Origin of the sequence: Actinobacillus succinogenes 130Z (genome assembly GCF_000017245.1) — a bacterium.
Taxonomy (GTDB): Bacteria; Pseudomonadota; Gammaproteobacteria; order Enterobacterales; family Pasteurellaceae; genus Exercitatus; species Exercitatus succinogenes.
In genome coordinates this window covers 1,441,790-1,672,475 of the sequence record NC_009655.1, presented here as the reverse complement: position 1 = coordinate 1,672,475, position 230,686 = coordinate 1,441,790, and the positions used below count along the sequence as shown (strand labels likewise).

The following is a 230,686-nucleotide window of genomic DNA, read 5'->3' as shown; positions in this document are numbered from 1 at the left end:
ATGTCTTTTGAAGAATTTCTGCCTATTGCCGCTAAACAGTCTTGCGAAATGGTATTGGGTATGTTGGCCGAATTGGAATAATGCAACATGATTTAATGTATGCTTATCCGTTTCGAATCGAAAAAGAAAAATCACCGCATTTGCATGTTGCAAAAGTGCGGTGATTTTTTACTGAGTTTTTGTCAGGGTGTTTCTGTTAAGCCAATGAAGCAACCATTACGGCTTTAATGGTATGCATACGATTTTCCGCCTGTTCGAAGGCAATATTCATCGGGCTTTCGAACACCTCTTCGGTGACCTCAATACCGTTTGCCAGCGCCGGATATTTTGCCGCAATTTCCTGTCCTACTTTGGTTTCGCAGTTGTGAAACGCCGGTAAACAGTGCATAAACTTCACGCCGGGATTGCCTGTACGTTTCATTAAGTCCAGCGTTACCTGATACGGCATCAGCAAATCAATACGTTCGCCCCAGGCTTCAAGCGGTTCGCCCATAGACACCCAAATATCGGTGTGTACGAAATCCACATTGCGCACCGCCGTATCAATATCCTCCGTCACTGTAATGCGTGCGCCGGTTTCTTCGGCAAATTCCCGGCACATGACAACCAGTTTTTCTTCCGGCAGCAATGCTTTCGGCGCGCAAATCCGCACATCCATGCCCAATTTAGCACCGATTAACAGCAACGAGTTCCCCATATTATTGCGGGCGTCGCCGATATAAACATAGCTGATTTCGTTCAGCGGTTTGGTACTGTGTTCCAGCATAGTGAGTACGTCCGCCAGCATTTGGGTCGGATGGAATTCGTCGGTTAACCCGTTAAATACCGGCACGCCGGAATATTTTGCCAAATCCTTCACAATTTGCTGACTGAAACCGCGATATTCGATAGCGTCGTATAAACGCCCCAGTACGCGCGCCGTGTCTTTAATACTTTCTTTATGTCCGATTTGAGAGGAAACGGGATCAAGATATGTCACATTCGCGCCTTGATCATAAGCCGCCACTTCAAAGGAACAACGCGTGCGGGTGGAGGTTTTTTCAAAGATTAAGGCAATATTTTTTCCTTTCAAACGCGGTTGTTCCGTGCCGGTATATTTGGCGTGTTTTAACTCCCGCGCCAAGTCGAGTAAAAACTGAATTTCGCGGGGGGTATGGTGAACTAAACTTAATAAATGACGGTTTTTCAGATTAAATGGCATGCTGCTTGCTCCTTGTAATGAGTATGAGCGTTATCTTATCGTTTTTATCATACCTGTTAAAGCAAAAAGTGCGGTCGCAATTTTAAAGGTTTTTATTCATCAGCAAAACTTACCGGATTCCGACCGCACTTTTAGTTATGAATGGCAAGCTAAGTTTTGTACGGTGCGGGCGATGTCGTTGGATCTTGTAATGGCGGAAATTACGGCGACGCCGTTCGCTCCTAAACGACGTATTTCCGCCGTATTATCTTCGTGAATACCGCCGATGGCGACACAGGGTTTGTCTATGCCGAGTTCATGTATTTGTCGGATAAATTCCATGCCCACCGCAGGGGCGTGGTCCGCTTTGGACTGGGTGGCGAAAATCGGCCCGATACCGAAATAGTCGATACCCAGCCGTTCTTTATTAGCTTGCGCCTGTTCTAGCGTGTTGATGGACAACCCGATAATGGGACGATAGTCGGCACGGGATAAAATGCGTTCGACCGCCGTATCTTTTTGCCCTACATGAATGCCGTCCGCCCGAATGGCTAATGCCAGTCCGATGTCGTCATTGATGATAAAGGGCACGTTAAATTGTCGGCATAACTGTTGGCATTGCAGAGCCAGCCGGTGTTTTAACTGCGGATTCTGTGCCAGCGAACGTTCGCCTTTTTCACGAAATTGAAAACAGGTGATACCGGCTTCTAACGCCTGCTGTAAAATATTCAACAGATTTTCCACCGGCGAACCGGGTAAGTGACGGCAATCTTGCGAACCGGCGATAAAATAAACGGAAAGCATGGATTTAATTTTATTCATGAGAATATGCCCAATGATTGGTCGGCCCGTGGCCGTGCCCGATATTTAACGGATGACGAATAGCGGCGGTAATGTAGCTCTTCGCGGTGCGAACGGCTTGTTCTACGCTGCAACCTTTTGCCAGCTCCGCAGCGATACAGGCGGAAAACGTGCAGCCGGTACCGTGGGTGTGACGGGTATCGAAACGCGGAGATTCCAATGTGAAATTGCCTTGCGGCGTAAAAATCCAGTCCGTACAGACCGCGCTTTTCGAATCTTGGCTGTGTCCGCCTTTAATCACTACGTTTTTCACCCCGGATTCGAGTAAAATCTGCGCAGCGTCGAAAACGGATTGATGGTTTTGAATTTTAATGCCGGTCAGCGCTTCCGTTTCGGGAATATTGGGCGTGACGATATACGCTTTAGGGAGGATTAATTTTTTCAGCGCGGCAACGGCGTTTTGTTGCAGAAGCGGAGTGCCGCCTTTGGCGATCATCACGGGATCCAATACGATATTCGGCAACGGATATTGTTCCAATCCTTCTGCGACGCAGGCGATAATCTCCGCATTACCTAACATACCGATTTTCGCCGAACCAAGAGTGAAATCCTCCGCAACCGCTTTTAATTGCGCTTGAATGGTCGTCGCCGGAATCGGATGAATATCGAAGACGCCTAAAGTATTTTGCGCCGTGACGGCGGTAACCACGGAAGTACCGAATACGCCGCGCATTTGGAAGGTTTTAATATCCGCCTGAATACCGGCTCCGCCGCCACTGTCCGAACCGGCGATGGTGAGAACCTGTGGTGTTGTCATATTATGCTCCTTATTCGTGTTGGGCGAGAACTCGTGCCTTATCGGCGAGTCGGGTTTCATGAATTGCCCCTAACTGATTGATAAAATTCATCGCAAAACTACCGTATTCGTTGCTCAGCCCTTGAGCGGCAAGTTCGCCGGCAACTGCGTAAACCGTGCAGGCTTCCGTGCAGGCGGAAAAATAATCCTGCGGCGGGCTGACGCCTAAAAATGCGGCGATCACGGCACCTAGTAAACATCCTGACCCTGTCACTTTAGGTAACATCCTTGTACCGTTACAGATTTGGTAGGTTTTTAATCCGTCACTAATAAAATCGGTTTCACCGCTTAATGCGACGACACAACGATATTTTTGCGCAACGCTTTGGGCGAGCCGGCTTAAATTTTCGGAATCGGCGCCGGTACCGGCGTCCACGCCTTTACCTTGCCAGTCCGTTCCCGCTAAAAAGCCGATTTCCGCCGCATTACCGCGAATGACCGCAAAGTTGATTTCAGCCAGAAATTGTTCGACGATTTTTCGGCGAAAGAGCGTTGCGCCCGCACCTACGGGATCTAATACCACCGGCACGCCCGTACGATTGGCGGCTTTGCCTGCGATTAACATGGCTTCCACATCGCTTTGATTCAGCGTACCGATATTAATTAATAAAGCTTGGGCGAAATTTTGGATTTCCGTCACTTCTTGCGGCATAGCGGACATAAAGGGTGAGGCGCCTAAAGCCAATAAGCCGTTGGCAGAAAAGTTAGTGACAACGATATTGGTAATGCAGTGCTCCAGCGGCGCTTGCTGCCGCACGAGGGATAAATAACGGAATTGCATAAGGTTCCTTTTGTCTTCAGCATAAAGTTAAACAGCAACAGGACGAAAGGAAAAGAAAATCGGTTGACTTTGACATGCGGGCAGAACGATTCCGCCGCAAATTATGCTCAAGAGGCTGCAATTAGTTTCCTACGCCAGTATTAGCTGTATCAGGTTCACGGGTGTTATCTCAGCCGCTTACGCGGCACCCCGACTAATGGGTCTGTAGTTTAGTCCGATTATTTTGAAAAAACAAAACAGTTTATGAAAATTGTGAGCGGGATCACAAAAAACAGCGGAAATTCTGACCGCACTTTGAGTTATGATGCTTTTTGTTCTCCGATTAATGCCTCAATTTCCCGTTTTAAGCTATAAGGCATATGACGGGGACCGCGCACGGCGGAAACGCCGAATTCCGCCATTTTCACGCGGGGAATAAGATTTTTATCGTATTCTTTTAAACAACGGATTTTCATCACTCGTTTGATTTGCAGCCGATCATGCCGGAATTGATAAGGAATGTTGACTTCCAGCACTAAACATTTGTAACGGATTGCCGCCGTCGGCGCGGTGACGTACATATAGACAATATCGTCCACAGCAATATTATTGCTTTGTTTCCAAATAATTTCGCCGCCTTCGCGCAGCTCTTTTTCTACGTCATAATATTTCGGGTTGGCCGGCACAATCCATTCCGTATAACGGGCGATACCGAGTTTTTTCTTCACTTGGCGGGTGGCGGTTAAATCGAAACTGCCGTTAAGCAAAAAGAAAATCGTGTCTTTATCCACCGAACCGTCAAGCCGAATAGTCATCCAGTGGGATTTATTCATATGATAGGCGGGCAGAACCCCCTGTTGGGCAAGAAAAGTGCTGAGGATTTCCGGCGAACATTTAATATTCATTATATCGATGGCTCCCGTTCCGCTCAGTCCGAGTTTCGATTTCGGCACATTCATCACAATGGCATACCATTTGCGGTTATCCGTATGACGCAAAACGGCGTAATCGGGATAGGTTTTCCATAAATATTCCGGTTCGGAGCCGTACTGCGTCAGCACATAGTCGAAGACTTGCCGTTTGAGATTTTTCTGTGCCATGATTGCCTCCGTAATCAAATTGCCACAAAGATATTGTACGCCTAAAAACAAAAAAGTGCGGTCAATTTTTACCGCACTTTTGACAAAAATCATCAGCGTGTTAAAAACAGCGCCGTCGCACCGCGTACGCCGCCGGAGTCGCCGTATTTGGCTTTTTTAATAACAGGGACTTTGGCACTACGCATCAAATGGCAAGGAAGCGCTTTCGGTAACGCGTCGTAAAGATAATCGAAATTGGACAGACCGCCGCCCAGCACGATTAAATGGGGATCTAACGCGGTGATGATATTGCCGATGGAAATCGCCGCCAGTTCCACAAAAAGTTTCACAAATTCGACCGCACTTTTATCATCAGCGTAAAATTTTTCGATAATCTGTTTGGCGGGCAGCGATTCGCCCTGTAAATCTCGATACAGCATTTCGAAGCCGCGACCGGACAAATAAGTGTCTAAGCAGGCAGAATTACCGCAACCGCATTTATATATCGGCGCTTTATCCCAACCGAGCAATTTTAAAGCGTGATAATTCAACTGAATATGGCCCAGTTCTCCCGCCATGCCGATATTACCCGAATGGACTTTGCCGTTGAACACCAGGCCGCCGCCGAAACCGGTGCCGAGAATTAATCCTAGCACGAATGGATATTGGTGATTTTCTTCATCCCAGGCTTCGGAAAGTGCGAAACAGTTGGCATCGTTTTCCGCCCGCACCTCACGTTCTAAGCGTTCGGACAAATCCTTCAAAATCGGTTTATTGTCGGCAACACGTATGTTGGTAATTTCGGCAATACCCGTTTCCCGGTTGACAAAACCGGGCAAGCCTAAGCCTACCGAGCCTTTACAACCGAATTTAGCGTCGGCTTTTTGCACCAGACTGACAATAACGGATAACCACTCGTCATAATTATTTTGCGGGGTGGGTACGCGTTCGCTGTACTGTTTTTCTAATTTTTCATTGAAAACGGCAAGTTCTATCTTAGTGCCGCCGATGTCGAATCCGTATAACATACCTTTCTCCTATGCAAAAATTTTGAAAATTTTAACCGCACTTTTCGCTTTATTCTTTGACGAAGATCGCTTTTTTACGTAAATACCAAAAAACACTGCAATTAATCATCCAGGCGATTAAGGAACTGACTAATAAATCGATGGGATGGTGCATGCCGAGGCGTAAACGGCTGACAAGCATTAATAACGCCCACAGGAAGGTCGTCGCTACTAAGATTTTGGAGCTGGTTTTGCAACGTCCGTAGATTTCGGTAAAACCGACCGCTAATAACAGCCAGGTGACGGCGAAAATCGTGTGACCGGAAGGAAAAGAGTAGCCGGTTTCATGTTCGCGGTGACGGCTTAACCAAGCCGGCGTTTCGGATTTATCGGCATAGAACTGATTTACCAGTAATTTCCGCTGTTGACGCGGGTGATCATAGAAATATTCGGTAGAAACGCCGGATTTTTCTGCAAGTTCGATAACAAAAGGGCGAGGTTCGGCAAAAACGGTTTTGGACACGCTTTTAATGCCTTGGGTGACGCAAGTGGCGAGAGCCATGACAATGACCGCCAGCGTCCATTTTTTACGGTTCGGGAAAATCGGAGCGAAAAGCAGGGCAAACACACCGCAAGTAATGAGGGCATAAGGCGAACTGCCGGTTTCCGTCAGCCAATAAAGAAACTGATCAAATTGGGTGAGATGCGCATCTCCCGCCCATTTCCAGGAAAAAATCCAGACAAAAATTGGCACAAGACACAGTAAAAACGTATATAATGACAGGCGTTTTAACATAAATACGGCTTCCTAATGATGGTATTTTAATCAAGTTTGCATTCTATCATTAGTGCGGCAAAATCAGAATAAGGAATTTATCTATGGCAAAAATTCAGCGTGTGACTGAAGCCACTTTACCGACCGAATTCGGTATTTTTAAAATTGTGGGATTTGAGTTTCCCGACACCAAAAAAGAGCATGTTGCGTTAGTGATGGGCGATGTGGAAGACGGACAGCCGGTATTGGCCCGCATTCATTCCGAATGTTTAACCGGCGACGCGTTGCACAGTTTGAAATGCGATTGCGGTTTCCAGCTTGCCAGAGCATTGCGTCAAATCAGCGAGGAAGGGCGCGGCGTGTTGATTTATCACCGTGAAGAAGGCCGCGGCATCGGCTTGATTAACAAAATTCGTGCTTATGCTTTGCAGGATCAAGGTATGGACACTATCGAAGCGAATCTGGCTCTCGGTTTTAAAGCGGACGAACGTAATTTTTCCGTATGCGCCGATATTTTTGAACAATTGGGGGTGAAAGCTGTTCGGTTGTTAACCAATAATCCGGCGAAAATCGAAACCATGAAATCCGCGGGAATTAACGTGGTGGAACGGGTGCCGTTAAACGTAGGCGAAAACCGTTATAACGTCGGTTATCTCGATACCAAAGCCAAGAAAATGGGACATTACATCGTCCATAACAATAAAAAACATTTTCTGGAGTGCCCGCATTGTCAATCGGAAATCCCCGCTGATGAGTAGGGAATTGATCTCGGTCAATTCTATCTGATGGGGTTAGTGTTATGCTAACCCCGTTTTTGTTTTTACAATTTTATAACAACGTTTGTAACGTGGGAGAGTATTATGTGTACAACCTGTGGTTGTGGTCACCCCGATCAAGTCCGTATCGGCGCATTGCCCCATTCGCACCACCATTCACACGAACAAAGTGCGGTCAAATTACCGAACTTTTCACAATCACATTTTCATTCGACAGAACAAGACGAACATCAGAAACGGTTGCTTAAAGTCGAGCAGGACGTGTTGGGGAAAAATAACCGACTGGCGGAGATAAACCGTCAGTTTTTTGAAAAGAATCGTATTTTAACCTTAAATCTGGTTTCCAGCCCGGGTTCCGGCAAAACGACGCTATTAACCGCCACCTTAAACGCATTAAAAAATGACCGTACTTGTTACGTTATTGAAGGGGATCAGCAAACGGAAAACGACGCCGACCGCATCCGCGAAACCGGTGTGCCGGCAATTCAGGTGAATACGGGCAAAGGCTGCCATTTGGACGCTCAAATGATTGCCGAGGCGCTGATGAAATTGAAGCCGCAGGCGGATTCCGTGCTGTTTATCGAAAACGTCGGTAACTTGGTTTGTCCGTCCGAATTCGATTTGGGCGAAAAAGCCAAAGTGGTGATTTTGTCGGTGACGGAAGGCGAAGACAAACCGCTGAAATATCCGCATATGTTTGCCGCCTCCGGTTTGATGATTTTAAGCAAAATCGATCTGCTGCCGTATCTGAAATTCGATGTCGCCAAATGCATCGAAAATGCTAAACGCATTAATCCGAATATCGAGGTAATTCAACTTTCATCTACAACAGGTGAAGGTATGCAGGATTGGTTAGACTGGCTGGGCAGAAATTAATCATGCGATTTGTTGACGAATTCCGCGATCCGAAACTGGCGAAAAGCCTGGTGCGCCGGCTGCAAAAACTGATGGAAAAACTACCGCACTTTACGGCGGAAAACCCTTTGTATTTAATGGAAGTGTGCGGAGGGCATACCCATACCATCTTCAAATTCGGCTTGGATCGTTTGTTGCCGCCGTCCATTGAATTTATTCACGGTCCCGGTTGCCCGGTGTGCGTATTGCCGATGGGGCGCATTGATGTGTGTATCGAAATCGCGGAAAAACCGCATGTGATTTTCTGCACCTTCGGTGACGCTATGCGGGTGAAAGGCCGTAAAGGTTCCTTGCTGGAAGCCAAAGCGCGCGGAGCGGATGTTCGCATTGTTTATTCGCCGTTGGACGCTTTAACTCTGGCGCGCAATAATCCGGATAAACAAGTGGTGTTTTTCTCTTTGGGCTTTGAAACCACCATGCCGAGTGCGGCGGTAACGTTGCAACAGGCAAAAAAACAGAATGTGTCGAATTTCTTTGTGGTTTGCCAGAATATCACCATTGTTCCCACTTTGCGCAGCCTGCTGTTGCAGGAACAAATCAAAATAGACGGTTTTATCGCACCGGGGCATGTCAGCATGGTAATCGGCTCGCAGCCTTATCAAGCGTTGTGCGATCAATTCCATAAACCTTTTGTCATCACCGGATTTGAACCGCTGGATATTCTGCAGGCTATCGTGATGCTGGTGCAGCAATTTGCGGACGGGCGTTGCGAAATCGAAAATCAATATAAACGAATCGTGCATGAGAACGGCAATGGCTTGGCACAACGCGCCATGGCGGAAGTTTTCCGATTGAAAGCCCGCAGCGAATGGCGCGGCTTGGGCGAAATTGAAGAATCCGGCGTGGAACTGACACCGGCATATCAGCAATTTGATGCGGAAATCTATTTTAACAGCCGAGCGCAAAAAGTGGCGGACGATCCGAATTCCCGTTGCGGCGACGTGCTGACCGGCAAATGCAAACCCGCCGACTGCCCGTTATTCGGTACGAGTTGCAACCCCGATAACGCGTACGGCGCATTAATGGTGTCATCCGAAGGCGCTTGCGCCGCATATTATCAATACCGACGGGAATAAGCGAAATCCCCGATATGATGAGGCATGCTTTTCCGTATGCCTCAATGATTCCAATCTAGTCAAGCACAAAGAGATCTTTATGACTGATTTTATCACGATGGCGCACGGCAACGGCGGTGCGGCAATGCAAAAGCTGATTCGGGAATATTTTTTCGAAGCTTTTAACAATCCCATTCTTGTTCAAGGTGAAGACCAAGCCCGCATTCCGTTAAACGAGCTGACAAAGTGCGGTCAAAAATTAGCCTTTTCTACCGACAGTTTCGTGATCGATCCGATTTTTTTTCCCGGCGGCAATATCGGTAAATTAGCGGTTTGCGGTACGGCAAATGATGTGGCGGTGAGCGGAGCGGTGCCGAAATATTTATCCTGCGGATTTATTCTGGAAGAAGGGTTGCCTTTAAGCGAATTAAAAACCGTGATTCAAGCCATGGCGGAAACCTGCCGAAAAGCCGGCATTCAAGTGGTGACGGGCGACACCAAAGTGGTGCAGAAAGGGGCGGTGGATAAAATTTTTATTAACACCAGCGGTATCGGCGTGATTCCCGATCGGCTCGATTGGGGTGCGCATCGCATTGAACCAGGCGATCAAATTATCGTCAGCGGCACAATTGGCGATCACGGCGCAACGATTTTGAATTTGCGGGAAAATCTCGGTATTCAGTCGGAATTGCAAAGCGATTGCGCCGTATTGACGCCGTTAATCGACTTGCTTCGTCCCATAGACGGCGTGAAAGCCGTACGCGACGCCACCCGCGGCGGCGTGAATGCCGTTTTGCATGAATATGTGCAGGCTTGCGGGGTGGGCATGCTGATTGAAGAAGCGGCGTTACCGGTTCGCAGCGAAGTACGCGGCATTTGTGAAATTCTCGGGCTGGAAGCGTTGAATTTCGCCAATGAAGGCAAATTGGTGATTGTTGCCAAACCTGAAAAAACAGCGGAAATTCTGACCGCACTTCACAGCCATGAACTGGGCAAAAATGCCGCTGTTATCGGCACGGTGACGGAAGATAAAAAAGTGCGTTTGGCGGGTATTTTCGGACAAACCCGTTTACTGGATTTACCCGCTAACGAACCGCTACCGAGAATTTGTTAACATTCAGCTTAGCTCCACAATTACAAAAAATCTGCGCTCTGTCGTTGGTCAGTATGCCAATGCCGGAACGCAGATTGTCAAGTAAATGCAAAAAGTGCGGTTGGTTTTTTATCGTTTTTGCGATTATTTTGCCGGTGGGTCAGCCAGTTTTGCCACCGGATTAAGGAACACCAAAGGTTCGTCACCGATATTTTTTAAGGCGTGAGATTGTCCCGGACGGGCAATAGTGATATCGCCGGCTTCGACTTGCGTTTGTTTACCGTTTCCGTCGGTAAACAATCCTTTGCCGGAGATAATAATGTAAACATCTTCGTTGTCATTGTGTTTGTGTAACCCGATAGATGCGCCCTTCGGCAAGGTCAGCCAACCTATTTCTTTGAATGCGTCCTGAGCGTCCGTTTGGTGGCGGGTGAAAGCGAAATTGCCCAGCAGTTCGCCTTCGCCGCCGGCGGTTTTTTCACGGTTCCATTGCACCAAATCCGCTTTTTTATATACCTGAATACTGCGATCCACTTTTGCCTCCTTTGTATTGTCCGCCGAGGCGGAATATGTAAAACCGGCGGCAATGATTGCCGTTAAACATAAAGATATGTTCTTTTTCATCTAAGCCTCCTGTCGGCATTATTGCGAATCTGAATATTATTTAGTGTTGCGTTGAAGAGGAAAGTGCGGTCGGATTTTAGGGTGTTTTTTTCAAATTTTCGACATGTAATAAAAAAGAGTCGGTGAAATACCAACTCTTTTCCTGAATCGCTAACGCTCCGTTTTAAACAAACCGGAAGACCCTTCTGAGTAGTCCCGCGGTTGATGATCTTTATCAACAGAGGCGGTGGATTTATCGGAGTTCATAAAACTTTGCAGGAATAAACCTTTGTTTTTGGCGTTCGGCATTAATTCGTCGGAAGATTTCGCCAAATGACGGTAAATTTTCTGATAATCCTGCGCCAGCACTTTAAATAAATCGGCACTTTCCGCAAAGTGTTTCTCCAATAATTCTTCCTGTTTATGCAGAGCGGATTGCGCTTGCTGTAATTCTTTTTCGGTTTGCGCCTGTTTTTTCACAGAACCTTTGGTAAGGCGCAAAATGAAATAGGTGATGACAATTCCTACGCCAAGTCCGATGCCCGCCGCTTGCCACATTTCAGTTGTCCAGGTTTGCATAAATCACTCCTTTTTCTTTTTGTTTTATCATAGCGGGAAAATCGGCATTTGTCTTGTCTGACTTGTGCGTTATTTGCGGTAGATCACATTTCTGCAAAACGAAAAATAAAACGACCGCACTTTCACGGGCGTTTTCCGGAAAAGTGCGGTCGTTTTTTGACGAGTTTTTATTGCGCGTTTTTAATCAATGGGCGGGACGTATGTGCCGTCGGCGATGGTATCTTTAATGCGATTCGCTTCGGTTAATACTAAATCCAGCAATGTTTTTACGTTTTCTAGCGTTGCGATAGGGCTTAATGTCGTCATTTTGAGCGATTGTTTGTCGCCCACTTTGGTGACGCCGATATTGGCTTCACCGCGGGCAAACAGTTCGTCCGCTACGTTTTGATTCAATGCGTCCACAAATTCCGCCGGATAACCTTGCGGATTAACGCGGAACAGTACGGCGGCAAATTGAGTCGGCACCAGCATTTCCAAACCTTCGGCGGCATTGATGTATTGTTCCACCTGCTTAGTGAGTTTTACGCCGTGGTCGATCATGGACGCATATAAATCTTCGCCTAGGGCTTCCACCGTAAACCACAATTTCAAGGCGTCGAAACGGCGGGTGGTTTGCAGGGATTTAGACACCAGATTCGGCACGCCGTGTTGTTCGTCGTATTCGGAATTAAGGTAATCCGCTTTATAGTCGATAAAACGGTAATTTTCCGGATCTTTCAATAAAAACGCACCGCAGGAAATAGTTTGGAAAAAGTGCTTGTGAAAATCCAGCGTGACGGAATCCGTTAATTCGATGCCGTCTAGCAAATGACGGTATTCTTTCGATAACAGCAACGCACCGCCCCAAGCGGCATCTACATGCAACCAGGCTTGGTATTCGTCAGCCAGTTTGCGGATTGCTTTTAAATCGTCAATTGCGCCGGCATCGGTTGTGCCTGCGGTGGCGACGATGCAAGCAACGATTTTGCCTTCCGCTTTCAGTTGATTAAGCGTTTTTTCAAGCTCGACAATATCCATTTGCGCATTGGAATTGGTCGGAACGGTGACCACGGACTGAAACCCCATGCCCATCATCGCCATATTTTTTTGTACGGAAAAGTGCGCGTTTTCAGAACAGACGACTTTGACTTTTTTTAATGCGTCCGCCGGCAGGCCGTCACGCTGAATCGACCATTCCGTGCCGTCTTGGTTTTTCCAATGATTCGCCACTGCCCAGTCACGTGCCAGTAACACGCCCATCAGATTGGATTGCGTACCGCCCGAGGTGAATACGCCGGATGTTCCTTTGCCGTAACCGACTTTTTGGCGAAGCCAGTCGACTAAATGCTCTTCCATAATAGAGCCTGCCGGGCTTTGATCCCAGGAGTCCATGGATTGATTGGTGGCGTTGATCAACACTTCCGCGATTTGGCTGGTTACCATCGTCGGGCAGTGCAAATGCGCAAGGGAGTGAGGATGATGAACTTTCAAACTCGGATTCAGAAAGATTTCTACCAAATGGTCCAGTGATTTTTGCACGCCGGCACCGTTTTTACTCGGGTGAAAACCACCGATGGTTTCGCGTAATTCTTTAATAGAACCGCCGGTGTACATTTTTTCGTTTTTCAGCCAGTTAGAAACCGCGTTCACCGCGTCGTTCATTGCCGATTCATAATCGGCGATAGATTGCGGATCGTTACAAAAAAGCGCCTGTCTGTGTTTTGAAATATCTGCCATATTTTATTCCGTAGGGTGGGCTTGCTAGCCCACCATTTTTATATAGATTATTGGTGGGCAAGCATGCCCACCCTACAAGATTTATCTAGATTGTTGGCGGGCAGGTATGCCCATCCTACAAGCGGTTAAATTCCCCCAAAACTTTGCAGAATTCGACCGCACTTTTTATTAACCGCGTACCGCTTTTAACGCCTCCGCGACGGATTGTTTGAAACGTTTAATGAATTCTTCGCATTCGGATTGCGAGATATTCACCGCGCAAAGGATGCGCACGACGTTGCCGCTGCGTCCGCCGCGTTCTAACAATAATTTATTGTCGAAACAGGCTTTTTGAATCACGACGGCTAATTCGGCATCCTGCGGATAAGCGCCGGTGCTGTCGGCCGGTCGGCGTTCGTCCACAATGTCGATACCCATCATTAAACCGCGTCCGCGCACGTTACCGATGCAAGGGTAAGTTTTGCTTAATTCGCGTAGGGCGCGAGTTAAGTATTCGCCGCGTTCCTGTGCATTTTGCGCCAGATTTTCTTTACGCATGATTTTCAGGGAAGCATAACCCGTCGCCATGGCTAATTGGTTGCCGCGGAAGGTGCCGGTGTGACCGGCGGGCTGCCAGGCATCGAATTCTTTACGGATAGCCAAAACCGCTAACGGTAAGCTACCGCCGATAGCTTTGGACATTACCACGATATCCGGCTCGATACCGGCGTGTTCGAAGGCGAACATTTTGCCGCTGCGGCAGAAACCGGCCTGCACTTCGTCTACAATCATTAAAATACCGTGTTTTTTCGTGACTTCACGGACTTTTTGTAAGAACGAAATCGGTGCCGGCACTACGCCGCCTTCACCCTGAATAGCTTCTAAGATCACGGCTGCCGGTTTAACTACGCCGCTTTCGACGTCTTCAATGAAATTTTCAAAATAGCGTTCGACCGCTTTGGCACCCGCTTCGCCGCCGATACCGAACGGGCAACGGTATTCGTGGGGATAGGGCATAAATTGCACGCCCGGCATCAGATTTTGTACTGCGTTTTTCGCACCTAAATTACCGGTTAAGGATAATGCGCCGTGGGTCATGCCGTGGAAGCCGCCGGAAAAGGCGATGATATTGCCGCGACCGGTATAGGTTTTGGCTAACTTAATCGCCGCTTCGTTGGCGTCGGCGCCGGACGGACCGGTAAATTGTAAAAGATATTGATCTTTCGGGAAGAACGACAATAATTCTTCAGTGAAAGCGTCTTTTATCGGTGTGGTTAAATCCAGCGTATGCAGCGGTAAACCGCTGTCTAACACGTCTTTAATGGATTGCATTAATACCGGGTGATTATGCCCTAATGCCAATGTGCCTGCGCCGGCTAAAAAGTCGAGATATTCGTTTCCTTCAACATCCGTTACCCAGCAACCGTGCGCTTTGGCATAGGCAAAAGGTAGTTTGCGCGGATAACTGCGAACGTTGGATTCCATTGCATCTTGGCGATCTAAAAAATGTTGGTTGGAAGCAAGAACGGCTTGAATAGGCGTGGTAATTGTCATTTTCGAAATAAACCTTCTACGTGAGGTGAAAAAAATAAGTCGGGTGCCTTGCGGGAAGCCTGAGCTTTCCTATCCTGGAAGATAGGATGCCATGGGGCATTTGACTCGCTACTTATTAAAAAAAGCGTTTCAGCTTTTTTATCTTTCCCCAACAGGAATTAAGGACGTTGGATGAGATAGTCTCCAAAGTGCGGTCGAAATTTACCGCGTTTTGAAGTGGGCATATCATAACGATTTTTAAAGGAAAAGGAAGTGTTTTTTTGATCTTTATCGGCAGATAATCGGTGTGATTGGTAGCATAAGAATCAAATTAACCCTGTGTGATGTTATTTCGATCATTGTTTGTAATTTTGAAAAAACGTGAATTTTATGGAAAAACTACTTGCCAGCTTTTCCAATCCCTTATAAAATGCGCGGCGTACGCTTCGATGGTGGAATTGGTAGACACGCTGTCTTCAGGTGGCAGTGTCCTTAGGATGTGCGAGTTCGAGTCTCGCTCGAAGCACCAAATTCAAAACGTAAATAAGTCGCTCAATGGGCGGCTTTTTTTGTCGGATGCCGATTGAGAATATCGGGAGATTCATTTTTTCTCCGTCGATGTTTTTTGTTATTGCAACCGTTAAAAACTCAGTAAATTCCGACCGCACTTTTCCAATTTGTTCATTTTATGGCTAGCATTGGCGGGAAGTTTTATGTATAATCACGCGACCCTGTGAATGGTGCGGTTTTCCCACCGCCCATTATTTTGTCGAGATCACACTCGAAGGGGTGTTGATTAAGATCAATGGTTGTACTCGTGAGAGTACTGGGTATTAGTATTTAATATTGGTAATTAAATTAATGAAAACTTTTGTAGCAAAACCGGAAACAGTTAAACGTGACTGGTATGTAGTAGATGCGACAGGTAAAACGTTAGGTCGTTTGGCAACCGAATTAGCGCGTCGTCTTCGTGGTAAACATAAAGCAGAGTACACTCCGCACGTAGATACCGGTGATTACATCATCGTTATCAATGCGGATAAAGTTGCAGTGACGGGTCGTAAAGAAACCGATAAAGTTTACTACTGGCACACAGGCTATGTAGGTGGTATCAAACAAGCGACTTTTAAAGAAATGATTGCTCGCCGTCCGGAAGCAGTGATTGAGATTGCAGTTAAAGGTATGTTGCCGAAAGGTCCTTTAGGCCGTGCAATGTTCCGTAAACTGAAAGTATACGCAGGTGCACAACATGAACACACTGCGCAACAACCACAAGTTTTAGATATCTAATCACGGAGCAGAAAAATGACAGCAGCAAATCAAAACTACGGCACAGGTCGCCGCAAAAGCTCTTCAGCTCGTGTATTTATCAAACCGGGCAATGGTAAAATCACCATTAACCAACGTTCTTTAGAAGTGTACTTCGGTCGTGAAACTTCACGTATGATCGTTCGTCAGCCTTTAGAGTTGGTTGAATTAACTGATAAATTAGACCTTTACATCACAGTTAAAGGCGGTGGTATTTCAGGTCAGGCAGGTGCGATCCGTCACGGTATCACACGTGCATTAATGGAATATGACGAGTCTTTACGTCCGGCATTACGCGCAGCAGGTTTCGTCACCCGCGATGCTCGTCGTGTCGAACGTAAAAAAGTGGGTTTACACAAAGCCCGTCGTCGTCCGCAATACTCAAAACGTTAATTTTTTTATTGCGTTTATATTTCAAGAAATTGCAGTCGGAAGGCTGCAATTTTTTTGCTTTTTAAGTGGCGATAAACCTAAAAAAAGCTTAGAGAATTTGGAAATCGATTAGCAGTTTATGCTAAAATAGCAAGATATTTTTTAACTTAATTTCAGAACGGCCGAAAAGAGGCTGTTAACTTATTTGTATATCGTCAGCGGAGGAATAGATGACCAGTGCGGCAAATAAACGTTCAGTAATGACACTTTTTTCTAATAAATCGGATATTTATTGCCATCAGGTACGTATAGTTTTAGCAGAAAAAGGTGTTGCTTACGAAACGGAAAATGTCGATCCCCAAGCTGTATCTGAAGAATTAATGGAATTAAATCCTTACGGTTCGTTGCCAACATTAGTTGATCGCGATCTGGTACTTTATAATTCGCGCATTATTATGGAATATTTAGACGAACGTTTTCCTCATCCGCCGTTAATGCCGGTTTATCCGGTTGACCGCGGTAAAAAACGTTTGCTGATGATGCGTATTGAGCAGGATTGGTATCCTACGCTCGAAAAAGCGGAAAAAGGTACGGGAGCGGAACGTACGGAAGCGTTAAAACACCTAAAAGAGGAGTTTTTAGCCATTGCTCCGATTTTTAACCAATATTCATATTTTATGAACGACGAATTCGGTTTGGTTGACTGTTATATCGCGCCGTTGCTTTGGAAATTAAAAGAGTTAGGGGTGGAATTTACCGGCGCAGGCAGTAAAGCGTTGAAAGGTTATATGGAACGTATTTTTACCCGCGATTCTTTCATGCAGTCTATCGGTAGTGTGGCGCCGAAAAATTTAATGGATGATAAATAATGGAATTTAATTCTTCACCTAAGCGTCCTTATCTGTTGCGCGCTTATTACGATTGGGTGCTGGACAACGGCTTTACCCCTTATCTTGTGGTTGACGCCACTTATTACGGTGTAGATGTACCGCAGGAATATGTTAAAGACGGGCAGATCGTACTGAATCTTTCGGAAGGTGCGGTGGGTAATCTGGCATTAGGTAATGACGCGATTGAATTTAGTGCGCGTTTTCAAGGCATTTCCCGTAATTTATATATTCCGATGGGCGCGGCAATGGCCATTTACGCTCGTGAAAACGGTGACGGTGTAATGTTTGAACCCGAACCGGTTTATGATGAATTGGATAAAACGCAAATTCTACCGCAAAGAAGTGCGGCGGAAAAACAGAAAGAAAAATCTGCACCGAAAAAAACGTCATCGGGTAAGAAATCCGCCTCACATTTGCGTATCATCAAATAGTTTGATGCGATAAATTCAAATGAAAAAAGAGGGAGGAGGTTTCCTCCTTTTTTATGCGAACAATTGTTTCCAAAGCTGTTGAATAAATGACCGCACTTCCGTGAATTCGGCTGCGGGTACAACGCTTGGTTCGCCAAGCAAATTTAAATGATGAATTCGGTTGCGTAAAACGGTATAACAGTCTTTCAGATTCTCCGCCATATCCAGCGACATAATATTGTTACTTGCCATCACGTCAAAAATTCGTACGTTATCCGACCAATAAGCCAGATCGATATTTTGCGGCGCGTTAGCGAGAACAAGATATTGCGCGATGAATTCAATATCGGTAATACCGCCCGGATCGGTTTTAATATTGAAAAGGGTTTTATTCGTGTTTGCTAAATGTAAATACATTTTTTCACGCATTTCCCGCACATCGGTTTTGAGTTTATCCAAATCACGATTTGCGGACAACACGCCTTGCCGGATACGATCAAATTCACGGCGCATATTCGTTTCGCCGTAAACCGCACGGGCGCGAACCAGAGCTTGAGTTTCCCATGTCCAGGCATCATTATGCTGATAATGTTCGAATGCTTTCAATGAACTGCATAATATTCCGGCTTCACCGGAAGGGCGCAGACGCATATCCACTTCATAGAGAATTCCGGCACTGGTGTTCATGCTGAAAATGCTGACGATTTTTTGTGTCAGACGAAGATAGAACTGATTAATATCAATTTGTTTTCTGCCGCCGATCGTATAACCTTCGCTGGCATCGTACAGACAAACCAAATCCAAATCGGATTTATATCCTAATTCGATACCGCCGAGTTTGCCGTATCCGATCACCAAAAAACCTTTTTCACCTTCATTTAAATGTTCCGGAACGCCGAAGCGTGCCGTAATTTGTTGCCAAGCCAGATTGACTACTGCCGCAATAATGGCTTCCGCCAAATAAGTGAGGTGATCGCTGACTTTCATTACCGGTAATACGCCTAAAATATCCGCGGCGGCGACACGCAATAACGTGGTTTGTTTGAATTGACGCAGGGCGTTGATGTATTGTTCTTCGTCGTCTTCAGGCAGGCGTAATAAATATTGCTGTAATTCAGCCGGGTAATTTTCGAACGACGGCAGATTCAGCAAGGCTTTGCGATCTAACAACTCATCCAGTAAAATCGGATGACGCGCCATTTGTTCGGCAATCATTTGAGATTGTGAACAAAGTTCAATCAGTTGTTCTAAAGCTTGCGGATTTTCCTGTAATAATTCCAAATAAGTGGTACGGGTAACGATTTTCTCGACAATATTCAGAATTCGCGGCAGTAAAATAAGATAGGACGGATGCGCAAAAATTCGCGTCAGCAAATAGGGTAACCATTGAGTTAATACTTCTCGCCCGCGCGTGCCGATAGGGCGGTGCGCCAGGCTGTCTTTAAACCGAATCAATTTTTCACACACTTCGTTCATATCGCTTTCGGCAAGGTGATTTTCCGCCAGGATCGACATGATTTCATCGTTATCGATTTCCAGAAAATCCACCCAGCTGCTATTTTCTTCGCCGGATTCCGTTTCGTTCTCATCACCGATTAATTGGTCGAAAACCGACCGCACTTTTTGCTGCTGTTGCTGCAAAACGATGTAAAAACTTTGCCAGTCGTGAATGGGGTATCGCATAACGGCGGCTGATCGATTTTCGTCCCATTGGGTAAATTCCGCTGTGGCCGCAATCAGACGTTGGCGATTCAACTCTTCCGTCGGTAATAGTTGAGTTTGTTTATCATCGATTGCCTGCAAGACATTTTCCACCCGACGCAAGAACAAATAGGCTTGAGTTAAGTCTTGACGTTGTTGGAATGATAGCAGTTGCAGCTTTTCAATTTCGGGCAGCAGATTCAATAAGGCATGCTGTTGTAAGGTCACTTCTCTTCCGCCGCGAATCAGCTGGAAAACCTGTACGATAAACTCGATTTCGCGAATACCGCCGGCGCCTAATTTGATATTATCCACCAACCCGCGACGGCGAACTTCCCGCTCGATTTTACCTTTCATTTCCCGTAAAGATTGAATCACGCTGAAATCGATATAGCGACGATAAATAAACGGGCGAAGCATTTGGCGCAAAGCATGAACATTCGGATCTTTTTCATCCGCCCCCAGAATTCGGCCTTTGATCATCGCGTAACGTTCCCAATCCCGCCCTTGTTCCTGATAATAGGTTTCCATAGCGGCAAAACTCAGTGCCAGTGCGCCGCTGTCGCCGAAAGGACGAAGGCGCATATCCGTGCGGTAAACGAAACCGTCGGCAGTAAATTGATCTAACGCGTTAATTAAACGTTGTCCGAGACGGGTGAAAAACCGTTGGTTATCTACCGAACGGCGCGCGCCTTGGGTTTCCCCGTTTTCCGGATACGTGAAGATGAGATCGATATCGGAAGAAAAATTTAATTCGCAACCGCCTAGCTTGCCCATGCCTAAAATATAAAGCTGTTGCGGCTGACCGTTTTGATCCGTCGGTGTGCCCATTTCCTTGCAAGCTCGAATATAAAGCCAATCCCGTGCACCGATAATCAGGCTTTCCGCTAACTGAGACAAACGAATAAAAATTTCTTCTACGCTACCGAGATTCAGGGTTTGACACATACTGAGCTTCGTCATTTCACGATTGCGGAACCGACGTAAAAGCCGGTAAAGCTGTTCTTCCGTTTCCGCCTGCGCAAGCCGGATTGATAACCGTTCGGAATATTGTGTACAATCCGCCAAAGTCGGGATGGTCTGCCAGCATTCGGCTAAAAAGTGCGGTTGATTTTGCCATACTTTTGTCACGAAATCCGACATGGCGATACTTTGCAGGATAAGAGGGGTGTTGGCATGACGCGCGGCAAAATTTGCGGGAAAGCGTTCGGGAAATTGCGCTGTTAAAGTTGCGGCGAGTTGATTGAGCTGCGGTTCAAAAGCGGAAAGTGAAAGCATAGGCATTCCTTAAAAGCCAAAAGGATTGTTCGGGATTGTAGCGGATCGGAAAAGTGCGGTCAAAAAATCCCATGTTTTTTTATAAGTTGCAGATAATAAAAAAGCCTCAACCAGGATTGAGGCTCTGAAAAAGGTTACCCGATAACTTTCGGTAGATAACCCATATCGATTAAGAACGGTACGTTCATAATGAGCAAGCCGAGAATCAGCGCGAAGAACAGGGTGAGGTTGCCGCCTTTTACACGATAAGGCAAATCGGGATAGCGTTTACGCGCCAGCCAAGCCATCCCCACCGGCAATACTAAGCCGTAGAAAGTGAACATTTGACCGGCCAACGCCAACACGGCAAGGAAATCACGGTAGAATAAGGCAAAAAACAGGGTCGGCAGAAAAGTGAACATACCTAAGGCGACGCGTCCCGCCCGGATATTGATGCGTTTGAGTAAATCGTCTAAGCAGTCGAACAGCGCCAGTGCCACACCTAAAAATGACGTCGTTAAGGCGAATAATGAGAATAAACGCACGGACCAGCCGATCATTTCGCTACCGGTAATTTGGGTGACGGCAGTGACTAAACCGCCTAACGTCGGATCGTCATTTAAAATCTGCACAAACTCCGATTGACTCAGCACGCCGTGGGTCGCCATTTGCCATAAAATGTAGATGGACAGAGGTAACGCGGTGCCGCCTAAAATGGCAATGCGCAAGCGTTTAATGTCGCCTTCAAGGTAACTGTTGATACTTGGAATGACAACATGGAAACCGAACGAGGTGAAAAAATAAGGACTGGCGGAAATCAACAACGCTTTATCCAACGGCAGAGCCATCAGATTTTCCATAGTGACTTTAGGCAGCATAAAGAACAGTAATACCACTAACGCCGCTAATTTGGCAATGAACAGCATACGGGTTGCCAAATCCACTTTACCGGTGCCGGCAACGATAAAAATACCGAAGAAGACAGTGAAAATAACGGAAATTTCTTTGCCGTATGCCCGCAAAGAAGGCAGTACGGTTGAAATCAAATCGCTGCTCATTAAAACGTAAACCGTTAGAATGGCAAACATAAATACCACGAGCGCGATAGTCGCCAATGAGCGTCCGACCATGCCGAAATATTGTTCCGCCAGCGTAGCGATACCGGCGTCGCGACGTTCCGCTTTTTGATACACTTCTACAAAGAGCAACGCGCTGTAAGAAAGCAACGCCCAAAGAATCAATAAAAGCAATAACGTAAAACTGAAGCCCATGCCCGCCGATGTCAGCGGCATGGATACCATACCTGCGCCGATGGTGGTGCCGGCAACGATTAAGGCGCTGCCGAAAGTTTTATTACGCATAAAACGGTTCCTTATAGAATGTTAAAGTGCGGTTATTTTAACCGGAATTTTTTAAGTTGTAACCCCAAATTTACAGGCTTGGCAATAATCTTTGCCGGCAAACACAGCACAGCGAAGATAACTGCTGATAGCGCTATTTTTTTATGATAGAATCCAGCCCTAATTATCCCATTTGAGAACAAAGGACAGAATATGAAAATTTTAGAAGGTAAACTTGCCGCACCGGAAGCTAAAATTGCCGTAGTGGTTGCGCGTTTTAATCATTTCATCAACGATAGTTTAGTCGATGGTGCCGTTGATGCCTTAAAACGCGTGGGCGAAGTGAAGGACGAAAACATCACCTTGGTAAAAGTGCCGGGCGCATACGAATTACCGCTAGCGGTGCGTCGCTTGGCGGATACCCAAAAATTTGACGCAATCGTCGCGTTGGGTACGGTAATCCGCGGCGGCACGGCGCATTTTGAATACGTAGCGGGTGAAGCGAGCAGCGGATTGGGCAATGTTTCGTTGAACGCCGACATTCCGGTCGCATTCGGCGTGCTGACTACGGAAAACATCGAACAAGCCATTGAACGTGCCGGCACTAAAGCGGGCAACAAAGGCGCGGAAGCGGCAATGGTCGCGCTGGAAATGGTGAATCTGTTAAATCAAATCAAAGCGGCGTAAACATGGCAGAACAAAAGAAAAAAGTCTCACCTCGTCGTCGTGCGCGCGAATGTGCCGTTCAGGCATTATATTCTTGGGCGGTGTCCAACAATGACGCGACGGAAATCGAATTAAGTTTCATCACCGAACAGGATATGAAAGGGGTGGACACACCTTATTTTCGTAAATTATTCCGTAATACGGTCACTTACTTGGAATCGGTAGACGTCACAATCGCGCCGTTTTTAGACCGCACATCAGAGGAATTAACGCCTATCGAAAAAGCGGTGCTGCGCCTGGCGACTTACGAACTGAAATACGAACCGGACGTGCCTTATAAAGTTGCTATCAACGAAGCGATCGAACTGGCAAAAACCTTCGGCGCGGAAGACAGCCATAAATACATCAACGGTGTATTAGATAAAATCGCACCGGCTCTCGGACGCAAATAATTGATCTCTGTAGGTGGACTTGTAAGTCCACCGTTTTATTTTAAGCGTGAAGGATTTGTTTTAAACATAAACGGAAAAATCCGTGTTATTTAGTCAAAATTTTATGCACCTATCGAGCATAACCATTGAAAACCCGGTTGCTGGCGATTAGAATCGGGTTTTCGTCTTTTATGGGATTCGAGAAAATATGCCCTCAGAATTTAACCTTATTCATCAGTTTTTTGAGCAACCGCAAGCCGTGCAGCGGGCGGATGTGGTGTTGGCGATTGGTGACGATTGCGCGATGTTGACTGTTCCGCCGGAGAAAACGCTGGTGGTGACGACGGATACCATGGTGGAAAATTCGCATTTTTATCCGAATATTGCACCTTACGATTTGGGTTATAAAGCGGTGGCGACGAATTTGAGCGATTTAGCGGCGATGGGCGCGGAACCGGCTTGGATTTCCTTGGCGTTAACTTTACCGCAGGCGGATGAAGATTGGTTGGCGGAGTTTTCGCGAGGAATGTTCGAGCTGTTAAATGCACATCAAGTGCAGTTAATCGGCGGCGATACCACTGGCGGTGCCGTGACGAGCGTCACCATTACGGCGCACGGATTTGTGGAAAAATCCGCCGCACTTTGTCGCCATCAGGCGCAGGAAGGGGACGAGATTTATGTATCGGGTACATTGGGCGACGGGCTTGCCGGTTTTCATTTGCTTTCCGATTTGTTTCACGGACAAAAAAGTGCGGTCGATTTTGACGAAGATTTTTTAATTCGACGTAATCTTCATCCGACGCCGCGCATTCAATTAGGGCAAGCTTTGGCTCATCATCAAATTTCCCGTTGTGCGTTGGATTTATCGGACGGTTTAGCGGGGGATCTCGGACATATACTAGAACGAAGCCGTCTAAATGCAATAGTGGATTTGGAGGCGTTGCCTTGTTCCGATGCGCTGGTTCGTTGTTACGGGCGGGAACAGGCGGAGCGGTTAGCATTACAGGGAGGTGAGGATTATGAACTATGTTTCACTGTGCCGTCGGATAAAAAAGCGTTGCTGGCGCAATATTCTCATGAATTGGGGGTGTCTGTCACTTGCATCGGTCGCATGGTCGCCGCCAACGAAGAAAGACCTATTCAGTTCCGTCGGCAAGGCAAAAATGCGGAATTGCAAATTTCCAGCTTCGAACATTTTTCCTAAGCTATAACGTTGAATCGAAAATTTACGCGGATAGGCGTTTGAAAGGCTATCCGCTTTGTAGTAGTATGAAACGTAATGTTTTTCATTAAGGTTTGTTTATGAAAGATAAACAAACCCTAATATTTCTTATGACTGAATCTAATAATCCTTTATCACGTGTTCGTTTAACTAATCCCGTTCATTTTCTTGCATTGGGCTTTGGTTCCGGTTTAATTCATCCCGCCCCCGGCACTTGGGGCAGTGCGCTGGGAACGGTTATAGGCGTAATTTTATTGCAATTTTTAACGCCGATTTCTTTCTTAATTTTGACCGCACTTTCTTTTGTCGCCGGTTGTTATCTCTGCCAAAAAACGGCGGATGACATGGGCGTACACGATCCCGGTTCTATCGTGTGGGACGAATTTGTGGGCGTGTGGCTCTGTTTATCGGCAGTGCCTGTGTTGAATTGGTATTGGGGGGCGGCGGCTTTTGCGGTTTTCCGTTTTTTTGATATTTTAAAGCCTTATCCCATCAAAATTTTTGATCAAAAACTGGAAAACGGATTCGGTATTATGATCGATGATGTACTGGCGGCGGTTTATGCAGTAATCGTGTTACGATTGGCAGTCTGGTTGGTAATGTAATTTATGTGGGCAGTATTATTAGTGAATTTAGTGGGACTTGCCAGTCCCGGTCCGGATTTTTTTTATGTAAGTCGTAAAGCCGCAAGCGATACGACGCCTAATGCCATTGCCGGCGCGGCAGGAATCGGTATCGGTATTTGGTTTTGGGCGACCATCGCGATTTTCGGATTATCGGTATTGAATAATATTACGCCGTTATCCAGTTATATTATTATGTGCTTGGGCGGGACTTATTTGGCGTATTCCGGCATCAAAATGGTGCAAATCACAAAAAATACCCAGCTTCATATCAATGGCCACCATCATGAAAAAGCCACAAATTGGGTAAAAGAAATCGGCAAAGGGTTATTGATTAATTTGAGTAACGGTAAAGTGGTGGTGTTTTTTACCAGTGTGCTATCGGGTTTTGCCGCTAAGATTACGTCACCTTTGGAAAGTTATGCCGTGATTTTTTTGCTCGGAATTGAAACCTTTCTGTATTTTTGCCTGATTGCTTTTTTCTTTTCGCGTAAGTTAGTACGTGAATTTTATACAAAATATACCCGATATATCGATAATTTTGCCGGCTTGATTTTTTTGTTGTTCGGCGGCGATTTAATTTATCAGGGGATTGTTAATATTTTCAGTCATCTTTAATAAAAAGGAAACGCAACATGACATTAAGAATTGGTGTAGTTGGAGCGGGCGGTCGTATGGGACGCCAGCTTATTCAGGCGATACATGCCGCCGAAGGCGTAGAATTGAGTGCGGCATTTGAACGCAAAGGCTCTTCGTTAATCGGTTCCGATGCCGGTGAATTAGCGGGAATCGGTCATATCGGTGTGACGGTGGAAGAAAGTCTTACTGATCGTGCCGATAATTTTGACGTATTGATCGATTTTACCCGTCCGGAAGGTTCCCTTGAACATTTAGCCTGTTGTGCGGCAAAAGGCAAAAATGTGATTTTAGGCACTACCGGGTTTGATGACGCAGGTAAAGCGGCAATTAAAGCGGCGGCGGAGAAAATCGGGATCGTATTTGCCTCTAACTATAGCGTAGGCGTGAATTTGGTGTTCAAGCTGTTAGAAAAAGCGGCAAAAGTCATGGGCGATTATTGCGATATCGAAATTATCGAAGCCCATCATCGTCACAAAGTAGACGCACCTTCCGGAACGGCGTTATCTATGGGCGAACATATTGCCAAAACCCTGGGACGTGACTTGAAAACCCACGGCGTATTTTGCCGTGAAGGTATTACCGGCGAACGTAAACGTGATGAAATCGGTTTTTCCACCATTCGTGCGGCCGATGTCGTGGGTGAGCATACCGTTTGGTTCGCTGACATCGGCGAACGAGTGGAAATTGCGCATAAAGCGTCCAGTCGTATGACTTTTGCCAACGGTGCCGTGCGAGCGGCAAAATGGATTGCCGATAAAAAACAAGGTTTGTTTGATATGACGGATGTATTGGATTTAAATAACCTCTAACCGATTAAATAAAACGTTAAATTTTATTCAAACTCATACTGAGTTATGCTAAATTTATTTCGCTATTAAGGAAAATAGTCTAAGAACGACAAAAGGGAATGCCGCGTGTATTCCCTTTTTTATTTTTAACGAGCAAACACAGAGAATTCATATGGAAAGTTCAACTCCTATCCCAAAAGTTGAGGTGAAACTCAATTTTAAATGGCAGGGATTATTAATTGCCATTATTGTCGGCCTTGTCATTTGGGCGATTCCGACGCCTGAAGGATTAAGTACGAAAGCTTGGGGAATGCTGGCGTTATTCGTTGCAACTATTGTTGCTATTATCGCTAAAGCCATGCCGATGGGAGCGGCTACTTTGGTCGCATTAGTGATCAGCGGATTAACCGGATTAACGCCGCTTTCGGCCAAACAGGGTGATGTGGGTATGTTATCCGGTTTTTCTAACGGTACTATTTGGCTAATCGGTATTGCGATGTTTTTATCCCGTGCGGTGATTAAAACCGGGTTGGGTAAACGTATCGCTTTATATTTCGTCGCCCGTTTCGGTAAAAAAATGATGGGCGTGGCTTACGGTATAGCGCTTGCGGATGTGGTTATCGGTCCCGGTATTCCATCTGCATCTGCCCGTGGCGGAGGCATTATGTATCCGATTATGCAGTCCATCGCCGATGCTTATGATTCCAAACCCGGGTCGACGGCAAGACGGGCGGGGGCGTTTTTAGCTATTGCGGTTTCCCAGATCGATACCATTGTCTGTACCATGTTTTTAACCGCTATGGCGGGTAACCCGCTAATTGCGGAACTGGCTCAATCACAGGGCGTCACTATTTCATGGATGACATGGTTTTTAGGAGCTATCGTTCCGGGCATTGTCAGTTTAATCGTGCTGCCTTATTTTGTGTATCTTATCTATCCGCCTGAACTGAAAGATACACCGAAAATGGCGGAAATGGCGCGTAACGAACTGAAAAATATGGGACCGATGCGTAAAGCGGAATGGATTCTGGCTTTAGATTTTATTTTATTGTTATTCCTGTGGACGGTGGGGGATTTGGCTTTCCACATTTCCGCAACGGTTTCTGCATTTATCGGCTTGGTGATTTTGCTGTTAACCAATATTATGAGTTGGAAAAATATTGTATCGGAAACTACGGCATGGGACACTATGTTTTGGTTTGCGGTGTTGGTGATGATGGCGAATGCGTTAAATAAATACGGCGCTATCGCATGGATTTCAACCCATATCTCGTCATTTGTCGGGACATTGGATTGGCCGATTGCTTTTTCCGTTTTAGTGCTGGTGTACTTTTATACTCGTTACTTTTTCGCTTCTGCCATGGCACATATTTCCGCCATGTACTTAGCGTTCGTAGCCGCGGCTATTGCCGTAGGCACACCGCCGATGATTGCCGCAATCGGGTTGGGCTACACATCGACTTTATCCATGAGTTTGACGCAGTATGCGGGCGGTCCGGGGCCGGCATTATTCGGATCCGGTTATAATACGGCCGGTCAGTGGTGGGGTGTGAGTTTTGTGGTTTCGTTACTATCCTTAGCTATTTGGTTTGGTGTCGGCGGTACTTGGATGAAAGTATTGAGCTGGTGGTAAAAGGCTATAATTCCAATTCCACATCGGATTCTAACTGACAACAACAGAGTAGAATTTCACCAGGATTCATAAAGGCAAGGGGCGTTTCTTTATAGGACACCTTGCCTTTTTTGATCTTTGTTCGACAGGCGCCGCAATAACCTGAACGACATTGATATTCATGGCGCACATTATTTGCTTCCAGCGTCGCGAGCAAGGACGTACGATTGGAATGTGTAATAACCGAATCGGTTAGTGTTAAATGAACTCGATAGATTTTCATAATAGTTAAAAAGATCAAAGTGCGGTCGGAAAATCAAAAAATTTTCGACCGCACTTTTGTCAAATGGGATTACAGATCAAAATCGCCGAAATCGTCGGCATCCACTTTTGAGTCGATTTGCCCGACAAGATAAGAACTGACTTCCACTTCCTGCGGTGCGACTTGAACATTGTCAGACACCAACCAAGCGTTAATCCAAGGAATCGGGTTGGAACGCGCTTCGAACGGCAATGGCAAACCTACCGCCTGCATGCGGATATTAGTGATGTATTCTACATATTGAACCAAAATATCTTTATTTAAGCCGATCATGGAACCGTCTTTAAATAAATAATCTGCCCAGGCTTTTTCCTGTTCCGCTGCCGCCACAAATAAATCGTAGGCTTCCTGTTTGCATTCTTCCGCAATTTCGGCCATTTCCGGATCGTCCTGACCGGCGGCCATAATGTTCAGAATGTGTTGTGTACCGGTTAAGTGCAAGGCTTCGTCGCGTGCGATAAATTTAATAATTTTGGCGTTGCCTTCCATTAATTGGCGCTCGGCAAAGGCGAAAGAACAGGCGAACGACACATAGAAACGGATGGCCTCCAAGGCGTTAACGCTCATTAAACACAGGTATAAACGTTTTTTCAGATTGCGTAAAGTAACCGCGCATTCTTTGCCGTCAACCTGATAAGTGCCTTCACCGTATAAGCTGTAAAGTTGGCTGTCGCGAATTAAATCATCATAGTAAGCGGAAATATCTTTTGCCCGTTTGATGATTTCTTCATTAGTGACGATGTCATCAAACACAATGCTCGGATCATTCACAATATTGCGAATAATGTGAGTGTAGGAGCGGCTGTGAATCGTTTCGCTGAATGTCCAGGTTTCAATCCAGGTTTCCAATTCCGGAATTGAAACTAAAGGTAATAACGCCACATTCGGACTACGTCCTTGGATGGAATCCAATAAGGTTTGATATTTTAAGTTACTGATAAAAATGTGTTTTTCGTGATCAGGCAGTGCAGCGTAGTCGATGCGGTCTTGCGATACGTCCACTTCTTCCGGACGCCAAAAGAAGGAGAGTTGTTTTTCAATCAGTTTTTCAAAGGTTTCGTATTTTTGTTGGTCATAGCGTGCGACGTTGACGTTTTGCCCGAAAAACATGGGTTCGAGAAGTTGATCGTTTTTATTTTGGGAGAAAGTGGTATATGCCATGAGTTGTTGCCTTAAATTAGAAAAAATTTGTCCGAGTATTTTACTTGAGTTTTAATAAAATAGAAAGGCGAATGGATTCCATTCGCCTTAACGGATTAGAGATGAATAAATAAAAAACGATCAAAAATTCGACCGCACTTTTATGCCGTCAGACGTGCGTCGCCGCTTTCATTTCACGTGTAAATCGAGCTAATTCCTGCAAACAAGCAGGGTGGTTATCCAGATTTTTTTCAATAATTTTCACCGTGGCGGAACCGGATATCGCCCCGGACGTACCTAATGTTAAGGCTTGTTTAACCTGTTCCGGTCTGGCGATGCCGAATCCTTGCAAAATCGGCGCGGCATTATGGGCTTTTAACCGTTCGACTAACGTATCTAAATTTGCGGCATGAGATTGGTTTTCCGCACTGGTGACGCCTGCACGGGAAACCAAATAAGTATAACCTTCTGTGTGGCTTGCCACGCCGGCAACGGTTTTTTCATCGGCATTCGGCGGACAGATAAAGACCGGTTGAATTCCGTGTTTTTTCGCAGCAGTTACATAATCTTTACAGGCAAGCAACGGAATATCCGCCACCAATACGGCATCTACGCCCGCTTCCGCACATCGTTGGTAGAATTTATCGAGGGTTTGCGCATAAATTAAGTTGGCGCAAAGCAGCAAACTGATCGGAATTTCCGGATATTTTGACCGCACTTTTGCCAGTAATCGAAAGCTTTTCTCAGTACTGCAACCGGCATTTAATGCACGATTGTTGGCGGCTTGAATAACCGGACCGTCTAGCAATGGATCGGAGAACGGAAAACCCAGTTCCAGTGCATCGGCACCGTTATCCGCTAAGGTACAAATGATGTCGAAAGAACGGTCGAAATCGGGGTCGCAAAGGGTAACGAACGGAACGAAAGCACCTTCGTTTTTAGCTTGTAATTGAGCAAATAAGGTATCGAAACGGGACATTACAGTTCTCCTTTTGCGCGTAAAATTTTATCGACGGTAAAAATATCTTTATCGCCGCGACCGGATAAATTCACCACCAACAGTTGTTCTTTCTCGGGATTTGATTTTATCATTTTCAGTGCTTGCGCCAAGGCATGGGAACTTTCCAATGCCGGAATAATGCCTTCGTGTTTGGCTAATTCCTTGAATGCGGCAAGGGCTTCGTCATCGGTAATGCTTGGGTATTCGGCCCGCCCGATGGAATTCAGATAGGCATGTTGAGGCCCGACGGAAGGGAAGTCAAGCCCTGCGGAAATACTGTAAGATTCTTCAATTTGTCCGTCCTCGGTCTGCATAATCGGGGATTTCATACCGAAATAAATACCGGTTTTACCATGTTTCAGCGGCGCACCGTGTTCGCCGGTTTCAATACCTTTTCCTGCCGGTTCTACGCCGATTAACCGTACATTAGTTTCATCAATGAAATCGGTAAACATGCCGATGGCATTCGAACCGCCGCCTACTGCGGCAATTACAGCATCAGGCAGGCATCCTTCTTTTTCAAGAATCTGACGTTTAGTTTCTTCTCCGATCATTTTTTGGAATTCGCGTACAATGGTAGGAAAAGGATGCGGACCTGCCGCCGTTCCCAGTAAATAATGGGTGTTTTCGTAATTGGCGGACCAATCTCGCATAGCTTCACAGCAGGCATCTTTTAACGAACAGGAACCTTTTTCTACGGGAACCACTTCGGTTCCCATTAAACGCATACGAAACACATTCGGTGATTGACGTTCCACATCTTTTGAACCCATGTATACGCGACAAGGCATATCCAACATGGCGCAGGCGAGCGCTGTAGCAACACCGTGCTGACCTGCACCGGTTTCCGCAATAATGCGTGTTTTTCCCATGCGTTTGGCAAGTAAAATTTGCCCAAGTACCTGATTTGTTTTATGAGCGCCGCCGTGCAGTAAGTCTTCTCGTTTGAGATACAGTTTAGTTTTCGTGCCTTTAGTGAGGTTACGACAGAGTGTCAACGCTGTGGGGCGACCAGCATAATTTTTAAGTAAATCTTGAAATTCTTGTTGAAAATCCGGATCGTTTCGGGCTTCCACGAATGCTTTTTCTAATTGTTGTAATACAGGAACTAAAATTTCCGGCACATACATGCCCCCGAATTCACCAAAATAAGGATTTAAAATAGTGTCCGACATAACTCTTCCTTTGTGTAAAAGATTATGCCGATCATACTAGTTAACTAGTACAAAAAAGTAAAGGAGTTTTTGATAAATTTGCATAAAATAAATTTGATTTTTCAGGGTTCTGTTTTACATATTTGAATGTCGCTTTTCAATATGCCTGTCCCTTTTATCGTAAATATGCCCCGATATTGTGATGTGGATCACAAAAATGAAATTTTGTTTCATTAAAAGTAATTTTAATTAAAAATAAATGAAACTGAATTTTAATATTTAATTGTTTTTTTAATTAAATCAATGGGTTAATTTTTGTTTTAAAAATTTAATTAATTGATGTTTTTTTTAAAAATGTGATTTCGATCACATTTTAAAACCATATTTCAATTTTATAACATATTGATATTTAAGGACTTTTGTGTTTTCGTGAAATTTGACATATTTAAAGTTTCTTTTTAAATTCAGTGCACGTTCATGGGATATCAATTTGTTTAAACAACCTAAGGTGGGCTAAGTATGAAAAAAACACTCCTTACAGTAGTAACGGTAGCGGCATGTTATTCAAATGTTGTAGGTGCTGCCACGATATATAACAGTGACGGTGCAAAACTTAATTTAGACGGCAGGGCATCATTTGAATTAATTAATCGAACAAACAAAAGAACGGATCTTATCGACCGAGGATCACGGGTGAGAATTCATGGTTATCAAGATATTGGCGGTGGCTTTAAAGCATTAGCGAATCTTGAAATTCGATTTACCAAAGACGGTGATATCGGTAATCAAATATATACCAAACGTTTATATGGCGGTTTTCAACATCAATATGGTACGTTGACATTTGGTAAACAGGCTTTATTAGGGGACAGCATCGGTTATTCTAACTTTACTTATGAATTAGGTAAAATCACTATGATGCCTAAAGACGGAGATAAAGCGGTTCGTCTATTAACCAGTGATTTTTATGGTTTCCGTTTCGGTGCCGACTATATATTCGGTACGGCAACGAAATATGATGACGACGGTCGTGAATTAGCCGATAAAAACCAAGGTTATGAGGCAGCTATTTTTTACAATAATAAATTCTCCGGTATCAATGTTAAAGGCGCTTTGGGTTACGCACAGCAAAAAAGCGGAACTTTAGCCAAAGATGAATATGATAAAAAATCTATCAGTACTTCATTGCAATTGGCTTATGAGAAAGTTGCTGTGGGATTTGACTGGACCAGAGGTAAATCGCCCGAAGGTAAAAAAGACTTTAAATTCCGTGTCGGTAACAGTAAATTTGAAAAACTTAATTTATTTGAAGTCGGGACTAAATATTCCGTTACCGATAAAAATAACGTATATGCCGAATATCTATGGGGAGTAGGTGAAATTGCGGGCAAGGAGGATAGTAAATACAGAGGTTGGTTTTTGGGGGCGGATCACCAATTTAATAAACGTGTTATTACGTATTTAGAAGGTGGTTCTTTCAAAACCAAACAATCCGGTAATACGATTGAAAAAGAAAAACGTATTGCTCTGGGACTACGTGTGTACTTCTGATTTTAGCGCAGATATTAATAAAACCGCATAAAAAAATGATCTGACGCCGAAAAGTTAGACTATTATTTGAAGGGCTGTTTCCTATATTCAATAGGGTTCAGTCCTTTTAATTTTAACCATATCCGTTCTTCATTAAAATAACGGATATAGTCGTGAATGTATGGTTATATTATTGTCATAAAAAATCTGCACCTTAATCAGTTGGTGGTTTAGTCCAACTTTTGGGGGCAGATTAAAATTGCGGTTTTTTTATATCTGAATCAATCATTATTCTACCGGTAGAATAGCCGGATAATCATGATAACCTAGTTGTTCCGAAATGTTTTTACCGGCCGTTTGTAACAAATTTACTAAGTAGGGTAATTTTTCTTCTTCAAAACGGATAGTCGGAATCGAAATAGAAAGACCGGCGATAATTCGTCCAAAACGATTATAAATTGGCGCCCCGATACAACGTAAACCGGGTTCTTGTTCTTCATTATCTTCGGCGTAGTGCTGCTGACGGACTGTTTCTATCTCCCGAATAAGCTGGGTGATATTTTCTAGTGTTTTATCCGTATGTTTGACAAACGTAACATCGGCTAATAAGGATTTTATTTCTTTATCGCTGAATCCGGAAAGTAATACTTTACCTATTGCCGTACTATAAGTTGGGTTTCTGCGTCCAATGCGGGAATACATTCTTAGGTTATAACTGGAGTCAATTTTATGTAGATAGATAATTTCAGAACCGTCTAATGTTCCTAAATGTAGCGTTTCATTAGTTTGTTTGGAGATATAGGACATTTCCTGATTGGCTAAAGCAATGATATCGACATATTCTAACGCTTTGGCACCAACTTCAAAGAGTTTTAACGTTAGGCTATATTTTTCTGTTTCCCCTTCTTGTGTAACGAATCCTAGTATTTTCATGGTTTGTAAAAAACGGTAAGTAGTACTTTTGGACATCATAAGACGCTGGGCAAGTTCCGTAATGCCTATTTCTTTTTGTTCTGCGAGGGCTTCGATGATACCAAAAACTTTTAGTACGGAAGAGACCGCTTCGGGCTGGTTTCCTTTTTCCATAATAATTTTCCCTATTGTTTGTATGCTAATGTTCAATAATCAGTCCTCTACATCATACCACAAATAATAATGTTTAAAAAATGTATCTATATTATATCTGATTAAAATTGAAATTGTATTTCAGAAATATTGCAAAATATTTTTATTGTATTATAATGCAGTCAAACAAAGGCAAAAGTTATGTTGTTTATAACTTTAATATTCATATTCTATATAGGAGAATTTATATGAATTTATTTGATTTAACAGGAAAGGTTGCGCTTGTAACCGGTTGTAATACCGGTTTAGGACAAGGCATGGCTTTGGGCTTGGCTCAGTCCGGTTGTGATATCGTCGGAATTAACCTTGTTGAACCTTTGGAAACCAAGGAAAAAATCGAAGCTACGGGGCGTAAGTTTGTTAATATCGAAGCGAATTTGATGAAACAAGAAGGGCTTGCCGACATCGTAGAAAAAGCAGTAGGTGTTTTTGGTAAAATTGATATTTTAGTAAATAATGCCGGTATTATCCGTCGTGAAGATGCTATTGATTTTTCCGAACAAAACTGGGACGACGTAATTAATATTAATTTAAAAACGGTATTCTTTCTTTCTCAACTTGTAGCTAAACAATTTATTGCCCAAGGTCATGGCGGTAAAATCATTAACGTGGCATCAATGCTTTCTTTCCAAGGCGGTATTCGTGTGCCTTCGTATACGGCATCAAAAAGTGCGATTATGGGAATAACTCGGGCAATGGCAAACGAGTGGGCAAAATACAATATTAATGTAAATGCCGTCGCACCGGGCTATATGGCAACGGATAATACAGCGGCATTGCGTGCGGATGAAACCCGCAGCAAAGAAATTTTAGATCGTATTCCGGCAGGCCGTTGGGGTACGCCGAGTGATTTAGTGGGACCTTGCGTATTTCTGGCTTCCGCAGCCGGTGATTATGTAAACGGTTATACCGTCGCGGTTGACGGCGGTTGGTTAGCGCGTTAATCGAATTAAAAGAATTTATTATTTAAATAAGGAAATCAGTATGAAAATTGCATTAATGATGGAAAACAGCCAAGCGGCAAAAAATGCCGTAGTGTTAAAAGAGCTGAAAGATGTTGTGGATTCTAAAGGTTATTCGGTATTTAATGTCGGAATGGCTAATGAAAACGACCATCACTTAACTTATATTCATTTAGGTATTATGGCAAGTATTTTGCTTAACTCTAAAGCCGTGGACTTTGTGGTAACCGGCTGCGGCACAGGACAGGGGGCAATGATGTCGCTTAATTTACATCCCGGTGTTGTATGCGGATATTGCCTTGATCCGGCGGATGCGTTTTTATTCTGTCAGATTAATAACGGTAATGCGCTTGCTTTGGCCTTTGCCAAAGGTTTTGGCTGGGGCGCCGAATTAAACGTTCGCTACATGTTTGAAAAAGCTTTTACCGGCATTCGCGGTGAAGGTTATCCGGTTGACCGCAAAGAACCGCAGGTACGTAATGCGGGTATTTTGAATGAAGTGAAAAAAGCGGTAGCGAAAGATAATTACTTGGACACTTTACGTGCAATTGACCCTGAATTGGTGAAAACTGCAGTCAGCGGCGAACGTTTCCAACAATGTTTCTTCGAAAATTGTCAGGATAAAGAAATCGAAGCCTTTGTTCGTGAAGTATTAGCAAGATAGCAACCATATTAAACCTACTTAGTTGTTCTAAGTAGGTTTAATCCAATTGAGGCTTGATAATGAAAAAAATAGCGATTTTGGGCGAATGTATGATTGAGCTGAACGGTAAACCTTTTGGTCAAATGCGTCAAACTTACGGAGGTGATACCCTAAATACGGCAACCTATTTAGCCCGCGTTACTCGAAAGGATCAAGTTGACATTTCTTATGTATCGGTGCTAGGCAAGGATAATCTGAGTTTAGCTATGTTGGCGCATTGGCAGGACGACGGCATTAACACAGATTGTGTTTTGTTAGACCAAAAACGCCAGCCGGGATTATATTTAATTCAGTTGGATGATAAGGGCGAACGGACGTTCCTTTATTGGCGGAGTCAATCGGCAGCCCGTTATTTATTGCAGCATGAAGGTTATGCTGAAGTACTGACGAAATTAGCAACGGTGGATATGATTTATCTAAGCGGAATTTCGCTTGCAATTTTGCCGGAAAATGACCGCACTTTGTTGATTAAACAACTCAAGAATCTGAAAAAGACGGGAGTAAAAATTGCGTTTGACAGCAATTATCGTCCGGCATTATGGGATAATCTTCAGCAAACACAAGCTTGTTATCAAGCCCTATTATCTTTAGTGGATTTAGCCTTGGTGACTTTTGATGACGAGCAATCCTTGTGGCAGGATGAAAACGTCCAACAGACAATTTCTCGTTTAGCTGGATTGGGTATTGATACTATTGTAGTGAAATCAGGTGAAGATGGTGCCGTTTTTTATCATAATGGTGAAACACAACAAGTTGTTACTGAAATTGTACGACAAGTTGTGGATACAACATCGGCAGGCGATGCTTTTAATGCTGGCTTTTTAAACGGTTATTTGCAGCAAAAATCTTTGTTTGAGAGCTGCCAACGAGGAAATAAACTTGCCGGTATAGTGATTCAGCATAAAGGCGCTATCATTGACAAAGAGGCAACTAAACATTTAATTCGGGAATTTAATTAAGGAATCATTATGGCTTATACGACAACCCAAATTATCGAAAAACTGAGAACGTTAAAAATTATTCCTGTTATTGCTCTAGATGATGCGGAAGATATTTTACCCTTAGCCGCTACTTTAGCTAAAAACGGATTGCCTGTCGTGGAAATTACTTTTCGGTCTGTCGCAGCTGAAGATGCTATTCGGTTATTGCGTAAAAATAACCCTGATATTTTAATTGCTGCCGGCACGGTACTTACGCCGGATCAAGTAGTTAGAGCCAAAAACGCCGGTGCGGATTGTATTGTAACTCCAGGATTTAACCCTAATATTGTACATTTATGCCAGGAATTGAATATTCCGATTATACCGGGTGTAAATAATCCGATGGCAATCGAAGGAGCCTTGGAACTGGGTATTACAACAGTAAAATTCTTCCCAGCTGAAGCCTCTGGCGGGGTAAATATGATTAAGGCGTTATTAGGTCCTTATCAGCAATTACAAATTATGCCTACCGGCGGAATTAATATAAACAATATTCAAGATTATCTGACCATACCGAATGTTGTTGCCTGTGGAGGTTCGTGGTTTGTAGAGAAATCATTAATTGCGAACAAACGATGGGATGAAATTGGTCATTTAGTTCGTGATGTACTGTCGTTGGTTAAATAGGGGAACAGAAAATGTTTGTTTATAATTGCGAAATACCATTAGAAGATCTTGGCGGCGGTGTGCAACGTAAAATTCTTGCATACAGTGAAAATATTATGTCTGTTGAAGTTCACTTTGAGCAGGGTGCAATAGGTGCATTGCATAGTCATCCGCATGAGCAATTAACATACGTATTATCCGGTAGTTTTGAATTTACTATCGGCGATGAAACAAAAATTGTTAATGCAGGAGACGTACTTTATAAGCAACCGAATGTAGTACACGGATGTGTGTGTTTGGAAAAAGGTGTGCTGCTTGATACTTTTACACCTATGAGAAAAGATTTTATTAAATAAATTTTCATTTGCATATATTTTTTGAGCACTACTTTTATGGTTGATTATGTACATAAAAGTCTTTGGGACAATCATTTTAATGATTTGTCCCATTTTTATGATTTTTAAAAGGTAGCCAACGATATCTTCCTTGTTGTTATATCCACATGTAAAACTTCTCGTCTACATTATTAAAATAATGTTTCAAAATAAGATCTCGATCACGTTTTTATAAATAAAATTGTGTTATATTATTCAATATTCATTAAACAAGAAAAGTAATCCTCTAGATTTAAGGAGAACATTATGACAAATAAAAATTTGGCAACACTTTTTTATTTAACATTATTTTCAGCATCAAGCATGGCGGCAACGATTAACCCAAATGAGCTTATTTGGAAAAGCGTAGCATTCGGACAGTCAACGGATCTTAATTTTGGTTCGACTATTTTGCCGGAAAAAGTCGGTATAAATAAAACGACGGTTAATGGCCACCCCGTTCAGGAAGGAGCGTTAGCATCTAAATTTACTATTGAAAGTCGAGGTGGTAAATTGGCAAACTCCCATGAAGGCGTCACTTACTATTATACGGAATTACCAATTAATACCAATTTTATTATTTCAGCCGACGTACATTTGGAACAATTAGGACCGGAAACAGGAGCAAAACCAAATAGACAGGAAGGTGCCGGTATTATGGTACGTGATATTGTAGGTAAACCTCGTGCCGAACCCCAATCTATAGGATACGAAGAATTTCCGGCTGCTTCAAATATGGTAATGAATTTATTACGCAGTAATACTAGGGCGCATAACGGTAAAATTAATATTAATGCCTCTTATCGAGAAGGTATCAAGGATCCTTGGGGAACGGCAGGTAATAGATTGGTAAGAGAAGACTATTCGGAAGGTATTGATTTTGAAAATAAAGTTATTCATTTAACGCTTGAGAAAAATGAACAGGGTTTTGTGATGAGTTACAAGCAGAATGGTAAGGAGTATAAGAAAACATTAGATAAAGTGAATCCGGGGATCCTGGCGAATCAGAATGCGGATACGCAATATTTAGGGTTCTTTGCTTCCCGTAATGCAAAAATAACCGTGGAAAATGTTGATTTAAAACTTACCGATGGAAAAAAAGTAGAGGCGGCGAAATTTACTTCAAACCCTATGCCTTTAGTGGTGAATATCGAATCTTCTACTAAGACAATTGACGATGATTATGTCTTTCAGGCGAGAGCAAATTATGACGGAGCTTTTATTTTACGGCAAGGAAATAAAACATTATTTAAATCACCGGTTATAAAAGCAGGCGAATATGTTCAACATAAAATAAAGCTCAATCAACATAAAACGGATTTAAATGTACGGTTTGTACCGGAAAATAAATTAAAAGAAAACGGATTTGAGCAAAGTTTCAGTATCGAAAAATATCAGTTAAAAAATCCAAAACTATTATATGTTGCAACAAACGGTAGTATCGAGGGTGACGGCTCAATAGAAAAACCATTGAATTTAACTACCGCACTTGAATTATTACCTCCGGGTGGAACGATTCAACTGCAACCGGGTGAATACGCTTCCGTGACGCTTGATACGACTATGAGCGGATTAAAAGGTTTACCTAAAACCTTAAAAGGCGTCGAAGGAAAAGTTAAATTTGTCGGTGAAGTTCTGCATCAAGCAAGTTTCTGGAATGTAGAAAATATTGAAGTGGCGGGTGCAAGTCTAATTGTTCAAGGGAGTCATAATAATTTTAGTCATATTATTACTCACGATGCGCCGGATACAGGTTTTCAAATTACTTCACCTGAAAAAATCGGTAGACCATTATGGGCAAGTTATAATGTAGTCACGGACAGTATCAGTTTTAACAATATGGATGAGTCACAAATTAACGCTGACGGTTTTGCGGCTAAAATGCGAATCGGCGACGGTAATACCTTTATTCGTTGTATTTCTCACCATAACATAGATGATGGCTGGGATTTATTTAATAAAGTGGAAGACGGTCCGAATGGCGTAGTCACAATTGAAGATTCGATTTCTTTTATGAATGGACAGACATTGAAATTAACGAGTAAAAGTGCATCTATAGGTAATGGGTTTAAATTGGGCGGTGAAGGTCTACCTGTTAACCATGTTATTAAAAACAGCATTTCTTTCCGTAATAACATGGATGGCTTTACCGATAATTTTAATCCGGGTACTTTCACTGTCGAGAACAATGTATCAATCGATAATAAACGATTTAATTATCTGTTCAGAAAGAGCCCGTATGAAAACGGACCTAAGCAAGGTATTTTCAATAATAATCGCTCATTCAGATTTCATCAGGAAAGTAAATATATTGATGTAGTTAATGGTAGCATATTGAATAATAATGAATTTTTAACAACATCAGCAATGACTGAAGCAAAATCGGAAGTATTAAAAAAATTGCAAAAATTAACTGATGTAAAATTTTCTGAGGATAATTCGGGATTGGAGGAAGTGAAGAAAATTCAGGCACTGTTACGCTCACTTTAGTTAAAATTATGAGAAACAGCACATTTATGAATGTGCTGTTTTTTTGTTGATTTTTAATTAATAAAAAGCAGTTTTATTTTATAAAATATTTTATCATTAAAAATAAAATTTTGTTTCAAAAATAGATCTAGATCACATTAATTATTTTTTCACTATGTTAAATTACCCCCATAGTTAAAACAGATTGGAGAAAAATTATGAATATTGATTATCTTGTTATGGCTGGTTATTTTGCATTAATCATTACAATCAGCTTATTGTTTAAAAAAATGGCAAGTAATAGTACAAGCGATTATTTCCGAGGCGGCGGTAAAATGCTTTGGTGGATGGTCGGAGGAACAGCTTTTATGACGCAATTTTCCGCATGGACATTTACCGGTGCGGCAGGTAAAGCGTTCAATGACGGCTTATCCGTAATCGCCGTATTCGTCGGTAATATGGTTGCTTATGCCTGCGCCTATTGGTATTTCGCAAGACGGTTTAGACAAATGCGTGTAGATACGCCGACAGAAGCGGTTGGTCGTCGTTTTGGAAAAAGCAATGAACAATTTTTTACTTGGGTAATTATTCCGCTTAGTGTCATTAATGCCGGTGTGTGGTTAAACGGGTTGTCCGTGTTTGCTTCAGCGGTATTTGATGCGGATATTACTATGACGATTTATGTAACTGGTATTTCAGTATTATTGATTTCGTTATTAAGCGGTGCATGGGGTGTCGTCGCATCGGATTTCGTGCAAATGCTCGTCGTTGCGGTTATTTCTGTTGCTTGCGCTATTGTCGGTTTAGTAGTTATTGGCGGTCCGAGTGAAATCATTAATCGTTTTCCGGGTGGTTTTGTGACCGGTCCGGATATGAATTATCCGCTTATTTTAATTTGTACCTTCCTTTTCTTTATCGTTAAACAACTGCAAAGTATCAATAATATGCAAGACTCTTATCGTTTTTTAAATGCGAAAGATTCTAAAAATGCAAGTAAAGCAGCAATCTTTGCGTTGTTATTAATGCTTATCGGTACAATTATTTGGTTTATTCCACCTTGGGTAACGGCAATTATTTATCCTGAAGCCCCGTCTCTTTATCCGCAATTAGGTAAAAAAGCATCGGATGCGGTCTATCTTGTCTTTGCTAAAAATGTCATGCCGGCCGGTACCATCGGCTTACTGATGGCGGGTTTATTTGCCGCGACAATGTCTTCTATGGACTCTGCTTTAAACCGTAACTCAGGTGTATTTGTTCGCAGTTTCTATGCTCCGATAGTGCGCAAAGGGAAAGCGGACGACAAAGAATTATTACGTACCGGTCAAATCGTATGTGTAATTAACGGTATCTTAGTTATCTTAATGGCACAATTCTTTAATTCCTTAAAACACTTAAGTTTGTTTGATTTAATGATGCAGGTTGCGACCTTATTACAATCACCTATTTTAGTACCGCTATTCTTGGGTATTATTATCCGTAAGACACCAAAATGGGCACCTTGGGCAACGGTATTATTCGGCATGTTTGTGTCATGGTCTGTGGTAAAAATCTTTACGCCGGAATATGTAGCAGGTTGGTTTGGTGTTGATGATCTCACTAAACGCGAAATTTCCGAATTAAAAGTAATTATTACTATTGCGGCACATCTAATTTTCACTGCGGGATTCTTCTGCTTAACCGCATTATTTTATAATGAAGCGAAGGATGATAATAAACAAAGAAGAATGGCATTTTTTAAAGATGTAGATACCGAATGTATCGCTGAAGAAGGTCAAGATGAGATAGACCGTTTGCAACGTAAAAAACTAAGCATTTTAGTTATGTTAATGGCGGCAGGCCTTCTGCTGATGATTATTATTCCTAATCCGCTGTGGGGCAGAGCGTTATTTGCCTGCTGTTCATTGGCCATTTTTGCGGTGGGCTACGGTCTTAAGCGAAGTGCGGAAATATAAAGAATTAATTTAACTTATTGCAATAAATGGGACGTTCCCGTTTATTGCTTTATCTTGATAAACGGAGACTTGTAATTATGGCTAAAGGAAAAAAGATTCAATTGACTTTTGAATCGTTTGTCGATTCAGATACCAATGTAAAAGTTACGCGATTGACACCTAAAGAGGTGATCTGTCATCGTAACTATTTTTATCAAAAATGTTTCACCCAAGACGGTAACAAATTACTGTTTGCTGGGGATTTTGACGGTAATCGCAATTACTATTTACTCGATCTCCAGACTCAGGAAGCTACTCAATTGACCGAGGGAAAAGGGGATAATACATTCGGCGGTTTTATTTCTCATGACGATAAATCTTTTTTCTATGTAAAAAATGAATCAAGTTTGCGTAAAGTTAATTTAGAAACTTTGGAAGAAAAAGTGATTTATACTGTTGACGAGAATTGGAAAGGTTATGGCACATGGGTAGCGAATTCTGATTGTACGAAATTAGTAGGTATTGAAATATTAAAATCCTGCTGGCAGCCATTAACGGATTGGGATAAGTTTAAAGCCTTCTATCATACAAATCCGACCTGTCGGTTGATTAAAGTTGATATTTTAACCGGTGAGTTAGAGGTCGTTCTTCAAGATAATGCTTGGTTAGGGCACCCTACTTATCGTCCGTTTGACGATAGTATCATCGGTTTTTGTCATGAAGGACCGCATGATTTAGTAGATGCCAGAATGTGGTTTGTTAATGAAGACGGTACGAATGTCCGTAAAGCCAAAGAACATCAGACAGGTGAATCTTGTACGCATGAATTTTGGGTACCTGACGGTTCAAAAATGATTTATGTTTCTTATTTTAAAGACCAGACTGAACGTGTGATTTATAGTATCGATCCGAACACTTTGGAAAATACAAGATTAATTACGATGCCGCCTTGTTCTCATCTTATGAGTAATTTTAATGGGAATTTATTGGTCGGTGACGGTTGTGATTCGCCTGTGGATGTAGCGGATAGCGATAGTTATAATATTGAAAATGATCCTTTTTTATATTTATTCGATATTGGAAAACAACGTATTACTAAGTTGGCGAAACATAGTTCATCCTGGAAAGTACTTGACGGTGATCGTCAAATCACTCATCCGCATCCTTCATTTACCCCAGATGATTCAGCGGTTTTATTTGGCAGTGATTTTGAAGGAAAACCGGCGATTTATCTTGCGGATATTAGCGCTTTAGAAGCGTAATGGAATCATAAATTTTTGTGTACTGTCTGGTGTAGTCGCATGTGTGGTGTTAAGTTTGCGGCTTTACCTTATCCCTGATAGTTAAATTGGCCGATAAACATAAATGCTCTTAACTTATTACGGTTAAGAGCATTTTTATTATGGTAAATTAAAGTAATTTTCAATTTTTGTATTTTTTATAAAATTCAAGAAATTCTAACCGCACTTTAAAACGATTAAATTTTACAAGCTCCGCCGGCACAGCCGTCATCCATATCTTCCTGCGCGTCTTCCGCACCGTCACGGGTGTTTTGATAGTATAGCGTTTTCAACCCGTATTTATAGGCGGTGAGCAGATCTTTCAGCAAGACTTTCATCGGTACTTTTCCGTCTTCGAATCTCTGCGGATCATAGTTGGTATTAGCGGAAATAGCTTGATCAACAAATTTCTGCATGATCCCGACTAAATGTAAATAGCCATCCATAGTCGGCATATCCCACAACAGTTCGTAGTTCTCGCCTAGGTTTTCGTAATCCGGAACCACCTGTTTCAAAATACCGTCTTTTGAGGCTTTCACACTGATATGCCCGCGAGGCGGTTCGATACCGTTGGTAGCGTTGGAAATTTGAGAGGAGGTTTCCGAGGGCATTAATGCCGTTACGGTAGAATTGCGTAAGCCGTATTTCTGAATGTCTGCACGCAAGGTTTCCCAGTCGTAATGCAGAGGCTCATCGGTTAAGCCGTCTACATCTTTTTTGTAGGTGTCGATCGGCAAAATGCCTTGTGCATAACGGGTTTCGTGGAACAATTCACATTTACCTTGTTCTTTAGCTAAATTCATAGAGGCTTTCAGCAAGTAATATTGAATAGCCTCGAATGTACGGTGGGTTAATGCATTGGCGCTGCCGTTGGAATAACGCATGTTGTTTTTCGCCAAATAATACGCATAGTTAATAACCCCGATACCTAATGAACGGCGACCTAAAGAACTGCGGCGGGCGGCGGCAACAGGATAGTCCTGATAATCTAATAAAGCGTCTAAAGCTCGAACGGCTAAATCCGCAAGATTATCCAATTCGTCTAGATTTTCCAGTTTACCCAAGTTAAAGGCGGAAAGCGTACATAACGCGATTTCCCCATCTTCGTCATTGATGTTTTGTAACGGTTTAGTCGGCAATGCGATTTCCAGACATAAGTTGGATTGACGTACCGGTGCCACTGACGGGTCAAACGGCGAATGCGTGTTAGTGTGATCCACGTTATGGATATAGATGCGACCGGTTGAAGCGCGTTCCTGCATTAATAGCGAGAATAATTCAATGGCTTTTACGCTGCGTTTGCGGATTGCCGGATCCTGTTCGTATTGTACATAAAGCTGTTCGAATTTATCTTGATCGGCAAAGAACGCGTCATAAAGTCCCGGCACGTCGGAGGGGCTGAACAGAGTGATGTCACCACCTTTAATCAGGCGTTGATACATCAATTTGTTGATTTGAACACCGTAGTCCATATGGCGTACGCGGTTGTCTTCTACGCCACGATTGTTTTTCAGTACCAATAAACTTTCTACTTCTAAGTGCCAAATCGGGTAATAGACTGTTGCCGCACCACCTCGCACCCCGCCTTGAGAACAGGATTTTACAGCGGTTTGGAAATATTTATAGAATGGAATACAGCCGGTGTGGAATGCTTCGCCACCTCGAATCGGACTGCCCAGGGCACGGATTTGTCCTGCATTAACCCCGATTCCCGCCCGTTGCGAAACGTATTTTACGATGGCAGAAGCCGTAGCATTAATGGAGTCCAAACTATCACCGCATTCAATTAATACACATGAGCTGAATTGGCGTGTCGGTGTTCGTACGCCCGCCATAATTGGGGTGGGCAATGAAATTTTAAATGAGGATGTCGCATCATAAAAACGACGTACATAATCTAAACGGGTGGCTTTCGGATATTGCGAAAACAGGCTGGCTGCCACCAGAATGTATAAAAATTGTGCGGATTCGTAAATTTCGCCGGTGACACGGTTTTGGACCAGATATTTTCCTTCCAGTTGTTTGGTTGCCGCATATGAGAAATTCATATCGCGCCAGTGATCCAGAAAATCATTCATTTGCTCCCATTCTTCGCGGCCGTAATCGGTGAGTAACGCTTGATCATATTTACCCATTTCTACCAGTTTTTTTACATGTTCGTATAAATGTGGCGGCTCAAACTGACCGAATGCTTTTTTACGCAAATGAAAAACAGACAGACGTGCTGCTAAATATTGATAATCAGGCGCATCTTTGCTGATTAAATCCGCCGCAGATTTAATGATGGTTTCATGAATATCGGCAGTGCGAATACCTTCGTAAAATTGAATGTGCGAACGCAATTCCACCTGGGAAACCGATACATTATGCAAACCTTCCGCTGCCCAAGTAATAACGCGGTGCAACTTATCCAAATCTAAAGGTTCTTGTTTGCCGTTACGCTTGGTAACCATCAATGTTTTATTCATAAAAATTCACCTGCTAAACACAATATATAGATTAATTTCAAAATTGCGCTACAAGATAGTGGGTTAACCGATAAATTTCAAGTAGTAAATTTATTCTTGAAATATTGACAGAAAATAACTTATTCTCATTAAAGGGAAAATTTAAATTCAGTATATTTTTCTTCATTATTTATTTTATGAAGCATTAAAAGTGCGGTCAAAAAATGACATATTTTTTATTAAAACCAGATTTTTTGCGATCAAGATCAAAGTTTTAATACTCGATTCAGCAATTTAAAGAACGGAATGATATACTCAAACAGGTTTTGGTCTAATATTTAAGGATTGAATATGAAGTTAGATGAATTGGCAAAATTAGCGGGCGTTTCCCGCACAACCGCAAGTTATGTGGTGAACGGGAAAGCGAAACAATACCGGGTAAGTGAAAAAACCATTGAACGGGTACAGGCTTTAATCAAAGAATATGATTTCAAACCGAATCCGATGGCGGCAGGTTTGCGCGCCGGCCGGACGAACACTATCGGTTTAATTATTCCTGACTTTGAAAATATCAGCTACGCTAAAATTGCTAATTGTCTCGAAACGCGTTATCGCGAACAAGGTTATCAACTGCTCATGACTTGTTCGAATGATAATCCGGAAAACGAAATGCAATGTGCCAAACAACTTTTCAACCGACAAGTTGACGCGTTGATTGTATCCACCAGTTTGCCTTCGGATTCTGATTTTTATCAAAAAACCGCTGTACCGGTGATTGGGTTTGATCGTCAGATTCATGCCAAAAATGTTGACAATATTCACGCCGACGATGTGCAGGATGCCAAGCAACTGGCGTTGGATTTTTTGAACCGGCAAAGCTACCGGCGAATCCTGTTTTTGGGGGCATTGCCTGAATTGTCGATGAGCCAGGATCGTGAACAGGGGTTCCGTGAGGCTTTAACGGAAAAAAATATTGACGTGAATTCGGTCGATTTTATCTATGCAAATGCCTTTAATAAAGCGGAATCCGCTATAGCGTTTAATGAATTTTTAGCCCGAAATTCGTTGCCGGATGCTATTTTCACCACATCTCTTACCTTATTGCAAGGCGTTCTGGCTTCATTTGTTGATTTACATCGTGTTATTCCCGAAAAATTAGTGATTGCTACTTTTGGCGAAAGTGAAATTTTAGGGCTATTACGGAATCCGGTAATTGCCAGTGTGCAGAATTATCATGCCATCGTAGATTCGTTGTTCTTGCTGACGTTAAAAAAATTACAGGAGAATAAACGAGCGATACCTTCGACAGATTCTTTACAGCGAACTTTGCATTATTATCATTGGTAGATATGTCCGCAATGGGTAAATATTCCGATAATATTGATGAAAGGAATTTTTGATATGAACGGCGCACCGTTAGACAGCTACGCCGTTGGTTTTATCTGGGTACTAATTGAAATTTTCTAGCCCATATTGATATAACGCATTTTTCTTGTATCCGTAAAGTTCCGCCACAATAGCCGCCGCTTTTTTTAGGGGAAGTTCTCGGCTGATTAATTGCAACGCTTTTACTGCTTGCCCGTCAAATTCATCGTTTTCCTGTTTTGCTTTCCCTTCAATAATCAGTACCATTTCGCCTTTTGTACGATTGGGATCTTCGCTGAGCCATTGTCGCAATGCACTTACCGTATCACCGGAAATCGTTTCCCAGGTTTTGGTAATTTCCCGAGCAAGAACTATATAGCGGTTTTCGCCTAGTACGGCTTCTATATCCTCTAAAGCATCTAAAATTCGGTGCGTACTTTCATAAAAAATTAAGGTTCGGGGCTCCTCTGCCAAACTTTGTAATTTATCTTGCCGTGCTTTCGTTTTAGCCGGTAAGAAACCTTCAAAACAGAAACGATCGGATGCGATACCTGAAGCACATAATGCCGTAATAGCGGCGCAGGCACCGGGTAACGGCACGACACGAATACCCGCCTGACGACATTGACGCACTACATGAAACCCCGGATCGCTGATTAAAGGTGTGCCGGCATCAGAAATTAAGGCGATATCGGTTCCTTTCAGCAGTTTTTCCACTAATAGCGTCGCTTTTTGCTGTTCATTGTGATCATGCAGAGCAAAAAGCGGTTTTTTTATACCGTAACGGTTTAATAATAAGCCGCTATGGCGCGTATCTTCCGCAGCGATTAAGTCCACTTGACTCAAAATATCCAGCGCGCGTTGGGTTATATCCTGTAAATTACCGATAGGGGTGGCGACGATATATAAAATCCCTGATGAATTATGCATTTTCTCTCTTCTTTTATTTGATTTTAATTGGTGAGCGAAGTAAGATTCGAATAAATTTTATGACTAACGGAGCTATTATGTCTATTTTATTACAAGGTGCAAAATTTAAGAAACGTTTAATGCCGCTTTTATTTCCGATGATGCTGGCGGGGTGTACAAATTTCTTCGGTAGCAGTTTTACCAATGTTTTAAAAAATGACGCTAATGCCAGTTCTGATTTTTATATGAATAAAATCGAACAAACTCAGGAAGTTGAAGATAAACAGACTTATACACTGTTAGCCGCTCGTGTGATGGTGACTGAGAATAAAGTACCGCAAGCCGAAGCGCTGTTGGCACGATTGAAAGATCTCACTCCCGAACAATTACTCGATAAATCGATTATTGAAGCCCATATTTCCGCTATTCAGCGTAAAAATAGCCGTGCCGAAACTCAGTTAAAAACGATTGACTTAGCCAAACTCAGTCAATCCCAGAAATCACGTTATTATGAAGTTGTAGCGCGTATAGCCGAAAATAAACGTGAAATTATTGAAGCGGTGAAAGCCCGTATTCAGAAAGATTATAATTTAACCGATGTCCAAAGAAAACAGGAAAATATCGACCGCACTTGGGCGTTATTGCGTTCAGCCAACAAGGGTACGATTAATAATACTTCTGCCGACGGTAATGTGGCATTGGCAGGTTGGTTGGCCTTAACAAAAGCATATAATGATAATATGAATCAACCGACGCAATTAAATAAGGCGTTAGAAAGTTGGAAAAATTCTTATCCGAATCACAGTGCCGCTTATATGTTGCCGACCGAGCTCAGAGGCATGTCTAATTTCCAACAAACCCGATTAAATAAAGTTACTTTATTATTACCGCTAAGCGGTGATGCCAGTTTGATCGGCGGTACGGTTAAAGCCGGTTTCGATGATTCGCGCGGCGCCGATACCAGCATGCAGGTGGAAACTATCGATACGATTGCAACGCCGGTGCCGGATGCACTAACCCAGGCCAAACAGGGGGGAGCATCCGCTATTGTCGGTCCCTTACTTAAACCGAATGTGGATGCCGTAATTAATAATGCGAATATTGTGCAGGGCATAGATGTGTTAGCATTAAATTCCACTCACAACAGTCGTGCAATTAACCAGATGTGTTATTATGGTCTGTCACCGGAAGATGAAGCGGAATCCGCTGCGGACAAAATGTGGAATGATAATATTCGCGAACCGTTAGTGTTTGTGCCGCAATCCGATTTGGGACAACGTACAGCTTCTGCTTTTAATGTGCGCTGGCAACAACTTGCTGCAACGGACGCCAATATTGTGTTTTTCAGATCAACCGATGATGTTTCCGTTGCTTTACAAAGCGGCGCGGCGCAAGCGGCAAAAGCCGTCTATGTGGTAGCTACAGACAGTGAATTGGTGGATATTAAATCGACAATTGATAACGCCAATAAAAGTTTGCATATTTATGCCAGTTCACGTAGCAACACATCAAACAGCACACCGGAATATCGGTTACAAATGAATGGCGTGAAATTCAGCGATATTCCGTTTTTTAAAGAATCGGATTCAAGCCAATATCAAAAAATTTCACAGGCGACCAATGGCGATTACAGCCTAATTCGTTTGTATGCAATGGGGGCTGATGCTTGGTTGTTAATAAATAAATTCAATGAATTACGTCAGGTTCCGGGTTATTCCGTCAGCGGTTTAACCGGCACATTAAGTGCAGGTCCGAACTGTAATATCGAACGTAGCATGACGTGGTTCCAATACCAAGATGGCAACGTTGTTCCGTTGAATTAATCAGATGTTTAAAACGACTCGAGAGAAAGGGGCGAGCTTTGAGCAACAAGCTCGCCTTTTTTTAGAACAACAAGGTTTACGCTTTATTGCCGCCAATCAACATTTTAAATGTGGTGAACTGGATTTGATTATGGCTGACGGTGATACCTATGTTTTTGTAGAAGTCCGCCAACGTAAAACGATCTTATTCGGTTCCGCAGTGGAAAGCGTGGATTGGCGTAAACAGCAGAAATGGCTGGATGCAGCCAATATGTGGCTGGCACAACGCAATCTGAGTCTGGAGGATGCCGATTGTCGTTTCGATTTAATTGCTTTCGGTCGGACTGCCTCCGATATTGAATGGCTTCCCAATTTTTTAGATTAACCCTGTCTGATTATGTTAGAAAAAATTAAATCTTTATACGCCGATAGTATTCAAACACAAATTTCCGCTTCTGACGCTTTACCGGATTCTATACGGAAAGCCGTCAATCTGCTGGTATCTTCTTTATTGCGGGGTAATAAAATTATTGTGTGCGGGCATGGACGATCTTATGCTAATGCGCAAATTCTGGTCGCTAATTTACTTAACCGCTATGAGATGGAACGTCCGAGTTTCCCTTCGGTATTATTGAGTTTGGATAGTGCGGTCGGTTCCGCCATTGTTTTGGATAAACAGCTGACAACCCTTTATCAACGTCAATTTAATGCTATCGCTCAACGAGGTGATGTGTTGGTTGTTTTGTCGCCTAACGGCAATGAGGAGGTCATTTTAGATGTGATAGATTGCGCTTCCGCCAAAGATGTGGCGATTATCGCTTTGACCGGTGTGAATAATGATTATTTTCAGGGGCTATTGAGCGAAAACGATGTTGAAATTCAAGTACCTGCGCAAAAAGAAAGCCGGATTCAGGAAAGTCAGCTGTTCATTATTAATGCCTTATGCGAATTAATCGACTATTCATTATTTAATCAAAATTGACCGCACTTGAAACTTTAGTTATTCGCCCCTATTTAGAGAATAATTATTTTAAAATTTACAGATTACTTTATGGGAAGAAAACGTTCGGCGAGTTCGAGCCGTTGGTTAAACGAACATTTTAAAGATCCTTTTGTCCAAAAAGCGCATAAGCAAAAACTGCGTTCGCGGGCTTATTTCAAATTAGATGAGATTCAACAAACAGATCGGTTGTTTAAACCGGGAATGACGGTTGTTGATCTTGGTGCGGCACCGGGCGGTTGGTCGCAGTATGCTGTTACTCAAATCGGCTCGAAAGGCAGAATTATTGCCTGCGATATTTTGGAAATGGATCCTATTGTGGGCGTAGATTTTTTACAAGGTGATTTCCGTGATGAAAATGTACTTGCCGCTTTACTTGAACGTGTGGGAGAATCCAAAGTCGATGTGGTGATGTCGGATATGGCACCTAATTTCAGCGGTATGCCTTCGGTCGATATTCCGCGTGCAATGTATCTGGTAGAATTGGCTTTGGATATGTGTAAACAGGTTCTTACCGCTAACGGCAGTTTTGTGGTAAAAGTTTTTCAGGGCGAAGGATTTGACGAGTATTTACGTGAAATCCGCTCTCTATTTAAAGTGGTAAAAGTACGGAAACCGGAAGCGTCCCGCGGACGTTCCCGTGAAGTCTATATTGTGGCAATCGGCTATAAATATTAATTATTACATTGATTATTTTATTCCTTGTCTAAATTCGTGTAAGCTATTAACAAATTTTTAACTAACTATATGGGGTAAAACCTTGAACGATATGGTCAAAAACCTTGTCCTTTGGGTTGTTGTTGCCGTGATTATGATGACAGCATACCAAGGATTCAACTCGGATTCGAGTAGTCGGATTGATTACACAACATTCATGACGGATGTGGAAAACCAACAGATTTCCCAAACCAAATTTAATGAAGTCGGTGAAATTTTCGTTACCAAAAAAGACGGTTCCAAATATACCACCGTATTACCGACACCATTGGAAGATCGTCAATTACTCAACGACTTATTGAAACAAAAAGTAAAAGTGGATGGGGCGTTACCTGAGCAGCGAGGTTTTTTGGCTCAACTGTTCATTTCTTGGTTCCCGATGTTGTTTCTTGTGGGCGTTTGGTTCTTTTTTATGCGTCAGATGCAGGGCGGTGGCGGTAAAGCCATGAGCTTCGGTAAAAGCCGTGCCAAAATGCTGACTAAAGATCAAATTAAAGTCACCTTCGCTGATGTTGCGGGTTGTGATGAGGCAAAAGAAGAAGTGGGGGAAATCGTTGAATTTTTACGGGATCCGGGTAAATTCCAAAAACTGGGCGGAAAAATTCCAAAAGGTATTTTAATGGTTGGCCCCCCGGGTACGGGTAAAACGCTGATCGCCAAAGCTATTGCTGGTGAAGCGAAAGTACCGTTTTTCACAATTTCCGGTTCCGATTTCGTGGAAATGTTCGTGGGGGTAGGGGCTTCGCGTGTACGCGATATGTTCGAACAAGCTAAGAAAAATGCGCCATGCTTGATTTTTATTGATGAAATTGATGCCGTCGGTCGCCAACGTGGTGCCGGTTTAGGCGGTGGCCACGATGAACGTGAACAAACCCTAAACCAAATGTTGGTGGAAATGGACGGTTTTGAAGGTAAAGAGGGCGTTATCGTGATTGCGGCGACCAACCGTCCGGATGTTTTGGACCCGGCGTTGACACGTCCGGGACGTTTCGACCGCCAGGTTACCGTCGGTTTACCGGATGTTCGCGGACGGGAACAAATTTTAAAAGTACATATGCGTAAAGTACCGATCGGTAGTGATGTAGACGCTATGACATTAGCTCGCGGTACACCGGGGTATTCCGGTGCGGATTTAGCGAATCTGGTAAATGAAGCGGCATTATTCGCAGCACGGACAAATAAACGTGTTGTTACGATGCTTGAGTTTGAAAAAGCGAAAGACAAAATCAATATGGGACCTGAACGTCGTTCTATGATTATGACGGACAAGCAAAAAGAAAGTACGGCATATCATGAAGCGGGACATGCGATAGTCGGTTATCTCGTGCCGGAGCATGATCCGGTACATAAAGTGACGATTATTCCGCGCGGACGGGCGTTAGGCGTAACCTTCTTTTTACCGGAAGGCGATCAAATCAGCATCAGTCAAAAACAATTGGAGAGTAAACTCTCAACACTGTATGCCGGTCGTCTGGCGGAAGAATTGATTTACGGCGAAGAGAATATTTCTACCGGCGCTTCAAACGATATTAAAGTGGCAACCAATATTGCCCGTAATATGGTGACACAATGGGGCTTTTCCGATAAACTCGGTCCGATTCTTTATGCCGAGGATGAAGGTGAAGTGTTCCTCGGTCGTTCTATGGCTAAAGCCAAACACATGTCCGATGAAACCGCCCATGTTATAGACGAAGAAGTTCGTGCCGTAGTGACACGTAACTATGAACGTGCGCGACAATTGTTAATTGATAATATGGATATTCTTCACGCAATGAAAGATGCGTTGGTGAAATACGAAACTATTGAAGAAGAACAAATTAAACAATTAATGAATCGCGAATCTGTTATGCCGCCGGCAGGATGGGACGAATCTTCTCATGGTCGTCAGACGACCGATGAGGACGAAACGAAAGAGGAAGACGTTCAAAGTGCGGTCGAAAAAAATGATGAATTTGAAACTAAAACTAAAAATTCCGCCAATCAGTCTGATGATAAAACGGAATAAATGGGAAACCACGAGATAAAACAAGAAAGGGAGTGAAAGCTCCCTTTTTTTTCGTTATAATCTCGCCGATTTTTTACAATACTGAAAAGAATTTAGGATTATTTATGACATTAACAACCAAACAAAAACAATATTTAAAAGGATTAGCGCATCACTTAAGCCCTGTCGTTATGCTCGGTGGAAACGGTTTAACCGAGGGGGTGCTGGCGGAAATAGATAATGCGTTAAATCACCACGAATTGATCAAAGTGAAAATAGCGGGTGCGGATCGTGATACAAAACAGTTAATTATCGATGCTATTGTGCGTGAAACAAATGCAGCGACTGTGCAAACTATCGGGCATATTCTGGTACTTTATCGCCCGAGTAATGAACCTAAAATTGTTTTACCTCGCAAATAATCTGTTTATAACTAAAATAAAAACGGCGAGTGTTTTCACCCGCCGTTTTTTCTTAAATATAGTTTACTTCAATAATATCAAATTCTACCGTACCGCCCGGCGTTACGATATTAACCGTATCATCCACTTCTTTGCCGATCAAACCACGGGCAATGGGTGAATTTACCGAAATTAAGCCGGCTTTGATATCGGCTTCATCGTCACCGACAATTTGATATGTCGCTTCATCGTCCGTGTCTACATTTACTAACACCACCGTCGAACCGAAAATCACTTTACCGTTATTAGGAATTTTTGTAACATCAATAATTTGGCCGTTTGACAGTTTACTTTCGATTTCCTGAATACGCCCTTCACAAAAACCTTGTTGTTCACGGGCTGCGTGATATTCGGCATTTTCTTTTAAATCGCCGTGCTCACGGGCTTCGGCAATAGCTTTAATGATCTCAGGACGACGAGTATTCTTCAAAAAGTCCAATTCTTCACGTAATTGTTCCGCTCCGCGGACAGTCATGGGAATTTGTTTCATTGCGCTCTCTTTCCTTTTTAAGGTAAAACAAAACCACGACATTGTATGGCAATGCCGTAGTAGATCAAAATAATAAGATGAAATTGAGAAAAATATTTACTCAACTTAATTCAGGGTCTATTATTGTTCGCCTGAAAAAAAATAGCAACAGAATCCCTCTTGAATATGTTCGGTTTTACAAAAAAAATTCTTATTTCAACCTTCTTTTTTGTTGGTACGGCGTCTGCCCAAGTGGATGTGCAGGCGTTAAGTAAAGAGCTGCCGCAAGGTGCCAGTTTGGGATTTGTGGCGAAAAATCTACACAGTGGTGAAATTATTGCGGATTATAATGCATCCACTTTTATGTTGCCGGCGAGTACCCAAAAAACTTTTACCGCTTTAGCTGCAAAATTGGTTTTAGGTGATCAATTTCGATTTGCGACCAGTTTACTCAGTAACAGTCAGGTTCGAAACGGCGTGTTGGCCGGGGATTTAATTGTCAAATTTACCGGAGATCCGAATTTAACGACCGGACAACTTTATAATTTATTAGCACAGTTAAAAAAACAAAATATCAATAAAATTGACGGCGATCTCATTTTAGATACCTCGGTATTTGCCAGTCATGATCGGGGCGTAGGTTGGATCTGGAATGATTTGGTGATGTGTTTTAATTCGCCCCCTGCCGCCGCAAATCTGGATAATAACTGTTTCTATGTGAATTTGGACGCAAATCAGTCCGTAGGTGAAAATGTTAAATTTAACGTGCCGTCGCAATATCCGATTCAGGTATTCGGACAGGTTAAAGTGGTCAGTGCCAATGAAGCGGCTTATTGTCAGCTGGACGCGGTCGTACATGATAACAACCGTTACCAGATTAAGGGCTGTATTGCGCGTCAAAATAAACCTTTCGGACTGAGTTTTGCCGTGCAAGACCCGGACGCTTATGCCGCCTCGATTGTACAACGTCAGCTGAAACAACTTGGTATCCAATTCTCCGGACAGGTGAAAATGCCTCATCAACCGCAAACCGGTACGCTTTTGGCGCAACATCTGTCTAAACCTTTACCGGATTTACTGAAAACAATGATGAAAAAGTCCGATAACCAAATTGCCGATGCGTTATTTCGGACTACGGCATATCAAACGTTTAAACGTCCGGCCTCGTTCCAATTAGGCGCTATGGCGTTAAAACGCGTATTATCCGGCCAGGCAGGGCTTAAATTCGGTCATTCTATTGTGGCGGACGGTTCCGGTTTATCCCGTCATAATTTGATTGACCCGAACACCATGCTACAGGCTTTGGAATATATGGCAAAAAATGAAGATAAATTACATTTGCTGGAAACTTTTCCTATTGCCGGCGTAGATGGAACAATCAGCGGACGCGGCGGTTTAATTCAAGCGCCGTTAGTCAAAAACGTGCTGGCGAAAACCGGTTCGTTGAAAGGCGTATATAATTTGGCAGGATTTATGACCAATGCACGAGGTGAGAAAATTGCTTTCGTGCAGTTTATTAACGGTTATTCTACCGGTGAACTGGAAAATAAAACCAAACGTGCACCGCTCGTCAATTTTGAAAATAAACTTTATAATGCGCTTTATGCCGAATAATCTATAGCGTCGAAATAGACGGGTAACAGAAAAAAGTGCGGTCGATTTAACCGCACTTTTTCGTTGTTTGTTTATCTGTCCCGTCGGTCAAAAATATCCCGTCGCCGGCGTTCTTCACGGTCAGGACGACGTTCGCCTTTATGTAATTGATCGTTTGCCCGACGTCTTGCTTCCGCCGCACGGCGTTCCGGACTACGTTCCAGTCTGCGGTGATCTCTACGTTCATCTTTATGCCATCTCGGTTCGCTGTCGCGCCGATCGTAATGCCTGTCATAACGAGCGATATGATCGCGATAACCGTCGTCATAATAACCGTCGCCCACAATACAGGCGGTTAACGATAATGTCGACACCGAAAGTGCGGTTAAAAAAAGTAATTTTTTCATTATTCACCCCCTAAAATAAAAAATAACGCAGGCGGAAAACGTCCGTCCTACGTTGTTGTTAGACTAAAAAGAGATAAAAAAATTCTTAATTTACGGCACAGTCTATTAAGGTATAGACTTTATCATGAAATTTTTGTTATGTTTTATACGGGAATCGCTGTGAATAATACTAATAAAATCGGTGGTGCAATATTGGTCACGAAACCAAAACTGATCGCCAGCGGTACCACTTCTAACCCGCCCGAACGCTGAATAACGGGCAGTGTGCAATCTAATGCGGTAGCGCCTGCCAATCCTACAGCAGTGGAACGATAATGAGACATAAAAAAGGGAATGATAAAAAGGCTGAAAATTTCTCGGCTGAGATCGTTAAAAAAAGCGATACTGCCGAAAATCGGCCCCCAAGCGTCATTGATAACTACGCTTGATAATGAATACCAGCCTAACCCCGAAGAAACGGCGAGCCCTTGTGTTAACGGTAATTGCAGCCAAAATGCCGCAATAATACCACCGCATAAAGAAGTAACGATCATAATGATTCCCGTGTACATTCCTCGTTTATTGAACAGGACATTTCTTAATGAAATGCCGTTATTACGTAACTGGATACCGACGAAGAAAATGAGTAGCACAAGTACATAAGTGCTTGTGCCTAAAGGTAAGGCGATAATATGTTGACCGAAAAATCCCGTTATAAACCCGATGACGACCATAGTACACAATTTACCGCTGTCCATAAGCAATTTCCAGCGTGGCGGTAAATCTTCGGTTAAATGCTTTAACGGCGCAGGACGGTATTTGTCATAAGCAACTAAACCGATCATGTTGCAAAACAAAATACTGAATGAAAAGACAAACGCCGACCAACCTATAGCAGGCAGTTTTTGTATGACATCATCCAATTGACCGAGGGATATTCCCATTACAAACAGAATAATATAGAGTAGAATCATGACAATACGATTTATCGCTTGTAAGAACAGCCTGTTGTCGGATTTTATTAAATAACCTAAAATCATCGGCACAAGCACAATCAATAAGCCTTCAAACATGACGGAATTCTCTGTGGGTTGCGTTCGGAAAGAAGTAGTATAACAGGAAAATTATGTATTTACGTCAATGTGATCTTGTCGGTTTTCGCGGTATTAACCGACTTTCCATTCATCTTCGTCCGCATATGGTTCTTATCGGAGAAAATGCTTGGGGCAAATCCAGTCTATTGGCCGCTTTAAGTTTAATCCTGAACAATAAAAACCGGCTTTACCGCTTCACTCAGGAAGATTTTCATCATGAAGAAAGCACGCCTGCCATTATGCTTTTATTCACCTTCAGTGAACGCGATATTAAAGAGGATATGGATGATAAAAATCAGTCTTTTCAAGCGGTTTTCGTGCCTCATGACGACGGATACGATCGCATTTATTTAAGAGTAGAAGGCGAAATGCGGCAAAACGACGTTATTACCACGTATTCTTTTTTAGATGAACTGGGCGAACCTATTTGCCTCGAGAATACTGAAGAGGTTGCGTTATCGCTGATTTGCCGGCATCCTATTTACCGTTTCCGCGATGCACGTTTGAATTCCGAACAAGATCTGTTGAATCCGCAAAACATGCGGGCAAAATATAAATCGGAAGATCGTCAGTTTCAAGCGGTGGGATTGGTGTTGCAACATTATTTTATGTCTTCACGCCGTAATGATGTGTTAGCGCAAAAAATGTTGTTGGAACCGACCGCACTTTGGGACGAATTAAAGCTGCTGTGCCAACGTCTAAAACAGGATGAAACCCGGGAATTACGTACCCGTTTAGTGGAATTTTTACAAACCCTGTTTATTAGCGACGCCCCGGTAAGAACCAGTAAATACCATCGTCCGGTCTTATTGTTTGAAGATCCTGAAGCACGTTTGCATCCGCGTATGATTGCCATTTTATGGGAGCTCATGCAATATTTGCCGATTCAACGAATCACTACCACCAACTCGGTAGAATTGGTATCGCAAGCGGAATTAAAAGATATTTGCCGTTTGGTCCGTTATACGGATCGCACTTTGTCTTATCAATTGTTCCGCCGTGAATTGGGAAAAGAGGATTTACGCCGTTTAACCTTCCATATTCATCATAACCGCAGTCTGGCATTATTTTCGCGAACCTGGATTTTAGTGGAAGGGGAAACGGAAGTCTGGATTTTGGCGGAATTAGCTAAATTATTGGATATTAATTTAAGCATGGAAGGTATCCGTATTGTAGAATTTGCCCAGTCGGGATTACGTCCGTTAATCAAATACGCCAAAGCTATGGGCATCGAATGGTATGTATTGACGGACGGCGACGAGGCCGGACGCAAATACAGCGAAACCGCTCATAATTTGCTGGAAGAGCATGAAATGTCCTCGCAACGTATTACCACGTTACCCAAACTGGACATTGAACATTTCTTCTATACCGAAGGATTCGAAAACGTGTTTATCCGTTTAGCCCGTTGGGAACGGCAAGGTCGTTATCTGCCGATGCGGAAAATTATTCAACGCGCCATTCAACGCACGTCCAAACCGGATCTTGCCATTGCTTTATCGGCGGAAATGGAACGACGGGGAACTCAATCTATTCCGTTATTATTTAAGCGGTTATTCTCCAAAGTGCTGAATTTAACCCGAACGCAATAATTAATTGTTTATTTATACAGTTTATTGTGTTAAAGTGCGGTCAAAAATTATGAAGTTTTTTAGCCGCACTTTTTATGAAGTTATCATTTCAACGCAAAATTATCCATATTGATATGGATTGCTTTTATGCCGCCGTAGAAATGCGGGAAGCTCCGTCTTTAGTCGGCAAACCTGTTGCCGTCGGTGGACACAGTCGTCAAAGGGGCGTATTGACAACCTGTAACTATGAAGTCCGAAAATTCGGTTGTCGCAGTGCCATGCCGACGGCTCAAGCGGTGAAGCTGTGTCCGGATCTGATTGTTTTGCCTGTTCGTATGACGCTGTATAAACAAGTGTCGCAACAAATTCACCAAATTTTTCATCGTTATACTGATATTATCGAACCGCTTTCGCTGGATGAAGCGTATCTGGATGTAACGGATAGCGGAAAATGTTGCGGTTCCGCCACTTGGATTGCACAGGAAATCCGTCAAGCGATTTTTGATGAATTACACCTCACAGCCTCTGCCGGCATCGCGCCATTGAAATTCCTGGCGAAAATAGCGTCCGATCAAAATAAACCTAACGGACAGTTTGTCATTAATCCGGAAAATGTGACGGAATTTGTCCGTACTTTACCGTTGCGTAAAATTCCGGGCGTAGGAAAAGTGACATCGGAACATTTGCTGGAAATGGGATTGTACACCTGTGAAGATGTTCAGCATGCCGGCTTGTCGGTCTTACTAAACCGTTTCGGGAAAATAGGGAAACGGATTTGGGATTTCAGTCACGGTATTGACGAACGAGAAGTTCAACCTCATCGAGAACGAAAATCCGTGGGGGTGGAACGCACCCTGTCACAAAATATTTTCACTTTAGAACAAGGGATGGCGGTTCTAGAAGAACTTTGTTCCGAGCTAAAACGGCGAATATTACGAGCCAAGCCGGATATTTCTTTATCGCGTTATCGAAAAATGGGTGTGAAACTGAAATTTGACGATTTTCAAGTGACGACATTAGAGAAAAGTGCGGTGGAATTTCAGCAAGAAACTTTTGCGACGTTATTAAGCCAAATATGGCAACGGGCCGAGGGACGAAGCGTTCGATTGGTCGGATTACACGTCACAATTCCCGAGGAAGAAAAGAGCGAACAAATGAGTTTGTGGTAGAATGCCGGAAAATCGGTAGTCATTACGGAGTAACATTATGGAACAGAATACGCATACGTTGGACGATATTATTGCGATTTTTAACGATTGTTTTGAAAAGGAATTTAATACCAAATTGCTGAAAGGCGGCGATGAACCCATTTATATTCCGGCAGGACACAAAACCGAGGGGTATGATGTGCTGCCGTACAATGCCATTTATTTTGCCCGCGGTTTTTACAGCAGTGCGTTACATGAAATTTCCCATTGGCTGATTGCCGGTGAGGAACGCCGTAAATTGGAGGATTTCGGATATTGGTATGAGCCGGACGGGCGTTCGGCGGAACGGCAACGGGAGTTCGAAAAAGTAGAAGTTAAACCGCAGGCTATCGAATGGATACTGGCTACCGCCGCCAATTTCCGTTATTTCGCCAGTGCGGATAATTTAAACGGTAATCCCGGCGATAACATGCCTTTCAAACAAGCGGTTTATGCGCAAGTCAACACCTATGCGGAAAATGGTTTGCCGGCGCGGGCGGAGACGTTACGCCATGCATTAAGCCAATTTTACAGTACGGAAGATTGCATTAATTTAGCGAAGTTTGACATATCCCGCATTTAACCTTTGCTATAAATTTAACGGGAAAATCAGAATTGAGGGGTTTATGAAAAAAACAACATTAGTGATGTCGGCAGTTATCGCTTCGGCAATCCTCTGGACGGGAGGGGCCTGGTACACTGGCAAAACCGCCGAAGCGGAATTTCAATCACAGGTGCAGCACACGAATATAGAGATAGCCCGTATGCTGTCGGCAAACGATGGGCAAATTCAACTGAAAATTGATAATGTACGTTTCCAACGCGGTTGGTTTAGTTCCGAAGTCAGTTATGATACGGTAGTCAAGTTGCCGGATAATCAAATGTCGGTACCTTTTAGCGGTATGCTTTACCACGGACCGCTACCATTGAACCAAATCAAACGGTTTAACTTTATGCCGTCGATTTTTTCAGCGGAAATGGAGGTCGTCCGTAATGATCTCACCGAAGATTGGTTTATTACCAAAGAATCGCCGTTTAAAAACGCATTAACGCTCAGTTACGGACAGCGTTTAAGCGGGAAAATCCAAGCCAATCTGCATGAAGCCAAGCTAGGTGCAGGCGAATATCTTACCTTAGATTTGTCCGGTGGTTATGAAATGAATAAAAACGGTAGTAATGCTAAGGCAAGGATAGATATTAAAGAGTTTAGCAAGAAAGGAATTAACCCCAATGTTTTGCCGGAAGAAGTAACCGAACGTCTTATTCAATTGAAAAATGCAAAATTATCGGTGGAAATCGGGGAACGTTTTGCAGAATGGCCTAACGTGTTTGATTTGTCTTATCAATTCGACACGGATGAAATACATATATCGGGACACACGCAGCGGGATAAGGGGGTACCGATTACCGTTAAAAATGCAAAAATCGATTTTTCGGCCGAAGTAAAAGATTCCGTAGTGGATTACCATATCGACAGTTATGCGGATTCCCTGCATTATAATGATATTAATCTGGGAACATTAAGTAATCACTGGGAATTCAATCATCTTGATGTAGCATCGATGAATACACTGATTAATGAAATGCAAGTTCGTCCGGATAAAACTTTGTCGCCGGCGGCGGAAATTGCGTTGTCTACTATCATAAAACATCAACCGCAACTAAAGATTGAACCGTTATTGCTGGCACGCGAACAGGGAAATTTAGAAATGACGGCAAATATAGCTTTAGCGGAAATTAATTCGGCACGTTTTTCACAAAGCAATTTGCTGAATATTTTTAATACGTTGAATTGGACAATTGATGTTAACAAAGCGGCGTTGAAAGATTTATTGTCCGCTATTGGACAGAAAAAAGATCATTTATCGAAAAAGGAAGCGGATAAACAAGCCGATGTATTATTGAGTGATTTTATTATGCAGGCAAAAAGTAATGGTGTTTTGACGGAAGATGAAACCGGATTAAAATTTTCCTTAAATCTGGAAAAAGACGGATTATATTTTAACGGCACGAAATTATCGGAAAAAGAAGTGCAAATGATTTTATTTGCCTTAATGATGAATTTGGAATAATAATCAAGTATTCGATCCGAATATTTAGATGTATAAAGTGCGGTGAAAAATAAACGGATTTTTGTTCGTATTTTTGTTTTAAAAATTGAGCCGGACCGTTAGAAACGGGTATTTAAAACCTATGCAGGAATAAAGATAAAATATGTGATCCGGTGCACAAAATGAACATATCTTTTCACTTGCATGATTTATGTAAATACTATAAGATTCATTCGTTTTTGCTTGTAATAAGCAAACTTTTTAATACTTCTGCTTGGCAGACAAACATAACAAAACTTATTTAGAGGAATATGGCTATTAAACCTGTAAAACGTGTTCAGACAAACCGCGCTCATCGTCTTAATGACGAAATTCGTGGCGTGAAGGAAGTTCGCTTAACCGATGAAAACGGCGAACAAGTTGGTATCGTGTCAATTCAAGATGCTTTGAGTCGCGCGGAAGAAGCTGAGTTAGACTTAGTTGAAATCAGTCCGAATGCTGAGCCGCCGGTGTGCCGTATTATGAACTATGGTAAGTTTATTTACGAAAAAGAAAAAGCCGCAAAAGAGCAGAAGAAGAAACAAAAAGTTGTGCAAGTGAAGGAAATCAAATTCCGTCCGGGGACGGATGAAGGCGATTACCAAGTGAAACTTCGTAACATCCTACGCTTTTTAGAAGACGGTGATAAGGTTAAAATCACTGTACGTTTCCGTGGTCGTGAAATGGCACATCAAGATATCGGTTTAGACGTGTTGGAACGTGTCAAACAGGATACGGCCGAGGTTGCTATGGTGGAATCCGCACCGGGTAAACTAGAAGGTCGCCAGGCCGTTATGGTCATTGCTCCGAAGAAAAAATAAGATTTCCTTGCATAAAACGGACGAATCCTATAAAATTCGTCCGTTTTTCATATCGGAAAACAAAAGTGATCCACAGGTAAATTTCGCAGCCTGATTCGCTTTTTCACGGCAGTAATGCCATTTGAGAGATAAGCAGTGCTTTACAAAAGCAAAAGTGCGGTTGAAAATAATCGTGTTTTTCGCCTGACTATCAAGTGTTAACAAAACAATGCGGAGTTTTTAAACAATGCCTAAAATTAAAACAGTACGTGGTGCTGCTAAGCGTTTCAAAAAAACAGCTTCCGGCGGTTTCAAACGTAAACAATCTCACTTACGTCATATTTTGACTAAGAAAACCACTAAACGTAAACGTCATCTACGTCATAAATCCATGGTTGCGAAAGCAGATAACGTTTTAGTCGTAGCTTGCTTACCATATGCATAAACCTTCGGGGTTTATCGAAGTTTAAGCAAACGTACGTCAAGTGAATTTTAGTTATTAATAGATAGTAGGAGATTAAATAATGGCTCGTGTAAAACGTGGTGTTATTGCAAGAGCACGTCATAAGAAAGTTCTTAAGGCTGCTAAAGGTTATTATGGTGCGCGTTCACGCGTTTATCGTGTTGCATTCCAAGCGGTGATCAAAGCCGGTCAATATGCTTACCGTGACCGTCGTCAACGTAAACGTCAATTCCGTCAATTATGGATTGCCCGTATTAACGCTGCGGCACGTCAAAACAGTTTATCTTACAGCAAATTCATCAACGGTTTGAAAAAGGCGTCTGTTGAAATCGATCGTAAGATTCTTGCTGACATCGCTGTATTCGATAAAGTTGCTTTTACAGCTTTAGTTGAAAAAGCAAAATCTGTTCTTTAATTATTAAAGAATAGAAAATTAGGACGCTGTAGTGCGTCCTTTTTTTGTTTTTTGCACATAAAAATCATATTTTTTGTGATCTACTTTGCATTTTTGACCTTTACTGATTGCCAAAACAAACGAAATCTCCGATGATTGAAACGATGATAGAGAAACAAGGCGAAAGCCTTACAATGTTGTAATTAGACCAAGAGAGGTGCTGTATGGAAGTTGGGGTTGTTAAATGGTTTAATAATGCGAAAGGTTTTGGCTTTATTAATGCGGAAGGTAGCGATGAGGATATTTTCGCTCATTTTTCCGTGATAGAAATGGATGGATATCGTTCGTTAAAAGCGGGACAAAAAGTGAATTTTGAAGTTATTCATGGTGATAAAGGCTCGCATGCGACCAAAATTATTCCGATTATTGAATAATTAATCGGAATATTAAAAGTGCGGTGAATTTTCGGTATGTTTTTATAGAAGATGTAGTGGCAAATTAATGGCTCCTTGCCGCAAGCATGGCTTGTAACATACGAAAATTTACTGCAATTAATGAAAAGTGAGTTAAAGTATATATACATTAACTCACTTTTTTTACTAAAAAGCGCAATCCGAAAAGTATCTCAGCGAAAATAAAATACGTTTTCATCACGTAACTTTTAAGTCAGAAAATAATTGAATCCGGTTCAGATTAGATACAATAATGCCTTTTTATTTTTTTAATAAATCTTTTAAACCTGCTTTCATCGCGGACATCTGAGATTCGTAGAGCGCTTTGCTTTCACGTTCGTCAATCATGTAGGAAATAGTTTCCGACAGCGTCATGTTCATTTTGCGGGAGTATTTTGATAAGCGAGACCATACGCCATATTCCAAATCAATAGATTTCTTCTTGGTCGATTGCTTTTCCGCGTTAAAAAAACGTTTACGGCGGGCGCGAATAGCCTGATCCAGTTTAATCACCAGATTTTCAGCCATGTTGTCGGCAATCCAGTTTTCAATTTGCTCGGGGTAATTTTGCGCCTTCAGCAGTTCTGCCACTTTGGCATCCGCCAGACTACGTTCGTCGTAACGGGTGATAGCTTCACCGTCTCGATTTTTCTTGATAAGATAACGCCATTTCCATTGCGCTTCTTGATTTTTCAGCTTTTGATACTTCATTTTCGCCCCTTTATGTGACGTGGTAACTGCAATAAATATACTCGTTTTCAGGAAAATATGCCAGTCATTTTTAGACGTAGGGATGAATGTGTGAGATAATACGCAATCCTTAAAATTCAGTATAAGAGAACCTCCGTGAATCGATTTGAACAAGCTTTGGACTGGCAATATCTGGCGCCGACTTTAATGATTGATAAACCATTTCATGACAACGTCACTTTTTTTGATTTACAGCCCCGTGTCAGTTCGGCACTGTCGCAATTCTTACAAAATTCCAACCGCACTTTACTGGTGCTGAAAGCTGATGATCAGGCGCAATATATGCCTTGGTTGGAACAATTTATTCGTACAAGAAAATCTGGCGCGAATGAAAAGATTCACGGTGTAAATTATGTAATAGAGCAGGCGGACAGTTTTTCTTTTGCTCGCGTACATGTTGAGCCGGCACAATCGGCGGAGGATAATTTTGCCGCAAAGAAATTCGTCGATTCCGCTTTATATTTTGATCAAAGCCGTTTATTGGGGGCCATCCAGGTACATCCGATATCAAAAGATATTCAATTAAACGCGGGACTGGTACATGAGTTGAACGGCGGCGTGTTAATTCTCAATCTGGCGACACTGCTGGACAAATTCGAATTATGGGAACGTCTGAAGCAAATTCTGCAAACTCAGCGATTCGATTGGTATTCCGCTCATCCGTTTAAACCGTTACCCTGCGAAATTCCAAGTTATCCGTTATCGCTAAAAGTCATTTTATTGGGTACAAGAACTGATTTAGCCATGTTTTCGGAATTGGAACAGGATTTGTTCCGGTATGCGGATTATGCGGAAATCGAAAGTTATTTTTCAATAGAAGGTGAAAAAGCGCAATGTCAATGGGCGAAATACGTGCAGGATTTTTCCGCGGAACAAAATCTGTCGTGTCCCGATACGGCGGGGCTCGTTAAGCTTTATCAATTATTAGTGCGCGAAAGTGAAGATCGTCGGTTAATTAATATTTCCCCCGATATGCTGAAAGATTGGTTAACAAAAGCCGGGCTAGCGCATAAAGATAGCGCCGATAAAAGTATAAGTGCGGTGGATTTTGAACAAGTTTTTCAACAGTCTCAATATCAGCAGGGTTTTCTGCGCGAACAAGCGTATGCGGATATTTTGTATGAGCAGGTTTATATTCCTACGGATGGAGAGGAAGTCGGACAGATTAACGGTCTGTCGGTAGTGGATTACGCCGGTACGCCTTTATCTTTCGGGGAACCTTCTCGTATAAGTTGTTTGGTGAAATTCGGTGACGGTGAAATTATAGATGTGGAACGAAAAAGCGAACTGGCAGGAAACGTTCACGGCAAGGGAATGCTGATTGCGGAAAGTTGTCTTGCCGGCATCTTAGAAATGCCGTCGCAACTGCCGTTTTCCGCATCATTGGTATTTGAACAATCCTATGCTGAAATTGACGGCGACAGCGCTTCTCTGGCGGCATTTTGCGTTTTAACCAGCGCACTGTCCGATGTGGCTATACCGCAATCTATCGCCATAACCGGTGCTATCGATCAATTCGGTTTGGTTCATGCCGTTGGCGGAATAAACGATAAAATCGAAGGATTCTTTACCATTTGCGAACGACGCGGATTAACCGGAAAGCAAGGCGTGATTATTCCGGCGGCGGCGATTAACCAGTTGAGTTTAACCGAATCCGTACAAAGTGCGGTTAAAAATCAGCAGTTTTTTATTTGGGCGGTGAACGACGTTCATCAGACCAGTGAAATTTTATTTGAACGGGATTTAATAGCGGAACCGGATAAAATTTATACGGCAGATAATCAGCCTCTGGCTTGCTTAATTCATCAACGTCTTGAATTACATGCAGATTCTTCACGTTTTAGTTTATGGCGTGCGTTATTGGGTAAAAAGTAACTGGTTAGACCAATTCAGCGTACATGTGTTAGCTATTTTTATTTTGGAGGGACTCTGCTAGAATGCTGCCATTGCGTTATGCAAGGCATATCCTTTATTTGTTTATTGTTAAGGAAAATTAAAATGACAAACACTTGTACACCGAACCACAAAAGTTCATATACTTACGAAGATTTACTGGCCTCCGGCCGCGGTGAATTATTCGGACCTAAAGGCCCGCAGTTGCCTGCACCAACGATGTTGATGATGGATCGCGTAATTGAAATGAACGAAACAGGCGGTCAATACGGCAAAGGTTATGTGGAAGCGGAATTAGACATTAAACCGGATTTATTTTTCTTTGGTTGCCATTTCATCGGCGATCCGGTGATGCCCGGCTGTTTAGGACTGGATGCCATGTGGCAGTTGGTGGGATTTTATTTAGGTTGGATTGGCGGCGAAGGCAAAGGTCGCGCCTTAGGCGTCGGGGAAGTAAAATTTACCGGTCAAGTGTTGCCGACGGCGAAAAAAGTGACCTACCGTATTCATTTAAAACGCGTCATTAACCGTAAATTAATTATGGGGGTGGCTGACGGTGAAGTCGAAGTGGACGGTCGCGTGATTTATACGGCGACGGATTTAAAAGTCGGCTTATTCCAAGATACTTCAACATTCTAATTACATTAAAGTATCCAAAAGTGCGGTCAAAATTGACCGCAGTTTTGTTATTCGGCGAAAGTTATATTTTACAGATATGCAGCCATAATCACCGCATTTTCCCGTTTGCCGTCCGCCGTAGGATAATAATTTTTACGCACGTCCACTTCGTTAAAATTCAGTTTTTCGTATAGTTTTATCGCATGTCGATTGCTTTCTCGCACTTCTAACCATAAGCTTAAAATTCCTTTTTTCCGTAACTGTTCAATTAACGCATTCAGCAGCATATGACCCAATTTTTGTCCCTGAAAATCAGGATGAACGGTGATATTAAACAAGGTGGCTTCGTCCAATACGATTTGGCAAATAGCGAAACCGACAATCTGATCGTCTAAGAGAATTTTCAGGTTGTGGTAACGGTTTCCCACATTGTTTTTCAAGGTACCTAATGACCACGGAACTGAATGAGCGGCCGTTTCAATAGGATACAGGCTTTCCATTTCATTTTCGGTTACGGGTTCAATACGAATAACGGACATAATCATTCCCAATCAGTAAACATTTTGTGTAGTTTACCTTAATTTTATCGAAACAGAAATTTTCGTTTTCACTCAAAAATTTTTAAAATTGTGATCTATCTAACAAAAAATCCGGGCCGTTTAAGCTATATTACAATAGTTCAAGATTTCCATTTGATAACAAGGATTGCATTATGAAAAAACTCATTAATTCTGTAGAAACGGTTCTGGATGAACAATTACAGGGATTAGCCAAATCTCATCCGAACTTGGTGGTCAATACGGAACCTGTTTATGTCAGACGCGCCGATGCGCCGGTTGCCGGCAAAGTAGCGTTAGTTTCCGGCGGCGGCAGCGGACACGAGCCGATGCATGCAGGATTCGTGGGGAAAGGTATGCTCGACGGCGCTTGCCCCGGTGCGATTTTTACTTCGCCGACGCCGGATCAAATGTTTGAATGCGCACTAAGTGTAGACAGTGGTGAAGGTGTGTTGTTGCTGATTAAAAATTATACCGGCGACGTATTGAATTTTGAAACGGCGACGGAATTATTGGCAGACGGCGGTGTGAAAGTAGCGACCGTATTGGTGGACGACGATGTGGCGGTGAAAGACAGCCTTTACACCGCAGGACGTCGTGGCGTAGCCAATACCGTTATTTTGGAGAAATTATTAGGCGCAGCGGCAGATAAAGGTTATAACTTACAGCAGCTTGCCGAATTAGGGTATAAATTAAATAACCGGGGACATTCCATCGGCATTGCGTTAGGTGCATGCACCGTACCGGCGGCGGGTAAGCCGTCTTTCGCTTTGTCTGAGAACGAAATGGAATTCGGCGTAGGAATTCACGGTGAACCCGGTATTGAACGCCGTATCTTTGAAAATCTGGATAAGACCGTCCAACAAATGTTCGATACGTTAATTGATCATGGCGACTACCGGCGTACTGTGCGTCGCTGGAATGCGGGAAATAATCAATGGAATGAAGTCGAAGACAGCAAACAAGCATTGCAAAAAGGTGATCGCGTTATTGCCTTAGTGAATAATTTAGGAGCAGTGCCATTGTCCGAACTCTACGGTGTTTATAATAAGCTGGAACAAATTGCGACGGATTTCGGTTTAAAAATCGAACGTAATTTAATCGGTTCTTATTGCACATCGTTAGATATGCTGGGCGTGTCGATTACTTTGTTAAAAGCGGACGATGAAATCTTGACATTGTGGGACGCACCGGTCAATACGCCGGCATTGCGTTGGGGAGAATAAACATGATCGGCAAGGCACAAATTCTACAATGGCTGACAAATTGTCAGCAGGCAATGAACGAACACCGGGATTATCTGACGCAGCTTGATACGGAAATCGGCGACGGCGATCACGGATTAAATATGCAACGCGGGTTCACTAAAGCCGTTGAAAAAATGGCTACTGTTGCAGATAAAGACATCGGCACCATTTTGAAAACGGTAGGCATGACGTTACTTTCCCAGGTGGGCGGGGCCAGTGGTCCGTTATACGGCACTTTTTTCATCAAAGGCGCACAAAGTGCGGTCGGAAAAGAAGAAATTTCCGCAGAAGAATTGATTGCTGTGTTAACAAACGGGGTGACCGGCATTATTAGCCGGGGACGCGCGGAATTAGGTGATAAAACCATGTGTGACGTTTGGTTGCCGGTGATTGCCGAATTAGAAGCGAATCAAACTGAACCTGAAGTTAAATTGTTTGAAAGGGCGGTCAAAAAAGCGGAAGAATCTGTTGCCGCTACTATTCCGTTAGTAGCGAAGAAAGGCCGGGCGAGTTATTTGGGCGAACGTAGTGTCGGTCATGCGGATCCTGGGGCGACATCCAGTATGCTGATTATCAAAGCATTGGCGAATGCAGTACAAGGAGCATAATAAGATGGTCGGTTTAGTTTTGGTTTCACACAGCGCGAAATTAGGTGAAGGATTGGCGGACATATTGCGGCAAATGACACAGGACGGTTGTAAAATCGCCGTGGCGGCGGGCATTGATGATGCTGATAATCCTATCGGCACGGATGCGGTGAGCATTATGTCGGCAATTGAACGAGTTTATTCCTCTGACGGCGTGGCGGTATTCGTGGATCTCGGCAGTGCGATTCTCAGCACTGAAACCGCCATGGATTTGTTGGAACCGGAAATAGCACAACATGTTGTTATCAGTTATGCACCGTTGGTTGAAGGCGCTTTTGCCGCTGCCGTTTCAGCCGCCGCCGGCGATAACTTACAAACTGTGCTGGAGGAAGCTAATGCGGCGGCAGAATTAAAACGACAGCAATCGGATAAGTAATAAGTCCGGAGTAAAAACAAAAAAGAACGGTTAGCATGCCGTTCTTTTTTGTCATCGCGTATTTGGGGTTAAGGCGATTTGATTTCGATGATTTTACCCGTTTCGCCGTCCCAGTCTATACAGGCAATGGTTGCGGGGCGAAAACTGACGGTATTACGACCGCAAAATTCCGCAACGATTTCGCCGACTAAGGGTAAGTGGGAAATCAATAAAACATTAGCGTTTTCCTGATCGTCAACGATGGTTTCCAAGTAATTACGAATTAAATTCGTGCTGCCGTAAGGTGTGACGGCGTCCCAGGTTTCGGCACAGTCCGTTAAGCGCTGGCCGAAAGCCGCATTGGTTTGCTCAAAGGTTTCCAGTGCACGCAGGTAAGGACTGACAATCACCTTATCAAGTGCGGTGGAATTTAACCATGTTTTTAACCATTGGCTTTGCTGGAATGAACTGGTTTTACCGAAATGGGTCAAATGCCGTTCTTTGTCGGAAGGCGCCAGCATCTCCGCTTCACCATGGCGCATAACGATAATTTTCATAATTGAATCCTGTGTGGAAAATTTTGGCGATAATCTAAAGTAGTTCTCAAGGAAAATCAATGCATTTATCGTGATTTTTATGCTAGAATGCGACGATTTTTTATTGCTTACGGAAACGAAAAAATAATAATGAAAGACAGTATTATCAGCAAATTAGACAGCCTTGCGGAACGTCATGAGGAATTACAGGCGTTATTGGGCGATGCGTCGGTGATTAACGATCAGGATAAATTCCGGACTTATTCCAAAGAATATGCTCAACTTGAAGAAGTGGTCGGCGCTTTTACCCGTTGGAAAAAACTGAATCAGGATATTGAGGATGCACAACTGCTGCTTAATGACCCCGACATGAAAGACATGGCGCAGGAAGAAATCGAACAAAATAAAGCGGAAATCGAACAGCTCGAACAACAACTGCAAATTTTGTTATTACCGAAAGACCCCCATGACGAATACAATGCCTATTTAGAAATCCGTGCCGGTACGGGCGGGGATGAAGCGGGGATTTTTGCCGGCGATTTATTCCGTATGTACAGTCGTTATGCCGAAAGCAAACGCTGGCGCATTGAAACTTTGAGCGCAAATGAAAGCGAGCAGGGCGGATATAAAGAAATTATTGTGAAGGTGATTGGCGAAGGCGTATACGGACAGCTGAAATTCGAATCCGGCGGTCATCGCGTACAGCGCGTGCCGAAGACGGAAAGTCAGGGGCGTATTCACACTTCTGCTTGCACCGTGGCGGTAATGCCTGAATTACCGGAAACGGAATTACCGGAAATTAATCCGACGGATTTGCGTATCGACACTTACCGTTCATCCGGTGCCGGCGGTCAGCACGTTAACACCACGGATTCCGCCGTACGCATTACTCATATTCCGACCGGTATTGTGGTGGAATGTCAGGACGAACGTTCGCAGCATAAAAACAAAGCTAAGGCTATGTCAGTATTAGCTTCGCGTATTGCGCAGGCAGAACAGGAAAAACAAGCCCGGGAACAGGCGGATACCCGTCGTAATCTACTGGGTTCGGGCGATCGTTCCGACAAAATCCGTACCTACAACTACCCGCAAGGTCGTGTGACCGATCACCGTATTAATTTAACGGTTTATCGTTTGGATGAAGTGATGAACGGCAAAATCGACGAATTAATTCAACCGATTATCACCGAATATCAGGCGGATCAGCTGGCGGCGTTGTCGGAAAGCAATTAATCCGGTGTCATTGCGAGATGAACTTAAACGACGTCTCGCCAAATCTTAATGTCGAGAGTTTTATGTCATTTGAGTTAGACAAATTAAGTCATTCCCAACAGGATGCCACCTTCACGGCAAATTCAACTACCGCAAACGGTAATATTCCGTTAGCCGGTCGGTTCAAACGCTGGATTGCATCCTTGATTAACAGCGTAATTTTAGCGGTATTTACCGGCATCGGTTCCATTGAACCGACCGGTATTTTACTGATAGTTGCTTCCGTCGGTTATTTTGCTTTGCAGATTTGGTATATGAAAAATTATCAGCAAACTCTCGGTAAGCGACTGCTTGACCTTAAGGTTATCGATTATGTAACCCACCGGCCTTTATCATTGGATCGTTACATTTTTCGCGAATGTATCGAATGCGTATTCGGCGTGTTTTCCATTACCATTTTCAGTGCCGCTTGCGCGTTTATTAACAAAGAACGCCGCTCGCTTATCGATTTAATGTTTTCTACTGTTGTCGTTAAACTCAATTAGCCGTATGAATTATGCCGACTGGCTTGCTTATGCAAGCCGATTTTTATCGCAAAACCTTAAAAACGATCCCTACCTCAACGCTAAGTTCGATGCGAATTTGTTATTGCAATCGGTTACGCAAAAAACGAAATCGCAAATTATAGCGTTTTCCGATACGGTGCTAGATGAAAAAACATTACAAAATCTGACCGCACTTTTAAACCGTCGGGCCACAGGCGAACCCGTCGCCTATATTTTGGGCGAAACGGAATTCTGGACGCTAAGCTTAAAAGTATCGCCGCATACGTTGATTCCCCGCCCGGACACGGAAATTTTGGTGGAACGGGCATTAGAGCGCATTCCGTTAAAAGACGGCGTGTCGGTTTTGGATTTAGGCACGGGCACGGGAGCGATTGCCCTTTCTTTGGCCAAAGAACTGAAAAAGCGCGGTCAAAAATATTGGGTTTTAGGCGTAGATTTAATGCCGGAAGCCGTAGTGTTGGCACAACGCAATGCAGAGCGTAATCAGTTGGATGATGTGGAATTTCGCCGGAGTTCATGGTTTAACAATATACATGAGACATTCGATTTGGTTGTGAGTAATCCGCCTTATATCGATGCGGATGACGCTCATTTAACGCAAGGCGATGTACGTTTTGAACCTTTATCCGCCTTGATTGCCGAAGAACAAGGCTATGCGGATTTACGTCATATTATCGAACAGACCCCGCGTTACTTAAATCCGCAAGGTTGGTTATTGCTCGAACACGGTTGGCGGCAAGGTGAAAAAGTGCGGTCGTTTTTTGACGAGAATTTATGGGAAAAGGTTGCAACGGTAAAAGATTATGGCGACAATGAACGGGTAACTTTAGCTAAATTAAGATAAACGGAGAGTGATGAAATACGATAAAACCGCGTTATATCGTGAAATGGAAAGTTTTTATTTAATCACAACGGAAGACGAAGGCGAAGATTTGCATACCGTCCGAACCATGATGGGGGGACTGGTGCGTAAAGCGCGTAGAGCGATTCCCGCTGAGGGGGAAATAAAAAATAAAATTCATCAATTATTGCAATTAATGTACGGAGATTGGGGATTTTATTGTGATCGCGAAACCTATTTCCGAGCGGAAAATTTATATCTCAGTTATGTGCTGCGTTCCAAGCAGGGTATGCCCGTCAGTTTGGGCTGTATTTTACTGTACCTGGCGGAAAAACTGGATCTACCGATTTACCCGGTCCTGTTTCCTACTCAATTGATTTTGCGGGCGGACGTAGAAGGTGATACGGCGTTTATTAATCCCTGGGACGGCAAATATATCAGCCGGGACGATTTACAAAAACTGTATCAAGGCGCTTTCGGCTTTGGTGCCATGTTAACGGCGGAAGATTTGGCCATTGCCGAACCGCAAGAATTAACGGAACGTTTCGCTCAGTTGGCGAAAAGCACCTTAATCCGTGAAGAATTGAATGCTGCGGCGCTGAAGTATATTGAAAGTCGGTTATATTGGCGAAAAGTAGCGAATAAATCCGAAGATCCTTATGAACGTCGGGATCGCGGCTTAGTGCTGGCGCAAATGGGCGCCTATCATGCCGCCGTAGACGATTTACAGTATTTTGTAGATCATTGCCCTGATGATCCGACTGCTTATCTGTTAATGGCGCAGTTGCCTGAAATGAAAAAAGAAATCAGCAATGAGTTATTAAATTAATCCGGATGATGATTTCACCTCTTATCTAAGGAAAACATATGACAAATAAAACTGTAAAAATCGGTAATATTGATGTAGCAAACCACAAACCGTTTGTATTATTCGGCGGTATGAACGTATTGGAAAGTCGCGATATGGCAATGCAGGTATGTGAAAAATATGTGGAAGTGACCGATAAACTTGGCGTACCTTACGTATTTAAAGCTTCCTTTGACAAAGCAAACCGTTCTTCCATTCATTCTTACCGCGGTCCCGGAATGGAGGAAGGATTGAAAATTTTTCAGGAATTGAAAAAGACTTTCGGCGTGAAAGTGATCGCCGATGTACATGAAATTTATCAATGTAATCCTGTTGCCGAAGTCGTGGACGTGATCCAGTTACCGGCATTTTTAGCCCGTCAGACGGATTTAGTGGAAGCGATGGCGCGAACCGGTGCCGTTATCAATGTGAAAAAACCGCAGTTTCTAAGTCCGGGACAAATGGGCAATATCGTGGAAAAAATCGAAGAATGCGGTAACGATAAAGTAATTTTGTGTGATCGCGGTACCAATTTCGGTTATGACAATCTGGTTGTGGATATGTTAGGTTTCGGCGTGATGAAAAAAGCGTCAAAAGGTTGTCCGGTGATTTTTGACGTAACTCATTCATTGCAGTGTCGCGACCCGTTCGGCGCCGCCTCCGGCGGTCGCCGCGAGCAAGTAACGGAATTGGCGCGGGCAGGCATGGCGGTGGGTATCGCCGGCTTATTTCTGGAAGCGCACCCGGATCCGAACAACGCTAAATGCGACGGTCCGTCCGCATTGCCGCTGTCGGCCCTGGAAGGCTTTGTCGTTCAAATGAAAGCTATTGATGAATTAGTGAAATCTTTCCCGGAATTGGATACCTCTAAATAATCGAAAGTGCGGTCAAAATTTTCTTTGTTTTTTACTTTTAGTCGTTTATCGGCGATTGTTTGTTCCTTTCGGGTCCGTTGTCAAAGATAACGGTCAAAAAACTTCGCTTGTGTGACCGCACTTTTATATTTTATAAGGAAAAATTATGAAAATCGTGTTTCTCGACAGTACGGCGTTACCCAAACATTTACCCATTCCGCGTCCGGATTTTCCCCATGAATGGGTGGAATATGAAACGACGTCGGCGGAACAGACTTTCGAACGCGTTCAAAATGCGGATATTGTTATTACTAGTAAAGTGGTTTTTACGCGAGAATTACTACAACGGTTGCCACAATTAAAGTTGATAGCTTTAACCGCCACAGGTATGAACAATATTGATTTGGTCGCGGCAAAAGAACTCGGTATTACGGTAAAAAATGTTGCCGGTTATTCCGCCGTTACCGTACCGGAACACGTGTTAGGTTTGATTTTTTCTTTAAAACACAGTCTGCATTTGTGGTATCGTGATCAGCTTGAAGGCAAATGGGCGGACAGCGGACAATTCTGCTATTTCGATCACCCGATAAAAGATGTGCGCGGCGCAACTTTAGGTGTAATCGGCAAAGGCAGTCTCGGGAGCGAAGTCGGACGTTTAGCCGAAGCTTTAGGTATGCGGGTTCTTTATGCCGAACACAAAAACGCCTCGCATTGCCGTACCGGTTATACGCCGTTTTTTGATGTGCTGGCGCAATCGGACATTGTCACATTACATTGCCCTTTAACGGAAAAGACTGAAAATCTAATTAACCAAGAAACCTTGTCACATTTTAAACCGAGTGCATTTCTGATTAACACCGGACGAGGTCCGTTAGTGGATGAGAAAGCCTTACTAAACGCTCTGCAAACGGGAAAAATCGCCGGTGCGGCGTTGGATGTGTTAGCAAAAGAACCGCCGGGAAAAGATAATCCGTTGATTGCGGCGGCAAAAAAACTACCGAATTTAATTATTACTCCGCATGTTGCCTGGGCGTCGGACAGCGCTATTAGTATATTGGTCAACAAAGTGCGGTCGAATTTAGAAGAGTTTGTAAGAACAGGGAAATAATGAATTTGGGTATTTCTCTTTTTATCGCGTTACGTTATTGGCGGGCGAAAAGTGCGGATCGTTTCGGACGATTGGTCACGAATTTAGCCAGTGCCGGTATTATGTTGGGCGTAATGGCGCTGATTATTGTGCTTTCGGTGATGAACGGTTTGGAACAGTACCAGAAAAAACAGGTGTTGTCGGATATTCCGCATGCTATTGTCATGCCGAAAGATGATGTACGCATTCCGCGTCAGGAAAATCAAAATAAAATACGTCAGGTATATTTGTCCGCCAATCCAGGCATTCTTCAGGATGTTGCGCTGATTAACACTACTAATGCGATTTATCAAACGGTTAACGGCGTCAGTGCCGGACAAGTGATCGGCGTGCAAAACCCGACGGATGATAAATTGCTGACATATTTAGATAAAACACAGTTTGACAGTCTGTTACCGGAAGGTGAATTTAAGCTGATTATCGGTTCGCAGCTGGCTGAAAAACTGCACGTCAAAATAGGCGATAAAGTACGGTTAATGTTAACCGAAAACAGTCAATATACCCCGTTCGGACGTGTGCCGGCGCAGCGTTTGTTTACAGTGAGCGATGTTTATTTTTCAGGAAATGAGGTTTCCGGTTATGAAAGTTTCGCCAATATCGCTGATATAGGACGTTTGATGCGTATCAAACCGCAAGAAGTGCAAGGCATGCGATTGTTTTTAAAAGATCCGTTCCAAATTACCGAGCTTCCTCGGATTTTTCCTGAAGAGCAATGGAATATCAGTGATTGGCGAAGTCAAAAAGGTGAATTTTTCCAAGCGGTGCGAATGGAAAAAAATATGATGGGGTTATTGATTAGTCTGATTATTATCGTTGCTGTATCGAATATCGTTACATCGCTCAGTCTTATGGTGGTGGATAAACAGGGCGAAATTGCCATTTTGCAAACTCAAGGGCTAACCAAACGTCAAGTGCGCCGGATTTTTATCTTGCAAGGGTTGCTGGTGGGAACGGTCGGAACGATGATCGGCGCCGTATTAGGCGTAATCATTACTTTTAATCTGGACACGATTTTAAATTTTATCAATCCGACGGGCGTATTTTTGCCAACCCAAATCAGCGTGACACAGGTTGCCGTTATCGTCGTATTTTCTTTGGGATCGGCGTTGTTATCAACGATTTATCCGGCATATCGAGCGAGTAAAGTCGAACCTGCGGAAGCGCTTCGATATGAATAAGTGCGGTCTAAAATTTAAGGAGTTTGAATCTTTATTTAAATCGTCGGCAAATAAATGATTCCCCTTTTTGCCGCCTGAAAATTACTAAATTTGTAGAAAAATAAGTTTGTTTGAGCGAAGCGAGTTTACTTATTTTTCGTTAAGCAAATTTAATAATTTTCAGGAAATAAGGCAAAACGGGGTTGCATTTCTTTTTGCTTACTTTTTCTTTAGCAACGCAAAGAAAAAGTAAGTCGCCATCGGCGAAATTCGATTGGGATTAACGTAGAAAATAAAAATGAACAATATATTATTAAATTGCAAAAACGTCACCAAATTCTACACCGAAGGCACAACACAAACTCAAGTGCTGAAAGACGTGTCTTTTTCGTTGGCTGACAAAGAATTAGTGGCGATTGTGGGCAGTTCGGGGTCGGGGAAAAGCACTTTGTTACACACCTTGGGCGGACTAGATCAACCCACCGGCGGTGAAGTTTTTATCAAAGGTCAATCCCTGCAAAAAGCGACGCCGGATCAATTAGCCAAACTCCGCAATCAATACTTGGGGTTTGTTTATCAATTCCATCATTTGATGGCGGATTTCACCGCATTGGAAAATGTACTAATGCCGATGTTAATTGGGAATCGGAATAAAACGGAAGCACGTGATCGAGCCGAAAAAATGCTGCAGTCCGTGGGATTATCGCACAGAATTTCCCATAAACCGTCCGCACTTTCAGGTGGAGAGCGGCAACGGGTTGCGATAGCGCGGGCATTAGTGAATAATCCCGCGTTAGTATTAGCGGATGAACCGACGGGAAATCTGGATCACAAAACCACGGAAAGTATCTTTGCCTTGATTCAACAGCTTAATCAAGAGCAGGGTATCGCATTTTTATTAGTGACCCATGATTTACAGCTGGCGGAAAAATTACAACGCCGTATGATTATGCAGGACGGCGTTTTGCGAGCGGAGTCGTAACGAATGAATACGCCATTTTTTATCAGTTGGCGCTATCAGCGGGCAAAACAAAAGAATCGCTTGGTTTCGCTGATTTCCTTTTTTTCTACCTTGGGGATTGCCTTGGGCGTGATGGTGCTGATAATCGGATTAAGTGCCATGAACGGTTTTGAACGGGAACTGAATAACCGAATTTTAGCCGTGGTTCCCCATGCGGAAATTACCGCCGCCGATGAAAATACCGTTCAAGACGCCGGTTTACTGGAAAAGCGCTTGCAGACCGTTCCGCAGATTCAAGGGGTATCGCCTTTTGTTTCTTTTACCGCATTGATCGAAAACGGCGCCAAAATGAAAGTGGTACAGGTGAAAGGCGTGGATAAAACGGCTCAGAATAAAGTGAGTTCACTCGGTAAATTCGTATTGGACGACGGTTGGACGAATTTCGGGAAAAACGGCGGACTGGTGCTGGGTTATGCCATTGCCAACGAATTGGACGTACACGAAGGGGATTGGGTTACATTGCTCATTTCGCAAAACAACGGCGATGAAATGGCACAACCCGCTCGCGAACGCATTCAGGTCAGCGGTATTTTGCGCTTAGACGGACAGCTCGATCATAGTTATGCTTTGATGCCGAAAGCACAGGCACAGGAATTTCTGGGGTTAACGATAAACCAAGTTTCGGGCGTGGAACTGAAAGTGCAAAATCCGTTTCACATGCAGAATATGGATTATTCCGTTCTGAATGATTATCCGCAACTATTGAATCTGCAAAACTGGCAGGCGAAATTCGGCTATATGTATCGTGATATCCAATTGATTCGTACCGTGATGTATATTGCCATGGTATTGGTGATCGGCGTTGCCTGTTTCAATATTGTATCTACGCTGATCATGGCGGTGAAAGATAAAGCGGGCGATATTGCTATCATGCGCACTTTAGGCGCTAACAGCGGATTTATCAAACGTATCTTCGTGTGGTACGGTTTACAGGCGGGTATGAAAGGGTGTTTGCTCGGCATCCTACTCGGTATATTTTTTGCTTTAAATCTGACCGCACTTATTCAAGGGCTGGAAAAACTCATCGGACACAAATTATTGTCCGACGGCATTTATTTTGTAGATTTCCTACCGAGCGAACTGCATGGGCAGGATGTATTGCTGGTTTTGACGGCTGCATTGGTGTTAAGCTTGCTTGCCAGTCTGTATCCGGCCGGTCGTGCGGCTAAATTACAACCGGCACAGATTTTAAACGGGCATTAAACAAAATAATTGAACTAGTTTACTAGTGCAAGAATAAGTGTTACATTGATAACATTTATGACTGTTGCGTAAAAGTGCGGTCAAAAAAATAATATTTTTACGAAAGTTAAAGCATCCGTCATGCGATATTACTGAAAAATTTATTTCGTATTGCTGACGATTTCATTCCTAAGAGAGTTGATCACCATGGTTAAAAAACAAAACGAAATTCGCATTGCCAACGATGATACCCGTATTGCCAAAATCGAACAATTATTACCGCCGGTAGCATTGCTGGAAAAGTATCCGGCGAGCGCACAAGCGGTTAAAACCGTCAGAACCACTCGCCGTCATGCCCATGAAATCATTCACGGTGAAGACGACCGATTACTTGTCATCATCGGTCCTTGTTCTATTCATGATACCAATGCCGCATTGGAATATGCCAATCGGTTGAAACCGTTGCGCGATAAATATAAAAATACGCTGGAAATCATTATGCGCGTATATTTTGAAAAACCACGTACTACCGTAGGTTGGAAAGGGTTAATCAACGATCCTTACTTGAATGATAGTTACGCGTTAAACGACGGTTTGCGCATGGGACGGAAATTATTATCGGATATTAATGATCTCGGTTTACCGACCGCCGGTGAATTTTTGGATATGATCACCCCGCAATATGTGGCGGACTTTATGAGCTGGGGGGCAATCGGCGCACGCACCACGGAATCTCAGGTGCACCGCGAATTGGCTTCGGGCTTATCTTGTGCCGTCGGGTTTAAAAACGGCACAAACGGCGGCGTGAAAATCGCTTTAGACGCTATCGGTGCGGCGGAAGCCTCACACCACTTTTTGTCCGTTACTAAATTCGGCCATTCCGCTATTGTTTCCACCAAAGGCAATAACGACTGTCACATCATTCTGCGCGGCGGTGATCGCGGTACCAATTATGATGCGGAAAGCGTAGCCGCAGTATGTAAAAGTATCGAAAAATCGGGGCGCTGTCCGCATGTCATGATTGACTTCAGCCATGCTAACAGCAGCAAACAGTTCAAAAAACAAATGGACGTATGTAAAGATGTAAGCGCACAAATTGCTAATGGTTCAACTCAAATTTTCGGTGTAATGGTGGAAAGCCATTTGGTCGAAGGACGCCAGGATTTACAACCGGGCAAAGCGCTGACTTACGGCCAAAGCGTCACCGATGCCTGTATCGGCTGGGAAGATACGGAAATTTTGCTTCAACAGCTTTCCGATGCCGTTGCGGCAAGACGCAAAGTGAACGGTTAATCCGCCGGCAAACTAAAGTGCGGTCAGAAATTTGAATGTTTTTGACCGCACTTTTTCTTTTTTAACCCTTAAATTTGCCGTCAATTTAGCGTATTATTAGCGATAATTTTTAATCTATTCAATCCGACAATTTATGGCTCGTCAACCTTCACAAAATTTACCGCAGGAACGCGATCAACAAACCGCGCAAGTAGCTATTCCACCGCATTCCATTGAAGCCGAACAGGCAGTGTTGGGAGCGATCATGCTGAATAACCGGCACTGGGAAAATGTGGTGGAGCGGGTGATTGCCGACGATTTTTATCTTGCGGCGCACCGGATTATTTTCCAGGAAATGGAAAATCTGACTCGTCAAAACCAACCTATCGATTTGCTGACCTTGGATCAGGCACTGAAAAACAAAGGTATTATCGACGATGTAGGCGGGTTTGCCTATTTGGCGGAGTTATCCAAAAACACGCCGAGCGCAGCGAATATTAACGCCTATTCGGACATTGTGCGGGAAAAAGCGATTCTGCGCGATTTAATCGGTGTCAGTAACAATATCGCCCAGCGGGCTTATTCGCCGAAAGGGAAGGACGTTAAGGAAATTCTGGATGAGGCGGAACGGGATGTGTTCACCATTGCGGAAAAACGTACTACGCAGAATGAAGGGCCGGAAAATGTAGTGAATATTTTGGAACGGACGATCACCAAAATCGAAACTTTGAAAGCCATGGGGGCCGGCAATAACGGGATTACGGGAGTAACCACAGGATTTGTGGATTTAGACAAGAAAACCGCCGGGTTGCAGCCGTCGGATTTAGTCATTGTGGCGGCTCGTCCGTCTATGGGGAAAACCACTTTTGCGATGAATTTGTGTGAAAATGCGGCAATGGCAAGTGATAAACCCGTATTGATTTTCAGCCTTGAAATGCCGGCGGATCAAATTATGATGCGTACTTTAGCCTCACTTTCGCGGGTCGATCAAACCGCTATCCGAACCGGGCAAATCGAAGATGACGGCGACTGGGCGAAAATTTCCAGTACCGTAGCGTTACTCAGTGAAAAATCCAATATGTATATTGATGATTCAGCCGGATTAACGCCGACGGAACTGCGTTCCCGCGCCCGTCGGGTATACCGCGAACGAGGCGGATTAAGTCTGATTATGGTGGATTACCTGCAATTAATGCGGGCGCCGGGATTTGATAACCGAACCCTCGAAATCGCCGAAATTTCCCGTTCCCTGAAAGCGTTGGCAAAAGAGCTGGAAGTTCCCGTTGTCGCGTTGTCGCAATTAAACCGTACGCTGGAAAACCGCACGGATAAAAGGCCGGTGAATTCCGATTTGCGTGAATCGGGTTCCATCGAACAGGACGCGGATTTAATTATGTTCATCTATCGCGATGAGGTATACCACGAAACCACGGAAGAAAATAAAAACGTGGCGGAAATCATTATCGGTAAGCAGCGTAACGGACCGATTGGACGGGTGCGTTTAACCTTTCAGGGACAGTATTCGCGGTTTGATAATTATGCGGGCTCTTTACCGTTTGACGATAATTACTAAAAACAATTACCTGAAAAGTGCGGTGAAAAAATGCATCGTTTTTTGACCGCACTTTGCATGATGTGAAAATAAGAAGAAAACATGAAACCAGCAACAGCCAAAATCAGTTCGCTCGCACTGAAACATAATCTTGAGTTAATTCATCAAAAGGCGCCCGACAGCAAAATGATCGCCATCGTTAAAGCCAATGCTTACGGGCATGGTGTGGAATTTGTGGCGTCAACCGTAGAAGAGCAGGTAGACGGTTTTGGTGTGGCGCGTATCGAAGAAGCGTTAACCCTGCGTTCTAAAGGCATAATCAAGCCGATTTTATTGTTGGAAGGCTTTTTTTCGGCGAAAGATTTGCCGGTTATTGCGGTGAATAATATTCAAACCGTGGTGCATAATCGGGAACAGTTAGAGGCATTGAAACAGACGAAACTGCCGAATCCGATTAAGGTATGGTTAAAAATTGATACGGGCATGCATCGTTTGGGCGTGGCATTGGATGAAGTAGAGGATTATGTTGAAGAACTGAAAAAATGTGCGAATGTGGAGCCGTTAATAGGATATGTCAGCCATTTCAGCCGTGCTGACGAGCTGGATTCCGATTATACCCGGATTCAGCTTAATCGCTTTTTACAGGCGACGGAAGACAAAGGCGGACCGCGTTGTATTGCGGCCTCCGGCGGTATTTTATTCTGGCCGGATTCCCATCTTGAATGGATTCGTCCCGGCATTATTATGTACGGCGTGTCGCCGACGGATACGCCGAGTTCCGAATTCGGTTTGATTCCGGTAATGACATTGACTTCCTCCTTAATCGCCGTGCGTCGTCATAAAGCGGGTGAACCGGTGGGATACGGCGGCACTTGGATAAGCAAAAAAGATACCAAAATAGGTGTAATCGCTATCGGTTACGGCGACGGTTATCCGCGCAATATTCCCAGCGGTACGCCGGTGTATATCAACGGGCGAATCGTGCCGATTGTCGGGCGGGTTTCCATGGATATGATTACGGTGGATTTAGGTGAGGATTGCACCGATAAAGTCGGTGATGAAGTGATTTTATGGGGCAAGGAATTGCCGATTGAAACGGTGGCTAAACACATGGGTATATTAAGCTATGAATTGATGACGAAACTGACGCCGCGCGTGTTAACCGAATATGCGGATTAACGCCTATCGGAATCATCAGTAAAATCGGTATCCGTTTAATGCATAAGGTGTTACTATCATTTATGAAACCGGTTTTAAATTTACTCCAACTCAAAAAGGAAAATACTATGCAAAATATTAACCCGACCAAAACAACAGCATGGAAAGCATTAGAACAGCATAAAGCGGAATTAGCCGAAACTACGATCAAAGATCTTTTTCAACGGGAACAGAATCGTTTCGATAATTATTCATTAACTTTTAATAACGAAATGTTAGTGGATTTCGCTAAAAATAAAATTACTCAGGATACTTTAAAATTATTGCGTCAATTGGCAAAAGAATGTGCATTGGACGAAGCCAAAGAAGCGATGTTTACGGGCGAAAAAATCAACCGTACGGAAAATCGCGCCGTATTACATACCGCCTTGCGTAACCGCTCGAACAAGCCTGTGTTGGTCGACAGTAAAGATGTGATGCCGGAAGTTAATGAAGTCTTGGCAAAAATGAAAGCTTTCAGCGAACGCGTAATTTCCGGCGAATGGAAAGGCTACACCGGCAAAGCCATTACCGATGTGGTGAATATCGGTATCGGCGGATCGGATCTCGGCCCTTACATGGTAACGGAAGCTTTACGTCCGTATAAAAATCACTTGACTATGCATTTTGTTTCCAATGTGGACGGTACTCATATTGCGGAAGTCTTTAAGAAAACCGACCCGGAAACCACTTTATTTTTAGTGGCGTCAAAAACCTTTACTACTCAGGAAACCATGACCAATGCGAAATCTGCCCGCGATTGGTTCCTGGCGGCGGCAAAAGACGAAAAACACGTGGCAAAACATTTTGCCGCACTTTCGACCAATGCGACGGAGGTGGCGAAATTCGGTATTGATACCGACAACATGTTCGGTTTCTGGGATTGGGTCGGCGGACGTTATTCATTATGGTCGGCTATCGGTTTGTCCATTGCGCTTTCCGTAGGTTTTGACAATTTCGAACAATTATTGGCCGGCGCTCATGAAATGGATAAACATTTCCGGAATACGCCGATTGAACAAAATATTCCGACCACATTGGCGTTAGTAGGGTTATGGAATACCAATTTCCAAGGTGCGCAAACCGAAGCGATTTTACCTTACGATCAATATCTGCACCGTTTTGCGGCATATTTCCAACAGGGTAACATGGAATCCAACGGTAAATACGTGGGACGTGACGGCGAAGTAATTAACAATTATCAAACCGGTCCGATTATTTGGGGCGAACCGGGTACCAACGGTCAACACGCGTTCTATCAATTAATTCATCAGGGTACCACGTTAATTCCTTGCGATTTCATTGCACCGGCGAAAACTCATAATCCGTTGGCGGACCACCACAGCAAATTACTGTCTAACTTCTTTGCCCAAACTGAAGCGCTGGCTTTCGGTAAAACCAAAGAAACCGTGGAAGAAGAATTTTTGAAAGCCGGCAAAAATTTAGACGAAGTGAAAAATGTGGTGCCGTTCAAAGTTTTCGCCGGCAACAAACCGACCAACTCGATTTTATTGCAAGAAATTACGCCGTTTAGTTTAGGCGCTCTAATTGCCATGTACGAACATAAAATCTTCGTACAAGGTATTATCTTCAATATTTTCAGTTTCGACCAATGGGGCGTAGAATTAGGTAAACAACTGGCAAACCGCATTCTGCCCGAATTAAGCGGCAATGAGCCAATCAATAGTCACGATAGCTCGACCAACGGCTTAATCAACCAATTCAAAGCTTGGCGGTAAATTAGCGTTTTATTTGTTATAAACTATAAAAGTGCGGTCAAAAAATCATTTATTTTTGATTTAACCGCACTTTTATTTTAACCATTAAATAATTACTCCCGGGCGGTTTATGAAATTTAAACGGCCTTTACTTTTAAGTTAAACTGACTTCACCTTCCACATACAGTAAAAGCTGATCAGCACAATAATCACGGATAAATAAAATACCGAGCTGTAGCCCCAGTGTTCCGCGATTAACCCGGCGATTGGACCGCCTAGAATCCAACTGCCTTTTGCCGCGTTACCGAATAGTGTAGTGGCGGCCCCCATTTGACGCGGCATGAGATCCTGAAAATAAACCATGCCGAGAGTGGCGATAATACCGATAAAAACCGCATTTAGCGCTTGTAATGTAACAAGCTGCCAAGTTTCATGCAGAAAAAGTAACAGCAGATTGAAGGTAAAACCGGCCAAAAGTGCGGTCAAAATTAAGGTTTTTTTTCGAAAAAATTTGGTGAGATAACCGCCGATCAACATAACGGGAATTTCCAGACCGGCAGCTGTTCCCATTAAGGTTCCTGCCAAATTTTCCGACAAATGTAACTCATGAATGGTGTACAACGGCATGGAAATCAAATACATACTGTTGCACATCCACATCAAAAAACAGGCGATGAACAGATAAGACACGGATTTACGGTTGTCGCTTGGTGCGCTTAACGGCGCGGATTCGGTTTTCAGCATTTGTTTGCGGCTGATTTTGGGCAGCATAGTAGCGGTTAACAGCGCACAAAATAAAAATGCCAAGCCCGCCACCAGATACATATAATTAAATCCCCAGTTTAATGCGATAGCAAAGGAAACCGGCGGACCGATAATCCACGCCAATGAAATCTGGGTCCGCATAATGGTGGTAAACATCACCGCTTCCCGCCGGCTGTATTCGGCATATTCGCGGGCAAAGGCGAAAGACTGCGGATTGGACGAAGAACCTAAACCCAGAAAGAACGTACCGAAAAAGGCCAATACGTAATAATTTCGGTTGAAGGCAAAAATAAGACTGCCGAAAATGGCAATTAAACAGCAACCGATGATGATTTTACGACGATCATCCTGTTTATCGGAATAACGGGCGACCAGCTGACTGACGAAGATTCCCATCACTGCATTTACGGCATAGAAGGTTCCCACCATGAAAGGCGAGACGTGAATTTCTTGGGATAAAAACAGGCTGAGCGTCGGCATTTGAAAGGCTGATGCCGTTCCGGTTAAAAATGCAATCAGCAAAAAGGCGAAAGCAACAAGATTGGCAGGTTTGTGATGGGTTTGCATAATGACACCGAATAAAGAAAAAGTGCGGTCATTTTAACGCAATTTTTTGTGCGTCTACAGCGGAATTCCGTTATAATCGCCATACGTTTATCTAGGTAAGGCAAAAAATGAAGCTTCAAGCAAACGGTAAAATCTTAGATTTATCCCAACCGCAAATTATGGGAATTTTGAATTTTACACCCGATTCGTTTTCAGATAACGGAAAATTCTTCAGTTTAGACAAAGCACTGATTCAAGTTGATAAAATGCTGAATGAAGGGGCGGCAATTATCGATATCGGTGGCGAGTCAACCCGTCCGATGGCTGAGGAGGTCAGTGAGCAGGAAGAGCTTGAACGCGTGGTTCCCCTTGTGGAAGCCGTGCGTCAGCGTTTTGATTGCTGGATTTCGGTGGATACGTCAAAAGCGGCGGTTATGCGGGAATCGGCGAAAGCGGGGATGGATATGATTAATGACATTCGCGCTTTGCAGGAACCCGATGCATTGGAAACCGCAGTAACATTGGCGTTGCCCACCTGTATCATGCACATGCAGGGGCAGCCGCGCACAATGCAGTCTGCACCGCAATATGACGATGTCGTGGAAGAGGTATTGCAATTTTTGCAAAACCGGACCGCACTTTGTTTAAAAGCCGGGATGAAGAATGAAAACATTATTTGGGACGTCGGTTTCGGTTTTGGTAAAACTGTTTGCCACAATTACCGCTTATTGCAACAATCCGCCCGTTTTGCGGTGCACGGTTATCCCGTTTTAGCGGGGCTTTCGCGCAAATCCATGATTGGAGCGATATTAGATAAACCGGTTGATCAGCGTGTTATCGGGAGTGTGACGGGCGCACTGCTTGCCGCGCAAAACGGTGCAACCATTTTGCGGGTTCACGATGTAGCGGAAACCGCTGACGCATTAAAAATCTGGCAGGCAACGGTTCATGCATAATGGATTTTGTCGTCATAAAATAACACATTAAAATTTAACTGGTGGTTTTCTCCACCTTTCTTAATAAGGAATAAAATATGGCAGAACGTAAATATTTCGGTACTGACGGTGTGCGCGGTAAAGTAGGCTCATTCCCGATTACCCCGGATTTTGCATTAAAACTGGGGTGGGCGGCCGGCAAAGTGCTGGCGACTCATGGTTCGAAAAAAGTACTTATCGGTAAGGATACCCGCATTTCCGGCTATATGCTGGAATCCGCATTGGAAGCCGGTTTGACGGCAGCCGGTTTGTCCGCTGTTTTCGTCGGTCCGATGCCGACGCCGGCCGTGGCTTATTTAACCCGTACTTTCCGTGCTGAAGCGGGTGTGGTGATTTCCGCCTCCCATAATCCCTATGATGATAACGGCATTAAATTTTTCTCCGCTGAGGGGACGAAATTGCCGGATGATGTGGAAGAAGCTATCGAAGCCTTATTGGAACAGCCGATGGATTGCGTAGAGTCTGCGGAATTGGGTAAAGCCAGCCGGATTAACGATGCAGCCGGTCGTTATATTGAGTTCTGTAAAAGTACATTCCCGACTTCATTAAGTTTGGAAGGTTATAAAATTGTGGTGGACTGCGCTCATGGCGCCACCTATCACATTGCGCCGAGCGTATTACGCGAATTGGGGGCCGAAATAATTGAGATCGGGACTAAACCGAACGGTTTGAATATTAACGAAAAATGCGGTGCGACGGATATTGAAGCATTACGGCATAAAGTATTGGAGATAGGTGCCGATGTGGGCTTGGCTTACGACGGCGACGGCGACCGCATTATGATGGTGGATCACTTAGGCAATAAAGTGGACGGCGACCAAATTCTTTATATTATTGCCCGCGAAACCTTACGTGCCGGTCACTTAAAAGGTGGTGTGGTCGGCACCTTAATGAGCAATATGAGTCTGGAAATCGCCTTAAAACAACTGGGTATTCCGTTTTTACGCGCCAATGTAGGTGATCGTTACGTATTGGAAAAAATGCAGGAAAACGGCTGGAAACTCGGCGGTGAGAATTCAGGGCACATCATTATTCTGGATAAAAATACCACCGGTGACGGTATTATCGCTTCATTAGCGGTCTTAACGGCGATGGCGCAACATAAATTGAGTCTGCACGAACTTACCGGTGCGGTGAAATTATTCCCGCAAGTTTTGATTAACGTCCGTTTTGCCGGCGGTGAAAATCCGTTAAACAGTGAAAAAGTGAAAGCGGTTGCGGCGGAAGTCGAACAACGCTTAGCGGGTAAAGGCCGTATTCTATTACGCAAATCCGGTACGGAACCGTTAATTCGCGTAATGGTGGAATGTGAAGATGCCGTGTTGGCACAAAAATCCGCGGAAGAAATTGCCGAAGCGGTGAAAAACAGTTAAATTGTTCAAAAAGTTAACAGTTAGGAAAGTGCGGTGGAAAAAACAGTTGTTTTGCTAAGAAAACCCGTTATAATTGACCGCACTTTCCGAAATGAATACCGATTATTGCGACTATAGCTCAGTTGGTTAGAGCACCACCTTGACATGGTGGGGGTCACTGGTTCGAGTCCAGCTAGTCGCACCATATATTTTATAAATCCCAAGCTTGCCGGTTTGGGATTTTTATTGCCTAAAGTTTACCTTTCCATATAGAAAATACGTGATTTTTTAATGAGTTAGTATTATCATTAAGCACATTTCCGATTAATCCATAAGTAAAATAAAAGGACAGGTATGCAAAACCTTAAACAAATTACAGAACAAGCTCGGGCAGCGCTTGATGAATTGCATGATAAAGGCATCGAAGCTTTAGAAAATTTCCGTGTAGAATATTTTGGTAAAAAAGGGCATTTTACCCAGTTAATGCAAGGTTTGCGCGATGTTTTACCGGAAGAGCGTCCGGCAATGGGGGCAAAAATTAACGAGGCGAAACAAACGGTATTAGAAATTCTTAATGCTAAAAAAGAACAAATCGAACAAGCGGCATTAAATGTCAAATTAGAGCAGGAGCGTATTGATGTCAGTCTGCCGGGTCGTAAAGTGGAAGCGGGCGGCTTGCATCCGGTTTCTATTACTATCGGACGTGTGACGAAGTTCTTCTCCGAATTGGGATTCAGTGTAGAAAGCGGACCTGAAATTGAGAGCGATTACTATAATTTTGACGCATTAAATATTCCGAAACACCATCCGGCACGAGCGGATCATGATACTTTCTGGTTTAATCCCGAATTATTACTTCGAACTCAAACCTCCGGCGTACAAATCCGAACCATGGAGAAAAAGCAGCCGCCAATCCGTATTATGGCACCGGGACGGGTATACCGTAACGATTACGATCAAACCCACACGCCTATGTTCCATCAAATCGAATTACTGTATGTGGATAAAAATGCAAACTTTACCGAATTGAAAGGGTTGTTGCACGATTTTTTACGGGCTTTTTTCGAAGAAGATTTGCAAGTGCGTTTTCGTCCCTCTTATTTCCCGTTTACGGAACCTTCGGCAGAAGTCGATGTAATGGGTAAAAACGGTAAGTGGCTGGAAGTGTTAGGTTGCGGTATGGTACATCCCAACGTCTTGCGCAATGTGGGGATTGATCCGAACGAATACAGCGGTTTTGCCGTAGGTATGGGGGTGGAACGTTTAACTATGTTACGTTACAACGTAACGGATTTACGTTCGTTCTTTGAAAACGATCTGCGTTTCTTAAAACAATTCAAATAGGATTGTTGCCATGAAAAAATATTCATTGATTGGTTTGGCAACCTGTTTTTTAACCGTTTCCGTCATGGGCGCAGACAATACGCAATCGTTAGAGGAAACGCATCCTATAGCATTTTTGCAGGTATTGGATACCGCTTCGGCGCAACCTAAACCGATGAAAGGCAATCAGCTATCCAGAAAGAAAAAACGTCAGCTTTGCATTGTAGTGAAAAATGTAGATATCCGGGAACGTAATCAGTTAATCGAGAAAATTAACGCGCCGGCAAAAATTACTATGGTGGCCAATAATGCGCAATTAACTGCTGATGCGGACGGTAAAGGTTATCGGGCGGTTTTTGAAATTCCTCGTTCAGAGATTAAAAATAATACGGCGGTTCAGTGTTGGGAATTTGGCAAACAGGATCCTGTCGGTGAATATCATATTGATGTACAGTTTAATAATGTGGTCTTTAAAAATCTGAAATTTGAAGTCCTTCCGTAACGAATAAGAGAGAACAGAATGAAATTTAGTGAAAATTGGGTACGTGAGTGGGTGAATCCGGCGGTTAATACGGATGAGTTATGTGATCAAATTACCATGCTTGGTTTGGAAGTAGACGGCGTTGAACCCGTAGCCGGTGAGTTCAGCGGCGTAGTGGTGGGTGAAGTCGTGGAATGTGCGCAACACCCGGATGCGGATAAATTACGCGTAACCAAAGTGAATGTGGGAGGCGACCGCTTATTGGATATTGTATGCGGCGCACCAAACTGCCGACAAGGTTTAAAAGTCGCTTGCGCAATGGATGGAGCCGTTTTACCGGGTAATTTCAACATTAAGAAAACCAAGTTACGCGGTCAGCCTTCCGAAGGGATGCTTTGCTCGTTCAGCGAATTAGGTATGTCGGAAGATCACAGCGGTATTATGGAATTACCGCAGGATGCGCCGATTGGCCGGGATTTACGCGAATACCTTGATTTAAACGATAAAGAAGTTGAAATCAGTCTGACGCCGAACCGAGCGGACTGTTTAAGTATTGCCGGCGTAGCGCGGGAAATCGGAGTGGTTAACCGAGCGACAGTTACGGAGCCGGTGATTACAAATGTCGCGCCGACCATCCCGGATAAGATTGCCATTGACGTCTCCGCACCGGAAGCTTGTCCGCGTTATTTATTACGTTCGGTGAAAAATGTCAACGTGAAAGCGGCAACACCGATGTGGATGAAAGAAAAACTTCGTCGTTGCGGTATTCGTTCCATTGATCCGGTTGTGGATATAACCAACTACATTCTGCTTGAACTCGGTCAGCCTATGCATGCCTTTGATGCGGCGACGGTAGCGCAACCGGTACAAGTTCGTATGGCTAAAGAAGGAGAAAAACTCGTTCTGCTGGACGGTAATACGGCGACATTACAAAGCAATACTTTAGTCATTGCCGATCAAAACGGTCCGCTGGCAATGGCCGGTATTTTCGGCGGGGCGGCAAGCGGTGTGAATGCCGACACCAAAGATATTATTTTAGAATCGGCATTTTTTGCTCCGCTGGCGATTACCGGACGTGCCCGCCAATACGGTTTGCATACGGATGCGTCTCATCGTTTCGAACGTGGCGTGGATTTCCAATTACAACACAAAGCCATGGAAAGAGCGACCGCTCTTTTACTGGCGATTTGCGGCGGCGAGGCCGGAGAAATCTGTGAGGCGGTCAGCGAACAGCATTTACCTAAACTGAAAGAGGTACAATTACGCCGTAGTAAACTGGATGCTTTATTGGGGCACCATATTGAAACGGAAACCGTCACCGACATTTTCCAACGTTTAGGCTTATCTGTCCGTTATGAAAACGACGTGTGGACGGTGACATCGGCCAGTTGGCGTTTTGACATTGAAATTGAAGAAGATTTAATCGAAGAAGTGGCGCGTATTTACGGTTATAACAATATTCCGAATAATGCGCCGTTAGCGCATTTAACAATGCGCGAGCACAAAGAATCGGATTTAGAAATCGACCGAATTAAGACCGCACTTGTATCCGCAGATTTTCATGAGGCGATAACATACAGTTTTGTCGATCCGAAAATTCAAAGTATGTTGCATCCTGCCGTTAAACCGTTGATTTTGCCTAATCCGATTTCCGGTGAAATGTCGGCAATGCGGGTTTCTTTATTAACCGGTTTATTAGGTGCCGTTCTTTATAACCAAAATCGTCAGCAGACGCGAGTTCGTCTGTTTGAAACCGGATTACGTTTTATTCCTGACGCTTCGGCGGAATTCGGTGTTCGCCAGGAATTTGTCTTCGCAGCGGTGATGACAGGCGCCAAATATAACGAACATTGGACAACAAAATCCGAATCTGCTGACTTTTACGACTTAAAAGGTTATATTGAAAACCTATTATCCTTGACCGCCGTCGGCGACAGAGTAAAATTTGTAGCAAAAGCTTTACCGGCATTTCATCCGGGGCAATCTGCGGTGTTAGTGTTGGACGGTGAAGAAATCGGCTATATCGGTCAAATTCATCCGAGTATTGCACAAAAATTAGGATTAAACGGCAAAACCTTTGCCGCCGAGATTTTAGTGGAAAAAGTTTCCCGACGTAATGTTGCGGTAGCGAAAGAAATTTCTAAATTCCCGGCAAACCGTCGCGACTTGGCGTTAGTCGTTGCCGATAACGTGCCGGCAAGCGATATTATCGATGCATGCCGAGCCGTAGGAGGCGAAAAATTAGTCGCTGTGAATCTATTTGATGTCTATCAGGGGGCAGGTGTAGCGGAAGGCATGAAGAGCCTGGCTATCAGTCTGACTATCCAGGACACGGAAAAAACCCTAGCCGAAGAAGATATTAATGCTGTTATCTCTGCCGTATTGGCCGAACTGAAACAACGCTTTAATGCAACTTTGAGAGATTAATTTATGACATTAACGAAAGTCGAAATAGCGGAAAATCTGACGCGCAAACTTGAGCTGAACAAAACCGAAGCGAAAGCGATGGTGGAAAGTTTCTTTGAAGAAATTCGGGCGACATTGGCTGACGGACATAATGTGAAATTATCAGGCTTCGGTAATTTCGAGCTAAGGGATAAAGCTTCTCGTCCCGGGCGAAACCCTAAAACCGGTGAAAACATACCGGTTTCTGCCCGCCGGGTCGTAGTGTTCAGACCCGGTCAGAAATTACGTGCCCGCGTGGAAAAATCGAAACCTAAAGGCTAAAAGGTAAGCCAGGAAGGCTACTCATTGATAACGTTAATGAGTAGCTTTTAATTTTTACATGAGAAAATGATATGGATGTTAAGCGGTTAAAAACATTAATATTTATGGCGACTCTGAGTCTTTTAAGCGCTTGTTCCACGCTGCCGGAAGAATATGACGGCATTAATTATAAAGGGCAAATCGACGATCCCATTATGGCGATTACCTTATTAAGCGAACAGCAGCGGGAATGGGCGGGTACGCCTTATCGTTTAGGCGGAACCACGCGCAGCGGAGTGGATTGTTCCGGTTTTACCCGAACCACGTTTATGGACCGCTTTAATATTTCTCTGCCACGCACAACTACGGCACAGTCGAAATACGGTAAAAAAGTGCCGAAAGAGATGATTCAAACCGGTGATTTAATCTTTTTCAAAACGGGACGCGGACCGAACGGTTATCACGTGGGTATTTATGTGAAAGAGGACAAATTCCTGCACGCATCTACCAAAGGCGGAGTGATTTATTCTTCCATGAACAGTCCTTACTGGCGTAAAGCGTTTTGGCAGGTACGCCGGATTTAGGTTGAAATCGGTAAAAGAAATAATAAAAAAGTGCGGTTAGAATATTTAACGTTTTTTCTGACCGCACTTTTTTCGCCGCTGAATTAAGCGACTAGTAAATGAGGCAAGCGGTAAAGCGCATAACAGAATATTACGAAAATGGCCGATAACACGAGTTTTTCGTAATGATTGACATTAAGTTTGCCGTGAAAACGGCGGTTAGCGTAGAGGTACAACAAAATGCCCGGCACATACAACACGACGGAAAGCAACAGATATTGCAACCCTGCCGCGTATACAATCCATAAACCGTAAAGAGACGCCATAAATCCCGTTAACTTCACATACCAAGCGGCATGCGTTTGAAAAGATAATTTAAATAAATAAGCGCCGATTAAAAAATACGGGATCAAAATCATGGAAGTGGAAATCAGTAACAAAGTGTTATAACTTTGCTCGAAAACCAGCACTAAAACCAAACAAGATTGCACGATAAAACCGGTGAACCATAAGGAATTAATCGGTACCGCATTATCGTTCAATTTATTCAGAATTTGCGGAAACGCGCCGTTTTGGGCACCGCGATAGGGAATTTCCGATGAATACATAGTCCAACTGATGTAAGAAGCCAGAACGGAAACAATCAGACAGGCGGTAATAATCACTTTACCGGTCGGCCCCATCATCGCGTCCAGCAACGGTCCCATGGACGGATTCGCCATATTGGCAATAGTTTCCCGCGGTAAAATACCTAACGAAAGAATGGTAATCGCCACATACAACGCCAGCGCAATCAGAATACCCAATACGGTTGCCAAACCTACGTCCGTACGTTTTTTAGCATGCGCCGATAATACGGAAGCGCCTTCCACGCCGGTAAACACCCAAAGCGTAATCAGCATCGTATCTTTTACTTGATCACCGACGCTGTTACCCAACGCAGTGGCTTTAACATCGGAATTGAATACGTCCGCATCGAAATACCAAAATCCAAGCAGAATAAACAACACCAATGGCGCCACTTTAACGAAGGTGGCGACCAAATTCACCGACGCCGCTTCTTTAATTCCGCCGGCGATTAATGCATGTACCAGCCAGACAATGACGGACGCGCCGATAAAGGCGGGGATAGTGTTACCTTGTCCGAAAATTACCTGTTGTTCCGTGTCTGTGAAGACGCCCAGCCCTTCAAACGCCACCGTTAAATAGCCGACAATGCCGATAGTAGCGCATAACCAATAACCCCAGGCGGACATAAATCCCATTAAATCGCCGAATCCTTCGCGGGCGTAAGTGTAAATGCCGCCGTCCAGTTCAGGACGAATACGGGAAATGAAGAAAAATGACAGCCCGAGAAAGATAATACCGATACCGGTGATTAACCAACCGATAGAAATTCCTTCTGCGCCCGCTACGGCAGCCATATTTTGCGGAAGACTGAAAATTCCCGAACCGATCATAGAACTTAAAACCAATGCGGTTAAAGAAAGCAATCCGATTTTTTTACTCGACATAATATTCCTTGTATTGAATATTCGGCCGCAAAAGTGCGGTCGTTTTTTCCATGATTTTTTATTAATTCAGATTATCGGCTAAAACACGGATGTGATCGATACCGATACCGCAGCAACCGCCGATAATGGCGGCACCTTGCGCTTTCCATTTTTGTGCCCAACGCAAATATGCCTGCGGATCTAAATCTTTGCGTACTTCGTCCAGCCCGTCATTGGCGGTGGCGTCTTTCGGTTGCGGCGCAAAGGCATTGGCGTAAGCCCCCATTTTTATATGAGCGGCTTGATTTTCATTCAAAATTTTACGGGTGACATCCAACGCCCGTTCAATCACTTCCGGTTGACAACAGTTGAATAAAATCGCATCCACACCTAATTCGATCATTTTTTTCACCGCACTTTTTACGCTTTCACCGGAACGCAGCTGCGGTTCCGCTGTCGGTTCATCATCGATCAGGGTAAAAGACACCCATAACGGACGCTCATCTTTCGGTAATAAAGGTTTAATGGAAACCGGTTCGATAATCGCACTTTGGGTTTCGCATAACCAAATGTCCGCATAAGGCGATAAGCCGTCGATAATCGGTTGAGCAATTTCCCTAAAACGGTCTTTTTCAATAAGATCGGCACGGTAAGAACCGAACATCGGGGGCAGGGAACCGGCAATTTTCACCGGTTTACCGGAATTTTTGACCGCACTTTGGGCCAACCGACCGGCTAAGTCCGCCAACATTTTACCGTCCGCATGAAAACGTCGCTCGCCGATATGAAACGGCACTACGGCATAGCTGTTGGTGGTGATAACATCCGCTCCGCTGGCTATATAATCTTCATGTACCTGTTGTACGGCGGAAGGTTTTTCATACAATGAGAGCGCGGACCATTCCGGTTGTTTGAACGGCGCGTTTAAGCGCATGAGTTCTCGGCTCATACCGCCGTCGAGAATTGTGACTTGCATAATTTTTCCTTAAATCCATCGTCTGACGGATTGTTTATATTGTAAAAAAACATGACCGAATTTACGCTCAAGCGCCCGTTCTTCCGGTTTAATTTGAAAATGGGTGAGATAAAGCATAAACAGGATAATTACGAAAATAGCTAACGGACTTTCGCACCAAACCGCCCAAGCGGCGAGCCAGATAACAAGACTGAAATACATAGGATTGCGGCTTACCCGGAAAATACCGGTGGTGATTAGCGTTGCACTTTGTTCCGGCGCTTGCGGATTCAGCGTCGTTTGTTGACGTATAAAGGCAAAAAAACTGGTCACGGCAAAAATCACGCCGATCAGCAATAAAAGACCGCACAATAAAATACGAACAGTTATTGAGAAAGGTAGTGAAAATTTAGGTAAATAGGCAATCGCGACAACACTGAATAAAAATAAAACGGGAGGCGGAACTTTGAGTTTCATAAAAACCTCATTAAAAATGACCGCACTTTTAAAGTGCGGCCGGAATTTTAAACGTTCTTAAACGTTAAAACGGAAATGCATGACATCGCCGTCCTGTACGATATAATCTTTTCCCTCCAAACGCCACTTACCGGCTTCTTTGGCGCCCGCTTCACCTTTGTTATCAATAAAATCCTGATAACCGATAACTTCGGCACGGATAAAACCTTTTTCGAAATCCGTATGAATGACCGCGGCGGCTTTCGGTGCGGTGGCGCCGACGGAAACCGTCCAGGCGCGCACTTCTTTCACACCGGCGGTAAAGTAAGTTTGCAGATTAAGCAGTTTGTAACCGGCGCGGATAACACGGTTTAAGCCCGGTTCATCAATACCTAAATCCTGTAAAAATTCGGTTTTTTCTTCGTCGTCAAGTTCGGCGATTTCCGATTCGATAGCGGCGCATACCGGTACCACGACGGCACCTTCTTTCTCCGCGATTTCGCGAATACGCTCCAGATACGGATTGTTTTCGAAACCGTCTTCGTTCACATTGGCAATGTACATCGTCGGTTTTAAGGTTAAAAAGTTATAACCTTTAATCGCCTGCAGCTCATCTTTATCCAGCCCAGCGGCACGAATCATACCGGCATTTTCCAGAACGGGCAGGATTTTTTCCATTACGGATAATTCGAATTTCGCTTCTTTATCACCGCCTTTGGCTCGTTTTTGCAAACGCTGGATGGCGCGCTCGCAGCTGTCTAAATCCGCTAACGCAAGTTCCGTGTTAATGGTGTCTATATCATCGGCAGGGTCAATTTTACCGGCAACGTGAACAATGTCGTCATTTTCAAAACAACGTACTACATGACCGATCGCGTCGGTTTCACGGATATTGGCTAAGAATTTGTTACCCAGGCCTTCTCCTTTGCTGGCACCCGCTACAAGACCGGCAATGTCCACGAATTCCATGGTAGTCGGCAGTACGCGTTCGGGTTTCACGATTTCAGCCAATGCGTCTAAACGCGGATCCGGCATAGGTACCACGCCGGTATTCGGTTCAATAGTGCAGAAAGGGTAGTTTGCCGCTTCGATACCGGCTTTGGTTAACGCGTTAAAAAGTGTTGATTTACCGACATTCGGTAAACCGACGATACCACATTTAAATCCCATTTTTTGTTCCTGTTTTAAAATGATAGCGCGCATTGTCGTGCGAGCCTTGGTTATCAATTTCAGCGTACGTTTAACATATACGCCGTTAATCTAAAATTACACTAAGCCTTAAATCCGTTTAACCGGTTTGTCGCTTTGGTTATACCGTCTTTCAGCAGAATCTCCACACAAACGACGGCTTCGTCCAGCGCTTTGTCGATTAATGCCCAATCGGCAGGCGAAGGTTTGCCTAAAACGTATGACGTAACTAAATTCCTGTCGCCGGGATGGCCGATACCGATACGTAGACGATAGAAATTTTTGTTATTACCCAGTTGGGCAATGGTGTCTTTTAAGCCGTTATGTCCGCCGTGTCCGCCGCCCTGTTTGATTTTTACCGTTCCGGGCGGAAGATCTAACTCATCGTGCGCCAGTAAAATTTCTTCGGGCCGGATACGGTAAAAGGACGCCAGTGCGCCAATGGCTTTGCCGCTTAAATTCATAAAAGTTGCGGGCACTAAAAAACGGATTTCATGCCCGTCGATGACCGTGCGCGCCGTTTTACCGAAAAACTTGGCTTCATCTTTCAGAGTGAAATTAAACCGGCGGGATAAACGGTCAATCAGCCATTCGCCGGCATTATGACGGGTATCCGCATATTTATCGCCGGGATTACCTAATCCGACGATTAATTTGATTTCAGACATGTTAACTTCCGATTGTCGAAAATAGGGGCGTATTTTAGTTTAAATCTGTATTTTTTTCAATGAGATATTATTGGCAAACGGTATAACGGGTAACAGCACGAAACCCGGTATTCTCATGAGATTACCGGCTACTTTTTCCGTTACCGATATGCTATGCTTTTGCGCGATATTGATTTAAGGAAAAAACATGCCGTTTTTTGATACGCATACCCATTTGGATTATTTGCACCGATTCACCGGCGAATCGTTGGAATCATTAGTCCGCAACGCTGCAGCCGCCGATGTGGAAAAAATTCTGATTGTGACGGTATTAGCGCGGGATTTCAAAACAATTGAAAATCTGACCGCACTTTATCCCGTTAATTTGCGTTACGGTGTGGGGTTACATCCGCTTTATATTAAAGAGCATACGCCGTCGGATTTGGATGGGTTGGCGCAGTATTTGTCACAACGTCACAAAAGATTGCGGGCCGTGGCAGAAATCGGTTTGGAACGGGCAAACCCCGAATTGATGACTACCGAATTATGGCGCAAACAATGTGATTTTTTCGAAGCGCAATTACAGTTGGCGAAACAATACCGGTTGCCGGTAAATTTGCACAGCCGCAAATCTCACGAGCAGCTTTTCGCCTTTCTGAAACGTATTCGGTTACCGGACTGCGGTGTGGTCCACGGTTTTTCAGGCAGTTATGAGCAAGCCAAACGTTTTGTGGATTTGGGTTATAAAATCGGTGTCGGCGGTACGATTAGCTATGAAAGAGCGAATAAAACCCGTCAAACTATCGCCAAACTTCCCTTGGACGCCTTATTGCTGGAAACGGATAGTCCCGATATGCCGGTATCCGGTTTCCAGGGGCAACCTAACCGTCCGGAACGGATTAATCAAATTTTTCAGGCATTATGCGAATTAAGAACAGAACCGCCGGAAGAAATTAAAGCGGTGATTTGGCAGAATTCTATGAATATGTTTGCATGATAAAGTGCAAGTTTTTGTGCAAAAAACGTTCGTGTGTCTATAACATCCGTAAACCCAATGTTTAGTTATTTTAAAATTTGCGTTATTTGTTCAACATATCGGGATTCAATTCAGTAGTTTTTATGTAGGAAACAGTATGTCATTGATTAAATCAAGCGTTTTTATGTTCAGTATGCTGACTATCGCTGTATCTGCAAATGCGAAAGGGCCTAAGGTGAGTTACGATCATGCGGGTATTACCGCTATCGATCATAAAAATGAAGCACAGGTAAAATGGGTTTCGGCGGAATCCATTCAAAAAGAATTAAAGGGTAAACCGCCTATTACGGTGAGTTTTGATATTGATGATACCGTATTGGTTTCTTCACAATGTTTCTATTACGGCAAACAAACTTTTTCACCGGATAGTCTGGATTATTTACATAATCAGGCATATTGGGATTTTGTAGCGGACGGCTGTGACAATTATTCGATTCCGAAAGAATCTGCAAAAAAATTAATTGATATGCACCAAGCACGCGGTGATCAGGTCATTTTTATTACCGGCCGTACGCCGCATCGATTACATAAAGCAGGGCAAATGGATCAATTAGCCCGCATTCTCGAACGTGCGTTTCATATTAAAAATATGAAACCGATCAACTATACCCATGACAAACCGATTGCACCGTATAAATACGATAAAACCCGTTTTATGGTTGAAAACCGCGTCAGCATTCATTATGGCGACAGCAACGATGATATATTGGCTGCACGTGAAGCCGGAATTCGCGGCATCCGTGTTATTCGATCGGCAACCAGCACTAACCGCCCGTTACCGCTGAACGGCGGTTACGGCGAAGAAGTGGTCGAGGATTCGTCATATTAAAATAAATGAAGGACGCTTAACGCACCCTTTTTTATTTGGAAGTGCGGTCAAAATGCGGGCGTTTTTAAAATTCGTTTGATGTGAAACGATGCACGATTTGATTCGCCGACCCCCGCCATACCAGACTCGGATCCGCCTGTTCCTGAATAAATTTCCCGTCTATCAATACGTCGATATAAGGCAACATTCGGCGTTGGTCATCGTTTAATTCCGCCAAAGTATAACCCGTCCAAACCCAAATATCTTTATCGGGACATTCCTTTTTAACCCGTTGTACGAAAGGCAGCAACGTTTCCACATTACGCGGATGTAGCGGATCACCGCCGGACAGCGTTAACCCTTGCCGTTTAATGCGCGTATCTTTGAGATCTCGGATTATTTGCTCTTCCATCGCGCGATCAAAGGGTACGCCCGCACTGAACGACCAGCTTTTCTGGTTATAACAGCCTTTGCAGGCGTGGGTACAACCGCTCACAAAAAGCGTACAGCGGGTACCTTCGCCGTTTACGATATCAACGGGGTAGTATTGGAGATAATTCATATTTAGTAGTACTAGACAGCGCCGTTTTTATTATATGATGCTTATAGCTTTGGCAAAAGCTTTACCAAAATCAGTTATAGTTAGCAACCCATTTTTAATATTTAGTTTTTTAGGTGGTTCTAAATCTTTATATTGTAAATTTGCTCTTTTTATAATTGGATGCTCATCAAATTTACCATACGCTTTTTTATCTGAAAAATAATTATCTAGAGATACTGTAACTAGTCCTAATCGTGCCCAATTATCAATATAAGAGGGTATATTTTCTAACCAAAATGGTTTATCTTTGCTATATAAACAAATAAGATTTCTATATAAAACATGGAAACTGTTTTGCTCATTAAGTATCAAGTGACATTCAGACAAAGCCATATGATTAAGAGGTAAAATAACTTTCAATATTTTGGCTTCTTCACTAGATAGTTGCTTAATGATTTCTACAAAAGAAGGATGTGTTATTTTTGTATTATCGATAGTATTAACAATTAAATTCTCAAACATTTCTCTCAAATCAAATTGATTTTCTACATAAAGCAGAGCTTCTGTGGCAGATGCTAAGGTTGGTAAGTTCTCTGTTGCAATTTCCCTATTATCATCAGATAAACGATTAATTTTATCTCGCAAAGAATTTTTTTGCTCTTCAGAAAAGGTATTAAAAATTTCATTTATTTTTCTACTTGCATATCCATAGGCATTCACAGGTGTAGCTAATATTCCCCATAAGGCATGAGCTACCTTAGCTTTAGCTAAGTTCGTTTGAGAGTTAATTAATTTTGTATCTATTTCTATATTACTAGCAGCCTGTAATCTGGCATCATCATCTTTCCGCATTGCATCAATTTCGGAAACAGAGCTAGAGTTAGGTTCAATATCTTTCAACGCACTAATAGGCATATATGTAACTTCCTTTATTAGTAGTATTATTACATATGTTTTACGCGACGTTTCACTTCTTCCTGTTTACCCGGATTGAACGGGCGGGCGTCGGGACTGCCAAGATATCCGCAAACCCGACGGGTGACGGAAACTTTTTCGCTGTCATGATTGCCGCATTTCGGACAAGTGAATCCTTTGCTGGTACATTCGAATTCACCGGTGAAACCGCATTCGTAACATTCGTCAATCGGCGTATTGGTGCCGTAATAAGGTACTCTGTCGTAACTGTAATCCCATACGTCTTCTAAAGCTTTCAGGTTATGCTGGACATTCGGGTATTCGCCGTAGCAGATAAAACCGCCGCTTGCCAATGAGGGATACGGCATTTCGAAGTCCAGTTTGTCATACGGATTAACTTTTTTCTCAACGTCTAAGTGATAACTGTTAGTGTAATAACCTTTGTCCGTCACACCGTCGATAACGCCGAATGCTTTGGTATCCAAACGACAGAATCGGTCGCATAAATTTTCACTCGGCGTGGAGTAAAGGCTGAATGCATAACCGGTTTCTTCCGCCCATTCTTTTGTGGCGTTACTTAAACGTTCAACGATTTTCACCCCTTTTTCACGTAAAATTTCCTCATCGAAAATGTGTCCGTGGTTATAAAGTGCGTTGATGGTTTCATGAATCCCGATATAACCCAATGAAACGGAAGCACGTCCGTTTTTAAAGATTTGTGCCACATTGTCGTCGGCTTTCAGACGTACGCCGCAGGCGCCTTCCATATACAAAATCGGTGCCACCCGTGCTTTGGTGTTTTCCAAACGTGCAATACGCGTCATTAAGGCTTTTTTCGCCAGTGCCAAACGCTGTTCGAGAATTTCGAAGAAACGTTTTTCATCATGTTTGGCTTCAAGGGCGATACGCGGCAAGTTTAAGCTGACGACCCCTAAATTGTTACGTCCGTCATGGATTTCCTGTCCGTTTTCTTCGTATTTGCCCAAGAAACTGCGGCACCCCATCGGCGCTTTGAATGACCCTGTCACTTTTACCACCTGATCATAATTTAAAATATCCGGATACATGCGTTTTGACGCACATTCCAAAGCAAGTTTTTTGACATCGTAGTTAGGGTCGGCAGGGGATTGGTTGACGCCTTTTTTAATGGTAAATACAAGTTTAGGGAAAACCGGGGTCTTGTGATTTTTGCCTAAGCCGCGAATACGATTACGTAAAATAGATTTTTGAATCAAGCGTTCCTGCCAGCCGGTTCCCAAACCGAAACCGAACGTCACGAATGGGGTTTGCCCGTTAGCGGTATGCAGGGTATTCACTTCGTATTCAAGGGATTGGAACGCATCGAAGCATTCTTTTTCAATGCGTGCTTTAGCAAAACCTTCCGCATCGGGAATTTGCCATTCTTCCGCGATTTTCAGCAGTTTCTCATAACTGATTTGCACATAAGGCGCTAACACTTCGTCGATACGATTAATAGTAGTACCGCCGTAAATATGGCTGGCAACCTGCGCAATAATTTGAGCGGTCACGGCTGTTGCGGTACCGATAGATTTCGGCGGTTCGATTTCCGCATTACCCATTTTGAACCCTTTGGTCAGCATGCCTTTTAAATCGACCAGCATACAGTTGAACATCGGGAAGAACGGCGCGTAATCCAAATCGTGGTAGTGAATTTCGCCGCGTTCGTGGGCATCCACCACGTCTTTAGGCAATAAATATTGTTTGGCATAATGTTTTGCTACGATACCCGCTAACAAATCCCGTTGAGTCGGGATGACTTTCGAATCTTTGTTGGCGTTTTCATTTAACACCGCCATATTCGTTTGTTCGATTAATCCCTCGATTTCTTTAGTTAATTTGCTGCGTTTTTCGCGGGCGGAATCGCGATCATGACGATATTCGATGTAAGCGCGGGCAACTTGCGGATAAGAACTCGCCATCAGCTTATTTTCAACAATACGTTGAATATGACTGATGTCGATTTCATTTTGATAATGCTCGAAAATTTCATCGCAAGCCTGTTGCCCGATTTGGTGGTAATAACGCTCATCCTGTATATCTACCGCTTTTGCCGCTTTTTTAATGGCGTTGATAATGCGTTGAATTTCAAAGCTGGAACGAGAGCCGTCACGCTTTATAACATAGAATGAAGTCATGATAGTCACCTATATGTAGTGTTTATTTATAGTGGCATATACTATATATAGATCGAAAAAGGAATTCAACCATAATATCGGGTTATCTTAACCACTATATTGAGGATAACTTGCCAGACGGAACCACAAGATATTGTGTTAACCCGAGGAATCATGGGGAAGACGGGAACTCTAACGAGTTAAATGACGGATAAAAAAGTGCGGTGAAAATTTTTCATTTTTTGACCGCACTTGAATGAAAGAAATTAATTCACTTCTTTGAATTGAATCAGATTTTCACCGCTGAAATCGGCGGATTCACCTTCGTCAGCAAATTGCGGCATCGGTGGCAATTCCTCTTTATCAAAAGCAATATCACCGCTAACGCCCTCTAATATTTGTCCTCGTCGGATGTTTTTGAAATCGAATAAATTCGGGTCGCACAAATGGGACGGCACCACATTCTGCATGGCGGAAAACATGGTTTCCAGACGACCGGGATATTGGCGATCCCAGGTATTCAGCATTTCCTTTACCACTTGACGCTGTAAATTCGGCTGCGAACCGCAAAGGTTGCACGGAATGATCGGAAACTGTTTGGCGACGGCATATTTTTCAATGTCTTTTTCTTTACAGTAAGCCAGCGGACGAATTACGATTTGCTTACCGTCGTCACTGATAAGTTTAGGTGGCATCGATTTCAATTTACCGCCGTAAAACATATTTAAAAACAACGTTGCCAGCATATCGTCGCGATGATGTCCCAAGGCGATTTTGGTTGCGCCCAGTTCCGTTGCGGTACGGTATAAAATACCGCGGCGTAAACGGGAACAGAGCGAGCAGGTAGTTTTACCTTCCGGAATTTTTTCTTTCACAATACCGTAAGTATTTTCTTCCACAATTTTGTATTCGACACCGATACTTTCCAAATACTGCGGCAACACATGTTCGGGAAAACCGGGTTGTTTTTGGTCTAAATTCACCGCCACAATATCGAAATGAATCGGGGCGCTGAATTTCAGATTCAGTAAAATATCCAGCAACGTATAGCTGTCTTTTCCGCCGGACAGACACACCATCACTTTGTCGCCCTCTTCAATCATATTGAAATCCGCAATGGCATTACCGACATTTCGGCGTAAGCGTTTCTGTAATTTGTTCAGGTTATAAATCTGTTTTTTATCTTTTTCGGTTTGTTCTGTCATTGAATTCTTCTTTATTAATAAAATAAAAATCCTGCGTATGGTACGGTTTTATTTAGAAAAAGCAACCAAGAAAATGACAGAAAAGCGATTCGGTATACTATTAAGTGCGGTCAAAAATTTGCGCGTTTTTGTTAAAAAATCGCGCTATAAGATCTTTCTAAATTCCTGTATAATCGACAATATTTTTGTATTTAAATTCTGTTTTGTGAGAATAATGACATGTCCGAAACATCGCAAACTATTCCCGAACTGGTTTCCTGGGCGCGGGAACGGGAGTTCTCGTTAAGCCTGAATACCGAGCGCTTGTCTTATTTGCTGGCGATTGCGTTATATAATAACGAACGTTTTGACGGCGAAATGCAGGAAAGCGATTTAGTGGATATTTTCCGTCACGTATCGAAAGAATTCGATCAATCCGACAATATCACGACCCGTGCCAATAACGCCATCAACGATTTGGTGAAGCAACGTTTTATCAACCGTTTCAGCAGCGAATTTACCGACGGGTTGTCCATTTACCGCCTGACTCCCTTGGGAGTAGGCGTATCCGATTATTACATCCGACAACGGGAATTTTCCGCGCTGCGGCTTTCCGTGCAGTTGGCGATTGTTGCCGATGAAATCCAACGGGCGTCCGAATCGGCGGAAGAAGCGGTTCGACGGGGGGAAGACGAATATTACTGGCGTCGTAACGTCTTTGCGCCGTTGAAATATTCAGTGGCGGAAATTTTCGACAGTATTGATTTGTCGCAACGTATTATGGATGAAAATCAGCAGAGCATTAAAGAAGAAATCGCCGAACTGCTGACCAAAGACTGGCAAGCCGCGATTGCCAGTTGCGAACGTCTGTTGGACGAAACTTCCGGTAATCTGCGCGAATTGCAAGATACCCTGAATGCGGCGGGCGATAAATTACAGGCGCAATTATTACGGATTCAGGATTGTGTGATGGGGCGGAACGAACTGTATTTTATCGATCAGCTTATTGTGGATTTACAGTCTAAGCTCGACCGCATTATCAGCTGGGGTCAGCAAGCTATCGACCTTTGGATTGGCTACGACCGTCACGTACATAAATTTATCCGAACGGCGATTGATATGGATAAAAACAGAGTATTCAGCCAACGCCTGCGCCAATCTATTCATCATTATTTCGATGCGCCTTGGTTCTTGTGGACGGCGCAAGCGGAACGCTTAGTGGATTTACGTGACGAAGAATTGACATTACGGGATGAAGACGCGCTAGGCGAATTGCCGGAAGCATTGGAATACGAACAGCTATCCGATCTACATGATCAAATCGTAGAAGCGATGCAAGCGTTGCTGATTAATCACCGCGAACATAATCAACCGATTGATTTAAGTCTGGTGTTGAAGCAACAACTGGACAATTATCCGCTTTCCCGCCATTTTGATGTAGCGCGTGTCATCGTCGATCAAGCCGTGCGCTTAGGTATGGCAAGCGCGGATTTGTCGGGCGTGTATTCTCAATGGCACGAAATCAACGATTACGGTGCAGAAGTACAGGCGAATGTAATCGACGAATATAAATAATTTTACCAACGAAACGGAATCATTTTAACGATGGACCCATCGGTTCATGCAATGAGAAAAAGAATATGAACGAAAATCTCCAAGACCTCATTTCAACCAAATTGGCGGCGGCTATCGCCAATCCGTTGTTTCCAGCGGTGGACAGCCAACTGCGTTCGGGCAGACATATCGGACAGGAACATCTTGATAACTATGCTTTTTTGGCGGATTTCCAAAACGAGTTGGATGGTTTTTACCGCCGTTACAACGTAGAACTTATCCGTGCGCCGGAAGGTTTTTTCTATCTACGTCCGAAAGCCACCACACTGATTGCCCGTTCGGTTTTGAGCGAACTGGAAATGTTGGTGGGGAAAGTGCTGTGTTATTTGTATCTCAGCCCGGAACGATTGGCACAACAAGGTATTTTCACCGTACAGGAAGTATATGACGAATTATTGAATCTGGCGGACGAAGCAAAATTGTTAAAAGCCGTCAATTTACGTGCCAGCGGTTCGGATTTGGATAAACAGAAATTAGCGGAAAAAGTACGTGCCGCACTCGGACGTTTGCGCCGGTTAGGCATGCTGTATACGGTGGGCGAACAAAACAGCGGGAAATTTACCATTTCCGAATCTGTCTTCCGTTTCGGCGCGGAAGTACGTGCCGGCGACGATCCGATAGAAGCCCAATTGCGTTTAATCCGCGACGGGGAAGCGGCGACGCCTGAATCGATTGCCGCTGAAAAAGCAACGGCGGATGATGAAAGTGCGGTCAGTAATGAAGAAGATTTTGAATACGACGATAATCAAGAAGGAGCGGAATAATGGCGGATTTTGAATTGGAACAAGATGTGCTGAAAACCGAAACGGTCGCAGAACAAATAGAAACGGCGGACAGTGAAAAAACGGCTGAAAATCCGACCGCACTTTCGCCGTTCAGCGTACCTGCGGGGGTAGAACGCGGCAAATTCCGTTCGCTTACTTTGATTAACTGGAACGGTTTCTTTGCCCGCACCTTTGATTTGGATGCGCTCGTCACCACGCTTTCCGGCGGTAACGGGGCGGGGAAATCCACCACAATGGCGGGGTTTGTCACCGCGTTGATTCCGGATTTAACCTTATTGCACTTCCGTAACACCACGGAAGCCGGCGCCAGCGGCGGTTCGCGCGACAAAGGGCTGCATGGCAAATTACGCCCGGGCGTTTGTTATGCCGTGCTGGATACCGTGAATTCCCGTCATCAACGTACCTTGGTAGGTGTTCGCCTGCAACAGGTTGCGGGGCGGGATAAAAAAGTAGATCTCAAAACTTTCAGCATTCAGGGCGTAGAATTATCCCTAAATCCGACCGCACTTTTCACTGAAGCCGTCAACGAACGTCAGGCTAAAGTATTAAATTTAACCGAAGTTAAAGACAAAATTGATGAAATCGGCGGTCAATTCAAGCAATATCATTCCGTTGCGGATTATCACGGCATGATGTTCGATCTGGGTATTATTCCTCGTCGTTTACGTTCGTCTTCCGATCGCAGTAAGTTCTATAAATTAATCGAAGCTTCTCTTTACGGCGGGATTTCCAGTGCGATCACAAAATCCCTGCGCGATTATCTGTTGCCGGAAAATTTGGGTGTACGCAAGGCTTTCCAGGACATGGAATCCGCCTTACGGGAAAACCGTATGACGCTGGAAGCCATAAAAATGACGCAGGCGGATCGCGATTTGTTTAAGCACCTCATTACGGAAACCACTAATTATGTGGCGTCGGATTATATGCGTAACGCTAACGAACGTCGCGGTAACATCGAAACCGCGTTAAATTTCCGTAAAGAATGGTATAACGCCAAATCCGAACGGGATTTGTCTCAACATCGTTTGGTGGATTTTAGTCGTGAAGCTGTGGAATTGGCGGAAAGCGAAAAAGTGCTGGAGGTGGATCACCAAAGCGCCTCCGATCACCTTAATTTAGTTTTGAATGCCTTACGTCATCAGGAAAAAATCGAGCGTTATCAGGATGATGTAAACGAACTGACAGAAAAGCTGGAAGAGCAGAAAATGGTGGTGGAAACCGCCGGCGAACAACTGGAAAGCAGTCAGGCGCAATTCGAGCAAATAGAAACGGAAGTAGATCAAATCCGCTCCCAATTAGCCGATTACCAACAGGCGTTAGATGCGCAGCAAACCCGTGCCCTGCAATATCAACAAGCTGTTCAGGCGTTGGAAAAAGCGAAAACTTTATGCGGTTTAGCGGATTTGGCGGTGAAAAATGTGGATGAATACCACGAAGAATTCGCCGCTCAGGCGGAAACCTTGACGGAGCGCGTACTGGAACTGGAACAGAAAATGTCTATTTCCGAAGCGGCAAAATCGCAGTTCGACAAAGCTTATCGGTTAGTCTGTAAAATCGCAGGAGAAATGCCGCGTTCTGCAGCGTGGGAAAGCGCAAAAGAATTATTACGTGAATATCCGACACAAAAAGTGCAGGCGGCGCAAACTCCGCAATTGCGTGCTAAATTGCATGAATTGGAGCAACGTGATGTACAGCGACAAAGCGCGGTACGTTTATTGGCGGAATTTAATCAGCGCGCAGAACTTAATTTAACGACAGCCGACGAATTGGAAGAATGTTATGCGGAACATGAAGCGATCATTGACGATTTAAGCGACGAACTGGCCGCCCAAGTGGAAGATCGTTCCGTTTTGCGGCAAAAACGCGAACAATTGACCGCACTTTATCATAAACATGCGGCAAAAGCGCCTGCATGGCTGACGGCTCAGGCGGCGTTAGAGCGGTTACAAGAACAGTGCGGCGAGCATTTTGACGACAGTCAGGATGTGATGAATTTTATGCAGGCGCAATTAGTTAAAGAGCGTGAATTCACCATTCAGCGCGACCAACTTGAGCACAAACGCCAACAACTGGATGAACAGATTTCCCGGTTAAGTCAACCGGACGGCTCGGAAGATGCGCGCTTGAACCTGTTAGCGGAACGTTTCGGCGGCGTCTTGTTGTCCGAACTGTATGACGATGTGCCTTTTGAAGATGCGCCGTATTTCTCCGCCTTATACGGGCCGGCGCGCCACGCCATTGTGGTGCGTGACTTAGATACGGTGAAGGCGCAGTTATCCGAACTGGAAGATTGTCCGGACGATTTATATTTAATCGAGGGGGACCCGTCCGCCTTTGACGATAGCGTATTAGCGGCGCAGGAACTGGAACACGGGGTAGTGGTACAGGTTTCCGCGCGCGAGGTGCGCTATTCTAAATTCCCGGAAATTCCGTTATTCGGTCGTGCCGCCCGTGAAAAACACCTCGCGGAACTGGAAGCTCAACGGGACGAAGTGGCGGAAGCTTACGCGCAACGAGCATTCGACGTGCAGAAATGTCAACGTTTACACCAACAGCTCAGCCAATTTGTCGGTTTGCATTTAGCCTTAGCATTCTTGCCGAACCCGGAAGAAAGTATGCGTGAAATCAATGGGGAACGTAACGAAATCGAGCGGGAATTGACCGCACTTTCAACCAACGAGCAACAAATCCGGATTAAATTAGATACGGCAAAAGAAAAAATGCAGCTGCTGAATAAACTGATTCCGCAGCTTGCAGTAATTGCCGACGACAGTTTACAGGATCGTATCGAGGAAACTCGCGAACAGTTGGATTTAGCGGAACAGGACGAAAGTTTCATTCGCCAACACGGTGCAACGTTGTCACAATTAGAACCGATTGCCGCCACCTTGCAAAGCGATCCGGAACATTATGACCGTTTAAAAGACGAGTTGGCACAAGCCGCGACCATGCAAAAGCAAGTTCAGCAAAAAGCTTTTGCCTTAGCGGACGTGGTACAGCGTAAAGCGCATTTCGGTTATGAAGACGATGTGCAGACGGAAAGTAACGGGTTGAACGAACAGTTACGCCGACGCTTGGAACAAATGCAGGGGCAACGTGATGCTCAACGGGAACAGGTTCGTCAGAAACAGGCGCAGTTTGCTCAATATAATCAAGTGTTCATTCAGTTACAAAGTTCTTTCAACAGTAAAAATGATTTATTGAAAGAATTATTAACCGAAGTCAACGAGTTAGGCGTGCGTGCGGACGAAGGCGCGGAAGAACGGGCAAGAATCCGTAAAGACGAGTTATATCAACGACTTTCCGCTAACCGTCAGCGCCGCTCCTATATTGAGAAACAATTAACGTTAATTGAAAGTGAAGCGGATAATTTAACCCGCCGCATTCGCAAGGCGGAACGAGATTACAAACAGCAAAGAGAACTGGTGGTAGCGGCGAAAGTAAGCTGGTGCGTCGTGTCCCGATTGTCCCGCAACAGTGATGTGGAAAAACGCTTAAATCGTCGTGAATTGGCTTATTTATCGGCGGATGAACTGCGTTCAATGTCGGATAAAGCGTTAGGTGCCTTACGACAGGCCGTTGCCGATAACGAATATCTGCGTGATACGCTGCGTCTGTCCGAAGACAGTCGTAAACCTGAAAACAAAGTGCGCTTCTTTATTGCGGTGTATCAACATCTGCGCGAACGTATCCGTCAGGATATTATTAAAACCGATGATCCGATTGATGCCATCGAACAAATGGAAATCGAGCTTAACCGCTTAACGGACGAACTAACCGGACGGGAACAAAAACTGGCGATCAGTTCCGAATCGGTGGCGAATATAATGCGCAAAACCATTCAACGGGAACAAAACCGTATTCGCATGCTGAATCAAGGCTTGCAGAATATTTCTTTCGGTCAGGTGAAATCTGTGCGTTTGGTAGTGGATATTCGCGATACTCACGCCATGTTACTGGATGCGTTATCCGGTGATCAGGAAGAATATCAGGATTTATTTACGGACAACCGCATAACGTTCTCCGAAGCCATCGCCAAGTTGTATCAACGTCTGAATCCGCATATCGACATGGGACAACGCACGGCACAAACCATCGGCGAAGAGTTGCTGGATTACCGCAATTATCTGAATCTGGAAGTAGAGGTGTATCGTGGTGCGGACGGCTGGTTGCGTGCGGAAAGCGGCGCTTTATCTACCGGGGAAGCTATCGGTACGGGTATGTCAATCCTGTTGATGGTGGTACAAAGCTGGGAAGAAGAAAGCCGTCGTTTACGCGGCAAAGACATCTTGCCATGCCGCTTACTGTTCCTGGATGAAGCGGCGCGGTTGGACGGTAAATCCATCAGTACATTGTTTGAATTATGCGATCGTTTGGATATGCAGTTACTCATTGCCGCCCCTGAAAATATCAGTCCGGAAAAAGGTACCACCTATAAACTGGTACGTAAAATTTCAGGTAATCAAGAACATGTTCACGTGGTCGGATTGCGCGGGTTCGGCACAGCCGCTTAGAAATATTTCAGGCGTCAAGTGCGGTCAAAAAATGATAAATTTTTGACCGCACTTGAATGTTAATCATCTAAAAGGAAATTTTATGCATTTTCTTATTTTTGCCATTTGTTGCAGTGTCTCGGTTTCGGTGTTGTTTAAGCTGTGTAAACGTTTTAATGTGGTGACGGACCAGATGATCGCTTTTGGTTACATCATGGCGTTATCGTTAAGTTATTTCTTATTACATCCGGATTTTAAAGGATTAACCTTTACCGAATTCTTTATACAAAGTGAAGCCAAGCCGATTTTCCTGACCTTGGGCGTGTTGCTGCCGGTTGGATTTATGGTGATGTCGAAAGCCATTGAATACGGCGGTATCGTGCGTACCGACGCGGCTCAGCGTTTGGCGCTGTTTCTGCAAATTATTGCCGCAGTAGTCATTTTCGGCGAAACCTTAACGAATTTTAGAATTGCCGGTGTAGCAACGGCTTTTCTTGCCTTATTCTGTTTGTTATATAAACCGACGGGAGCGGTCGGCAATGTATTAAAAGCGAGTTTTGCTTTGAGCGGTGTATGGTTGATTTGGGGGACATCCGGTATTCTGTACAAAAAAATCGCATTAATGGGCGGTGCGTTTCCGACCAGTTTGTTTATCACATTCAGCTTGGCCGCGGTATTGATTTTCACTTATTTACTCATTAAAGGTACCCGTTGGACAGTGCCGAGTTTTTTGGCCGGAATATTGCTGGGATGTCTGAATTTCGGCAATATTTTGTTTTATATTTACGCCCATCAGTATTTTAAAGAAAACCCGACTATCGTCTTTGCCAGTATGGACGTGGGAGTGATTTGTTTAGGCGTGATAGTCGGTGCGTTATTTTTTAAAGAACGTATCAGTAAAATCAACGCCGCCGGTATCGGGTTCGGTATTTTGGCCATTTTTCTGCTTTACGGTGAAAAATTATTTACCTAGCGAATATTCAAGCTATTGAAAATTTAGACGAAACGTCTATGATTAAGTAGCGGGTACCCCGCGTAAATGAAGGAGAAACATTATGGCATTAGGTTGGTATGAACTAAAACTGGCGAAAGACGGTCAGTTTATGTTTAATTTAATTGCGGCAAACGGTCAGGTCATTTTAACCAGTGAGCTTTATAAAGCCAAAGCTTCTGCAGAAAAGGGTATTGAATCCGTGCAAAAAAACGGTGTGAATGAGGCAAATTTCGAATTCAGAACCACGAAAAGCGAACAACCTCAACCCTACTTCGTACTAAAAGCGAAAAATCATCAGGAAATAGGTCGTAGTCAATATTATTCTTCGCCAGAAGCGGCGAAAAACGGTGTTAAGTCCGTCATGAATAATGCCGCAACAACGCAAATCAAAGATAAAACCATCGCTTAATAAACCCTAATAACAGAATCTGTATCTTTTTAGGTACAGATTTTTTTATAAAATTATCACGGAACCTTATGAACGATTTTAGCTTTTTCATTTACGACTACGAAAGTTTCGGAATTAACCCGGCAACCGATCGTCCGGCACAATTTGCGGGTATTCGTACTGATGCCGATTTCAATGTTATCGGCGAACCGGTGATGTTGTATTGCAAACAAACCAACGATTATTTACCTTCGCCGGAAGCCGTCCTGGTTACCGGTATTACTCCGCAGGAATGTAATGAAAAAGGTTTACCGGAACCGGAATTTGCCGCTTCCGTACTGGCGGAATTCAGCCGACCTAATACCTGTGTGATGGGCTATAACAACATTCGTTATGACGATGAAATGACGCGTTATACCTTTTACCGTAATTTCATCGATCCCTATGAGTACAGTTGGAAAAACGGTAATTCCCGCTGGGATTTATTGGATATCGTGCGCGCCTGTTACGCTTTACGTCCGGAAGGCATTGAATGGGCGTATGATGATGACGGTATGCCGAGTTTTCGTCTGGAAAGACTGACGGAAGCTAATGGCATTGCCCATGAAAACGCCCATGATGCCATGTCGGACGTATACGCTACCATTGCTATGGCCAAATTAATTAAACGGAAACAGCCTAAATTATTTCAGTATTTCTTTGAAAATCGCGGTAAACGGGAAATCGAACATCTTATTAATGTGGCGGACATGACACCGTTGGTGCATGTCTCGGGTATGCTGGGGAATTATCGCGGAAACTGTACTTTGGTGGCCCCGGTCGGTTGGCATCCGGTGAATCAAAATGCCGTGATTGTTTGCGATTTAAGCCAGAATATCGACGATTTACTGACGAAAAGTATAGAAGAATTACGGACTGCGTTATACACCAAAAAAACGGATTTAGCGGCGCAAGGCCAATTGCCGGTACCGTTAAAACTGGTACACATCAATAAATGTCCGATTCTGGCACCGGCGAACACCCTGTTGCCGGAAAACGCCGAGCGCTTGGGAATTGATCGTCAATTTTGTTCGGAAAACCTGCAAAAATTGCGTCAATCCTTTGAAGTGCGGTCAAAAATTGAAGAGATTTTTCGGGAAGAACATCGGTTTGAACCGAGTGATAATGTAGAGATCGAATTATACAGCGGTTTTTTCAGTAATAACGATAAAAATAATTTAGCTATTTTGCGCCAATTACCGATAGAAAAATTAGCCGAGCACGGGTTAACTTTTGAAGATAAACGGATTCCCGATTTAATTTTCCATTATCGCGCCCGTCATTTTTTCAAAACTCTCACCCGTACCGAACAGTTGCAATGGGAAAAATATCGTCGGCGAAAATTAGAAAAAGAGGCAACGGATTTTGAACAACGAATGCAAAATCTGGTGATGGAATATGGCGATTTTGAAGACAAACTAAACCTATTGCATCAGGTTTATGCTTACGCCTCCAACTTGTTGTAGCGTAAGAAATATCGCCCTCTTCGTTTTAAATCGTATATTATTTGTCCGATTTTGTTGCGTCTTTGTTCATTCGCAGGGGAAGAATCAAAAAAAGATTGACCAAGCAATAATTTATTCGGCAATATAAAAAGAGTATTGAATATCAGAGCGTGTTTATTTTTCAGCAGAAGCTGCGTTATCCTCTAAAAACGTAGCGAACGTCGCTCTATTACACCCATTAAACAGACCTAAAGAAATCAGGTAATAATTATGAGCAAATCCTTGGTTATTGTGGAATCACCGGCCAAAGCAAAAACCATCAATAAATATCTCGGTACTAACTATGTTGTAAAATCCAGTGTCGGACATATCCGCGATTTACCTACTGCCGGGGCATCTTCGGGAGAAAAGGCCAAACCGATTTCAACCAAGGGGTTAAGCGTAGAAGAAAAATCCAGAATTAAAGCGGAAAAAGAACGGAACGCCTTGGTAAAACGTATGGGGATAGATCCCTATCACGACTGGAAGGCTAATTACCAAATTCTGCCCGGTAAAGAAAAAGTAGTTGCCGAACTTAAATCCCTTGCAAAAAAAGCCGATCATATTTATCTCGCTACCGATTTGGATAGAGAAGGAGAGGCGATAGCCTGGCATTTGCGTGAAGTAATCGGCGGTGATGACAGCCGGTTCAGTCGCGTGGTATTTAATGAAATTACTAAAAATGCCATTAAGCAGGCGTTTGAAAAGCCGGAACAGCTTAATATTGATCGCGTTAATGCTCAACAAACCCGTCGCTTTTTAGATCGCGTAGTAGGATTTATGGTTTCGCCTTTATTATGGAAAAAAGTGGCGCGTGGCTTGTCTGCCGGACGGGTTCAGTCTGTGGCGGTAAAATTACTGGTGGAACGGGAACGGGAAATTAAAGCGTTCCAACCGGAAGAATTCTGGGAGGTTGCAGCGGAATTATTCACTGTGCATAAAGCCGGCATTCGTCTTGATGTTACTGCGTTTAAAGGTAAAAAATTTGCACCGAAAAATGCGGAACAAGCACAAAGTGCGGTCGATTTTTTAGCTAAATCTGATTTTATCGTGTCGGACTTGGAAACCAAACCTACCAGTTCCCGCCCGCGCCCGCCGTTCATTACTTCGACCTTACAGCAAGCCGCCAGTACCAGATTAGGCTTCAGTGTGAAGAAAACCATGATGTTGGCACAACGTTTGTATGAAGCAGGTTATATCACCTATATGCGTACCGATTCCACCAATTTGAGCCGGGATGCTTTGGGTATGGTACGGGGTTATATCGAACAAAATTTCGGCGACAGTTATCTCCCGCCGAAACCGAATTTTTATTCCAGCAAAGAAAATGCACAGGAAGCGCACGAAGCGATTAGGCCTTCCGATGTGAATGTGTCGGCTTCTCATTTATCCGGTATGGAAAAAGATGCCGAACGTTTATATGATTTAATTTGGCGTCAGTTTGTGGCTTGCCAAATGCCTGCTGCGCAATATGACAGTACCACCTTAACGGTTTCCGCCGGTGATTACGAGTTGAAAGCCAAAGGCCGTATTTTACGCTTTGACGGCTGGACAAAAGTGTTGCCGCAAATGGGAAAAAATCCGGAGGATCAGGAATTGCCGGCAGTTGCGTTGCAGGAAAAATTAGAATTGGGCAGCGTGCAGCCGACACAGCATTTCACTAAGCCGCCCGCACGTTTTACGGAAGCCGCACTGGTTAAAGAGCTGGAAAAACGCGGAATCGGACGTCCTTCGACCTATGCCGCCATTATTTCTACCATTCAGGAACGCGGTTATGTGCGTACCGAAAATCGCCGTTTTTATGCGGAAAAAATGGGCGAAATAGTGACTGATCGTCTGAATCAGTCTTTTGCCGAGCTAATGAACTATGATTTTACCGCCGGCATGGAAGACATGTTAGATCAAATTGCTAACGGAACAAAAGATTGGAAAGCTGAATTAAATCAGTTCTTTAAAGATTTTTCCGGTCAGTTGAGTCAAGCGGAATTAGATGAATTGGAAGGCGGCATGAAACCGAACAGTATTGTGCCGACCGATATTGATTGTCCGGCCTGTGGACGTAAAATGGCCATTCGTACAGCCAGTACCGGCGTATTCCTCGGCTGTACGGGCTATGCTTTACCGCCTAAAGAACGTTGTAAAACCACAATGAATTTAATTCCTGAATCGGAATTGCTCAACGTATTGGACAGTGAAACCGAAACTAAAGCGTTAATGGCGCGAAAACGTTGTCCTAAATGCGGTTCGGCTATGGATAGTTATATTTTGGATCCGCACCGAAAACTGCATATCTGCGGGAATAATCCGAATTGCGACGGCTATCTTGTAGAAGAAGGGGCTTTCAAAATTAAAGGTTATGACGGTCCGGTCGTGGCATGTGATAAATGTGGTGCGGACATGCATTTAAAACTGGGACGATTCGGTAAATATATGGCATGTACAAATTGCGATAATACCCGTAGGATTTTGAAAAACGGAGAGGTGGCACAGCCAAAAGAAGAACCGATTCATTTCCCGGAATTAAAATGTGAAAAATCCGATGCGTATTTCGTATTACGCGACGGCGCAAGCGGGGTATTTATGTCTGCTCACAATTTTCCAAAATCACGGGAATCGCGCCCGGCTGAAGTCGCAGAGTTGGCATTATATCGCGAACGATTGCCGGGAAAATTGCAATATCTGGCCGATGCGCCGCCAAAAGATCCGGACGGCAACGATGCTGTAATCCGATTCAGCCGTAAAGAAAAACGTCAATATGTTTCATCGACAGATAAAAACGGCAAGCAAACCAAATGGATTGTTGATTTTATTGATGGAAAATGGATTGAACGCAGTAAAAAATAACTTAAATCAGAATATAGGGCAGAATAATCTGCCCTGTATTTTTATGCGGTTATGACAGGTTTGTTTATTCAAAGTGAATATCGAAACGACAGTCAAATTTTGTTTCCTGCAATCGGTATTGCGGTTTTAATGCCGGTCCGCAGGAATTGGAACCGATGCCGCTCATTTTGTAATCTATACAAAGTACGGTTGAATCACATTCCTCCAACTCATAGTCATGGTTTTTTGCTGTTAATTCTTCCTGTGTGTAAGGTGAAAGATTAAAGCTGAACGGAAGAGGAGAGTAAACCAAACAATGGCCTAAGCGAACATAATGACAACCTAAATGGCTGCCGTTTTCCTGCGGTTTAAGATAACGGACGTGATTTTGCGCCGCATTCACCGCATAATTACCCAGGCGAGCCAGGTGATGTTTATCCGAATAACTTTCACGCTCGCCGTAACCGAAATATTGTGCCTGCTCACAGGTTTTCGGCAGAAAGAAACGTAAACCGAAACGCGGTAAATACGGAAGATGAGCAGGGCGTTCGCCATGAGCTTCAATGGTCAGTTGTCCGTTTTGATATAAAGTATAATTGACCTGCAAAGTTAAAATCCGGTTTTTAGCGGTAGCGACGATAGCTAAAATCGCTTGAATAACGACCGCACTTTCCGTTTGTTGCCAAGTGACGGAATAAGCGCGGCTGTAAGTTTGATGATAACCGGCGTTTTGCCACAATTCGCGTATTAAACGGTCGTTATCCGTCGGCGCACGCCAAATATTAAAATGTAAAGGCTGTTCGATTAATGCTTTTTCTTTCCGCAAAATTTCGGTGAATATACCGCAATCTTTATCAAAGATATATTGATAATCTCCATTTTTTACAGTTAATCTACGAGCGGATTCGACCACCGCAAAAGGGAAAAGTGCGGTCGGTTTTTCAGGTTTTTGGGGCGAAACCAAATCTTTATCGTAAATGACAAGTTGCTCGAATCCGTAGCAATGGTTCGGTTCTAACAGTGCGGATTGTGTCGCAGCGAGGTATTCCAAATCCAAGGTCGTGAATTTTCCGTGATAATCCGGCAATGTCAGCGGCAAAAGTGCGGTCTGTTTAGGGGCACATTTTACTTTACATTCACCCTGTTCTATGATTTCGCCGTTTTCTTTTACGGCATAACAAATCGTAACAGTTTCGTCTAAATGGGTGAAATCCCAATAATTTTTCACTTCAATCCGATTTCCTACAAGACGGGCGCGAATCGGTCGGTTAACGTTTTTTAGTTCAAACAGATTGCTGTGCGGAATACGAGTGGGCGAAACCAAACCGTCCATACAGAAATTGCCGTCGTTAGGGGTATCGCCGAAATCGCCGCCGTATCCCATCCGCCCCGAACCGTCGGGCAGATACGGAGCGTGATCACACCATTCCCAAACAAAACCGCCACAGGATTTATCATATTTTTCAAAAGTTTGCCAATAGTCCTCCGCATCGCCGTTGGAATTACCCATGGCATGACTGTATTCGCATAAAATGTAAGGCTTGGTGTTTTCGTCAGTTGTGCAATAAGCATCTAAGGATTCAGTTCCCGGATACATTTCGCTATAGAAATCCAAATTGGATAAATCGTTTTGATGTTGGCTGTGCTGATAAATAGAACTTTCGTAATGGATTAGACGAGAATTGTCTCGCTGTTTAACCCAAGCGGCGGCGGCTTCGAAGTTTTCACCATATCCGCTTTCATTACCAAGAGACCAAATTAACACGGAAGTACGGTTTTTATCCCGTTCGATATTGGCAGCCGTGCGGTCTAAAATAGCCGCTTTATATTCCGGCGCACGGGCAAAATAACAAAAATTGTCGATAACCTGTTGACGTATTTCTTCGTCGCGATTAATTCGTTGATTGTTCAGAAAAATACTTTGTTCCGGCGTATCCACATAAAGCATGCTGGCTCCGTGGCTTTCGATGTCGCTTTCCGCTATTAAATAGAAACCGTATAAATCACACAGTTCGCTGAACCATGGAGCATTAGGGTAGTGAGCGGTACGAATGGCATTAATGTTGTGTCGTTTCATCAATTTCAAATCAACTAACGCCTGCTCATATGAAATTACATAGCCTGTTTTCGGATCGCTGTCGTGGCGGTTGACGCCTTTAAATTTAACCGCCTGTCCGTTAATTTTCAGTACGCCGTTTTCAATGTAAATTTTACGCAAGCCTATTTTTTGTTCGATAATTTCGTTACCTACTTGCATGGTCAAGCGGTAAAGCCGGGGATTTTCCGCATTCCATAAAACAGGATTGAATAAAACATGTGAAAATTTGACCGCACTTTGGCGTACTATTTCTTCCCCCTGAGGATTATAAAGGATGAATTCTATTTCTCGTTCCTTGTCTGAAAATTGAGTTTCTACAGTGAATTCAGCTTGGTTAAAATCATCGGATAATTGCGTTTTGATGAAGAAATCCTGCAAATAGTTCGCATCCCGTTCCAATAAATACACATCTCGGAAGATACCCGACATACGGAATTTATCCTGATCCTCCAGGTAACTGCCGTCACACCATTTCAGTACGACCACATCCAATACATTTTTACCCGAGTTCAGGTGTTCGGTAATATCAAATTCCTGGGTGCAATGACTGATTTGTCCGTAACCCACAAACTGTTGATTTACATAGACAAACAGGCAGCTGTCCACGCCTTCTAAATTTAACAGATAACGCTTATCCGTTTTCGGCGAAAAATTAAATTCATGCCGATAATGAGCGCAGGGATTAGCTTTCGGTACAAAAGGCGGATCGAAAGGGAAAGGGTATTGAATATTAGTATAATGATGGTGATCAAATCCTTGAGTTTGCCAGTTGGATGGCACGGGAATGCTGTTTTGCAGAGAGCAAAACAGGAAATTTTCCGGTAAATTCTGTACGCTGTCGTAATAGCTGAAATCCCAGGTTTTGCCGGAAAGTGAGGTAAAAAATCGTGATGTTTTGCGTGCTGACTGATCCGGCGACTGATTGGTCGCAAAGGGAATAAAGTACGCATGATGAGGTTGACGGTTAACCTGCAATATTTCAGGATTTTCAAAGTAGGTTGGCAGAATCATGCTGAACTCCTTATTTATTAAAAATCGGACGGGATTGTGCGTTGCGTTTTTGTAATTGATAGCGCTCTGTAAGCGGTATTTTGCCTGTTAGTGTGAACGCGGAAATTAGGGTAAATGTAACAGCTATACAACCTAAAATAAAGTAAGTGTGCTGATAGCCGTATAAGTCATAACCGGTGCCGACGATCGGCGATACGAGCATATTGCCGACTTGTTTGGTGAAGTGGCACGCAACCAGATAAATAGTGGCGGAAAAATGTAACTCGAAAGTGTTGGCGATATATTTGAATACGCCGACCAGATAAAAGGGTACTTCAAACATGTGCAAAGTTTTAAGAACAATGACGTGCCATGCTTGGGTAGCAAATGACGAGCCGATAATCCGTATGCTCATAATAGTACCTGCGATTAATAAGGCATTTTTGGCGCCGATGCGGTTGATGATAAGCGGCACGAAAAACATAATCAAGGCGTTCAGCATTTCGCCTGCGGTGGTAACATAACCAAACATTTGAATACCTTCTGCGTGCGATGCAAAGAATGTATTGAAGAAGTTACCGAATTGTTGGTCGAAAATGTCATAGATACATGCGACACCGACTACGTATGCTAATAATGCCCAAAACTTAGGTCGTTTAAAAATCATAACCGCTTGCTTAAGCGTAACAGGATTTTTATTGTTAACAAGCCGTTCAACAACTTTGGTTGTTTCACTTTCGGTCGGTTTGGCAAGGAAGATTAAAATAAGCAGAATAAATGAAGCTGCAGACCCCAGCCAGAATACATAATCAGGATTAGAACCGTACAGATTACCCGCGATGGATGCGCAAATTGCCCAGCCGAACATTCCAAACATCCGTGCACGACCGTATTCAAACCGACTGCGGCGACTAATGCGCTCAATGTAGGCTTCCGATGCCGGCGTACCGGCCTGGAATACAAAACCTATATAAGCACCGCCTATAATAGACCCGAGCCAAATATCGGTTTTAAGCAGAGGCGCGAACACATAAATAAAGAAAGGGGCATAAAAAATAAGAGTGAACGCTAAAATCCAAAGTAAATGTTTTCGTACGCCGAGTTTATCCGAAACATAACCGAACACAGGTTGAAAGCAGAGTGCGAAAAACGACATCATGGCAAATACCATGCCTGCATTTTCACCCGATAAACCGTTGATATCACCGAGCCAAATTCCGAGAAACGGATAGCAGGTTGCCATAATAAAGAAAAATACAAAGAAATAGCCGCTGAATAACCAGTAATTACGGTTAGTCAAATAATAGGCTCGAGTGGCAGAATTATTTTCCATTTCTAACTCCTTTTACTGAGATTTTCTTGAATTGGCGCAAATGTTAACGTTACCATTCTATTAAAACAAACTGATAATTCATATTTTGTGATTTAGATCACGAATTTTAACGTTAACATTTTAAAATATGAGAAGTTGATCACATATCTCAAGGTTAACGTTAACAATAGAGCAAGAAAAATGTATGATGTGAATGAATAAATAAAAGTATGGTCAGTAACAGGAGGGGAAATGGCATCACTCAAAGATGTAGCGCAATTAGCAGGCGTATCGTTGATGACGGTATCGCGGGCGCTCAATAACCCTGATAAATTATCGGATAAAACTTACCAAGCGGTTAAGCAAGCCATCGATAAACTTGGTTACGTACCGAATTTCGCTGCACAAAATATCCGTGGTGCAGCAGGGAAGACCATCGGCGTATTATCCCTTGGCACGGCAACTACGCCGTTTTCTGTAGATATTTTACTGGCAATAGAGAAGACTGTCCGAAAATTTGGATGGCATTCATATGTGATTAACACTTTTGAAAACGATGAAGCGGAGATGGAACAGGCTGTGGAGCAGCTGATTTCTCACCGTCCCAACGGTATTATCATCGCGCGAAATGGGCTGAAAAAGATAAAAATTCCTAAGAGGCTACATCAATTTTCTATAGTACTGGCTAATTGCGTCACTGATGATTTTCCTGTGGCGTGTTATATACCGGATGATTATCAAGGACAACATGAAATCGGCAAATTGTTAGCGGGAAAAGGGTACCAAAAACCGTTATGTTTGCATATTCCATATAACTACATTGCGACCAAAGCACGTAAAAAAGGTTTCGAACAAGCGTTTTTTACAGAAAAAAATAAAAAAAGTGCGGTTCAAATAAGCCATTATTTTATGCAAGCAGATGGGGAGGATTATTTTGAAGGAGCAAAACCGCTATTAGATTTGCTACAACGTCACAAAAAAATCGATTATGATGTGATTGTGTGCGGCAATGACCGAATTGCTTTTGTTGCCTATCAATTATTACTCGGTCACGGCTACCGTATTCCGGAAGATATTGCTGTAACGGGCTATGACAACATGGTCGGCGTGGCGCATTTATTTGTGCCCTCATTAACTACTGTAGAATTGCCGCATTATGCAATGGGCGAACAAGCGGCGCTACATTTAATTGAAGGCCGTAAGGATTTTGAATGCCGCAAAATTACTTGTCCGTTAATTATGGGGAAATCCTGTTAACCGGAAAAATTTAAAAATACTCAAATTCCTTAAATTCACTTACGTAAAATCTGGCGATTAACGTGTACAAACATTGATTATTTTTTGCGTACCGTCATCGTCATTTTTTTATCTATCAAATTTTTTCCAGTGAAAATTCAAATCAGCCTATAGCCAACCCATAATTAACGAGAGAGTGATAAGTCATAAACAGCATTGTGACGCATATTTAATTTATTTAACATAATATACATTATGCGAAATTAGTTACGGTAACAATGAACATATAATTTATCCTTGGAGTCCATGTGGGGTACTAACAATATTTGCATAGATAAAAATAAAAAAATTTGGTCGGAAAAATTGGCTTGGTGGCTTGATTTATAAGGCTTTGGCGGGTTTTAAAGGATGAAGCTATGCAAAAAAAGAAAATGTTTAAAAATGAACAAAAATAGGCAGAAAATGCACTTTTATTTGCATAGATGTGATCAGTTTTTAAATAGTTTTTAAAACGGGTTTAAAATTTAAAAAAGTGCGGTCAAAAATTTAAAGGGTTAAGTGTTTGCTTAACCCTTTTTGTTACGCCAAGTCGTGCCCGATGTGCATTACTTCGCCCAGCACAATAAGCGCGTCCAGCTCTGCCTCAGGGACGATAACAGGCTCGTACAGGCTTGCATTGTCGCTGATAAGCTTAACGCTGCCAAATTGCAGTTGTACGCGTTTAACCAGCAATCGCCCACCGTTGTTTATCACAAATACTTTGCCGTCTTGCAGAATGTTGCGCGAATGGTCTATGAGTAACAAGTCCTTGTCTTGAATCGTTGGGTACATACTATCGCCCGTGGCGAAATACACCTCGCAGTTTTTGGCTTTAACACCCTTAGATTGCAACCAGTCCTTGCGAAATGCCAACACGTTATTCGGGTCGTACTCTTCTTCGTTGTAACCGCCAGCGCCCGCAGAAACCACGATATCATTATGCATCGGAATAAACTCAAACTGGTTCACAAACTCTTCATATCTGGCAACGCTACGCGAATTATAAGCCGTTATCTCGCCCACTCCATCCGTTCTTTCATCCAGCGTCGCCGTGTTGTCCGCGCTGCCTTTGCCTGTGGCAAGCCATTCTAAGTTGACATTAGCCGCTTCCGCTATCTTTATCAGATTTGTGCGTGATGGATCAGCTTCGCCTTTGCGCCATCTTGTTATTGTCGATAGCGTTACACCTGTTTGCCTGGAGAACTCACTTGGACCATTTAGTTTATTAATTACTAATTCAATTCTTTCGGGGAAATTGTCTTCATTTGCCATTTTTGACCCTCTTTTTAAACTTTTTTGCCGTAATAGTTACATAAAACAAACTATTACGGAGTTTTATAAAAATAAACTTGCCGTAATAGTTTATTTAAGTTATTGATTACGTTGTGAATATTCCAAATTTGAAATAAATTTCCAAAAATATAACTATTACGGTGAATTAATAGTTGACAAACTACAACTATTACGGCTAATATACACCACAAGAGATACATCAAAAAAGGAGTATTAAATGAGTGTATTAGAAAGCCATGAAAAAACCGCAGTAAATTGGCATAGAGCCGATATTCTTGCGGAACTCAAAAAACGTGGTTGGACATTACGATCTTTAGCAGCCGAAGGAAATGTCAGTTATAGCACTTTGAAAACTGTATTTGATAAATCCTATCCAAAAATGGAGCGCCTAGTTGCTAATGCAATCGGAATTGCGCCAGAAATTATCTGGGCAGAACGTTTTGCAGAACGTAATAGAAAGCCAACTTTAACCAATAAGTTTTAGCATCATAAATGAATTTAACCGTAAAAGATACAAAAAGGATCATTTATGAGAGGTTTAAGTTTAAAAACGCATTATTCCGTTTACGAATATGCCGAAATGGGAATAAGTAGCTTACCACAAGCCCCCAAAAATATTCAGGCATTATTCAAACGCGAAAATTGTAGCTACAGAAAACGCGGTGGACGTGGTGGCGGAGTTGAATACGAACTCGCCAGCCTACCCCAAGAAATCCAAGATGAAATCCGCAATAAATTTGCCGTTGCGGTGGTGAACAAAAAGCCAAGCTTACCTGTGGTGCGCGATGTTGACCTAAGTTCTTTAACAACCAAACAACGCGAAGTGGCAGACGCCCGCATGGCATTAGTGGCAGCTGTCAGCCAGCTTGAGCAAAGTATGAGCCGGATTAAAGCGGTGACTTATCTTTGTGAATCCGCAAAGTGCGGTCAATTATCGGCAGATTTAATGGACTTAGTGGAAACTGCGAACGCTAAAAACGGCAACGGTTGTGGGCGCGTGTTATCGGTCAGAACACTGAATCAGTGGGTGATTGATTATCACAAAGCTGACAATGCCGAAGACCGTTTAAAAGCCTTAGCCCCAAGCCAACGCCAAGCGAAAAAAGCGGAAGAATTGCAATGGTTACCAGAATTTTTAGCGGTGTATCGCAAACTGGCGATGAATTACCGGCGGTGCATTGGCATAATGCAGATGGCTCTTTTTATGCCGACTGTGCAAGCGAATTAGACATTACCAAATAAAGACGGCGACATTATCGGTGCGGGAACACCAATAATGCCAGCTACGCAGATACGACCTGCATATAGCTATATGCCGCCTACCGAGCTCGGCAGGCGGATTATATCAAAACCGCAAAAGGGATACTATATGCAAGGATTAAAAGAGATTCGTTGCAAATGTTGCAATAAATTATTAGCAAGAACTAAAAACGTACAATTTTTAGAAATAAAATGTGTACGTTGTAAGACAATTAATAAATACTAAATGTTTGCGAGTGCCGGAGTACCTAGAGTATCGGAGTGCCATAAAGAGGATCTTATATGGCAAGCAAACAATTCAATCAAGCTCCGTTACCTTTTGTAGGTCAAAAACGGATGTTCCTACAACACTTCAGAAAAATCTTAAATCAGCATATAGCCAATAATGGTGATGGCTGGACTATTGTGGATGTATTTGGCGGATCTGGTTTATTGAGCCATACTGCCAGAAACACAAAATCCGCTGCGACAGTTATCTATAATGACTTTGACGGATATTCGGAACGATTGCAACACATCGGGGATATTAATCGGCTACGCGCAGATTTATATGCTTTAGTTGACAACGCCGCACCTAAAAATAAGCGTTTATCCAAAGCGTTAAAATCGGATGTTATCCACGTAATTCAAAATTTCGATGGATATAAAGACCTTAACTGTCTATCATCTTGGCTATTGTTTAGCGGGCAACAAGTAGGGAATTTTACGGAGTTATTCAACCGTGATTTTTGGCATTGTATACGAAAGAGTGATTATCCCGAAGCAGACGGTTATCTTGAGGGTATAACGGTAACCAACGAATCCTTCGATTCGCTTATACCTCGATTCGCTGGCAAAGATAAGGTGTTGTTAATACTGGATCCGCCGTACTTATGTACTCGACAAGATAGTTATAAACAAGCGACTTATTTTGATTTAATCGATTTTTTAAAATTAATCAATCTCACAAAGCCTCCGTATATATTTTTCAGTTCAACCAAAAGCGAGTTTATTCGATTTATTGATTATATGATTGATAGTAAGGCAGATAACTGGCGCTCATTCGATAATTGCCACCGCATAGCGGTTAATGCATCCGCAAGCTATTCAGGTCAATATGAGGATAATTTGGTGTTTAAATTCTGAAAAAAATGCCCCTTTAAATGAGTTTTAAAGAGGCGTTAAAATTCAATTTTATTTGCATGGATTTTTTAATGTACCTATGCAAATAATTCCGCCGTTTTATGCAAATAATTCCGCCACGCTACATCCAGGTATAAAATTATCTGACACAAAAAAAGCACCTTTCGGTGCTTATTTCAGTAAAATTATTTTTACAGATCACATGACTTTTCGATGGTAAATAACCAATCATCTTTTTTGGGCATTTGCAGGTAAAAACCGTTTTGTTTAATTTGTTCCATGACTTCCCGGTTGTCCGTATTGATAAGTGTTTTTTTACCGACCAAATTAAACAACATAACGAATACCGGTATTCCGAAAGCTTCACGTAATGAATCCGGTAAAACGGAAAAATCATCACGTTTTTCTATATATAAATACATTCCGTCTTTCTTTTTACTTTTATAAATCGCGCACAACATATACTGTCCCTGAAAAATAAAAAATCCCAAGAATTCTATAATTACTTGGGATTCGTTGCAAAGAAAAAAGCAAATTATTTAGTCTATTTAGACATGGTATCTTTAACTTCTTCGCTTTGCTCAGAAACGGCGTCAGCCGCTTTATTCATTTTATCTGAAGCTGTTTCACGCATTTCAGTAGCTTTAGATTCTGCCGCATCTTTCATTTCTGCAGCTTTATCCATTGCGGCATCCTTCATTTCACCGGCTTTTTCTACTGCCGAGTCTTTCATCTCGTTAGCTTTTTCTACCGCGGCGTCTTTCATTTCATTAGCTTTATCCATTGCAGCGTCTTTCATTTCATTAGCTTTATCCATTGCAGCGTCTTTCATTTCACCGGCTTTTTCAGACATAGCATCTTTGGAATCCGCCATCCCCTGGTTCATGTCTTGGCTTGTTTGAGCCGCTTCATCTTTAACTTCCGTAGCGTTATCATTTGCTTGATCACAAGCGGTTACTGCAAATAAAGACCCCAATACTAATGTTGCTAATAATGATTTTTTCATTGTTTCCCCTAATTTTAAGTGATTATATCTGCTGATATAAGTATTTCGACATTGTAGCATATTGAATATAACTGACTGAAATATAACAAAATTTTTATTTCATTATTTCGTCGTAATCAGTCTATTCATAACATTAGACTATAAAAAACGGCGCAAAGTTCGCATTTACGCCGTTTTTCTTGGCCGGAGTGGGAATTAATTATTCTTCAATAGAACGTAATAATTCGTTAATCCCTACTTTACCCAGCGTTTTAGCATCCACTTTTTTTACAATTACAGCGCAATACAGACTGTATTTGCCGTCTTTTGACGGAAGGCTGCCGGAAACGACGACAGAACCGGCAGGTACACGCCCATAATGGATTTCACCGGTTTCGCGATCATAAATTTTAGTAGATTGACCGATGAATACGCCCATTGAAATAACACAACCATCCTCAACTATAACACCTTCAACGACTTCAGAACGGGCGCCGATAAAGCAATTATCCCCGATAATTGTCGGATTAGCTTGTAACGGTTCCAGTACACCGCCGATACCGACGCCGCCGGATAAGTGAACGTTTTTACCGATTTGGGCGCATGAACCTACGGTCGCCCAAGTATCTACCATAGTGCCTTCACCTACATAAGCACCGATATTAACGTAAGAAGGCATTAAAACCGTATTTTTTGAAATATATGCACCTTTACGGACAGTAGCCGAAGGCACAACACGGAAACCCTCTTGTGCAAAACGCTCTTCGCTATAATCGGCGAATTTCAATGCTACTTTGTCATAATATTTGGTTTCGGCACCGTCAATAATCTCGTTTTCATTGATACGAAATGATAATAAAACGGCTTTTTTCAGCCATTGATGCGTAACCCATTCACCGTCGATTTTTTCGGCTACACGGAATTTACCGCTGTCTAATCCTTCGATCACTTCTTCAATAGCTGCTCTTGTAGCGGCATCTACCGTTTTAGGCGTGATATCGGCACGGCGTTCAAACGCTTCTTCAATGACTGCTTGTAAGTTTGACATAATATTTCCTATAAAAGTTAATGAAAATTCGCCGATAATGTTACCATATTTTCAGCAAAACTCATCTGTTTTCTATCTTCTGACATTCGCTCGGTTCTATATAAAACATTATGACATTACCACTTTTCTGGTTGTGTATTTCTTCACCGAACAGCAGATTAAAAAATAACACACTCCTCTATTGCTACCGAACTTGAAAATAACAAATTTATAATGTACAAAATACCTGATTTTTAACCGCACTTATAGGAATAGATAAAAATGGATACTTTAGAATTATTGTTATACCGTCGCTCTAATAAAAAACTGACACATCCTGCGCCGAATACCGAACAATTAGCGCAAATATTTCAGGCGGCCTGCCGAGCGCCGGATCATGGTAAACTGCAACCTTACCGTTTTATTGTCATTGAAGGCGAAGGACTGAAACGACTTGAAGTGCTATTAAAAGCAGCGGCGCAAGAGTTAAATTTAGACAAAAAACAAACGGCGAAAGCGGAAAAAATTTGCGGACAGCCGATGGTTATTGCAGTTGTAGCGAAAATCGATAAGACTATCGAAAAAGTACCGGACTGGGAACAGATGTTAACCGCAGGTTGTGCCACTTACAGCATTCAGTTAGCGGCACAAAATTTAGGCTTTGATAATGTCTGGATAACGGGAAAATGGGTGGAGGGTTCCGCGCTACGCCAAGCCTTTGAATGCGCACCTCATGATAAAGTGGTGGCATTAATTATGTTGGGTACGGCAACAAGCCAACCTGATAAGGAACCCAAAACCGTTAACCCGGAAAAATTCGTGCGTTATCTTTAAATGCTCTGCAAATAAAAGCAGATCATTTATCTGCTTTTTTAGTCCAATTCCGTCCAGATTGGAGTGACATTTTCAGGTAAGAACAAGGATTTGCCGATTTCAATCCAGCCGCAGGGAAAATGAAAATCCGATCCCACAGAACCTAACAAGCCGAATTCATTTGCCCAACGGGCGACTAAATGGCGCTGATCCGGCGTTTGCCCGCAGCCGGATATTTCAATGCCGTCGCCACCCCATTGTTTGAATTCGTCAATTAAACGGCGTAACCAGCGATTAGTCATGGTATAACGTAACGGATGTGCCAACACGGCTAACCCCCCCCCGCTTGATGAATGACTTCAATAGCTTGCGGAATGCTCGTCCAACCGGATTTTACAAAGCAAGGCTTGCCTTGAGCAAGATATTTTTTAAATGCCTGAGTTTCGTTCTTTACTTCACCGATTTGCACCAAATAACGGGCAAAATGAGCTCGGGTAACTTCGCCGTTTGCGAGTTTTTCGGCCCCCTCAAAGGCATTAGAAATACCGATTTTTTCCAATTTCGAACCGATTTCCAACGCGCGTTGATGACGTATTTCTCTCTGTTGTTGCAAAAGTGCGGTCAAATTTTGATGAGTTTCATCGAATCCCAGCCCTACAATATGAATACCGCGGTTTTCCCATTCCGTTGACACCTCTACCCCATTAATTAACCGAATCCCTGCGGCTTTTGATGCAATTCTCACTTCCGCCAAGCCTGAAATGCTGTCGTGATCCGTCAACGCTAACACCTTAACCTGTTGTTCGGCTGCCCGTTGAATCAATTCCGTCGGTGTTAATATTCCGTCCGAAGCCGTACTATGGGTGTGAAGATCGTAAATTTTATCTGTCATATTAGGGAAATTTGCAATATAAGATGGTTCATAGCAGAAAAGTGCGGTGAAATTTGACCGCACTTTTCGCTTTAAGGCGAATGCTATTTTATGGTTTGCACCAAAGTTTTGACTAATGCCGGACCGTGGTAAATCAGCCCGGAATAAATCTGTAATAATTCGGCACCGGCGGCGATTTTTTCCTGTGCGTTTTGCACACCGTCGATGCCGCCGCTACCGATAATCGGAATATCGCCCTTCAGCTCCCGATGTAAACGACGAATGATTTCCGTACTTTTATGCTGTAACGGCTTACCGCTTAATCCGCCTATTTCCGCCGCATTTTTCATCCCCTGCACGGTGTCGCGGGAAATTGTAGTATTAGTCGCGATAACGCCGTCCATTTGATGACGGCGTACCGTGTCGGCAATTTGCACCAATTCGGCTTCAGTCAGATCCGGCGCAATTTTCAATGCGATAGGCACATATTTGTTATATTGTTCCGCCAGAATTTTTTGCCGTTCTTTAATACTTTTCAGTAAGTCATCCAATGCGTCACCATATTGCAACGTACGTAAGTCCGGCGTATTCGGTGACGAAATATTCACCGTAATATAATGCGCATAATTGTACGCTTTATTCAGGCAGAAAATATAATCGTCCTTGCCCTGTTCGATAGGGGTAATTTTATTTTTACCGATATTAATCCCCAGTGTACCGTCATAATGGGATTTGTTGACATTTTCGATAAGGTGATCGATACCGTAATTGTTAAAACCGTTGCGGTTGATAATCCCCTCCGCTTCCACAATTCGGAATTGGCGCGGTTTGGCATTCCCGTCCTGAGCCAATGGCGTAACGGTACCCACTTCGATAAAACCGAATCCCATTGCACCGAAACCGTCAATGGCTTCACCGTTTTTATCCGCACCGGCCGCTAATCCGATAGGATTCTTAAATTTTATGCCCATCACGGTTTTTTCCGTACCTTGCGGGCAACCGAGTAACGCTTTTAATGCACGATTTAACCACGGATTACCTGCAATATGCAGCGCTTTAATCGCCAAGTTGTGGGCAGTTTCGGGTTCTAACGCAAAAATACCTTTTCGGATAAGCGGGTATAACATCTTGTGTTCTCTAAGATTCTCTGTTTACGGTTAACAATATTATTCTTCTTCAATCAGGCGTTTAACGCTTTATCAATTTTTTCGTATAAATCTTTGGACAAATTTTCCACTTCGTTTAAGCGCTCCAATGCACGCTTCATTAGGGTTTGACGTTGACTGTCATAGCGGCTGAAACGGATTAACGGTTCCACTAAACGAGCGGCAACCTGCGGATTGGTTTCGTTTAATTTAATCAGAATATCGGTTAAGAAGCGATACCCCGAACCGTTCGTCGCATGAAACGCTTTCGGATTTTGGTTGGTAAAACTTGCCACTAAGGCCCGTAGACGATTCGGATTATTGAAATTGAAACTCGGATGCATCATCAAATGCTGTACCAATTCCAACACATTACTGTCCGGACGGGTTGCCTGTAAAGTAAACCATTTATCCATAACCAGTCCGTCATGTTGCCATTTTTCTTCAAAATCACGCAACAGATTTTCACGACAACCGAGTTGGGCTTTAGTTGCCGCCGTTAATGCCGCCAGCATATCCGTCATATTATCCGCATGCAGATAATGTTTGTTGACAATTAAATTGCCCGTTTCACAGAAGGCTAAATATTGCAGACAAATATTTTTTAACCCGCGTAATGCAATATCTTGAATATCGATGCGATACTCTTGCGGAAGAATGGCATTATAGGTTTCAAGCAACTGAGCACGTAAATTTTCCGCAATAGTACGTTGCATAAAATCGCGCACGGTAGCAATGCCGTCCGGATCAATGGTTTTAAATAATTCGGCAAATTCCGTTTCTTTCGGTAACGTCAAAAGCAAGGTCGTAAGTTCTACATTTTCTTTATAATTCGCCAGTACGTGGGAAAGTGCGGTCAAAATTTCCGCAGAAAATGTGAGTTCTTCGCTTTGCTGCCAGGCTGTTAAATTACGGCGTAATTCTGCTGCGAATAACATTTGCATCGCATCCCAGCGTACAAATTCGTTCTGCGCAAATTTCAATAAAATAATCAGTTGTTCCGTGCTGTAATGATAATCCAGTTTTACCGGCGCAGAAAAGTCGCATAATAACGCAGGCACGGGACGCGAGCTGACGGAATGGAATTCAAATACCTGATCTTTTTGCGTTACGTTCAACACATTACTCACGACTTCACCGTTGTTTAGTAAGCTAATCGGAATGCCGTTTTTATCATATAAGGCAATTTTCAATGGAATATGTAAATTCACCTTATCCATTTGATCTGCCGTCGGTGGCGTCAGCTGAGAAACAATAAGCTGATAACTGTGTTTTTTCTCATCATAGCTGTCGGAAACCGTTAATTTCGGCGTGCCGGATTGGCTATACCAACGACGAAATTGCGTTAAATCCACACCGGAGGCTCGTTCCATGGCAGAAACAAAATCTTCGCAGGTGGCGGCTTTACCGTCGTTTTCCGCAATATAAAGCTGCATACCTTGCTGGAAACGTTTTTCGCCCAGTAAGGTATGCATCATACGAATAACTTCCGCGCCTTTTTCATAAACGGTCATAGTATAAAAGTTATTCATTTCCAATACTTTTTCCGGACGAATCGGATGAGACATCGGGCTGGCATCTTCGGCAAACTGCGCGGTACGCAGGAATTTTACGTTATTAATGCGATTCACCGCCCGGGAACCGGTATCCGATGAAAACTCCTGATCGCGGAATACGGTCAATCCTTCTTTCAGACTTAATTGGAACCAATCCCGGCAAGTGACGCGATTACCGGTCCAGTTATGGAAATATTCATGTCCGATCACCGATTCGATCGCCAAATAATCTTCGTCCGTCGCAGTTTGTGCGTTGGCCAATACATATTTGGAATTGAATACGTTCAAACCTTTATTTTCCATCGCCCCCATATTGAAGAAATCCACCGCCACAATCATGTAAATATCCAGATCGTATTCCAAACCGAAACGCTCTTCATCCCATTTCATGGCTTTCTTCAGACTTTGCATGGCCCAATCGGCGCGATTTAAATTGCCGCGATCGACATACAGTTCCAGTGCCACTTTCCGACCGCTACGAGTGGTGAATTCATCTTGCAACAGATCAAAATCACCGGCGACCAACGCAAATAAATAACTCGGTTTCGGGAACGGATCCTGCCATTCCACCCAATGTTTGTCATTATCCGATTCACCGCTTGCAATACGGTTCCCGTTTGAAAGCAGGAACGGATAACGGGTTTTGTCGGCAGTGATTTTCACATGATAACGCGCCAATACATCCGGGCGGTCTAATGAATAAGTAATCTGGCGAAACCCTTCCGCTTCACATTGCGTACAAATCCCCTCGCCCGATTGATACAGCCCCTGTAATGAGGTATTTTCGGCCGGTACCAGAATCGTCACAATTTCAAGCTCGAAATTGTCCGCACTTTCCTCGGGCAATGTCAGCGTGAGACTTTCTCCGTCCTGTTTGTAAGCGGAAAAATCGCTACCGTTAAATTTAATTGAAGCAAATTGGAAGCTGTGACCGTCTAAGCGTAATGTCGTACTTTCGGAATTCAGACGTTGGAATTGGGTTTTGGCGGTGACCACGGTATGCTGCGGGTCAAGTTGAAAATCAAGAAAAATATCCGTTGCGGTAAAATCCGGGGTTTTATAATCTTTGCGGTATTTGGCTTTCGCTTGCATAAAAACATTCCGTTAAACGATAAAAAATTTCCGTCTAGGATAAATTTTTTAAGCCAAAGTTGCAAAGTATTTTTAAATTTTCATTACGGCAAGAATCCTGTAAAATCCCGCCATAGGAGAAATAAGGAACAAGCATGAAAAAAGATATTCGATTTTATCTTATCCGTCACGGCAGAACGGTTTGGAACGAACAGGGTTTAATGCAGGGCTGGGGCAACTCCGACCTGACGGAAGAAGGCGTGAAAGGAGCAAAACTCACAGGGCTCGCATTAAATGAAGTGCCCTTTGTCGCGGCATATTCAAGCTGTCTGCAACGGACTATCGATACTGCCCATCATATTTTAGGCGAACGGAATATTCCGCTTTTTCAGCATAACGGTTTAAACGAGCATTATTTCGGTTCATGGGAAGGCACGCATGTGGAATCAATCCGTCAAACCCGGGAATTCCAGCAAATGGTCGCGGATCCTGTTAACTATAAAGCCTTGACGAACGGCGGAGAAACTTGGCAACAATTAGCCGAGCGCACTACGAAAGCCATTAACGACATTATTCGAATTCATGATAACGGCAATATTTTGGTAGTATCTCACGGCCATACCGTGCGCTTATTAATGGCTATTTTCGCCGGCGCCACTTGGCAAACCCACCGCGATCCCGGCATTAGCGAATCGATGAAAAATACATCCATTAATATTGTGCATTATATTCGAAACGGACTGTCGGATTCAGGGCGGTTTATTGTCGAGAAAGTGAATGATACCCGTCATTTAGAATGATGAAAAAGGCACTTTCACCGTGCCTTTTCAGCATGTATGCTTTATAGTAGCTGCAAAAATTCACCGACGGTATGAAACGAACCGAACACAATCACCACGTCATTTTCATGCGCTTTTTCAATCGCATTTTGAACGCCTTCTTGTACGGAATGAAAAACATTTGTCCGTATATCAGGATCCAGCGCTTGTAGTTTTCGGTTTAACGACTCCCCTGTTTGTCCGCGTTCGCCCGTTAAAGTCACGCAAATCCATTCGTCGATAACCGGCAATAACGGCGTCAATATGCCTGTAGCATCTTTATCTTTCAAAATGCCGCAAACCGCAATCATTCGGCCTGACATCCGCGCGTGAAGTGCGGTCAGTTTTTCGCTTAAATATCGCGCGGCATGCGGGTTATGCCCGACATCAATAATCATTTGCGGTAAACTTTTTACAGGCTTATTAGCCGGTTTTGCGAGATTGGATAACTGTGCCGGTTTAATTTTTTGAAAACGTCCGATCAATTCCACTTCCTGCAGTGATTGACGGATAACCGTTTCCGAAATATGAGAAGGTAACGCTTGAACTGCTGCTAATACTGTCGCCGCATTAGGTAACGGAATTTGGCAAAACGGTAAATTTTCCAACCGCACTTTACCGCTCTGCCATGTCCAGGATTCAGTCTGTTGCGTGAACGACCAATCAACATCACGCCTTGAAACCGCACATTTCAATGATTTCGCATATTCCGCTATACTGTGAGGACAATCGGGTTCACCGATAATCACAGGTTTACCGGCGCGGAAAATACCGGCTTTTTCGTATCCGATTTTTTCACGGGTATCACCTAAAAAATCCACGTGATCAATATCGATGCTGGTAATCACCGCCATATCGGCATCAACAATGTTAGTAGCGTCCAAACGGCCGCCCAGTCCCACTTCTAAAATTGCCACATCCACTTCGGCTTGTTTGAATAAATACAGTGCGGAAAGCGTACTGAATTCGAAATAAGTAAGCGACCGGTTTTTATGTTCATTAATAAAAGCGAATGATGACGTATGTCGGTCATCCGCCAATTCCTGATTTTGAATTCTCACCCGTTCGTTATAACGAATTAAATGAGGCGACGAATAAACGCCGACTTTATAGCCGGCATTAATCAATATCGTTTCCAGCAGGCGACAGGTCGTACCCTTACCATTTGTGCCGCCCACCGTGATAACATAAGGAGCCGGACGCAATAAATTCAATTCCCGCGCAACGGTTTTTATCCGCTCCAGACCTAAATCAATGGCTTTAAAATGACTGTTTTCCAAATAAGAAAGCCACTCGTTCAGTGACGAAGTGGCTTTTAAATTATGTTGCATGATTTTTACCTAGTCTGCAATAATCTCAGGTTCTAAAAAAGGTGACGGCTTGTTCATCAGCTTGCTTAATATGCTGGCTAGTTTTTCACGCATTTCAGAACGTTGAATGATCATATCAATGGCACCGTGTTCCAATAAAAATTCGGCGCGCTGAAAACCTTCCGGTAATTTTTCACGTACGGTTTGTTCGATAACACGCGGTCCGGCAAAACCGATTAATGCTTTCGGTTCCGCGATATTTAAATCTCCCAGCATAGCGAAACTGGCGGAGACTCCCCCTAAGGTCGGATCCGTTAACACAGAAATAAAAGGAACGCCTTTTTCTTTCATTTTTGCTAATACGGCACTGGTTTTCGCCATTTGCATTAAAGACAATAACGCTTCCTGCATGCGGGCACCGCCCGATGCGGAGAAACACACAAACGGACAGTTTTTTTCAATGGCTTCTTCTGCAGCCTGAACAAATTTCGCTCCCACAACGGAGCCCATGGAGCCGCCCATAAAAGCAAAATTTGAAGCGGCCGCTACAATCGGCATGCCGTATAAAGTCCCGGACATCGCCACTAATGCGTCTTTTTCACCGGTGTCTTTTTGTGCGGCAGAAAGACGATCTTTATATTTTTTCAAATCTTTGAATTTTAAGATGTCTTTCGGTTCTAAATCCGCTGCAATTTCTGTCATGCTGTCTTTATCCAGCAAATATTCCAAACGTTCGCGGGCATCAATACGCATATGATGACCGCATTTCGGGCACACCTCTAAGTGGCGTTTTAACTCATCGCGGTATAAAACCTGTTCACAAGCCGTACATTTTGTCCACACTCCTTCCGGTACGTTCGCCCGGCGGGAATCCGAAGACGGCTTTTTACTAAAAATTTTATCTATCCAGCTCATGTTTAACCTGTTAATCAATGAAAATTCAGCGTATTAAACCATAATTTCCGGCATTATGCCAGTAAGGTTTAACCCCCTATTAGTTTAGCTGCGTATCGCCTACTAAATTATCGCATTCCCATCCCTGATATTCACCGGAAAATTCTTTTGCCAGGTACTCGAACGACTCCACATAAATAAAAATATCGCTGTTATCCAACGTCAATTCCTGTTCCAGTTTCAGCATATAAACTTCATCATCTTCCTCATTAAGACGCATAGGTTGATCCGTATATTGGATCTGGTTAAACGGAATATCACTGAGTCCCATTTTTTCAATAAACGCCTGCATTTTTTCTTTTTGTTCAAAATGAAAGGTATGTTCTACCAAATAAGTATCGCTTAACGAACGGTTATTTTGCGTCAGCATTTCAATGATTTCTTCCGTTGCATTAATCTTCATTTCTAACGGAGAAGGCAGCAAAAAATCAAAATATAAATCCCAATCGGAATCATGCTGGACTTCCACGTTATCCACATCATCAAACTGAGCCAACACCGCCTGAAAAGCATCGCTGTTTTGGGTATAAAAATACAAGCGCGCCATTCCGTTACTGATAATATGACCGGCAAATAAGGTATTCGGCAAAGCGGATAATTGGGTTAATACCTTAAAAATCTTGCGAATCAACGTTTGATACTCATTTGTTTCGGGCAACCCGCTTTCATCTTGCTCGTAAGGCAATGAAAATTGCACTACGGAAGCCAACTGAGGATTCGGATATGCGGCGAATAAAGCAAGATTTGCCGTAAAAATCGCGATCCTATCGTTCAATAATGAACGATAAGTCTGCCAGTTTTGTTCTTTTTCTATATCTGTCATCAGCTAAATACCGCCCAAATCGGTGCGTGATCCGAAGGTTTTTCCATGGCACGGATAGTTAAATCAATGCCGGTTTCCGTGCAATGTTCCGCAAGTTTTGTATTGGCTAAAATATGGTCGATACGCAAACCGCGGTTTTCATTAAATCCTTTCGAACGATAATCAAACCATGAGAATTTATCACTTGCCGTCGGATTCAGTTTGCGGAAAGTATCTTCTAAACCTAAATCGTATAAATGCTGATACCATTCCCGTTCTTCCGGTAAAAACGAACATTTGCCCGTACGCAGCCAACGTTTGCGGTTTTCTTCTCCGATACCGATATCCAAATCCGTCGGGCTGATATTCATATCACCCATAATCACCACATTATCGCAAGGTAAATCCTCCGCTACATAACGGCGTAAATCCGCATAAAATTTTGCTTTTGCCGGAAATTTGGTTTCGTGAGCCCGGCTTTCCCCTTGCGGAAAATAACCGTTAATAACCGTTAATGAACCGAAATCCGTATCAAAATCCGCCATAATAATGCGTCGTTGCGCCTCTTCGCTATCAGTCGGAAATCCGCGACGCACGGCTTTGGGTTCCTGCTTGGTCAGCAATGCCACACCGTAATGCCCTTTTTGCCCGTAATGAAAAACGTGGTACCCCAAATCCGCCACAATCTCATAGGGAAACTGTTCGTCCGCCACTTTAATTTCCTGCAACCCTAAAATATCAGGTCGGTGAATATCAATAATCTGTTCTAATTGGTGCGGTCTGGCGCGTAAGCCGTTAATGTTAAAGGAGATAACTTTCATAACATTCCTAATTGCTCAAAATTGTCGGTTATTATACTGATTTTTCCCACGATTTACGAAACTTCTTTTCGTCGCTTTTTACCCCTAACATATTCCCCGAAACGAGCATTTTTGTGACCGCACTTTTGTGCTATGATTTCGCCAATTTTTTGAAAAAAAGGAATTGTTATGTCTTTACTTTCTCTCGAGCAGGCATTAGAGCAAATGCTTTCGGTCTTGCCTTCCCCGACTAAAACGGAAACCCTTGCTATCCATCAGGCGGCTAATAGAATTTGTGCAAAAGATATTATTTCACCGATTAATGTTCCCTCTTTTGATAATTCCGCAATGGACGGTTATGCCGTACGTTTGGCGGATTTAATACGATCCATGACGTTGTCCGTCGCAGGCAAATCCTTTGCCGGTAAACCTTTTGCTGGAGAATGGAAAGCGCAAACTGCGATCAGAATTATGACGGGCGCGATGATTCCGGAAGGTGCGGATGCCGTCGTAATGCAGGAAGACGTGAATGTCAATGATGACGGTACCGTAACCTTTACCGCCCTGCCTAAAGCAAATCAAAATATTCGTCGCATCGGTGAAGACGTGAAACAAGGTGATACGGTGCTGAAAGCCGGTACGCGATTAAATGCCGTATCCTTGCCGTTACTCGCATCATTGGGGATCGGCGATGTCGATGTCTTTGCGCCATTAAAAGTAGCCTTGCTGTCAACGGGAGATGAACTGGTTGCTGTCGGGCAGCCTTTAGAACCGGGGCAAATCTACGACACCAACCGATTTGCCGTAAAACTCATGTTAGAAAAGTTACCTTGTCACGTGTTGGATTTCGGTATTTTACCGGATAATCAAACAGCATTCGAAAAAGCGTTTGTAGAAGCGCAGAAACAAGCGGATTTAGTGATTACCAGCGGCGGCGTTTCGGTCGGTGAAGCGGATTTTACTAAAACCGTGCTAGAAAAAGTCGGAAAAATCAACTTCTGGAAACTGGCTATCAAACCGGGAAAACCTTTTGCCTTCGGTCGATTGAATAACGCTTGGTTCTGCGGTTTACCGGGCAATCCGGTATCGGCGCTGGTGACTTTTTATCAACTCGTTCAACCCGTTATTGCCAAATTATCCGGCCTGACTTGTTCCCGGCCGACAAGACTTCGGGCGGTTGCTGCGACCGGATTGAAAAAATCCGCGGGACGTTTGGATTTTCAACGGGGTTTTTACCATGTCAACGAAAACGGACAGCTACAGGTTCAACCCGTAGGCTTCCAAGGCTCACATTTATTCGGTTCTTTCGCGAAATCCAACTGTTTTATCGTGCTGGAACGGGAACGCGGTAACGTAGAAGCAGGAGAAACCGTCACCATCGAACTTTTTAACGAACTATTGGCATAGAGACATGGCTGAATTAAGTTACCAAGAGGAATTACGCTATAATCGCCAAATCATTCTGAAAGCGATAGATTTCGACGGACAGGAAAAGTTGAAAGACAGTCGTATGCTGATTGTCGGCTTAGGCGGCTTAGGTTGCGCCGCCGGTCAATATTTAACCGCTGCCGGCGTGGGACATTTAACTTTGCTCGATTTTGATACGGTGGCGTTGTCAAACCTGCAACGACAAGTCCTGCATAATGACAGCCGATTGGACATGGCTAAAGTGGAATCTGCCAGAATATCATTGAAAAGTTTAAATCCCCACATCGAAATTAACACCATAAACGGGTTGCTCAGTGAAGAAAAACTGGCGGAAATCGTACCGCACTTTGATGTGATTTTGGACTGCACCGACAATATCGACATCCGAAATCAGCTGGATCGTTGTTGTGAACAGGCTAAAATTCCGTTAGTTTCCGGTGCGGCAATTCGTTTCGAAGGCCAAATTTCCGTTTTTACTTACGAACCTCATACACCGACTTACCGTCAGCTAAGCAATCTTTTCGGCGATTCCACCTTAAGTTGTGTCGAAGCCGGCGTAATATCGCCGATTGTTGGGGTAATCGGTTCGTTACAGGCATTGGAAGCCATCAAAGTGCGGTTAAAAATCGGTACGAATTTATGCGGACGGTTGTTGATGATCGACGGATTAAATATGGCAATTCGGGAGATTAAACTTCCGACTGAAACAAATTAAGGAAATAATATGACTGCAAATTTCGATTTATCCGATGTAGAGTTTCACTCTTTTCATTGGGACAATTTTAATCGTGATGTACTCAACGCCCATAAAAACGTTATGGCGCATTTCGATTTAAACGTGATTTATACGGAAGAAAATATGGAACACGGCGAATGGCTTGACCGCGTAATGAGTCGGGCAACTAAAAAAGTAATCGCCATTATCGAACCGGATTGCATCCCGCTTAATCGGGAAATTGTCGAACAAGCGGCCGAATTCGTATATAGAAACGAAACCTTCCTTGGTCCGGCTCAAGCGTCTAATCATATTTATCCCGGAAGCCATATTTTTGCCTCGCCTGCGTTCTTTTTCATCTCTGCGGATTGCTATAAACGTATGGGATGTCCGTCATTTCGCTTGAATGATCGTTCGGATGTTGCGGAAGAATTGGCTTACCGTGCAGAAAAATTGGGTATTCCGTATCGCACTTTATATCCGACTCATTACGAACGCCCTCCGTTGGAAGGCATTTGGCGTTTGGGAAGTTACGGATATTACGGCGTCGGTACCGTTTTTGCCGAAAGTGTTTATCACTTGTTCCAAAGCCGTTTCGAACAAAACGTTAAACTGTTTCTGCAACATTGCGATGATGTTATCGCCGGCAAATTTACTCTTGACGCTTTTAACTCCGCAACGGCATTGATTCGACCTGAGCAGCAAATGCCGATGCCGACCCCGAAACCGCTTATTAAGCGTATTCGAAAACGGCTTAAACGCGGTTTGTATACTACAAATAAATTTATTTAAACGGCACGATTCGACGTTGAAATTTAAGATATTTACGATACGGCGTTGTCACGATTTTCCGCACAACGTCGAACAGCGATTTCGGTTTCGTATAAGGGCGCACTTTTTTAAAATGCGCCCGTTCCACTTCCAGACTACTCAATAACGTTACGTTATTCTTATTGTAAAACGAATCCTGTACGCAAATCGCCGGATAAAGTTGCACCAGCTGAAAATCCGGATTTTTAAGCAGATCGTCAAATAAAATTAAATCGATGGCTTTTAACGTCTGCGCGGATAACGTTTTAATATACCGTAATAACGCTTTTGCCGTAGCCTGAGAAATTATATAACCGGCCATGCCGATATGAGCACGTCCGGCCGTTAAGCGCATAAATTGACGAGACTTATAGGCATCTATATGATGCAGCGGTTTAAAATTGGTTTTACCTAATGCCGTTTCCAGCTTCAGAATAATCGGACGAAACAGATCAAAACGAGATTCAAACCATTGATAATCGGACAAAAAATCGCCCGCATTTTCGCCTAGTAAAATATCGTCTTCAAAAATGGCGATATACGGTAAATTGTCATCAAGACATTTTTGCCATAAAGAAACGTGACTCATAAAACAGCTTTTTTCACCCGCCGTTAAATGTTCCGCCTGCTGCAAATTCGGGACAAAACGATCTATTGCGGCATTTAAGCCTATATCAGGTGAAATAGCATCAAAAAATTCGAACGGCACGTTCTGCTGTTGAAAGACATTTCGGATATGTTGGCGTCGAGAAACCGCTGTCGGTAAGCTTATAACATAATTCACATTATTCAAACGACAATCCTTAAAAACACAGTACTCAGCATAGTTATTATTAAAGTCGCTATTATACATATTTTTTAACTTTTAAGTAAAAATAAAGTAGAATACGTCTGTTTTTTATATTGACTTAGGATTTCGTATGGCTCGCAAACCCGTAGAACTTGATTTTGAATCCACCCTGGCGCAACTGGAAGCTGTTGTAACCGAATTGGAAAGAGGTGATCTCCCTCTGGAAAGCGCTTTAAAAGAATTCGAAACCGGTATCAAACTCGCCAAACAGGGGCAGGAACGGTTGCAACAAGCGGAACAACGTATTCAGATTTTATTGCAAAAAAGTGATACCGCACCATTAACGGATTATTCTGCGGACGAATGATATGTACGATTTTCAACAAAATTTATGCCAAGTCCAACACCGGATCAACAGTTTTATGGAAAACCAATTCAATGACATCAATACATTCGGCTCTCCGTTGGCGGATGCTATGAAATACGGATTACTGCTTGGCGGTAAACGTATTCGTCCGTTTTTAGTTTATGCCACGGGGGATATGCTTGGTGCCGATTTAAACGCACTAGATTATGCGGCGGCGGCTATTGAAAGTATTCATGCTTATTCGCTGATCCACGACGATTTACCGGCGATGGACAATGATGAATTGCGACGCGGTAAACCGACCTGTCATATCGCTTTTGATCACGCTACGGCAATTTTAGCCGGCGACGCTTTGCAGACGTTTGCCTTTGAAATCATCACAAAATCCACCGCACTTTGTGCGGAGCAAAAGTTAAAATTAGTGCAAGAATTAAGTCGTGCTGCGGGTGTTCGCGGAATGTGTTTGGGGCAAAGTCTGGATTTGCTGGCGGAACAAAAAAAAGTAACGCTTGCTGAGCTGGAACTTATTCACCGCAATAAAACCGGTGCGTTACTGACTGCCGCATTAATGATGGGGTTTATTTGCTCTCCACATTACGCTAATCACGCACTGGCCTGTCGGTTAAAACAGTATGCGGATGCTATCGGATTGGCTTTTCAAGTGCGGGACGATATTCTGGATATTGAAGGCAATACTGTGGAAATAGGCAAAACCGTGGGCGCCGATTTAAATCTGGACAAAAGCACTTATCCTAAAATGCTCGGTTTGGACGGTGCGAAAAGTAAAGCTCAGGAACTCTATCAAAGTGCGGTCAAAAATTTGAATGAAATATCCTTTGATACTACGGCATTACGCGCATTGGCGGAATTTATTATTCATCGCAAAAATTAATTATTATGAAATACCCTTTACTTTCTCTTATCGATTCGCCCGACGACTTACGGGCTTTAGACAAAGAACGCTTACCACAGGTTTGTGATGAATTGCGGACTTACTTGCTTGAATGCGTCAGTCAAAGCAGCGGTCATTTGGCTTCCGGATTGGGATGCGTGGAATTAACCGTTGCCCTGCATTATGTTTATCAAACGCCTTTCGACCAACTAATCTGGGATGTGGGCCATCAGGCATATCCTCATAAAATTCTGACGGGCCGCCGCGATAAAATGTCAACTATCCGCCAAAAAGACGGGCTTCATCCGTTCCCATGGCGCGAGGAAAGCGAATTCGATGTGTTAACCGTCGGACATTCTTCAACCTCTATCAGTGCGGGATTAGGAATCGCCGTTGCGGCGGAAAAAGAAAACGCCGGACGCAAAACCGTATGCGTCATCGGTGACGGTGCGATTACCGCCGGCATGGCGTTTGAAGCCCTGAATCATGCCGGCGCATTACATACCGATATGCTGGTGATTCTCAACGACAACGAAATGTCGATTTCAAAAAACGTCGGGGCATTGAATACCCATCTTGCCCGTATATTTTCCGGTTCGCTCTACTCGGCGGTACGTGACGGCAGCAAAAAGATTTTAGAAAAAGTACCTACCGTAAAAAATTTCATGAAGAAAACCGAAGAACACATGAAAGGAGTCATGTTTTCACCTGAAAGTACATTGTTTGAAGAACTCGGTTTTAACTATATCGGACCGATTGACGGTCATAACATTGAGGAATTAGTGGTAACGCTCAGTAATATGAGAGAGCTGAAAGGTCCGCAATTCCTGCATATCCGAACCAAAAAAGGAAAAGGTTATGCGCCGGCGGAAAAAGATCCGGTCCGTTTCCACGGCGTACCGAAATTTGACCCGACTTGCGGCGAACTGCCGCAATCCAATGCAAAACCGACTTATTCGAAAATTTTCGGAGACTGGTTATGCGAAATGGCGGAAAAAGATTCACGTATCGCGGGGATCACTCCGGCGATGTGCGAAGGTTCCGGTATGGTGGCGTTTTCCAAACGTTTTCCGGAACAATATTTCGATGTCGCGATTGCCGAACAGCATGCCGTCACTTTTGCCGCCGGTTTGGCGATCGGCGGTTACAAGCCTGTGGTAGCGATTTATTCCACCTTCTTGCAACGTGCTTACGATCAACTGATTCATGATGTGGCAATTCAGAATCTTCCCGTTTTGTTCGCTATTGATCGTGCGGGAATTGTAGGCGCCGACGGACAAACGCACCAAGGCGCATTCGATGTCAGCTTTATGCGTTGCGTGCCGAATCTAATCATTATGACGCCGAGCAATGAAAACGAGTGTCGCCAAATGCTTTATACAGGTTACCGTTGCGGAAAACCTGCGGCGGTACGCTACCCTCGCGGCAATGCTGTCGGTGTAGAATTAGAACCGTTACGGGAACTGACGATCGGAAAATCTAAATTAATTCGCAACGGCAAAAAAATTGCGATTCTTAATTTTGGAACCTTACTCTCTTCAGCAATCAAAGCGGCCGAAAATTTAGATGCTACCGTAGTGGATATGCGATTTGTAAAACCGATTGACGAAGTACGTATTTTAGAAATTGCGCAAACCTACGAACTCATCGTTACCTTGGAAGAAAACGCTATTCAGGGCGGTGCCGGTTCTGCCGTAGCGGAAGTGTTAAATTCTCATCAAAAAACGACCGCACTTTTACAACTCGGATTACCTGATTTCTTTATTCCGCAAGGCTCGCAACAAGAAATTCTGGCGGACTTAGGACTTGATGAAAAAGGTATTGAAGAAAAAATCCGACATTTTTTTACAATTTGTTGAAAAAATCTTGAACTATTCTTTTTTGTTCGAGTCTGAGATATTGCTAGTGCACTGCTATTGAGAAATATCAGTTGTCTTTTTTAAATTTTCTTAATTTTAAGATTCGCCGCTATCGACTTGATAGCGGTTTTTTTATTGTGCGATTTCAAGATAACTCCGTCAGCAGTTCATCCACGAATATCGGTACGATTTTCGTTGCTTTACCATACCGTTGTCGTGAAAAGCGTGAACGCGTTAGGCTGGGTTCCAGATTTAATTCTACGGTTTTCGCACCAAAACGATTGGCTTCCTGCACAAATCCTGCCGCCGGATAGACGTTACCGGAAGTACCGATAGCAATAAAATAGTCACATTCGGAAAGTGCGGCGTAAATTCGTTCCATTTCTAAAGGCATTTCACCAAACCATACAATATGCGGTCGTAAACGACGAGGTGGCGAACAACAATCGCAGTGATCCTTATCTGTCACATCCCGTTCCCAATGATAAGTTTTTCCCGACCATTCGCAACGAACGGTCAGCAAATCTCCGTGCATGTGAATCAGATTCTTAGAACCCGCCCGTTCATGCAAATTATCTACATTTTGTGTGACTAATAAAAAATTATCGCCTATAGCCTGTTCCAATTTGACTAATGCAGTATGTGCCGCATTCGGTTTAACGGCCGGGTCAAACAGCTTTTGGCGACGTTCGTTATAAAAATTTTGTACTAAAGCCGGGTTACGTAAAAAACCTTCGGGAGTCGCCACCTCATCTACTTTATGGTTTTCCCATAAGCCGTCTGCGGCTCGAAAAGTACGGATGCCCGATTCCGCTGAAATACCTGCTCCGGTCAGCACCACTATTTTAGGTCGTTTATTCATTTAAGCACCTTCTTCCGATTTGTTTTATGCACAAGAGCAGTATATAACGTTCACAGAAAAAAATCTTTTCACCTTCACTTATTATGGATGGTAGGTATAATTTGAAAAAATAAAGGAGAAAATAATGAAAATCGGCTTAGTCCTGGAAGGCGGTGCAATGCGGGGAATGTTCACCGCCGGCGTATTAGACGTGTTTTTAGATGAAAATATTCATGCCGACGGTGCGATAACGGTTTCGGCCGGCGCTCTTTTCGGTATTAATTTTCCTTCCGGACAACGCGGACGAACGCTACGCTATAATTTGAAATATCTGAATGATAAACGCTATATGGGATTATATAGTTTGCTGACCACCGGTAATATTATCAATCGTGATTTCGCTTTTTACGAGTTACCTTTTACTCTCGACCCGTTTGATCAACAAACTTTCAATCAATCCGGTATGGAATTTTGGGTAACATTGACCAATGTCGAAACAGGGCAACCGGAATATTTCAAAATCCATAACGTCTTTGAACAAATGGAATTTCTACGGGCTACCTCCGCCATGCCGTTTGTTTCGAAAATGGTGGAAATTAACGGCAACAAATATTTAGACGGCGGTATTTCCGACAGCATTCCGTTGCTGAAATGTCTGGCGTTGGGTTATGACAAAATCATTGTGATACTCACCCGCCCGCTGGATTATCGGAAAACCCCGAGTTCTACGACATTATTTAAGTTGTTTTATCGTCAATATCCTCAACTGGTAAAATGCTGGGCGAACCGTTACGCCGAATATAATCAAACGGTGGAACGGATTATCAAACTCCATAAAGAAGGAAAAATTTTTGTTATTCGTCCTTCTGAAACTTTGGCTATTCACCGTTTGGAAAAAGACCCGGCTAAACTTCAGGCAATGTATGATTTAGGCGTATCGGACGGGAAAAATGCAATCGAAAAATTAAAAATTTATTTGTCAGAAAAATTATAATATTCTCTATGTAAAAGTGCGGTCAAAATATCAAAAATTTTGACCGCACTTTGATCTGTTGGTGGGTCGTGAGCGATTCGAACGCTCGACCGACGGATTAAGAGTCCGCAGCTCTACCACTAAGCTAACGACCCGATAGATACTTTAAAAGTATAATTTAAACAAGAAAGATTCTATCATATTTTTATCAAGATGTACTCACTTGATTTAAATTATTCTGTTATTTCGCTATTAAACAGGCGATTAATTTTCAGGGTATTCCGCTATAACAACGGGCAGTTCAATCATCCTATCCAACCGGGAAATAATGAGATTAATTGTAGTATTGGGGCGGGTGTTGCTGATTAACTCCATCATCTGTGTGGGTGATTCGATATCCACCTCACCATATTTGAGAATCAAATCACCCTGACGCAATCCCGCCTTCTCCGCCGGCGAGCCGTTTTTCGTACTTTCTACCAAAATGCCTTTACCGAAATCTCGCTCCTGTCCGTTACTGTAAAGAATATTGGTGCTGATACCTAAATAACCGCGGATAACTCGACCGTCACGGATAATTTTATGCATCACATCATTAGCCACGCTGATAGGAATGGCAAAATTTAATCCTTCCGCAATATCATTCGGATTTTTTCCGATACTTAACGTACTGATACCTACCAATTCACCCAATGAATTAATTAACGCCCCACCGGAATTACCGCGGTTAATGGATGCATCCGTCTGAATAAAATTCTGACGGCCGACCGTTTCACCGATGGCGTTACGTCCGGTAGCGCTGATAATACCTTGCGAAACGCTCTGCCCTAAGTTATAAGGATTGCCTATAGCTAAGGCTACGTCTCCCACATGTACGGGACGATCGGGGTTTTGCGGGATAGTCATCAAATCATCAGCTCTTACTTTCAATACGGCCAAATCAGTGAGGCTGTCCGCTCCGATTAAATTAGCCTCAAACGCCCGTCCGTCCTGTAATGCGATAATAATTTGATCCGCGCTTTGAATAACGTGCTTATTAGTTAAAATATACCCGTCTTTAGACATGATCACGCCCGACCCCAAATTGTTCGTGGTCACATCCCCGGCGTCTAAATTGGATTCGCTGCTGAAAGACTGATTATATACGTTCACGACTGCAGGCGATGCAATACGCACGGCATTTTTAAAAGAGACTACTTCGCCGACTAATCGCATAGACGAGCCGCCTGTAAACTTAGGAATAACGAATAAAATCAATGCGGCGCAAACCAAACCGATTAGAGCCGATTGCAATAATTTTTTTATCATACTGATTTCCTTGTATAGACGGTTTTTAAATCTTCACCGATTTTAACCGCACTTTGTAACGTCCATTGTGGTGCGTCGGCAAGACGGGTTAAATGGGGCAACTTGCATAACCCGCGGGCTTGATGGCCAAGCAATTTCGGCGCCATATAAATAATCAGCTCATCCGCCAGATTCTGTTCGATTAGCGCGCCCGCCAGCGTTGCCCCCGCTTCCACCCAAATAGTATTGATCTGGCGTTTGCCCAATTCCTGCATAAGCGCATAAAGTGCGGTCGGATTTTCTGTCGTTTTTAACTGAATATGCTCGCAAAATGCCGGAAACGCCGACATATCCCGCGGTTTTTCGCTCACCAACCATACCGGTGATTCTATTCGAAAAAGCCGATGATGCGGCTGTACCCGATGACGGCGGTCTAAGATCACGCGAATCGGTTGACGCAAATCCGTCAGTGAATACTCTATCTGAACGGCTTGCGGCAACTGTTCCCAGCGTACGTTTAACTGCGGATCATCGGCAAGTACGGTTTCAGCGGTTGATAAAATTGCCGATGCCTGTGCACGCCCTTCCTGTACGTCCGCACGGGCGGCTTCACCGGTAATCCATTTGCTTTCGCCGCTCGCCATTGCCGTCCGTCCGTCCAAACTCATGGCTAATTTTAACTGCACAAAGGGCATTCCCGTCCGCATACGTTTCAAAAATCCCAGATTGACGGCTTCGGCTTTTTCTGCTAATAAACCGACCGCACTTTCAATGCCGGCGTCCTGCAGCATTTTTAACCCTCTACCGGCTACCTGCGGATTGGGATCTTGCGTGGCGATAATCACTTTTGTTACCCCGGCATTGATTAATCCCTGTGCGCAGGGCGGTGTACGTCCGTAGTGGGAACAAGGCTCTAAGGTGACATAAGCCGTCGCCCCTTGGGTATTGTCACCGGCATCGCGGATTGCCATCACTTCCGCATGAGGTTCGCCGGCACGAAAATGGAAACCTGTGCCTACGATTTTGTTGTGTTTTACCAGTACGCATCCTACGTTTGGATTCGGCGTAGTAGTGAAACGTCCTCGGCGGGCTAAATCAAGGGCAAGCTGCATATAAGCTTGATCTTGCTCGGTAAATGCTGTCATTTTTGGCTCTTCTTTAATTTCTCGATTTCTTTAGTAAATTCATTAATATTTTCAAAACTGAGATAAACCGAAGCAAAACGGATATAGGCAACTTTGTCCAGTTTTTTTAATTCATCCATCACCAAATCGCCCACTAATTTACTCGGCACTTCCCGCTCTCCGGTAGTTTGCAGTTTATGAATAATACAGCTGATAGATTTTTCCACATCGTCTTCGCTGACCGGTCGTTTTCCGACCGCCTGCTGAATACTACGGCGTAATTTATCTTCGTTGAAGGGTTCACGGTAACCGTCGGTTTTTACAATTTTCGGAATTACTAATTCTGCAGTTTCAAAAGTGGTGAAGCGTTCGTGACAGTTGGTACATTCACGGCGTCGGCGAACCTGATAACCTTCCGATACCAAGCGGCTATCGATCACTTTTGTCTCTTCCGTCGAACAAAATGGGCAATGCATAAAAATTCCTTAAAAAAACGAGAAAATTTGACTTAGTTTAACAAATATCCGGCCGATTTACGATATGATTGAACTGTCAATTTACATGAGGAAAAGCTTATGAAAGTAACTAGTTCAGCCATCATAAACGGTGCATTTGAAGACAAATACGGCAAACGCGGTAACCAATTTACCCCCAACGGCATGCCGAGTTATTCCGTTCCTTTTGAAATTAGCGAGGCGCCGGCGGATACCAAATCATTCGCCGTGGTAGTGGAAGATAAAGATGCGATTACCGCCAGCGGTTTTGTATGGATTCACTGGTTAATCGCCAATCTTCACCGTACTTCCGTCAGTGAAAATGAAAGCCAAACGGCAACGGATTTTATCCAGGGGGCGAATTCCTGGGCAAGTAAATTAGGCGGTTTTAGCATTGAAGAAGCGTCTGCTTACGGTGGTATGGCACCGCCGAATTGCCTGCATCGTTACGAAATTATCGTATATGCGCTGGATACGGATCTGGATTTGGTTCAAGGTTTTCGTTTTAATGAGCTGCACTTTGCTATGCAAGGACATGTTTTGGCACAAGCGTCGATAATGGGAACATACGACGTATAATTCTATTAGATTTCTTTTTGCCGCGGAATTACCGTGGCATTTTTTTATGTTTTTACGGGGCTGGAAAATGCCTACCCTGAAATAAGTAATAAAAAACGATTGCAATTTTCTCATGATACCTTACCATTTTAATCAGATTTAAAACCCGATATAATTTGAGGAAATTATCATGTCTTTTGCAAATCAAAAATTAGGCGAAATCGCCGCAACCATTCCCGGTGCAACTCAACTTTTCCGTGAATACGATTTAGACTTTTGCTGTGGCGGTGCGGAAGAATTATCTGCCGCCGCGCAACAAAAAAATATCAATCTTGCCGAAATTGAAGCAAAACTTATCAAATTACAACAAAACCCGACGACACCTGAAAAAGATTGGACGACGGCGAATTATGACGAATTCACGCAATTTATCGTCACGCGTTTTCATGATCGCCATCGCGAGCAATTACCGGAACTTATCCGTTTAGCCGAAACCGTCGAACGGGTACATGCGGAACGCGATGATTGTCCGGCAGGGCTAACGACGGAATTACAGACACTTTATGATCACTTAAGCCAACACTTTATTAAGGAAGAAAAAGTTCTCTTTCCAATGATTCGTGCCGGTCATTATGCAATGGCGGTTATGCCGATTCGGGTGATGGAAATGGAACACGCGGAAGCCGGCGAGCAGCTGGAAACCTTGCAATCCTTAACCAACAACGTGACTGTTCCGGCGGATGCCTGCGCCACATGGCGCGCGCTTTATGCCGGCATTTCCACATTTATTGACGACTTAATGGAACACACCCATCTGGAAAACAATATTCTGTTTCCGCGCGTACGTGCCGAAGCCTAATTTACTAAAGTGGCAAAATAAAAAGCGGGACAATGCCATACGAGCATTTTCCCGTTTTAGTTATATGACGTGCATTAAAGTGTAAAAATCACACGTAAACCTTCGCGATTTCCCTGAAAATCCATCACATTTTCCAACCGCACTTTTATATGGTGTAACTCGGCAATACGAAATACGATGGATAGCCCCAACCCGCTGCCCTTTTCATTTTGCCCGGCGGGACGATAAAACCGCTGTCCGAGTTTGGATAGATCTTCCTTGCTTACTCCTCCGCCATTGTCTTCCACCAAAATCGAGGATTTTTTTAACCGCACTTTAATATCCGAACCTTCGGGGCAATACTTTATCGCATTATCAATGACATTGCGTAACATTAAAGATAATAACAAAGGCTGTCCTTTCTGTACGTTCGGGGTTTCCGCATGTTCGAAGGATAAGTTCATCCGTCGTTTTTCCGCATTAAAATACAGTTCGCCGATAACCGAAGGAATCAGCTGTTCCCAATGAATCTCTTCCAAATTATCCAGTTGCTGTAAATTATCCAAACGAGACAAAGTTAACAGCTGTTCGATAAGCTGCGTGGCACGATCGATACCGTCGGTTAAATGATTCAGCGCTTCTTCCCGTAGTTTTACATCATCTCCCGCCATTTGTGCCAATTCCGCTTGAATACGCAATCCGGCTAACGGACTGCGCAATTCGTGGGCGGCATCGGAGGTAAAACGACGTTCGCGTAATAACATATTGGATGTCCGATTGAAAAAACGGTTTAATCCGTTCACCAACGGTAAAATTTCATGCGGCACATTGCGTGTTGAAAGCAACTGTTGTGATTCCGGCGAACGCTTACGCATCTCATCACCTACTTGTTTTAATGCTTTCAATTCTTTGGTAATCAGAAAAATAATCAGGGTGATTAACAACGGTAAGCCTGCAATCCACACCCACATTTGACCGAAAACCATATCTTGCACCAGCTCATTGCGATACTCAATTTGCTGTCCTACGGCAATCATTAACCGCCCATTATTCGACGGCAGCCAAAAAATGCGCCATAAATCGTTTTCTCCGCGAGGTTTAGCCAGGGTAAATCCCGAACGAGGAGCAAACAGGATATTATCGCCTTTAGCTTCATCTCCGACAACAAATTGTCCGTGACGGGTAAAAATGGCAAAAGCAAGTGCATTATCATCATAACGTTTCGGTCTTGCTCTGTGTCCGCTGCGAAATCGGTAACGAAATTGTCGATCCAATAACATCCCGCCCAAATCGGAAGACGCTAACCGCTTGGCAAACAATATCTGTTGCGCATCAAACATTTTGTTGACTTCGTTTTTTGCCTGGAACCAGGCTATTGCCGTTGCCATCGACCAAATCACTAAGGCCGCCAAAGATAAAATAACAATCAAACGAAAACGCAAACTACGTCGTTTCAGGAGTTTCATCATTTTTTCCTAAAGCATACCCCACACCATGCACCGTGCGGATAAACTGTTTTCCCAGTTTTTTACGTAAATTATACATATGAACTTCCAACGCGTTACTGCTGATATCTTCATCCCAGTTATACAGTTTTTCTTCGATAAAGGCGCGAGTTAACACCCGTTCTTTATTCAGCATAAACAACTCAAGCAGTTTGTATTCTCTTGTTGTTAGCGCAACTTCTTTATCGCGCAAGGTTACGCGATGATTGTTCGGATCGAATTTCACCAAACTATGTTCGATAATCGGGTTGGCTTGTCCGTAGCGACGACGAATCAACGCCTGCAGACGGGCAACCACTTCGGCTAACGCAAAGGGTTTGCACAAATAATCGTCCGCCCCCATTTGCAAACCGTTTACCCGCTCGTCCAACGTATCGCGTGCCGTTAAAATCAACACCGGCACATCAAATCCATCATGCCGCCACTGTTGCAGAATGTCCAAACCGTCCATTTTGGGTAAGGTCAAATCCAACACCACTGCATCATAAGGTGCGGACTTCACCGCTTCCAGTCCGGTTTTCCCGTCCGTAAACCAATCTACGGAAAAACCTGATTTCGTCAGTCCGATATTTAAACCGTTACCGATTAACGGATCGTCTTCGATTAATAAAACTCTCATTTTTCTGACCGCACTTTTATCCGGTATTTATTTTACTCGGTTCAGTGTAACAAAAAAGCGGCATTGCCGCCGCTTTCTTTCATTGAATTATGGTTTTTCGGCTGAGGTGGATTTGTCCGCGAATGTTACACTGAATGCCCGAACTTCGGTTTTACCCCAGGATTTTTCCACACCGGCTGTAATACGAACCTTGTCTTCCGGCGTTACCGTTCCATACCATGCACGACGAGGAATTTCTAAGGTTAATTCACCGGAGCCGTCTTTAAAGACGAAATCTTTCCGACCTGTTTGTTTAATGATATTGCCTTCTAAAGTAATGAATTGATCGTCTTGCCATTTTTCCGCATCCGCTACTTTGGTCGGTTCTTTTGAAGCGGAAAAACCGCCCCAGCTCGGATGAGCGAATCCCTGCATGCAAGAATGATAAGGCATCATGCCGCCGCGATGGAATGCTCCGCGCATCGGTTGTCCCATTCTGAAATCGCGCATACAGGCTTGATCACAAGGCAATCCTCTGCCGAACCGTTCTTCGCCCCATCGGTTAACATATCTCGGCATATTTGTCTGATTAGCGTTGGACGGATCAATAAAACCGTTTCGTACCCCTGCCGGGAATCGACCGTTTCCGGCATCATTGGTACTCGGCATTTCCACGCGTTCAGTTGCGGATTTATCCGTTAAATTAGCAAAGCCCTCTTTAGGGTCCGCCGCATGAACAAAGGTTGCCGTACCAATCACAGATAACGTTAAAATTGAAATTAAATGTGTCTTTTTCATGATGAATCCTCCCTTTAAACATTCCCATAAACAACACGTTTATTGTTTTGTTGAGATGATTAAACCAAAGAAAACTTAAGAAAAAATGAAGAAAGCATTAATTTTCAGACAAACAGGAAATAAAACGGTAAAACGATTAAAAATCCCACCGCACTTACCAGCACTGCCGCTTTAAACGTCCAATGGCGGGTTTTGTGGCGATAATGTTCCATGCCTAAATGCACACCGATAAATCCGCCGATAAAACACAAGATGAGGAAAACGTATTCAGGCACACGCCAGTCTTTATCGACGGCGCGCTGTTTATCCGAGCGCATTAAAAAATAAGCGACGATATTCACCGTCGCCGTATAAAAAATTAACGTCCAATACCGTAAACCGGTAAGCGTTTGCAGATGTCTAACACTTTGGTTTTAGTCTCGGCAATCACTTGTTCGTGATTGTCTTTGCCGATACTTTCCAATACATCACACATCCAGCCGGCTAAAGTTGCCGCATCGGTTTCGCTGAAACCGCGACGGGTAATTGAAGGCGACCCCACCCGGATACCGGAAGTGACAAACGGTTTTTGCGGATCGTTCGGGACGGAATTTTTATTCACCGTAATATTCGCCGCGCCTAATGCGGCATCAGCCTGTTTACCGGTTAAACCTTGTTTAATGAAGCTTACAAGGAACAAATGATTTTCCGTGCCGTTGGAAACCACGTCAAAACCGCGTTGTTTGAAAACTTCCACCATCGCTTTGGCATTTTTCAGAACCTGAGCCTGATATACTTTAAATGAAGGTTCCAATGCCTCTTTGAAGCATACCGCTTTCGCCGCAATCACATGCATTAACGGACCGCCCTGGTTTGCCGGAAATACGGAACTGTTTAATTTTTTATAGATATCTTCATCGCCGCAGGCGGATAAAATTAAACCGCCGCGAGGACCGGCTAAAGTTTTGTGAGTTGTAGTCGTGACAACATGAGCATGCGGTAACGGATTCGGATATAAACCTGCGGCAATTAAACCGGCAACGTGCGCCATATCCACGAACAGGTAGGCATCCACTTCATCGGCAATTTCGCGCATTTTAGCCCAATCGATTACTTGGGAATAGGCGGAGAAACCGGCAACAATCATTTTCGGTTTGCTTTCTAAGGCTTTTGTACGTACGTCGGCATAGTCAATCACGCCGTCAGCAGTAATACCGTAAAGGACGGAATTATAAATTTTACCGGAAAAACTCACTTTCGCACCATGGGTCAAGTGACCGCCGTGGGCCAAATCCATCCCTAAAATCGTATCGCCCGCACTTAACAATGCCCCATATACGGCAGCATTCGCTTGCGACCCCGAATGCGGTTGAACATTGGCATATTCCGCACCGAATAACTCTTTTGCGCGATCAATAGCCAACTGTTCCACGATATCCACATATTCGCAACCACCGTAGTAACGTTTACCCGGATAGCCTTCGGCATATTTATTGGTTAACTGGGAACCTTGCGCTTGCATAACTGCCGGCGTGACGTAATTTTCCGACGCGATTAACTCAATATGTTCTTCCTGGCGACGTACTTCATTTTGCATGGCGTCCCATAAAACCGGGTCTAATTCCGCAATGGTTTTCTTTTCTAACATGTGTATATTCCTTCTGAATAAAAGAGACGGATGTAAATCGTTTGCGTTGCTTATTCTAACCTATTTACTGCAAAAAACGCATTAAAAAATTTTAATTACCTAATTAGGCGCTTTTTAGCCAGAAAATCGTTTAAAAAAGACCGATTTTCGCTTAGAATCAAATCACCAACAATTTTTTTACTAATCGGAGAACCAGTCTATGGCCCAACCTCTCAATTTTGTGATGATTTCTCCCCACTTTCCGTCCAACTTCGAAACGTTTGCCGTTCGAATGAAAGAATGCGGGATTAATACATTAGGCATTGCCGACACCCCTTATGCTCAACTTAGCGACACATTAAAAGCTTCATTAACGGAATACTATCGAGTAGATAACATGGAAGATTATGATCAGGTTTATCGCGCCGTCGGCTATTTCGCTCATAAATACGGACGTATCCACCGTATCGAATCCCATAACGAATACTGGTTAGAACTGGATGCTAAATTACGCACCGATTTTAACGTGTTCGGTTATAAAAATGACGACATGCTTGCCATTAAAACCAAGGCGCAAATGAAAGAAGTTTTCCGTAAAAGCGGTTTGAAGGTGGCTCAAGGTCGCGTATTCGGCGATGACGATGATGCGCGTAAACTGGCGAAAAGTCTGAAATTTCCGGTTATCATCAAACCGAATTCCGGGGTCGGTGCAAGCGACACTTATAAAATCAAAAGTGCGGTGGAATTGGAAGATTTTTTTGGCTATAAAAATCCGAATGTGGAATATATTATGGAAGAATTTATCGATGGTGACATTGTCACTTTCGATGGATTGGTGGATCATGACGGCAACATCGTTTTCTATTCCAGTCTTGAATATTCCGAAGCGGTATTAGACACCGTCGAAAAAGACGGCGACATGTTTTATTACGTTCCCCGGGAAATTTCGCCCAAACTGGTAGAATTAGGTAAAAAATGCGTGAAAGCCTTTAAAGTACGCGAACGTTTCTTCCATTTCGAATTTTTCCGGGTGAAAAAAAACGGAGAATTGTTACCGCTTGAAATCAACTGTCGTCCGCCGGGCGGTTTAACTATTGATATGTGGAACTACGCCAATGATTTCGACGTATTCCTTGAATATGCCCATATTGTCACCGAAAACAAATTCTATGCAAATATCACCCATCCGTGGAATGTGGTGTATATCTCACGTAAAGCTAATCAAAATTACGTAAATTCCATCGATGATGTCTGCCGAAAATTCAGCGGTAATATCATCAGCGTACAAACCGTACCGGGAGTTTTTGCCAAGGTCATGGGAGAACACGGTATTTTGGCTCGGACCGAAACCATGGAGCAATTACGCGAAATCGTGCGGTTTGCGCAAGACAAACAATAACAAGATTAATTAATAAGGCGGGAGACAGCCCGCCTGTAAAAGGAAAAACTATGCATTTTGAAAGAAGAAGCCATTGGAGCGGTGAATTAGGTCGTGAAATGTACTTCAATGTATATGGCCATGCAGGAAAACCGGTTGTGGTATTTTCCTCTTCCGGCGGTAATCAGAACGAATATGCCAATTTCGGCATGATTGAAGCTTGTCGCAGTTTTATTGATCGCGGGCTAATCAAATTTTATACCCCGGACTCTTATGATAAAGAGTCTTGGCTTGCTACATGGAAATCCGGACATGATATGGCGTTAGCTCATAACGCTTATGATCGTTATATCGTACATGAACTGGTGCCGCTAATTCGTCATGAATCCCAATGGAACGGCACTATGATTGCTACCGGATGCAGCATGGGGGCATTCCATTCCGTAAATTTCGGACTACGTCATCCTGATTTATTTGATACGGTCATTGCATTAAGCGGTGTATACGACGCCCGTTTTTTCACCGGTGAATTCGGCGGTGATCAAGCGGTATATTTTAATTCGCCGATTGACAGCCTGTGGGGACAAAATGATAACTGGTTCTTAGAGCGTTATCGCCAAAACCACTATATTATCGCCGTGGGACAAGGTGCTTGGGAAGCGGATCACATTTCCGATACCGCCCGTTTAAAAGAAGCGTTCGACGCCAAAGGAATTTCTGCATGGTTTGATTTCTGGGGAAATGATGTGGATCATGATTGGCCTTGGTGGCGAGTACAAATGCCTTTCTTCCTGAGCAAACTGGAAGAACAGGGTATCATCTAATTTAAAAGGCGCAGTTCAATCATGCGCCTTTTAATCAGTAAATCGAGCTAAAAAATATCAATTTTTTGACCGCACTTTTGAATCCTCATCTGTCATATCCCACCAGTGAAAACGCTAAAAATTCTGCAAAATGATCCGCCCAGTATTTCTCATGGTGAATTTCGTTTGCCATAATTTTTAAACGAATATTGTCTAACGGATGACCTGTGCGCAACAATGATTGATAATAACGCAACGAGCAATCAATATAAGCCTGATTCATATTGGAAATAAACTGCGAATCCGCTTCATCCCCTTCGTTGGTTCCTACCTGAATAAATACACGGCTGTTCGAATCAATGGAATGGCGGTGGGTAAAATCTAAAAATGCCGGCTCGTTAAACCATGAAGCCAGTGAAAATACGCCCAAATGGCCAAATACCTGCGGATAAGCTGCGCCCATATAAGCAGTAATAATACCGCCCATGGAACTACCCGCCAATAGGGTATTCGAACGATCGGATTTAGTGCGATAATGGCGATCGATAAAAGGTTTCACTTCGTTCACTACCCATTCACCGTATTCATAACCCATACCGCCGGCAGCGCGGGCTTCCGGGGTATTACCTACGTCCGTTTGCCATGGCGAATATTCGTCTAAACGTGCCGCTTCCGCATTATCAATACCCACCACGATGAGTTTCGGAAATTCTTTATGGTATTTAAGCGTCGGAATAACTTTCCATGAATAACCGGAATAAGACTCTTTGCTGTAAAACACATTTTGTCCGTCGTGCATGTACAGTACAGGATAAGAACAATTCGGTTCATGATGGTAATTTTTCGGTAACAGTACCCGAATTCGGCGTTGACGATTGAAATAAGGAACATGAAGAAAATGTTCTTCCATCTTTAAATAAAAATAATCGGGATTGTGGCGCATACTGCTTTTGCCTTTCATAAAACTAAAATAACTAAACTACGTGCCGAGAATAGCCAAAAATAAAAGTGCGGTCAATTTTAACAATCTTTTGACCACACTTTTTTTTATTAATAAAACCGGATTAATCGACATCAAGAGGCTTTATACGCCAGATTCTTTCTGCATATTCCTGAATAGTACGATCCGAGGAGAAAAAGCCCATATTGGCGATATTGTGCATAGAACTCATTACCCAGGCATCCTGATCTTTATATTTTTCATCCACTAATGCATGAGCATCCACATAGCTGCGGAAATCGGCCAATGACTGATAATAATCCTGCGCCTGTGACGACGCTCCCACCAGATTATAACGGGTAGGCTCTTTCGGTGAGAAATGTCCCGATACAATCTGGTTAACGGCAAGACGTAAATCATCATCACTAGAATAGTAATCCATCGGATGATAACCGTTACGACGTAACTCTTCCACTTGTTCTACGGTGTTACCAAAAATAAATATATTATCTTTGCCCACATTTTCCAAAATTTCCACATTCGCACCGTCCAGCGTTCCTAAGGTTAAAGCGCCGTTCAACGCGAATTTCATATTACTGGTACCGGAGGCTTCCGTACCGGCAAGGGAAATTTGCTCGGAAATATCGGCGGCAGGAATGATTAATTCAGCCAAGCTCACACTGTAATTAGGAATAAATACTACTTTAAGCAAGCCGCGAATTCGCTCGTCATTATTGATGATTTCAGCCACATCATTAATCAGTCTAATGGTTTGCTTCGCCAGATGGTATGACGATGCCGCTTTACCAGCTAAGATAAACACACGGGGTACCCAATCTTTTTCTGGATTTTCCAAAATCTGGTTATAGCGGGTGATAATATGCAACACGTTCAAAAATTGGCGTTTATATTCGTGAATGCGTTTGATTTGCACATCAAACAATGCTTCCGGATTCACTTCGATATCCAGTTCACGCATAATATATTTTGCTAATTTTTGTTTATTGGCAAACTTAATTTCGGCTAAGCGGGTTTTCAATTTAGGATCGATAAAATGTTCTTTTAAATTTGCCAACTGAGTTAAATCTCTACGCCAGTCCAAACCGATATATTCGTCGAATAAGGCGGCTAATTGCGGATTGGCTACGCCAATCCAGCGACGCGGAGTTACACCGTTCGTCACATTGGTAAAACGTTCCGGATAAATTTTGGCAAAATCGGAGAAAGTCGATTCAACCATTAACCGTGAGTGAATTTCCGCCACACCGTTTACTTTATGAGAACCGACAACGGACAACCAGCCCATTTTGACTTTGCGTTGCCCCTCTTCTTCAATTAAAGATACACGACGGATAAAATCCACATCAGTAGTGACGTAGGTTTTTACGTAATCCAAGAAATAATCGTTAATTTCAAAAATCATTTGTAAATGGCGGGGTAAAATTTTGCTCATCATATCTACCGGCCAAGTTTCCAATGCTTCGGACATCAATGTATGGCAAGTATAGGAAAAAATACGACGAGTCATATCCCAAGCTTTTTTCCAAGACAAACCTTCTTCATCCACCAAAATACACATTAAATCCGGAATCGCCAGTGCCGGGTGAGTATCATTCAAATGAATGGACACTTCATCGGCTAAATTTTCTACTGTACCGTGAGTTCGTTTATGACGCTTAATAATATCCTGTAAAGAAGCCGAAACTAAGAAATATTCCTGGCGTAAACGTAATTCCCGTCCCGCCCCGGTAGAATCGTTCGGATACAATACGCGGGAAACGTTTTCAATAGACGAACGATCCGCAATAGCACCAAAATAATCCCCTTTGTTAAAATCTTCCAAATTGAATACATCCGCTGCATGCGCATTCCATAACCGAAGCGTACTGGCGGACGCTGTCTCGTATCCCGGAATAATGTGATCATAAGCCAGTGCGGTAATTTCTTCCGCGGGTTTCCAAATACATTTTTTACCTTCGAAATAGATACTACCGCCGAAACGGATTTTATGACGTTTTGACGGTCGGACAAATTCCCACGGCGAGCCTTTTTCCAGCCATGCGTCAGGTTTTTCTATTTGCTGACCGTTTTCAATATCCTGTTTAAACATTCCGTATTCATATCGAATACCGTATCCCATACCCGGTAATCCCAGGGTTGCAATAGAATCCATAAAACAAGCGGCTAAACGTCCTAAACCGCCATTTCCCAGCCCCGGATCCACTTCTTTTTCCAATAAATCTTCCAGATTAATATCCAGCTCTTTTAACGCGTCTTTAGCGATATCATAAATACCTTCGGACAATAATGCATTAGAAAGTATTCGTCCGAGTAAAAACTCCATAGAAAGATAATAAACCCGACGGGTGTCTTTTTCTCTAAATTGAGCGGCTGTATCGATCCAGCCTTCAGTTACCGAATCACGTATGGTTAGCATTAAGGCGTTTAGCCAATCACGTTGACTGGCTTCTTGCGGCGAACGTCCAATAGCAAAAATCAATTTATACACTACTGATTTTTTAAACGATTCTACCGTCTGCTCCGGTCTATCATAGATAACCATCTCTGTTACTTTATCTAGCATAGAAATATTCCCTCTAAATTCTAAAACGAAAATAAAAACGACCGCACTTTACTCTTTTTTATCGGTGCGGTCAAAAAAAAATCAAATTTTGTTATATAATTCATGATAACGGTGGGCAGCTACACGCCAACCGAAATCCTGTTCCATAGCGACAGTACGCACCGTAAACCATGTCCGTTGTTTGCTCCATAGCGAGAAAACACGCTGAATACAGTGTCGTAAAGCTTCCGGTTCGGCATTATTAAACACGAAACCTGTTGCCCGACGGGCTTTGATATTTTCAGCGCTGCTATCCACTACCGTATCGGCTAATCCGCCGGTTTTACGTACGAGCGGTAATGTACCGTACTTCAGCCCGTAAAGCTGGGTTAATCCGCAAGGTTCGAAACGGCTCGGCACTAAAATCACATCACCGCCGGCTACCATCAGGTGGGAAAGCGGTTCATCATAACCAATCCAAACTCCTACGTTGTCGGGATGTTGTGACGCAAGCCAGTTTACCCAATCCTGTAAGTGCGGCGCACCGGAACCCAGAATCATTAACTGCCCACCTTGATTCACAATTTCATCAGCACATTGCAATAACAAGTCCACACCTTTTTGCTCGGTTAAACGGGTAATCATCACAAAAACCGGCACATTCGGATTTTGCGGCAAATTAAAACGTTCCTGTAATAGGGCTTTATTTTTTGCCTTGCCGCTCATGCTTTTCAATTTGTAATGGTGATGAATATACGGATCGTTATTAGGATGCCAAATACTGTCATCTACACCATTTAATACACCAGCTAAACGGTTCTGCTGATCTAATGTCGAAAGCAATCCTTGTAAGCCGTAACCGAATTCCGTAGTGGTAATTTCTTTCGCATAAGTCGGGCTGACTGTAGTAACCATATCGGAATAGAACAATCCGGCTTTTAAATAAGAAATTTCGCCGTATAATTCTAGTCCGTTGACATTGAACATATCCACCGGTAAGCCTAATTCGATTAGATGCCGGGCGGCAAATTTACCTTGGTACGCTAAATTATGGATAGTAAATACGGATTTCGCCGGATGCCCTTTTGCCGCCAAATAGGCACTTGCCAAGCCCGCATGCCAGTCATGAGCATGCACCACTTCCGCCTGCCACCAGAAATCCAATCCTAACGCCAATTCCGAAGCAACCCATCCTAATAAACCGAAACGTTTATAGTTGTCCGCATAATCATTATACCATTGGTCATGGTACGGATTGCCTTCTCGCGCATATAAATGCGGCGCATCAATTAAATACACCCCTACACCATTATAAATCCCATAACGTAACGTTACGTGACCTGCAAAATTATCAAATTCCGCAACTACTACCGTATCCGGAATGCCCCGCCAAATAGCGGGATAAGCCGGAATTAAAATCCGAGCATCATCGCCAATAGCTTTTTGTGCCGCAGGCAATGCTCCCACCACATCGGCAAGACCGCCGGTTTTTAATAAAGGATAAAATTCAGAACATACATGCAATACTTTCATACTTTTTACTTTCCGATAAAGAGGCGGTGTACATAAAGTACACCGCAATGATTAATTTAATCTAAATCATCTTCCGATTTAACTGTTTCGCCTTTCATTTTCTGCAACATTTTTTCCGTAACTAATACGATTCCTTTTGAACTGATACGGAAATGTTTGCTGTCCTCTTCAGGATCCACACCAATTTGCATACCGTCCGGAATTTGAACGTGGCGATCAACGATACAACGTTTTAAAATACAATTTTTACCGACTTTAACTTGTGGCAGGATCACGCTTTCATCGATTAGCGTTCCTTCGTTCACATGGATATTGTCAAACAGTACCGAATAACTGATAGAAGCGTTAGTAATGACACAACCGCCGGCAATGAGCGAATTGTCTACTTGCTTGCAAGCCGGATCATCATAGAAGAATTTCGAAGGATAAGCCTGTACCGGGTTACCGCGAATCGGCCAAGTTTGATCATAAATATCCAATTGCGGTTCTTTTGAAACTAAATCGATATTGGATTGCCAGTAACTGTCCAAAGTTCCGACATCACGCCAATAGATTTCACCTTCGGTATTACGTCCCATACAAGAGCGATCGAACGGATGCGCATAAAGAACCTCGTCCTCTAACGCCATCGGCATAATATCTTTACCGAAATCATGTGAGGTCTGCGGACTATTCACCGTACGTTCCAATGTTTCATATAAATACTCCGCATTAAAGACATAAATCCCCATAGAAGCTAACGATGAATTCGGTTTACCGATCATCGCCGGCGGATCAGACGGTTTTTCTACGAATGCTTTGACTTTTAAATTCTCATTCACGGCCATAACACCGAATTCTTTCGCAGATTCTCGCGGTACTTCGATACAGCCTACAGTACATTTCGCCCCGCTGTTCACGTGATCCAAAATCATTTGCGAGTAATCCATTTTATAAATATGGTCACCGGCTAAAATCAATATATATTTAGGTTTATAGTGATTTTTAATGATAGCCATATTCTGGTAAACCGAATCGGCCGTACCGCGATACCAGGTATTATCGTCAATTTGCTGACGGGCCGGTAACATATCCACAAATTCACCGCGTTCCTGCGGTAGAAATGACCAACCGGTCTGCAAATGACGCAATAACGAATGCGCGGCATATTGGGTTATCACGCCGATTCTATTCAATCCGGAATTAATACAGTTAGATAACGCAAAGTCAATGATTCGACGATTACCGCCGAAATATAATGCGGGTTTTGCCCGTTTATCCGTCAGTTCATGAAGTCGAGAACCTCGTCCGCCTGCTAAAATCAACACTAGGGTATCTCCTACCAGATCATACTTTGTTATTACTTTGCTCATATTTACTCTCCCATATGTACAGAAATTTAACAGGTCACTACGATAATCAACTAACAACAATCATGCGTGAAACGATTTAGTATGCAACGTAATTAAAATCTTCACAATCAAACGAAGCAATCGTTTGCAATGTCCATATTATAACTATTCTTCAAAAATAAACCATGAGATAGATCACATAATTGAATATTCATTAAAAGTGCGGTCAAAAAATATATCGTTTTTTAATTATATTAAGGTCCGTTTACCTTTCATAAACAAACCTTAATGACGGGACAATACGCAAAAACCTAAGTCGCTCATTACGAGTTTTCCCTGACTTTTTTCCAAGTAATTACCCGCTCTCACTTGCCATTTTCCCGGCGGAAGACGAAAAACCTGTAATTCCGCTTTGCCATTTATCAAAAACAGCCATTTTTCATCCAGCATAATCTGTAGGGATTTTCTGCCCTGATTATGCCAGTCGACCGCCGCCATAGCTTGCCCCGAATCATTCAGCCACTGCACATTCTCATCCGTCCACCAGGCATCGCTTTGCAGGCTGCGGATATGTTTACGCAAAGCAATGACTTCCCTCACCAGATTCAATAAGCGGACATCCTGTTTTGACCAGTCAATCCAGGTAGTTTTATTGTCCTGACAATATGCGTTGTTATTACCGTCCTGGCTATGCCCGATTTCATCTCCGGCCAATAACATCGGCGTACCGTTAGATAACAATAATGAACATAATAGTGCTCCGGAACTCAAGTAACGGTGGTTCTCAATCGTTTTTCGTTCACTGCCGAACAAATGATCGACTCTACCTTCATAACCATGATTATAACTGTAATTGACATCTCGTCCGTCACGATTGTGTTCGCCATTCGCTTCATTATGTTTATAGTTATAACTGACTAAATCCCGCAAAGTAAATCCGTCATGCGCTGTGATAAAATTCACGGAATTATGCGGTAGACGTTTACTTTTTTTGAAAATATCGCTGGATCCCGCAATACGGGAAGCCAAAGCCCCCACATCACCGCTTTTCCACAACCAAAATCTTGTGACCTCGTCACGATAACGGTCATTCCATTCGCTGAAAAACGGCGGAAAATTGCCTAATTGGTAACCTTCGACGCCGATATCCCAAGGTTCGGCAATAAATTTAGTCTGATGCAGACTCGGTTCGTCAAAAATTTCACTAAATAGCGCCGCATTCGGATTAAAAGCAGGTGAATCACGCCCTAATGCCGGTGCTAAATCAAAACGAAATCCATCAACATGACATTCTTCTACCCAGTATTTTAGACAATCTATTACCCAACGGCGGGTTTGCGGCAAAGACAAATTCAGCATATTGCCGCAACCTGTCCAATTCAGATAACAGCCCTCCGCGTCATGCCAGTAATAATAACTGTCGTCAATTCCGCGCTGACTGAAGGTAGAATGAAATTTTTCCGATTCCGCAGTATGATTGAACACCACATCTAAAATCACTTCAATACCCGCTTTATGCAGTGTTTTTACCATGGTTTTAAATTCATTCAGCGGATCATCCGTGGCGGCATAACGGGGTTCAACGGCAAACATTGCCAACGGGTTATAGCCCCAATAATTCACCAGCCCTTTTTCCTGTAAATGCTGCTCGTCCAGCATATAATTAATCGGCTGCAATTCCACCGCCGTAATACCTAAAGATTTTAGATAATCAATAGTCGCAGAATGCGCCAATCCCTTATACGTTCCCCGAATTCGTTTCGGAAGATTTTGCTGTAATTGAGTGAATCCTTTTACATGTAATTCATAAATTACCGTTTTAGACCAAGGCGTACGCGGATGATTGTCCCGTCCCCATTTAAACGTACCGTCTACCACTACGGACTTCGGTACGAGTTTAGCATTATCCCGTTCATCGTTTAGCACGAACCATGATTGCGCTTCTATCGTACTTAAGTCCGGTTTGCCGACTACAGCCTTAGCATAAGGATCCAACATTAATTTGTTTGAATTACTCAATGTACGCTCAAAATTCACCACATAATCATGGCGTCCGTAAATCCGGTAACCGTATTTCGTTCCGACCGGTACTCCCGGAATCCAAATATGGAAAATATCATTGGTCTTTTCCAAAACGGAAAAACGTAATTCATGATCAAATCGATCAAATAAACATAATTCTACCGCTCTTGCCTGCGCCGAAAATAAGGCGAAATTCACACCCCATTGATTTTTAACTTTTTTCAGCGTTGCTCCAAGCGGATAAGGCGAACCTTTTTGAGTATCCATCTCTAGTTACCTCATGCGGAAAAGGCGAACTCTCGCCCGCCTTTTATATTTTATGCATTATCTTTTGTTTTCTTTGCGGTTGTTTTTGCTGAGGCTTTCGCCGTTTTGGTCACAGTAGCCTTTTTCGTCCGCGTTGCTTTTGCAGTAGGTTTATCCGTTGATTTTTTCGTTGCGACCTTAGTTACAGATGACTTCGTTGCAGCTTTTACCGGTTTTGCTTCACTAGATTTCACGGTTTTCTTCGTACTCACTTTAGTCGCTTTTGATGCGGACGCATTTTTCGCAGTAGCCTCGGCTCCGTCCGCCGTTGTTTTTTTCTTTGTTACCTTTCTGGGAGAGGCAACTTTACGGGCGGACTTTAATTTGAAATAAACCGTTGCTAATGGCGGTACCGTAATAGAAATGGATTGCGTTTTGCCGTGGCTTTCAATCTCTTCACTATCAATCACACCGCCGTTATTCAACCCTGAACCTTTATAAATATCGGCATCCGTATTTAAGATTTCTTCATAGCTTCCTGCTACATTTACACCAAAACGGTAATTTTCTCTCGGAACCGGAGTAAAGTTACTGACAACGATGAGCGGTTCACCTTTGGCATTACGACGCTCAAAAACAAACACGGAATTTTGCGCATCATCCACTACCAGCCATTCAAAGCCTTCCGGCTTGGTATCCAGTTGATAAAGTGCGCTCTGTTTCTGGTAGGTTTTATTCAAATCTTTAACCAGGCGTTGTACGCCGCTATGCCAGCCGCCGCCGTGGAATTCATCCAATAGATACCAGTCCAGGCTTTCTTGATAATTCCACTCCCGGCCTTGTGCAAATTCATTTCCCATGAACAATAATTTTTTACCCGGATACGCCCACATATAACCGTAATATGCCCGCAAATTAGCAAATTTTTGCCATGTGTCGCCCGGCATCTTATCCAATAATGAACATTTACCGTGTACAACTTCGTCATGAGACAAAGGTAATACAAAGTTTTCGCTGTATTGATACAGCATACCGAAAGTCAGTTTGCTGTGATTATATTGACGATAAATCGGATCCAATTTCATGTAAGACAAAGTATCGTTCATCCATCCCATATTCCATTTGAAATTAAATCCCAACCCTCCGTTTTCCGGTGGTAAGGTGACACCGGCAAAGGCGGTGGATTCTTCCGCCACACACATAACGCCCGGATGTTCGGTACCAAGAATATAATTAGTATGTTTTAGAAATTCGATGGCTTCCAGATTTTCCCGTCCGCCGTATTGATTAGGAATCCATTCGCCGTCACGACGACTGTAGTCACGATAAATCATTGACGCTACGGCATCAACACGGATACCGTCCAAACCGAACCGTTCTACCCAATAAAGCGCATTTCCGGACAAATAATTTTTCACTTCATGGCGTCCGTAGTTATAAATTAAAGTATTCCAGTCCTGATGATAACCTTCTTTCGGATCCGCATGCTCGTACAACGCCGTACCGTCGAATGTTGCCAAACCGTGGGTGTCGCTTGGAAAGTGCCCCGGTACCCAGTCGAGAATAACATTAATACCCGCCGCATGAGCTTTATCGACAAAACGTTTAAACCCCTCCGGCGAACCGAAACGACTGGTCGGCGCATATAGCCCGATAGGCTGATACCCCCATGAACCGTCAAACGGGAATTCGGAAATCGGCAGCAATTCAATATGGGTGAACCCCATCTCTTTCACATAAGGAATCAACTCATCGGCGATTTCATCATAGTTTAACCAGAAATTATTGGCTAAATTACGACGCCATGAACCGAGGTGAACTTCATAAATAGAAATCGGTTGATCAAGTTGATTGGCTTTACGGCGTGCTGCCGTCATTTCCTGAATTTCAGGTAATACGCTGATTTGAGAAGCGGTATCCGGACGGAGCTGTGCCGCAAAGGCATAAGGATCCGATTTCAACCGTAAACGGTTATTGTTATCCAATAGTTCGAATTTATACAAATCGCCTAATGCCACTTTCGGAATAAAGAGTTCCCATACCCCGCTGGCCTGATGGAAACGCATCGGGTGACGGCGACCGTCCCAGTAATTGAAATCGCCCACAACGGAAACCCGTTTGGCATTCGGTGCCCATAAACGGAAATTCACACCGGATACATGGTCACACTCCATAAAATGCGCCCCCAATACTTCATAAGGACGCAGGTGGGAACCTTCCGCTAACAACCAATTATCCAATTCCTGAATCATCGGATGAAAACGATACGGATCTTCAATTCGAAGCACCTCATTTCCCCAGGAAACCTGTAATTGATAATTAAAGAAACTGTTTCGTTGCGGCATAATACCGGCGAAAAATCCCCGTTCGTCAATACGGGATAATTCGCATACTTCATCCTGTGTTTCTTTATCAATCACAACGACCCGTCCGGCATCCGGCAATAAGGCACGGATTTCAATCCCGTTATCCGTTTCATGCATGCCCAGTACGGCGAACGGATCGGCGTGACGTCCGTCAAAGAAGGCGTTAATGGTATCTTGTGTTACGAATGTTGTCATAAGTCTGCTCTCTATTTTGAATGTCTGTCATGATGAATGACGGAAAGTAACGATTGAATCCTATTATCACTGAAAATCTGTTCCAGGGGGACGGCAAGCTTTTTACGCCAATTCGGATATTCTTTCGAAGTTCCCGGTAAATTAAAGGAAATTTCCTGTCCAATTAAATTTTCTAACTGAACCCCGATTAAACGGCTTTGCCCTTTCGCCAGATATTGATGAATCACCTCACTTAAGTGATCATGCATTGCCATGCTTAATGCGTCTCCCTCATAATCCGGCGGTAAATAACCGTCACGGTGCAAAGTATCCAATAGAGCCTGTTTGTCTTCCACACGCAGGTCATATTTTTGTTGCAGCTCATCGTCCGTTAAAACCTGTAAATCACGGAAAATATCCAGATCCCGACAATGCCAGAACGCACTTAACGAGGCCAAATCATGAGTACCGATTGTGGCAAAAGCATTACGGGGGAAATCGTCGGTATGCGGGAAGAATTTGCCCTGACGGGCGAAATACAATACGAAATAAGAAAAAACGGAAAACTCTGTTAATTTCGACCGCACTTCGTCGGAAACGATACCGAGATCTTCTCCTACGATCAGACATTGATTACGCCGGCTTTCAATCGCTAAAATTGCCATGAATGCCTCAAACGGATAATACACATAACAACCGTCCGACGCTTTTTTATCCTGCGGAATTAACCACAAACGGAATAACCCCATAATATGATCAATACGCAGCACGCCGAAATGTTTCATATTAGCCCGCAGTAATTCAATAAACGGTTCAAATCCTTCGGCAATTAATTCGTTCGGATTATAAGGCGGCAGATTCCAATTCTGCCCCACAGGACCGAGCGGATCCGGCGGAGCGCCAATAGAAGCATTCACACAGTATAGATCAGGATGCGCCCAAACATCCGCGCTACCACGGGAACTTTGCACCGCTAAATCGCCGTAAATGCCCAACGCCATACCTTTTTGACGGCCAAATTCCTGTACTTCCGCCAACTGAATCTCAGCCAACCATTGCAACCACATGAAAAACTCTACGCGATCGGCATATTTCGTCAGTAATTCTCGACGGCATTTCGGGGTGAGACGTTGCCATTCCTTCCGCCAACCCAACCAACCTATTCGGTTTTCGTCCTCAGGCAACCCCTGTTGTTCAATATTATCCAATACCTGAAAAAGCGCCTGATTCCGTAACCCTTTACCTTTCGCTTTTACAAAAGCTAAAAACTGTCGTCGACGAGCAACGATAGATTTGGATTTACTGCGTCTTGAAAACGAAAAAAGCTGTTCAAGTGCGGTCATTTTTAACGCAGAAACTGTTTCATATTCGACGGTATCCAGCTGCCGCAAAACGGAGATCTGCTCCGCATGATCATGATACCACTTTTGAACGGAACGGCTGGATTTGAATTCAGGCAACGTATCTACGGCAATATATAAGGTATTCAACCAACGACGGGATGCCGCACTGTAAGGACTTGCCCAATCCGGTACCGCCGTATAAAGTTGGTGTAACGGACTAATACCTATAAAATCTGCGCCGAATTTAACCGCTCTTTCAATCAGATACTGCAAATCGGCAAAATCGCCTATTCCCCAGTTTCGTTCGGAACGCAAACTGTAAAGCTGAACGGAAATTCCCCAGACCTTACCATTTTGTAAACAGGTCGGTTGATAAACTTGGGCAGGAGAAACCAATAAACGGATTCGTATGGATTGATCTGACGTAATCAGATGAAGTCGGTAATAACCGGCGGCCAATGCAGGAATAAGAATTGTTGTTGAACCCCGGGCAACCCCGTCTTCCCGTATCTTGCGACGCTGTTCGTTGAAAAGCTGACAGGTTAATTCCGCAGGAAGAGTCGGAAAGAAGCGGGTCAAATCTACACTAAACGCCGTATTTTCAACAGCCACCCAAACATCGTTCATTTGCGCTGGTGAAGATTTCACGCTCGGTTGTAAAAGTGCGGTGAAATAATTAATCGTTTCAGGAGAAGCGTAAACCAAATCCCCATCAATGGAATAATGGGAAATTGCAATTCCCGCTTGTTCCGCCAGATCTTTTTGCTGTTGAGAAATCATCATAGCGTTGCCCTGTAAAAACGAACTAATTACATTTTAACCAAGCAACCGATAAATACAATATTTTTTAGGCGGTTTTGTGATCTTCATCAATCACAAATTCAAACCAGTCAATCACGTCTTTTTCGTGAATACCGTTTTCAATTAAAATACCCGCCCGTTTTACTGATCGTTCATCATTGGATATTAACGGATGCCAATAGAATAAGGGTTTACCTTCATAAAGCAAACGATAGGCGCAGGTTGCCGGTAGCCAACCGAAATCCGGCAGATTCTTTTTGGTGAGTTTGGTACAATCCCGCTCGATTTTAAAACGATTGGCATAATCACCGCATTTTCCCGTATCCAGCTCCAACAAGTTACAGGCAATTCGCGTATAATACAGCTTTTCCCGTTTTCCACGACCTTCAATAAATTTACGGTAACAACATTTTCCACAGCCGTCGCACAAGGCTTCCCATTCGGCGTCGTTCATTTCCTTTAGGGATTTGTGTTTCCAGAATTCAGGTTCTAAATTCATATTTTACTACATAATCGGTATTGAGAATCAAATCACTTCTTGTACAAAGCAAAGTGCGGTCAAAAAACAGGACATTTTCCGACCGCACTTCAGCTATTATTTCGATTAACGATTTAAGTCGAACGACTTATCGGTTTTATTGTATTTTAAGCCGGAATGAGAGCCTTCCGAACCATTAATATAAATATCCTTCGGTTGTGAGCACGCGACAATAAATGCGGACGTTACCACCAGTAAAATAATTTTTTTCATGTTAAAACCCCTCTTTTAAACTCACGGTCAGATTAAAGACTAAATGATCCGGACGACTGTCTTTGCTGTCCGCGCAATAATATCCTTCCCGCTCGAACTGGTAAGCTTTTTCAGATAGAGCGTTCGCAACACTTCTCTCGACAAAACCTTGTCTCACTACTAATGATTGCGGATTAATCGCGGCAATAATGTCTTCTTCCGAGCCCGGATTCGGCATGGTGAATAAACGGGAATACTGACGGAATTCCGCCGGCAAACAGTCCGTTGCGGAAACCCATTGAATCACGCCTTTCACTTTACGCCCGTCCGACGGATTTTTGCCGAGAGTTTCCGGATCGTAACTGCAATACACACAAACGATATTGCCTTCCGCATCTTTTTCCACCCGTTCCGCTTTAATGATATACGCATTACGCAGACGGACTTCTTTCCCTAACACCAAACGTTTGTACTGCTTATTCGCTTCTTCGCGGAAATCCGCCTGATCGATATAAAGTTCTTTTGTCAACTGAACTTGACGCGTGCCCATTTCTTCACGATTCGGATGATTCGGCATCGTCAGCGTTTCCGGCGTTTCAAAATTTTCGATTATAACTTTTAACGGATTAATCACCGCCATTGCGCGTGGCGCGTTGATATTTAAATCATCGCGAATGCAGCTTTCCAACGCACTGAATTCCACTACATTGTCCTGCTTGGTCACCCCGATACGGCGGCAAAATTCGCGTAATGAAGCCGGCGTATAACCGCGGCGACGTAAACCGGAAATGGTCGGCATACGCGGGTCGTCCCAACCGTCTACCGCACCTTCTTCCACCAATTTCAATAACTTACGTTTAGAAGTTAATGTACCTTCCAAATTCAGACGTGAAAATTCGTATTGGTGCGGCAACGGACGCTCGATAGAAATATGCTCCAACACCCAATCGTACAAGCGTCGGTTATCCTGAAATTCCAATGTGCAAAGAGAATGGGTAATCCGCTCGATGGCATCCGAAATACAGTGCGTAAAATCATACATCGGATAAATACACCATTTATCACCGGTTTGATGGTGACTGGCGAATTTTACGCGGTAAATTACCGGATCACGCATTACCATAAACGGCGACGCCATGTCGATTTTAGCCCGTAAACAGGCTTTTCCTTCCGCAAATTCTCCGTTACGCATTTTTTCGAACAATGCCAGATTTTCTGCTACGCTGCGTTCTCTATAAGGACTGTTTTTACCCGCTTCGGTTAGGGTTCCGCGATATTCGCGCATTTCTTCGGGCGAAAGTTCGTCCACGTACGCCAAGCCTTTTTCGATTAACTCGACCGCATAACCGTAAAGCTGATCAAAATAATCCGAGGCATAACGCGGTTCGCCTTCCCAGTTAAAACCTAGCCATTCCACGTCTTGTTTGATGGAATCCACATATTCCACATCTTCTTTAACCGGATTGGTGTCGTCAAAACGCAGGTTACATTTGCCGTGGTAATCCTGCGCGATACCAAAGTTCAGACAAATCGATTTCGCATGACCGATATGCAAATAGCCGTTCGGTTCCGGCGGAAAACGAGTATAAACGTTGTGATGCTTACCGGTGGCAAGATCTTCATCAATAATTTGGCGGATAAAATTAGTTGGATGCGCCTCGTGTTCCGCTGCGCTTTGTAGTTCGATATTTGCTGTTGCCATAGGTCTTTTATATGTATTGAAAACTTTGTCGTATTCTACAGGTTTTACGACGAGATTTAAAGTGCGGTCAGTTTTTAACGCGTTTTCATACAGTCTGTAATTCCCAAAGTTGTCGCTTTTGCAATTTTCTCTTGAACCGCCGTTTGTTCCAACCGTTTCGCTTCCCGCGGATTGGCAATCACGCCGATTTCAATCAGAATGGCCGGCGAACGGGCATTTTTTAACACCGCTAAATCGTCGTAACGGTATACGCCTCGTTCATCCAGTAAAATTTTCCGCTCCCCTTCGATATCTGATTCATGATAACGGGAACGGTGTTCGCCCGCCCGGATTAATTGCGCCGCCACTTTCTTAGCACAATCCAAACTTTGCGGGTAATTCACATTCTTTTGTGACACAAAAACTGAAAAACCGGACAATATTTCACGCTGTGCATTCAATTCCGCCGGAAACGAGTCATGATGAATCGAAACGAACAAGTCCGTTTCACCGCTATAAAGCGTACGCTGCTGCAAGGTTAAATCCGGCTGGGTATTGGGTACAAGTTTGACATCCCGGTTTTGCGCTGAAATGTGACGTTGTAGCGTTTCCACCATAGCCTTATTATAACTGAATTCCGTTTTATTGAACGGACTGACGGCACCGTAATCGGTCTCGGTATGCCCCGTATCCAAAACGACGGAAAAACCGACCGCACTCGATGTATACAAAGCCGTTAACAATATTAGTAATTTTTTCATGGATGTTTCCCTCGAACGCCGGATTATTATGCTGAGAAAGCGCGCTGAAATCAAAAAATATCGCACATTCCTTAAGCAAATCTATGTTAGAATTTCGCGTTGGAATCCGCCGCACTTTCACATTCTACGAACAATCGTTCAGAATAATGGTCATAAAAGCGATTTAACCGATCATATTTAAGAATCTCTTAAGTTTTTGATTTTATACTCTGCCCGAGTTTTATGGATATAGTGGGAATAATCATGAAGAAAAAAACCTTAGCTATTGCAATTTTAGCTGCCGTTATCGCAGGCGGTGCGTACTTTTTTATGTCCGGAGGCGAAAAAGGTCCGACTTTTCTTACCGAAGAAGTACGTCGAGGCAATGTAGAAAAATCCGTTGTCGCATCCGGTTCAATTGAAAGCTCGAACGAGGTGGACGTGGGTGCGCAGGTTTCCGGTAAAATTACCAAGCTATATGTTAAATTAGGTCAAGAAGTGAAAAAAGGCGATATGATCGCCGACATCGATTCCACGACTCAAGTAAATAATTTAGATCGGGCAAAAGCCGCATTAGCCAGCTATCAGGCACAGCTAAAAGCCAAACAAACCGCTTACACGGTAGCACAATCCAGTTATAACCGTTTATCTAAATTGTACAAATTACAGTCTACCTCGCTGGATAATGTCAACAACGCAAAGAATGCGTTAGATGCGGCTAAAGCGGAAATTGACGCGTTGAAAGAATCCATTAAACAAGCGGAAATCGAAGTAAATACGGCGGAAACCAACGTGGGCTACACTAAAATTACCTCGCCAATCGACGGTACGGTAATTTCGACCCCCATCTCCGAAGGACAAACCGTGAATGCGAACCAAACGACACCGACTATCGTTACCGTAGCGAACCTGGAAAAAATGCTGATCAAGCCGGAAATTTCCGAAGGCGACATCACCAAAGTGAAAGCGGGTCAAGAAGTGGAGTTTACTATTCTATCAGACAGTACCACCAAATATCACGCTATTATAAAAAGTGTGGATCCGGCGACCACAACCACCACCGACGCCAGTTCGACGAGCAGCGCTTCAAGCAGTTCTTCTTCCTCCTCCACTACATCGGCGATTTATTATTATGCCAATATGGAAGTCGACAATACGGATCATATTTTACGCATCGGTATGACCACGGAAAATACCATAAAAATTGCTAATGCACAGGATGTGTTAACCGTTTCCAATATGGCATTACAAAAACGCAACGATAAATATTTCGTAAATATTTTGAACGATAAAAATCTGGCGGAAGAACGGGAAGTCGTAATCGGCGTACAAAATGACTTTCAAACGGAAATTAAATCCGGCTTAAACGAAGGTGAAAAAGTAATCGTGTCGCAAGTAGCCGCCGGTGAAAAAGTCGGCACCATGGGGCGCGGTCCGCGTATGTTCTAAGTAATCTAAAGTGCGGTGAAAATTTTATGAATATTATCGAAATAAAAGGCCTGAATCGCTATTTCGGTGAAGGCGAAAACCGTGTTCATATTCTGAAGAATATATCTCTGGATATTGAGAAAGGCGATTTTGTTGCGATTATCGGACAATCCGGTTCGGGGAAATCCACGCTGATGAACATCATCGGCTGTTTGGATACGGCAACCAGCGGTTCTTATAAAATAGACGGTAAAGAAACCGTAGAACTTTCTTCAGATCAGCTTTCCGATTTGCGCAGTCAGAAATTCGGATTTATTTTTCAGCGGTATAACCTGCTCTCCGCTCTCACTGCGCAGGAAAATGTTGCTTTACCGGCAATTTACGCCGGCAAATCCCAAGCGGAACGCTTGGCTCATGCGGAAGAATTATTGGAAAAGCTCGGTTTGGACGGTAAAGAACAAAATAAACCGAGTCAGCTTTCCGGCGGCCAGCAGCAACGGGTCAGTATCGCCCGCGCTTTAATGAACGGCGGTGAAATTATTCTTGCGGACGAGCCTACCGGTGCATTGGATTCCGCCAGCGGCGAAAATGTCATACAGATTCTGCGTCAGCTGCATGATGAAGGTCACACGATTATTATGGTAACTCACGATCGTAATATTGCGGCAAGCGCCAACCGCGTGATCGAAATCAAAGACGGTGAAATTATCGGCGATAACCGGAAATCATCGGTAAAAAGTGCGGTCAAAAATGTCCGAGTTTCCAAATCCCGGTTCGGTTTCAGTAAAGATCAACTGATTGAAGCTTTCCGGATGTCGGTCAGTGCCATTGTTGCTCACAAAATGCGTTCTCTGCTGACCATGTTGGGCATTATTATCGGGATAACTTCAGTAGTTTCCGTGGTGGCGTTAGGGAACGGTTCTCAGCAAAAAATTCTTTCTAATATCAACGGATTAGGCACCAATACCATGACTATTTTTAACGGCACGGGTTTTGGTGACCGCCGTGCGGATCAAATGCAGAATTTAACGGTAAACGACGCCAATGCACTGGCTAAGCAAAGCTACGTACAAAGCGTTACGCCAAACAGCTCTTCCAGTGGTTTACTGATTTACGGAAACCAGTCTTTTACATCGACTAATTTGCGCGGGATCGGCGAACAGTATTTCGATGTGGAAGGTATGAGGCTGGTAATGGGCCGTTCCATTACTCAGCAGGAAGTCAGTGAAAATGCGCAAGTCGCTTTGCTGGACGAAAGTTCGAAAAAATCTATTTTCCCAGACGAAGATCCCTTGGGCAAAACCGTTATGTTTGCCAAACGTCCTTTTCGGATTATCGGTGTTGTGACAGATCGTCAAATGGGTGCGGCAAGTAGTTCTTTAAGTATTTACGCTCCTTATACAACTGTTATGAATAAAGTGACAGGGGGAACTAAAATCGGTTCTATCACGGTAAAAATTGCTGATAACGTTAATACTACCGTCGCCGAAAAAAGTCTCACCGACTACCTGACCGTCCGTCACGGTAAAAAAGACTTTTTCATTATGAACAGCGACACTATTAAACAAACGATTGAGAGTACTACCGGTACCATGAAATTACTGATTTCGTCCATTGCTTTTATTTCCCTTATCGTAGGCGGTATCGGAGTGATGAATATCATGTTGGTGTCCGTGACGGAACGTACTAAGGAAATAGGCGTACGCATGGCGATCGGCGCACGCAAAAGTAATATTTTGCAGCAGTTTTTAATTGAAGCCATATTAATTTGTATGATCGGGGGAATATCCGGTATTTTACTTTCGCTGATTATCGGCGGATTGTTTAATGTCTTTATGACGGATTTCACCATGTCTTTTTCCACTTTTTCCATTGTGGCGGCGGTGTTGTTCTCCACTTTAATCGGCGTCATCTTCGGTTATATGCCGGCGAAAAAAGCGGCGCAACTGGATCCGATTACGGCTTTAGCGCGCGAATAGTAGCAAAATGAAAAAATTCTGTTACAATACGCCACAAACTGAACGAACGTTCATTAATGAATAGATTATCTGAAGTGCGGTTAAAAATTAACGAAATTTTGACCGCACTTTCCCACTCTTATAAGGAAATATCCATGCTAAAACTGAATAAAATTGCTTTCGGCGTTATTCTTTCAATGTCGTTGGCCGGCTGCGCAAACATCAGCGACAGTTACCAAGCGAGCCAAGACGATTACAAACAATACGAAGACATTACCAATCAATACAACATTAAAGAAAACTGGTGGTCGCTTTACAACGACGCTCAATTAAACCGCGTGGTAGAACAGGCGTTATTAAACAATAAAGACTTGGCGAAAGCGGCGATTTCTGTCAATTCCGCGCTTTATCAGGCAAATTTATTAGGTGCGGATTTAGTACCGAGTTTTAGCGGTTCCACCTCGTCTTCCGCTTCCCGTCGTACAGATACCGGCGCAAATTCGACTATCAGTCACGGCGGTTCCTTAAATGTGAGCTATACATTAGATTTATGGCGCCGTTTAGCAAATGCGGCAGATGCGGGCGAATGGAACTACAAAGCGACCCAACAGGACTTGGAGGCTACCCGTTTGTCCCTTATTAATGCTGTAGTGGTAACTTACTACCAAATCGCTTATCTGAACGACGCGATCTCCGCTACAAACGACAGTATTGATTACTACAGCCGTATTAACAGCATTATGCAAAACAGACTGAATCAGGGTGTAGAAGATCGCGCCAGTACGGATCAGGCGCAACAATCCGTTTTAACGGCGCGTAATAATTTGATTAGCTATCAAACTCAACGTAAAACGGCGGAACAAACATTACGTAATTTGTTAAATTTGAAACCGGACGCACCGTTAAATATCAATTTCCCGCATATCCTGAATGTAAAAACAACACCGGTGAATTTAAACGTTCCTGTTTCTACTATTGCCAACCGTCCTGACGTAAGAGGAAATCTGTTCCGATTGAGCAGTGCGTTTAAAGACGCCAAAGCGATGCAAAAAGCCTGGTTCCCGACTATTTCTCTCGGCGGTTCCATGTCTTCGAGCAATAACAAAGTCAGTAATGCCTTTGAAAATCCGACCGCTGCGGGAACCTTGGGAATCAGTTTGCCGTTCCTCGATTGGAATCACGTAAAATGGAACGTCAAAATTTCGGAAGCCGCTTATGAGACTGCGCGCGTAAACTACGAACAAGGCATCACCACCGCATTAAACGAAGTGGATACCAATTATTTTGCCTACAACCAAGCAGTGCAGAATTTCTCCAATTTGCAGCGAAAATATGATTACGATAAACGTATTACGCAATATTATCAAAACCGTTACAACGCGGGCGTATCCGAATTACGTGAATGGTTGAATGCGGCGAATACGGAAAAAACTTCGCAGGTTTCTATTCTGAACGCGAAATACAGCGTTATTCAAAATGAAAACGCTATTTACAGCTCGATGGGCGGTTACTATTCGCCGAAATTCTAAAAAGAATACGACAAAAGCAAAAGGCAAGATTTTTATCTTGCCTTTTTCAGTATTTGTTGGAAAACCGAACATTTAATGTCGGTTCTTCATCACCTTTAGTCTTTCAAATCCCGAATTTTTTTGATGACGTTACTGGTTGAACAACCGTTCTCAAAATTCAGTACCGAGACATCGCCGCCATTAGCCCAAACTTCTTTGGAACCGGCGATTTCCTCCGGTTTATAATCACCGCCTTTCACTAATAAATCCGGCAGAATTTCACCGATTAAACGCTGCGGCGTATCTTCGTCAAAGGCAACCAACCAATCCACGGAAGATAGTCCCGCTAACACCGCCATACGGCTTGCCAAATCGTTGATCGGACGGGTTTCGCCTTTCAAACGTTTCACCGATTCATCGGTGTTCACCGCAACGATCAGGCGATCGCCCAATTTACGGGCGTTTTCTAAGTAAGAGACATGTCCCGGATGCAAAATATCGAAGCAACCGTTGGTCATCACGATTTTCTCACCACGCTCTTTCGCCAATTTGACCGCGTTTTTCAGTTCGTTTTCCGTCATAATACCGAAACCGCTGACCGTGCGCCCGTGAATCGCATTTTCCAATTCAACGGTAGAAACTGCGGACGTTCCTAATTTACCCACCACGATACCGGCGGCGACATTCGCCAAATAGCAGGCTTCTTCAACGGTTCGCCCATCCGCCAATGCCGTTGCCAACACAGAAATCACCGTGTCGCCCGCACCCGTTACATCATAGACTTCTTTCGCTTCCGTCGGCAAATGAAAAGCAGGCTGATTCGGGCGCAACAAGGTCATGCCTTTTTCCGAACGAGTGATTAACAGCGCCGTTAAATCATAATCGGCTATCATTTTTAAACCTTTTTCCACGATGTCTTCATCAGATTGGCATACGCCCGCTACCGCTTCGAATTCCGACATATTCGGCGTTAACAAGGTCGCGCCGCGGTAACGCTCGAAATCCGTTCCTTTCGGGTCGATCAATACGGGAACCTTCGCCTGACGGGCTATCCGAATCATGTGTTGTACATCGTTCAGCGTGCCTTTACCGTAATCCGATAAAATCAAAGCACCGACATTTTTGACCGCACTTTCCAGCTTGGTAAGCAGATTATCACTATGTACATTATTAAAATTCTCTTCAAAATCAAGACGTAACAGCTGTTGATGGCGAGATAAAATACGCAGTTTGGTAATAGTGGGATGGGAACTTAACTTCACAAAATCACAGCAGATTTTTTGCTTTTCCAGCAAGCCGGTGAGCGCATTACCCGCTTCATCATCTCCGGTTAAACCAAGCAACCGTACCGGTACATTTAATGAAGCGATATTCATTGCAACATTAGCGGCTCCCCCCGCCCGTTCTTCGTGTTTTTTCACACGCACTACCGGCACCGGCGCTTCCGGTGAAATTCGGTTGGTCGCCCCAAACCAGTAGCGGTCAAGCATGACATCGCCCAACACCAAAACTTTTGCGTGCGGAAATTGTGCTGAATACTGCGCCATTTTCGAATCCTTCTTTGTTTTTCAAAAATTTACGCGCGATTTTAACACAGGCAAGAACGCTTTGGCTTAAAATTTAGTAAAATTTACGTTAAACTAACCGCACTTTCTTCCAATTTGAATGACAACTCGGATTTTCCATAAATTTACGGGCAATCATTATTAGCTGAAATTTAATTTGTTATGCCGAAAAAACATCTGCCACAGTTCGAAAAATCCTATCTACACCCTAAACATTGGGGATTCTGGCTTGCCGTAGGGTTGTTTTGGCTGATTCTCTGCCTGCCTTATCCTGTTTTGCGTAAAATCGGATTAGGGCTCGGTCGGTTATTTGCAAAACTGAAAGTGGGAAAACGCCGGGCAAAAATTGCGCGACGTAACCTTGAACTGGCGTTTCCCAATATGCCCCTGCAACAACGGGAACAGATCTTGCGACAGAATCTGAATTCTGTCGGTATGGCGATTATCGAAACCGGCATGGCATGGTTTTGGTCGGATCGGCGTATCCGGAAATGGTCAAAAATAGAAGGTTTGGAACATCTTAAAAATCAAGGTAACAACGGTATTTTATTCGTTGGCGTCCATTTTTTAACTTTGGAGTTAGGTGCGCGCATCGTAGGTATTCATCATCAGGGTATCGGCATCTACCGTCCTAACGATAATCCGCTGTTTAACTGGTTGCAGGTTAGGGGACGGTTGCGTTCCAATAAAGATATGGTGGATCGCAAAGACTTGCGTCGCATGGTTAAAGCCCTGAAACACGGCGAAACGATTTGGTATGCACCGGATCATGATTACGGTCGCAAAAATTCGGTTTTCGTACCGTTTTTTGCCGTGCAAGACGCCGCAACCACCAGCGGGTCCTATTTTTTACTGCATGCGGTACCTAATGCCAAAGTGGTTCCTTTTGCTCCGTTGCGAAATGCGGACGGTTCCGGTTATACCGTAAGTATTTCTCCTGCCGTAGATTTTTCGGATTTAACTGAACCGTATGCGGTGGCGGTCAGAATGAATCAAGTGGTAGAAAAAGAAATTATGAAAGGCGTCGAACAATATATGTGGCTTCACCGCCGTTTCAAAACGCGACCCGATGAAACCGCACCGAGCTATTATGATTAAACGTCCACTAAAATTAAAATAGCCGCATCGCCGCCCCATTCTTTCGGAGCTTGGTGCAACGCGCGAACGCGAGGATGTTGCACCAGCCAGCGCGGAATTTGTTTTTTCAGCGTAAAGGTACCGTATCCCGTCATAATGCTTGCACAATAAACATGCTCGTCCGCACATGCCTGTAGTAAAGCTGCAAGTTCCTGTTTTGCCTGTTCTCGCGTTAAACCGTGTAAATCCAAAAACAGTTCCGGCGAAAAATCACCGCGACGTAATTGTTTCAATAAATAACTGTCTTCATTTTCTCGCAAATATTTGACCGCACTTTCTTCGTCTAACAACGGCTCGTATTCGTCAGAAAAATAAAAAAGCGTATCCTGCTTTTCCCGGATTTCCCGTGTTTCGGATTTCTTATTGGTATTGATTTTCCGCGGCGCCACAAAAGTGTCCTGTTTGATTTTTTTAGTGCCCTGAATATTTTCTCTGAACAGGGCGATATCCTCTTCCTTTAACATTCTTTTCCTCGTCGGTGGAATTTGAAACGGATTTTAGCATATAATCCCTTTAAATTTTACTGACCAAGTGACAACCTATGGAAACATTTAACCAAGACTTACTGGATTTGATTGAAGCGGATGACGTGCCGAACAATCTGCATACGTTAAAAGATTATTTGCGTTGGACGTACAGCAATTTTAACCGATCCGATATTTATTACGGACACGGCCAAGACAACGCATGGGATGAAAGCTTGCAACTGGTTCTTGCCGGTTTGAATTTACCGATGGATTTACCCAACGAATTGTTTGATACCAATTTAACGCCTTCGGAAAAACAACTGATTGTAGGTTTGGTTGCCGAGCGATTGGCTAAACGCATTCCGGTGGCTTATTTAGTCAACAGCGCATGGTTCTGCGGGTTGGAGTTTTATGTGGATGAGCGGGTCATTATTCCGCGTTCGCCTATCAGCGCTTTAATTCAATCAAATTTTAACGGGTTGTTATCACACACACCGAAACGTATTCTGGATTTATGCACGGGCAGCGGCTGTATTGCTATTGCTTGCGCCCATGTTTTCCCGCAAGCTGAAGTGGATGCGGTGGATTTGTCTTTCGATGCGTTAAACGTAGCGGAAATCAATATCGAACGTCATAACATGCTCCACCGCGTATTCCCGTTACAATCGGATTTATTTGAAAATCTGCCGCAGGATCAATATGATTTGATTGTCACCAACCCGCCTTATGTGGATTTGGAAGATTTGAGCGATATGCCGCAAGAATTCCGTCACGAACCCGAATTAGCCTTAGGTTCCGGTGCGGACGGCTTGGATATTACCAAGCGAATTTTGGCGCAGGCCGCCGACTATTTATCCGATGACGGCATTTTGGTTTGTGAAGTGGGAAACAGTATGGTTCATCTGACAGAACAATATCCGGAAGTCCCCTTTAACTGGGTGGAATTAACCAATGGCGGGGTCGGCGTGTTCAGTTTAACCAAAGCCCAATTAATCGAATATCGCGATTACTTTAGCTAACGGAGTTAAATAGTGTTTTTGGTAATTTATTGAAAATCGTTCAACAATCCTCTAAGAACGGGAAAAAAATAATGAAAACGCTGACATTAAATGAATTATCCCACCGCCTGCCGCCGCGCCGGCTCTTGTCGCATAAAGGCGATTACGGACGTTTACTGTTAATCGGCGGTAACTGTAACATGGGCGGCGCAATTATGATGGCGGCGCAGGCGGCGGTTTGTTCCGGTACCGGACTTACCACCGTAGCGACGGATAAAGTCAATCATCCGGCACTGCACAGTCGGCTGCCTGAAGCGATGGTACTGGATTGGCAAAATAGCGATTTACTGATCAGTAAAATCAAACAAGCGGATGTTATTCTAATTGGCTGCGGATTGGGTCTGGATGCGATGTCGTCCGGTTTGCTGCAAACCGTTTTAACGAATATCGACACTCACCAGAAATTAATTTTAGACGGAGATGCTATCACCCTGTTTGCCCGAAATCCTCAATTTCCTGATACTATAAAAGTGTTGGCGACCCCGCACCAAAAAGAATGGGAACGCTTATCCGGACTGGCACTGGCACAACAAACGGAAAACAATAATCAAACTACGGCCAAAAGGCTGGGGCTTGATCTTATCCTGAAAAAACATGGCACCGAACTTTATCTTACCGGAACCGAGCCCCGCCGTATTGATGTCGGCACGCCGGCCATGGCAACCGGCGGTATGGGAGATACTCTGGCGGGAATGATAGCGGGGTTCATCGCCCAATTTCCGCTTTATTATCAACAGGCCGTTTGCAGTGCCGTTTATCTGCACAGTTATATTGCTCAAAATCTGGCACAAAACCGCCATGTGGTATTACCGACCGACGTGATTTCCCATATTCAAACGGAAATGAAAAAAATGATCGCACCGAAAGAATAACTCCCCTTACCCAAAGGTAAAAGTGCGGTACTTTTTTAACAGATTTCAGCGTGTATAAAAACATATTTACAGTAAATGAACCATGAAAAAATCCTCGGTTTTAAGCCGAGGATTTTTATAATCAACCGAACTCGATTAATCTATATGCGAATTAGTCACGCGGCAGCCATTTATTGATAATCGTATCTAATTCGCCGGATTGGCGTTCCAAGTGAAAGAATTGATCTACGTATTCTTTAAAACGGAAATCGCCGTTCGGTATAATCCAACCGTTTTGCGCCGGTTTCAGCGGTTTATCCGGATTCACTCCGCATAATACGCCTTTGTGTTCATAAGATTTCACAATAGCTTCCGCCGCTTCCGTCACAAATACATCGGCTTTTTTATCAATAATTTGTTGGAAAATCGTCAGATTTTCAGGATTCATGGTTAAATTGGCTTTAGTCAACACCGTACGCGCATAATTTTCGTTGCTGCCGCCCGGATTCGCCACTATTTTTACTTCCGGGCGATTAATCTGTTCTACGGTTTGATATTTATCCACGTCTTCACAACGAACTAACGGCGTTTTGCCGTTGGTAAAATACGGTTCGGAGAACAGCGCCTTTTGCTGACGCGCCAAAGTAATAGAAATCCCACCGACACCGATGTCGCATTTTCCCGCGGTAAAATCGTCCATTAAGGTCTTCCAGGTGGTTTTCACAATAGTCACTTTCGCATCTAAACTTTCTGCCAATTTGTCAATCAGATCGTTATCAATCCCCTCAAATTTACCGTTATTGTCAAAACTAAACGGTTTGTAATCCCCCGGTGAACACACTTTAATTTCCTTACGTTCAAGGATTTTATTTAAGGTATCCGGCGCAGAACTTTCCGCTTGCGCAGAACCCGCGACAAGTGCGGTCAAAAAAGCGGTTAAAACGGATTTTTTCATAATGGCATCCTTATGGGTTGTGTTGAATATCGTTTGATAAAAATAAAAAGAGCTCAAGCATAATACCTGAACTCCGAATTAAATTACAAGCCTGTTGCCGCTTTAATACGATCGGCGAACATACCGACGCTCAAAGCATAGTAACTGGAACGGTTCCAGTCTAAAATCGTACGAAAATTATTCGTCACTAAGAAGGCTCGGCCGACTTCTTTATCCGGGCGTATCAACCATAAATCCGTCGAAGCTAACGCATTGGCGCGCGTCGCATGGAATCCTTTGATATTCACGCCCATACTTTGCCATTGACTTAATGAACGGGCTTTGTCTTTTTCCGTACCGGCAAGGGATAAATTCAACGGTTGAGTTAAGGTAACTTCAACGCCCCACGGCAAATCGCTGTCCCATCCCACACTGTGGAGATAATTAGCAATAGAGGCAAACACATCATATTCATTGGTCCAAATATCTTTTATACCGTCTCCGTCGCCGTCTGCGGCATAATTTAAGTATGAACTCGGCATAAATTGGGTTTGCCCCATGGCACCGGCCCAAGATCCCAGCATTTGCGCACGATTCAGATGACCGGCCTCCAGCATTTTCAGCGCATTGATAAATTCTTTACCGAACAGGTTTTCACGGCGTCCGTCAAAGGCTAAAGTTGCTAATACGGAAAGCACATCATAATCGCCCTGGTAATAACCGAAGCTGCTTTCCATGCCCCATAATGCCAATAAATATTCCTGCGGTACATCGTATTGGCGACTGGCTTTTTGTAACGGGGCACGGACATCCCAATAATTTTCTTCCGCTTTATCCACTTTGGCTTGGGTTAAATGCTTTGCAATATAGTTGGTTACACCGTTCGGATTTGGCGGCAAAGGCGGCTGATTTTTACGGCGTTCCGCCAGTCCCGCCTGTTTTTGATCTAAACGCACGGCGGTATCAATATAACGAATATAGTTCTGTTGGTTCAAAATTGTTTTTGACACCCCCTGCCCCGCCGCTTTTCGCTTTAGGAAAATCACATAATCGTTAAAATTATCAAGCGTACGCGGCGCATTATAGGTTGCGTCAATGCTTAACGGCGATAAATCCGCCTGAATGATACGGGGAGTATTCGGCGTATTGACGGTTTTGGAGTGTGACGATTCGGAAGAGCAACTAGCAAGAAGCAGACCGGTTGAAAGTGCGGTCAGTTTTAACAATGTTTTCATGTTTATTTTCTCATTAATTTATATAACACTTTGATAACGGAAACCGGCATTAGACGCGGTAAAGTTCGGGCAAGGAATGTCATAAAACCACTGACGGCACCTTGAATTTTTAGCTTTCGCTTCAAACGATATAATTTCCATTCGCTTTTAGCGTAAACCCAACCGCGACGGCGGCTGAACATGGCATTACCCGCCGTACGTGCCAATAACAGCACCTCAGGCAGATTCCCCACTTTATGTCCGGTAGCGATAATGCGATTCCATAAATTGTAATCTTCCAGAAACATATGATGCTGATAACCGCCTACTTCTTCCAGTAAGGATTTTTTATAAGCAACCGTCATATGATTGAACGGTGAACGCATTCGGTTGAATTTTACAATATCGGCATATTCCGTCGGTACATGACGTTCCGCGATGATAACGTTAGGATCTTCATCGAACTCGGCTATTTGCGTACTAAACATCACGACATCGGGATGCTGTTCGATATATGCCGCTTGTCTGGCGAAACGTTCAGGCTTGCAAATATCGTCCGTATCCATGCGGAACAACCATTCGTTACGCGCCGCTTTAATACCTTCGTTTAACGCTTTACCTAGACCAACATTCTGTGTTAACGGCACGGTTCTTAACGGTAATTTCGCTTGAAATTCGTTTAGTATGCGTTCCAATTCGGGCGTAATCGGACCGTCTAATACCAAGACAACCTCGTCAGCCTGCAGAGTTTGATCCGCCAGGCTTTGCAAGCTGGCACGTAAATATTCGGGTTTTTCCTTAATGTATAAGGACATCAAAACAGAAAATTTCATCTTTATACAAATCTTTTTAGGTTGATCGCCAGTTTCGGCGAAATAAATGTCACGGCGGCAATAATGAGATGTTTTAAGCTGTAACTTAGTTTGAACATAGCAAAATAATAACCTGCCGCCTTGCGGGATAAATTCATCGCGTTCGGGTATGCCAGCATATACAATGAATTCAGCTTAAAATTATGCGACTGTTGCGGCGTTTTCACATATTGGCGACGGATGGCTTCAATGGCGTTTTCCGTATTTTCCGTATTGGTGGATACACTGGAACGTTTGGTATGAAACGCGCATAAACTCAACGGTTCATCTACATACAACGCATTTAAATCGGCGCAAGATACTAATTTCAGCACAAAATCATAATCTTCCAAAGATTTCAAGTTCGTGGATAATCCGCCTAACTGGAAAAACAACGTTTTCTTGATACCCATCATCGGCATTCCGCCGATTTTATTGGCTAACAGCATATTTTCCAAAGTTAACGCATGGGGAGGAAACGGTTTAGTAACATAACTGAAACCTTCATTAACCATTTCGCATTTTGCCGGATGATAAACAAAGTTCGCCATTGGATTTTCAGCGATACGTTCGGCTAAAATTTCGCATTTCCGATCATCAAACCGATCGTCGTCATCCAGAAATAGCAGCCAGTCGTGTTGTGCGTGCTCCGCCCCTACATTACGGCTTTTTGCCGGACCGGCATTGCATTCATTACGGACTAACTTCACCGGAAAAGTAAAAGTGCGGTCAATTTTTATCGCGTTTGGCGAACAGTCGTCCACCACGATCACTTCAAAATTTTTTACCGTCTGATTTTCCAAACTCGCCAATAAGGCGTTCACTTCCGAATTTCGGTTATAAGACGGCACAATAATACTAAACATCAGCTTCTCTCTATAATTCTGCCTTTATCGCCGAATAAAGAAACAAACATTAAAAACGTCATCATGATACCCGGGTAAGCATAAGTATCCGCTTTAATATTTAATACGCTTAACAGCAATAAAGCGGATAAAATAAATTTCCAGCTTCCGTTAAACCAATTATCGGCAACTCGTTTCACAAAATAAGCGGTAAATAAAAAACACGCCAAAATATAGCCTACACCGCCATACAATGCCTGGCGGATAAAGCCCGAATCGGAACCGCCGTAATAACTGCGCGAAGTCCGTCCGACCACATAATATCTACCGTCCCCCATAATCAGTTGTTTAATTTCAGGCGTAAACAAATGTTTATCGATTAAAGTGTCCGTAGACGAACTGATACTTGCTTCGGCTCCGCCGTAAATCAAATTAATCAGAGGCTCCAAAGCATGCGCCACATAAGGATGGGCCGGATACCGATAAGCCAAAAACAGCACGACGACAGCAAATGCCGCGATTGCGGGGATATAACGCAATCTAAAATAAATCGCCAGACTGACTACGGAAAAGATGAAAAAGGTTCTGCCCGAAATCAACCCGATCGCTAAAATTAAAAACAGATAAACGGTATTCAAATTTTCTTTTTTTTCGCCGTATGCTAATAAAAAATGCAACAGCATCAGATAAAAAGCGCTGAGCGGAAAAAAGGCGGAAGAGGTGAAATTATACAAACGATATTCCTGTTCCGAACCGATAAAACGCGACAACTGACCGCCCATATCCGAATTCGTACCCAGCGCAATAGTGACAAATAACGGAATTCCCGCCAAAGCCAGAGCACCTAAAGCGGACTGCACGCCGATCCCCACATTGACATCACGAATAAATTGCCGCTTACCGCTTTGATGACAATAAAATAGGTTATAAATCACAATCCCGAAAATAAAAATCACCAGCGATTTTATATACATGCTGATCACACCGAATTCCGAAGTGCCGTTAATTAAAATCGGAACCACCGATATGCCGATCAACGCCGTGCACACTAACAGGCTATCTACGGGAATAAGAATTCGCTTAATCTCTTTTCTGTACCATTTATAGCCTAGCCACAACAAAGATAAAAAACCGATGAACAGACTCATGCGCAACACATGAAAAAGCCAGGGGTCATAAAGATAAAATAAATTAATCAATGCAGACATCACAGATTTCTCTTAATCGCCAATAATTTTTTCAACGGAAATTTTATCAGTTTTTTCACCATATTATTATTTAACGAACCGCGTAACGCTTCCAGATTACTGGTTAAATTCGGGTTTTCAATCGCCATTAGCGGGCGCACCACCAAAATATCCAAACCGAATGATTTGCCGAATAAAATAAAATCGTCCGCCAACCAATGAGCTAAATGTAATCGTTCGACTTCCTGTCCAAAACGGCGACAGGCGGATTTCTTAATCAGATAGGCAACCGTACCGGCGAAATAATTTTGATACGGATAAGCATAACGATATGGAGTGCCGCCTACGGATTTTTGTAAACACTTGAAGGTGGTCGGATAATTGACGGCTAATTCTTTGTCGTCAAAACTTGGGATTTTGGATTGCCCCGCCAAAATAATATCGGCGGTCAGATTTTGCCGTAAAAGTGCGGTCAGATTTTCGTTAAATTTTTCGGCGAAAAGTGCATCGTCTTCACAGATTAACACGTAGTCCTCTTCTTCGATCGTTTCATCTTCCGTCACTTTTTTATACACGTTCAAATGACTTAAGGTACAACCGATCTCACCTTTCGTTACATCACGGCGATAAGCTTTTTTAAATGCGGCGAAATCAAAGTTTTTTTCTAATTCCGCCTGCGACAATTCCATCGTGTTAATCGCATTAAAAACCTCAAAATCGGATGTGTCGGGCTGAGAAAAAAACAGTTTCCGGCGTTGCACATCCTTTTCAAGAGAAATTAAGTATTTTTTCATATTATTTATTTTCCAACATTATCGGCTTAACCGGGTATTTAAAATAATACGCAATTGAAATGACCAATCTGGTCAAACTGCCGCCGATGAAAGCATAGGCCACGCCATAAAGTTGATAATCTTTTAAGGCATAAAATAAACCGACGAATACGGCGAGAGAAATAATTTGTCGGGTAAACAAAAGCACTTGTTTTCCTTGAATAAGCATATTTTGCGACAACAACCAAGACAGGCCCGCAATAATTGAATTCAGAATAAACCAAATTAATATCGGTGCTACTGCTACATATTTCGCACTGAAGAAAAACCGTATAATAGGTTCTGCCAGTAACGGCGTTAAAATAACAGCCCCTGCACTTATTAAAGCAATCACCGCCAGCACGGATTTAATTCGGTTTAAATTGTTCAATAACCCGGAATAATAATAATCCGTCAACATATTAATAAATTTGGTCAGTAATGCGTCAAAAGCAAGACAGACGGTATACAATCCCAAATAATAATGCCCGAGCCAAAGGGCGATTAAATATTTATCGATACTGGACGTCGTGGCGCCGAAAATCTGATATAAATTCTGTTTAAACCAAGTTTTCAAGAAAAAAGTGCGGTCAATTTCCGACAGATTTTCTGTTTTAAGAAAAGATTTTTCGATCCGAAAAAGATAAAAAAGACAAGCCGCCGCCTGAATAAAACTGAATAAAGTCAAGAGTTCAATGGCGGTCTTCAACGGTTGTTCGCCTAACAATAGATAAGTTACCCCATAAACCGCTACCAGCAATACGGGCTGCTGTAAGGTCAGTATACGGTAAATTTTGAGTCGCGGATCAATCTTACTTTTCTCTAAAGTAATAGTTAGAATGGCAGTTAAAATTACATTACATACGAATAAAAATTCAAATCGGATGAAATCGAACAATGCCGTCGTAATTAACGCTACCATAACGGCTGCGGCGATAAATGCCGTAAAGTACCGACGCCAGTTAAGATAACGTTTGTTGCGCATGGATAATGCTAAAGCAAATCCCGACCCGCCCGTCGCGATAGTGACGACATAAGAAATTGTGGTCATAAATAGTTGATACAGACCGCGATCGTCCACGGACAGCATGTGCGCCAACACAAAAGAGCTCACCATTGTGAGCCCCATACTCAGAATTGTCACACCAATCAGCGTAATAAAATGACGGTTACTTTTCATAGAGTTGAGCGTACTCGATATTTTTCGTCCATTGGTTGTAATAACCGGTATTTTTCCCGTAAGAATTATCACAAACCCGATTCGGCAATCCCAACAGGCAAGAAAAAATATGCCCGTGCAAACGACTGGTAATCACTTCATCGTAGCTCAGGAAAATATCCTGGCAGCGTGTAATCACGTTTAATGCGTGTCGATACCAAAGCCGATTAATGTTATTTTTCACAAATGTCAGATTAAAGCGATTCGCTAATTTGGAAAAACGACTGCACCACAGTTCAAATTTCAGATCGCCCGGCAACAAAATATCTTCCCAATCTTTTACGTCATCCAAATTCGGCAATGTCGCCTGAATTTCCGATTCAATATGGCTTTTTTCAATATCTTTGCGTAAAAAATAAAGTGTCCGGTGCGGATGTATCGATAAAGATTTATTCGGCAGCGACCCATACAGCTGATGCGCCATATCCGGCGATAAATAAGCCTTATCAGAAAAATATTCGCCGAATAATTCAAACGTTTTGTTGTCGCGCGCAAACAAGTGTAAATCCTGATGGCGAGAAAACAGTGCGGAAGACTTTTGCATTTCCTGCCGACAAGAAAAATGCGCGGTCTGAGGCAATAAAATCACACGATTGTGCGGAAATTCCGTCACAATCTCTTCACGCATTTTTTGGATTAAAGGATAAAGATCCCCGAAATTGCCACCGCCGTGGCATAAAATCGTCGTATTCGGACGAATATACTTTTTCGCTTCCTGGATATCAAAGGCCTGTAACGAACGTCTTAAGGTAACATTAATTCGGTAATCGCGGAAAAACTGCTCGGTACCGGCGTAAATCAGCAAATCCCCCACATTCAGATGAAGCGGATAATCAAAGTAAACTACATCATTTTTATCAATGATAAGTTCTTCAATTTTCTGTAATTTTTGCTTTAATTCAACAAGAATCGGATTCATAAACTTCCTTTAAAAATTGGCGTATTTTATCACCTCGACTGCCTGTTGGACAGTATTTTAGTGATTGAGTTCGTCCCGTTTTTACGGAATAATACCGGCAAAGAACTCAACCAAGGCATTATTATGATTGATATGACGAAACTCATCACCGCGATCATCCTCCCCCCTTTTGATGTGCTTATTTTACTGGTGTTCGCCTTGTTGCTTCGGCTGTTCCGATTCAAAAAACTCGCATTTTTGACCGCACTTTTCGGAGCGGTTGTCCTATATGTATCAAGTATTCCCTACACTGCGGAACGATTAAACAACAGTCTGACCCAAGAAGACCGTTTAACTGTGGAGGATTACCGCAATGCGCAGGCAATCGTCATTTTAGGCGGCGGATTAAGAGATAGCAAAGAGCTGTTTAACACTATCACGGTGCCCGGTCTGGTATTGGAGCGGATGCGTTATGCCGCTTATTTGCACAAAGAAACGGAATTACCGATTTTAATCAGCGGAGCCAGCCCGAACGGTAATTCCGAAGCCAAGGTCATGGGACAGGAATTTTTCACTTTCTTCGGCATTCAACCGAAATGGCTGGAAGAACGTTCCACTAATACCAAACAAAACGCCCTATACAGTAAAGAAATTCTGGAACGGGAAAATATTAAACGCATTGTGCTCATTACCAATCAATGGCATATGCAACGCGCTAAAATGCTGTTTGAAAAACAAGGATTTGAAGTTTTACCGGCAAGCGTCGGTCCCGGTATTGTTCCTGTCAGTTACGAACACAATGCCATGCACTTCATCCCGCAAGCCGGCGCACTCAACGCCAATATGCAGCTGTTGAAAGAATGGATCGGTTATTGGAAAGAACGATTTTAATCGTTTTCGCAACAAAAAAGTGCGGTCAAAATTGACCGCACTTTTACTCTGAATTAGCAAACTACCCTTCACCAAGTAATTTCAATTCCCGTCCGCGCACTTGTTGTTTCAGAATCTCAATGAAATCTTCCACGTCGTAAGTGCCTAAATCCGTACCTCGACGGGTACGCACCGACACTTTGCCTTCGGCGATTTCTTTATCGCCGCAAACCAGCATGTAAGGCACGCGGCGTAAGGTGTGTTCACGCACTTTGAAACCGACTTTTTCGTTGCGAAGATCCGCTTTCACACGTAGACCGGCATCGGAAAGTTGTTTCACTACCTTTTGAACGTATTCCGCCTGGCTGTCGGTAATATTCATCACCACTGCTTGTACGGGTGCCAGCCATGCCGGGAAGAAACCGGCGTACTCTTCGGTGATAATACCGATGAAACGTTCGATTGACCCCAAAATCGCACGGTGAATCATTACCGGCGTGCGACGGTCATTGTCTTCCGCTACATAAGATGCGTTTAAGCGACCCGGTAACGCAAAGTCTAATTGGATTGTTCCGCATTGCCATTCGCGATCTAAACAGTCGCGTAACGCGAACTCGATTTTCGGACCGTAGAACGCACCTTCGCCTTCCTGAATTTCATATTCAAGCGCGTTATGTTTTAACGCATTTGCCAAACCTTGTTCCGCACGATCCCACATTTCATCAGCACCGATACGTTTTTCCGGACGGGTAGAAAGTTTCACGGCAATATCGGTGAAGCCGAATGTGCCGTAAATATCGTACACCATACGAATACATGAGGTCACTTCGCTTTCGATTTGATCTTCCGTACAGAAAATATGAGCGTCATCCTGAGTAAAACCGCGTACCCGCATTAAACCGTGCAATGAACCTGACGGCTCGTTACGGTGACATGAACCGAATTCCGCCATACGAATCGGCAGATCACGGTAAGATTTCAAACCTTGGTTAAAGATTTGTACGTGTCCCGGACAATTCATCGGTTTAATGGCATATTCGCGATTTTCAGATTGCGTGGTGAACATTAAATCGCCGTAATTTTGCCAGTGACCGGTTTTTTCCCAAAGCACGCGATCCATCATAAACGGACCTTTCACCTCTTGGTAATCGTACTCTTTTAATTTGGTACGTACGAAAGTTTCCAGTTCGCGGAAAACGGTCCAGCCGTCGTTGTGCCAAAACACCATTCCCGGTGCTTCTTCCTGCATATGATATAAATCGAGCGCTTTACCGATTTTACGATGATCGCGTTTTGCCGCTTCTTCCAAACGGGTTAAATATCCGTTCAATTGTTTTTTATCCGCCCATGCCGTACCGTAGATACGTTGTAACATTTTATTTTTGCTGTCGCCGCGCCAGTATGCGCCTGCGACTTTCATCAGTTTAAAGTGATGGCAAAAACGCATATTCGGCACATGCGGACCACGGCACATATCGATATATTCTTGGTGGTGATATAAAGCGGGATGGTCGTCTTTTGCGATATTTTCATCCAAAATCGCCATTTTGTACGGTTCGCCGCGTTTTTCAAAAGTATCGCGGGCTTCTTGCCAAGTTACGCGTTGTTTTACCACGTCGTAATTCGTTTTCGCCAGTTCCGACATACGTTTTTCTAACGTATCGAGGTCTTCCTGCGTTAAAGAACGATCTAAATCCACGTCATAATAGAAACCGTTTTCGATGGTGGGGCCGATAGCCATTTTCACATCCGGAAATAATTGTTTGATGGCGTGGCCGAGTAAATGCGCGCAGGAATGACGAATAATTTCCAAACCGTCTTCGTCTTTTGCGGTGATGATTTCAAGCGTGCTGTCATCGTTGATCATATCGCACGCATCACGGCGTTCGCCGTTAACGCGACCGGCGATAGTCGCTTTAGCAAGACCGCTACCGATTGATTGGGCGACTTCCAGTACGGAAACAGGGTTATCGAATTGACGTTGAGAACCGTCGGGTAAAGTAATAATTGGCATGTTAAATCCTTATACAGTGGTCATCCATACGAAAGATGACTTGTGCGTAATGAGTAAATAAAAAAGGTGCAAAAAAGCACCGCACTTTTGCTTTGTACCTACCATGTACAGTAAAAGTGCGGTGGATTTTAGCATAATTTTAAACGGGATTGAATGTTAAATCGCACGATTCGTATAGAGCGGCACGCGACTTAATGCGGACATTTGCTCAACATAGCGTTGAATATTCGGCAACCATACCAGTCCATTCACGCAGGTCAGGTTACGCAACATCGGGAAAAGCATAATGTCTTCCAAGGAAACTTGCACACCGTTGGCTTTATCTTCCGCTTTCAATAATTGGCTTAATTCCGGTAAATCCTGGTTTAAGCGCTCAATATATTGCTGACTGTCGGCAAGATTTTCAGCGAAATCACCGATAAATTCCGTTTTCTTTTTAGTGAAATAATCTATCGCACTTTGAGTGGCGAATTCCGCCAAACCCAGCTGAACAAAACGCGGCAACAACAAATGATTATAATAGCCGCCTACCCGCTTCATCCAGACCTCCAATTCCGGTCGTACGCTTTCATCAAGAATTTTTGAACCGAAATGTTCATCCGTATATTTCACAATATCCAAACTTTCCGGCATGGCCTCGCCGTCGTCTTTTAGCAAAATAGGAACAACCTTTTTGCCCACCAGCTTAATTGGGGTCTCCTCGTCGTCATTCGCTAACACTATCTGTTCGACGGGAACATTTTTCAAACCGAAAATCATACGTACGCGAACACAATAAGGACAATGATCATAAACATATAGTTTCATATATAACTCCTTTAGCTCCTTTTGCTTCTTTAATCGTTGAAAGTTTGAAGTTCGTCACAGATTATTGATAAAAATATTTGTATTATCAAGATAATCTTAATCGATCTGTAGTTTAGGAGGCAATTATGTGGAAATCTGTATCTCAAGTCTTAGCCGATCAACTTGGTGCTTATTACAACATCAAGGAAAAAGACAAAGTGCATACGGGCGAAATGCATGAAGCATGGGTCATCAACGACGGAATCCAACCGGTATTTCTAAAATTAAACGAAAAATCTTATCGTTCCATGTTCCGTGCGGAAGCAGATCAATTGCAATTGCTGACCAAAACTAACACGATCCGCGTGCCGCAGGTTTACGGCGTCGGTTGCTCGCAAAGTCACAGTTTCTTATTGCTTGAAGCATTAAAACTCGAGCCGGTAACAAAAGAACAATTCGCCGAATTCGCTAAAGCATTGGCGGAGCTGCACAAACAGCAGGGGTCCGAACGTTACGGCTTGGACTACGATACTTGGCTCGGTCCCGTGTATCAACCGAACGAATGGCGGGACAACTGGGCGACTTTTTTCTCTGATCAGCGTATCGGTTGGCAGTTGCAAATCTGCAAAGAGAAAGGATTAGATTTCGGTTCCATCAAAGTAATCGTAGATACCGTCGCCGTCAAATTGAAGAAACACCGTCCTCAGCCGTCGCTGCTGCACGGAAATTTATGGATTGAAAACGTCGGCTCCGTCAATGGGAAAGTTTATACTTACGATCCCGCCTGCTACTGGGGCGATCGCGAATGTGACCTAGCGTTCACCGAATTATTCGAACCTTTCCCGGACGAATTCTATGAAAATTACGACCGCACTTTCCCTATCGCTAAAGGATATAAAGATCGCAAACCGATCTATCAACTCTATTATCTGCTCAACTTCAGTCATCGTTTCAGCGGGCATTACGTCCCGTTGGCAAAACGTTTAATAGAGTTATTGCTGGATGACGAAATTTAAGTGACGCCATTCATCGGTAATATAAAAACGGCATTTCAAATGAAACGCCGTTTTTGTCCGTTTTCCGCAATGCTATTTTTTCCGCACTCCTTCTACTTTAATATCTTTTTCATGTGCCCGGATAAATGCCTGCGTTTCTTTCATAATCGCCTGTACGCGCGGGTCTTCCCAACGAACGATTTTATCGTTTTCATCCCGTTTATCCGACCAAATCATCACGCCGTCCGTATATTTGTAGCTGATTTCCAGCATTTGACGCCAAACTTTGGGATCAATAAACTGCTTGAAATATCCGCTGTTTTTGGCGGAATAATATTGCGGCCAAATATAACCGATAATTTTTTTCTTAGGATTACGGTTTTTAATTTCCTGTACCGTATGGCTGACGTCTTTTTCCCAAGTTTTCACATCCGGATTGACGATATACAGCACCGGATTGGCATAGTCGGAAATAGCGCCGGATTGGTTACGACGTTTATTGAATTCTTTCCACTTATCGTATGAAACCTGATACGGAACCTCGCCGCGATAATGACGAATAACGCTCAGACTTTCCGTCGGTAATCCGTAATTACTGATTACCGCATCCGGATTTTCATGTTTAAAAATATTAAACATCAGCTCAAAATCATGACGCAATTCTTCCGGCGATAACAGCTGGCCGTCTTTATTGCCGAACCAAGATTCGATATCCGTAGAAATCACGGTATAGCCTTCCCGCTTCGAACGACGTGCCAATTCTATAACCTTGTCCAGATTCAGAACGCCGTGTTTACGCTTGCCGGTCGGATCCGGTTTTACCAACTCGGATTCATAAATCAACATCGCTCGTGAAATTTTATTTGACGTCAAATCCTTCGGTTTTCCTACATAATCCATCATGTCATAAATGGCGAAATCCTTCGCCGACACGGCCACTGCCGTGACTATAGTCCCCACTGCTACTGTCCATTTAGCTAAATTTTTCATACATTTATTCCCTTTTTGTGACTGTTTTTATATAGACTCACATTTATCAATTGAGTTCAGATTTGAAATTCTGCCGAATTTTCGACCGTACTTTATAAAGTTTTTGAAAACACCATCGGTTGAGCGTATGCTTTTAGTGATCGGACATAAAAACATAAGGAAATCCTATGAAACTCAAACATATCGCACTTTCATTAACCCTTGCATTTTCTGTCACGGCAATGGCGACGGAAGCTCCCTGCACCGCTCCGCTGCTCGCTCCTGAGTATCAGGATTTAAATCTGCTTTCCGTGGTAAAAATTGATCCCGAACTGATGAAAACCAAAGAAGGTTTGACGCAAATCAATACCGCCTTTTTAAAAGCGGCGGATGAAGATAAAATTCAACCCGTTGCCAAATTTACCGCGCCTGCCGACGGAAATCAGCCGGCGGTGGATCTGTACCTATTCCGCCCGGATAATGCAAAAAATACTAAATTACCTGTGATTTATTTTATTCACGGCGGCGGTTATTTAATCGGTAATGCTCGGCAAAATAATACTTCATTACAGGAATTAGCGAATTTAAACCATGTTGCAGTCGTAAGCGTAGAATATCGCTTAGCGCCTAATGCGCCGTTTCCGGCCGACATTAATGATGTTTATCACGGCTTATCTCACCTGCTAAAAAACGCCGACAAATTTAATATTGATGCGGATAAAGCCATTATTATGGGGGAAAGTGCCGGCGGCGGCTTAGCGGCTCGTTTAGGTTTAAAAGTGCGCGATAAAGGCGAATTCAAACTGAAAGGGCAAGTGCTGATTTACCCAATGCTGGATTATCGTACCGGATCTGGACAATCCCTTTACCGCAGCCCGAATACCGGCGAGTTCGTTTGGACGCCTGAATTGAACCGTCTCGGCTGGAGTATGCTTAAAGGTAATCAATCTATTCCTGAAAGCGAAATGCCTTATTATTCCGCTGCAACGGCAAAAGATCTCTCTGGTTTACCGCGCACCTATATTATGGTGGGCGATTTGGATTTATTCGTTAATGAAGATATGGACTATGCAAATCGACTTATCCAAGCCGGCGTGAAGACCGATTTTCAACTTATTTCCGGTGTATACCATGCTTTCGAACTGTTCAACCCGGAAAGCCCGCAAACCAAGGCATATAAAGCATCGCGAACTGACGCAATTCATCGCATGTTAACGGAATGATTCATCGGATAAGTAAAAAAGCGGACAATTTATCCGCTTTTTTACTTAGTTTTTTCTAAAGCCTATCTTGGCTCAACCAATGCCACTAAACGACAATTTTTTTTAATGCGTTTAACTGGCTGTTGGCACCAAATACGGTTAATTCGCCTGTTGGGTTTAGGTTAAACAACGGTATAATGATAACTTAAACTAAAATTAAGCCTTACGATGCAAACTTTCCATTATCAATGAAATCACCAACGCCACACCGCCGATGAAAAATAATACACGATGATCATTATTCGTCGCGGAGAAAACAGCGGATAAACCGTAACCTGCCAAGGCTTGAGCGGTAGCGAAGAACACGGTGGCTTTGCTCCAGTTTACATTACGCAGTCGTGGGCAAGTGGTCATTTCAAAAATGCGGGCGAGCATTAACGGCACAATCCCCGGTGGAAATGAACCGATGATGACCGTCAGCACTGCCATTGCGACAATATTTTCAGTGGCACACAAGACAAAAACCGCTAAAAATTCGACCGCCAACACGCCACGCAAAGTGGGTTTCGCACCGAATTTGTCGGCGAAATAACCGTAAAGTGGCGGACCGATCATCGAGCCGATGCCGTATAATCCCCAGAACAATGCGCCTGTACCAGCCCCCAGTTGCAAGCCACGGGCGATGTAGTCCACAATAAACACCGCAGGGGCAACGATGAATACCGCCATCAAGCCGTATTGCAAATATAAGATTAAAAAGGCTTTTTTCGGTTCTTCAGCGTGTAAAACAGCATGCGGTTTCACATCACCATCCGCTACTTCCTGCACGCTGACAATCGGATCGGGAATGTTGAACCAGCTAAGTGCGGTCAAAATTGCCGAGAAAATACCCAGTCCGAACCACGTAGTTTTCAGCCCCATATCAATCAACATCGGCACGATGGTAGCAGAAGCGAAAATCCCCAAGCCGATACCTAAGAAAATCGCACCGCCGGCAAGATTACGGCGTTCCGCAGGCACGTGCGGTGTAATGGTTGCCGCCACCAACACCATAATCGTCCCGCCTGAAATGCCTGAAATCAATCGCCAAACGAAATACCAAGCGGTCGAAATCGGAAACGCACAAGCAAAAAACGACAATGTAACCAGCAACATCATCACACGCAGCGTCTGTTTGTTGGAAAACGCATTGCCCATAGGTCGCGCGAATAACGCCCCAATCAGATAGCCCGCCAAATTCGCCGCCCCGAGATACGCCGCATCAGATGCTGAAAACCAGTTTTCGCTAATCAGCAACGGCAACAACGGCGTGTAGGCAAAACGTGCCAAGCCGATGGAAATAAGGCTTGCAGAAAGCCCTGCGAAAATAAACCACAGGATAGATTTTTGTGTTTGCATATTTTCTCCTTATGGCAAGCAGTCTGATTTTGCGAATTTTTCACAAAATCAGACTGCTTGTATCTTATTGATTTTCTAAAGGTAAATATTGTGTCGGCACCCAAGAATAGCCTTTTTCTTCTTTAACCACGTGTCCGATCCCCGGAAATGGAATGTGAGCCGCCCCCACCCACAATTTGCCTTCGCTGACTAATTTTAAAATGCGTTTACGGGTGGTAATTGCCGCTTTTTCATCACTGTCCACTTCCATTGAAATATCAGGATTTTTCAGCTGAATGGTGTGGCTGTGGATAATATCGCCCCACACTAATAAACGGTTTTCGCCCGTGCCTACTAAATACCCTGTCATACCCGGTGAATGCCCAAATTCTTGCACCGTTTCAATGCCTTCAATCGGGTTTTCCCCCTCATTAAAGGTTTTAAACTGCCCAGCGGCTTGGTAAGGCGTAACCGCTTGACGAGCAGAATCAAAGAAAATCTGCACTTCTTTCGGCTGCTTGGCGGCAATTTCTTCGCTTAACCAAAAATCAGCATCTTTTTTCGGTGCGTAAAGTGTCGCATTTGGGAATGCCATTTTGCCGTCGGTTGTCGCCACACCGCAGGCGTGGTCAGAATGCAAGTGCGTAACCACGATGTTTTTCACGTCTTCAGGTTGCACGCCGGAGGCTTTTAAATTCTCAGTAATATGTCCCAAGGTATCGCCGTAACATTTCGCCGCCCCTGCATCAATTAAGGTATAACCAGACGACTGTTTGATTAAAAACGCATTTACCGCCGTTTGAATGCCGTCTGAAGTGCGTGGTAAAAACATTTTGTCGAACACATCTTGCATTTCTTCGCCTGAAATACCGTGAATCCATTTATGCGGCACGTTCACGGGTCCGTCATACAGTGCGGTAACGAGTAAGTCGCCCAATTTCATACGGTAAAAGCCTGCCACTTGCTGCTCAGCCTGTTTTACGACGGGTTGCTCGGTTGTTTCTGCGTGTAAAACAGGGGAAAATGTTGCTATCATTGCCGTTGCAATAAGGGTTTTCATTGTTTTGTTTAATGTCATTTTTGTTCTCCAAGTTAAAGTTTTGTTTGAATCCATCTCCCCATCTTCTCAATTTCAGGCATCGCCACATAATGTTCGATGGGGTAGGTTTTAAAGGTAAAATCCCGATTTTGTGCTAACAGTTTTTTGCTCTGTCCGATTTGGGCAAGGGTAATCAGCGGATCAGAACTTCCGTGTAGCCATAAAATCGGCGTATGAAAACTGTTGTCTTGCCATTTTGAAGCTAACGGCAGATAACCCGACAACCCGATAATGCCGCCAAGCGGTTGGGCGTAAGTTGTACCCGCCAGCAGCGAAATGGCACAGCCTTGTGAGAAACCGCTCAAGAAAATCCGTTCGCTCGAAATGCCTTGAGCGATTTGTTCGTCAATCAATTTATGCACATAATTGACCGCACTTTTGATACCGCTTTCGTCTTCTTCGGCGAGAAAATCATCGCCCAATAAATCATACCAGCCCGACATATTGCTCTTCGCCCAAGTAACGAAACGTACTGGAGCAGACGGCAACACGAATTTCACGTTCGGCAGTTGCACCGTCAAATGCTCGGCAACGGAGCGGAACTGCAAACCGCTGGTGGTTAAGCCGTGCAGGAAAATTACGCAAGCGATCGGGTTTTCAGGATTTTTTGCAGACGGTACGACAAGCGGCTCGCAACGTGGGGTGAAAACGTTTTCCATCAGTTGCAGCCGTCAATGCCGCACGCTATTCCTGCTGTGATTTCAGACTCGGTTTGCTCGTTCCACGCTTGGTTTAGGGCTTGCAGCATATAGTCCGCAGGTTGCGCCCCTGACAGCCCGATTTTGCCGTCAATCACAAAAAACGGTACACCCTGAATGCCGATTTGGCGGGCTTGGTGTTCATCGTTACGAGCGGATTGGGCGAACCGGTCGGAATTAAGCAGGTTTTCTACTTGTTCACGGTTGATACCCGCATCTTCAGCACATTTCACTAAATTTTCACGATTGGCAAGGGCAAGATTTTCAGTGAAATAGGCTTTCATCAAACGCTCGTTTATCTCGTCCGCCTTACCCAGCGTTTCCGCCAATTTGGTCAGGCGGTGTGCGTCAAAAGTGTTGGTGTTTTGCACGTAGTGTATTTCCAAACCTGCACGCTTGCCCGCCGCTTCCACATTGCGGATAAATTCCATCGCCCCAGCTGGCGTTCTACCGTATTTCCGCTCGATACGCTGCTGCGTGGTGGCGGTAACGATCGCTGGTGCGGTCGGGTCAAGCTCAAAGGCTTTATACACGATTTCCACGTTCTCGGCGTGGGCGAACTGGCGTAAAGCCGCTTCCAAATGACGTTTGCCCACATAGCAAAACGGACAAGCGTAGTCAGACCAAATTTTTATTTTCATAATGAATCCTCATTTCTTTAAATCTAAAAACATAGATGTGAGTTGATTTTAAAAAACGCCGTGATGGGCGTTTTGCTTAAATTTCATTGTGAAGTGCGGTCAAAAACCGCTCGATTTTTTCGGCATTGTAACGGTAATACGTCCACTTACCCGAACGACTCATTTCCACTAAGCCTGCTTTTTTCAGGCTGTTCAAATAGCCCGACACCACCGATTGTGCCAAGCCCGATTTGTTGGTAATCGCCTGCACGCACACACCGCCATCAGCCGCAATCGCATCGGCAGTAAATTCCGCCCCACGAAAATGCTGCTCAGGCGATTTAATCCACTGCAACATCTGCAAACGATGCTCGTTAGACAGTACTTTAAAAATTTCAACCAACTCCATTTTTCTCTCCTGCTGTGTTGATGGCGTGCATTATATCTATAGATTTAGATTTGTAAATAAGAAAATAGCAAGCGGTGAGATTTTTTGAGAAATGTGCAAAATTTTGGGGCGCAGATCAAAATGCTAAATTTCAGACGATATTTTTACATTCAGAACCCTTTATCCAATATTGCTCATCAATAAAAATACGCCGAGCAATGCCAAAATCACGCCGATGATGCGGTTGATGATGCGTTGATTTTTCAGCATTCGGGTGCGTAACAGCGGGGCGGAAAACAGCCAGGCGACGAGGGCGAACCAGATAAAATGCGCCAGTGACATAAATGCGCCGTAGCCGAGCAACACTCCTGCGTGAGTACTTGCCGAGACGATTTGAGTGAAGGTGCTGACTACAAATAGCGTAGTTTTCGGGTTGAGCGCGTTAGTGAAAAAGCCGAAGCGCAGAGCTTGCCCTCTGCTGATTGGAACGGATTCGCCGTCTTGCAACACGGGCTTTTGGGTGGCGGTTTTATAACCGATGTAAATCAAGTAAAACGCCCCCAAGTATTTGATAATGTTTAAGAAATTCGGGAAGAATTTTAAAATTACCGCTACGCCAATAAGGGTGTAAGCAACGTGCACCAACACGCCCAAGGCAATGCCGATAGAGGTTAAAAACCCAACGGCACGCCCGTATAAATAACTATTTTTGGTCACGATGGCAAAGTCTGCTCCGGGGCTGATAACGGCAAGAATAGTGATCATTGCCACGGCAAAAAATTCGGTCATACTAAATTACTCACAAAATGGATTACTTTTTGGCATTTTGACATAAAGTTACCTATAATAAAATTCACTATTTTTCATTAAAATTGATGAGTTTTTGGAATGATTAACAAAATTTCGCTCAATGCGTTGAAATTCTTTTACAGGGTGGCGAAATGCAACAGCGTTACGCAGGCTGCCGAACAGTTGTTTGTCAGCCAAAGTGCGGTCAGCAAACAACTGAAAAATTTGGAAGAATTGCTGAAAACGGCGCTGTTTGAACGTGTGGGCAAAACCTTGCAGCTCACTGAACAGGGCAAGCAACTTTATGCTTGCTGCGAAGAGATTTTTCCTAAGCTGAACCATTGTTTGCACGACATCGCCGGTAGCACATCTGCGAATAAACCGCTGGTGGTGTCTTGCGAGCCGACCATTTGCATGAAGTGGCTGATTCCTCGCCTGCAAACTTTCAACGCTCTGGGGCATGGTTTTGATGTGGTGGTGCTGGCAGGCGGCGGGCAGGTGGATTTTGCCTATAAACACATTGATTTAGCCATTCGCCGTAATGATTTTATATTTGATAACCGCTTTTTCACTGAAAAATTAGGTGATGAATACATCATCGCCATCGATCACCCTCATCATCAGACTCAGAAGTTGCTACTCAGCACTTCCCGTCCGAATTTCCCTGAACAGTTGCACCAATATCAATGGCAAAACGATAAATTTTTGGCATATCCGCGCCAATATTTTGAGCATTTTTATTTGTGCATCGAAGCCGTGATGGCGGGATTAGGTATGACGATCGCCTCCTTTTTTATGGTGGAAAAAGAGCTGGATTATCGGTTTGTCAAAGCGGTCAGCCAGCCAGTACACGACGGTTCCGCTTATTACTTACTCTCCGACAGTCCCTTCACCCACGATCCGCGCAAAACGGTGTTTAAACAGTGGCTGCAAGCGGAGTTTCGGAAGACCTGTGAAAAAGCAGCGAACAAAACCTAGCCGTAGAGGCTGTTTCAATACCTTCCGATTTTTGTAGAGAATAAATACCCGTCATGTTCAAGAATGTAACGGTGCGGTCAAAAAACCGGATTTTTTGACCGCACTTAATCAAGTTAACATAAATTTCTCAGTATTCAATCCAAACATAGTGAAATACCGTTATTTTAAGTCATCTTCCTCTATCGATTCATTTTCTTCTTTCATGGATTCTTTTTCTTTCTCTTCTCCCGCTGCCGGTTCTTTTTCTTCCTCTGTTGACTCAGCATCCAGCGTTTCCAAATGTTCTTGGTATTCCTGAACCAATTCTTCATCAAACGGTACGAGCGTTTCTTCGCTGGTTTCTATTTCATCCACCGTAGTGGCCGTCGCCATAGGCGTAGATAACTGCATTTCTACGCGGTGGGCACGCGGAATCGGCTTGGTGGCTATAGCAAAACCGAGCAAAATCAACGAAAACAATCCGAAGAAAGAATAAAAACCGTATTGTTCCGAAACCCCAATCGCCATCCCGAGCAACGGCGGAGCGGTTAACGCGCCTATACCGTAACAGAATAACAGGCTGCGGCTGACTTCTACCGTACTCATATTATTCGGTAATTCGTCATTGGCACGGGCAATACTTAACGCATACAACGTGAACAAACTGCACCCGAATAAAAAGGCAACCACATATTGCAACCAGTATGGCGAATGCTGTCTAAAAACAGCGACAATCCCGATGACTGCGGTAACGGAAGCAATTAAAGAACAAAATAAAATGGTATTACGTCGGCCGAATCGATCCGATAGACCGGCTACCGGCAATTGGCTGACGAACCCGCCGACCATGGAAATCATTAAATAAACGGAAATTTCACCAAGCGAAAAATCCAATTTCAACATAAACACCGACACCATAGTAAAAAAACCATTTACCAACATACCGCTGATAAAACTGGTAGCCAATGCCAAAGGCGATACCGCAAGAAAATGAGGAATACTGATACGTTCGCGTTCAGGAATCTCGGGCTGTTTCATTTTAGTGAGCGCAATAGGAATCATCGACATTACGACCAAAATAGTCGCCAACGTAAAAATGTTATTACTGGTTAATTCCAAACTAAGCAAACTAACCCCGAGAATGAAGGCAAGGTAAAAAATAATATTGTAGGTTGCCAGTACCCGACCGCGAGTCTCTACGTTGGTTTTTTCGCTCATCCAGCTTTCCACTAATAATAGTAAACTATAATGACAAAAACCGAGAACGATACGCAATACCCCCCATACCCACAAATCATCCACCATCATGTGGCTTAACGCGGCAATAGCAAAAATCGCACCGAAAACACTGAAAGAACGGATATGCCCGACACTCGATACAATACGATGGGCAAATACGGCGCTGAGTGCAGCTCCAACAAAGAAAGCCGCATTCAGGAAACCGATGATAACATCGTTTACCCCCATTTCCGCCAATTTAACCCCTGCAGAGTTAAGAAATAACCCGTAACCGAAAAACAGAAAGAAAATACCTGAAAATAGCGAATAAAATTTTGTCGTTTGCAAAAAAACTCCTTATCAATAGTAGGTTACACGGCCTAGCCTAATTGGTGATTCGTAAAAAAATCTTCCAAACAGCATTTTTATCTCTTCCCCATCAACAACCGCACGTTTTTGAATATTTTATACGGTTCGTATTCATCAAACGGAAGATGTTCGGCAACGGTGAAACCGACGATATCGCAGTTATCAAAGATGAATCTTTATATTATACTCATAACCGCCATGTTTATAAACTTCCCCTTAACTCCTCCCAGATACTAAACATCTTTCAGGATGATCCGGGTAAACGGGAACCCCATTATGAAAATAGAAATATCGCGTATTTCTCATAAATCAGGAGATATTACTTAAATATTAGTATTGTACTTGCAGAAGTTTCTTCCGCCTATACTTTCAGAAAACAACAATTCCAATAAAAGCTTTAAGTATAATGAAAACTTTTTAAGCAACGAATAACACGCTTAATAAGGCCTTGAAAATGAAATAAGAATAGCTAATATTACAAATATTCATTTCAAAAATGAGAATTTAATACAATGAACCTCAACGCCCTTCGCCTTTTTGTCGCTGTCGTACAAGACGGTAGTCTGTCCAAAGCCTCGAAAAAACTGAATGTGCCGATTGCCACCATCAGCCGTCAGATTGCCGAACTGGAGAAATCGCTCAACATTCAACTGTTTGACCGTTTTAAATCGGGCGTGAAGCCCACGATGGCGGGGCAACGGCTGTATGAGCAGGTTTACCTTTCCATCGATAATCTGGTCAATGCCGCACAGGTGCTGAATGAAGAACAGGCGGAACTGAAAGGCATTTTACGCATTTCCGCCCCGCCCAACTGCACGCCGGTGCTGGCGTGGATTGCCGATTTCCAAAGCCAATTTCCGCAGATTCAAATTCATTGTTCCTTAACCGATAATCTCTTGGATATGGCCGCCGACGGCATTGATGTGGCATTTCGAATGGGCGATCTGCACGGTGATCAGTTTATTGCCCAAAAAGTGCTGGAAGTACAGGCAAAATGGGCAGCTCATCCTAATTTATTAGCTCAACTAGGCACACCCCAAACGGTGCAAGATCTTTCCAATTTTCCATTGGCTGGCTGGGCAAGAAAAGGTGAAAAAACCTTATCAATCAATATGGGCAAAAAAACACTCAATCTCCCCTATCTATTCGCCAGTAACGAAAGCTTTGCCGTAGAATTTATGGCAAAACAAGGCAAAGCGGTTTGCTTGCTGGCGGATTACTCTGTGGAACATTTAGCCCGAGAATACGGTTTAGTGCCAATTTTACCCGATTTCGATAGCCCGAAATTTGCTTTAACAATGCTCTATGCGGCACATCGTTATCCTTCGAGTGTGGTAAGAGCATTTGTGGAGTTTGTGATGGGAAAAGTTAATAATTGAGTTGAGTGTTTGAATGGCAAGCGGTTGTTTTTTCAGAAAACTTTGCAAAAATTTCTTGAAAAATGACCGCTTGCAACTCGCCATTGCTCTTTTTTGTAAAGAGGGGTTAGGGGAGATTAGCGGAGATAAACCAACTAAACAGATTTACAAAAACAATCAAAACGTCCCCTTCACCATCTCCACTCTCTTCTCAACCCCATTTAAAATCGGTTCGGCAATATTTATAGGAATATGCTCTATCGAAATATCACTTAGTTTACGTACTGAAACACAAATCTCGTGCAATATTTCCTCTACAATTTGTGCCGATAATCCGGCTAATTTTGCGGTGTGGAAAATATGGCGTAGCTGGATTTTATCCCATAAATAATGTTTATTCTTTTCTCCGTGCCACGCCATGGCCATTTTAACTTTTTGCCTTTGCAAGCCATTCGGCTTAATCAGCGGATAAGCGGAGATCACATCATAAAATAGCGTAAGTTTATAGCGGTTATTCGGCGCTAAAAAAATACTGAAATTTTTGGCGTGTCCGTCAATCGCACAAAGCAACCAAAAGAGAATTTGAGCTTTAAAAAAATCTTTTTGATCTTCCATTGCATTCGATGAGCCTTTGAGCAACCGCATAATCGGCAAAATGCCAACTCCGCCATCGGCTTCATATTTGCGAGCAGGGGCGATATTGAAGGCTTGGCACATATCTTCTTGCGGCAGGCGGATAAGATGAGAATTATCTTTAGCCCAACGGCGATCAAAACGTTCAACAATCAACACTTGCGTGTTTCCGAAATGAGCAATTTCCGTACTAGGTACTTTCAGTCCGAATTTAGCGAGAATTTGCAAGCATAGCCATTCATTTTCACAACTGTCGGAAAGGTCAATCTGCCCCTGCCCGACTATGCCGATAGGTAGCTTAAAAATATGGGTTGTCGGTGTAGCGGCAAGCGGACGATGCCATTGCCCCTGATGATAAAGCAAAGCGGTTTTTTCCTGTGCGCCGGCAAGTGAGATGCGAAAATCTTCCTGCTCTTTCATTCCCAATGGTAAACTTTGATAATTGAGCAGAGTATGTTCAATCTCTTGTTCTGTCAGTGGTTGGGATAAAATAGATTTAATCGATGAAGGAGATTTGGCGTAAAGCTGAATTGCCCCGACACAATCCTGCCCGATCGCAGAAAGCAAATCAAAGGGAGATTTCGTTGTGGTTTGAAAACGCTGTTGAATGCGTGAACGAATTAGTTCGTTATCCGGCAATAAATTATCGAAAAAATTATAGACAACATCACCATGATAAACCTTATTTGATAGTGGTAAAGAAAGCGAAATGGCACGACTGCGAGAGGCTTCCAACCAACTAGGATAGTATTGAAACGCTGTTGAACCATCAGCAAATTTCCGCCATTCGCCCACTTCAATACCATTCATCGCAAGCGTCAAAATCTGATTTACCATACTTCACCTTCATCATCATACTGGATTTCCGAACTTTTCGGGCGGGGTTGAACAACTAACTCCAACTCTAAAGCGGTGAGAATATTAAACAACGTTTCGATTTTTGTGCCGTTAGGGTCATTTTCAAACACGGAAATTGTCGCTTGCTTGGTATTAGCAAACTTCGCCACTTCCGTTTGAGATTTTTTCTGTAAGTTACGGTACTCTTTTATTGCGTGAGCCAGCATTTGCGGTGTAGTCACAACCATTGGGAACATTTTAAACTTCCTTATACCATATAGAGGATAAAAGTAAGTTTATACCCTAAAAAGGATAAAATCAACAATATCCTTTATAGAGGATATTTTTACAAATGCAAAATCCCCTTGACCTTAAACCTACTTCAACCTTTATAATCCGCCTCCGTTACAAGCAGTCGTTTTTTCGTGAGTTTTGCAAAAATCCGCCGAAAAACGACCGCGCTTTTCATAATGAGAGAATGGTTATGCAACAAACTGAAATCAAGGGAATGGATAAACCTATTCCCGCTTTGTTATTGAAATTCACTCTACCGAGCATTGTTACCATGCTGTTTTTCGGGGTGCAGAACCTGATTGACGCCTTGGTGATCGGCAATGTGCTGGGGGCGACGGCGTTGGGCGGGGTGAACATTATTTTGCCGTTGTTCAGTGTGGAATTTGTGGTGGCCTTGATTGTCGGGGTCGGTATTCAGACGCTGGTGAGTCAAGGGCTGGGAAATAAAAATGCCGAACAGGTGCAAAATGCAGTGAAAACCGGCTTTATCGGCTTGGCGGTGGTGAGCCTTATCGCTTCATCGCTGTTATGGATTTTTCGTGAACCATTGGTTCGGGCAATGGGGGCGGACGATGTGTTGATGCCGCATGCGCTTGCCTATTTCAGCGGCCTGGTGCCGTTTATGCTGCCGATGACACTGGCGTTTTATCTGGATTTGCTGATTAAGGCATTCGGCAAACCGTTGCTTTCTACGCTGATTATGAGCAGTGCGGTGGTGCTGAATATTGTTCTTAGTTTAACCTTTGTGCTGTGGCTGGATTGGGGCGTGTTCGGGGCGAGTTTTGCGACCAGTATTGCGTTTAGTCTAGCGTTTGCGGTCGCACTGTTTTATCTGCCGAAACCTTATTCGCTGTTTAAAGGCAATTTTTCCCGTCGATTGCTGTTTAAAGCCTGCTACAACGGCTTGTCCGAAGGGGTGTCGGAGTTGTCGTCGGCGATTGCGGTGTTGATTATCAACCGCACCGTAATGGCAATGCTCGGGGCGGACGGCGTGTCGGCGTATTCGGCAATCAGCTATATTCAGTTTATCGGCGTGCTGGTCTTTTTGGGGATTTCAGACGGCCTGATTCCGGTAATGGCGTATCATTTCGGCGCGGGAAAAACCGAACGGCTGCAACGGATTTTTCTGTTTACCGCCAAAGTGAATGCCACGCTGGGGGTGCTGATTTTTACCGCCTTACAACTTTGGGGAAGTTACTTTGTCAGCCTGTTTTTCCAAAGCGGTGATCAAAAGGTGATTCAACTGGCCACTAATAGCTTGAAAATCTTTTCGTGGGTGTTTTTGGCGGAAGGTATTACGCTGCTGATTATCAGCTATTTCACCGCACTGGGTAATGCTTTTGGTTCAATGATTATTGCCGCCCTGCGCGGGGTGATTTTTATCGCTGTCGGAATGGCAATCCTGCCACCGCTGCTCGGCACCGACGGCATTTGGTTTACGCTCATCGGCAGTGAATTATTGGGATTGCTGGCGGCGGTATGGCTGGTACGGTGTTATCAATCAGCTCCCGCCACCAGTTCCACCCAACATTCATGGTAATCGCACAAACCGTGTTCGGGGTGATGAGCGGCGGCGAGATATTGAACGACGATATATTGCGGGCGGTAGCCCATTTCATAAGCCAGACTAATGAATCGGGCACTGTTGTCCCTGCCGTCCCGCCCGAAACGCAATAACCCGTTCAAATAAGGCATCGGCTGCCTATCGGCGGCACGGAGCACTTCCTCGCTGCGGTTCTCCGTCCACATGCCCGCCTGCCAGTGGTCGGGATTATCGGCATGGAGCAAATCCGCCGATTGAAACGGCACCAGGTATTTTTTCACCTCGTCCGTATCCTGCAAATTCACCCGATAAACCGGCGGCATTTGCCGATAAATCAGGGTCGGCTCCGCCTGTTCCAAGGCTTTGAGCCGTTGCAACGCCTGCTCTTTTAAATCAATTTTTGCCAAGGTTTGTTGCAGTTTGGCGATTTTCCCCTGCAACACCGCCCGGTTTTCATCTAACAACTGCGACAAATCCCCCGTCGTCATTTGCGGTATCTGCTTGATTTTACCAATCGGCACGTCCATTTCCCGATAATCCAGCACATCAAGCAAATCCAGCAGCGTGTTCACCGACACCTGCCGATAATCGTTCTGCCAATTCCGCTCGAACGCTACCAGCCCTTCTTTATCCCAGTAACGCAGAGTGGAAGCCGGTATATCCAGAATTTTAGAGACCGCCTTCAGGCTCAGGCCACCTTCCAACCAGTGCATATCCGCCGTTTTTTCCGTTTTCATCGTTTGACCTTGAACTTGGTTTAATCTTTATCATTATGCCTAATTTAGCAGCAAACGACATAAAAACCACCAAACATTTTCAGACAGTCTGCGCCTACTCCCTTAACGCCTCCAGCACCAGTTCAAACGCCCGTGAATGGTGTTTTCTGCTGGGATAATAAGCATAAAACGGTTCGTAAGTCATACGATAACCGCCAAGCAGTTCCACCAATTCGCCCGATTGCAATTCTTGTTCTACCTGTTTCAAGCCGACAAAAGCGATACCCAGATGATTTCTGACCGCTTGCAAAGGGTTGGTGTTAGCGATGATTTGCGCTTTGGATGTGTATTCGACCAGCTCGCCGTTTACTCGAAAATCCCACGTAATCGGCGGTCTGCCAGGGGCAAAGCGCACATTGATAAGCCGGTGATTATCCAGATCGGCAATATTTTTTGGCAGATTCTTATCGTGTAAGTATTGCGGTGTGGCAACGATTGCCGTAGTCAATGGCGGTGAAATTTTGACCGCTACCATGCCCTGTGCCACCTCATCGCCCAAGCGTACGCCCATATCAAACCCTGCCGAGACAATATCTACAAAATTGTTGTCGCTGTGCAGTTCCACCGAAATCAGCGGAAAATCGGCAAGCAGCCTGCCTAATTTAGGTAAAATCACGGTTTCTATCGCCATTTCGCTGGCGTTGATCCGCACTGTGCCGGTGGCGGAGTTCTGGTTTTCAATGAGCCTTTCCACCCCCAAGCCGATGGCGGCATAATGCGCGGCGATGTCGTTATACAGCGTCAACCCCTCTGGTGTGGGCGAGACGCTTCTTGTGGTACGGTTGAGCAAACGAATATTCAGGCGGTTTTCCAAGTTGGCAATGCTTTGCGACAGAGCGGATTTGGATACTCCCAGCTTTTCGCCCGCCTTGGTAAAAGTGCCCGCCTGAACAATGGTGATAAATAAATGTAGGTCGTCGAAATGAGGCATTATTTGGATTATCTAAACTGATAGTTAATATTTAGTTTATATATTTTAACAATATTCTTGCTTAGAATATATCTGTTTATTCGACAATCGGAAGTTTTTTTATGCAAAACATTACTTTGCATAATGTAGTGCCGCCATTACCGGCAACTTCGTACTGTCGGCAATCAACGGCACAATCCAAGCATTGATTTGTTTCGATCTTCATTCGCATCTAAATCAACGGCAATTATTTGGTAATTTTGGCATCCAGCGATAGTTTGCCTGCGCCGGTCACGAAAATAAATAAGAACGCCATAGCAAAAAGTACCGCCGGTTCGCCTTGATTGGCAAGCGGGTTAAAGAAGGTTGCCGTACTTGTGTGGAACATTAAATATGCCACAACCATTTGTCCCGCCAACAAAAATGCCGATGCGCGAGTAAATAAACCGATAGTAATCAATACACCGCCTACTGTTTCAATCAAACCGCCTACGCCCATCAGCGAAAATAACGGCATATCACCGGTCAATTTTTGTAAGCCGTGTAACAAAATTAAATAACCGATTACAACTCGGGCAATCAATAAAATCATCGGGCTTAAGGCTGTTGAGAATTTTTCAAATAAATTGTTCATAAAGCTTCCTTATTAATTCACGTTAAATTCGTTGCAGATTTTACTCAAATACAAATTTGCAACAAGATGCGATTTTGCAAAATAACTTTGCAAAAATAGAAAGATGTAATATCAAATAGAGTCATAAAATCAAAGATGAGATTGAATGAAAGAAAGAAAAATCAATAAAAAAATAACCCGGACAAAACCGGGCGTGATATCTTCGTAACTTTAAGCTTTCCTCTTTAGAACAGCTAAGGAGCTAAAAACTCCACCACTTTGCCAATCGTCCAATCCATATGTTTAGGATTGGAAAAAGGATGATCCGCCCCCTCAACCGCTATCAGTTCAATCACGTTATTGTCGGCAAACTCTTGCGAAGTAGCGATGTTTACCATTTCATCCGCCGTGCCGTGGATAATCAAAATATTATCGGCAAAATTAAAATACTCATATTGCTGAATATCACCCCGTTCAAGTTCATCTAAAAAGTCTTTACCGATTTTCATTTTGCGTTCGAAGCCGAGCATTACCTCCTTGCCTTTTGCCACTTTGTTGCGTTCATCTTCCGTCATATTGTCGAGCAAAGTTTGCCGCATTTGCACTGCGGGCGCACGCAAGGCGATTTTGGTGAACGGATTGCCTTTTTCGGCGATATATTTCAGAGCAAGATAACCGCCGAAACTGGTGGCATAGGCATACAGGTTTCGGGCGTGCAGTTTTTCTTTGGCGTAATCTGCCACCAGTCGTATATATTCCAAGCATTCCGTCACAGTGAGCTTTTTACGGGCGTCCGCACCATGAGCAGGCAAATCGAAAGCGATTGCCGCATAGTTTTTATATTTAGCGGCTAAACGTTCACCGAATTTGCTGTTGGATTTTACCTCTTTACTCGAACCGAAACCGTGCAGTATCAGCACTACATTTTCTGCGCTATGCGGCTCTTTGCCGTAAAACAGTTTGCAGCGAATACTGTGTCCTTGTTCGTTAATATCGAAATTCTTTTCCATTGCTTCACTTCCAAACAATTGTCGATGTACTGATTGTCATAATGAGATTCGAGAAAATAAAAGTGCGGTTAGGATAAGACGAGTTTTGTCGAAAGGCAAGCGGTGGAATGCTGTAAAAGCGTTACAAAATCCCACCGCACTTTAGCTATTTTAATTTTTCATAATCCGCCTCCGATACGGGTTCATGCCATTCGTTACTGGTGTTTTCACCGTCAAGTTCAACGGCTAAATGTTGGAACCATGAATCTCTTGCCGCGCCGTGCCAGTGTTTAACGTTGGCGGGAATATGCACGACATCGCCGGGATTGAGTGCTTGCGCCGGTTTACCCCATTCCTGATAATAGCCCCGTCCTGCGGTCACAATCAGCATTTGTCCGCCGCCTTTGGTGGCACGGTGGGTGTGCCAGTTGTTACGGCAGGCAGGTTCAAAAGTAACATTAAAGATTTTCACCTGCTCAGTAGAAATGGGCGCAAGATAACTTTGTCCGACAAAATATTGGGCATAGGCATCATTTTTTGCTCCAATCGGAAACTGGCTGAGAGCAGGCAAGGCAACGGACTTCACCGCTTGGATTTGCGTATCGGTTATGCCGTTTTTCTTGCTGATAGTTTCATGCGCTTCCAATTGGCTCTGTGTACCTTGCATATGGCTTAAAGCAGCAACGGTAATCAATTCCCGTTCTTGCCAATTCAACAAATCGCTGGCAAAAATATCGCCGAACAAATGGGTTTTCAGGTAACGGTCAATATCCGGCGAAAGAGCGGAAAGATCGACCTTTTGCCCTGTTAATTCAGTTTGTGTTTTACTGCCTAAAGCTAACATATCCGTGTTTGCCGGCAGTGACGTTGCAGTTTTGCCCCACTCGGTTTTCTCACCTTTATCCTGCCGTTCTTTTACTGCTTGTGACAATACGCCCAGGGCATTCAAGCTACGCGGAAAGCCGGTATAGGCATAAAGTTGTACCATCGCATCTTGAATTTCGTTGATGGTTAAACCGTTATTTAACGCCGTATTAACGGCAATTTTTAAATTTTCAGTATCGCCGTTGGCGGTAAGTGCGCCGATTTGTGCCAAACTGAATTGACGAGCGGAAAGTGTCATGTATTTTACTCCTTGTGTGTTTTCAATGGCAGGCTGAATGTCAGCGGCAAGAATTGCCGTTGGCAGGAAAAGCGCGGTTAGAAAAAGAAAGGTTTTTGCGAGTTTCATTTTAGGCGCCTTCCAGAATAATTTCCACTGTCGCCATACGGCTTGAGTTGCCTGTCATATGATGCATATACGGATGGAACGGGGCTATTTTCAGATCATCCGCTTCATTGATTTGTTTTAATATGTTGCTGTTTTGCATGGTCTACTCCTGTCTTATTCGGTTTTAAAGTGCGGTCGTTTTCTTCACTGTTTTTAATCCCCCCGGCAGCATTTATTCAGAATCTGTTCTGAATGGGTTATTCACCGCCGAAAACGGAAAACTTGCTTTTCTTATCCAAGCGGCTAAGCGTCGCCATTTCGTCATCACTTAACGCAAAATCGAAAATATCGATATTTTCACGAATATGGGCGGGATTACTTGAACCGGGAATGGCAATATTGCCTGCTTGCAGTTGCCAGCGCAGTAAGACTTGCGCCGGGCTTTTTGCATATTTTTTCGCCAGTGAAACGATTGTCGGATCGGCAAACAGGACATCTTTGCCACCGTTACCGTAACTATTGCGTCCTCCTAACGGATACCAAGCTTCCATTTGGGTTCCGTAATTTCTCAGAAACGCTTTAGTCTGTTTGTCCTGATTATAGATATGCACTTCATTCTGTACCACGGCAGGCGTAATGGTTGCCGCTTGCATAATACGGTTAAAGGTTTTGCGGTGATAATTGGATAAACCGATAGCACGTATTTTGCCCGCTTTAACGAATTGTTCCATGACTTTCCAAGCCTTTGTGTCATTTTGGTCGGGATAGTGCAACAGCAACAAATCAATGTAGTCCGTATCAAGTAAACGCAAACGTTCGTTGATTGCCGCTTCGGCATTAGCATAATCGCCGCTACCGTAGATTTTAGTCGTAATAAAAATCTCTTCGCGGGGAATGCCTGAATCACGCACCGCACGTCCTACCGCTTGTTCGTTGCGATACATACGTGCCGTATCGATCAGTCGATAGCCTGCTTTTAATGCTTCACCGACGGATTTTTCCGTCTGCTCCGGCGTTAATGTCCACACCCCGATACCGATAATCGGCATTTCGATACCGTTGTTCAGTTTCACAGTACGTTTTTTAAAATCAAAGGGATGGAAGATTTGACCCGCCGAATCCGCCGCTTTAATCACAGCATTCGGCAACAAGATTAAAGCCAGTGCGCCGGCTAAAGTTTTAAGGGTTTGACGTCGGGATAACATGATATTCTCCTTCTTTAAACAGAGGAACGGTTATTATTTGCCGACCTTATAAATTATTGAGTAAGTCGTTCAATTAACTGTTTCTGATAATTCGGCAATTCGCTACGGCTCACGCCTTGGAACACTAATGGCTGCAGATAAGTCATTCCGCAATGCAAAGCGGTGGCTTTCATCGGTAGAAATACATCGGCAAGTTCTACGCCTACACGTCCGTTTTTACCGTAGGTCGAACTACCGCCCGCCGCTGTAGATACCACCAGCATTTCTTTGCCCTTCCATAAATCAGGACCAACACTGTCCCAAACATCGTTTAGATAAGTTTTCAGCATTGGCGTAATATTGAACCAGTGGGTTGGAAAGATAAATACGACACGTTCGTGCGCCTGCATTAAACGGTATTCTTCATCGGCGTTAATGGCTCGACTGTCGAAACCGTAAATGCTTTCCAAATTACGCACGGTGATGCCTTGCACGCTCTCCGCCGCTTGTTGCAAGCCTTTAATAAAAATTGAGCGATCAGGGTATGGGTGCGACACAATTACCAAGGTTTTCTTGCTTGGCGTTTTTGCTGTCGCTGACATTGGAATAGTTGTCGCTACGGCTAATGCTACGCCGGCTTTTAATAATTCTCGACGATTCATTTTTTTCTTCCGATAGTTGTGGAAATTCAAGTCATTTAGCGTAAATACCAGGCAAAAGTGCGGTCGGATTTTTCATCGTTTTTCAGATCGCCACCTTTGCCAAAGACTGATTTTTACCAAGGTTGCGTAGTCGGACCGATGGTAAATTCGCTCACGTTAGTATCGTCCGGCTGATTCAGCGCAAACGCCACTACACTCGCCACGCGTTCGGCGGGAATTTCGTAAGTATCGTAAAGCTGACGATAGCCTTGCGACGTGTTTTTGTCGGTAATACCTGCCACTAATTCTGATTGAACCGCCGCCGGATAAATGGTTGCGGTGCGAATGTTGGTACCTGCCTGAGCCGATTCCATACGCAGACCTTCCATAATGGCTTTCACTGCCCATTTTGTCCCGCAATAAACCGAACCGCCCGGATATACTTTTAAACCCGCTACGGAAGATGTCGCCAATACATGCCCTGATTTTTGCGCTTCAAAGGTCGGCAACACCGCTGCAATACCGTTTAACACGCCTTTGATATTCACATCCACCATTTGATTCCAGTTGTCTGTTTCAAGTGCGGAAAGCGGAGAATTAGGCATTAACCCTGCGTTTAAGAAAATCGCATCCACCCTACCGAACTCACGTTTAGCCAAGTCTACCAATGCGCCGTTATCCTCGGGTTTCACTACGTCCGTCACACGGTATACCGCTTCCCCGCCCTTGCCTTTGATGTTGTTCACAATAGCTTTAAGTTTATCTTCGCGACGGGCGCCCAGCACTAATTTTGCGCCCTGCTCCGCTAATTTATAAGCCGTAGCTTCGCCGATACCTGACGAAGCGCCGGTAATAATCACGATTTTGTTTACGATGTTGTTCATAATCCTTTCTCCTTCAATTAATAATGGGTTCTGGTCGAATTCGACTGTTTGATAGATTTATCATACGCCTGAAGTTGAGTAATAAAAATTAAGAAATTCCGAATTCACTGTTTGGGAAAAGCGAATAATCTTTGGGAATAATGATAGGGGGAAAACGGGTAAATTATCGGTTTTCGGCGAATATAAAAGTCGATAATTCGAGTAAAGCACGATAGCGATTACAACACCTGCTACATAGCGCTAAAATTTAAGGTAATAATCGTTTTGAATTTTACATAAATTATTGACCGCACTTATTTTAACGATTTTTTGTCTTTTCGCTCATTTGCCTGTACAAAACCATATAATTGGTCATTAATTCATCTAAATAACTAGTGTTATCTATAATTTTTATGATCTATATCACAATTTCAGTTTAGCGTATTGGACGTTACCTAATAAATATCCTATGATGACACGGTTCAAGCACCAAATACTTAATAAAGGGTATTCGAGTGTTGAATACTTAACCATTTTGTCATATTGCTGTGACTTTTAATAAGTTTAACTAACCTAAATATTTAAGGAGTATCCATCATATGTTTTTAGGTGTTGTTGGTATGTTAATGATTGTGGTCATTGTTTGGGCATTGATTCAATCAAAAACCCATCCGGTGCCGATATTTGTTATTGTACCGATTATCGCCGCATTGATTTGCGGTTTCACGCCGGTAGAAATTTTCGGTTTTATCAAAGACGGCGTATCAAAAACCTGGTCTACTGCGGTACTGTTCATTTTCTCCATCGTTTACTTCTCTTTAATGGGCGACGTCGGTTTATTTGATCCGATGGTAAACTGGTTAGCGAAAAAAGCCGGTAACAACATTATGTTGGTTACTATTGCAACCTCGTTAATTTCCGTTGTCGCCCATTTGGACGGCGCGTTAGCTTCCACCTTGTTGATTACCATTCCCGCTATGTTACCGGTTTATAAAAAACTGCATATACGGCCGGTGGTACTGCTATGTATTATCGGGGCCTCGATGAGTATTATGAACCTGGTGCCATGGGGCGGTCCGGTTGCCCGTACCGGTGTGGTATTAAGTGCCGATGTAAACGAATTATGGAAAGAATTAATTCCGTTACAAATTGTCGGTTTGATTATTTTGGTTATTTTTGCCGGTTATATGGGGTTAATCGAAAAACGTCGCGGCGCGGGCATCAACCCGACAGGAAAAGCGGCGGAACTGGACGAAACACTGGTGCCGACCGACAGCGGTACATCAAAAGCGGATTTAGAAGCGATGAAACGTCCGAAACTACTTTGGTTTAATGCTTTATTAACCCTTGTCGTTATCGGTTTACTCTGCTTTACTAAAATCCCTCTGTACGGCGCGTTCATGTTCGGTTTGGCGGTAGCGTTGATCGTTAATTTCCCGGGCTCCAAAGCGCAAGCGAAAGCGATTAAAGTCCATGCGGATACCGCATTGACCATGCCGATGATTTTATTAGCTTCCGGTATTTTCCTCGGTGTATTAAGCGGCACTAAAATGATGGAAAATATGGCAATGCTCTTAATCAGCGTTATACCGAACGCTATCGGCGGCCACTTACAAGACGTATTCGGTATCTTAGGTTTACCAATCGGTATGCTGTTAGGTACGGACTCTTACTTCTTCGGCTTAATGCCGTTGGCTATCGGGGTCGGTGAACAATTCGGCGTAAGCGGTCAGGATATGGCGATGGCGATGTTGATATCCAAAAACTACGGTGTGTTGGTAACACCGCATGCGGCAACCACATTCTTAGCCTGTGGTTTGGCCGGTGTTGAAATCAAGGATATGCTGAAATTCTGTGCCCCGCGTCTTTGGGTGTTATCACTCATTTCGTTAGCCTGCGGCGCAGCGTTAGGATTATTTGCGCTGTAACAGCAATATTCCATGATAAAAAACCTCACAAAATTTGTGGGGTTTTATTTTTTGAACGCCCCCTAAAAAACTGTTAAAAAAACGACCGCACTTTTTCGCTTACGCTAAGCGTTCATAGTAATAAAAGTGCGGTCAATTTTGTCTTTATTTTTTATATTCTGCCGGAACGACAAGAAAAGGAATCGAAATTCCCGACAGTTTACGTTATGCTGTAGGCAAGAAAAACAACGAGGAGACAGCATGAAATTTAAAATTGCCGCAGAAATCTTTGAAAAACTCCCGCACTTTTGCGCCGGGGTCGTGGTGGTGAAAGGGTTTGACAACCGCAAACATTACCCCGAAATCGACGCCTTACTGGAACAAGCCGTGGCCGCCGCCGAACAGCGGTTCGCCGACGTTAAAGTGAAAGAAAGCCCGCTGATTACCCCCTACCGCAACGCCTTTCAGGCTCTCGACATTAACCCCAATAAATTTCAGTGTTCGGCGGAAGCGCTGTTCACCCGCATCGCCAAAGGCAAGGGGCTGCCGCATATTAACCCGCTGGTGGATTTAAACAATGCCGTTTCCCTTACCTATACCCTGCCGATGGGTACGCACGATTTAGGCATTTCGCCACAGGATATTGAAATGCGCCCTGCCAAAGACAGCGACCGCTTTATTCCTTTCGGCGCAACGGAAAGCGAAAACGTACCGACAGGAGAAGTAGTTTATGCGGTGGATAATCAGGTACGAACCCGCCGCTGGACATGGCGTCAAAGCGAAGTCGGCAAAATCGGCGCCGATACGCACTATGTGTTTTTCCCTATCGACGGCTTTATCGGCGTAAACGACGACAGCGTGCGACAAGCCGCTTCCGCACTGGCAGAAATGTTGGAAAAACTGGGGGCTGGCAAAGTGAAAACCGGTTTTGTGGATAAAGCCAATCCGGAGATGGATTTAAGCTTAGATGAATGAAAACTTGACGAACAATTTTCAACCGTAAAAATAGAGCGTTGGCAAACAGCCAACGCTTTTGAGTTACCAATATTTTGATTTAAATTTATCGAATATTTTGGACCAACAAATCCCGATAACCGCCCCGATTAACCAAGTTGGTATAACCCTGCGCTTTCAGGGTTTCCAGCGCCAGCCCCGAACGGCGTCCTGAACGGCAGTATAAATGAATCGGCGCGTTTTTATCCGCCGTCACCTCGTGAATACGCGCTCCGATCTGATCGAACGGCAGATTTACCGCCCCTTCGATATGCCCTTCGGCGAATTCTTCGGGCGTACGCACGTCAATCCAAATTGCCCGCGCCTGTTCGCTCCGTTCTACCGCCCGTTCGGTTTCCGCCGCGACGGAAATCATCGGCGAAGCCCACACCAGCGCCGCTAATAATGTCAAAGTCAGTTTTTTCATAGTGATTCCAATAATACTGTTTGTGTGCTTATTCTACACATTAAATTTTATTCGTCATGCAAAATCATCATAAAACCCGGCGGCTTATCCATTTCGCTGTCTTGAAATCAAAAAAGATTCCATATCAAAACAAGCTTTATGGATAAAACTCATCCGGAGATGAATTTACACTAAGTGAAATGCCATGGAATGCCGCCTGAAACTAGCTTTTCAGGCAATCTTTTGTTTATGCAAGCGGTCGGATTTTGCAAATTTTTTACAAAAAAGACCGCTTGTTGATTAAGTTTATACTTAAAACTTACCAAATAATATCAAAAAGTTTGAAGTATACTTGAAACTTTTTCTAAATTTATATAAGGTTTAAAATATAAATTTGAAGGAGTAGGTTATGAAAAAAGATCTCATCTACCGCAAACGCTACTTGGAGCGGGTACGCCCGTTTATCGGCAAATCGCTGATTAAAGTGTTCACAGGGCAGCGCCGTGTGGGCAAAAGCTATTTGCTGTTTCAGATTATGCAGGAAATTCAAGCCGGCGACAGCCAAGCCAATATCATTTATATCAACAAGGAAGATTTGGCTTTTTCGCATCTCAAAACCGCACAGGATTTGGCGGAATTTGTGCTTGGCGAGAAAAAGAGCGGTCAAAAAAATTATGTTTTTATTGATGAAATTCAAGAAATTAGCGAATTTGACACCGCACTTCGTTCATTACTGTTAGATGACGATCTGGATTTATATTGCACCGGCAGCAATGCCCATTTGCTTTCACGGGATATTGCAGGCAGTCTGAGCGGTCGAGCGATTGAAATCAACGTGCATTCGCTTTCTTACTTTGAATTTTTGGAATTTATGCGACTGGAAGACGGCGATAAAGCGATGTCGCAGTTCCTGAAATACGGCGGTTTGCCTTATTTGAAAGATTTGCCGTTACAAGACAATATCGTATTTGAGTATTTGCGCAACATCTATTCCACCATTGCCATACGTGATATCGTGAACCGCTATGCCTTGCGTAATGTGCAGTTTTTAGAACAGCTCACGCAATTTTTCGCCAGCAACATCGGCAACCTGTTTTCGGCGAAAAAAATCAGCGATTTTCTCAAATCGCAAAAAATCAATGCCAATACCGTGCAAGTACAAAACTACGCCGAATACCTTGCCAACGCCTTTTTAATCCACAAAGTGCCACGCTATGACATTGAAGGCAAACGCCTTTTTGAAATCGGCGAGAAATACTATTTTGAAGATTTAGGCTTACGCAACGCCTTAATCGGTTATCAAGTGCAAGACCGTGGCAAGTTGCTCGAAAACACCATTTTCAACCACCTGCAAATCGCAGGTTACGATGTCAAAATCGGCGGACTTGGCACACAAGAAATCGACTTCATCGCCGAAAAAGACGGCGAACGCATTTACGTGCAAGCCACACTGACGATTAACGAAGAAAAAACGCTGGAACGAGAATTTGGCAACCTGCTAAAAATTCAAGACAACTACCCGAAATATGTGGTGACGATGGACGAATTTGAGGGCAATACGTTTGAAGGGGTGGAATGTTTGAGTTTGAAGGGGTTTTTGAGTATTTTGAATAAATAATTGGTTTTATTTAAAATTAAAGTATCCAATGCAGGAGATTATATATGTCTAGTAATGAAATAAGAATGTACACCCCACATTTTAACCACGATAATACTGATTTTTTAATTTCAAAGGCACATCTCAAAGAAGTTATCTAAGCTTTACGTTATAGCAAATGACATCAAACCTATAAAAACACTGAAAGGTTCAGGGCATTTACTTGAAACAACACCTTAACAATTAAAATTAAATAGATGCCGTCTGAAAAACTCAATTTTCAGACGGCATTTTCATTCCCACAAGCAGTCAAATTTCCCCAAAAACTTACCAAATCCCCACCGCACTTTCCCTTTCCCCATAAAAACCTCTACCTACATATAAAAACTTCTACAAAACCATTGCTCACATAGAATAAACTCTATAAAATATATAAAAATTTATACGGAGACCCTATGAACCCGATTCTTACCCCTTATATTTCCATGGCGGATATGCTGGTTGAAACCTTTGGCAAAAGTTGCGAGGTGGTTTTGCACGATTTAAATGATCCTGAACATTCTGTGGTATATGTGGCCGGAGAGGTGACACATCGCAAGCTTGGGCAGAACTTTGAGCACTTAGTGAAGGAGGTGATGTTATCCGATAAGCTCAATAATGATTATGTCGCCAACTACTATTTTGAAGCCAAAGGCAAACTGATTCGCTCCTCTACACAATTAATTTTTGATCAAAACCATCAATTAGTCGGGGCGTTGTGTATCAATATCGATACCACGCCGATTACCGATCAAATTGCCTATTTAAACGCTTTGTTGCCCAATTTAAATCCGCCGAAACAGGCGGAACAAACAGCGGAATTGCCGCTTTCCGAAATGGTGGAAAACCTGATGGAGAAAATTTTAAACGGACGCTCGGCGGAAGCGATGACCCGTGATGAAAAAATAGAGAAAGTCCGTTTTATGGAGCAAAAAGGGTTGTTTTTAATGAAAGGCAGCATTGAGAAAGCCGCCGAAAAACTGGGGGTCAATAAAGTGACCATTTATAGTTATTTAGACGAAGTAAGAGGAAAACGTTGATGGAAATGATTCTACCCGACCAAAGCAAGGGGCATTATTCGCCTGCCGTGAAATCCAATGGGATGTTATATGTTTCAGGGCAACTTCCCTTTAATGCGGAAGGAAAAATTGTCGGCGATGTTGCCGCTCAAACCAAACAGGCACTCGCCAATTTAGCCCAAGTGCTTTCCGCTGCAGGGCTTAGCAAAAATGACGTGGTGCAATGCCGTGTTTATATTCCCGATGTGGCGTATTGGGACACAGTGAATCAAGTGTATGCGGATTTCTTTGGTTCACACAAACCCACCCGCACCATCGTGCCGTGCGGTAATTTACATTACAACGCCCTTATTGAAATTGAAGCCACCGCCGAATTCGCTTAGGAGAACAACGATGAAATTTATCTGCAACCAATGCCATCAAACCGCACCGGTTTCCACCCGCCAGGCCAAATGCCAATGCGGCGGCTTGTGGACGCTGGATTATCACCCGCCGAAATTCGATCTTAACGACATCGACCGCCATGAATGGAGCCTGTTCCGTTATCGTAAATTTATTGCCTTGCAAGACGAATCTTGGCGTGGCATTTCCCTTGGCGAAGGGATGACCCCGATTGTGCGGTTTGATGATAACGTCTTGTTAAAAATGGATTATTTTATGCCGACCCTTTCTTTTAAAGATCGCGGCGCGGCGGTGCTGATCAGCCATTGCAAAGCCATCGGCGTGGATTCGGTGGTGCAGGACAGCAGCGGCAATGCGGGCAACAGCGTGGCGGCATATTGTGCTAAAGCGGGTATTCAATGTGAAATTTTCGTGCCGGAAGGCACTTCGCCGAAGAAAATCAATATGATTGAAGCCCACGGCGCCAAAGCCAATGTGATTGCCGGCAGCCGCGACCACTGCGCCGACGTGTGCCGAGCCAAGGTGGAAAATGAAGGCATTTACTATGCGAACCACGTTTACAACCCGTTCTTCTACGAAGGCACCAAAACTTATATTTACGAAACCTTCGAACAGCTCGGACGCATTCCGAAGCACATCGTGGTACCGGTGGGCAACGGCACCCTGTTTATCGGTGTGATTAAAGGCTTGGAACACTTATTGGCAAGCGGCGCGATAAACGAAATGCCGACTATCATCGCCCTGCAAAGCGAGCATTGCGACCCGCTGTTACAAGCGGTCGAAAAAGGACAAAAATTTGCAGAAAACGTCGAGGTCAAACCGACCATCGCCGAAGGCATCGCCATCGGACAACCGATGCGAGCCGCGGAAATTTTAACCTATGCGGAAAAATACCCCGTCCGCTTCGTGCATGCGCCGGAAGATAAAATCCTCGCCGCCCGTGATATTTTGGCGAAAAAAGGCGTGTACTGCGAACACACCACCGCCGCAAATTATGCCGCCTATCTCCGCTACTGCGAACTTTACGGCACGGCGGAAGACTGCCTGATCACCATGTGCGGCGCCGGGCTGAAATCGGATCACTAAGGAGAATCCATGTCGGAAAAAACATTCGAAAAACTGACCGCACTTTTAGACCGACAACACGCCCGTTATCGGGTGGTGGAACATTCCAGCGCCGGTAAATCGAAAGAGGTGGCGAAACTCCGCGGCACGGAACTCGGGCAAGGTGCCAAAGCCCTTGTGTGTAAAATCAAAGGCAACGGCGTCAAACAGGCGGTGCTCGCCGTTCTGCCCGCCGATAAACAGGCGGAGTTAACTAAAATCGCCGAATACTTAGGCGGCGCCAAAGCCTCGCTGGCCAGCCCGAAAGAAGTGAGTGAGCTGACCGACTGCGTATTCGGCGCCATCCCGCCCTTCAGTTTCCATCCGGATCTCAGACTCATTGCTGACCCGAGCCTGCTCGAACGCTACGACGAACTGGCGTTTAATGCGGGTACATTAGAACGCTCGTTGATTTTGAATACGCAGGATTATGCAAGGATTACCGCGCCGGAATGGGTTCGATTCGCAAAACCGGATGAATAACTTTAGCGAGAGTTTCCGACAACTCACGTCAAAAAGTGCGGTCGAAAATCCTTACGTTTTTGACCGCACTTTGCAAGCTGGTTGATCTGTAAAATAGCTAAACTATTTATTCACCAAAGAAAGAAATTCTTTTCGGGTTTCTCTGTCCTCCAGAAAAACACCACCGAAAGCGGATGTGACAGTGTAACTATTACTGTCTTTAATGCCGCGACATTTGACACAAAAATGGGTGGCTTTCATGTAAACCGCCACATCATCGGTTTCCAATATAGTTTGAAATGCCAATAATACTTGTTCTGTCAGACGTTCCTGCACTTGCGGACGTTGAGCGAAAAATTGCACTACGCGGTTGATTTTCGATAACCCGATTACCCATTTTTTCGGATAATAAGCCACGGAAACCAAGCCGTCGATTGTCACAAAATGGTGCTCACAGGTGCTGGTTAAAGTCACATCGTTCACTAACACCATTTCACTGACTTTCATGCGGTTTTCGATATTGGTGATTTTAGGAAAATTGGCATAATCCAAACCGCTGAAAATTTCATCTACATACATTTTGGCTAAACGCACGGGCGTTTCTTCCAGACTGTCATCCCGCAAATCCAAGCCAATCAGTTCCATGACTTCGCGCATTTTTTGCTGGATTGCCGTGCGACGTTCGTTTTTATTCTGTTGAAATTCCACCATTGGGGTTTCTATACCTTTTTCGATTAAGGCGTTCCGGACTTTTTTTGCTTCTGCTGAAATTGTCATTTTTAAATCTCGGGTAAAAATAATTGGCGTATTCTAGCAAAATCTCACTGAAGAAAAAACCGAGAAGAACCAAGTGCGGTCGGAAAAGACAAGATTTTTTTAATAATTTGTAATAGCGAAAAGATAGAGACAACCGTATTTGTCATTATGAAGAAAATCGTATTAGTTTTTGGTAATTCGGCTAATTTAAGGTAAACTACCACACATTTTCAAATCTAATATCGACTCAATTTTTCGGAGATAAAAATGACAAAAATTGCATCAATTGCTGATGTACTCCAAGGCGAGATTGCCGTGGGTGAAAAAGTAACCGTTCGCGGTTGGGTACGCACCCGTCGCGATTCAAAAGCCGGTCTTTCATTTCTTACCGTTTACGACGGTTCATGCTTTAACCCAATCCAAGCTATTATCAATAACGACATTGTAAATTATGAAAGCGAAGTCTTGCGTTTAACCGCCGGCTGTTCCGTGATCGTAACCGGTACGGTTGTCGAGTCTCCGGCGCAAGGCCAGGCGGTAGAATTACAGACGGAAACCGTTGAAGTCGTCGGTTGGGTGGAAGATCCGGATACCTATCCGATGGCGGCAAAACGCCACTCTATCGAATACTTGCGCGAAGTGGCGCATTTGCGTCCGCGTACCAATATTATCGGTGCCGTCGCCCGCGTTCGCCACTGCTTGGCTCAAGCTATTCACCGTTTCTTCCACGAACAAGGCTTTTACTGGGTGGCAACACCGCTTATTACGGCGTCGGACACGGAAGGTGCGGGCGAAATGTTCCGTGTTTCCACATTAGACTTGGAAAATTTACCGCGTACGCAGGCGGGAACGGTAGATTTTAACCAAGACTTCTTCGGCAAAGAAGCGTTTTTAACCGTATCCGGTCAGTTAAACGGTGAAACTTACGCCTGCGCATTAAGCAAAATCTATACTTTCGGACCGACATTCCGTGCGGAAAACTCAAACACAACCCGTCACCTTGCAGAATTCTGGATGGTGGAACCGGAAATCGCTTTCGCTACGTTAGCAGATAACGCAAAGCTAGCGGAAGACATGCTAAAATATGTATTTAATGCGGTTTTAACAGAACGTCGCGACGATTTGGAATTTTTCAGCAAACACGTGGACAAAGATGTCATCACCCGTTTGGAGCACTTCGTTAATTCACCGTTTGCACAAATCGACTATACGGACGCTATTGATGTACTCGTAAAATCCGGTAAAAAATTTGAATTCCCGGTTTCATGGGGAATCGATTTATCTTCCGAGCACGAACGTTATTTAGCGGAAGAACACTTCAAATCACCGGTTGTGGTGAAAAACTATCCTAAAGGCATTAAAGCGTTCTATATGCGTCTGAACGATGACGGTAAAACTGTAGCGGCAATGGATGTTTTAGCCCCGGGAATCGGAGAAATCATCGGCGGTTCGCAACGTGAAGAACGGTTAGACGTATTAGACAAACGTATGGTAGAAATGGGCTTAAAACCTGAAGACTACTGGTGGTATCGTGATTTACGCAAGTATGGTACCGTACCGCACTCAGGTTTCGGTTTGGGATTTGAACGCCTAATCGTTTATGTCACCGGCGTACAAAATATCCGAG

Annotated in this window: 215 protein-coding genes, 3 tRNA genes, 2 pseudogenes and 1 riboswitch (2 of these 221 cut by a window edge); of the genes and pseudogenes, 115 read left to right on the top strand and 105 right to left on the bottom strand. The window is 43.7% G+C overall.

The annotated features are described in order from the left end of the window. Positions 1 to 81: the 3' portion of a 5'-methylthioadenosine/adenosylhomocysteine nucleosidase gene (locus tag ASUC_RS07850; RefSeq protein ID WP_012073245.1), read on the top strand. 612 nt of this gene lie to the left of the window's left edge; the window shows 81 of its 693 coding nt (coding positions 613-693); its start codon lies off the left edge, out of view; the stop codon is at positions 79 to 81. A gap of 115 nt (positions 82 to 196) precedes the next feature. Here ASUC_RS07850 and ASUC_RS07845 read toward each other — a convergent pair whose 3' ends face one another. The 7 genes from ASUC_RS07845 to ASUC_RS07815 all read right to left on the bottom strand — a co-directional run bounded on the left by ASUC_RS07845 (position 197) and on the right by ASUC_RS07815 (position 6,479). Then, positions 197 to 1,201 (bottom strand): ornithine carbamoyltransferase, encoded by a 1,005-nt coding sequence (locus ASUC_RS07845; RefSeq protein ID WP_012073244.1) that lies wholly within the window; start codon positions 1,199 to 1,201, stop codon positions 197 to 199. Between the two features lie 135 nt (positions 1,202 to 1,336). Continuing rightward, complete coding sequence (gene thiE, locus ASUC_RS07840) at positions 1,337 to 2,002, bottom strand: thiamine phosphate synthase (protein WP_012073243.1); 666 nt, start codon at positions 2,000 to 2,002, stop codon at positions 1,337 to 1,339. After that, positions 1,995 to 2,798 carry a bifunctional hydroxymethylpyrimidine kinase/phosphomethylpyrimidine kinase gene (thiD, locus tag ASUC_RS07835; protein WP_012073242.1) on the bottom strand — a complete coding sequence of 268 codons (804 nt, stop codon included), beginning with the start codon at positions 2,796 to 2,798 and terminating at the stop codon, positions 1,995 to 1,997. Before thiD ends, thiE begins: the two co-directional genes overlap by 8 nt. Before the next feature lie 10 nt (positions 2,799 to 2,808). Beyond that, complete coding sequence (thiM, locus tag ASUC_RS07830; RefSeq protein ID WP_012073241.1) at positions 2,809 to 3,618, bottom strand: hydroxyethylthiazole kinase; 810 nt, start codon at positions 3,616 to 3,618, stop codon at positions 2,809 to 2,811. A 109-nt stretch (positions 3,619 to 3,727) separates the two neighbouring features. Then, a riboswitch (TPP riboswitch) is annotated at positions 3,728 to 3,820 on the bottom strand. 97 nt (positions 3,821 to 3,917) lie between these two features. Continuing rightward, positions 3,918 to 4,697, bottom strand: coding sequence for an MmcQ/YjbR family DNA-binding protein (locus ASUC_RS07825; RefSeq protein ID WP_041834790.1), 780 nt, complete (start codon positions 4,695 to 4,697; stop codon positions 3,918 to 3,920). Positions 4,698 to 4,789: 92 nt separating this feature from the next. Then, entirely contained in the window at positions 4,790 to 5,704 is a 915-nt protein-coding gene (gene nagK, locus ASUC_RS07820; protein ID WP_012073239.1) for an N-acetylglucosamine kinase, read from the bottom strand. A gap of 49 nt (positions 5,705 to 5,753) precedes the next feature. After that, positions 5,754 to 6,479, bottom strand: a complete 726-nt coding sequence (locus ASUC_RS07815; protein ID WP_012073238.1) for a phosphatase PAP2 family protein — start codon at positions 6,477 to 6,479, stop codon at positions 5,754 to 5,756. A gap of 83 nt (positions 6,480 to 6,562) precedes the next feature. On the opposite strand from ASUC_RS07815, the gene ribA reads away from it, so the two are divergent. The 4 genes from ribA (at position 6,563) to hypE (ending at position 10,318) form a co-directional block, all read left to right on the top strand. After that, positions 6,563 to 7,216 carry a GTP cyclohydrolase II gene (ribA, locus tag ASUC_RS07810; protein WP_012073237.1) on the top strand — a complete coding sequence of 218 codons (654 nt, stop codon included), beginning with the start codon at positions 6,563 to 6,565 and terminating at the stop codon, positions 7,214 to 7,216. Between the two features lie 102 nt (positions 7,217 to 7,318). After that, on the top strand, positions 7,319 to 8,110 hold the full coding sequence (gene hypB, locus ASUC_RS07805) for a hydrogenase nickel incorporation protein HypB (protein ID WP_012073236.1): 792 nt from the start codon (positions 7,319 to 7,321) through the stop codon (positions 8,108 to 8,110). A 2-nt stretch (positions 8,111 to 8,112) separates the two neighbouring features. Beyond that, positions 8,113 to 9,225: a hydrogenase formation protein HypD gene (hypD, locus tag ASUC_RS07800; protein ID WP_012073235.1), complete on the top strand. Its 1,113-nt coding sequence runs from the start codon at positions 8,113 to 8,115 to the stop codon at positions 9,223 to 9,225. A gap of 79 nt (positions 9,226 to 9,304) precedes the next feature. Beyond that, complete coding sequence (gene hypE / locus ASUC_RS07795; protein WP_012073234.1) at positions 9,305 to 10,318, top strand: hydrogenase expression/formation protein HypE; 1,014 nt, start codon at positions 9,305 to 9,307, stop codon at positions 10,316 to 10,318. A 123-nt stretch (positions 10,319 to 10,441) separates the two neighbouring features. Here hypE and ASUC_RS07790 read toward each other — a convergent pair whose 3' ends face one another. The 4 genes from ASUC_RS07790 to ASUC_RS07775 form a co-directional block, all read right to left on the bottom strand. After that, a complete protein-coding gene (locus tag ASUC_RS07790) occupies positions 10,442 to 10,921 on the bottom strand; it encodes a cupin domain-containing protein (protein ID WP_012073233.1) in 480 nt (159 codons plus the stop codon). A gap of 150 nt (positions 10,922 to 11,071) precedes the next feature. Continuing rightward, positions 11,072 to 11,479, bottom strand: a complete 408-nt coding sequence (locus tag ASUC_RS07785; RefSeq protein WP_012073232.1) for a YhcB family protein — start codon at positions 11,477 to 11,479, stop codon at positions 11,072 to 11,074. A 180-nt stretch (positions 11,480 to 11,659) separates the two neighbouring features. Continuing rightward, positions 11,660 to 13,195 (bottom strand): L-2,4-diaminobutyrate decarboxylase, encoded by a 1,536-nt coding sequence (gene ddc / locus ASUC_RS07780; RefSeq protein ID WP_012073231.1) that lies wholly within the window; start codon positions 13,193 to 13,195, stop codon positions 11,660 to 11,662. Positions 13,196 to 13,363: 168 nt separating this feature from the next. Continuing rightward, complete coding sequence (locus ASUC_RS07775; RefSeq protein ID WP_012073230.1) at positions 13,364 to 14,728, bottom strand: diaminobutyrate--2-oxoglutarate transaminase; 1,365 nt, start codon at positions 14,726 to 14,728, stop codon at positions 13,364 to 13,366. Between the two features lie 422 nt (positions 14,729 to 15,150). Between ASUC_RS07775 and ASUC_RS07770 the strand changes: the two genes are divergently transcribed. The 5 genes from ASUC_RS07770 (at position 15,151) to ASUC_RS07750 (ending at position 17,708) form a co-directional block, all read left to right on the top strand. Continuing rightward, positions 15,151 to 15,236: transfer RNA gene (locus tag ASUC_RS07770), tRNA-Leu, on the top strand. Positions 15,237 to 15,568: 332 nt separating this feature from the next. Further along, the gene (gene rplM / locus ASUC_RS07765) at positions 15,569 to 15,997 is read left to right on the top strand and encodes a 50S ribosomal protein L13 (RefSeq protein ID WP_012073229.1); all 429 of its coding nucleotides are present in this window, start codon (positions 15,569 to 15,571) and stop codon (positions 15,995 to 15,997) included. Positions 15,998 to 16,012: 15 nt separating this feature from the next. Beyond that, positions 16,013 to 16,408: a 30S ribosomal protein S9 gene (gene rpsI / locus ASUC_RS07760; protein ID WP_012073228.1), complete on the top strand. Its 396-nt coding sequence runs from the start codon at positions 16,013 to 16,015 to the stop codon at positions 16,406 to 16,408. A 209-nt stretch (positions 16,409 to 16,617) separates the two neighbouring features. Continuing rightward, positions 16,618 to 17,256 carry a stringent starvation protein SspA gene (gene sspA, locus ASUC_RS07755; RefSeq protein WP_012073227.1) on the top strand — a complete coding sequence of 213 codons (639 nt, stop codon included), beginning with the start codon at positions 16,618 to 16,620 and terminating at the stop codon, positions 17,254 to 17,256. Next, the gene (locus ASUC_RS07750) at positions 17,256 to 17,708 is read left to right on the top strand and encodes a ClpXP protease specificity-enhancing factor (RefSeq protein ID WP_012073226.1); all 453 of its coding nucleotides are present in this window, start codon (positions 17,256 to 17,258) and stop codon (positions 17,706 to 17,708) included. Before sspA ends, ASUC_RS07750 begins: the two co-directional genes overlap by 1 nt. A gap of 51 nt (positions 17,709 to 17,759) precedes the next feature. Here ASUC_RS07750 and glnE read toward each other — a convergent pair whose 3' ends face one another. Together glnE and ASUC_RS07740 are read right to left on the bottom strand one after the other, a co-directional pair. Next, the gene (gene glnE, locus ASUC_RS07745; protein ID WP_012073225.1) at positions 17,760 to 20,666 is read right to left on the bottom strand and encodes a bifunctional [glutamate--ammonia ligase]-adenylyl-L-tyrosine phosphorylase/[glutamate--ammonia-ligase] adenylyltransferase; all 2,907 of its coding nucleotides are present in this window, start codon (positions 20,664 to 20,666) and stop codon (positions 17,760 to 17,762) included. 134 nt (positions 20,667 to 20,800) lie between these two features. Then, positions 20,801 to 22,006, bottom strand: coding sequence for an aromatic amino acid transport family protein (locus ASUC_RS07740; RefSeq protein WP_012073224.1), 1,206 nt, complete (start codon positions 22,004 to 22,006; stop codon positions 20,801 to 20,803). Between the two features lie 192 nt (positions 22,007 to 22,198). Here ASUC_RS07740 and ribH point away from each other — a divergent pair, with 192 nt between their 5' ends. The 7 genes from ribH to ASUC_RS07705 all read left to right on the top strand — a co-directional run bounded on the left by ribH (position 22,199) and on the right by ASUC_RS07705 (position 27,987). Further along, complete coding sequence (gene ribH / locus ASUC_RS07735; protein WP_012073223.1) at positions 22,199 to 22,672, top strand: 6,7-dimethyl-8-ribityllumazine synthase; 474 nt, start codon at positions 22,199 to 22,201, stop codon at positions 22,670 to 22,672. A gap of 2 nt (positions 22,673 to 22,674) precedes the next feature. Next, positions 22,675 to 23,103, top strand: coding sequence for a transcription antitermination factor NusB (gene nusB / locus ASUC_RS07730; RefSeq protein ID WP_012073222.1), 429 nt, complete (start codon positions 22,675 to 22,677; stop codon positions 23,101 to 23,103). 187 nt (positions 23,104 to 23,290) lie between these two features. After that, the gene (gene thiL / locus ASUC_RS07725; RefSeq protein ID WP_012073221.1) at positions 23,291 to 24,286 is read left to right on the top strand and encodes a thiamine-phosphate kinase; all 996 of its coding nucleotides are present in this window, start codon (positions 23,291 to 23,293) and stop codon (positions 24,284 to 24,286) included. Positions 24,287 to 24,414: 128 nt separating this feature from the next. Further along, complete coding sequence (locus ASUC_RS07720; RefSeq protein ID WP_041834788.1) at positions 24,415 to 24,909, top strand: phosphatidylglycerophosphatase A family protein; 495 nt, start codon at positions 24,415 to 24,417, stop codon at positions 24,907 to 24,909. Between the two features lie 3 nt (positions 24,910 to 24,912). After that, entirely contained in the window at positions 24,913 to 25,545 is a 633-nt protein-coding gene (locus ASUC_RS07715) for a LysE family transporter (protein ID WP_012073219.1), read from the top strand. 17 nt (positions 25,546 to 25,562) lie between these two features. Further along, the gene (gene dapB / locus ASUC_RS07710) at positions 25,563 to 26,375 is read left to right on the top strand and encodes a 4-hydroxy-tetrahydrodipicolinate reductase (RefSeq protein WP_012073218.1); all 813 of its coding nucleotides are present in this window, start codon (positions 25,563 to 25,565) and stop codon (positions 26,373 to 26,375) included. Positions 26,376 to 26,526: 151 nt separating this feature from the next. Then, the gene (locus ASUC_RS07705; RefSeq protein ID WP_012073217.1) at positions 26,527 to 27,987 is read left to right on the top strand and encodes a DASS family sodium-coupled anion symporter; all 1,461 of its coding nucleotides are present in this window, start codon (positions 26,527 to 26,529) and stop codon (positions 27,985 to 27,987) included. 4 nt (positions 27,988 to 27,991) lie between these two features. Here ASUC_RS07705 and yfaE read toward each other — a convergent pair whose 3' ends face one another. The 4 genes from yfaE to trpB form a co-directional block, all read right to left on the bottom strand. Continuing rightward, entirely contained in the window at positions 27,992 to 28,249 is a 258-nt protein-coding gene (gene yfaE / locus ASUC_RS11155) for a class I ribonucleotide reductase maintenance protein YfaE (RefSeq protein WP_012073216.1), read from the bottom strand. A 69-nt stretch (positions 28,250 to 28,318) separates the two neighbouring features. Further along, on the bottom strand, positions 28,319 to 29,449 hold the full coding sequence (gene nrdB / locus ASUC_RS07700; RefSeq protein WP_012073215.1) for a class Ia ribonucleoside-diphosphate reductase subunit beta: 1,131 nt from the start codon (positions 29,447 to 29,449) through the stop codon (positions 28,319 to 28,321). A gap of 148 nt (positions 29,450 to 29,597) precedes the next feature. Further along, on the bottom strand, positions 29,598 to 30,407 hold the full coding sequence (gene trpA, locus ASUC_RS07695; RefSeq protein ID WP_012073214.1) for a tryptophan synthase subunit alpha: 810 nt from the start codon (positions 30,405 to 30,407) through the stop codon (positions 29,598 to 29,600). Continuing rightward, positions 30,407 to 31,603, bottom strand: coding sequence for a tryptophan synthase subunit beta (trpB, locus tag ASUC_RS07690; RefSeq protein ID WP_012073213.1), 1,197 nt, complete (start codon positions 31,601 to 31,603; stop codon positions 30,407 to 30,409). The genes trpA and trpB overlap by 1 nt, the downstream gene beginning before the upstream one ends. A gap of 498 nt (positions 31,604 to 32,101) precedes the next feature. On the opposite strand from trpB, the gene ASUC_RS07685 reads away from it, so the two are divergent. Beyond that, complete coding sequence (locus ASUC_RS07685) at positions 32,102 to 33,133, top strand: porin (RefSeq protein ID WP_012073212.1); 1,032 nt, start codon at positions 32,102 to 32,104, stop codon at positions 33,131 to 33,133. 62 nt (positions 33,134 to 33,195) lie between these two features. On the opposite strand, the pseudogene ASUC_RS11400 reads toward ASUC_RS07685, so the two are convergent. Both ASUC_RS11400 and kdgR read right to left on the bottom strand, forming a co-directional pair. After that, positions 33,196 to 33,291, bottom strand: a pseudogene (locus tag ASUC_RS11400) (IS3 family transposase); the annotation flags it as partial. Between the two features lie 109 nt (positions 33,292 to 33,400). Further along, positions 33,401 to 34,198: a DNA-binding transcriptional regulator KdgR gene (gene kdgR / locus ASUC_RS07680; protein ID WP_012073211.1), complete on the bottom strand. Its 798-nt coding sequence runs from the start codon at positions 34,196 to 34,198 to the stop codon at positions 33,401 to 33,403. Between the two features lie 227 nt (positions 34,199 to 34,425). On the opposite strand from kdgR, the gene kduD reads away from it, so the two are divergent. The 8 genes from kduD (at position 34,426) to ASUC_RS07640 (ending at position 43,524) form a co-directional block, all read left to right on the top strand. Continuing rightward, the gene (kduD, locus tag ASUC_RS07675; RefSeq protein WP_012073210.1) at positions 34,426 to 35,181 is read left to right on the top strand and encodes a 2-dehydro-3-deoxy-D-gluconate 5-dehydrogenase KduD; all 756 of its coding nucleotides are present in this window, start codon (positions 34,426 to 34,428) and stop codon (positions 35,179 to 35,181) included. A 40-nt stretch (positions 35,182 to 35,221) separates the two neighbouring features. Then, entirely contained in the window at positions 35,222 to 35,863 is a 642-nt protein-coding gene (locus ASUC_RS07670) for an RpiB/LacA/LacB family sugar-phosphate isomerase (protein WP_012073209.1), read from the top strand. Between the two features lie 59 nt (positions 35,864 to 35,922). After that, positions 35,923 to 36,861 carry a sugar kinase gene (locus ASUC_RS07665; protein ID WP_012073208.1) on the top strand — a complete coding sequence of 313 codons (939 nt, stop codon included), beginning with the start codon at positions 35,923 to 35,925 and terminating at the stop codon, positions 36,859 to 36,861. A 9-nt stretch (positions 36,862 to 36,870) separates the two neighbouring features. Continuing rightward, positions 36,871 to 37,509, top strand: a complete 639-nt coding sequence (locus tag ASUC_RS07660; RefSeq protein WP_012073207.1) for a bifunctional 4-hydroxy-2-oxoglutarate aldolase/2-dehydro-3-deoxy-phosphogluconate aldolase — start codon at positions 36,871 to 36,873, stop codon at positions 37,507 to 37,509. 11 nt (positions 37,510 to 37,520) lie between these two features. Then, positions 37,521 to 37,844 carry a cupin domain-containing protein gene (locus ASUC_RS07655; RefSeq protein WP_012073206.1) on the top strand — a complete coding sequence of 108 codons (324 nt, stop codon included), beginning with the start codon at positions 37,521 to 37,523 and terminating at the stop codon, positions 37,842 to 37,844. A gap of 285 nt (positions 37,845 to 38,129) precedes the next feature. After that, positions 38,130 to 40,352 (top strand): right-handed parallel beta-helix repeat-containing protein, encoded by a 2,223-nt coding sequence (locus ASUC_RS07650; protein ID WP_012073205.1) that lies wholly within the window; start codon positions 38,130 to 38,132, stop codon positions 40,350 to 40,352. 197 nt (positions 40,353 to 40,549) lie between these two features. Beyond that, entirely contained in the window at positions 40,550 to 42,283 is a 1,734-nt protein-coding gene (locus ASUC_RS07645) for a sodium:solute symporter family protein (RefSeq protein WP_012073204.1), read from the top strand. Between the two features lie 77 nt (positions 42,284 to 42,360). Continuing rightward, complete coding sequence (locus ASUC_RS07640; RefSeq protein ID WP_012073203.1) at positions 42,361 to 43,524, top strand: oligogalacturonate lyase family protein; 1,164 nt, start codon at positions 42,361 to 42,363, stop codon at positions 43,522 to 43,524. A 215-nt stretch (positions 43,525 to 43,739) separates the two neighbouring features. Here ASUC_RS07640 and nrdA read toward each other — a convergent pair whose 3' ends face one another. Next, complete coding sequence (nrdA, locus tag ASUC_RS07635; RefSeq protein WP_012073202.1) at positions 43,740 to 46,010, bottom strand: class 1a ribonucleoside-diphosphate reductase subunit alpha; 2,271 nt, start codon at positions 46,008 to 46,010, stop codon at positions 43,740 to 43,742. 330 nt (positions 46,011 to 46,340) lie between these two features. On the opposite strand from nrdA, the gene cra reads away from it, so the two are divergent. Further along, positions 46,341 to 47,336: a catabolite repressor/activator gene (gene cra, locus ASUC_RS07630; RefSeq protein ID WP_012073201.1), complete on the top strand. Its 996-nt coding sequence runs from the start codon at positions 46,341 to 46,343 to the stop codon at positions 47,334 to 47,336. Positions 47,337 to 47,438: 102 nt separating this feature from the next. On the opposite strand, the gene rsmI is transcribed toward cra, so the two are convergent. After that, on the bottom strand, positions 47,439 to 48,284 hold the full coding sequence (rsmI, locus tag ASUC_RS07625; protein WP_012073200.1) for a 16S rRNA (cytidine(1402)-2'-O)-methyltransferase: 846 nt from the start codon (positions 48,282 to 48,284) through the stop codon (positions 47,439 to 47,441). A gap of 77 nt (positions 48,285 to 48,361) precedes the next feature. Between rsmI and ASUC_RS07620 the strand changes: the two genes are divergently transcribed. From ASUC_RS07620 to yhbY, 6 genes are all read left to right on the top strand, one after another. After that, positions 48,362 to 50,086 carry a penicillin-binding protein activator gene (locus tag ASUC_RS07620; RefSeq protein WP_012073199.1) on the top strand — a complete coding sequence of 575 codons (1,725 nt, stop codon included), beginning with the start codon at positions 48,362 to 48,364 and terminating at the stop codon, positions 50,084 to 50,086. 4 nt (positions 50,087 to 50,090) lie between these two features. After that, positions 50,091 to 50,450 (top strand): YraN family protein, encoded by a 360-nt coding sequence (locus ASUC_RS07615; RefSeq protein ID WP_012073198.1) that lies wholly within the window; start codon positions 50,091 to 50,093, stop codon positions 50,448 to 50,450. Between the two features lie 12 nt (positions 50,451 to 50,462). After that, on the top strand, positions 50,463 to 51,047 hold the full coding sequence (locus tag ASUC_RS07610) for a D-sedoheptulose-7-phosphate isomerase (RefSeq protein WP_012073197.1): 585 nt from the start codon (positions 50,463 to 50,465) through the stop codon (positions 51,045 to 51,047). A 69-nt stretch (positions 51,048 to 51,116) separates the two neighbouring features. Beyond that, positions 51,117 to 51,743 carry a 23S rRNA (uridine(2552)-2'-O)-methyltransferase RlmE gene (gene rlmE / locus ASUC_RS07605; protein WP_012073196.1) on the top strand — a complete coding sequence of 209 codons (627 nt, stop codon included), beginning with the start codon at positions 51,117 to 51,119 and terminating at the stop codon, positions 51,741 to 51,743. Positions 51,744 to 51,834: 91 nt separating this feature from the next. Beyond that, on the top strand, positions 51,835 to 53,787 hold the full coding sequence (ftsH, locus tag ASUC_RS07600; RefSeq protein WP_012073195.1) for an ATP-dependent zinc metalloprotease FtsH: 1,953 nt from the start codon (positions 51,835 to 51,837) through the stop codon (positions 53,785 to 53,787). A gap of 104 nt (positions 53,788 to 53,891) precedes the next feature. Then, the gene (yhbY, locus tag ASUC_RS07595; RefSeq protein ID WP_012073194.1) at positions 53,892 to 54,188 is read left to right on the top strand and encodes a ribosome assembly RNA-binding protein YhbY; all 297 of its coding nucleotides are present in this window, start codon (positions 53,892 to 53,894) and stop codon (positions 54,186 to 54,188) included. 52 nt (positions 54,189 to 54,240) lie between these two features. On the opposite strand, the gene greA is transcribed toward yhbY, so the two are convergent. After that, the gene (gene greA / locus ASUC_RS07590) at positions 54,241 to 54,717 is read right to left on the bottom strand and encodes a transcription elongation factor GreA (protein WP_012073193.1); all 477 of its coding nucleotides are present in this window, start codon (positions 54,715 to 54,717) and stop codon (positions 54,241 to 54,243) included. 165 nt (positions 54,718 to 54,882) lie between these two features. Between greA and dacB the strand changes: the two genes are divergently transcribed. After that, positions 54,883 to 56,310, top strand: coding sequence for a serine-type D-Ala-D-Ala carboxypeptidase (gene dacB / locus ASUC_RS07585; protein WP_012073192.1), 1,428 nt, complete (start codon positions 54,883 to 54,885; stop codon positions 56,308 to 56,310). A gap of 71 nt (positions 56,311 to 56,381) precedes the next feature. Here dacB and ASUC_RS07580 read toward each other — a convergent pair whose 3' ends face one another. Both ASUC_RS07580 and ASUC_RS07575 read right to left on the bottom strand, forming a co-directional pair. Next, positions 56,382 to 56,696: a hypothetical protein gene (locus tag ASUC_RS07580; protein WP_012073191.1), complete on the bottom strand. Its 315-nt coding sequence runs from the start codon at positions 56,694 to 56,696 to the stop codon at positions 56,382 to 56,384. 143 nt (positions 56,697 to 56,839) lie between these two features. After that, the gene (locus ASUC_RS07575; RefSeq protein ID WP_012073190.1) at positions 56,840 to 57,748 is read right to left on the bottom strand and encodes a lysine exporter LysO family protein; all 909 of its coding nucleotides are present in this window, start codon (positions 57,746 to 57,748) and stop codon (positions 56,840 to 56,842) included. A 53-nt stretch (positions 57,749 to 57,801) separates the two neighbouring features. Between ASUC_RS07575 and ASUC_RS07570 the strand changes: the two genes are divergently transcribed. The 8 genes from ASUC_RS07570 (at position 57,802) to cspD (ending at position 64,708) form a co-directional block, all read left to right on the top strand. After that, a complete protein-coding gene (locus ASUC_RS07570) occupies positions 57,802 to 59,361 on the top strand; it encodes an ATP-dependent endonuclease (RefSeq protein WP_012073189.1) in 1,560 nt (519 codons plus the stop codon). Between the two features lie 74 nt (positions 59,362 to 59,435). Next, on the top strand, positions 59,436 to 60,509 hold the full coding sequence (dinB, locus tag ASUC_RS07565) for a DNA polymerase IV (protein ID WP_012073188.1): 1,074 nt from the start codon (positions 59,436 to 59,438) through the stop codon (positions 60,507 to 60,509). A 37-nt stretch (positions 60,510 to 60,546) separates the two neighbouring features. After that, positions 60,547 to 61,110: an elongation factor P hydroxylase gene (locus tag ASUC_RS07560; RefSeq protein WP_012073187.1), complete on the top strand. Its 564-nt coding sequence runs from the start codon at positions 60,547 to 60,549 to the stop codon at positions 61,108 to 61,110. A gap of 43 nt (positions 61,111 to 61,153) precedes the next feature. Further along, positions 61,154 to 62,599 carry a YdgA family protein gene (locus ASUC_RS07555; RefSeq protein WP_012073186.1) on the top strand — a complete coding sequence of 482 codons (1,446 nt, stop codon included), beginning with the start codon at positions 61,154 to 61,156 and terminating at the stop codon, positions 62,597 to 62,599. 290 nt (positions 62,600 to 62,889) lie between these two features. After that, the gene (infC, locus tag ASUC_RS07550; protein WP_012073185.1) at positions 62,890 to 63,438 is read left to right on the top strand and encodes a translation initiation factor IF-3; all 549 of its coding nucleotides are present in this window, start codon (positions 62,890 to 62,892) and stop codon (positions 63,436 to 63,438) included. A 226-nt stretch (positions 63,439 to 63,664) separates the two neighbouring features. Beyond that, on the top strand, positions 63,665 to 63,862 hold the full coding sequence (rpmI, locus tag ASUC_RS07545; protein ID WP_012073184.1) for a 50S ribosomal protein L35: 198 nt from the start codon (positions 63,665 to 63,667) through the stop codon (positions 63,860 to 63,862). Between the two features lie 79 nt (positions 63,863 to 63,941). Further along, on the top strand, positions 63,942 to 64,295 hold the full coding sequence (gene rplT, locus ASUC_RS07540) for a 50S ribosomal protein L20 (protein ID WP_012073183.1): 354 nt from the start codon (positions 63,942 to 63,944) through the stop codon (positions 64,293 to 64,295). Positions 64,296 to 64,498: 203 nt separating this feature from the next. Next, on the top strand, positions 64,499 to 64,708 hold the full coding sequence (gene cspD, locus ASUC_RS07535; protein ID WP_012073182.1) for a cold shock domain-containing protein CspD: 210 nt from the start codon (positions 64,499 to 64,501) through the stop codon (positions 64,706 to 64,708). A 279-nt stretch (positions 64,709 to 64,987) separates the two neighbouring features. On the opposite strand, the gene matP is transcribed toward cspD, so the two are convergent. After that, positions 64,988 to 65,437 carry a macrodomain Ter protein MatP gene (gene matP, locus ASUC_RS07530; protein ID WP_012073181.1) on the bottom strand — a complete coding sequence of 150 codons (450 nt, stop codon included), beginning with the start codon at positions 65,435 to 65,437 and terminating at the stop codon, positions 64,988 to 64,990. Between the two features lie 186 nt (positions 65,438 to 65,623). Here matP and ASUC_RS07525 point away from each other — a divergent pair, with 186 nt between their 5' ends. After that, a complete protein-coding gene (locus ASUC_RS07525) occupies positions 65,624 to 67,351 on the top strand; it encodes an AAA family ATPase (RefSeq protein WP_049752220.1) in 1,728 nt (575 codons plus the stop codon). 123 nt (positions 67,352 to 67,474) lie between these two features. Beyond that, positions 67,475 to 68,008, top strand: coding sequence for a 3-hydroxyacyl-[acyl-carrier-protein] dehydratase FabA (gene fabA, locus ASUC_RS07520; protein WP_012073179.1), 534 nt, complete (start codon positions 67,475 to 67,477; stop codon positions 68,006 to 68,008). 68 nt (positions 68,009 to 68,076) lie between these two features. Here fabA and rimI read toward each other — a convergent pair whose 3' ends face one another. Further along, a complete protein-coding gene (gene rimI, locus ASUC_RS07515) occupies positions 68,077 to 68,526 on the bottom strand; it encodes a ribosomal protein S18-alanine N-acetyltransferase (protein WP_012073178.1) in 450 nt (149 codons plus the stop codon). A 173-nt stretch (positions 68,527 to 68,699) separates the two neighbouring features. On the opposite strand from rimI, the gene dhaK reads away from it, so the two are divergent. The 3 genes from dhaK to dhaM are packed head-to-tail and all read left to right on the top strand — an operon-like array spanning position 68,700 to position 70,814. Beyond that, positions 68,700 to 69,770 carry a dihydroxyacetone kinase subunit DhaK gene (gene dhaK, locus ASUC_RS07510; RefSeq protein WP_012073177.1) on the top strand — a complete coding sequence of 357 codons (1,071 nt, stop codon included), beginning with the start codon at positions 68,700 to 68,702 and terminating at the stop codon, positions 69,768 to 69,770. A gap of 2 nt (positions 69,771 to 69,772) precedes the next feature. Beyond that, entirely contained in the window at positions 69,773 to 70,399 is a 627-nt protein-coding gene (dhaL, locus tag ASUC_RS07505) for a dihydroxyacetone kinase subunit DhaL (RefSeq protein WP_012073176.1), read from the top strand. 4 nt (positions 70,400 to 70,403) lie between these two features. Further along, positions 70,404 to 70,814 (top strand): dihydroxyacetone kinase phosphoryl donor subunit DhaM, encoded by a 411-nt coding sequence (gene dhaM / locus ASUC_RS07500; protein ID WP_012073175.1) that lies wholly within the window; start codon positions 70,404 to 70,406, stop codon positions 70,812 to 70,814. Between the two features lie 68 nt (positions 70,815 to 70,882). Here the strand turns inward: dhaM and sixA are convergent, their stop codons facing one another. Further along, a complete protein-coding gene (gene sixA, locus ASUC_RS07495; protein WP_012073174.1) occupies positions 70,883 to 71,350 on the bottom strand; it encodes a phosphohistidine phosphatase SixA in 468 nt (155 codons plus the stop codon). Positions 71,351 to 71,479: 129 nt separating this feature from the next. On the opposite strand from sixA, the gene prfA reads away from it, so the two are divergent. The 13 genes from prfA to pgi all read left to right on the top strand — a co-directional run bounded on the left by prfA (position 71,480) and on the right by pgi (position 85,916). Continuing rightward, a complete protein-coding gene (gene prfA, locus ASUC_RS07490) occupies positions 71,480 to 72,562 on the top strand; it encodes a peptide chain release factor 1 (RefSeq protein ID WP_041834784.1) in 1,083 nt (360 codons plus the stop codon). A 62-nt stretch (positions 72,563 to 72,624) separates the two neighbouring features. Beyond that, positions 72,625 to 73,086, top strand: coding sequence for an RDD family protein (locus ASUC_RS07485; protein ID WP_049752186.1), 462 nt, complete (start codon positions 72,625 to 72,627; stop codon positions 73,084 to 73,086). A gap of 4 nt (positions 73,087 to 73,090) precedes the next feature. Beyond that, on the top strand, positions 73,091 to 73,951 hold the full coding sequence (prmC, locus tag ASUC_RS07480; RefSeq protein WP_012073171.1) for a peptide chain release factor N(5)-glutamine methyltransferase: 861 nt from the start codon (positions 73,091 to 73,093) through the stop codon (positions 73,949 to 73,951). A 10-nt stretch (positions 73,952 to 73,961) separates the two neighbouring features. After that, positions 73,962 to 74,777 (top strand): SirB1 family protein, encoded by an 816-nt coding sequence (locus tag ASUC_RS07475; protein ID WP_012073170.1) that lies wholly within the window; start codon positions 73,962 to 73,964, stop codon positions 74,775 to 74,777. Positions 74,778 to 74,815: 38 nt separating this feature from the next. Next, positions 74,816 to 75,670, top strand: a complete 855-nt coding sequence (kdsA, locus tag ASUC_RS07470) for a 3-deoxy-8-phosphooctulonate synthase (protein ID WP_012073169.1) — start codon at positions 74,816 to 74,818, stop codon at positions 75,668 to 75,670. A gap of 145 nt (positions 75,671 to 75,815) precedes the next feature. Continuing rightward, complete coding sequence (locus ASUC_RS07465; RefSeq protein ID WP_012073168.1) at positions 75,816 to 76,757, top strand: 2-hydroxyacid dehydrogenase; 942 nt, start codon at positions 75,816 to 75,818, stop codon at positions 76,755 to 76,757. Continuing rightward, positions 76,757 to 77,974 (top strand): lipoprotein-releasing ABC transporter permease subunit, encoded by a 1,218-nt coding sequence (locus tag ASUC_RS07460; protein WP_012073167.1) that lies wholly within the window; start codon positions 76,757 to 76,759, stop codon positions 77,972 to 77,974. The genes ASUC_RS07465 and ASUC_RS07460 overlap by 1 nt, the downstream gene beginning before the upstream one ends. 277 nt (positions 77,975 to 78,251) lie before the next feature. Next, a complete protein-coding gene (gene lolD, locus ASUC_RS07455) occupies positions 78,252 to 78,935 on the top strand; it encodes a lipoprotein-releasing ABC transporter ATP-binding protein LolD (protein WP_012073166.1) in 684 nt (227 codons plus the stop codon). 3 nt (positions 78,936 to 78,938) lie between these two features. Continuing rightward, positions 78,939 to 80,177: a lipoprotein-releasing ABC transporter permease subunit LolE gene (lolE, locus tag ASUC_RS07450; RefSeq protein ID WP_012073165.1), complete on the top strand. Its 1,239-nt coding sequence runs from the start codon at positions 78,939 to 78,941 to the stop codon at positions 80,175 to 80,177. A gap of 186 nt (positions 80,178 to 80,363) precedes the next feature. Continuing rightward, entirely contained in the window at positions 80,364 to 81,449 is a 1,086-nt protein-coding gene (gene aroG, locus ASUC_RS07445; RefSeq protein ID WP_012073164.1) for a 3-deoxy-7-phosphoheptulonate synthase AroG, read from the top strand. A 133-nt stretch (positions 81,450 to 81,582) separates the two neighbouring features. Next, complete coding sequence (locus tag ASUC_RS07440) at positions 81,583 to 83,001, top strand: replicative DNA helicase (RefSeq protein ID WP_012073163.1); 1,419 nt, start codon at positions 81,583 to 81,585, stop codon at positions 82,999 to 83,001. Between the two features lie 81 nt (positions 83,002 to 83,082). Beyond that, a complete protein-coding gene (alr, locus tag ASUC_RS07435) occupies positions 83,083 to 84,159 on the top strand; it encodes an alanine racemase (protein WP_012073162.1) in 1,077 nt (358 codons plus the stop codon). Between the two features lie 107 nt (positions 84,160 to 84,266). Then, the gene (gene pgi, locus ASUC_RS07430) at positions 84,267 to 85,916 is read left to right on the top strand and encodes a glucose-6-phosphate isomerase (RefSeq protein WP_041834647.1); all 1,650 of its coding nucleotides are present in this window, start codon (positions 84,267 to 84,269) and stop codon (positions 85,914 to 85,916) included. 138 nt (positions 85,917 to 86,054) lie between these two features. Here the strand turns inward: pgi and ASUC_RS07425 are convergent, their stop codons facing one another. Beyond that, positions 86,055 to 87,227, bottom strand: coding sequence for an MFS transporter (locus tag ASUC_RS07425; protein WP_012073160.1), 1,173 nt, complete (start codon positions 87,225 to 87,227; stop codon positions 86,055 to 86,057). 107 nt (positions 87,228 to 87,334) lie between these two features. On the opposite strand from ASUC_RS07425, the gene folP reads away from it, so the two are divergent. The 8 genes from folP (at position 87,335) to ASUC_RS07385 (ending at position 94,647) form a co-directional block, all read left to right on the top strand. Then, positions 87,335 to 88,162 carry a dihydropteroate synthase gene (gene folP / locus ASUC_RS07420; RefSeq protein ID WP_012073159.1) on the top strand — a complete coding sequence of 276 codons (828 nt, stop codon included), beginning with the start codon at positions 87,335 to 87,337 and terminating at the stop codon, positions 88,160 to 88,162. A 77-nt stretch (positions 88,163 to 88,239) separates the two neighbouring features. Next, the gene (gene glmM / locus ASUC_RS07415) at positions 88,240 to 89,574 is read left to right on the top strand and encodes a phosphoglucosamine mutase (RefSeq protein WP_012073158.1); all 1,335 of its coding nucleotides are present in this window, start codon (positions 88,240 to 88,242) and stop codon (positions 89,572 to 89,574) included. 107 nt (positions 89,575 to 89,681) lie between these two features. Next, positions 89,682 to 89,758, top strand: a tRNA-Val gene (locus ASUC_RS07410). A 149-nt stretch (positions 89,759 to 89,907) separates the two neighbouring features. Continuing rightward, the gene (gene pheS, locus ASUC_RS07405; protein ID WP_012073157.1) at positions 89,908 to 90,897 is read left to right on the top strand and encodes a phenylalanine--tRNA ligase subunit alpha; all 990 of its coding nucleotides are present in this window, start codon (positions 89,908 to 89,910) and stop codon (positions 90,895 to 90,897) included. 10 nt (positions 90,898 to 90,907) lie between these two features. Continuing rightward, positions 90,908 to 91,378 (top strand): hypothetical protein, encoded by a 471-nt coding sequence (locus ASUC_RS07400; protein ID WP_012073156.1) that lies wholly within the window; start codon positions 90,908 to 90,910, stop codon positions 91,376 to 91,378. A gap of 18 nt (positions 91,379 to 91,396) precedes the next feature. After that, positions 91,397 to 93,784 carry a phenylalanine--tRNA ligase subunit beta gene (gene pheT, locus ASUC_RS07395; protein WP_012073155.1) on the top strand — a complete coding sequence of 796 codons (2,388 nt, stop codon included), beginning with the start codon at positions 91,397 to 91,399 and terminating at the stop codon, positions 93,782 to 93,784. 3 nt (positions 93,785 to 93,787) lie between these two features. Next, positions 93,788 to 94,084 (top strand): integration host factor subunit alpha, encoded by a 297-nt coding sequence (locus ASUC_RS07390; protein ID WP_012073154.1) that lies wholly within the window; start codon positions 93,788 to 93,790, stop codon positions 94,082 to 94,084. A 104-nt stretch (positions 94,085 to 94,188) separates the two neighbouring features. Then, positions 94,189 to 94,647, top strand: coding sequence for a C40 family peptidase (locus ASUC_RS07385; protein ID WP_012073153.1), 459 nt, complete (start codon positions 94,189 to 94,191; stop codon positions 94,645 to 94,647). A gap of 83 nt (positions 94,648 to 94,730) precedes the next feature. On the opposite strand, the gene ASUC_RS07380 is transcribed toward ASUC_RS07385, so the two are convergent. The 5 genes from ASUC_RS07380 to pth form a co-directional block, all read right to left on the bottom strand. Further along, complete coding sequence (locus ASUC_RS07380; protein ID WP_012073152.1) at positions 94,731 to 96,140, bottom strand: basic amino acid/polyamine antiporter; 1,410 nt, start codon at positions 96,138 to 96,140, stop codon at positions 94,731 to 94,733. 61 nt (positions 96,141 to 96,201) lie between these two features. Beyond that, complete coding sequence (locus ASUC_RS07375) at positions 96,202 to 97,095, bottom strand: homocysteine S-methyltransferase family protein (protein WP_012073151.1); 894 nt, start codon at positions 97,093 to 97,095, stop codon at positions 96,202 to 96,204. Between the two features lie 9 nt (positions 97,096 to 97,104). Then, positions 97,105 to 97,551, bottom strand: coding sequence for a methyltransferase family protein (locus ASUC_RS07370; protein WP_012073150.1), 447 nt, complete (start codon positions 97,549 to 97,551; stop codon positions 97,105 to 97,107). A gap of 57 nt (positions 97,552 to 97,608) precedes the next feature. Beyond that, on the bottom strand, positions 97,609 to 98,700 hold the full coding sequence (ychF, locus tag ASUC_RS07365; protein WP_012073149.1) for a redox-regulated ATPase YchF: 1,092 nt from the start codon (positions 98,698 to 98,700) through the stop codon (positions 97,609 to 97,611). Between the two features lie 101 nt (positions 98,701 to 98,801). Beyond that, a complete protein-coding gene (gene pth / locus ASUC_RS07360) occupies positions 98,802 to 99,386 on the bottom strand; it encodes an aminoacyl-tRNA hydrolase (protein ID WP_012073148.1) in 585 nt (194 codons plus the stop codon). A gap of 187 nt (positions 99,387 to 99,573) precedes the next feature. Between pth and ASUC_RS07355 the strand changes: the two genes are divergently transcribed. Both ASUC_RS07355 and aphA read left to right on the top strand, forming a co-directional pair. Further along, positions 99,574 to 100,362: a TatD family hydrolase gene (locus ASUC_RS07355; protein WP_012073147.1), complete on the top strand. Its 789-nt coding sequence runs from the start codon at positions 99,574 to 99,576 to the stop codon at positions 100,360 to 100,362. 136 nt (positions 100,363 to 100,498) lie between these two features. Next, complete coding sequence (gene aphA / locus ASUC_RS07350) at positions 100,499 to 101,230, top strand: acid phosphatase AphA (protein WP_012073146.1); 732 nt, start codon at positions 100,499 to 100,501, stop codon at positions 101,228 to 101,230. 64 nt (positions 101,231 to 101,294) lie between these two features. Here the strand turns inward: aphA and nrdG are convergent, their stop codons facing one another. The 4 genes from nrdG to ttcA all read right to left on the bottom strand — a co-directional run bounded on the left by nrdG (position 101,295) and on the right by ttcA (position 106,005). Next, positions 101,295 to 101,771 (bottom strand): anaerobic ribonucleoside-triphosphate reductase-activating protein, encoded by a 477-nt coding sequence (gene nrdG, locus ASUC_RS07345; protein WP_012073145.1) that lies wholly within the window; start codon positions 101,769 to 101,771, stop codon positions 101,295 to 101,297. 30 nt (positions 101,772 to 101,801) lie between these two features. After that, complete coding sequence (locus ASUC_RS07340) at positions 101,802 to 102,665, bottom strand: DUF4393 domain-containing protein (protein WP_012073144.1); 864 nt, start codon at positions 102,663 to 102,665, stop codon at positions 101,802 to 101,804. Between the two features lie 29 nt (positions 102,666 to 102,694). Continuing rightward, positions 102,695 to 104,821, bottom strand: a complete 2,127-nt coding sequence (gene nrdD / locus ASUC_RS07335) for an anaerobic ribonucleoside-triphosphate reductase (RefSeq protein ID WP_012073143.1) — start codon at positions 104,819 to 104,821, stop codon at positions 102,695 to 102,697. Positions 104,822 to 105,066: 245 nt separating this feature from the next. After that, the gene (ttcA, locus tag ASUC_RS07330; protein ID WP_012073142.1) at positions 105,067 to 106,005 is read right to left on the bottom strand and encodes a tRNA 2-thiocytidine(32) synthetase TtcA; all 939 of its coding nucleotides are present in this window, start codon (positions 106,003 to 106,005) and stop codon (positions 105,067 to 105,069) included. A 219-nt stretch (positions 106,006 to 106,224) separates the two neighbouring features. On the opposite strand from ttcA, the gene mukF reads away from it, so the two are divergent. The 7 genes from mukF to topA all read left to right on the top strand — a co-directional run bounded on the left by mukF (position 106,225) and on the right by topA (position 118,625). Then, positions 106,225 to 107,559 (top strand): chromosome partition protein MukF, encoded by a 1,335-nt coding sequence (gene mukF / locus ASUC_RS07325; RefSeq protein WP_012073141.1) that lies wholly within the window; start codon positions 106,225 to 106,227, stop codon positions 107,557 to 107,559. A gap of 65 nt (positions 107,560 to 107,624) precedes the next feature. After that, positions 107,625 to 108,362 (top strand): chromosome partition protein MukE, encoded by a 738-nt coding sequence (mukE, locus tag ASUC_RS07320; protein ID WP_012073140.1) that lies wholly within the window; start codon positions 107,625 to 107,627, stop codon positions 108,360 to 108,362. A 56-nt stretch (positions 108,363 to 108,418) separates the two neighbouring features. After that, positions 108,419 to 112,897, top strand: coding sequence for a chromosome partition protein MukB (gene mukB / locus ASUC_RS07315; RefSeq protein WP_041834782.1), 4,479 nt, complete (start codon positions 108,419 to 108,421; stop codon positions 112,895 to 112,897). A gap of 82 nt (positions 112,898 to 112,979) precedes the next feature. Continuing rightward, positions 112,980 to 113,849: a DMT family transporter gene (locus tag ASUC_RS07310; protein WP_012073138.1), complete on the top strand. Its 870-nt coding sequence runs from the start codon at positions 112,980 to 112,982 to the stop codon at positions 113,847 to 113,849. A gap of 82 nt (positions 113,850 to 113,931) precedes the next feature. Continuing rightward, on the top strand, positions 113,932 to 114,279 hold the full coding sequence (locus tag ASUC_RS07305) for a YegP family protein (protein WP_012073137.1): 348 nt from the start codon (positions 113,932 to 113,934) through the stop codon (positions 114,277 to 114,279). A 68-nt stretch (positions 114,280 to 114,347) separates the two neighbouring features. Continuing rightward, a complete protein-coding gene (gene sbcB / locus ASUC_RS07300) occupies positions 114,348 to 115,763 on the top strand; it encodes an exodeoxyribonuclease I (protein ID WP_012073136.1) in 1,416 nt (471 codons plus the stop codon). A gap of 249 nt (positions 115,764 to 116,012) precedes the next feature. After that, on the top strand, positions 116,013 to 118,625 hold the full coding sequence (gene topA, locus ASUC_RS07295) for a type I DNA topoisomerase (RefSeq protein WP_012073135.1): 2,613 nt from the start codon (positions 116,013 to 116,015) through the stop codon (positions 118,623 to 118,625). 64 nt (positions 118,626 to 118,689) lie between these two features. Here the strand turns inward: topA and ASUC_RS07290 are convergent, their stop codons facing one another. Both ASUC_RS07290 and ASUC_RS07285 read right to left on the bottom strand, forming a co-directional pair. After that, entirely contained in the window at positions 118,690 to 121,713 is a 3,024-nt protein-coding gene (locus tag ASUC_RS07290) for a glycoside hydrolase family 2 TIM barrel-domain containing protein (RefSeq protein ID WP_012073134.1), read from the bottom strand. 10 nt (positions 121,714 to 121,723) lie between these two features. After that, positions 121,724 to 123,025, bottom strand: a complete 1,302-nt coding sequence (locus tag ASUC_RS07285) for an MFS transporter (RefSeq protein WP_012073133.1) — start codon at positions 123,023 to 123,025, stop codon at positions 121,724 to 121,726. A gap of 231 nt (positions 123,026 to 123,256) precedes the next feature. Between ASUC_RS07285 and ASUC_RS07280 the strand changes: the two genes are divergently transcribed. Further along, positions 123,257 to 124,261, top strand: a complete 1,005-nt coding sequence (locus ASUC_RS07280) for a LacI family DNA-binding transcriptional regulator (RefSeq protein WP_012073132.1) — start codon at positions 123,257 to 123,259, stop codon at positions 124,259 to 124,261. A 558-nt stretch (positions 124,262 to 124,819) separates the two neighbouring features. Here the strand turns inward: ASUC_RS07280 and ASUC_RS07275 are convergent. Next, positions 124,820 to 125,551 carry an XRE family transcriptional regulator gene (locus ASUC_RS07275; RefSeq protein ID WP_012073131.1) on the bottom strand — a complete coding sequence of 244 codons (732 nt, stop codon included), beginning with the start codon at positions 125,549 to 125,551 and terminating at the stop codon, positions 124,820 to 124,822. A gap of 238 nt (positions 125,552 to 125,789) precedes the next feature. On the opposite strand from ASUC_RS07275, the gene ASUC_RS07270 reads away from it, so the two are divergent. Genes ASUC_RS07270 through ASUC_RS07260 form a run of 4 tightly spaced genes read left to right on the top strand, consistent with a single transcriptional unit; the run spans position 125,790 to position 127,957 of the window. Next, a complete protein-coding gene (locus ASUC_RS07270) occupies positions 125,790 to 126,056 on the top strand; it encodes a helix-turn-helix domain-containing protein (protein ID WP_012073130.1) in 267 nt (88 codons plus the stop codon). A gap of 45 nt (positions 126,057 to 126,101) precedes the next feature. After that, complete coding sequence (locus ASUC_RS07265; protein ID WP_012073129.1) at positions 126,102 to 126,800, top strand: DNA-binding protein; 699 nt, start codon at positions 126,102 to 126,104, stop codon at positions 126,798 to 126,800. Between the two features lie 48 nt (positions 126,801 to 126,848). Beyond that, positions 126,849 to 127,058: a Com family DNA-binding transcriptional regulator gene (locus ASUC_RS11395; protein WP_099045255.1), complete on the top strand. Its 210-nt coding sequence runs from the start codon at positions 126,849 to 126,851 to the stop codon at positions 127,056 to 127,058. Positions 127,059 to 127,114: 56 nt separating this feature from the next. Beyond that, the gene (locus ASUC_RS07260; RefSeq protein WP_012073127.1) at positions 127,115 to 127,957 is read left to right on the top strand and encodes a DNA adenine methylase; all 843 of its coding nucleotides are present in this window, start codon (positions 127,115 to 127,117) and stop codon (positions 127,955 to 127,957) included. A 188-nt stretch (positions 127,958 to 128,145) separates the two neighbouring features. On the opposite strand, the gene ASUC_RS07255 is transcribed toward ASUC_RS07260, so the two are convergent. The 3 genes from ASUC_RS07255 to dapD all read right to left on the bottom strand — a co-directional run bounded on the left by ASUC_RS07255 (position 128,146) and on the right by dapD (position 129,987). Then, positions 128,146 to 128,415 carry a YcgL domain-containing protein gene (locus ASUC_RS07255; RefSeq protein WP_012073126.1) on the bottom strand — a complete coding sequence of 90 codons (270 nt, stop codon included), beginning with the start codon at positions 128,413 to 128,415 and terminating at the stop codon, positions 128,146 to 128,148. A gap of 83 nt (positions 128,416 to 128,498) precedes the next feature. Continuing rightward, the gene (locus ASUC_RS07250; RefSeq protein ID WP_012073125.1) at positions 128,499 to 128,960 is read right to left on the bottom strand and encodes a hypothetical protein; all 462 of its coding nucleotides are present in this window, start codon (positions 128,958 to 128,960) and stop codon (positions 128,499 to 128,501) included. Between the two features lie 199 nt (positions 128,961 to 129,159). Continuing rightward, positions 129,160 to 129,987: a 2,3,4,5-tetrahydropyridine-2,6-dicarboxylate N-succinyltransferase gene (gene dapD, locus ASUC_RS07245; RefSeq protein ID WP_012073124.1), complete on the bottom strand. Its 828-nt coding sequence runs from the start codon at positions 129,985 to 129,987 to the stop codon at positions 129,160 to 129,162. A 261-nt stretch (positions 129,988 to 130,248) separates the two neighbouring features. On the opposite strand from dapD, the gene ASUC_RS07240 reads away from it, so the two are divergent. Next, positions 130,249 to 130,800 (top strand): NAD(P)H nitroreductase, encoded by a 552-nt coding sequence (locus tag ASUC_RS07240; RefSeq protein ID WP_012073123.1) that lies wholly within the window; start codon positions 130,249 to 130,251, stop codon positions 130,798 to 130,800. A gap of 38 nt (positions 130,801 to 130,838) precedes the next feature. Here ASUC_RS07240 and rnm read toward each other — a convergent pair. The 3 genes and pseudogenes from rnm to pepN form a co-directional block, all read right to left on the bottom strand. Continuing rightward, positions 130,839 to 131,671, bottom strand: a pseudogene (gene rnm / locus ASUC_RS07235) (RNase RNM). Between the two features lie 83 nt (positions 131,672 to 131,754). Then, positions 131,755 to 132,777 (bottom strand): quinone-dependent dihydroorotate dehydrogenase, encoded by a 1,023-nt coding sequence (gene pyrD / locus ASUC_RS07230; protein ID WP_012073122.1) that lies wholly within the window; start codon positions 132,775 to 132,777, stop codon positions 131,755 to 131,757. Positions 132,778 to 132,830: 53 nt separating this feature from the next. Further along, positions 132,831 to 135,443: an aminopeptidase N gene (gene pepN / locus ASUC_RS07225; RefSeq protein ID WP_012073121.1), complete on the bottom strand. Its 2,613-nt coding sequence runs from the start codon at positions 135,441 to 135,443 to the stop codon at positions 132,831 to 132,833. Positions 135,444 to 135,577: 134 nt separating this feature from the next. Between pepN and ASUC_RS07220 the strand changes: the two genes are divergently transcribed. Then, positions 135,578 to 136,222 carry a histidine phosphatase family protein gene (locus ASUC_RS07220; RefSeq protein WP_012073120.1) on the top strand — a complete coding sequence of 215 codons (645 nt, stop codon included), beginning with the start codon at positions 135,578 to 135,580 and terminating at the stop codon, positions 136,220 to 136,222. Positions 136,223 to 136,263: 41 nt separating this feature from the next. Here ASUC_RS07220 and folC read toward each other — a convergent pair whose 3' ends face one another. From folC to xthA, 4 genes are all read right to left on the bottom strand, one after another. After that, positions 136,264 to 137,571, bottom strand: a complete 1,308-nt coding sequence (gene folC, locus ASUC_RS07215; protein ID WP_012073119.1) for a bifunctional tetrahydrofolate synthase/dihydrofolate synthase — start codon at positions 137,569 to 137,571, stop codon at positions 136,264 to 136,266. A 9-nt stretch (positions 137,572 to 137,580) separates the two neighbouring features. Then, positions 137,581 to 138,465, bottom strand: a complete 885-nt coding sequence (gene accD / locus ASUC_RS07210) for an acetyl-CoA carboxylase, carboxyltransferase subunit beta (RefSeq protein ID WP_012073118.1) — start codon at positions 138,463 to 138,465, stop codon at positions 137,581 to 137,583. A 79-nt stretch (positions 138,466 to 138,544) separates the two neighbouring features. Next, a complete protein-coding gene (locus tag ASUC_RS07205; RefSeq protein ID WP_012073117.1) occupies positions 138,545 to 139,327 on the bottom strand; it encodes a TIGR01619 family protein in 783 nt (260 codons plus the stop codon). Then, a complete protein-coding gene (xthA, locus tag ASUC_RS07200; RefSeq protein ID WP_012073116.1) occupies positions 139,327 to 140,127 on the bottom strand; it encodes an exodeoxyribonuclease III in 801 nt (266 codons plus the stop codon). The genes ASUC_RS07205 and xthA overlap by 1 nt, the downstream gene beginning before the upstream one ends. A 168-nt stretch (positions 140,128 to 140,295) precedes the next feature. Between xthA and moeA the strand changes: the two genes are divergently transcribed. Genes moeA through ASUC_RS07185 form a run of 3 tightly spaced genes read left to right on the top strand, consistent with a single transcriptional unit; the run spans position 140,296 to position 143,041 of the window. Next, a complete protein-coding gene (gene moeA / locus ASUC_RS07195; RefSeq protein ID WP_012073115.1) occupies positions 140,296 to 141,513 on the top strand; it encodes a molybdopterin molybdotransferase MoeA in 1,218 nt (405 codons plus the stop codon). A 4-nt stretch (positions 141,514 to 141,517) separates the two neighbouring features. Then, on the top strand, positions 141,518 to 142,249 hold the full coding sequence (gene moeB / locus ASUC_RS07190) for a molybdopterin-synthase adenylyltransferase MoeB (protein ID WP_012073114.1): 732 nt from the start codon (positions 141,518 to 141,520) through the stop codon (positions 142,247 to 142,249). Between the two features lie 9 nt (positions 142,250 to 142,258). Further along, positions 142,259 to 143,041: a hypothetical protein gene (locus ASUC_RS07185; protein ID WP_012073113.1), complete on the top strand. Its 783-nt coding sequence runs from the start codon at positions 142,259 to 142,261 to the stop codon at positions 143,039 to 143,041. On the opposite strand, the gene ASUC_RS07180 is transcribed toward ASUC_RS07185, so the two are convergent. After that, the gene (locus ASUC_RS07180; RefSeq protein ID WP_245822118.1) at positions 143,034 to 143,843 is read right to left on the bottom strand and encodes a glycosyltransferase family 25 protein; all 810 of its coding nucleotides are present in this window, start codon (positions 143,841 to 143,843) and stop codon (positions 143,034 to 143,036) included. The genes ASUC_RS07185 and ASUC_RS07180 overlap by 8 nt on opposite strands. A 136-nt stretch (positions 143,844 to 143,979) precedes the next feature. Between ASUC_RS07180 and xseB the strand changes: the two genes are divergently transcribed. The 3 genes from xseB to dxs are packed head-to-tail and all read left to right on the top strand — an operon-like array spanning position 143,980 to position 146,967. Further along, complete coding sequence (gene xseB, locus ASUC_RS07175) at positions 143,980 to 144,216, top strand: exodeoxyribonuclease VII small subunit (protein ID WP_012073111.1); 237 nt, start codon at positions 143,980 to 143,982, stop codon at positions 144,214 to 144,216. A gap of 1 nt (position 144,217) precedes the next feature. Beyond that, positions 144,218 to 145,108: a (2E,6E)-farnesyl diphosphate synthase gene (ispA, locus tag ASUC_RS07170; protein ID WP_012073110.1), complete on the top strand. Its 891-nt coding sequence runs from the start codon at positions 144,218 to 144,220 to the stop codon at positions 145,106 to 145,108. A 5-nt stretch (positions 145,109 to 145,113) separates the two neighbouring features. Next, the gene (dxs, locus tag ASUC_RS07165; protein WP_012073109.1) at positions 145,114 to 146,967 is read left to right on the top strand and encodes a 1-deoxy-D-xylulose-5-phosphate synthase; all 1,854 of its coding nucleotides are present in this window, start codon (positions 145,114 to 145,116) and stop codon (positions 146,965 to 146,967) included. A gap of 145 nt (positions 146,968 to 147,112) precedes the next feature. Here the strand turns inward: dxs and cobB are convergent, their stop codons facing one another. Then, positions 147,113 to 147,829, bottom strand: coding sequence for a Sir2 family NAD+-dependent deacetylase (cobB, locus tag ASUC_RS07160; protein WP_012073108.1), 717 nt, complete (start codon positions 147,827 to 147,829; stop codon positions 147,113 to 147,115). 124 nt (positions 147,830 to 147,953) lie between these two features. Between cobB and ASUC_RS07155 the strand changes: the two genes are divergently transcribed. After that, positions 147,954 to 148,802 (top strand): patatin-like phospholipase family protein, encoded by an 849-nt coding sequence (locus ASUC_RS07155; protein WP_012073107.1) that lies wholly within the window; start codon positions 147,954 to 147,956, stop codon positions 148,800 to 148,802. Between the two features lie 59 nt (positions 148,803 to 148,861). Here ASUC_RS07155 and ASUC_RS07150 read toward each other — a convergent pair. The 4 genes from ASUC_RS07150 to nrdR all read right to left on the bottom strand — a co-directional run bounded on the left by ASUC_RS07150 (position 148,862) and on the right by nrdR (position 151,668). Further along, positions 148,862 to 148,936, bottom strand: a tRNA-Lys gene (locus ASUC_RS07150). Positions 148,937 to 149,045: 109 nt separating this feature from the next. Beyond that, complete coding sequence (gene degS, locus ASUC_RS07145) at positions 149,046 to 150,089, bottom strand: outer membrane-stress sensor serine endopeptidase DegS (RefSeq protein ID WP_012073106.1); 1,044 nt, start codon at positions 150,087 to 150,089, stop codon at positions 149,046 to 149,048. Then, entirely contained in the window at positions 150,086 to 151,213 is a 1,128-nt protein-coding gene (gene ribD / locus ASUC_RS07140; protein ID WP_012073105.1) for a bifunctional diaminohydroxyphosphoribosylaminopyrimidine deaminase/5-amino-6-(5-phosphoribosylamino)uracil reductase RibD, read from the bottom strand. Before ribD ends, degS begins: the two co-directional genes overlap by 4 nt. Then, a complete protein-coding gene (gene nrdR / locus ASUC_RS07135; protein WP_012073104.1) occupies positions 151,210 to 151,668 on the bottom strand; it encodes a transcriptional regulator NrdR in 459 nt (152 codons plus the stop codon). The genes ribD and nrdR overlap by 4 nt, the downstream gene beginning before the upstream one ends. 99 nt (positions 151,669 to 151,767) lie before the next feature. On the opposite strand from nrdR, the gene ASUC_RS07130 reads away from it, so the two are divergent. Together ASUC_RS07130 and ytfE are read left to right on the top strand one after the other, a co-directional pair. After that, the gene (locus ASUC_RS07130) at positions 151,768 to 152,265 is read left to right on the top strand and encodes a YbhB/YbcL family Raf kinase inhibitor-like protein (protein ID WP_012073103.1); all 498 of its coding nucleotides are present in this window, start codon (positions 151,768 to 151,770) and stop codon (positions 152,263 to 152,265) included. 169 nt (positions 152,266 to 152,434) lie between these two features. Then, positions 152,435 to 153,103 carry an iron-sulfur cluster repair protein YtfE gene (gene ytfE, locus ASUC_RS07125; RefSeq protein WP_012073102.1) on the top strand — a complete coding sequence of 223 codons (669 nt, stop codon included), beginning with the start codon at positions 152,435 to 152,437 and terminating at the stop codon, positions 153,101 to 153,103. A 74-nt stretch (positions 153,104 to 153,177) separates the two neighbouring features. On the opposite strand, the gene qseC is transcribed toward ytfE, so the two are convergent. The 5 genes from qseC to glyA form a co-directional block, all read right to left on the bottom strand. After that, positions 153,178 to 154,548 (bottom strand): quorum sensing histidine kinase QseC, encoded by a 1,371-nt coding sequence (qseC, locus tag ASUC_RS07120; protein WP_041834643.1) that lies wholly within the window; start codon positions 154,546 to 154,548, stop codon positions 153,178 to 153,180. Next, entirely contained in the window at positions 154,526 to 155,206 is a 681-nt protein-coding gene (locus ASUC_RS07115) for a response regulator (RefSeq protein ID WP_012073100.1), read from the bottom strand. The genes qseC and ASUC_RS07115 overlap by 23 nt, the downstream gene beginning before the upstream one ends. 87 nt (positions 155,207 to 155,293) lie before the next feature. After that, positions 155,294 to 155,983: a YgiW/YdeI family stress tolerance OB fold protein gene (locus tag ASUC_RS11020; protein WP_012073099.1), complete on the bottom strand. Its 690-nt coding sequence runs from the start codon at positions 155,981 to 155,983 to the stop codon at positions 155,294 to 155,296. 104 nt (positions 155,984 to 156,087) lie between these two features. Next, the gene (locus ASUC_RS07105; protein WP_012073098.1) at positions 156,088 to 156,324 is read right to left on the bottom strand and encodes a DUF1294 domain-containing protein; all 237 of its coding nucleotides are present in this window, start codon (positions 156,322 to 156,324) and stop codon (positions 156,088 to 156,090) included. A gap of 17 nt (positions 156,325 to 156,341) precedes the next feature. After that, positions 156,342 to 157,610 (bottom strand): serine hydroxymethyltransferase, encoded by a 1,269-nt coding sequence (gene glyA / locus ASUC_RS07100; protein WP_012073097.1) that lies wholly within the window; start codon positions 157,608 to 157,610, stop codon positions 156,342 to 156,344. Between the two features lie 199 nt (positions 157,611 to 157,809). Here glyA and ASUC_RS07095 point away from each other — a divergent pair, with 199 nt between their 5' ends. Together ASUC_RS07095 and ASUC_RS07090 are read left to right on the top strand one after the other, a co-directional pair. Then, positions 157,810 to 158,988, top strand: coding sequence for an ATP-grasp domain-containing protein (locus ASUC_RS07095; protein WP_012073096.1), 1,179 nt, complete (start codon positions 157,810 to 157,812; stop codon positions 158,986 to 158,988). A 50-nt stretch (positions 158,989 to 159,038) separates the two neighbouring features. Continuing rightward, the gene (locus ASUC_RS07090; protein ID WP_012073095.1) at positions 159,039 to 159,791 is read left to right on the top strand and encodes an esterase family protein; all 753 of its coding nucleotides are present in this window, start codon (positions 159,039 to 159,041) and stop codon (positions 159,789 to 159,791) included. An 85-nt stretch (positions 159,792 to 159,876) separates the two neighbouring features. Here the strand turns inward: ASUC_RS07090 and ASUC_RS07085 are convergent, their stop codons facing one another. From ASUC_RS07085 to ASUC_RS07040, 11 genes are all read right to left on the bottom strand, one after another. Beyond that, positions 159,877 to 160,713: an alpha/beta hydrolase gene (locus ASUC_RS07085; protein ID WP_012073094.1), complete on the bottom strand. Its 837-nt coding sequence runs from the start codon at positions 160,711 to 160,713 to the stop codon at positions 159,877 to 159,879. A gap of 121 nt (positions 160,714 to 160,834) precedes the next feature. Then, positions 160,835 to 163,294: a glycogen/starch/alpha-glucan phosphorylase gene (locus ASUC_RS07080; RefSeq protein WP_012073093.1), complete on the bottom strand. Its 2,460-nt coding sequence runs from the start codon at positions 163,292 to 163,294 to the stop codon at positions 160,835 to 160,837. A gap of 81 nt (positions 163,295 to 163,375) precedes the next feature. Continuing rightward, on the bottom strand, positions 163,376 to 164,806 hold the full coding sequence (glgA, locus tag ASUC_RS07075; protein WP_012073092.1) for a glycogen synthase GlgA: 1,431 nt from the start codon (positions 164,804 to 164,806) through the stop codon (positions 163,376 to 163,378). Between the two features lie 56 nt (positions 164,807 to 164,862). After that, positions 164,863 to 166,158, bottom strand: coding sequence for a glucose-1-phosphate adenylyltransferase (glgC, locus tag ASUC_RS07070; protein ID WP_012073091.1), 1,296 nt, complete (start codon positions 166,156 to 166,158; stop codon positions 164,863 to 164,865). Positions 166,159 to 166,422: 264 nt separating this feature from the next. After that, positions 166,423 to 168,426: a glycogen debranching protein GlgX gene (gene glgX, locus ASUC_RS07065; protein WP_012073090.1), complete on the bottom strand. Its 2,004-nt coding sequence runs from the start codon at positions 168,424 to 168,426 to the stop codon at positions 166,423 to 166,425. Between the two features lie 50 nt (positions 168,427 to 168,476). Beyond that, positions 168,477 to 170,966 carry a 1,4-alpha-glucan branching protein GlgB gene (gene glgB, locus ASUC_RS07060; protein ID WP_012073089.1) on the bottom strand — a complete coding sequence of 830 codons (2,490 nt, stop codon included), beginning with the start codon at positions 170,964 to 170,966 and terminating at the stop codon, positions 168,477 to 168,479. A gap of 11 nt (positions 170,967 to 170,977) precedes the next feature. Continuing rightward, on the bottom strand, positions 170,978 to 173,071 hold the full coding sequence (gene malQ / locus ASUC_RS07055; RefSeq protein ID WP_012073088.1) for a 4-alpha-glucanotransferase: 2,094 nt from the start codon (positions 173,069 to 173,071) through the stop codon (positions 170,978 to 170,980). Positions 173,072 to 173,135: 64 nt separating this feature from the next. Beyond that, entirely contained in the window at positions 173,136 to 173,588 is a 453-nt protein-coding gene (locus ASUC_RS07050) for a YcgN family cysteine cluster protein (RefSeq protein WP_012073087.1), read from the bottom strand. 105 nt (positions 173,589 to 173,693) lie between these two features. Beyond that, on the bottom strand, positions 173,694 to 173,840 hold the full coding sequence (locus ASUC_RS11295; RefSeq protein WP_012073086.1) for a hypothetical protein: 147 nt from the start codon (positions 173,838 to 173,840) through the stop codon (positions 173,694 to 173,696). 1 nt (position 173,841) lies between these two features. Next, positions 173,842 to 175,521 (bottom strand): glutamine--tRNA ligase, encoded by a 1,680-nt coding sequence (gene glnS / locus ASUC_RS07045; RefSeq protein ID WP_012073085.1) that lies wholly within the window; start codon positions 175,519 to 175,521, stop codon positions 173,842 to 173,844. Positions 175,522 to 175,595: 74 nt separating this feature from the next. Next, positions 175,596 to 176,261, bottom strand: a complete 666-nt coding sequence (locus ASUC_RS07040; protein WP_012073084.1) for an N-acetylmuramoyl-L-alanine amidase — start codon at positions 176,259 to 176,261, stop codon at positions 175,596 to 175,598. 243 nt (positions 176,262 to 176,504) lie between these two features. Between ASUC_RS07040 and ASUC_RS07035 the strand changes: the two genes are divergently transcribed. The 3 genes from ASUC_RS07035 (at position 176,505) to tdeA (ending at position 181,155) form a co-directional block, all read left to right on the top strand. Further along, entirely contained in the window at positions 176,505 to 177,689 is a 1,185-nt protein-coding gene (locus ASUC_RS07035) for an efflux RND transporter periplasmic adaptor subunit (RefSeq protein ID WP_012073083.1), read from the top strand. 26 nt (positions 177,690 to 177,715) lie between these two features. Then, a complete protein-coding gene (locus ASUC_RS07030; RefSeq protein ID WP_012073082.1) occupies positions 177,716 to 179,647 on the top strand; it encodes a MacB family efflux pump subunit in 1,932 nt (643 codons plus the stop codon). A 134-nt stretch (positions 179,648 to 179,781) separates the two neighbouring features. After that, the gene (gene tdeA, locus ASUC_RS07025) at positions 179,782 to 181,155 is read left to right on the top strand and encodes a toxin/drug exporter TdeA (protein ID WP_012073081.1); all 1,374 of its coding nucleotides are present in this window, start codon (positions 179,782 to 179,784) and stop codon (positions 181,153 to 181,155) included. A 95-nt stretch (positions 181,156 to 181,250) separates the two neighbouring features. Here the strand turns inward: tdeA and hldE are convergent, their stop codons facing one another. Continuing rightward, entirely contained in the window at positions 181,251 to 182,681 is a 1,431-nt protein-coding gene (hldE, locus tag ASUC_RS07020) for a bifunctional D-glycero-beta-D-manno-heptose-7-phosphate kinase/D-glycero-beta-D-manno-heptose 1-phosphate adenylyltransferase HldE (protein WP_012073080.1), read from the bottom strand. 180 nt (positions 182,682 to 182,861) lie between these two features. Between hldE and ASUC_RS07015 the strand changes: the two genes are divergently transcribed. Beyond that, positions 182,862 to 183,797, top strand: a complete 936-nt coding sequence (locus ASUC_RS07015; protein WP_012073079.1) for a Kdo(2)-lipid IV(A) acyltransferase — start codon at positions 182,862 to 182,864, stop codon at positions 183,795 to 183,797. On the opposite strand, the gene smrB is transcribed toward ASUC_RS07015, so the two are convergent. Further along, positions 183,794 to 184,300, bottom strand: coding sequence for an endonuclease SmrB (gene smrB, locus ASUC_RS07010; RefSeq protein WP_012073078.1), 507 nt, complete (start codon positions 184,298 to 184,300; stop codon positions 183,794 to 183,796). The two genes, ASUC_RS07015 and smrB, sit on opposite strands and share 4 nt — an antisense overlap. 77 nt (positions 184,301 to 184,377) lie before the next feature. Between smrB and prmB the strand changes: the two genes are divergently transcribed. After that, positions 184,378 to 185,322 (top strand): 50S ribosomal protein L3 N(5)-glutamine methyltransferase, encoded by a 945-nt coding sequence (prmB, locus tag ASUC_RS07005; RefSeq protein WP_012073077.1) that lies wholly within the window; start codon positions 184,378 to 184,380, stop codon positions 185,320 to 185,322. Positions 185,323 to 185,393: 71 nt separating this feature from the next. Beyond that, entirely contained in the window at positions 185,394 to 186,233 is an 840-nt protein-coding gene (locus ASUC_RS07000) for an NAD(P)H-hydrate dehydratase (RefSeq protein ID WP_012073076.1), read from the top strand. A gap of 151 nt (positions 186,234 to 186,384) precedes the next feature. On the opposite strand, the gene ASUC_RS06995 is transcribed toward ASUC_RS07000, so the two are convergent. The 8 genes from ASUC_RS06995 to ASUC_RS06960 all read right to left on the bottom strand — a co-directional run bounded on the left by ASUC_RS06995 (position 186,385) and on the right by ASUC_RS06960 (position 194,193). Next, entirely contained in the window at positions 186,385 to 187,167 is a 783-nt protein-coding gene (locus tag ASUC_RS06995) for a transporter substrate-binding domain-containing protein (protein ID WP_012073075.1), read from the bottom strand. 83 nt (positions 187,168 to 187,250) lie between these two features. Continuing rightward, positions 187,251 to 188,381, bottom strand: a complete 1,131-nt coding sequence (locus ASUC_RS06990) for a lytic murein transglycosylase (RefSeq protein WP_012073074.1) — start codon at positions 188,379 to 188,381, stop codon at positions 187,251 to 187,253. Positions 188,382 to 188,383: 2 nt separating this feature from the next. Continuing rightward, positions 188,384 to 189,193 (bottom strand): glycosyltransferase family 2 protein, encoded by an 810-nt coding sequence (locus ASUC_RS06985; RefSeq protein ID WP_012073073.1) that lies wholly within the window; start codon positions 189,191 to 189,193, stop codon positions 188,384 to 188,386. 2 nt (positions 189,194 to 189,195) lie between these two features. After that, on the bottom strand, positions 189,196 to 190,077 hold the full coding sequence (locus ASUC_RS06980; protein ID WP_012073072.1) for a glycosyltransferase family 2 protein: 882 nt from the start codon (positions 190,075 to 190,077) through the stop codon (positions 189,196 to 189,198). After that, complete coding sequence (locus ASUC_RS06975) at positions 190,077 to 191,264, bottom strand: hypothetical protein (RefSeq protein ID WP_012073071.1); 1,188 nt, start codon at positions 191,262 to 191,264, stop codon at positions 190,077 to 190,079. Before ASUC_RS06975 ends, ASUC_RS06980 begins: the two co-directional genes overlap by 1 nt. Beyond that, the gene (locus ASUC_RS06970; RefSeq protein ID WP_012073070.1) at positions 191,264 to 192,037 is read right to left on the bottom strand and encodes a glycosyltransferase family 25 protein; all 774 of its coding nucleotides are present in this window, start codon (positions 192,035 to 192,037) and stop codon (positions 191,264 to 191,266) included. The genes ASUC_RS06975 and ASUC_RS06970 overlap by 1 nt, the downstream gene beginning before the upstream one ends. Position 192,038: 1 nt before the next feature. Then, on the bottom strand, positions 192,039 to 193,235 hold the full coding sequence (locus ASUC_RS06965) for a lipopolysaccharide biosynthesis protein (RefSeq protein WP_012073069.1): 1,197 nt from the start codon (positions 193,233 to 193,235) through the stop codon (positions 192,039 to 192,041). After that, positions 193,225 to 194,193, bottom strand: a complete 969-nt coding sequence (locus ASUC_RS06960) for a polysaccharide pyruvyl transferase family protein (protein WP_012073068.1) — start codon at positions 194,191 to 194,193, stop codon at positions 193,225 to 193,227. The genes ASUC_RS06965 and ASUC_RS06960 overlap by 11 nt, the downstream gene beginning before the upstream one ends. Positions 194,194 to 194,316: 123 nt before the next feature. Here ASUC_RS06960 and ASUC_RS06955 point away from each other — a divergent pair, with 123 nt between their 5' ends. Then, positions 194,317 to 195,063, top strand: a complete 747-nt coding sequence (locus tag ASUC_RS06955; RefSeq protein ID WP_041834642.1) for a YdcF family protein — start codon at positions 194,317 to 194,319, stop codon at positions 195,061 to 195,063. Between the two features lie 61 nt (positions 195,064 to 195,124). Here ASUC_RS06955 and thrS read toward each other — a convergent pair whose 3' ends face one another. Both thrS and grxB read right to left on the bottom strand, forming a co-directional pair. After that, positions 195,125 to 197,056: a threonine--tRNA ligase gene (thrS, locus tag ASUC_RS06950; protein ID WP_012073066.1), complete on the bottom strand. Its 1,932-nt coding sequence runs from the start codon at positions 197,054 to 197,056 to the stop codon at positions 195,125 to 195,127. 156 nt (positions 197,057 to 197,212) lie between these two features. Beyond that, the gene (grxB, locus tag ASUC_RS06945) at positions 197,213 to 197,863 is read right to left on the bottom strand and encodes a glutaredoxin 2 (RefSeq protein ID WP_012073065.1); all 651 of its coding nucleotides are present in this window, start codon (positions 197,861 to 197,863) and stop codon (positions 197,213 to 197,215) included. Positions 197,864 to 197,988: 125 nt separating this feature from the next. Between grxB and ASUC_RS06940 the strand changes: the two genes are divergently transcribed. After that, complete coding sequence (locus ASUC_RS06940) at positions 197,989 to 198,858, top strand: fructosamine kinase family protein (protein ID WP_012073064.1); 870 nt, start codon at positions 197,989 to 197,991, stop codon at positions 198,856 to 198,858. Positions 198,859 to 198,930: 72 nt separating this feature from the next. Here ASUC_RS06940 and ASUC_RS06935 read toward each other — a convergent pair whose 3' ends face one another. After that, positions 198,931 to 199,827, bottom strand: a complete 897-nt coding sequence (locus tag ASUC_RS06935) for a hypothetical protein (RefSeq protein ID WP_012073063.1) — start codon at positions 199,825 to 199,827, stop codon at positions 198,931 to 198,933. Positions 199,828 to 199,994: 167 nt separating this feature from the next. On the opposite strand from ASUC_RS06935, the gene ASUC_RS06930 reads away from it, so the two are divergent. Then, on the top strand, positions 199,995 to 201,029 hold the full coding sequence (locus ASUC_RS06930; RefSeq protein WP_012073062.1) for an alpha/beta hydrolase: 1,035 nt from the start codon (positions 199,995 to 199,997) through the stop codon (positions 201,027 to 201,029). Between the two features lie 195 nt (positions 201,030 to 201,224). Here ASUC_RS06930 and ASUC_RS06925 read toward each other — a convergent pair whose 3' ends face one another. From ASUC_RS06925 to ASUC_RS06900, 6 genes are all read right to left on the bottom strand, one after another. Continuing rightward, positions 201,225 to 202,406 (bottom strand): YbfB/YjiJ family MFS transporter, encoded by a 1,182-nt coding sequence (locus tag ASUC_RS06925; RefSeq protein ID WP_012073061.1) that lies wholly within the window; start codon positions 202,404 to 202,406, stop codon positions 201,225 to 201,227. A 64-nt stretch (positions 202,407 to 202,470) separates the two neighbouring features. Further along, positions 202,471 to 203,463 (bottom strand): MBL fold metallo-hydrolase, encoded by a 993-nt coding sequence (locus tag ASUC_RS06920; protein WP_012073060.1) that lies wholly within the window; start codon positions 203,461 to 203,463, stop codon positions 202,471 to 202,473. Positions 203,464 to 203,477: 14 nt separating this feature from the next. Then, positions 203,478 to 204,143 (bottom strand): alpha/beta hydrolase, encoded by a 666-nt coding sequence (locus ASUC_RS06915; RefSeq protein ID WP_012073059.1) that lies wholly within the window; start codon positions 204,141 to 204,143, stop codon positions 203,478 to 203,480. After that, a complete protein-coding gene (locus ASUC_RS06910) occupies positions 204,143 to 204,823 on the bottom strand; it encodes a DsbA family oxidoreductase (RefSeq protein ID WP_012073058.1) in 681 nt (226 codons plus the stop codon). The genes ASUC_RS06915 and ASUC_RS06910 overlap by 1 nt, the downstream gene beginning before the upstream one ends. A gap of 76 nt (positions 204,824 to 204,899) precedes the next feature. Further along, positions 204,900 to 205,211 carry an ArsR/SmtB family transcription factor gene (locus ASUC_RS06905; protein ID WP_012073057.1) on the bottom strand — a complete coding sequence of 104 codons (312 nt, stop codon included), beginning with the start codon at positions 205,209 to 205,211 and terminating at the stop codon, positions 204,900 to 204,902. A 159-nt stretch (positions 205,212 to 205,370) separates the two neighbouring features. Continuing rightward, the gene (locus ASUC_RS06900) at positions 205,371 to 205,979 is read right to left on the bottom strand and encodes a LysE family translocator (RefSeq protein ID WP_012073056.1); all 609 of its coding nucleotides are present in this window, start codon (positions 205,977 to 205,979) and stop codon (positions 205,371 to 205,373) included. A 99-nt stretch (positions 205,980 to 206,078) separates the two neighbouring features. Between ASUC_RS06900 and ASUC_RS06895 the strand changes: the two genes are divergently transcribed. Beyond that, positions 206,079 to 206,957, top strand: coding sequence for a LysR family transcriptional regulator (locus ASUC_RS06895; RefSeq protein WP_012073055.1), 879 nt, complete (start codon positions 206,079 to 206,081; stop codon positions 206,955 to 206,957). Between the two features lie 159 nt (positions 206,958 to 207,116). Here ASUC_RS06895 and ASUC_RS06890 read toward each other — a convergent pair whose 3' ends face one another. Then, on the bottom strand, positions 207,117 to 208,502 hold the full coding sequence (locus tag ASUC_RS06890) for an MFS transporter (protein WP_012073054.1): 1,386 nt from the start codon (positions 208,500 to 208,502) through the stop codon (positions 207,117 to 207,119). Positions 208,503 to 209,035: 533 nt separating this feature from the next. On the opposite strand from ASUC_RS06890, the gene ASUC_RS06880 reads away from it, so the two are divergent. Continuing rightward, a complete protein-coding gene (locus ASUC_RS06880; protein ID WP_012073053.1) occupies positions 209,036 to 209,902 on the top strand; it encodes a LysR family transcriptional regulator in 867 nt (288 codons plus the stop codon). Positions 209,903 to 210,058: 156 nt separating this feature from the next. On the opposite strand, the gene ASUC_RS06875 is transcribed toward ASUC_RS06880, so the two are convergent. Both ASUC_RS06875 and ASUC_RS06870 read right to left on the bottom strand, forming a co-directional pair. Continuing rightward, positions 210,059 to 211,351 (bottom strand): type II toxin-antitoxin system HipA family toxin, encoded by a 1,293-nt coding sequence (locus ASUC_RS06875; RefSeq protein ID WP_012073052.1) that lies wholly within the window; start codon positions 211,349 to 211,351, stop codon positions 210,059 to 210,061. Further along, positions 211,345 to 211,599 (bottom strand): helix-turn-helix domain-containing protein, encoded by a 255-nt coding sequence (locus ASUC_RS06870; RefSeq protein WP_041834778.1) that lies wholly within the window; start codon positions 211,597 to 211,599, stop codon positions 211,345 to 211,347. Before ASUC_RS06870 ends, ASUC_RS06875 begins: the two co-directional genes overlap by 7 nt. Positions 211,600 to 211,835: 236 nt before the next feature. Here ASUC_RS06870 and ASUC_RS06865 point away from each other — a divergent pair, with 236 nt between their 5' ends. Beyond that, positions 211,836 to 213,185 (top strand): MATE family efflux transporter, encoded by a 1,350-nt coding sequence (locus ASUC_RS06865; RefSeq protein WP_143228884.1) that lies wholly within the window; start codon positions 211,836 to 211,838, stop codon positions 213,183 to 213,185. On the opposite strand, the gene ASUC_RS06860 is transcribed toward ASUC_RS06865, so the two are convergent. The 9 genes from ASUC_RS06860 to ASUC_RS06825 all read right to left on the bottom strand — a co-directional run bounded on the left by ASUC_RS06860 (position 213,143) and on the right by ASUC_RS06825 (position 220,395). After that, positions 213,143 to 213,925 carry a MerR family transcriptional regulator gene (locus ASUC_RS06860; protein WP_012073049.1) on the bottom strand — a complete coding sequence of 261 codons (783 nt, stop codon included), beginning with the start codon at positions 213,923 to 213,925 and terminating at the stop codon, positions 213,143 to 213,145. The genes ASUC_RS06865 and ASUC_RS06860 overlap by 43 nt on opposite strands. A 94-nt stretch (positions 213,926 to 214,019) precedes the next feature. After that, on the bottom strand, positions 214,020 to 214,895 hold the full coding sequence (locus ASUC_RS06855; protein ID WP_012073048.1) for a LysR family transcriptional regulator: 876 nt from the start codon (positions 214,893 to 214,895) through the stop codon (positions 214,020 to 214,022). A 226-nt stretch (positions 214,896 to 215,121) separates the two neighbouring features. After that, positions 215,122 to 215,508 (bottom strand): DoxX family protein, encoded by a 387-nt coding sequence (locus ASUC_RS06850; protein ID WP_012073047.1) that lies wholly within the window; start codon positions 215,506 to 215,508, stop codon positions 215,122 to 215,124. A 233-nt stretch (positions 215,509 to 215,741) separates the two neighbouring features. Continuing rightward, positions 215,742 to 216,497: an alpha/beta hydrolase gene (locus ASUC_RS06845; protein ID WP_012073046.1), complete on the bottom strand. Its 756-nt coding sequence runs from the start codon at positions 216,495 to 216,497 to the stop codon at positions 215,742 to 215,744. Positions 216,498 to 216,642: 145 nt separating this feature from the next. After that, positions 216,643 to 217,707: a carboxymuconolactone decarboxylase family protein gene (locus tag ASUC_RS06840; protein WP_012073045.1), complete on the bottom strand. Its 1,065-nt coding sequence runs from the start codon at positions 217,705 to 217,707 to the stop codon at positions 216,643 to 216,645. Between the two features lies 1 nt (position 217,708). Then, entirely contained in the window at positions 217,709 to 217,846 is a 138-nt protein-coding gene (locus ASUC_RS11250) for a hypothetical protein (RefSeq protein ID WP_012073044.1), read from the bottom strand. Between the two features lie 97 nt (positions 217,847 to 217,943). Next, the gene (locus ASUC_RS06835; RefSeq protein WP_012073043.1) at positions 217,944 to 218,891 is read right to left on the bottom strand and encodes an aldo/keto reductase; all 948 of its coding nucleotides are present in this window, start codon (positions 218,889 to 218,891) and stop codon (positions 217,944 to 217,946) included. Between the two features lie 53 nt (positions 218,892 to 218,944). Then, the gene (locus ASUC_RS06830; RefSeq protein WP_012073042.1) at positions 218,945 to 219,532 is read right to left on the bottom strand and encodes an NAD(P)H-dependent oxidoreductase; all 588 of its coding nucleotides are present in this window, start codon (positions 219,530 to 219,532) and stop codon (positions 218,945 to 218,947) included. A gap of 113 nt (positions 219,533 to 219,645) precedes the next feature. Beyond that, positions 219,646 to 220,395: an SDR family oxidoreductase gene (locus ASUC_RS06825; RefSeq protein ID WP_012073041.1), complete on the bottom strand. Its 750-nt coding sequence runs from the start codon at positions 220,393 to 220,395 to the stop codon at positions 219,646 to 219,648. 578 nt (positions 220,396 to 220,973) lie between these two features. On the opposite strand from ASUC_RS06825, the gene ASUC_RS06820 reads away from it, so the two are divergent. Both ASUC_RS06820 and ASUC_RS06815 read left to right on the top strand, forming a co-directional pair. Continuing rightward, positions 220,974 to 222,302: a CitMHS family transporter gene (locus tag ASUC_RS06820; RefSeq protein ID WP_012073040.1), complete on the top strand. Its 1,329-nt coding sequence runs from the start codon at positions 220,974 to 220,976 to the stop codon at positions 222,300 to 222,302. Positions 222,303 to 222,542: 240 nt separating this feature from the next. Then, complete coding sequence (locus ASUC_RS06815) at positions 222,543 to 223,256, top strand: B3/B4 domain-containing protein (RefSeq protein WP_012073039.1); 714 nt, start codon at positions 222,543 to 222,545, stop codon at positions 223,254 to 223,256. An 85-nt stretch (positions 223,257 to 223,341) separates the two neighbouring features. Here ASUC_RS06815 and ASUC_RS06810 read toward each other — a convergent pair whose 3' ends face one another. Further along, the gene (locus tag ASUC_RS06810) at positions 223,342 to 223,701 is read right to left on the bottom strand and encodes a rhodanese-like domain-containing protein (RefSeq protein WP_012073038.1); all 360 of its coding nucleotides are present in this window, start codon (positions 223,699 to 223,701) and stop codon (positions 223,342 to 223,344) included. A 388-nt stretch (positions 223,702 to 224,089) separates the two neighbouring features. Here ASUC_RS06810 and ASUC_RS06805 point away from each other — a divergent pair, with 388 nt between their 5' ends. From ASUC_RS06805 to ASUC_RS06785, 5 genes are all read left to right on the top strand, one after another. Then, positions 224,090 to 225,298: an ATP-binding protein gene (locus ASUC_RS06805; RefSeq protein ID WP_012073037.1), complete on the top strand. Its 1,209-nt coding sequence runs from the start codon at positions 224,090 to 224,092 to the stop codon at positions 225,296 to 225,298. Between the two features lie 434 nt (positions 225,299 to 225,732). Next, entirely contained in the window at positions 225,733 to 226,356 is a 624-nt protein-coding gene (locus ASUC_RS06800; protein WP_012073036.1) for a helix-turn-helix transcriptional regulator, read from the top strand. Further along, complete coding sequence (locus ASUC_RS06795) at positions 226,356 to 226,718, top strand: RidA family protein (RefSeq protein WP_012073035.1); 363 nt, start codon at positions 226,356 to 226,358, stop codon at positions 226,716 to 226,718. Before ASUC_RS06800 ends, ASUC_RS06795 begins: the two co-directional genes overlap by 1 nt. Before the next feature lie 10 nt (positions 226,719 to 226,728). After that, positions 226,729 to 227,823 (top strand): threonine synthase, encoded by a 1,095-nt coding sequence (locus tag ASUC_RS06790; RefSeq protein ID WP_012073034.1) that lies wholly within the window; start codon positions 226,729 to 226,731, stop codon positions 227,821 to 227,823. Positions 227,824 to 227,832: 9 nt separating this feature from the next. Next, a complete protein-coding gene (locus tag ASUC_RS06785; protein WP_012073033.1) occupies positions 227,833 to 228,324 on the top strand; it encodes a YbaK/prolyl-tRNA synthetase associated domain-containing protein in 492 nt (163 codons plus the stop codon). A gap of 102 nt (positions 228,325 to 228,426) precedes the next feature. Here the strand turns inward: ASUC_RS06785 and folE are convergent, their stop codons facing one another. Further along, complete coding sequence (folE, locus tag ASUC_RS06780; RefSeq protein WP_012073032.1) at positions 228,427 to 229,080, bottom strand: GTP cyclohydrolase I FolE; 654 nt, start codon at positions 229,078 to 229,080, stop codon at positions 228,427 to 228,429. A 246-nt stretch (positions 229,081 to 229,326) separates the two neighbouring features. On the opposite strand from folE, the gene asnS reads away from it, so the two are divergent. Further along, positions 229,327 to 230,686, top strand: the 5' portion of a protein-coding gene (gene asnS, locus ASUC_RS06775; RefSeq protein ID WP_012073031.1) for an asparagine--tRNA ligase. It continues 44 nt past the right edge of the window; only the first 1,360 of its 1,404 coding nucleotides appear in the window; it begins with the start codon at positions 229,327 to 229,329; the stop codon falls past the right edge of the window.

Bases quoted from the DNA above. Each gene is read 5' to 3' on its own strand.
- ASUC_RS07845 (WP_012073244.1), bottom strand. From the start codon at position 1,201: ATGCCATTTAATCTGAAAAACCGTCATTTATTAAGTTTAGTTCACCAT.
- thiE (WP_012073243.1), bottom strand. From the start codon at position 2,002: ATGAATAAAATTAAATCCATGCTTTCCGTTTATTTTATCGCCGGTTCG.
- thiD (WP_012073242.1), bottom strand. From the start codon at position 2,798: ATGACAACACCACAGGTTCTCACCATCGCCGGTTCGGACAGTGGCGGC.
- thiM (WP_012073241.1), bottom strand. From the start codon at position 3,618: ATGCAATTCCGTTATTTATCCCTCGTGCGGCAGCAAGCGCCGCTGGAG.
- ASUC_RS07825 (WP_041834790.1), bottom strand. From the start codon at position 4,697: ATGGCACAGAAAAATCTCAAACGGCAAGTCTTCGACTATGTGCTGACG.
- nagK (WP_012073239.1), bottom strand. From the start codon at position 5,704: ATGTTATACGGATTCGACATCGGCGGCACTAAGATAGAACTTGCCGTT.
- ASUC_RS07815 (WP_012073238.1), bottom strand. From the start codon at position 6,479: ATGTTAAAACGCCTGTCATTATATACGTTTTTACTGTGTCTTGTGCCA.
- ribA (WP_012073237.1), top strand. From the start codon at position 6,563: ATGGCAAAAATTCAGCGTGTGACTGAAGCCACTTTACCGACCGAATTC.
- hypB (WP_012073236.1), top strand. From the start codon at position 7,319: ATGTGTACAACCTGTGGTTGTGGTCACCCCGATCAAGTCCGTATCGGC.
- hypD (WP_012073235.1), top strand. From the start codon at position 8,113: ATGCGATTTGTTGACGAATTCCGCGATCCGAAACTGGCGAAAAGCCTG.
- hypE (WP_012073234.1), top strand. From the start codon at position 9,305: ATGACTGATTTTATCACGATGGCGCACGGCAACGGCGGTGCGGCAATG.
- ASUC_RS07790 (WP_012073233.1), bottom strand. From the start codon at position 10,921: ATGAAAAAGAACATATCTTTATGTTTAACGGCAATCATTGCCGCCGGT.
- ASUC_RS07785 (WP_012073232.1), bottom strand. From the start codon at position 11,479: ATGCAAACCTGGACAACTGAAATGTGGCAAGCGGCGGGCATCGGACTT.
- ddc (WP_012073231.1), bottom strand. From the start codon at position 13,195: ATGGCAGATATTTCAAAACACAGACAGGCGCTTTTTTGTAACGATCCG.
- ASUC_RS07775 (WP_012073230.1), bottom strand. From the start codon at position 14,728: ATGACAATTACCACGCCTATTCAAGCCGTTCTTGCTTCCAACCAACAT.
- rplM (WP_012073229.1), top strand. From the start codon at position 15,569: ATGAAAACTTTTGTAGCAAAACCGGAAACAGTTAAACGTGACTGGTAT.
- rpsI (WP_012073228.1), top strand. From the start codon at position 16,013: ATGACAGCAGCAAATCAAAACTACGGCACAGGTCGCCGCAAAAGCTCT.
- sspA (WP_012073227.1), top strand. From the start codon at position 16,618: ATGACCAGTGCGGCAAATAAACGTTCAGTAATGACACTTTTTTCTAAT.
- ASUC_RS07750 (WP_012073226.1), top strand. From the start codon at position 17,256: ATGGAATTTAATTCTTCACCTAAGCGTCCTTATCTGTTGCGCGCTTAT.
- glnE (WP_012073225.1), bottom strand. From the start codon at position 20,666: ATGCTTTCACTTTCCGCTTTTGAACCGCAGCTCAATCAACTCGCCGCA.
- ASUC_RS07740 (WP_012073224.1), bottom strand. From the start codon at position 22,006: ATGCGTAATAAAACTTTCGGCAGCGCCTTAATCGTTGCCGGCACCACC.
- ribH (WP_012073223.1), top strand. From the start codon at position 22,199: ATGAAAATTTTAGAAGGTAAACTTGCCGCACCGGAAGCTAAAATTGCC.
- nusB (WP_012073222.1), top strand. From the start codon at position 22,675: ATGGCAGAACAAAAGAAAAAAGTCTCACCTCGTCGTCGTGCGCGCGAA.
- thiL (WP_012073221.1), top strand. From the start codon at position 23,291: ATGCCCTCAGAATTTAACCTTATTCATCAGTTTTTTGAGCAACCGCAA.
- ASUC_RS07720 (WP_041834788.1), top strand. From the start codon at position 24,415: ATGACTGAATCTAATAATCCTTTATCACGTGTTCGTTTAACTAATCCC.
- ASUC_RS07715 (WP_012073219.1), top strand. From the start codon at position 24,913: ATGTGGGCAGTATTATTAGTGAATTTAGTGGGACTTGCCAGTCCCGGT.
- dapB (WP_012073218.1), top strand. From the start codon at position 25,563: ATGACATTAAGAATTGGTGTAGTTGGAGCGGGCGGTCGTATGGGACGC.
- ASUC_RS07705 (WP_012073217.1), top strand. From the start codon at position 26,527: ATGGAAAGTTCAACTCCTATCCCAAAAGTTGAGGTGAAACTCAATTTT.
- yfaE (WP_012073216.1), bottom strand. From the start codon at position 28,249: ATGAAAATCTATCGAGTTCATTTAACACTAACCGATTCGGTTATTACA.
- nrdB (WP_012073215.1), bottom strand. From the start codon at position 29,449: ATGGCATATACCACTTTCTCCCAAAATAAAAACGATCAACTTCTCGAA.
- trpA (WP_012073214.1), bottom strand. From the start codon at position 30,407: ATGTCCCGTTTCGATACCTTATTTGCTCAATTACAAGCTAAAAACGAA.
- trpB (WP_012073213.1), bottom strand. From the start codon at position 31,603: ATGTCGGACACTATTTTAAATCCTTATTTTGGTGAATTCGGGGGCATG.
- ASUC_RS07685 (WP_012073212.1), top strand. From the start codon at position 32,102: ATGAAAAAAACACTCCTTACAGTAGTAACGGTAGCGGCATGTTATTCA.
- kdgR (WP_012073211.1), bottom strand. From the start codon at position 34,198: ATGGAAAAAGGAAACCAGCCCGAAGCGGTCTCTTCCGTACTAAAAGTT.
- kduD (WP_012073210.1), top strand. From the start codon at position 34,426: ATGAATTTATTTGATTTAACAGGAAAGGTTGCGCTTGTAACCGGTTGT.
- ASUC_RS07670 (WP_012073209.1), top strand. From the start codon at position 35,222: ATGAAAATTGCATTAATGATGGAAAACAGCCAAGCGGCAAAAAATGCC.
- ASUC_RS07665 (WP_012073208.1), top strand. From the start codon at position 35,923: ATGAAAAAAATAGCGATTTTGGGCGAATGTATGATTGAGCTGAACGGT.
- ASUC_RS07660 (WP_012073207.1), top strand. From the start codon at position 36,871: ATGGCTTATACGACAACCCAAATTATCGAAAAACTGAGAACGTTAAAA.
- ASUC_RS07655 (WP_012073206.1), top strand. From the start codon at position 37,521: ATGTTTGTTTATAATTGCGAAATACCATTAGAAGATCTTGGCGGCGGT.
- ASUC_RS07650 (WP_012073205.1), top strand. From the start codon at position 38,130: ATGACAAATAAAAATTTGGCAACACTTTTTTATTTAACATTATTTTCA.
- ASUC_RS07645 (WP_012073204.1), top strand. From the start codon at position 40,550: ATGAATATTGATTATCTTGTTATGGCTGGTTATTTTGCATTAATCATT.
- ASUC_RS07640 (WP_012073203.1), top strand. From the start codon at position 42,361: ATGGCTAAAGGAAAAAAGATTCAATTGACTTTTGAATCGTTTGTCGAT.
- nrdA (WP_012073202.1), bottom strand. From the start codon at position 46,010: ATGAATAAAACATTGATGGTTACCAAGCGTAACGGCAAACAAGAACCT.
- cra (WP_012073201.1), top strand. From the start codon at position 46,341: ATGAAGTTAGATGAATTGGCAAAATTAGCGGGCGTTTCCCGCACAACC.
- rsmI (WP_012073200.1), bottom strand. From the start codon at position 48,284: ATGCATAATTCATCAGGGATTTTATATATCGTCGCCACCCCTATCGGT.
- ASUC_RS07620 (WP_012073199.1), top strand. From the start codon at position 48,362: ATGTCTATTTTATTACAAGGTGCAAAATTTAAGAAACGTTTAATGCCG.
- ASUC_RS07615 (WP_012073198.1), top strand. From the start codon at position 50,091: ATGTTTAAAACGACTCGAGAGAAAGGGGCGAGCTTTGAGCAACAAGCT.
- ASUC_RS07610 (WP_012073197.1), top strand. From the start codon at position 50,463: ATGTTAGAAAAAATTAAATCTTTATACGCCGATAGTATTCAAACACAA.
- rlmE (WP_012073196.1), top strand. From the start codon at position 51,117: ATGGGAAGAAAACGTTCGGCGAGTTCGAGCCGTTGGTTAAACGAACAT.
- ftsH (WP_012073195.1), top strand. From the start codon at position 51,835: ATGGTCAAAAACCTTGTCCTTTGGGTTGTTGTTGCCGTGATTATGATG.
- yhbY (WP_012073194.1), top strand. From the start codon at position 53,892: ATGACATTAACAACCAAACAAAAACAATATTTAAAAGGATTAGCGCAT.
- greA (WP_012073193.1), bottom strand. From the start codon at position 54,717: ATGAAACAAATTCCCATGACTGTCCGCGGAGCGGAACAATTACGTGAA.
- dacB (WP_012073192.1), top strand. From the start codon at position 54,883: ATGTTCGGTTTTACAAAAAAAATTCTTATTTCAACCTTCTTTTTTGTT.
- ASUC_RS07580 (WP_012073191.1), bottom strand. From the start codon at position 56,696: ATGAAAAAATTACTTTTTTTAACCGCACTTTCGGTGTCGACATTATCG.
- ASUC_RS07575 (WP_012073190.1), bottom strand. From the start codon at position 57,748: ATGTTTGAAGGCTTATTGATTGTGCTTGTGCCGATGATTTTAGGTTAT.
- ASUC_RS07570 (WP_012073189.1), top strand. From the start codon at position 57,802: ATGTATTTACGTCAATGTGATCTTGTCGGTTTTCGCGGTATTAACCGA.
- dinB (WP_012073188.1), top strand. From the start codon at position 59,436: ATGAAGTTATCATTTCAACGCAAAATTATCCATATTGATATGGATTGC.
- ASUC_RS07560 (WP_012073187.1), top strand. From the start codon at position 60,547: ATGGAACAGAATACGCATACGTTGGACGATATTATTGCGATTTTTAAC.
- ASUC_RS07555 (WP_012073186.1), top strand. From the start codon at position 61,154: ATGAAAAAAACAACATTAGTGATGTCGGCAGTTATCGCTTCGGCAATC.
- infC (WP_012073185.1), top strand. From the start codon at position 62,890: ATGGCTATTAAACCTGTAAAACGTGTTCAGACAAACCGCGCTCATCGT.
- rpmI (WP_012073184.1), top strand. From the start codon at position 63,665: ATGCCTAAAATTAAAACAGTACGTGGTGCTGCTAAGCGTTTCAAAAAA.
- rplT (WP_012073183.1), top strand. From the start codon at position 63,942: ATGGCTCGTGTAAAACGTGGTGTTATTGCAAGAGCACGTCATAAGAAA.
- cspD (WP_012073182.1), top strand. From the start codon at position 64,499: ATGGAAGTTGGGGTTGTTAAATGGTTTAATAATGCGAAAGGTTTTGGC.
- matP (WP_012073181.1), bottom strand. From the start codon at position 65,437: ATGAAGTATCAAAAGCTGAAAAATCAAGAAGCGCAATGGAAATGGCGT.
- ASUC_RS07525 (WP_049752220.1), top strand. From the start codon at position 65,624: ATGATTGATAAACCATTTCATGACAACGTCACTTTTTTTGATTTACAG.
- fabA (WP_012073179.1), top strand. From the start codon at position 67,475: ATGACAAACACTTGTACACCGAACCACAAAAGTTCATATACTTACGAA.
- rimI (WP_012073178.1), bottom strand. From the start codon at position 68,526: ATGTCCGTTATTCGTATTGAACCCGTAACCGAAAATGAAATGGAAAGC.
- dhaK (WP_012073177.1), top strand. From the start codon at position 68,700: ATGAAAAAACTCATTAATTCTGTAGAAACGGTTCTGGATGAACAATTA.
- dhaL (WP_012073176.1), top strand. From the start codon at position 69,773: ATGATCGGCAAGGCACAAATTCTACAATGGCTGACAAATTGTCAGCAG.
- dhaM (WP_012073175.1), top strand. From the start codon at position 70,404: ATGGTCGGTTTAGTTTTGGTTTCACACAGCGCGAAATTAGGTGAAGGA.
- sixA (WP_012073174.1), bottom strand. From the start codon at position 71,350: ATGAAAATTATCGTTATGCGCCATGGTGAAGCGGAGATGCTGGCGCCT.
- prfA (WP_041834784.1), top strand. From the start codon at position 71,480: ATGAAAGACAGTATTATCAGCAAATTAGACAGCCTTGCGGAACGTCAT.
- ASUC_RS07485 (WP_049752186.1), top strand. From the start codon at position 72,625: ATGTCATTTGAGTTAGACAAATTAAGTCATTCCCAACAGGATGCCACC.
- prmC (WP_012073171.1), top strand. From the start codon at position 73,091: ATGAATTATGCCGACTGGCTTGCTTATGCAAGCCGATTTTTATCGCAA.
- ASUC_RS07475 (WP_012073170.1), top strand. From the start codon at position 73,962: ATGAAATACGATAAAACCGCGTTATATCGTGAAATGGAAAGTTTTTAT.
- kdsA (WP_012073169.1), top strand. From the start codon at position 74,816: ATGACAAATAAAACTGTAAAAATCGGTAATATTGATGTAGCAAACCAC.
- ASUC_RS07465 (WP_012073168.1), top strand. From the start codon at position 75,816: ATGAAAATCGTGTTTCTCGACAGTACGGCGTTACCCAAACATTTACCC.
- ASUC_RS07460 (WP_012073167.1), top strand. From the start codon at position 76,757: ATGAATTTGGGTATTTCTCTTTTTATCGCGTTACGTTATTGGCGGGCG.
- lolD (WP_012073166.1), top strand. From the start codon at position 78,252: ATGAACAATATATTATTAAATTGCAAAAACGTCACCAAATTCTACACC.
- lolE (WP_012073165.1), top strand. From the start codon at position 78,939: ATGAATACGCCATTTTTTATCAGTTGGCGCTATCAGCGGGCAAAACAA.
- aroG (WP_012073164.1), top strand. From the start codon at position 80,364: ATGGTTAAAAAACAAAACGAAATTCGCATTGCCAACGATGATACCCGT.
- ASUC_RS07440 (WP_012073163.1), top strand. From the start codon at position 81,583: ATGGCTCGTCAACCTTCACAAAATTTACCGCAGGAACGCGATCAACAA.
- alr (WP_012073162.1), top strand. From the start codon at position 83,083: ATGAAACCAGCAACAGCCAAAATCAGTTCGCTCGCACTGAAACATAAT.
- pgi (WP_041834647.1), top strand. From the start codon at position 84,267: ATGCAAAATATTAACCCGACCAAAACAACAGCATGGAAAGCATTAGAA.
- ASUC_RS07425 (WP_012073160.1), bottom strand. From the start codon at position 87,227: ATGCAAACCCATCACAAACCTGCCAATCTTGTTGCTTTCGCCTTTTTG.
- folP (WP_012073159.1), top strand. From the start codon at position 87,335: ATGAAGCTTCAAGCAAACGGTAAAATCTTAGATTTATCCCAACCGCAA.
- glmM (WP_012073158.1), top strand. From the start codon at position 88,240: ATGGCAGAACGTAAATATTTCGGTACTGACGGTGTGCGCGGTAAAGTA.
- pheS (WP_012073157.1), top strand. From the start codon at position 89,908: ATGCAAAACCTTAAACAAATTACAGAACAAGCTCGGGCAGCGCTTGAT.
- ASUC_RS07400 (WP_012073156.1), top strand. From the start codon at position 90,908: ATGAAAAAATATTCATTGATTGGTTTGGCAACCTGTTTTTTAACCGTT.
- pheT (WP_012073155.1), top strand. From the start codon at position 91,397: ATGAAATTTAGTGAAAATTGGGTACGTGAGTGGGTGAATCCGGCGGTT.
- ASUC_RS07390 (WP_012073154.1), top strand. From the start codon at position 93,788: ATGACATTAACGAAAGTCGAAATAGCGGAAAATCTGACGCGCAAACTT.
- ASUC_RS07385 (WP_012073153.1), top strand. From the start codon at position 94,189: ATGGCGACTCTGAGTCTTTTAAGCGCTTGTTCCACGCTGCCGGAAGAA.
- ASUC_RS07380 (WP_012073152.1), bottom strand. From the start codon at position 96,140: ATGTCGAGTAAAAAAATCGGATTGCTTTCTTTAACCGCATTGGTTTTA.
- ASUC_RS07375 (WP_012073151.1), bottom strand. From the start codon at position 97,095: ATGCAAGTCACAATTCTCGACGGCGGTATGAGCCGAGAACTCATGCGC.
- ASUC_RS07370 (WP_012073150.1), bottom strand. From the start codon at position 97,551: ATGAAACTCAAAGTTCCGCCTCCCGTTTTATTTTTATTCAGTGTTGTC.
- ychF (WP_012073149.1), bottom strand. From the start codon at position 98,700: ATGGGATTTAAATGTGGTATCGTCGGTTTACCGAATGTCGGTAAATCA.
- pth (WP_012073148.1), bottom strand. From the start codon at position 99,386: ATGTCTGAAATCAAATTAATCGTCGGATTAGGTAATCCCGGCGATAAA.
- ASUC_RS07355 (WP_012073147.1), top strand. From the start codon at position 99,574: ATGCCGTTTTTTGATACGCATACCCATTTGGATTATTTGCACCGATTC.
- aphA (WP_012073146.1), top strand. From the start codon at position 100,499: ATGTCATTGATTAAATCAAGCGTTTTTATGTTCAGTATGCTGACTATC.
- nrdG (WP_012073145.1), bottom strand. From the start codon at position 101,771: ATGAATTATCTCCAATACTACCCCGTTGATATCGTAAACGGCGAAGGT.
- ASUC_RS07340 (WP_012073144.1), bottom strand. From the start codon at position 102,665: ATGCCTATTAGTGCGTTGAAAGATATTGAACCTAACTCTAGCTCTGTT.
- nrdD (WP_012073143.1), bottom strand. From the start codon at position 104,821: ATGACTTCATTCTATGTTATAAAGCGTGACGGCTCTCGTTCCAGCTTT.
- ttcA (WP_012073142.1), bottom strand. From the start codon at position 106,005: ATGACAGAACAAACCGAAAAAGATAAAAAACAGATTTATAACCTGAAC.
- mukF (WP_012073141.1), top strand. From the start codon at position 106,225: ATGTCCGAAACATCGCAAACTATTCCCGAACTGGTTTCCTGGGCGCGG.
- mukE (WP_012073140.1), top strand. From the start codon at position 107,625: ATGAACGAAAATCTCCAAGACCTCATTTCAACCAAATTGGCGGCGGCT.
- ASUC_RS07310 (WP_012073138.1), top strand. From the start codon at position 112,980: ATGCATTTTCTTATTTTTGCCATTTGTTGCAGTGTCTCGGTTTCGGTG.
- ASUC_RS07305 (WP_012073137.1), top strand. From the start codon at position 113,932: ATGGCATTAGGTTGGTATGAACTAAAACTGGCGAAAGACGGTCAGTTT.
- sbcB (WP_012073136.1), top strand. From the start codon at position 114,348: ATGAACGATTTTAGCTTTTTCATTTACGACTACGAAAGTTTCGGAATT.
- topA (WP_012073135.1), top strand. From the start codon at position 116,013: ATGAGCAAATCCTTGGTTATTGTGGAATCACCGGCCAAAGCAAAAACC.
- ASUC_RS07290 (WP_012073134.1), bottom strand. From the start codon at position 121,713: ATGATTCTGCCAACCTACTTTGAAAATCCTGAAATATTGCAGGTTAAC.
- ASUC_RS07285 (WP_012073133.1), bottom strand. From the start codon at position 123,025: ATGGAAAATAATTCTGCCACTCGAGCCTATTATTTGACTAACCGTAAT.
- ASUC_RS07280 (WP_012073132.1), top strand. From the start codon at position 123,257: ATGGCATCACTCAAAGATGTAGCGCAATTAGCAGGCGTATCGTTGATG.
- ASUC_RS07275 (WP_012073131.1), bottom strand. From the start codon at position 125,551: ATGGCAAATGAAGACAATTTCCCCGAAAGAATTGAATTAGTAATTAAT.
- ASUC_RS07270 (WP_012073130.1), top strand. From the start codon at position 125,790: ATGAGTGTATTAGAAAGCCATGAAAAAACCGCAGTAAATTGGCATAGA.
- ASUC_RS07265 (WP_012073129.1), top strand. From the start codon at position 126,102: ATGAGAGGTTTAAGTTTAAAAACGCATTATTCCGTTTACGAATATGCC.
- ASUC_RS11395 (WP_099045255.1), top strand. From the start codon at position 126,849: ATGCCAGCTACGCAGATACGACCTGCATATAGCTATATGCCGCCTACC.
- ASUC_RS07260 (WP_012073127.1), top strand. From the start codon at position 127,115: ATGGCAAGCAAACAATTCAATCAAGCTCCGTTACCTTTTGTAGGTCAA.
- ASUC_RS07255 (WP_012073126.1), bottom strand. From the start codon at position 128,415: ATGTTGTGCGCGATTTATAAAAGTAAAAAGAAAGACGGAATGTATTTA.
- ASUC_RS07250 (WP_012073125.1), bottom strand. From the start codon at position 128,960: ATGAAAAAATCATTATTAGCAACATTAGTATTGGGGTCTTTATTTGCA.
- dapD (WP_012073124.1), bottom strand. From the start codon at position 129,987: ATGTCAAACTTACAAGCAGTCATTGAAGAAGCGTTTGAACGCCGTGCC.
- ASUC_RS07240 (WP_012073123.1), top strand. From the start codon at position 130,249: ATGGATACTTTAGAATTATTGTTATACCGTCGCTCTAATAAAAAACTG.
- pyrD (WP_012073122.1), bottom strand. From the start codon at position 132,777: ATGTTATACCCGCTTATCCGAAAAGGTATTTTTGCGTTAGAACCCGAA.
- pepN (WP_012073121.1), bottom strand. From the start codon at position 135,443: ATGCAAGCGAAAGCCAAATACCGCAAAGATTATAAAACCCCGGATTTT.
- ASUC_RS07220 (WP_012073120.1), top strand. From the start codon at position 135,578: ATGAAAAAAGATATTCGATTTTATCTTATCCGTCACGGCAGAACGGTT.
- folC (WP_012073119.1), bottom strand. From the start codon at position 137,571: ATGCAACATAATTTAAAAGCCACTTCGTCACTGAACGAGTGGCTTTCT.
- accD (WP_012073118.1), bottom strand. From the start codon at position 138,465: ATGAGCTGGATAGATAAAATTTTTAGTAAAAAGCCGTCTTCGGATTCC.
- ASUC_RS07205 (WP_012073117.1), bottom strand. From the start codon at position 139,327: ATGACAGATATAGAAAAAGAACAAAACTGGCAGACTTATCGTTCATTA.
- xthA (WP_012073116.1), bottom strand. From the start codon at position 140,127: ATGAAAGTTATCTCCTTTAACATTAACGGCTTACGCGCCAGACCGCAC.
- moeA (WP_012073115.1), top strand. From the start codon at position 140,296: ATGTCTTTACTTTCTCTCGAGCAGGCATTAGAGCAAATGCTTTCGGTC.
- moeB (WP_012073114.1), top strand. From the start codon at position 141,518: ATGGCTGAATTAAGTTACCAAGAGGAATTACGCTATAATCGCCAAATC.
- ASUC_RS07185 (WP_012073113.1), top strand. From the start codon at position 142,259: ATGACTGCAAATTTCGATTTATCCGATGTAGAGTTTCACTCTTTTCAT.
- xseB (WP_012073111.1), top strand. From the start codon at position 143,980: ATGGCTCGCAAACCCGTAGAACTTGATTTTGAATCCACCCTGGCGCAA.
- ispA (WP_012073110.1), top strand. From the start codon at position 144,218: ATGTACGATTTTCAACAAAATTTATGCCAAGTCCAACACCGGATCAAC.
- dxs (WP_012073109.1), top strand. From the start codon at position 145,114: ATGAAATACCCTTTACTTTCTCTTATCGATTCGCCCGACGACTTACGG.
- cobB (WP_012073108.1), bottom strand. From the start codon at position 147,829: ATGAATAAACGACCTAAAATAGTGGTGCTGACCGGAGCAGGTATTTCA.
- ASUC_RS07155 (WP_012073107.1), top strand. From the start codon at position 147,954: ATGAAAATCGGCTTAGTCCTGGAAGGCGGTGCAATGCGGGGAATGTTC.
- degS (WP_012073106.1), bottom strand. From the start codon at position 150,089: ATGATAAAAAAATTATTGCAATCGGCTCTAATCGGTTTGGTTTGCGCC.
- ribD (WP_012073105.1), bottom strand. From the start codon at position 151,213: ATGACAGCATTTACCGAGCAAGATCAAGCTTATATGCAGCTTGCCCTT.
- nrdR (WP_012073104.1), bottom strand. From the start codon at position 151,668: ATGCATTGCCCATTTTGTTCGACGGAAGAGACAAAAGTGATCGATAGC.
- ASUC_RS07130 (WP_012073103.1), top strand. From the start codon at position 151,768: ATGAAAGTAACTAGTTCAGCCATCATAAACGGTGCATTTGAAGACAAA.
- ytfE (WP_012073102.1), top strand. From the start codon at position 152,435: ATGTCTTTTGCAAATCAAAAATTAGGCGAAATCGCCGCAACCATTCCC.
- qseC (WP_041834643.1), bottom strand. From the start codon at position 154,548: ATGAAACTCCTGAAACGACGTAGTTTGCGTTTTCGTTTGATTGTTATT.
- ASUC_RS07115 (WP_012073100.1), bottom strand. From the start codon at position 155,206: ATGAGAGTTTTATTAATCGAAGACGATCCGTTAATCGGTAACGGTTTA.
- ASUC_RS11020 (WP_012073099.1), bottom strand. From the start codon at position 155,983: ATGAAAAAGACACATTTAATTTCAATTTTAACGTTATCTGTGATTGGT.
- glyA (WP_012073097.1), bottom strand. From the start codon at position 157,610: ATGTTAGAAAAGAAAACCATTGCGGAATTAGACCCGGTTTTATGGGAC.
- ASUC_RS07095 (WP_012073096.1), top strand. From the start codon at position 157,810: ATGGCCCAACCTCTCAATTTTGTGATGATTTCTCCCCACTTTCCGTCC.
- ASUC_RS07090 (WP_012073095.1), top strand. From the start codon at position 159,039: ATGCATTTTGAAAGAAGAAGCCATTGGAGCGGTGAATTAGGTCGTGAA.
- ASUC_RS07085 (WP_012073094.1), bottom strand. From the start codon at position 160,713: ATGCGCCACAATCCCGATTATTTTTATTTAAAGATGGAAGAACATTTT.
- ASUC_RS07080 (WP_012073093.1), bottom strand. From the start codon at position 163,294: ATGCTAGATAAAGTAACAGAGATGGTTATCTATGATAGACCGGAGCAG.
- glgA (WP_012073092.1), bottom strand. From the start codon at position 164,806: ATGAAAGTATTGCATGTATGTTCTGAATTTTATCCTTTATTAAAAACC.
- glgC (WP_012073091.1), bottom strand. From the start codon at position 166,158: ATGAGCAAAGTAATAACAAAGTATGATCTGGTAGGAGATACCCTAGTG.
- glgX (WP_012073090.1), bottom strand. From the start codon at position 168,426: ATGGATACTCAAAAAGGTTCGCCTTATCCGCTTGGAGCAACGCTGAAA.
- glgB (WP_012073089.1), bottom strand. From the start codon at position 170,966: ATGACAACATTCGTAACACAAGATACCATTAACGCCTTCTTTGACGGA.
- malQ (WP_012073088.1), bottom strand. From the start codon at position 173,071: ATGATGATTTCTCAACAGCAAAAAGATCTGGCGGAACAAGCGGGAATT.
- ASUC_RS07050 (WP_012073087.1), bottom strand. From the start codon at position 173,588: ATGAATTTAGAACCTGAATTCTGGAAACACAAATCCCTAAAGGAAATG.
- ASUC_RS11295 (WP_012073086.1), bottom strand. From the start codon at position 173,840: ATGAAAAAAATTATTTTACTGGTGGTAACGTCCGCATTTATTGTCGCG.
- glnS (WP_012073085.1), bottom strand. From the start codon at position 175,521: ATGGCAACAGCAAATATCGAACTACAAAGCGCAGCGGAACACGAGGCG.
- ASUC_RS07040 (WP_012073084.1), bottom strand. From the start codon at position 176,261: ATGAAAAAATTACTAATATTGTTAACGGCTTTGTATACATCGAGTGCG.
- ASUC_RS07035 (WP_012073083.1), top strand. From the start codon at position 176,505: ATGAAGAAAAAAACCTTAGCTATTGCAATTTTAGCTGCCGTTATCGCA.
- ASUC_RS07030 (WP_012073082.1), top strand. From the start codon at position 177,716: ATGAATATTATCGAAATAAAAGGCCTGAATCGCTATTTCGGTGAAGGC.
- tdeA (WP_012073081.1), top strand. From the start codon at position 179,782: ATGCTAAAACTGAATAAAATTGCTTTCGGCGTTATTCTTTCAATGTCG.
- hldE (WP_012073080.1), bottom strand. From the start codon at position 182,681: ATGGCGCAGTATTCAGCACAATTTCCGCACGCAAAAGTTTTGGTGTTG.
- ASUC_RS07015 (WP_012073079.1), top strand. From the start codon at position 182,862: ATGCCGAAAAAACATCTGCCACAGTTCGAAAAATCCTATCTACACCCT.
- smrB (WP_012073078.1), bottom strand. From the start codon at position 184,300: ATGTTAAAGGAAGAGGATATCGCCCTGTTCAGAGAAAATATTCAGGGC.
- prmB (WP_012073077.1), top strand. From the start codon at position 184,378: ATGGAAACATTTAACCAAGACTTACTGGATTTGATTGAAGCGGATGAC.
- ASUC_RS07000 (WP_012073076.1), top strand. From the start codon at position 185,394: ATGAAAACGCTGACATTAAATGAATTATCCCACCGCCTGCCGCCGCGC.
- ASUC_RS06995 (WP_012073075.1), bottom strand. From the start codon at position 187,167: ATGAAAAAATCCGTTTTAACCGCTTTTTTGACCGCACTTGTCGCGGGT.
- ASUC_RS06990 (WP_012073074.1), bottom strand. From the start codon at position 188,381: ATGAAAACATTGTTAAAACTGACCGCACTTTCAACCGGTCTGCTTCTT.
- ASUC_RS06985 (WP_012073073.1), bottom strand. From the start codon at position 189,193: ATGAAATTTTCTGTTTTGATGTCCTTATACATTAAGGAAAAACCCGAA.
- ASUC_RS06980 (WP_012073072.1), bottom strand. From the start codon at position 190,077: ATGTTTAGTATTATTGTGCCGTCTTATAACCGAAATTCGGAAGTGAAC.
- ASUC_RS06975 (WP_012073071.1), bottom strand. From the start codon at position 191,264: ATGTCTGCATTGATTAATTTATTTTATCTTTATGACCCCTGGCTTTTT.
- ASUC_RS06970 (WP_012073070.1), bottom strand. From the start codon at position 192,037: ATGAAAAAATACTTAATTTCTCTTGAAAAGGATGTGCAACGCCGGAAA.
- ASUC_RS06965 (WP_012073069.1), bottom strand. From the start codon at position 193,235: ATGAAAAGTAACCGTCATTTTATTACGCTGATTGGTGTGACAATTCTG.
- ASUC_RS06960 (WP_012073068.1), bottom strand. From the start codon at position 194,193: ATGAATCCGATTCTTGTTGAATTAAAGCAAAAATTACAGAAAATTGAA.
- ASUC_RS06955 (WP_041834642.1), top strand. From the start codon at position 194,317: ATGATTGATATGACGAAACTCATCACCGCGATCATCCTCCCCCCTTTT.
- thrS (WP_012073066.1), bottom strand. From the start codon at position 197,056: ATGCCAATTATTACTTTACCCGACGGTTCTCAACGTCAATTCGATAAC.
- grxB (WP_012073065.1), bottom strand. From the start codon at position 197,863: ATGAAACTATATGTTTATGATCATTGTCCTTATTGTGTTCGCGTACGT.
- ASUC_RS06940 (WP_012073064.1), top strand. From the start codon at position 197,989: ATGTGGAAATCTGTATCTCAAGTCTTAGCCGATCAACTTGGTGCTTAT.
- ASUC_RS06935 (WP_012073063.1), bottom strand. From the start codon at position 199,827: ATGAAAAATTTAGCTAAATGGACAGTAGCAGTGGGGACTATAGTCACG.
- ASUC_RS06930 (WP_012073062.1), top strand. From the start codon at position 199,995: ATGAAACTCAAACATATCGCACTTTCATTAACCCTTGCATTTTCTGTC.
- ASUC_RS06925 (WP_012073061.1), bottom strand. From the start codon at position 202,406: ATGCAAACACAAAAATCTATCCTGTGGTTTATTTTCGCAGGGCTTTCT.
- ASUC_RS06920 (WP_012073060.1), bottom strand. From the start codon at position 203,463: ATGACATTAAACAAAACAATGAAAACCCTTATTGCAACGGCAATGATA.
- ASUC_RS06915 (WP_012073059.1), bottom strand. From the start codon at position 204,143: ATGGAAAACGTTTTCACCCCACGTTGCGAGCCGCTTGTCGTACCGTCT.
- ASUC_RS06910 (WP_012073058.1), bottom strand. From the start codon at position 204,823: ATGAAAATAAAAATTTGGTCTGACTACGCTTGTCCGTTTTGCTATGTG.
- ASUC_RS06905 (WP_012073057.1), bottom strand. From the start codon at position 205,211: ATGGAGTTGGTTGAAATTTTTAAAGTACTGTCTAACGAGCATCGTTTG.
- ASUC_RS06900 (WP_012073056.1), bottom strand. From the start codon at position 205,979: ATGACCGAATTTTTTGCCGTGGCAATGATCACTATTCTTGCCGTTATC.
- ASUC_RS06895 (WP_012073055.1), top strand. From the start codon at position 206,079: ATGATTAACAAAATTTCGCTCAATGCGTTGAAATTCTTTTACAGGGTG.
- ASUC_RS06880 (WP_012073053.1), top strand. From the start codon at position 209,036: ATGAACCTCAACGCCCTTCGCCTTTTTGTCGCTGTCGTACAAGACGGT.
- ASUC_RS06875 (WP_012073052.1), bottom strand. From the start codon at position 211,351: ATGGTAAATCAGATTTTGACGCTTGCGATGAATGGTATTGAAGTGGGC.
- ASUC_RS06870 (WP_041834778.1), bottom strand. From the start codon at position 211,599: ATGGTTGTGACTACACCGCAAATGCTGGCTCACGCAATAAAAGAGTAC.
- ASUC_RS06865 (WP_143228884.1), top strand. From the start codon at position 211,836: ATGCAACAAACTGAAATCAAGGGAATGGATAAACCTATTCCCGCTTTG.
- ASUC_RS06860 (WP_012073049.1), bottom strand. From the start codon at position 213,925: ATGAAAACGGAAAAAACGGCGGATATGCACTGGTTGGAAGGTGGCCTG.
- ASUC_RS06855 (WP_012073048.1), bottom strand. From the start codon at position 214,895: ATGCCTCATTTCGACGACCTACATTTATTTATCACCATTGTTCAGGCG.
- ASUC_RS06850 (WP_012073047.1), bottom strand. From the start codon at position 215,508: ATGAACAATTTATTTGAAAAATTCTCAACAGCCTTAAGCCCGATGATT.
- ASUC_RS06845 (WP_012073046.1), bottom strand. From the start codon at position 216,497: ATGGAAAAGAATTTCGATATTAACGAACAAGGACACAGTATTCGCTGC.
- ASUC_RS06840 (WP_012073045.1), bottom strand. From the start codon at position 217,707: ATGAAACTCGCAAAAACCTTTCTTTTTCTAACCGCGCTTTTCCTGCCA.
- ASUC_RS11250 (WP_012073044.1), bottom strand. From the start codon at position 217,846: ATGCAAAACAGCAACATATTAAAACAAATCAATGAAGCGGATGATCTG.
- ASUC_RS06835 (WP_012073043.1), bottom strand. From the start codon at position 218,891: ATGTTATCCCGACGTCAAACCCTTAAAACTTTAGCCGGCGCACTGGCT.
- ASUC_RS06830 (WP_012073042.1), bottom strand. From the start codon at position 219,532: ATGAATCGTCGAGAATTATTAAAAGCCGGCGTAGCATTAGCCGTAGCG.
- ASUC_RS06825 (WP_012073041.1), bottom strand. From the start codon at position 220,395: ATGAACAACATCGTAAACAAAATCGTGATTATTACCGGCGCTTCGTCA.
- ASUC_RS06820 (WP_012073040.1), top strand. From the start codon at position 220,974: ATGTTTTTAGGTGTTGTTGGTATGTTAATGATTGTGGTCATTGTTTGG.
- ASUC_RS06815 (WP_012073039.1), top strand. From the start codon at position 222,543: ATGAAATTTAAAATTGCCGCAGAAATCTTTGAAAAACTCCCGCACTTT.
- ASUC_RS06810 (WP_012073038.1), bottom strand. From the start codon at position 223,701: ATGAAAAAACTGACTTTGACATTATTAGCGGCGCTGGTGTGGGCTTCG.
- ASUC_RS06805 (WP_012073037.1), top strand. From the start codon at position 224,090: ATGAAAAAAGATCTCATCTACCGCAAACGCTACTTGGAGCGGGTACGC.
- ASUC_RS06800 (WP_012073036.1), top strand. From the start codon at position 225,733: ATGAACCCGATTCTTACCCCTTATATTTCCATGGCGGATATGCTGGTT.
- ASUC_RS06795 (WP_012073035.1), top strand. From the start codon at position 226,356: ATGGAAATGATTCTACCCGACCAAAGCAAGGGGCATTATTCGCCTGCC.
- ASUC_RS06790 (WP_012073034.1), top strand. From the start codon at position 226,729: ATGAAATTTATCTGCAACCAATGCCATCAAACCGCACCGGTTTCCACC.
- ASUC_RS06785 (WP_012073033.1), top strand. From the start codon at position 227,833: ATGTCGGAAAAAACATTCGAAAAACTGACCGCACTTTTAGACCGACAA.
- folE (WP_012073032.1), bottom strand. From the start codon at position 229,080: ATGACAATTTCAGCAGAAGCAAAAAAAGTCCGGAACGCCTTAATCGAA.